Origin of the sequence: Salinarimonas ramus, assembly GCF_014645695.1 — a bacterium.
In the GTDB taxonomy this organism is placed as follows: Bacteria; Pseudomonadota; Alphaproteobacteria; order Rhizobiales; family Beijerinckiaceae; genus Salinarimonas; species Salinarimonas ramus.
The window spans coordinates 1-226024 of the sequence record NZ_BMMF01000008.1 but is presented as its reverse complement, the minus strand read 5'-3'; the positions used below and the strand labels follow the sequence as shown (position 1 = coordinate 226024).

Annotated in this window: 205 protein-coding genes, 4 tRNA genes and 1 pseudogene (1 of these 210 cut by a window edge); 123 read left to right on the top strand and 87 right to left on the bottom strand. The window is 71.6% G+C overall.

Annotated features, from left to right (window positions below):
- The 4 genes from rpiA to IEX89_RS14825 all read left to right on the top strand — a co-directional run.
- Positions 1–418 carry the 3' portion of a ribose-5-phosphate isomerase RpiA gene (gene rpiA, locus IEX89_RS14840; RefSeq protein ID WP_188914000.1) on the top strand. The gene continues 281 nt to the left of window position 1, outside the view, so 418 of the gene's 699 nt are visible here — the last part of the coding sequence; its start codon lies beyond the left edge, outside the window; it ends in the stop codon at positions 416–418.
- A gap of 38 nt (positions 419–456) precedes the next feature.
- Positions 457–1014: a DUF2059 domain-containing protein gene (locus IEX89_RS14835; RefSeq protein ID WP_188913999.1), complete on the top strand. Its 558-nt coding sequence runs from the start codon at positions 457–459 to the stop codon at positions 1012–1014.
- A gap of 90 nt (positions 1015–1104) precedes the next feature.
- On the top strand, positions 1105–2472 hold the full coding sequence (gor, locus tag IEX89_RS14830) for a glutathione-disulfide reductase (RefSeq protein WP_188913998.1): 1368 nt from the start codon (positions 1105–1107) through the stop codon (positions 2470–2472).
- A gap of 183 nt (positions 2473–2655) precedes the next feature.
- The gene (locus IEX89_RS14825; protein WP_188913997.1) at positions 2656–4038 is read left to right on the top strand and encodes a class II 3-deoxy-7-phosphoheptulonate synthase; all 1383 of its coding nucleotides are present in this window, start codon (positions 2656–2658) and stop codon (positions 4036–4038) included.
- A gap of 69 nt (positions 4039–4107) precedes the next feature.
- Here the strand turns inward: IEX89_RS14825 and IEX89_RS14820 are convergent, their stop codons facing one another.
- The 3 genes from IEX89_RS14820 to htpX all read right to left on the bottom strand — a co-directional run bounded on the left by IEX89_RS14820 (position 4108) and on the right by htpX (position 6928).
- A complete protein-coding gene (locus tag IEX89_RS14820) occupies positions 4108–4455 on the bottom strand; it encodes a phage tail protein (protein ID WP_188913996.1) in 348 nt (115 codons plus the stop codon).
- A gap of 166 nt (positions 4456–4621) precedes the next feature.
- Positions 4622–5926 carry an RsmB/NOP family class I SAM-dependent RNA methyltransferase gene (locus IEX89_RS14815; protein ID WP_244645462.1) on the bottom strand — a complete coding sequence of 435 codons (1305 nt, stop codon included), beginning with the start codon at positions 5924–5926 and terminating at the stop codon, positions 4622–4624.
- Positions 5927–5989: 63 nt separating this feature from the next.
- Positions 5990–6928: a zinc metalloprotease HtpX gene (gene htpX, locus IEX89_RS14810; RefSeq protein WP_188913995.1), complete on the bottom strand. Its 939-nt coding sequence runs from the start codon at positions 6926–6928 to the stop codon at positions 5990–5992.
- 220 nt (positions 6929–7148) lie between these two features.
- On the opposite strand from htpX, the gene IEX89_RS14805 reads away from it, so the two are divergent.
- Complete coding sequence (locus IEX89_RS14805; RefSeq protein ID WP_188914064.1) at positions 7149–7361, top strand: DUF1674 domain-containing protein; 213 nt, start codon at positions 7149–7151, stop codon at positions 7359–7361.
- Between the two features lie 94 nt (positions 7362–7455).
- A complete protein-coding gene (gene ubiG / locus IEX89_RS14800) occupies positions 7456–8220 on the top strand; it encodes a bifunctional 2-polyprenyl-6-hydroxyphenol methylase/3-demethylubiquinol 3-O-methyltransferase UbiG (RefSeq protein WP_188913994.1) in 765 nt (254 codons plus the stop codon).
- Between the two features lie 70 nt (positions 8221–8290).
- On the opposite strand, the gene rpsU is transcribed toward ubiG, so the two are convergent.
- The 11 genes from rpsU to IEX89_RS14745 all read right to left on the bottom strand — a co-directional run bounded on the left by rpsU (position 8291) and on the right by IEX89_RS14745 (position 20254).
- Positions 8291–8536 (bottom strand): 30S ribosomal protein S21, encoded by a 246-nt coding sequence (gene rpsU, locus IEX89_RS14795; RefSeq protein ID WP_188913993.1) that lies wholly within the window; start codon positions 8534–8536, stop codon positions 8291–8293.
- Between the two features lie 259 nt (positions 8537–8795).
- The gene (locus IEX89_RS14790) at positions 8796–10022 is read right to left on the bottom strand and encodes a glycosyltransferase family 4 protein (protein ID WP_188913992.1); all 1227 of its coding nucleotides are present in this window, start codon (positions 10020–10022) and stop codon (positions 8796–8798) included.
- A gap of 22 nt (positions 10023–10044) precedes the next feature.
- A complete protein-coding gene (locus IEX89_RS14785) occupies positions 10045–11025 on the bottom strand; it encodes a lysylphosphatidylglycerol synthase domain-containing protein (protein ID WP_188913991.1) in 981 nt (326 codons plus the stop codon).
- A gap of 28 nt (positions 11026–11053) precedes the next feature.
- Positions 11054–12073: an aldo/keto reductase gene (locus IEX89_RS14780; protein ID WP_188913990.1), complete on the bottom strand. Its 1020-nt coding sequence runs from the start codon at positions 12071–12073 to the stop codon at positions 11054–11056.
- Between the two features lie 93 nt (positions 12074–12166).
- Positions 12167–13123 (bottom strand): endonuclease/exonuclease/phosphatase family protein, encoded by a 957-nt coding sequence (locus IEX89_RS14775; protein ID WP_188913989.1) that lies wholly within the window; start codon positions 13121–13123, stop codon positions 12167–12169.
- A gap of 86 nt (positions 13124–13209) precedes the next feature.
- Positions 13210–14136 (bottom strand): UbiA family prenyltransferase, encoded by a 927-nt coding sequence (locus IEX89_RS14770; RefSeq protein WP_188913988.1) that lies wholly within the window; start codon positions 14134–14136, stop codon positions 13210–13212.
- 11 nt (positions 14137–14147) lie between these two features.
- Positions 14148–15227 (bottom strand): NAD-dependent epimerase/dehydratase family protein, encoded by a 1080-nt coding sequence (locus tag IEX89_RS14765; protein WP_188913987.1) that lies wholly within the window; start codon positions 15225–15227, stop codon positions 14148–14150.
- Positions 15228–15538: 311 nt separating this feature from the next.
- A complete protein-coding gene (locus tag IEX89_RS14760; protein ID WP_188913986.1) occupies positions 15539–16069 on the bottom strand; it encodes a DUF1178 family protein in 531 nt (176 codons plus the stop codon).
- 94 nt (positions 16070–16163) lie between these two features.
- Positions 16164–17525: a glycolate oxidase subunit GlcF gene (gene glcF, locus IEX89_RS14755; RefSeq protein ID WP_188913985.1), complete on the bottom strand. Its 1362-nt coding sequence runs from the start codon at positions 17523–17525 to the stop codon at positions 16164–16166.
- An 84-nt stretch (positions 17526–17609) separates the two neighbouring features.
- Complete coding sequence (glcE, locus tag IEX89_RS14750; protein ID WP_188913984.1) at positions 17610–18794, bottom strand: glycolate oxidase subunit GlcE; 1185 nt, start codon at positions 18792–18794, stop codon at positions 17610–17612.
- Positions 18791–20254 carry an FAD-linked oxidase C-terminal domain-containing protein gene (locus IEX89_RS14745; protein WP_188913983.1) on the bottom strand — a complete coding sequence of 488 codons (1464 nt, stop codon included), beginning with the start codon at positions 20252–20254 and terminating at the stop codon, positions 18791–18793. Before IEX89_RS14745 ends, glcE begins: the two co-directional genes overlap by 4 nt.
- Before the next feature lie 138 nt (positions 20255–20392).
- On the opposite strand from IEX89_RS14745, the gene IEX89_RS14740 reads away from it, so the two are divergent.
- The 15 genes from IEX89_RS14740 to IEX89_RS14670 all read left to right on the top strand — a co-directional run bounded on the left by IEX89_RS14740 (position 20393) and on the right by IEX89_RS14670 (position 37601).
- The gene (locus IEX89_RS14740) at positions 20393–21298 is read left to right on the top strand and encodes a LysR family transcriptional regulator (RefSeq protein WP_188913982.1); all 906 of its coding nucleotides are present in this window, start codon (positions 20393–20395) and stop codon (positions 21296–21298) included.
- A gap of 91 nt (positions 21299–21389) precedes the next feature.
- Positions 21390–22364 carry an NADPH:quinone oxidoreductase family protein gene (locus tag IEX89_RS14735; protein WP_188914063.1) on the top strand — a complete coding sequence of 325 codons (975 nt, stop codon included), beginning with the start codon at positions 21390–21392 and terminating at the stop codon, positions 22362–22364.
- A gap of 261 nt (positions 22365–22625) precedes the next feature.
- Positions 22626–23552: a LysR substrate-binding domain-containing protein gene (locus IEX89_RS14730; protein WP_188913981.1), complete on the top strand. Its 927-nt coding sequence runs from the start codon at positions 22626–22628 to the stop codon at positions 23550–23552.
- Between the two features lie 94 nt (positions 23553–23646).
- Positions 23647–24885: an aspartate kinase gene (locus IEX89_RS14725; RefSeq protein WP_188913980.1), complete on the top strand. Its 1239-nt coding sequence runs from the start codon at positions 23647–23649 to the stop codon at positions 24883–24885.
- 94 nt (positions 24886–24979) lie between these two features.
- On the top strand, positions 24980–27250 hold the full coding sequence (gene ptsP, locus IEX89_RS14720; protein WP_188913979.1) for a phosphoenolpyruvate--protein phosphotransferase: 2271 nt from the start codon (positions 24980–24982) through the stop codon (positions 27248–27250).
- Between the two features lies 1 nt (position 27251).
- Positions 27252–28334: a peptide chain release factor 1 gene (gene prfA / locus IEX89_RS14715; protein WP_188913978.1), complete on the top strand. Its 1083-nt coding sequence runs from the start codon at positions 27252–27254 to the stop codon at positions 28332–28334.
- Entirely contained in the window at positions 28331–29218 is an 888-nt protein-coding gene (prmC, locus tag IEX89_RS14710; RefSeq protein WP_244645460.1) for a peptide chain release factor N(5)-glutamine methyltransferase, read from the top strand. The genes prfA and prmC overlap by 4 nt, the downstream gene beginning before the upstream one ends.
- 396 nt (positions 29219–29614) lie before the next feature.
- Positions 29615–30658, top strand: a complete 1044-nt coding sequence (locus IEX89_RS14705) for a DUF4167 domain-containing protein (protein WP_244645452.1) — start codon at positions 29615–29617, stop codon at positions 30656–30658.
- 236 nt (positions 30659–30894) lie between these two features.
- Complete coding sequence (locus tag IEX89_RS14700) at positions 30895–31413, top strand: hypothetical protein (RefSeq protein WP_188913976.1); 519 nt, start codon at positions 30895–30897, stop codon at positions 31411–31413.
- Positions 31414–31582: 169 nt separating this feature from the next.
- Positions 31583–32662, top strand: a complete 1080-nt coding sequence (locus IEX89_RS14695; protein WP_244645450.1) for a GlxA family transcriptional regulator — start codon at positions 31583–31585, stop codon at positions 32660–32662.
- A 109-nt stretch (positions 32663–32771) separates the two neighbouring features.
- Positions 32772–32856 (top strand) — tRNA-Leu (locus IEX89_RS14690).
- A gap of 128 nt (positions 32857–32984) precedes the next feature.
- Positions 32985–34373: a trigger factor gene (gene tig, locus IEX89_RS14685; RefSeq protein WP_188913975.1), complete on the top strand. Its 1389-nt coding sequence runs from the start codon at positions 32985–32987 to the stop codon at positions 34371–34373.
- Positions 34374–34464: 91 nt separating this feature from the next.
- Entirely contained in the window at positions 34465–35091 is a 627-nt protein-coding gene (locus IEX89_RS14680; protein WP_188913974.1) for an ATP-dependent Clp protease proteolytic subunit, read from the top strand.
- 277 nt (positions 35092–35368) lie between these two features.
- Positions 35369–36634, top strand: a complete 1266-nt coding sequence (clpX, locus tag IEX89_RS14675; RefSeq protein WP_188913973.1) for an ATP-dependent Clp protease ATP-binding subunit ClpX — start codon at positions 35369–35371, stop codon at positions 36632–36634.
- A 181-nt stretch (positions 36635–36815) separates the two neighbouring features.
- Positions 36816–37601 carry a dienelactone hydrolase family protein gene (locus IEX89_RS14670; RefSeq protein ID WP_188913972.1) on the top strand — a complete coding sequence of 262 codons (786 nt, stop codon included), beginning with the start codon at positions 36816–36818 and terminating at the stop codon, positions 37599–37601.
- 225 nt (positions 37602–37826) lie between these two features.
- Here the strand turns inward: IEX89_RS14670 and IEX89_RS14665 are convergent, their stop codons facing one another.
- The 4 genes from IEX89_RS14665 to IEX89_RS14650 form a co-directional block, all read right to left on the bottom strand.
- A complete protein-coding gene (locus IEX89_RS14665) occupies positions 37827–38921 on the bottom strand; it encodes a 2'-deoxycytidine 5'-triphosphate deaminase (protein WP_188913971.1) in 1095 nt (364 codons plus the stop codon).
- A gap of 110 nt (positions 38922–39031) precedes the next feature.
- Complete coding sequence (ftsH, locus tag IEX89_RS14660; RefSeq protein WP_188913970.1) at positions 39032–40900, bottom strand: ATP-dependent zinc metalloprotease FtsH; 1869 nt, start codon at positions 40898–40900, stop codon at positions 39032–39034.
- Positions 40901–41050: 150 nt separating this feature from the next.
- Positions 41051–41323 carry a hypothetical protein gene (locus tag IEX89_RS14655; RefSeq protein ID WP_188913969.1) on the bottom strand — a complete coding sequence of 91 codons (273 nt, stop codon included), beginning with the start codon at positions 41321–41323 and terminating at the stop codon, positions 41051–41053.
- A gap of 99 nt (positions 41324–41422) precedes the next feature.
- Entirely contained in the window at positions 41423–42451 is a 1029-nt protein-coding gene (locus IEX89_RS14650) for a LacI family DNA-binding transcriptional regulator (protein WP_188913968.1), read from the bottom strand.
- A gap of 321 nt (positions 42452–42772) precedes the next feature.
- Here IEX89_RS14650 and IEX89_RS14645 point away from each other — a divergent pair, with 321 nt between their 5' ends.
- The 5 genes from IEX89_RS14645 to IEX89_RS14625 all read left to right on the top strand — a co-directional run bounded on the left by IEX89_RS14645 (position 42773) and on the right by IEX89_RS14625 (position 48810).
- Positions 42773–44281, top strand: a complete 1509-nt coding sequence (locus IEX89_RS14645; protein ID WP_188913967.1) for a sugar ABC transporter ATP-binding protein — start codon at positions 42773–42775, stop codon at positions 44279–44281.
- 14 nt (positions 44282–44295) lie between these two features.
- A complete protein-coding gene (locus tag IEX89_RS14640) occupies positions 44296–45315 on the top strand; it encodes an ABC transporter permease (protein WP_188914060.1) in 1020 nt (339 codons plus the stop codon).
- A gap of 79 nt (positions 45316–45394) precedes the next feature.
- The gene (locus tag IEX89_RS14635) at positions 45395–46348 is read left to right on the top strand and encodes a substrate-binding domain-containing protein (protein ID WP_188913966.1); all 954 of its coding nucleotides are present in this window, start codon (positions 45395–45397) and stop codon (positions 46346–46348) included.
- A gap of 208 nt (positions 46349–46556) precedes the next feature.
- The gene (locus IEX89_RS14630; protein ID WP_188913965.1) at positions 46557–47618 is read left to right on the top strand and encodes a sugar phosphate isomerase/epimerase family protein; all 1062 of its coding nucleotides are present in this window, start codon (positions 46557–46559) and stop codon (positions 47616–47618) included.
- Between the two features lies 1 nt (position 47619).
- Positions 47620–48810 (top strand): Gfo/Idh/MocA family protein, encoded by a 1191-nt coding sequence (locus tag IEX89_RS14625; RefSeq protein ID WP_188913964.1) that lies wholly within the window; start codon positions 47620–47622, stop codon positions 48808–48810.
- A gap of 66 nt (positions 48811–48876) precedes the next feature.
- On the opposite strand, the gene coaA is transcribed toward IEX89_RS14625, so the two are convergent.
- The 4 genes from coaA to trxA form a co-directional block, all read right to left on the bottom strand.
- Complete coding sequence (gene coaA, locus IEX89_RS14620; protein WP_188913963.1) at positions 48877–49869, bottom strand: type I pantothenate kinase; 993 nt, start codon at positions 49867–49869, stop codon at positions 48877–48879.
- Positions 49866–50234 (bottom strand): phosphoribosyl-ATP diphosphatase, encoded by a 369-nt coding sequence (locus tag IEX89_RS14615; protein ID WP_188913962.1) that lies wholly within the window; start codon positions 50232–50234, stop codon positions 49866–49868. Before IEX89_RS14615 ends, coaA begins: the two co-directional genes overlap by 4 nt.
- A gap of 25 nt (positions 50235–50259) precedes the next feature.
- Entirely contained in the window at positions 50260–51036 is a 777-nt protein-coding gene (gene hisF / locus IEX89_RS14610; protein WP_188913961.1) for an imidazole glycerol phosphate synthase subunit HisF, read from the bottom strand.
- A 96-nt stretch (positions 51037–51132) separates the two neighbouring features.
- Positions 51133–51453, bottom strand: a complete 321-nt coding sequence (gene trxA / locus IEX89_RS14605) for a thioredoxin (RefSeq protein ID WP_188913960.1) — start codon at positions 51451–51453, stop codon at positions 51133–51135.
- 264 nt (positions 51454–51717) lie between these two features.
- Here trxA and IEX89_RS14600 point away from each other — a divergent pair, with 264 nt between their 5' ends.
- The 7 genes from IEX89_RS14600 (at position 51718) to IEX89_RS14570 (ending at position 58663) form a co-directional block, all read left to right on the top strand.
- Positions 51718–53103 (top strand): M16 family metallopeptidase, encoded by a 1386-nt coding sequence (locus tag IEX89_RS14600; protein WP_188913959.1) that lies wholly within the window; start codon positions 51718–51720, stop codon positions 53101–53103.
- Positions 53104–53140: 37 nt separating this feature from the next.
- Entirely contained in the window at positions 53141–54415 is a 1275-nt protein-coding gene (locus IEX89_RS14595; protein ID WP_188913958.1) for a M16 family metallopeptidase, read from the top strand.
- Between the two features lie 155 nt (positions 54416–54570).
- Positions 54571–55881, top strand: coding sequence for a phosphoglucose isomerase-related protein (locus IEX89_RS14590; protein WP_188913957.1), 1311 nt, complete (start codon positions 54571–54573; stop codon positions 55879–55881).
- Between the two features lie 185 nt (positions 55882–56066).
- Positions 56067–56702 (top strand): DUF6498-containing protein, encoded by a 636-nt coding sequence (locus IEX89_RS14585; RefSeq protein ID WP_188913956.1) that lies wholly within the window; start codon positions 56067–56069, stop codon positions 56700–56702.
- 182 nt (positions 56703–56884) lie between these two features.
- Complete coding sequence (locus IEX89_RS14580; RefSeq protein ID WP_188913955.1) at positions 56885–57076, top strand: hypothetical protein; 192 nt, start codon at positions 56885–56887, stop codon at positions 57074–57076.
- 143 nt (positions 57077–57219) lie between these two features.
- Complete coding sequence (locus tag IEX89_RS14575; RefSeq protein WP_188913954.1) at positions 57220–58152, top strand: histone deacetylase family protein; 933 nt, start codon at positions 57220–57222, stop codon at positions 58150–58152.
- A 115-nt stretch (positions 58153–58267) separates the two neighbouring features.
- Complete coding sequence (locus IEX89_RS14570; protein WP_188913953.1) at positions 58268–58663, top strand: PRC-barrel domain-containing protein; 396 nt, start codon at positions 58268–58270, stop codon at positions 58661–58663.
- Positions 58664–58701: 38 nt separating this feature from the next.
- Here IEX89_RS14570 and IEX89_RS14565 read toward each other — a convergent pair whose 3' ends face one another.
- Complete coding sequence (locus IEX89_RS14565; RefSeq protein WP_188913952.1) at positions 58702–59049, bottom strand: helix-turn-helix domain-containing protein; 348 nt, start codon at positions 59047–59049, stop codon at positions 58702–58704.
- A 159-nt stretch (positions 59050–59208) separates the two neighbouring features.
- On the opposite strand from IEX89_RS14565, the gene IEX89_RS14560 reads away from it, so the two are divergent.
- Entirely contained in the window at positions 59209–60366 is a 1158-nt protein-coding gene (locus IEX89_RS14560; protein ID WP_188913951.1) for an acyl-CoA dehydrogenase family protein, read from the top strand.
- 6 nt (positions 60367–60372) lie between these two features.
- Here IEX89_RS14560 and IEX89_RS14555 read toward each other — a convergent pair whose 3' ends face one another.
- Positions 60373–61185 carry a cell envelope integrity EipB family protein gene (locus tag IEX89_RS14555; RefSeq protein WP_188913950.1) on the bottom strand — a complete coding sequence of 271 codons (813 nt, stop codon included), beginning with the start codon at positions 61183–61185 and terminating at the stop codon, positions 60373–60375.
- Between the two features lie 156 nt (positions 61186–61341).
- Here IEX89_RS14555 and IEX89_RS14550 point away from each other — a divergent pair, with 156 nt between their 5' ends.
- From IEX89_RS14550 to IEX89_RS14540, 3 genes are all read left to right on the top strand, one after another.
- A complete protein-coding gene (locus tag IEX89_RS14550; protein ID WP_188913949.1) occupies positions 61342–61821 on the top strand; it encodes a RidA family protein in 480 nt (159 codons plus the stop codon).
- Complete coding sequence (locus IEX89_RS14545) at positions 61818–62627, top strand: glycerophosphodiester phosphodiesterase family protein (RefSeq protein WP_188913948.1); 810 nt, start codon at positions 61818–61820, stop codon at positions 62625–62627. The genes IEX89_RS14550 and IEX89_RS14545 overlap by 4 nt, the downstream gene beginning before the upstream one ends.
- Positions 62628–62867: 240 nt before the next feature.
- Positions 62868–63302: a fasciclin domain-containing protein gene (locus IEX89_RS14540; protein WP_210317644.1), complete on the top strand. Its 435-nt coding sequence runs from the start codon at positions 62868–62870 to the stop codon at positions 63300–63302.
- Positions 63303–63405: 103 nt separating this feature from the next.
- On the opposite strand, the gene IEX89_RS14535 is transcribed toward IEX89_RS14540, so the two are convergent.
- From IEX89_RS14535 to IEX89_RS14520, 4 genes are all read right to left on the bottom strand, one after another.
- On the bottom strand, positions 63406–64074 hold the full coding sequence (locus tag IEX89_RS14535) for a L,D-transpeptidase (RefSeq protein ID WP_308423838.1): 669 nt from the start codon (positions 64072–64074) through the stop codon (positions 63406–63408).
- A gap of 216 nt (positions 64075–64290) precedes the next feature.
- Positions 64291–64566 (bottom strand): CtrA inhibitor SciP, encoded by a 276-nt coding sequence (gene sciP / locus IEX89_RS14530; protein WP_029030908.1) that lies wholly within the window; start codon positions 64564–64566, stop codon positions 64291–64293.
- A 116-nt stretch (positions 64567–64682) separates the two neighbouring features.
- Positions 64683–65354 (bottom strand): flagellar hook assembly protein FlgD, encoded by a 672-nt coding sequence (locus tag IEX89_RS14525; RefSeq protein WP_188913945.1) that lies wholly within the window; start codon positions 65352–65354, stop codon positions 64683–64685.
- A 12-nt stretch (positions 65355–65366) separates the two neighbouring features.
- The gene (locus tag IEX89_RS14520; protein ID WP_188913944.1) at positions 65367–67028 is read right to left on the bottom strand and encodes a flagellar hook-length control protein FliK; all 1662 of its coding nucleotides are present in this window, start codon (positions 67026–67028) and stop codon (positions 65367–65369) included.
- A 306-nt stretch (positions 67029–67334) separates the two neighbouring features.
- Here IEX89_RS14520 and mnmA point away from each other — a divergent pair, with 306 nt between their 5' ends.
- Positions 67335–68534 carry a tRNA 2-thiouridine(34) synthase MnmA gene (mnmA, locus tag IEX89_RS14515; protein WP_188913943.1) on the top strand — a complete coding sequence of 400 codons (1200 nt, stop codon included), beginning with the start codon at positions 67335–67337 and terminating at the stop codon, positions 68532–68534.
- Positions 68535–68564: 30 nt separating this feature from the next.
- The gene (locus tag IEX89_RS14510) at positions 68565–69200 is read left to right on the top strand and encodes a class I SAM-dependent methyltransferase (protein ID WP_188913942.1); all 636 of its coding nucleotides are present in this window, start codon (positions 68565–68567) and stop codon (positions 69198–69200) included.
- A gap of 40 nt (positions 69201–69240) precedes the next feature.
- Here IEX89_RS14510 and IEX89_RS14505 read toward each other — a convergent pair whose 3' ends face one another.
- On the bottom strand, positions 69241–70947 hold the full coding sequence (locus tag IEX89_RS14505) for a methyl-accepting chemotaxis protein (protein WP_188913941.1): 1707 nt from the start codon (positions 70945–70947) through the stop codon (positions 69241–69243).
- 261 nt (positions 70948–71208) lie between these two features.
- On the opposite strand from IEX89_RS14505, the gene IEX89_RS14500 reads away from it, so the two are divergent.
- A tRNA-Met gene (locus IEX89_RS14500) sits at positions 71209–71285 on the top strand.
- A gap of 134 nt (positions 71286–71419) precedes the next feature.
- Here the strand turns inward: IEX89_RS14500 and IEX89_RS14495 are convergent.
- Positions 71420–72163: a sulfite exporter TauE/SafE family protein gene (locus IEX89_RS14495; protein WP_188913940.1), complete on the bottom strand. Its 744-nt coding sequence runs from the start codon at positions 72161–72163 to the stop codon at positions 71420–71422.
- A 105-nt stretch (positions 72164–72268) separates the two neighbouring features.
- On the bottom strand, positions 72269–72739 hold the full coding sequence (locus IEX89_RS14490) for a hypothetical protein (RefSeq protein ID WP_244645448.1): 471 nt from the start codon (positions 72737–72739) through the stop codon (positions 72269–72271).
- Between the two features lie 176 nt (positions 72740–72915).
- On the opposite strand from IEX89_RS14490, the gene gph reads away from it, so the two are divergent.
- The 4 genes from gph (at position 72916) to IEX89_RS14470 (ending at position 75820) form a co-directional block, all read left to right on the top strand.
- Positions 72916–73593, top strand: coding sequence for a phosphoglycolate phosphatase (gph, locus tag IEX89_RS14485; RefSeq protein ID WP_188913939.1), 678 nt, complete (start codon positions 72916–72918; stop codon positions 73591–73593).
- Positions 73594–73701: 108 nt separating this feature from the next.
- On the top strand, positions 73702–74202 hold the full coding sequence (locus IEX89_RS14480) for a universal stress protein (RefSeq protein ID WP_373290590.1): 501 nt from the start codon (positions 73702–73704) through the stop codon (positions 74200–74202).
- 61 nt (positions 74203–74263) lie between these two features.
- A complete protein-coding gene (locus IEX89_RS14475; RefSeq protein WP_188913937.1) occupies positions 74264–75433 on the top strand; it encodes a CobW family GTP-binding protein in 1170 nt (389 codons plus the stop codon).
- Between the two features lie 66 nt (positions 75434–75499).
- The gene (locus IEX89_RS14470) at positions 75500–75820 is read left to right on the top strand and encodes a hypothetical protein (RefSeq protein ID WP_188913936.1); all 321 of its coding nucleotides are present in this window, start codon (positions 75500–75502) and stop codon (positions 75818–75820) included.
- Positions 75821–75844: 24 nt separating this feature from the next.
- Here the strand turns inward: IEX89_RS14470 and IEX89_RS14465 are convergent, their stop codons facing one another.
- Genes IEX89_RS14465 through IEX89_RS14455 form a run of 3 tightly spaced genes read right to left on the bottom strand, consistent with a single transcriptional unit; the run spans position 75845 to position 79517 of the window.
- Positions 75845–77992, bottom strand: coding sequence for a xanthine dehydrogenase family protein molybdopterin-binding subunit (locus IEX89_RS14465; protein WP_188913935.1), 2148 nt, complete (start codon positions 77990–77992; stop codon positions 75845–75847).
- Positions 77989–78987 carry an FAD binding domain-containing protein gene (locus IEX89_RS14460; protein ID WP_188913934.1) on the bottom strand — a complete coding sequence of 333 codons (999 nt, stop codon included), beginning with the start codon at positions 78985–78987 and terminating at the stop codon, positions 77989–77991. Before IEX89_RS14460 ends, IEX89_RS14465 begins: the two co-directional genes overlap by 4 nt.
- Positions 78987–79517: a (2Fe-2S)-binding protein gene (locus IEX89_RS14455; RefSeq protein WP_244645481.1), complete on the bottom strand. Its 531-nt coding sequence runs from the start codon at positions 79515–79517 to the stop codon at positions 78987–78989. Before IEX89_RS14455 ends, IEX89_RS14460 begins: the two co-directional genes overlap by 1 nt.
- A gap of 201 nt (positions 79518–79718) precedes the next feature.
- Here IEX89_RS14455 and IEX89_RS14450 point away from each other — a divergent pair, with 201 nt between their 5' ends.
- Positions 79719–80132: a PIN domain-containing protein gene (locus tag IEX89_RS14450; RefSeq protein WP_188913932.1), complete on the top strand. Its 414-nt coding sequence runs from the start codon at positions 79719–79721 to the stop codon at positions 80130–80132.
- Here IEX89_RS14450 and IEX89_RS14445 read toward each other — a convergent pair whose 3' ends face one another.
- The 3 genes from IEX89_RS14445 to IEX89_RS14435 form a co-directional block, all read right to left on the bottom strand.
- Positions 80133–81839 carry an acyl-CoA dehydrogenase family protein gene (locus IEX89_RS14445; RefSeq protein ID WP_244645480.1) on the bottom strand — a complete coding sequence of 569 codons (1707 nt, stop codon included), beginning with the start codon at positions 81837–81839 and terminating at the stop codon, positions 80133–80135.
- A 174-nt stretch (positions 81840–82013) separates the two neighbouring features.
- Positions 82014–82517 (bottom strand): L-2-amino-thiazoline-4-carboxylic acid hydrolase, encoded by a 504-nt coding sequence (locus IEX89_RS14440; protein WP_188913931.1) that lies wholly within the window; start codon positions 82515–82517, stop codon positions 82014–82016.
- Positions 82518–82733: 216 nt separating this feature from the next.
- Positions 82734–83069: a phasin family protein gene (locus tag IEX89_RS14435; RefSeq protein ID WP_188914057.1), complete on the bottom strand. Its 336-nt coding sequence runs from the start codon at positions 83067–83069 to the stop codon at positions 82734–82736.
- A gap of 309 nt (positions 83070–83378) precedes the next feature.
- On the opposite strand from IEX89_RS14435, the gene IEX89_RS14430 reads away from it, so the two are divergent.
- Complete coding sequence (locus IEX89_RS14430) at positions 83379–84974, top strand: D-alanyl-D-alanine carboxypeptidase (RefSeq protein WP_188913930.1); 1596 nt, start codon at positions 83379–83381, stop codon at positions 84972–84974.
- Between the two features lie 118 nt (positions 84975–85092).
- Here the strand turns inward: IEX89_RS14430 and IEX89_RS14425 are convergent, their stop codons facing one another.
- The 4 genes from IEX89_RS14425 to IEX89_RS14410 all read right to left on the bottom strand — a co-directional run bounded on the left by IEX89_RS14425 (position 85093) and on the right by IEX89_RS14410 (position 88301).
- Positions 85093–85812, bottom strand: coding sequence for a DnaJ domain-containing protein (locus IEX89_RS14425; protein WP_188913929.1), 720 nt, complete (start codon positions 85810–85812; stop codon positions 85093–85095).
- Positions 85813–85851: 39 nt separating this feature from the next.
- Entirely contained in the window at positions 85852–86601 is a 750-nt protein-coding gene (locus IEX89_RS14420; RefSeq protein ID WP_244645446.1) for a vWA domain-containing protein, read from the bottom strand.
- A 91-nt stretch (positions 86602–86692) separates the two neighbouring features.
- Entirely contained in the window at positions 86693–87973 is a 1281-nt protein-coding gene (locus IEX89_RS14415; protein ID WP_188913928.1) for a type II toxin-antitoxin system HipA family toxin, read from the bottom strand.
- On the bottom strand, positions 87963–88301 hold the full coding sequence (locus IEX89_RS14410) for a helix-turn-helix transcriptional regulator (RefSeq protein WP_188913927.1): 339 nt from the start codon (positions 88299–88301) through the stop codon (positions 87963–87965). The genes IEX89_RS14415 and IEX89_RS14410 overlap by 11 nt, the downstream gene beginning before the upstream one ends.
- 139 nt (positions 88302–88440) lie before the next feature.
- Between IEX89_RS14410 and IEX89_RS14405 the strand changes: the two genes are divergently transcribed.
- From IEX89_RS14405 to hisN, 11 genes are all read left to right on the top strand, one after another.
- Positions 88441–90381: an extracellular solute-binding protein gene (locus tag IEX89_RS14405; protein WP_188913926.1), complete on the top strand. Its 1941-nt coding sequence runs from the start codon at positions 88441–88443 to the stop codon at positions 90379–90381.
- Complete coding sequence (locus IEX89_RS14400) at positions 90378–92285, top strand: extracellular solute-binding protein (RefSeq protein ID WP_244645444.1); 1908 nt, start codon at positions 90378–90380, stop codon at positions 92283–92285. The genes IEX89_RS14405 and IEX89_RS14400 overlap by 4 nt, the downstream gene beginning before the upstream one ends.
- A 97-nt stretch (positions 92286–92382) precedes the next feature.
- On the top strand, positions 92383–93480 hold the full coding sequence (locus IEX89_RS14395) for a microcin C ABC transporter permease YejB (protein ID WP_188913925.1): 1098 nt from the start codon (positions 92383–92385) through the stop codon (positions 93478–93480).
- Between the two features lies 1 nt (position 93481).
- Positions 93482–94648: an ABC transporter permease gene (locus tag IEX89_RS14390; protein WP_188913924.1), complete on the top strand. Its 1167-nt coding sequence runs from the start codon at positions 93482–93484 to the stop codon at positions 94646–94648.
- Positions 94649–94683: 35 nt separating this feature from the next.
- Positions 94684–95013 (top strand): hypothetical protein, encoded by a 330-nt coding sequence (locus IEX89_RS14385; protein WP_188913923.1) that lies wholly within the window; start codon positions 94684–94686, stop codon positions 95011–95013.
- Positions 95014–95019: 6 nt separating this feature from the next.
- A complete protein-coding gene (locus tag IEX89_RS14380; protein ID WP_188913922.1) occupies positions 95020–95463 on the top strand; it encodes a type II toxin-antitoxin system VapC family toxin in 444 nt (147 codons plus the stop codon).
- A 74-nt stretch (positions 95464–95537) separates the two neighbouring features.
- Positions 95538–95780, top strand: a complete 243-nt coding sequence (locus IEX89_RS14375; protein ID WP_188913921.1) for a hypothetical protein — start codon at positions 95538–95540, stop codon at positions 95778–95780.
- A complete protein-coding gene (locus IEX89_RS14370) occupies positions 95770–96252 on the top strand; it encodes a type II toxin-antitoxin system VapC family toxin (RefSeq protein WP_188913920.1) in 483 nt (160 codons plus the stop codon). The genes IEX89_RS14375 and IEX89_RS14370 overlap by 11 nt, the downstream gene beginning before the upstream one ends.
- Before the next feature lie 10 nt (positions 96253–96262).
- Positions 96263–97891 (top strand): ABC transporter ATP-binding protein, encoded by a 1629-nt coding sequence (locus tag IEX89_RS14365; protein ID WP_188913919.1) that lies wholly within the window; start codon positions 96263–96265, stop codon positions 97889–97891.
- 39 nt (positions 97892–97930) lie between these two features.
- On the top strand, positions 97931–99175 hold the full coding sequence (locus IEX89_RS14360; protein WP_188913918.1) for a phosphopentomutase: 1245 nt from the start codon (positions 97931–97933) through the stop codon (positions 99173–99175).
- 101 nt (positions 99176–99276) lie between these two features.
- Positions 99277–100080, top strand: coding sequence for a histidinol-phosphatase (hisN, locus tag IEX89_RS14355; RefSeq protein WP_188913917.1), 804 nt, complete (start codon positions 99277–99279; stop codon positions 100078–100080).
- 50 nt (positions 100081–100130) lie between these two features.
- Here hisN and IEX89_RS14350 read toward each other — a convergent pair whose 3' ends face one another.
- The 3 genes from IEX89_RS14350 to IEX89_RS14340 form a co-directional block, all read right to left on the bottom strand.
- Positions 100131–100970 (bottom strand): DUF4214 domain-containing protein, encoded by an 840-nt coding sequence (locus IEX89_RS14350; RefSeq protein WP_188913916.1) that lies wholly within the window; start codon positions 100968–100970, stop codon positions 100131–100133.
- 181 nt (positions 100971–101151) lie between these two features.
- Positions 101152–102174, bottom strand: a complete 1023-nt coding sequence (locus tag IEX89_RS14345) for a Gfo/Idh/MocA family protein (RefSeq protein WP_188913915.1) — start codon at positions 102172–102174, stop codon at positions 101152–101154.
- The gene (locus IEX89_RS14340) at positions 102171–103196 is read right to left on the bottom strand and encodes a LacI family transcriptional regulator (protein ID WP_188913914.1); all 1026 of its coding nucleotides are present in this window, start codon (positions 103194–103196) and stop codon (positions 102171–102173) included. The genes IEX89_RS14345 and IEX89_RS14340 overlap by 4 nt, the downstream gene beginning before the upstream one ends.
- Before the next feature lie 184 nt (positions 103197–103380).
- On the opposite strand from IEX89_RS14340, the gene IEX89_RS14335 reads away from it, so the two are divergent.
- The 6 genes from IEX89_RS14335 (at position 103381) to IEX89_RS14310 (ending at position 109672) form a co-directional block, all read left to right on the top strand.
- A complete protein-coding gene (locus IEX89_RS14335) occupies positions 103381–104625 on the top strand; it encodes an ABC transporter substrate-binding protein (RefSeq protein WP_188913913.1) in 1245 nt (414 codons plus the stop codon).
- Positions 104626–104733: 108 nt separating this feature from the next.
- The gene (locus tag IEX89_RS14330; RefSeq protein WP_373290589.1) at positions 104734–105693 is read left to right on the top strand and encodes a carbohydrate ABC transporter permease; all 960 of its coding nucleotides are present in this window, start codon (positions 104734–104736) and stop codon (positions 105691–105693) included.
- Positions 105690–106610 carry a carbohydrate ABC transporter permease gene (locus IEX89_RS14325; protein WP_188913912.1) on the top strand — a complete coding sequence of 307 codons (921 nt, stop codon included), beginning with the start codon at positions 105690–105692 and terminating at the stop codon, positions 106608–106610. The genes IEX89_RS14330 and IEX89_RS14325 overlap by 4 nt, the downstream gene beginning before the upstream one ends.
- A gap of 9 nt (positions 106611–106619) precedes the next feature.
- Positions 106620–107711: an ABC transporter ATP-binding protein gene (locus IEX89_RS14320; RefSeq protein WP_188913911.1), complete on the top strand. Its 1092-nt coding sequence runs from the start codon at positions 106620–106622 to the stop codon at positions 107709–107711.
- Between the two features lie 30 nt (positions 107712–107741).
- Positions 107742–108515: a sugar phosphate isomerase/epimerase family protein gene (locus IEX89_RS14315; protein WP_188913910.1), complete on the top strand. Its 774-nt coding sequence runs from the start codon at positions 107742–107744 to the stop codon at positions 108513–108515.
- Complete coding sequence (locus tag IEX89_RS14310; RefSeq protein ID WP_188913909.1) at positions 108512–109672, top strand: Gfo/Idh/MocA family protein; 1161 nt, start codon at positions 108512–108514, stop codon at positions 109670–109672. The genes IEX89_RS14315 and IEX89_RS14310 overlap by 4 nt, the downstream gene beginning before the upstream one ends.
- A gap of 6 nt (positions 109673–109678) precedes the next feature.
- Here IEX89_RS14310 and IEX89_RS14305 read toward each other — a convergent pair whose 3' ends face one another.
- On the bottom strand, positions 109679–110332 hold the full coding sequence (locus IEX89_RS14305; RefSeq protein WP_188913908.1) for a TetR/AcrR family transcriptional regulator: 654 nt from the start codon (positions 110330–110332) through the stop codon (positions 109679–109681).
- Positions 110333–110459: 127 nt separating this feature from the next.
- Here IEX89_RS14305 and IEX89_RS14300 point away from each other — a divergent pair, with 127 nt between their 5' ends.
- From IEX89_RS14300 to IEX89_RS14275, 6 genes are all read left to right on the top strand, one after another.
- Positions 110460–111293: an FAD binding domain-containing protein gene (locus tag IEX89_RS14300; protein ID WP_188913907.1), complete on the top strand. Its 834-nt coding sequence runs from the start codon at positions 110460–110462 to the stop codon at positions 111291–111293.
- The gene (locus IEX89_RS14295) at positions 111290–111808 is read left to right on the top strand and encodes a (2Fe-2S)-binding protein (RefSeq protein ID WP_188913906.1); all 519 of its coding nucleotides are present in this window, start codon (positions 111290–111292) and stop codon (positions 111806–111808) included. The genes IEX89_RS14300 and IEX89_RS14295 overlap by 4 nt, the downstream gene beginning before the upstream one ends.
- Positions 111805–114186, top strand: coding sequence for a xanthine dehydrogenase family protein molybdopterin-binding subunit (locus IEX89_RS14290; protein WP_188913905.1), 2382 nt, complete (start codon positions 111805–111807; stop codon positions 114184–114186). Before IEX89_RS14295 ends, IEX89_RS14290 begins: the two co-directional genes overlap by 4 nt.
- Positions 114187–114243: 57 nt before the next feature.
- Entirely contained in the window at positions 114244–115311 is a 1068-nt protein-coding gene (locus IEX89_RS14285; RefSeq protein ID WP_188913904.1) for a C4-dicarboxylate TRAP transporter substrate-binding protein, read from the top strand.
- Between the two features lie 97 nt (positions 115312–115408).
- Positions 115409–115987: a TRAP transporter small permease subunit gene (locus IEX89_RS14280; protein WP_188913903.1), complete on the top strand. Its 579-nt coding sequence runs from the start codon at positions 115409–115411 to the stop codon at positions 115985–115987.
- Positions 115984–117312, top strand: a complete 1329-nt coding sequence (locus IEX89_RS14275) for a TRAP transporter large permease (protein WP_188913902.1) — start codon at positions 115984–115986, stop codon at positions 117310–117312. The genes IEX89_RS14280 and IEX89_RS14275 overlap by 4 nt, the downstream gene beginning before the upstream one ends.
- Before the next feature lie 24 nt (positions 117313–117336).
- Here IEX89_RS14275 and IEX89_RS14270 read toward each other — a convergent pair whose 3' ends face one another.
- From IEX89_RS14270 to IEX89_RS14260, 3 genes are all read right to left on the bottom strand, one after another.
- Positions 117337–117948 carry an NUDIX domain-containing protein gene (locus IEX89_RS14270; RefSeq protein WP_188913901.1) on the bottom strand — a complete coding sequence of 204 codons (612 nt, stop codon included), beginning with the start codon at positions 117946–117948 and terminating at the stop codon, positions 117337–117339.
- Complete coding sequence (locus IEX89_RS14265) at positions 117945–118625, bottom strand: HAD family hydrolase (RefSeq protein ID WP_188913900.1); 681 nt, start codon at positions 118623–118625, stop codon at positions 117945–117947. The genes IEX89_RS14270 and IEX89_RS14265 overlap by 4 nt, the downstream gene beginning before the upstream one ends.
- Positions 118626–118716: 91 nt before the next feature.
- Entirely contained in the window at positions 118717–119181 is a 465-nt protein-coding gene (locus IEX89_RS14260; RefSeq protein WP_188913899.1) for a PAS domain-containing protein, read from the bottom strand.
- A gap of 456 nt (positions 119182–119637) precedes the next feature.
- Here IEX89_RS14260 and IEX89_RS14255 point away from each other — a divergent pair, with 456 nt between their 5' ends.
- Complete coding sequence (locus IEX89_RS14255; protein ID WP_188913898.1) at positions 119638–121299, top strand: methyl-accepting chemotaxis protein; 1662 nt, start codon at positions 119638–119640, stop codon at positions 121297–121299.
- Between the two features lie 79 nt (positions 121300–121378).
- Positions 121379–121711, top strand: a complete 333-nt coding sequence (locus IEX89_RS14250; RefSeq protein WP_188913897.1) for a hypothetical protein — start codon at positions 121379–121381, stop codon at positions 121709–121711.
- Here the strand turns inward: IEX89_RS14250 and IEX89_RS14245 are convergent.
- Positions 121671–122003: a hypothetical protein gene (locus IEX89_RS14245; protein ID WP_188913896.1), complete on the bottom strand. Its 333-nt coding sequence runs from the start codon at positions 122001–122003 to the stop codon at positions 121671–121673. The genes IEX89_RS14250 and IEX89_RS14245 overlap by 41 nt on opposite strands.
- Positions 122004–122208: 205 nt before the next feature.
- On the opposite strand from IEX89_RS14245, the gene IEX89_RS14240 reads away from it, so the two are divergent.
- Both IEX89_RS14240 and IEX89_RS14235 read left to right on the top strand, forming a co-directional pair.
- Positions 122209–123009 (top strand): Crp/Fnr family transcriptional regulator, encoded by an 801-nt coding sequence (locus IEX89_RS14240; protein ID WP_188913895.1) that lies wholly within the window; start codon positions 122209–122211, stop codon positions 123007–123009.
- Positions 123010–123157: 148 nt separating this feature from the next.
- Positions 123158–123928 (top strand): Crp/Fnr family transcriptional regulator, encoded by a 771-nt coding sequence (locus tag IEX89_RS14235; protein ID WP_188913894.1) that lies wholly within the window; start codon positions 123158–123160, stop codon positions 123926–123928.
- A 217-nt stretch (positions 123929–124145) separates the two neighbouring features.
- On the opposite strand, the gene IEX89_RS14230 is transcribed toward IEX89_RS14235, so the two are convergent.
- Positions 124146–124925 (bottom strand): GntR family transcriptional regulator, encoded by a 780-nt coding sequence (locus IEX89_RS14230; RefSeq protein ID WP_188913893.1) that lies wholly within the window; start codon positions 124923–124925, stop codon positions 124146–124148.
- 77 nt (positions 124926–125002) lie between these two features.
- Here IEX89_RS14230 and IEX89_RS14225 point away from each other — a divergent pair, with 77 nt between their 5' ends.
- The 6 genes from IEX89_RS14225 (at position 125003) to IEX89_RS14200 (ending at position 130817) form a co-directional block, all read left to right on the top strand.
- Positions 125003–125980, top strand: a complete 978-nt coding sequence (locus IEX89_RS14225; protein ID WP_188913892.1) for a C4-dicarboxylate TRAP transporter substrate-binding protein — start codon at positions 125003–125005, stop codon at positions 125978–125980.
- Between the two features lie 68 nt (positions 125981–126048).
- Complete coding sequence (locus IEX89_RS14220; protein ID WP_188913891.1) at positions 126049–126564, top strand: TRAP transporter small permease; 516 nt, start codon at positions 126049–126051, stop codon at positions 126562–126564.
- A 3-nt stretch (positions 126565–126567) separates the two neighbouring features.
- On the top strand, positions 126568–127848 hold the full coding sequence (locus tag IEX89_RS14215; RefSeq protein WP_188913890.1) for a TRAP transporter large permease: 1281 nt from the start codon (positions 126568–126570) through the stop codon (positions 127846–127848).
- A gap of 62 nt (positions 127849–127910) precedes the next feature.
- Positions 127911–129140, top strand: coding sequence for a mannonate dehydratase (gene uxuA, locus IEX89_RS14210; RefSeq protein ID WP_188913889.1), 1230 nt, complete (start codon positions 127911–127913; stop codon positions 129138–129140).
- A 116-nt stretch (positions 129141–129256) separates the two neighbouring features.
- On the top strand, positions 129257–129814 hold the full coding sequence (locus IEX89_RS14205; protein ID WP_244645442.1) for a methanogen output domain 1-containing protein: 558 nt from the start codon (positions 129257–129259) through the stop codon (positions 129812–129814).
- Complete coding sequence (locus IEX89_RS14200; protein WP_244645467.1) at positions 129798–130817, top strand: sensor histidine kinase; 1020 nt, start codon at positions 129798–129800, stop codon at positions 130815–130817. The genes IEX89_RS14205 and IEX89_RS14200 overlap by 17 nt, the downstream gene beginning before the upstream one ends.
- A gap of 20 nt (positions 130818–130837) precedes the next feature.
- Here IEX89_RS14200 and IEX89_RS14195 read toward each other — a convergent pair whose 3' ends face one another.
- The 6 genes from IEX89_RS14195 to xylF all read right to left on the bottom strand — a co-directional run bounded on the left by IEX89_RS14195 (position 130838) and on the right by xylF (position 138636).
- On the bottom strand, positions 130838–132574 hold the full coding sequence (locus IEX89_RS14195) for a CRTAC1 family protein (protein ID WP_188913887.1): 1737 nt from the start codon (positions 132572–132574) through the stop codon (positions 130838–130840).
- Positions 132575–132585: 11 nt separating this feature from the next.
- The gene (gene xylA / locus IEX89_RS14190; RefSeq protein WP_210317642.1) at positions 132586–133890 is read right to left on the bottom strand and encodes a xylose isomerase; all 1305 of its coding nucleotides are present in this window, start codon (positions 133888–133890) and stop codon (positions 132586–132588) included.
- Positions 133887–135323: a xylulokinase gene (gene xylB / locus IEX89_RS14185; RefSeq protein ID WP_188913885.1), complete on the bottom strand. Its 1437-nt coding sequence runs from the start codon at positions 135321–135323 to the stop codon at positions 133887–133889. The genes xylA and xylB overlap by 4 nt, the downstream gene beginning before the upstream one ends.
- 37 nt (positions 135324–135360) lie before the next feature.
- On the bottom strand, positions 135361–136149 hold the full coding sequence (locus IEX89_RS14180; RefSeq protein WP_188913884.1) for an ATP-binding cassette domain-containing protein: 789 nt from the start codon (positions 136147–136149) through the stop codon (positions 135361–135363).
- On the bottom strand, positions 136146–137447 hold the full coding sequence (locus IEX89_RS14175; RefSeq protein WP_188913883.1) for a sugar ABC transporter permease: 1302 nt from the start codon (positions 137445–137447) through the stop codon (positions 136146–136148). The genes IEX89_RS14180 and IEX89_RS14175 overlap by 4 nt, the downstream gene beginning before the upstream one ends.
- Positions 137448–137592: 145 nt before the next feature.
- Complete coding sequence (xylF, locus tag IEX89_RS14170) at positions 137593–138636, bottom strand: D-xylose ABC transporter substrate-binding protein (protein WP_188913882.1); 1044 nt, start codon at positions 138634–138636, stop codon at positions 137593–137595.
- Between the two features lie 225 nt (positions 138637–138861).
- Between xylF and IEX89_RS14165 the strand changes: the two genes are divergently transcribed.
- Positions 138862–140142, top strand: a complete 1281-nt coding sequence (locus tag IEX89_RS14165; protein WP_188913881.1) for an ROK family transcriptional regulator — start codon at positions 138862–138864, stop codon at positions 140140–140142.
- The gene (locus IEX89_RS14160; protein ID WP_210317638.1) at positions 140139–141497 is read left to right on the top strand and encodes a cytochrome-c peroxidase; all 1359 of its coding nucleotides are present in this window, start codon (positions 140139–140141) and stop codon (positions 141495–141497) included. Before IEX89_RS14165 ends, IEX89_RS14160 begins: the two co-directional genes overlap by 4 nt.
- 15 nt (positions 141498–141512) lie before the next feature.
- Here the strand turns inward: IEX89_RS14160 and IEX89_RS14155 are convergent, their stop codons facing one another.
- Positions 141513–143603: a M3 family metallopeptidase gene (locus IEX89_RS14155; RefSeq protein ID WP_188913880.1), complete on the bottom strand. Its 2091-nt coding sequence runs from the start codon at positions 143601–143603 to the stop codon at positions 141513–141515.
- Positions 143604–143685: 82 nt separating this feature from the next.
- Here IEX89_RS14155 and IEX89_RS14150 point away from each other — a divergent pair, with 82 nt between their 5' ends.
- On the top strand, positions 143686–144345 hold the full coding sequence (locus IEX89_RS14150; RefSeq protein WP_188913879.1) for a class I SAM-dependent methyltransferase: 660 nt from the start codon (positions 143686–143688) through the stop codon (positions 144343–144345).
- Positions 144346–144357: 12 nt separating this feature from the next.
- Here IEX89_RS14150 and IEX89_RS14145 read toward each other — a convergent pair whose 3' ends face one another.
- Together IEX89_RS14145 and IEX89_RS14140 are read right to left on the bottom strand one after the other, a co-directional pair.
- Positions 144358–145863: a S10 family serine carboxypeptidase-like protein gene (locus IEX89_RS14145; protein WP_188913878.1), complete on the bottom strand. Its 1506-nt coding sequence runs from the start codon at positions 145861–145863 to the stop codon at positions 144358–144360.
- Between the two features lie 214 nt (positions 145864–146077).
- Positions 146078–146152, bottom strand: a tRNA-Val gene (locus IEX89_RS14140).
- A 308-nt stretch (positions 146153–146460) separates the two neighbouring features.
- Between IEX89_RS14140 and IEX89_RS14135 the strand changes: the two genes are divergently transcribed.
- The 3 genes from IEX89_RS14135 (at position 146461) to IEX89_RS14125 (ending at position 148014) form a co-directional block, all read left to right on the top strand.
- Positions 146461–147048 carry a L,D-transpeptidase gene (locus IEX89_RS14135; RefSeq protein ID WP_188913877.1) on the top strand — a complete coding sequence of 196 codons (588 nt, stop codon included), beginning with the start codon at positions 146461–146463 and terminating at the stop codon, positions 147046–147048.
- Between the two features lie 134 nt (positions 147049–147182).
- Positions 147183–147401, top strand: coding sequence for a hypothetical protein (locus IEX89_RS14130; RefSeq protein WP_188913876.1), 219 nt, complete (start codon positions 147183–147185; stop codon positions 147399–147401).
- 94 nt (positions 147402–147495) lie between these two features.
- On the top strand, positions 147496–148014 hold the full coding sequence (locus tag IEX89_RS14125) for a zeta toxin family protein (RefSeq protein WP_188913875.1): 519 nt from the start codon (positions 147496–147498) through the stop codon (positions 148012–148014).
- A 23-nt stretch (positions 148015–148037) separates the two neighbouring features.
- Here IEX89_RS14125 and IEX89_RS14120 read toward each other — a convergent pair whose 3' ends face one another.
- Positions 148038–148439 (bottom strand): gamma-butyrobetaine hydroxylase family protein, encoded by a 402-nt coding sequence (locus IEX89_RS14120; protein ID WP_188913874.1) that lies wholly within the window; start codon positions 148437–148439, stop codon positions 148038–148040.
- 187 nt (positions 148440–148626) lie between these two features.
- Here IEX89_RS14120 and moaA point away from each other — a divergent pair, with 187 nt between their 5' ends.
- The 7 genes from moaA (at position 148627) to IEX89_RS14085 (ending at position 154509) form a co-directional block, all read left to right on the top strand.
- Positions 148627–149664, top strand: coding sequence for a GTP 3',8-cyclase MoaA (gene moaA / locus IEX89_RS14115; RefSeq protein WP_188914051.1), 1038 nt, complete (start codon positions 148627–148629; stop codon positions 149662–149664).
- Positions 149665–149758: 94 nt separating this feature from the next.
- Entirely contained in the window at positions 149759–150547 is a 789-nt protein-coding gene (locus IEX89_RS14110) for a 3-hydroxybutyrate dehydrogenase (protein ID WP_188913873.1), read from the top strand.
- Positions 150548–150586: 39 nt separating this feature from the next.
- Entirely contained in the window at positions 150587–150907 is a 321-nt protein-coding gene (locus tag IEX89_RS14105) for a DUF2442 domain-containing protein (RefSeq protein WP_188913872.1), read from the top strand.
- Entirely contained in the window at positions 150904–151953 is a 1050-nt protein-coding gene (locus IEX89_RS14100) for a patatin-like phospholipase family protein (protein ID WP_244645440.1), read from the top strand. The genes IEX89_RS14105 and IEX89_RS14100 overlap by 4 nt, the downstream gene beginning before the upstream one ends.
- 71 nt (positions 151954–152024) lie before the next feature.
- A complete protein-coding gene (locus tag IEX89_RS14095; RefSeq protein WP_188913870.1) occupies positions 152025–153164 on the top strand; it encodes an acyl-CoA dehydrogenase family protein in 1140 nt (379 codons plus the stop codon).
- The gene (locus IEX89_RS14090; protein ID WP_188913869.1) at positions 153161–153913 is read left to right on the top strand and encodes a PIG-L deacetylase family protein; all 753 of its coding nucleotides are present in this window, start codon (positions 153161–153163) and stop codon (positions 153911–153913) included. Before IEX89_RS14095 ends, IEX89_RS14090 begins: the two co-directional genes overlap by 4 nt.
- Positions 153910–154509 carry an SAM-dependent methyltransferase gene (locus IEX89_RS14085; RefSeq protein ID WP_244645438.1) on the top strand — a complete coding sequence of 200 codons (600 nt, stop codon included), beginning with the start codon at positions 153910–153912 and terminating at the stop codon, positions 154507–154509. The genes IEX89_RS14090 and IEX89_RS14085 overlap by 4 nt, the downstream gene beginning before the upstream one ends.
- Here the strand turns inward: IEX89_RS14085 and IEX89_RS14080 are convergent.
- Complete coding sequence (locus IEX89_RS14080; RefSeq protein WP_188913868.1) at positions 154448–155467, bottom strand: glycosyltransferase family 2 protein; 1020 nt, start codon at positions 155465–155467, stop codon at positions 154448–154450. The two genes, IEX89_RS14085 and IEX89_RS14080, sit on opposite strands and share 62 nt — an antisense overlap.
- 145 nt (positions 155468–155612) lie before the next feature.
- Between IEX89_RS14080 and IEX89_RS14075 the strand changes: the two genes are divergently transcribed.
- From IEX89_RS14075 to IEX89_RS14065, 3 genes are read left to right on the top strand one after another with little or no spacing between them, the layout of a single operon-like run.
- The gene (locus IEX89_RS14075; RefSeq protein ID WP_188913867.1) at positions 155613–158897 is read left to right on the top strand and encodes a transglutaminase family protein; all 3285 of its coding nucleotides are present in this window, start codon (positions 155613–155615) and stop codon (positions 158895–158897) included.
- Entirely contained in the window at positions 158894–161416 is a 2523-nt protein-coding gene (locus IEX89_RS14070) for a circularly permuted type 2 ATP-grasp protein (RefSeq protein WP_188913866.1), read from the top strand. Before IEX89_RS14075 ends, IEX89_RS14070 begins: the two co-directional genes overlap by 4 nt.
- The gene (locus tag IEX89_RS14065) at positions 161413–162300 is read left to right on the top strand and encodes a transglutaminase family protein (protein ID WP_188913865.1); all 888 of its coding nucleotides are present in this window, start codon (positions 161413–161415) and stop codon (positions 162298–162300) included. Before IEX89_RS14070 ends, IEX89_RS14065 begins: the two co-directional genes overlap by 4 nt.
- Before the next feature lie 9 nt (positions 162301–162309).
- On the opposite strand, the gene IEX89_RS14060 is transcribed toward IEX89_RS14065, so the two are convergent.
- The 3 genes from IEX89_RS14060 to IEX89_RS14050 all read right to left on the bottom strand — a co-directional run bounded on the left by IEX89_RS14060 (position 162310) and on the right by IEX89_RS14050 (position 165663).
- Positions 162310–163137, bottom strand: a complete 828-nt coding sequence (locus tag IEX89_RS14060; RefSeq protein ID WP_188913864.1) for an isocitrate lyase/PEP mutase family protein — start codon at positions 163135–163137, stop codon at positions 162310–162312.
- Positions 163138–163249: 112 nt separating this feature from the next.
- Positions 163250–163603 carry a hypothetical protein gene (locus tag IEX89_RS14055; RefSeq protein WP_188913863.1) on the bottom strand — a complete coding sequence of 118 codons (354 nt, stop codon included), beginning with the start codon at positions 163601–163603 and terminating at the stop codon, positions 163250–163252.
- 158 nt (positions 163604–163761) lie between these two features.
- The gene (locus IEX89_RS14050) at positions 163762–165663 is read right to left on the bottom strand and encodes an OmpA family protein (RefSeq protein ID WP_188913862.1); all 1902 of its coding nucleotides are present in this window, start codon (positions 165661–165663) and stop codon (positions 163762–163764) included.
- Between the two features lie 188 nt (positions 165664–165851).
- On the opposite strand from IEX89_RS14050, the gene lspA reads away from it, so the two are divergent.
- Together lspA and IEX89_RS14040 are read left to right on the top strand one after the other, a co-directional pair.
- Positions 165852–166433: a signal peptidase II gene (gene lspA / locus IEX89_RS14045; RefSeq protein WP_188913861.1), complete on the top strand. Its 582-nt coding sequence runs from the start codon at positions 165852–165854 to the stop codon at positions 166431–166433.
- Between the two features lie 64 nt (positions 166434–166497).
- Positions 166498–167190, top strand: coding sequence for a hypothetical protein (locus IEX89_RS14040; RefSeq protein ID WP_188913860.1), 693 nt, complete (start codon positions 166498–166500; stop codon positions 167188–167190).
- Positions 167191–167276: 86 nt separating this feature from the next.
- On the opposite strand, the gene addA is transcribed toward IEX89_RS14040, so the two are convergent.
- Together addA and addB are read right to left on the bottom strand one after the other, a co-directional pair.
- The gene (gene addA, locus IEX89_RS14035) at positions 167277–170789 is read right to left on the bottom strand and encodes a double-strand break repair helicase AddA (RefSeq protein WP_308423837.1); all 3513 of its coding nucleotides are present in this window, start codon (positions 170787–170789) and stop codon (positions 167277–167279) included.
- Positions 170786–173989 carry a double-strand break repair protein AddB gene (addB, locus tag IEX89_RS14030; RefSeq protein ID WP_188913859.1) on the bottom strand — a complete coding sequence of 1068 codons (3204 nt, stop codon included), beginning with the start codon at positions 173987–173989 and terminating at the stop codon, positions 170786–170788. The genes addA and addB overlap by 4 nt, the downstream gene beginning before the upstream one ends.
- Before the next feature lie 218 nt (positions 173990–174207).
- Here addB and IEX89_RS14025 point away from each other — a divergent pair, with 218 nt between their 5' ends.
- Positions 174208–174612, top strand: coding sequence for a PRC-barrel domain-containing protein (locus tag IEX89_RS14025; RefSeq protein WP_188913858.1), 405 nt, complete (start codon positions 174208–174210; stop codon positions 174610–174612).
- A 19-nt stretch (positions 174613–174631) separates the two neighbouring features.
- Here the strand turns inward: IEX89_RS14025 and mutY are convergent, their stop codons facing one another.
- Positions 174632–175852 (bottom strand): A/G-specific adenine glycosylase, encoded by a 1221-nt coding sequence (mutY, locus tag IEX89_RS14020; RefSeq protein WP_188913857.1) that lies wholly within the window; start codon positions 175850–175852, stop codon positions 174632–174634.
- Between the two features lie 102 nt (positions 175853–175954).
- Here mutY and IEX89_RS14015 point away from each other — a divergent pair, with 102 nt between their 5' ends.
- The 8 genes from IEX89_RS14015 (at position 175955) to IEX89_RS13980 (ending at position 183551) form a co-directional block, all read left to right on the top strand.
- Complete coding sequence (locus IEX89_RS14015; RefSeq protein WP_188913856.1) at positions 175955–176458, top strand: DUF721 domain-containing protein; 504 nt, start codon at positions 175955–175957, stop codon at positions 176456–176458.
- Positions 176459–176601: 143 nt separating this feature from the next.
- A complete protein-coding gene (locus IEX89_RS14010; protein ID WP_188914048.1) occupies positions 176602–177231 on the top strand; it encodes a DsbA family protein in 630 nt (209 codons plus the stop codon).
- 27 nt (positions 177232–177258) lie between these two features.
- Positions 177259–180705, top strand: a complete 3447-nt coding sequence (gene smc, locus IEX89_RS14005; RefSeq protein WP_188913855.1) for a chromosome segregation protein SMC — start codon at positions 177259–177261, stop codon at positions 180703–180705.
- Positions 180706–180835: 130 nt separating this feature from the next.
- Positions 180836–181294: an AtpZ/AtpI family protein gene (locus IEX89_RS14000; RefSeq protein WP_244645436.1), complete on the top strand. Its 459-nt coding sequence runs from the start codon at positions 180836–180838 to the stop codon at positions 181292–181294.
- Between the two features lie 46 nt (positions 181295–181340).
- Positions 181341–182087 carry a F0F1 ATP synthase subunit A gene (locus tag IEX89_RS13995; protein ID WP_188913854.1) on the top strand — a complete coding sequence of 249 codons (747 nt, stop codon included), beginning with the start codon at positions 181341–181343 and terminating at the stop codon, positions 182085–182087.
- A 59-nt stretch (positions 182088–182146) separates the two neighbouring features.
- Positions 182147–182395, top strand: a complete 249-nt coding sequence (locus IEX89_RS13990) for a F0F1 ATP synthase subunit C (protein ID WP_188913853.1) — start codon at positions 182147–182149, stop codon at positions 182393–182395.
- A 111-nt stretch (positions 182396–182506) separates the two neighbouring features.
- Positions 182507–183046, top strand: a complete 540-nt coding sequence (locus tag IEX89_RS13985) for a F0F1 ATP synthase subunit B family protein (RefSeq protein WP_188913852.1) — start codon at positions 182507–182509, stop codon at positions 183044–183046.
- 10 nt (positions 183047–183056) lie between these two features.
- Complete coding sequence (locus IEX89_RS13980; protein ID WP_188913851.1) at positions 183057–183551, top strand: F0F1 ATP synthase subunit B family protein; 495 nt, start codon at positions 183057–183059, stop codon at positions 183549–183551.
- 93 nt (positions 183552–183644) lie between these two features.
- Here IEX89_RS13980 and IEX89_RS13975 read toward each other — a convergent pair whose 3' ends face one another.
- The gene (locus tag IEX89_RS13975; protein ID WP_188913850.1) at positions 183645–184076 is read right to left on the bottom strand and encodes a MerR family transcriptional regulator; all 432 of its coding nucleotides are present in this window, start codon (positions 184074–184076) and stop codon (positions 183645–183647) included.
- Positions 184077–184152: 76 nt separating this feature from the next.
- On the opposite strand from IEX89_RS13975, the gene IEX89_RS13970 reads away from it, so the two are divergent.
- Positions 184153–186291: a heavy metal translocating P-type ATPase gene (locus IEX89_RS13970; RefSeq protein WP_188913849.1), complete on the top strand. Its 2139-nt coding sequence runs from the start codon at positions 184153–184155 to the stop codon at positions 186289–186291.
- 14 nt (positions 186292–186305) lie between these two features.
- On the opposite strand, the gene IEX89_RS13965 is transcribed toward IEX89_RS13970, so the two are convergent.
- Positions 186306–187304 carry a 2-hydroxyacid dehydrogenase gene (locus IEX89_RS13965; RefSeq protein ID WP_188913848.1) on the bottom strand — a complete coding sequence of 333 codons (999 nt, stop codon included), beginning with the start codon at positions 187302–187304 and terminating at the stop codon, positions 186306–186308.
- A 154-nt stretch (positions 187305–187458) separates the two neighbouring features.
- Between IEX89_RS13965 and IEX89_RS13960 the strand changes: the two genes are divergently transcribed.
- Entirely contained in the window at positions 187459–188013 is a 555-nt protein-coding gene (locus tag IEX89_RS13960; protein WP_244645434.1) for an SH3 domain-containing protein, read from the top strand.
- A gap of 3 nt (positions 188014–188016) precedes the next feature.
- On the opposite strand, the gene IEX89_RS13955 is transcribed toward IEX89_RS13960, so the two are convergent.
- The 4 genes from IEX89_RS13955 to tesB form a co-directional block, all read right to left on the bottom strand.
- Entirely contained in the window at positions 188017–188754 is a 738-nt protein-coding gene (locus IEX89_RS13955; RefSeq protein WP_244645427.1) for an LrgB family protein, read from the bottom strand.
- Positions 188751–189104, bottom strand: coding sequence for a CidA/LrgA family protein (locus tag IEX89_RS13950; protein ID WP_188913847.1), 354 nt, complete (start codon positions 189102–189104; stop codon positions 188751–188753). Before IEX89_RS13950 ends, IEX89_RS13955 begins: the two co-directional genes overlap by 4 nt.
- 73 nt (positions 189105–189177) lie before the next feature.
- Entirely contained in the window at positions 189178–191112 is a 1935-nt protein-coding gene (locus tag IEX89_RS13945; RefSeq protein ID WP_188913846.1) for a potassium transporter Kup, read from the bottom strand.
- 196 nt (positions 191113–191308) lie between these two features.
- Positions 191309–192187, bottom strand: coding sequence for an acyl-CoA thioesterase II (gene tesB, locus IEX89_RS13940; RefSeq protein ID WP_188913845.1), 879 nt, complete (start codon positions 192185–192187; stop codon positions 191309–191311).
- Positions 192188–192287: 100 nt separating this feature from the next.
- On the opposite strand from tesB, the gene IEX89_RS13935 reads away from it, so the two are divergent.
- Complete coding sequence (locus tag IEX89_RS13935; protein ID WP_188913844.1) at positions 192288–193571, top strand: FAD-dependent monooxygenase; 1284 nt, start codon at positions 192288–192290, stop codon at positions 193569–193571.
- A gap of 9 nt (positions 193572–193580) precedes the next feature.
- On the opposite strand, the gene IEX89_RS13930 is transcribed toward IEX89_RS13935, so the two are convergent.
- Entirely contained in the window at positions 193581–194786 is a 1206-nt protein-coding gene (locus IEX89_RS13930) for a trypsin-like peptidase domain-containing protein (protein WP_188913843.1), read from the bottom strand.
- Positions 194787–195021: 235 nt separating this feature from the next.
- On the opposite strand from IEX89_RS13930, the gene IEX89_RS13925 reads away from it, so the two are divergent.
- The 5 genes and pseudogenes from IEX89_RS13925 to IEX89_RS13905 all read left to right on the top strand — a co-directional run bounded on the left by IEX89_RS13925 (position 195022) and on the right by IEX89_RS13905 (position 200018).
- Entirely contained in the window at positions 195022–195489 is a 468-nt protein-coding gene (locus IEX89_RS13925) for an RT0821/Lpp0805 family surface protein (protein ID WP_188913842.1), read from the top strand.
- A 174-nt stretch (positions 195490–195663) separates the two neighbouring features.
- Positions 195664–196827 carry a c-type cytochrome biogenesis protein CcmI gene (gene ccmI / locus IEX89_RS13920; RefSeq protein WP_188913841.1) on the top strand — a complete coding sequence of 388 codons (1164 nt, stop codon included), beginning with the start codon at positions 195664–195666 and terminating at the stop codon, positions 196825–196827.
- Between the two features lie 30 nt (positions 196828–196857).
- On the top strand, positions 196858–197349 hold the full coding sequence (ccmE, locus tag IEX89_RS13915) for a cytochrome c maturation protein CcmE (RefSeq protein WP_188913840.1): 492 nt from the start codon (positions 196858–196860) through the stop codon (positions 197347–197349).
- Between the two features lie 54 nt (positions 197350–197403).
- A pseudogene (locus IEX89_RS13910) lies at positions 197404–199371 on the top strand (heme lyase CcmF/NrfE family subunit); the annotation flags it as partial.
- Between the two features lie 131 nt (positions 199372–199502).
- Positions 199503–200018 (top strand): cytochrome c-type biogenesis protein, encoded by a 516-nt coding sequence (locus tag IEX89_RS13905; RefSeq protein ID WP_373290588.1) that lies wholly within the window; start codon positions 199503–199505, stop codon positions 200016–200018.
- Positions 200019–200034: 16 nt separating this feature from the next.
- Here IEX89_RS13905 and IEX89_RS13900 read toward each other — a convergent pair whose 3' ends face one another.
- The 5 genes from IEX89_RS13900 to IEX89_RS13880 form a co-directional block, all read right to left on the bottom strand.
- The gene (locus tag IEX89_RS13900) at positions 200035–201897 is read right to left on the bottom strand and encodes a sensor histidine kinase (RefSeq protein WP_188913838.1); all 1863 of its coding nucleotides are present in this window, start codon (positions 201895–201897) and stop codon (positions 200035–200037) included.
- Between the two features lie 72 nt (positions 201898–201969).
- Positions 201970–203340, bottom strand: a complete 1371-nt coding sequence (locus IEX89_RS13895) for an ATP-binding protein (protein WP_188913837.1) — start codon at positions 203338–203340, stop codon at positions 201970–201972.
- Positions 203341–203350: 10 nt separating this feature from the next.
- Positions 203351–204013 (bottom strand): response regulator transcription factor, encoded by a 663-nt coding sequence (locus IEX89_RS13890; protein ID WP_188913836.1) that lies wholly within the window; start codon positions 204011–204013, stop codon positions 203351–203353.
- A gap of 12 nt (positions 204014–204025) precedes the next feature.
- Complete coding sequence (locus tag IEX89_RS13885) at positions 204026–204337, bottom strand: PepSY domain-containing protein (protein WP_188913835.1); 312 nt, start codon at positions 204335–204337, stop codon at positions 204026–204028.
- 51 nt (positions 204338–204388) lie between these two features.
- On the bottom strand, positions 204389–205327 hold the full coding sequence (locus tag IEX89_RS13880; RefSeq protein WP_244645426.1) for a glycine--tRNA ligase subunit alpha: 939 nt from the start codon (positions 205325–205327) through the stop codon (positions 204389–204391).
- A gap of 285 nt (positions 205328–205612) precedes the next feature.
- Here IEX89_RS13880 and IEX89_RS13875 point away from each other — a divergent pair, with 285 nt between their 5' ends.
- From IEX89_RS13875 to IEX89_RS13865, 3 genes are all read left to right on the top strand, one after another.
- Complete coding sequence (locus IEX89_RS13875) at positions 205613–206854, top strand: glutamate-5-semialdehyde dehydrogenase (RefSeq protein WP_188914042.1); 1242 nt, start codon at positions 205613–205615, stop codon at positions 206852–206854.
- Positions 206855–206872: 18 nt separating this feature from the next.
- A complete protein-coding gene (locus IEX89_RS13870; protein WP_188913834.1) occupies positions 206873–207490 on the top strand; it encodes a nicotinate-nucleotide adenylyltransferase in 618 nt (205 codons plus the stop codon).
- Between the two features lie 174 nt (positions 207491–207664).
- Positions 207665–208762: a M20 family metallopeptidase gene (locus IEX89_RS13865; protein ID WP_188914041.1), complete on the top strand. Its 1098-nt coding sequence runs from the start codon at positions 207665–207667 to the stop codon at positions 208760–208762.
- An 8-nt stretch (positions 208763–208770) separates the two neighbouring features.
- On the opposite strand, the gene IEX89_RS13860 is transcribed toward IEX89_RS13865, so the two are convergent.
- Positions 208771–209403: a hypothetical protein gene (locus IEX89_RS13860; protein WP_188913833.1), complete on the bottom strand. Its 633-nt coding sequence runs from the start codon at positions 209401–209403 to the stop codon at positions 208771–208773.
- 72 nt (positions 209404–209475) lie between these two features.
- Here IEX89_RS13860 and IEX89_RS13855 point away from each other — a divergent pair, with 72 nt between their 5' ends.
- Positions 209476–210075, top strand: coding sequence for a hypothetical protein (locus IEX89_RS13855; protein WP_244645422.1), 600 nt, complete (start codon positions 209476–209478; stop codon positions 210073–210075).
- Positions 210076–210223: 148 nt separating this feature from the next.
- Here the strand turns inward: IEX89_RS13855 and IEX89_RS13850 are convergent, their stop codons facing one another.
- From IEX89_RS13850 to IEX89_RS13830, 5 genes are all read right to left on the bottom strand, one after another.
- Positions 210224–210748, bottom strand: coding sequence for a transposase (locus IEX89_RS13850; RefSeq protein WP_188913832.1), 525 nt, complete (start codon positions 210746–210748; stop codon positions 210224–210226).
- Between the two features lie 240 nt (positions 210749–210988).
- Entirely contained in the window at positions 210989–212338 is a 1350-nt protein-coding gene (locus IEX89_RS13845; RefSeq protein ID WP_244645420.1) for an HlyD family type I secretion periplasmic adaptor subunit, read from the bottom strand.
- Between the two features lie 44 nt (positions 212339–212382).
- Positions 212383–214710 carry a type I secretion system permease/ATPase gene (locus tag IEX89_RS13840; RefSeq protein ID WP_373290587.1) on the bottom strand — a complete coding sequence of 776 codons (2328 nt, stop codon included), beginning with the start codon at positions 214708–214710 and terminating at the stop codon, positions 212383–212385.
- A gap of 23 nt (positions 214711–214733) precedes the next feature.
- Positions 214734–216725, bottom strand: coding sequence for a hypothetical protein (locus IEX89_RS13835; RefSeq protein WP_188913831.1), 1992 nt, complete (start codon positions 216723–216725; stop codon positions 214734–214736).
- 133 nt (positions 216726–216858) lie between these two features.
- Entirely contained in the window at positions 216859–217716 is an 858-nt protein-coding gene (locus IEX89_RS13830) for a hypothetical protein (protein ID WP_188913830.1), read from the bottom strand.
- 672 nt (positions 217717–218388) lie between these two features.
- Between IEX89_RS13830 and IEX89_RS13825 the strand changes: the two genes are divergently transcribed.
- The 4 genes from IEX89_RS13825 to IEX89_RS13810 all read left to right on the top strand — a co-directional run bounded on the left by IEX89_RS13825 (position 218389) and on the right by IEX89_RS13810 (position 223859).
- A complete protein-coding gene (locus IEX89_RS13825; RefSeq protein ID WP_188913829.1) occupies positions 218389–219627 on the top strand; it encodes a cytochrome P450 in 1239 nt (412 codons plus the stop codon).
- A complete protein-coding gene (locus IEX89_RS13820; protein ID WP_244645418.1) occupies positions 219624–220532 on the top strand; it encodes a histone deacetylase family protein in 909 nt (302 codons plus the stop codon). Before IEX89_RS13825 ends, IEX89_RS13820 begins: the two co-directional genes overlap by 4 nt.
- 459 nt (positions 220533–220991) lie before the next feature.
- The gene (locus IEX89_RS13815) at positions 220992–221909 is read left to right on the top strand and encodes a hypothetical protein (protein WP_188913828.1); all 918 of its coding nucleotides are present in this window, start codon (positions 220992–220994) and stop codon (positions 221907–221909) included.
- A 108-nt stretch (positions 221910–222017) separates the two neighbouring features.
- Positions 222018–223859 carry an SLC13 family permease gene (locus tag IEX89_RS13810; protein ID WP_188913827.1) on the top strand — a complete coding sequence of 614 codons (1842 nt, stop codon included), beginning with the start codon at positions 222018–222020 and terminating at the stop codon, positions 223857–223859.
- A gap of 67 nt (positions 223860–223926) precedes the next feature.
- Here IEX89_RS13810 and IEX89_RS13805 read toward each other — a convergent pair whose 3' ends face one another.
- Positions 223927–224226, bottom strand: coding sequence for a hypothetical protein (locus IEX89_RS13805; protein ID WP_188913826.1), 300 nt, complete (start codon positions 224224–224226; stop codon positions 223927–223929).
- A 103-nt stretch (positions 224227–224329) separates the two neighbouring features.
- Positions 224330–225517: a glycosyltransferase family A protein gene (locus tag IEX89_RS13800; protein ID WP_188913825.1), complete on the bottom strand. Its 1188-nt coding sequence runs from the start codon at positions 225515–225517 to the stop codon at positions 224330–224332.
- A gap of 149 nt (positions 225518–225666) precedes the next feature.
- Here IEX89_RS13800 and IEX89_RS13795 point away from each other — a divergent pair.
- A tRNA-Ser gene (locus IEX89_RS13795) sits at positions 225667–225760 on the top strand.
- Positions 225761–226024 lie beyond the last annotated feature (264 nt).

Here is a 226024-nt window from a genome sequence, read left to right as displayed (position 1 = left end):
GGTCAAGGGCGGCGGCGGCGCGCTGCTGCGCGAGAAGATCGTCGCCGCGGCCTCGCGCCGCATGATCGTCATCGCCGACGCCTCCAAGCGCGTGCCCACGCTCGGCGCCTTCCCGCTCCCCATCGAGGTCGTGCCCTTCGGGCTCGAGGCGACGCGGCGGGCCGTGGAACGCGCGATCGCGGTGGCCGGCGCCTCGGGGACGCTCGGCCTCAGAAACGCCACGGACAACACGCCCTACCTCACCGACGGCGGCCATTTCATCCTCGACGCCCGTCTCGGGCGAATCGAGGCGCCCGACGCGCTCGCGGCCGCGCTCGCCACCGTGCCCGGCGTCGTCGAGCACGGCCTCTTCCTCGGCCTCGCGACGGGCGCCGTGATCGCGACCGACGACGGTCTCGTCACGCTCGGCGACGTCTGATACCGACCTTCAAACGATTATCCGGAGCCATCCGCATCATGATGAGACCCCTTCTCGCCGCTTCCACGCTCGCCGTCGCGATCGCGCTCGCCGGCGCCGCGACGACCGGCGCCCGCGCGCAGACGGAGGCGGCGCCTGCCGCGCAGACGCAGTTCTCGGAGAGCCACCTCGCGCTCGCCCGCGAGGTCGTGACCTCGTCGGGCATGGCCCGATCGTTCCAGGCGGTGATCCCGCAGATGCAGGAGGGCCTCCTGCGTCGCTACGGCCGCAACCCGGCGCTCCTCGACGACGTCACGGAGGTGATCCGCGAGCTCGAGCCGGAGATGGAGCTGCAGCGCCGCGCCATGGTGAACCGCGCCGCCCGCGTCATCGCCGCACGCCTCTCCGAGGAGGAGCTCACCGAGATCGCCGCCTTCTTCGAGACCGACGCCGGCAAGCGCTACGTCGAGGTCCAGCCGGCGATCCTCGACGGTCTGATCTCGGAGATGCAGGTCTGGTCCCAGGAGCTCAACGAGTACCTGCAGATCCGCGTCCAGGCGGAGATGGTGGAGCGACGCGAGGCCGGCGGCGGCGAGGCGGCCACGCCCGCCCAGTGACACCACGCCGACACCGCGCCCGCGCCGGCTTCGATCGGCTCGCATGAAGCGCCCGCAGACGGCGCGCCCCGTCCCACAGGAGCACGCCCCATGGCCGGCGATTTCGACCTCGACCTCTTCGTCATCGGCGGCGGCTCGGGGGGCGTGCGCGCGGCGCGCATCGCCGCCGGCTACGGCGCGAAGGTCGCGATCGCCGAGGAATACCGCTACGGCGGCACCTGCGTCATCCGCGGCTGCGTGCCCAAGAAGCTGATGGTGCTGGCCTCCCGCTTCGCCGACGATTTCGCCGATGCCGCCGGCTACGGCTGGAGCGTGGGCGAGACGGCGTTCGACTGGCAGACGCTCGTCGCCAACAAGGAGCGCGAGATCACGCGGCTCGAGGGCGTCTACCGCGCCAACCTGGAGCGTGCGGGCGTGCGCCTGCTCGAGGGCCGGGCCGTGATCGAGGGGCCGCACGCGGTGCGCCTCCTTTCGACGGGCGAGGTGTTTCGCGCCCGCCACATCCTCGTCGCCGTCGGCGCGCGCCCCTCGCTCGAGCCGATGATCCCCGGCGGCGAGCTGGGCATCACCTCCAACGAGATCTTCGACATTCCCGAGCAGCCGAAGCGCATCCTCGTCGTCGGCGGCGGCTATATCGGCGTCGAGTTCGCGGGCATCTTCGCGGGGCTGGGCTCGAAGGTGACGATGTCGCTTCGCGGCGACAAGCTGCTGCGCGGCTTCGACGAGGACCTGCGCGATCGCCTCGGCGCCGCCTATTCCCGCAAGGGCGTCGACCTGCGCTTCGGCACGACGCTGGAGCGCCTCGCGCGCCGACCCGACGGCGCCGTCGACGCCACCTTCCAGGGCGGGGACACGGCCGTGTTCGACCGGGTGCTCGTCGCCACGGGCCGCCGGCCCAACACCGCCGATCTCGGGCTCGAGACGGCGGGCGTCGCCCTCGACGCGGGCGGGGCGATCGTGGTGGACGGCTATTCGCGCACCCTCGTGCCCTCGATCTCGGCGGTCGGCGACGTGACGAACCGGGCAGCGCTCACCCCGGTCGCCATCCGCGAGGGCCACGCCTTCGCCGACACGGTCTTCGGCGACAAGCCCGCCATGGTCGACCACGAGCTGATCCCCACCGCGGTGTTCTCGACGCCCGAGATCGGCACGGTGGGCTGCTCGGAGACGCTGGCGCGTAGCCGCAGCGACGACGTCGCGATCTACGAGACGTCCTTCCGCTCCATGCGCGCGACGCTCTCGGGGCGCGACGACCCGGTCTACATGAAGCTCGTCGTCGACGCGAAGAGCGACCGGGTGATGGGCGTGCACCTGTTCGGGCGCGACTCGGGCGAGATGATCCAGCTCGCCGGGATCGCCGTGACCATGGGCGCGACCAAGGCGGATTTCGACCGCACCATCGCCGTCCACCCGACCGCGGCGGAGGAGCTCGTCACGATGCGCACCCGGGCGCGGTGACGTGGGGAGCGCCGTTAGCCGCAACAAAGTTGCGCGTATCGGGAATCGTACGCAAGGGCGCGACGGAGGCTCGCGTCCCCGTCGCAAAGCGGCTATAAGGCCGCTCCGCCCGGGTGGGCGGATCCCCACGACGAGGGACGAACGAGGACGCGCGTGGACGCGCGACATGCAGGAGCGAGGACGATGAGCGAGCGCTGGACGCCCGACAGCTGGAGGGGCAAGCCCATTCGGCAGGTGCCGGCCTATGAGGACCAGGACCTGCTTCGCGAGGTCGAGGGTCAGCTCGCGGGGTTTCCGCCCCTCGTCTTTGCAGGTGAGGCGCGCCAGCTGAAGCGGGATCTCGCGGCGGTGGCCCGCGGGGAGGCTTTCCTGCTCCAGGGCGGCGATTGCGCCGAGAGCTTCGCCGAGCATTCCGCCGACAACATCCGCGATTTCTTCCGCCTGTTCCTGCAGATGGCCGTGGTCCTCACCTTCGCGGGCTCCTGCCCGGTGGTGAAGATCGGCCGCATCGCGGGCCAGTTCGCCAAGCCCCGCTCGTCCGACGACGAGACGGTGGACGGCGTCACGCTGCCGAGCTACCGCGGCGACATCATCAACGACATCGCCTTCACGCCCGAAGGCCGCCGGCCCGATCCGCGCCGCCAGCTCGACGCCTACCGGCAGTCGGCGGCGACGCTTAACCTGCTGCGCGCCTTCGCCACCGGCGGCTACGCCAATCTCGAGAACGCGCATCGCTGGATGCTCGGCTTCGTGAAGGACTCGCCCCAGAGCGCGCGCTATGCCGACGTGGCCGAGCGCATCTCCGAGGCGATCGCCTTCATGAAGGCCATCGGCATCGAGGCCGACCGGCATCCCGAGGTGAAGAACACCGATTTCTACACCAGCCACGAGGCGCTGCTGCTCGGCTACGAGGAGGCGCTCACCCGCGTCGATTCCACCACGGGCGAGCCCTACGCCACGTCCGGTCACATGATCTGGATCGGCGATCGCACCCGCCAGGCGGACCACGCTCACGTGGAATACGCCAGTGGCGTGAAGAACCCGATCGGCCTCAAGTGCGGCCCCTCGCTGGCGCCGGACGATCTCCTGCGCCTGATGGACAAGCTCGATCCGGCGAACGAGCCGGGCCGCCTCACGCTGATCTGCCGTTTCGGCGCGGACAAGGTGTTCGACCACCTGCCGACGCTCGTGCGCGCGGTGAAGAAGGCGGGCTGCACGCCCGTGTGGTCCTGCGACGCCATGCACGGCAACACCGTCAAGGCGGGCTCGGGCTACAAGACGCGTCCGTTCGACCGGATCATGCAGGAGGTGCGCAACTTCTTCGCCGTCCACCAGGCGGAGGGGACGCATGCCGGCGGCATCCACCTCGAGATGACGGGCAAGAACGTCACCGAATGCACCGGCGGCGCCCGCGGGCTGGGCGACGCCGATCTCTCGGACCGCTACCACACCTATTGCGACCCGCGCCTCAACGCCGAGCAGGCGCTCGAGATCGCGTTCCTGACGGCCGAGCTGATCAAGCGCGAGCGCCAGGGTCGCGAGCGCCCGCAGGTCGCGGCGGAATAAGGCCGGCTGCGGCACTCCCGGGGCGCGCTCGCGTAAACGCGCGCCCCGCTCCGCCTCTCCCGCGCCCGTTCACGCCGGCTCGGGGAAGCGTCCGTCGATGCAGATGATGAAATTGACCGCGAGGGCCGCGCGAAGCAGCCCCGTCGCCGGAACGTGCGTGCCGTGCAGGATCGGGCGCTCGGCACCGAGCGCGATCTCCTCACCCGCCCCGAGCGGGCCGGCGCCGACCGGCACGCGCCCGACCATGTCCGGCAAGGCGAAGGTGGTGGTCCCGTCGCCGCCGAAGCTCTCCCGCAGCATCACGAAGAGCGCGCCGTTCTGGGTCGCCTCCAGCCGCTGCCCGTGGCAGAAGGCCCAGCCCTGAGGCGCGTAGTCGCCGGCCCACATCATGATCGCCCCGAGAAGCGGGCTCTCCATCGCGTGACGCTCCCATTCGGCGCATCGCCGGGTGCCGGTTGCGGCGTGTCGGGAGTGTGGCGTGAGGCGACCCGAAGTCAACCCGCGCCGGTGCGATGCAGCCGCTGCGTTCCCGCAATCCTCGTGCCGGACCTCATCCCAGGTGGTGAGATGGTGTGTCTTCGTCTCAGCGCTTGCGCAGGCGGGTGGCGTAGAAGCCGTCGAGACCCGGCGCCTCGGGAGCGAGCCCGAGATGCGGCAGGACGCGCAGGTCGCCGTCGGCGGTGAGGAGCGCCGAGGCGCAGCCGATCTCCTGCGGATCAATCGGCTCGCGCGCGAAATCCTGGTGGCGCGCGAGGAAGGCCGCCGCCTGCGCCTCGCCTTCCTCCGGCTCCAGCGAGCAGGTGCAGTAGACGAGGACGCCACCGGGCTTGGTTATCGCCGCCGCCTTGTCGAGGAGGCGCGCCTGGAGCGCGGCGAGCTTGGCGACGTCGCCCTCGTCCTTCGTCCAGGCGACATCGGGATGGCGGCGCAGCGTCCCGGTGGAGGAGCAGGGCGCATCGAGGAGGACAGCGTCGAAAAGCGCGTCCTCGGGCAGGGCGAGGGCGTCGACGGCGCGGGTCTCGGCGCCGAGCCCGAGACGCGCGAGGTTCTCGGAGAGGCGCTCGAGCCGCTTCGCCGAGCGATCTACGGCGAGGACGTCCGCGCCGGCGGCGGCGAGCTGCGCGGTCTTGCCGCCCGGCGCCGCGCACAGATCGGCGATGCGCATCCCCGGTCTCGCCCCGAGCAGCGTCGCAGGGAGCGCGGCGGCGGCGTCCTGCACCCACCAGGCGCCCTCGGCATAGCCGGGAAGCTCTGGCACCGGCGCGCGCGCGGCGACGCGCAGCGTTCCCGTGGGCAGGAGCCGGGCCTCCAGCGCGTCCACCCATTGCTGCGGGTCGCCCTTCACCGTGAGGTCGAGCGCCGCCTCGCGGCGATGGGCGCGGGCGATCTCGGCGGCGCTCGCCTCGCCGTAGGTCGCGACCCAGCGGGCTGCGAGCCAGGTGGGCGCGTCGCGCAGCGGGTCGGCCTCCGCCTCGGCGAGAACGGCGTCGCGCTCGCGCGCGACCCGACGCAGCACGGCGTTGATCAGCCCCGCCGCGCGGGCGAGCCGGCGCTCCTCTCGGGCGAGGTCGACGGCGGTGGCGACGGCGGCGTGATCGGGCACGTCGAGGAAGAGGATCTGCGCGGCGCCGGCGACGAGGAGCGCCTCGAGCCGCGGATCGCCGACGGGCTGGGAGAGCCGCTCCGCCAGGGCCGCGCGGATCGTGCCGAGGCGCCGCAGCGCCGTCACGGCGATGGCGCGGGCGAGACCGAGATCGCGCGGCTCCAGCGCCGCCACGGGGGCACGCGCCGCGAGCACGTCGTCGAGGGCGCGGCGCACCCGCAGCGTCTCCTCCAGGGCCGCGAAGGCGAGCCTTCGCGCGCCGAGGCCCGGCTGTTCGTCCGCCACGTGAACCGTCCTTTCCGTCTCCCGCACGATCCGCCTGCCGGGCGCGGGGAGGCTCCCTCTACCTCATCCCCACGGCCGGCGCGAGCGCCGCGCGCCCCACGGGCCGCTCGCGCGCTCGGGCGGGGGCGACGCCGCGCCGAGCCCGCCGTCGCCCATATCGCCGCCGATCCCGCTCTCGCGCGCCATGGCGACGAGGGCGGCGACGCGGTTCTCGGTGGCCGGATGCGTGGAGAACAGCCCGTCGATGGCCCCGCCCTTGAGCGGATTGACGATGAAGAGCGGCGCGCTCGCCGGGTGGTTCTCCGCATCCGGGTTGACGGCGCGCGCGACGCCGCCGGCGATCTTCCGCAGCGCGGAGGCGAGCCAGAGCGGATTGCCGCAGATCTCCGCGCCCATCCGATCGGCGTCGTACTCGCGGGTGCGCGAGATCGCCATCTGCACGATCATGGCGCCGATCGGCGCGAGGATGATCATGGCGACGAGCGCGATGGGGTTCTGCCGCTCGCGCCCGCCGAAGAGGAAGCCGAACTGCGCGAGCGTCGCCAGCGCGCCGGCCAAGGTGGCGCTGACGGTCATGATCAGCGTGTCGCGGTTCTTCACGTGGGCGAGCTCGTGCGCCATGACGCCCGCTACCTCCTCGGTCGACAGCGTGCGCAGGAGCCCCGTCGTCGCGGCGACGGCGGCGTTCTGCGGGTTTCGCCCGGTGGCGAAGGCATTGGGCTGCGGATTGTCGATCAGGTAGACCCGCGGCGGCGGCAGGCCCGCGCGCACGGCGAGGTCGTGGACCATGCCGACGAGCTCGGGCGCGCTCGCGGCGTCCACCTCCCGGGCGCGGTGGGCGCGCAGCGCCAGCCGGTCGGAATTCCAGTAGGCGTAGAGGTTCGTCGCCGCGGCGAGGCCGAGCGCGATCAGCATGCCGCCGGATCCGCCGATCCAGTAGCCGACGACGCCGAAGAGCGCGGTCAGCGCGGCGAGGAGGAGTGCGGTCTTGACCACGTTCATCGCGGTGTGCCTCGACGGAAAGGACCCCTATATGAGGGGCACGACAGGAATGTGGGATCACCCGATCCGTTCCGGCAAGGCTCGCACGGCGCGCGCCCGCCCGGATCGCGCGGTGACCCCCTCGCCACGGGAGGCGCGGATGCGAGACGAGATGCGAGACGGCCGGGCGGCCGAGACGCCGGTGGCGGAAACGGCATCCGCCGGGACGCCGTCGGCCGAGATGCCGTCGGTCGAGATGCCCGGCGCCGCGCCCGGCAAGACGCTCTCCCCCGCCGCGCGCCGCGCGCTCGAGGAGGCGGCGGCGCGCCGGGCCGCCATCGACGCGCGCGCCGAGGAGATCTCCCGCGAGCCCGAGAAGAACGGGCGCGGCGGGCTCGAGCCCGTGCGCTACGCGGATTGGGAGATCAAGGGCATCGCCTGCGACTTCTCCTGATCCGCGTCGCGAGAGACGACGCGAGGACGATGGCCCTCCCGCCGCCGGGGTCGTCGTCCCGTTCGAGGCGGCGCCCGTTCGAGGAGCGTCATGCATGTCCGCCGCCGATCCGCGTCTCAATGAAGCCGCCGCCGTCGATCCAGACGAGGTCGCGCGCTTCGAGCGCATTGCCCGCACCTGGTGGGACCCCAAGGGCCCCATGCGCACGCTCCACAAGTTCAACCCGGTGCGGCTCTCCTACATCCGCGACCGGGTGGCGGAGCAGTTCGGCCGCGATCCGCGCGACGGCGCGCCGCTCGAGGGGCTGACGCTCCTCGACGTCGGCTGCGGCGGTGGACTCCTCACCGAGCCCCTGGCGCGGCTCGGCGCCGACGCCAAGGGCCTCGACCCGGCACCCACCAACGTCGAGGTCGCGCGCCTCCACGCCGCGCGCTCGGGCGTGCCCGTGAGCTACGCGCAGGAGACGGTGGAGACCGTGGTCGAGCGCGGCGAGCGCTTCGACGTCGTCATCGCGATGGAGGTCGTGGAGCACGTGCCGGACCCGGACGCCTTCGTGCGCACCTGCGCGCAGGCGGTGAAGCCGGGCGGGCTGCTCTTCATGGCGACGATCAACCGCACGCTCAAGGCGTGGGGGCTCGCCATCGTGGGCGCGGAATACGTGCTCGGCTGGCTGCCGAAAGGCACGCACGAATGGGACAAGTTCGTCACGCCCGACGAGCTCGAGACGTCGATGCGCGCGGGCGGGCTCGCCGTGCGCGACGTGACGGGCGTGACCTACAATCCGTTGAAGGACGCCTGGGGCATCTCCCGCGACACGGCCGTGAACTACATGGCCTACGCGGAGCGGCCCGAAGGCTGACGAAACGCACGCCTTCTTCGTCTCGCCGCGCCGCCGGCGGCTGTGCCGGCGGGACGACGGACGGACGGGCTCAGCGACGGCCGCCGGCGGCGGCGACCTTCTTGCGCATGGGCAGGAGCCCCTCGCGCTGGGCCTGCTTGCGGGCGAGCTTTCGGGCGCGGCGGACGGCCTCGGCCTTCTCGCGGGCGCGCTTCTCGGAGGGCTTCTCGAAGGAGCGGCGCTTCTTCATCTCACGGAAGACGCCCTCGCGCTGCATCTTCTTCTTCAGGACGCGCAGCGCCTGATCGACGTTGTTGTCGCGAACGAGTACCTGCAAAAACTCTCTCCTCGTGTTGCGCGGCGCTCGGCGCCGACGAAAATAGACGATCTCGCGCTCCCGGCGGATGCCGGGCGGCCGGACTCGGATGACGGGTCGAGTCGAGGCTCTGGCGGGCTCCGAAGAGCCTGGATGCGGGGCCGACGAAGGGCTCCAGCCAGCCGCGAGACATGGGAACGCGGCGGACGTCCCGCGACGCGCAGGCGAAGCGGGAGGCCTGGATTATGGCGGTTATGCCGTGAAATGCAAGGCGTAGCGGTCAGCGCGCCCCGTCGACGGCCGCTTCGGTCGCACTCACGGCGGGAGGCGCGCCGGCGTCGGGCGCTGCCGAGGCCTCTCGCGCCACCTGCGACGCGTTCCACGCGAAGAGCGTGTCCTCGTAGCGGTCGATGCAGGCGGCGAGCCCGAAGGCGCGCCGCGCGGTCTCGGCATGGGCCGCGCGGGTCGGCGCGTCCATGGCGCGCAGGCGCTCGAGGGCGTGCGCGATGGCGTCCACGTCGCGCGGCTCGGTGAGGATGCCGAAGCCGGTCTCCCGCACGGGTACGCGCCCGCCGGGGATGTCGGAGGTGACGACGGGTATGGCGCACATCATCGCCTCGGCCTGCACGATGCCGAAGCTCTCCGCCACCGAGGTGAGCGCGAAGACGTCGATCGAGGCGTAGAAGTCGCGCACCTGCGCCTTGTCGAGGGGGCCGAGGAAGCGGATGCGCGGATCGTCGTTCGCCAGGCGCCGCAGGAGCGGCATGATCCCGCCGCCGGCCACGGCCTGATGCTCGCCGGCGACGAGGAGCCGGTCGTCGGGGCGCGCGCTCTTCAGGAAGGCGGGGATGAGGAACTCGATGCCCTTGTCGGGCACGATGCGGCCGAGGAAGCCCACATGCGTGCCCGGGCCGTCGCGATAGGCGGGCGTGCCGCCAGACGAATCGAGGCAGGGCGCGGGGATCGCGCGCAGGTCGCCCGCGCGCAGCACGTCGCGCAGGAGCGAATGATCGGCCTGATCGAAGCTGTTGACGACGACGCGATGCGACTTCGCGATCGCCCGGCGGGCCGACCAGTTCACGCCCGCGATCTGCAGGGGCGAGGTGAGGGAGGGCGGGATCCAGACGTCGATGTGATAGGTCGAGACGATGCGCGGATGGGAGAGCCCCGTCGTGATCGCCACCGCGTCGAGCATCGGCAGGTGCAGGTGGAGCGTCGCCGAACGCTTCGCGATCCGGCGCACCAGCGGCGCGAAGGCCGGGCTGATCGGCCCCCGGCCGAAGGTGGCGAGGACCGGTGCGCGGTAGACGTCGACGCCGCGCAGGCGCTCGAAGGCGGGCAGCGCCGGATCGTGGCGGCAGGTGACCACGGCGACGGAGCGCCCGCGGGCCGCGAGCTCCTCCGCGACGACGCGGGCGGTCTCCGTGAGGCCCGAGACGTAGGGAGCGTAGTAGTTCAGCGCGACGGCGACGTCGTAGTGCCTGTCGCTGGGCATCCGGTCGGTCATGGGGCGTTCTCCGTCGGGGCGGTCAGGGACGCTCGGTGTCGAGGGCGGGGGTCGCCTCTATGTGTCGCTCGGGCCGCACGAGGCTCGCCAGCGCGGCGGCGGCGAGCTCCACCATCGTCACGACGAGGCGGCTCAGCACGACGATCACCGCCGCTTCCGCCGCGGGCATCACCACGACGAGGCAGGCCATGAGCGCGCCCTCGCGCGCGCCGAGGCCGGCGGGGAGGATCGGCAGGACGAGGCTCAGCGCCGAGGCGAAGGCGTAGGCCGAGACGAGGAAGATCACGTCGTCGGAGAAGGGCGCGGCGAGGATGGCGAGGTGCAGCCCGGTCAGGGGCCAGGCGACCAGCATGATCGCGGTGGCGCGCGAGAGCGAGGCGGTGTCGAGGCGCGCGAGGAGGCTCTCGTCCGGCACGAAGGGCAGGCGCCGCGCGGCGATGCCCGCGAGAAAGGGCAGGAGCTTCAGCGCCGCCGCCGCGCCGAGGAGCGCGACGACCACGAGGGCCGCGGCGAGCGCGCCCTCGATGCGAAAGGCGCCGAGGAAGGCCGGCAGGCCGACGAGGCCCGCCGCCAGGAGCGCGCAGAGCATGGCGAGGAGGAAGAGTCCCGCCGCCCGCGGCAGCGTCATGCCCCAGGGCCGCGCGTGGGCGGCCTGGGACAGGATCGCCCAGAACCCGCCGGGCACGTACTTGCCGAGGTTCGAGACGAGATAGATCGCCGTGCCCCGCCCCCACGGCACCGGCATGCCGCCGGCGCGCGCGAGGGCGACCCAGGCGAGGGCGCCCGGCACCGCGCCGAGCGCCGCCACCGCGCACGCCGCCGCGAGGGCGACCGGGCTCACCCGCGAGAGCGCTTCGACGATCGCCGCCTCGTTCGCGCGATAGGCGTAGGCGAGCGCCGCGAGGGCGGCGAGCCAGAAGACGACCTGCATCGCGCGCACCAGCGTGCGGCGGGCGGGCGGTCCTTTCTGGAAGGCTTTCGGGAGCGGCAGGGAGCGGATCACGGCTCGTCCTTTCTCGTCGTCTCGCGGCTCAGCGCTCGCGCGGCTCGCCGTCGGGCACGCGGGGCACGAGGGCCTCGATCTCGCGCATGGCGCTCTCCGGCAGGGGGCCGTGCGCGATGGCGCCGGCGTTCTCTTCCGCCTGCTTCGCGTTGCGGGCGCCGGGAATCGGCAGCGCATGCGGGGAATGGGCGAGGAGCCAGGAGAGCGCGCCCTGGGCGAGCGTGCGCCCGCCGACGGTGAGGATTTCGCGCACCTTGCCCAGCGTCTCCAGGTGCTCGGGGGCGACCTTGCCGTCCTTGAACCAGTCCATCCAGCCGTAGCTGTTGCGGCGGATGTCGTCGTCCGGCATGGCCGTGTCGGCGCCGTACTTGCCCGTGAGGAGCCCCATCGCCAGCGGCGAGCGGTTCACCGACACGAGCCCGTGCTCGGCGACGACGCCCATCATGGTCGGCGCGGAATAGAACACGTTCATGCAATGCTGCACGGCGACGAAGCCCTCGCGCCGCGCGCCGGCCCGCGCGCTCTCGGGGAAGTCCGTGCTCCAGCCGAAGCGCTCGATCAGCCCGCGGGCGCGCGCCGTCTCCAGCCCGTCGAGATAGGGTTCGGCGTCCGCGACGGGCATGGAATTGAGGTGGAAGAAGACGAGCGGGACGCTGTCGCGCCCGAGCCGCCGCAGGCTCGCCTCGATCGCCGGCACGACGGCGGCGGGATCGCTCATGGGGCCGAGCACCTGCTTCGTCGCAGGATCGAAGGCGAGGCCGAGCTTCGTCGCGATCACCGCGTCGGAGCGGCCCTTCAGCGCCCGCCCGACGAGCTCCTCCGAGTGCCCGGCGCCGTAGACGTCGGCCGTGTCGAAAAAGCGCACGCCCGCATCGTAGGCCGCCTGCAGCGCGGCGATGGAGGCCTCGTCCTCGACACCGGCATAGCCGAGCGGCTCGTCGCCCGCGAAGAAGGGCCCGGCGACGGCCCAGGTGCCCATCCCGATGCGCGGGACGCGATGTCCGGCGACGTCGATCGTGGTGGCGTTGTGCGTTGCGGGGTTGCTCATCGCGCGTTTCCTTTCCTTGGTGCTTGTCCTCGGGGCCTTGGATCGTTTCAATTCTCGCCCGGAGGACGCGTGCGGCGCATCCTCCGGGCGGGCTCATGCCCCGGATGCGGCGCGTGTCACCGTGCAGCGGACGGGGCGATGATCGGAGACCGGCGTCGCCGGCATGGAGGCGCAGGCGATCGGGAGGTCGGGCGTGGAGACCACGTGATCGATGCGCCAGAGAGGCAGGCCCACGGGGAACGACCCGTCGAGATGGGCGAGGGGATCGCGCCCGAGCGGCCCGAGGACGGAGCGGCGAAGGCTCGGCATCATCGCGGTGGCGTTGAAGTCGCCGCCGACGAGGGCCGAGCGCTCCGATGCGCGCGCGTCCGCGAGGGCCTCGTCCACCGCTTCGTAGACGAGGCTGCGCGCCGCCGCCGCGTCCCGGGCGAAGTCCCAGAAGGCTTCGGTCAGGATCGAATCGTAGAGGGTGACGTGGACGGGATTGTGCACGTTCACGACCTCGACCGCGCGCCCCTCGATCTCGAGCGTGAGGCGCTGGACGTTGGGGTCGGGATGGGAATGGTCGACGCCCGGGAAACGGCTCGCCACGACGAGATCGCCGTCGACGAAGACGTGGGGGTAGTCGCAGCAGGAGACGAGGAGGTGGGCGCGGTCGATGGGCTCGAACACGTCCGGCGGGTCGAGGTAGAAATGCTCCTGGAGGAGGAGCACGTCGGCGTCGATGGCGGCGAAGGCGGCCTCGAGCCCCTCGGTCTCGCCGTGCTGGTCCCAGAAATCGGTGTTGAAGGTCGCCACCGTGAACGCCGCAGGCGCGTCCGCCACTGCGCTCGGCATGAGCGCGCGCCCGCCGAGAAGCACCGCCGTCGCCAGAGCCGCCAGGACCGGCCAGCGTGCCGCGCGCCACAGGAGGGCCGCGAGCGCGAGGCAGACGACCCAGGCGAGGGCATAGGCGAGAACGGGGAGGCTCTGCATCAGAACGACGATGGGCAGCGTATCCGGCAGGTGCGGGAGCGCGGCCAGGAACGGGACCGCGGCGGCGAGGGCCACGATTGCGGCCCGTCGCACCATACAGCGGGAGCGCGTGGATGTCATCGGTTTCCTCTCGCTTTCTTTAGCACGCTGGGGATGTGCGTTCAGACGAGGGCGTTGAAACCGAGGATCGACGCGCCCAATGCCACCGCGACGAGGGTCGGCCGATCGCGGGTGAACACCGTCGCCGGCTCCACCGAATCCGTCGTCATCAGGTAGACCGCGCGCGAGAGCACGCCCACGCCGATGAGGGACAGGATCGCGATCACCGGCGGGGCCAGCGAGAAGCGTCCGGCGATGTCGGCGTCGGCGCTGAAGGCGGCCCAGGCGCCCGCCAGCACGGCGAGATGCGAGAGCAGGATCAGCAGCCCCGTGAGGACGTTGGGCGTATAGAAGCGCGGCACGCGCGCGTCCGTCTTTTCCGCCGAGGTCGCCTTCTTGGCGAGGCGCTTGCCGACGGCGAGGCCCACCGAGGCGATGAAGATCGGCCCCGCCGCCCAGGCGAGCTCGCCCAGCATGCCGATGGCGGCGAGCCCGGCGAGGAAGCGCAGCGCGAAGCCGGCGCCCACGATTGCGACGTCGACGACGGCGATGTCCTTGCCCACCTTCGAGTAGAACAGGTTGAGCGCCAGATAGACGGCCACGAAGGCGAGGGCGTCGGTGGCGAGGATCGCCGTCGCCGAGCCCGCGGCCGTCGCCGCGAGGAGCGCGAAGGCGAGCGCCTCGGGCACGCTGACCCGTCCCGACGGGATCGGGCGATGGCGCTTCTTCGGGTGCGCGGCGTCGACGGCCGCGTCCATGGAATCGTTGATCGCGTAGACCGCGACGCTCGCCAGCACGAAGCCCAGGAGCGTCGCGACGACGGCGAGCGCCGAGCCTTCGAAGCCGGCGAGGAGCCAGGGCACGACGACGACGCCGTTCTTCACGACGTGGGAGGGGCGGGCGAGCTCCAGGAGAGCGGCCGCCTTGACGCGCAGGTTCGCGTTCGGCGCGGACGCGAGGCCCGGCCGCGACTTGATCAGCTCAATCATGGGTCGATCCTCTAGATGACGGCCTTGACGAGGGTGGCGAGCGGGTTGCGCCAGAGCGTGCGGTGGCCCTTGCCGTAGGCGAAGGCGCCCTCGCTGCGGGCGGCGCGGTACCAGTCGAACCCATCGGCGAGCGCGCTCATGCCGGTATGCGCCGGCACGTAGCCGAGCACGGCGTGCGCACGCTCGAGCGACACGGTCGACCCCTCGCAGAGATTGGCGATGAGGCGGTGGTAGACGGGCGAGAGCCCGAGCCTGTAGGCGCCGAGCAGGACCGGCTTCGCCAGCCATTTCGGCACCTTCAGGAGCGTCTTGCCGTGGCCGGCGCGGTCGAGCACGGACTGGAACAGCGTCGCGATGTCGTGCTCGGCCCGCGACGCCACGTTCAGCGTCGCGCCGTGCGCCGCCTGCGGGCGCGCGATCGCGAGGTCGATGGCGGTGACGAGGTCGTCCACGTGCAGGAACTGGTACGTCGCCCGCCCGTCGCCGATGATGGGGAAGCCGTGGCCCCCGGCGGCGAAGTCGAAGAGGTGCCCGAAGAGCCCGAGCCGGCCGGGGCCGACGATTGCTTTGGGACGCAGGATGGTCCACGCGGTCCCCGTCCCGTCGAGCACCTCCGGCAGGAGAGCTTCGGCGCGGATCTTCGCCGTGTTGTAGGCGTCGTAGGGAACCGGATCGCGGTCCTCCGTCACGAGCGGCGCGTGCGCCGGGCCGTAGACGGCGGTGGAGGAGAGGTGCACGACCTGGGAGACGCCTTTCTCCGCCGCCCAGGCGAGGAGGGTGCGGGTGGCGTCGACGTCGGTCTCGACGATCTCGCGCGGGTCGTGGCTCGGCAGGGCCGCCGCACCGTGGACGACGATCGACACGCCGTCGGGCACGGCATCGAGCCAGCGCCGGTCGCGGATGTCGGCGCGGATCGGCACGACGTTCGGTGCGGGCGCCTCGATCGGCTCGCGATCGACGGCGACGATGCGCCTGCCCGCATGGGCGGACCCGGCGAGCCAGGCCTGGCCCGTGAAGCCGGCGGCGCCGGTCAGGAGGATAGCGCCCTCGGAGCCGGACGAGGCCGGCTCGGCACGATGTGTGTCCAGCATGACGAACGACTTTCGATAGCGCTCTGGGCGCGTCGGAACGACCGGGTACGGGCCTTCGAGCCCGCGCGACGAGACAGTCCGGCGATCGTCTTCCTTCCCGGCCGAGGTCCCGTGCCTTGCGGTCCGCGCCCAGCTCGAATTATCAGTGATTGTGAGGCTAGGCGGCCTTCATGACAGCCGCAAGACGATCTTTTTCGCAACTGCGAAAAGAACGGGCAGCATTCCTACCTTAAAACACCCATGGAGCCGTGAAACGGTTCAACGGCAGGTGCGAGCCGTTCACATTCTGTAACAGGCTTGAAAAAAACGGTTCAATTCCGTTCGTCGGGGAGTATCGGCAGCGGCGCGATGGGAACGCCTTCCTCCAGGAGCTCGGCGACCTCCTCGCGGTTCGCCTCGCCCATGATGACGCGCTCGGGGGCGTCGCCGGCATGGATGCGGCGGGCCTCATCGGGGAAGTTGCGTCCGACGTTCTCGGCGGTGGACTCGATATGGGCCCGGAAACGCCGCAGCGCCTCGCGCATCTCGCGCTGCGCCTCGCCCAGCAGAGCCATCGCCTCCGGTGGCGGCGCGGGGACCGGGACGGACGCCGCGGCTGCGGGCGCCGGGCCGGGAGCGGGGGAGGGCGCGGGCGTCGCCGTCTCGTCGGCATCCGTCGCTCGCGGCGTCGCGCGATCGGTGCGCGCGACGGAGGGCGCCATGATGCGCTTCTCGACATGCGCCGTGCCGCAGACGGGGCAGGTGACGAGCCCGCGCACGACCTGCTCCTCGTAGGCGTCCGAGGAGGGGAACCAGCTCTCGAAGGAATGGCCGGACGAGCAGGCCAGGGCGTAGCGGATCATGGACCGAGCTTGCAGGAACGCGACGAACGATCCCTAAATGGCGTCTCGCCGCGCCCGCAACAAGCGCGACATGCGCGCTCGCGGTTCCAGCGCATCATTCGGCTGCGGCGCGCGTCGGCGCCGCCATCGGGCGATCCTGCCAGCCGGCTTCCTCCAGCGCCCGCGGCAGCGGCCCGCCGGTCGCCCAGTCGATCAATTCGGCGGTGTGGACGATGGGGATGGCGGTGCCCTTCCCGATCTGCGTCATGCAGCCGATGTTGCCCGTGGCGATCAGGTCGGGGGCGATCTTCTCGATGTTCGCGACCTTGCGGGCGCGAAGCTGGCCCGCGATCTCCGGCTGGAGCAGATTGTAGGTGCCCGCCGAGCCGCAGCAGATGTGGCCCTCCGGCACGTCCTTCACGGCAAAGCCCGCTTTCTTGAGCAGCGCCTTCGGCTCGAGCCGGATCTGCTGGCCGTGCTGCATGGAGCAGGCGGAGTGGTAGGCGACCGTCAGGCCGGACACGTCGCGGGCCGGCGCCACCACCTTCAGCGTCGTGAGATATTCGGTGACGTCCTTCGCCAGCGCCGAGACCCGCTTCGCCTTCTCGGCGTATGCGGCGTCCTCGCGCAGCATGAAGCCGTAATCCTTGATCGTCGTGCCGCAGCCCGAGGCCGTGATGACGATGGCGTCGAGCCCCTCGCCCTCGATCTCGCGCGTCCACACGTCGATGGCGCGCTTGGCGAAGGCGTGGCCGTCGTGCTCGCGGCCCATGTGGTGGACGAGCGCGCCGCAGCAGCCCTCGCCCTTCGCCTGCACGACCTCGATGCCGTTTCGCGTGAGGAGGCGCACCGTCGCCTCGTTGATGCCGGGGTCGAGGACGCGCTGGGCGCAGCCCTGCAGGATGGCGACCCGCCCGCGCCGCGCGCCGATCGCGGGGAAGACCTGCGGCCCGTCGGAGGCGGCGCGCGCCGGCAGGCGCCGTGGCGCGAGGTCGAGCATCCCTGCGAGCCGCGGCCCGAGCTTCGGGATCGCCCGCGCCACGCCCTTGAACGGCGCGCCGAGCTTCGCGCCGAGGAGGGCGAGACGGAAGCGGCTCGGATAGGGCAGGATCTTGGCGAGCGTGGCGCGCAGCAGCCGGTCGTGCCAGGGCCGTTCGTAGGTCTGCTCGATATAGGCGCGGGCGTGATCGACGAGGTGCATGTAGTGCACGCCCGACGGGCAGGTCGTCATGCAGGAGAGGCAGGAGAGGCAGCGGTCGACGTGCTTGACCACCTCCTCGGTGGCCGGCTTCCCGTTCTCCAGCATGTCCTTCATGAGATAAATGCGGCCACGCGGGCTATCGAGCTCGTCGCCGAGCAGGAGATAGGTCGGGCAGGTCGCGGTGCAGAACCCGCAATGCACGCAGGTGCGCAGGATCTTCTCGCTCTCGCGCATGGCGGGATCGCGGAGCTGGTCTGGCGTGAAGTTGGTTTGCATGGCCCTGCTCTCACACTACCCGGATGACGCGTCGTCTCTCCTTCCCCTACAGGGAAGGACGCGGAACGGCCTGCGGTCCCGTCCTCACACCCCCGCATACATCCGCCCGGGCTCGAAAATACCCTTCGGATCGAAGCTCGCTTTTAGGCCCTTCGTCAGCCGCATCATCGCCTCCGGCAGCGGCTCGAAGACGTCGATGGCGGCGCGCAGGTCCGCGGGGGCGCGGATCAGCGTCGCGTGGCCGCGATGGGCGCGGGTCGCCTCGCGCACGACGCGCGCCGCCGCCTCGCTCGGCTCCGTGGCGAGCCAGACGAGACCCCCGCCCCAATCGTAGAGCCAGCGCGCCTCGATCCGCATGGCGATCGACGCCGTCAGCGCGGGCGCGCGGGTCGGGGCGGTGGAGATCTTCCACACGGCGCGGTCCGCGGGCTGGACGAGGGGACCGACGTCCCGCACGCCGCGCCAGAGCGCCTCGCCGTCGGCATTCTCGACGAGTGCCGGCTCGCCGTATTCCGAGAGCAGCGTCCGCAGCTCGCCGAGGCGATAGCGCACCGAGGCCTCGAAGCCCTCGATGCGGATCAGCGTTCCGCCGTCGCCGGGCAGATGCGCCGCGCCGGTCACCTCGTAGGGCGAGCCGAGCGCCGCCGACAGCGCCGACACGGCGCGCGCGTCGTCGAGGCCCGGATAGACGAGCGTCGCCGTGCGCTCGGGCATGGGCAGGACCTTGAAGGTCACCTCGGTGAGCACGCCGAGCGTGCCCCAGGAGCCCGCGATCGTCTTCACGAGGTCGAGCCCGGTGACGTTCTTCATCACCCGCCCGCCGTTCTTCACGGCCTCGCCGCGGCCGTTGACGAAGCGCACGCCGATGAGCGCGTCGCGCGCGGCACCCACCATGATCCGCCGCGGACCGGAGACGTTGGCGGCCGCCACCGCGCCGATCGTCGGCTCGCCGGAGGTGCCGAGCAGCGCGCGCCAGTCCGCGGGCTCGAAGGCGAGCCGCTGGTTCTTCTCGGCGAGCGTCGCCTCGACCTCGGCGAGCGGCGTCCCCGCCCGCGCGCCGATCACGAGCTCGGCGGGCTCGTAGAGCGTGATGCCGGAGAGGCCCGTCGTGGACACCGTCTCCTGCGTCTGCGCCGGGCGACCGACGCCGGCCTTCGTCGCGCCGCCTGAAATGGCGAGAGGGACGCTGCGGGCGGCGGCGTCCGTCACCAAGGCGCGGACCTCGTCCTCGTTCGCGGGAGCGTGGCTCGCGGCCGAGAGCGTCGTCACGCCGCCTCCCGCCCGTTCGCGGGCGCCTCGTCGAGGTCGCGCCCTGTCAGGGGGAAGACCTTGGCGGGGTTGAGCAGCCAGAGCGGATCGAACACGCCGCGCACGCGCAACTGCTGGGCGAGGTCCTGCCGGTCGTACTGCGTCGTCATCAGGTCGCGCTTCTCGATGCCGACCCCGTGCTCGCCGGTGAGGCAGCCGCCCACCTCGACGCACAGACGCAGGATGTCCTCGCCCGCGGCCTCCGCCTTCTCCATCTCGCCCGGCGCGTTCGTGTCGAACATCACGAGCGGATGGAGGTTGCCGTCGCCGGCGTGGAAGACGTTGGCGACGCGAAGCCCGTAGCCCTTCACGATCTCGTCGATGCGCTTGAGGACATGCTTCAGCTGGCCGGTGGGGATGGTGCCGTCCATGCAGATGTAGTCCGCGACGCGGCCCGTCGCGCCGAAGGCGGACTTGCGGCCCTTCCAGATCGCCGCGGCCTCGGCCTCGGTCTGGGCGACCTTCAGCGCCCGCGGATTGAAGGGCTTCGCGATCTCGACGATGCGCGCGAAGGCGTCCTCGATCTCCTCCTCCGAGCCCTCGACCTCGATGATCAGCATGGCCTCGACGTCGAGCGGGTAGCCCGCATGGGCGAAGGCCTCGCAGATCTCGATCGCGGGCTTGTCCATGTATTCGAGCGCCACGGGGATGATCCCGGCCCCGATGATGGCCGCGACGCAGGCGCCGCACTCCTCCACGCTGTCGAAGCCCATCAGCGCCGGGCGCGCGCCCTCCGCCGCCCGCAGGATGCGCACGGTGGCCTCGGTCACGATGCCGAGCTGGCCCTCCGAGCCCGTCATCAGGCCGAGCAGGTCGTAGCCCGGCGCGTCGAGCATGTCGCCGCCGATCTCCACCACGGTGCCGTCGACGAGGACGACGGTGAGGCCGATGAGGTTGTTCGTCGTCACGCCGTATTTCAGGCAATGCGCGCCGCCGGAATTCATGGCGACGTTGCCGGCGATGGTGCAGGCGAGCTGGCTCGACGGGTCGGGCGCGTAGAAGAAGCCTTCGTGCGCCACCGCCTGGGAGATGGCGAGGTTCGTGATGCCGGCCTCGACCCGCATCGTTCGGTCGGCGAAGTTCGTCTCGATCACGCGGTTGAGCTTGGAGACGCCGATCACGATGGCGTCCTCCTGCGGGATCGCGCCGCCGGCGAGCGAGGTTCCCGCGCCGCGGGCGACCACCTTCACGCCGTGCTCGTGGCAGAAGCGCATCACGGCGGCGACCTCCTGCGTGGAGGAGGGCAGCACGACCGCCATGGGCAGGCGACGATAGGCGGTGAGCGCATCGGTCTCGAAGGCGCGGCGCTCGTCCTCGGTGACGATGAGGGCGTCGGGCGCGACGAGCGGGGCGAGGCCCGCCAGGATCGCGTCGCGGCGGGCCAGGATGCCGGCATCCGGGGTCGGGAAGGCGATCGTCATCGGCGTCCTCCGGCTCGTGATTCTCGGGCGCGTCTCGTTCGGACGCGTTCCAAAAGACCATAGGGCGAAGCGCGCCCGGTTAACAGAGGCGCGGCCTGCGCTAGATTGTTTCTCCTGGAGAAACAATCGGGGCGGACCATGGACCGGCTGGGGGATCTCGACGTCTTCGCGCGCATCGTCGCGGCGCGCTCCATGTCGGCGGCGGGGCGCGAGCTCGGCCTCTCGCCGGCGGTGATCTCGAAGCGCATGCGCCGGCTCGAGGAGCGCCTCGGCGTGCGGCTCCTGCAGCGCACGACGCGCCAGCTGGCGCTCACCGAGGTCGGCCGCGGCTTCCACGAGCGGGTGGTGGCGATCCTCGCCGCGGTGGAGGAGGCGGAGGCGTGGGCGATGTCCGGCTCGGCGGAGGCGCGCGGGCTCTTGAGGGTCTCGGCGCCGACCTCGTTCGGGCGCATGCACGTCGCGCCCCATCTCGCACGCTTCCTCGACGCCAACCCGCAGGTGACGGTGGATCTCTCCCTCTCCGACGCCTTCGTCGACGTGGTGGGCGAGGGGCTCGATCTCGCCATCCGCATCGCCGACCTCTCCGATTCGAGCCTCATCGCCAAGAAGCTCGCGCCGAGCCACCGGGTCCTCGTGGCGACGCCGGGCTATCTGGCGCGACACGGCAGGCCCGAGCGCCTCGCCGATCTCGACCGGCACACGCTCCTCGTCCACGGGACGCCGGAATGGCGGCTCGAGGGGCCCGACGGACCGGAGATCGTGCGCATCGTCTCGACGCTGCGGACGAATTCGAGCGAGGTCGTGCGCGAGGCGGTGATCGCGGGGGCCGGGATCGCGCTGCGCTCGACCTGGGACGTGGGGCCGGAGCTGAAATCGGGGGCGCTGGTGCGGGTTCTCCCCGCCTATCGCTCGTCGACCCGGGTCGCGATCCACGCGATCTACCCGAGCCGCCGGCATCTCGAGCAGAAGACCCGCGCCTTCATCGCCTTCCTGGAGGGGCTCTACGGACCGACGCCGTATTGGGACGAGGGGTTGGTTCTGTGAAGGCCGGGTGTGCGCGCAACGTCGGGCTCGCGTCGGTGCCCGCGCCGCGGCATCCTCTCGTCCCGAAGGAGGAGCGCCCATGTCCCGCACGATGAGAGCCGTCCTGTGCGAGCGCCTCGGCCCGCCCGAGACGCTCAGCCTCGCGGAGATCCCCGTGCCGGAGCCCGGCCCCGGCGAGGTGCTGGTGCGCGTGCGCGCGGCGGCGCTCAATTTCTTCGACACGCTGATCATCGAGGGCCGCTACCAGGTGAAGCCGGACCTGCCCTTCTCCCCCGCGGGCGAGCTGTGCGGCGAGATCGCCGCTCTCGGCGAGGGCGTGGGCGGCTGGGAGGCGGGCCGGCGGGTCGTCGCCTATATCGGCCACGGCGCGGCGCGGGATTACGCCATCGTCCCCGCGAATCGCCTGATCGCCGCGCCGGCGGGCCTCGACGACGCGCGGGCGGCGGGGATGAGCATCACCTACGGTACCACCCTGCACGCGCTCGCGGATCGCGCGGCGATCCGGCCCGGCGAGACGCTCTGCGTGCTCGGCGCCGCCGGCGGCACCGGCCTCGCGGCCGTGGAGGTCGGCAAGGCGCTCGGCGCCCGGGTGATCGCCTGCGCGTCCTCGCCCGACAAGCTCGCGCTGGCCCGCGAGGCGGGCGCGGACGAGACCGTGGATTATTCACGCGAGGACCTGAAGGCGCGCTTGAAGGCGCTGACCGACGGACGCGGCGTCGACGTGGTCTACGATCCCGTCGGCGGCGATCTCGCCGAGCCGGCTCTGCGCGCCATCGCCTGGGAGGGGCGCTATCTCGTCATCGGCTTCGCCGGCGGCGCGATCCCCAAGATCCCCTCGAACCTCGTGCTGCTCAAGGGCTGCGACGTGCGCGGCGTGTTCTGGGGCGCCTTCCTGGAGCGAGAGCCCGCGCGCCACGCCGCCAACATGGAGCGGCTGATGGGCTGGGCGGCGGACGGGACGATCCGCGTCTCGATCGACGCGACCTATCCGCTGACGCAAGCCGCCGAGGCGCTGGGGCGGATCGCGAGCCGCGAGGCGCGGGGCAAGCTCGTCCTCGTGCCGTGAGGCGCCGCCGCGGGTGCGGCGCGCGGCAGAGGCGGTGGGGCGGGCGGATGCGAGAGCGGCAGGTCGGCGAGCGCGGCGGGGCTCATCGCGGCGATGGTGGGATCGGAGAAGGGGTCGGCCTCGAGAGCCGGGTCCGGGTCGGGTTCGCCTCGCGCGAGCGCTTGCCGGAGGATGTGGATGAGGTTTAGCATGGCTGCACCATCGCGCAGCCGAGCACGCGCGAAAATCCCGTTCTGCTCGATGAGCCTATAGGCGAGCTATATGCGAAACCTCTCCCGCGTCCATCTGGGCGGTCTGCGCGCGGTGGAGGCGGCGGCGCGGCTCGGCACCCTGCGCGCCGCCGCCGAGGAGCTCGGCGTCACGGTCGGCGCGGTGAGCCAGCAGATCCTCAAATGCGAGGCCGAGCTCGGCCGCACGCTCTTCGAGCGGCGTCCCCGCGGGCTCGAGCCGACGCCCTTGGGCGCGGCGGTGATCGCGCGGCTCGCGGTGGGCTTCGCCGAGATCTCGGCGGCCGTGGCGCTCGCGGACCAGCGCCGGGAGGACGTGCTCACGGTCTCGGTGGCGCCGGTCCTGGCCTCGAAATGGCTGGTCTGGCGGCTGGATCGCTTCACCCGCGCCAATCCCGGCATCCGCGTGCGCATCGACGCGGCGCTCGAGCTCGTCGACCCGAACGTCTCGGACGTGGACGTCTGCATCCGCGTCGGCCGTGGGCCGTATCCGGGCGTGCGGGCGGAGCCCCTCGTCGCCCAGCTCGTCTTTCCCGTCTGCGCACCGGCCGTGGCCGAGCGCCTGCGCACGCCCGCCGATCTCGCGCACGTGCCCATCGTCTCCGAGCCCGCCGCCATGTTCTCCTGGGACGTGTGGCTTCGCCCCAACGGGCTCGACCGGAGCATGCTCGGCGAGGGGCCGGTCTATTCGGATGCGGCCTTGTGCTTCGACGCGGCGATCGCGGGGCAGGGCGTCTTCCTCGCGTGGGAGACGCTCGCCGCCGACGCCCTCGCCATGGGCCGGCTCGTCGCGCCCTTCCCGGACCGCTATGCGACGGGCATCTCCTACTGGTTCGTCACCGCCCGCGACCGCGCCCCGACCCGCGCCGTGCGCGCCTTCCACGACTTCATCGCCGCCGCCCTGCGCGAGAGCTGCCCCGGCGGGGCGGCGGCGATCGCGGCCGCGTCCTCTCGCGCCTAAGGACGCGTTGACAGGCAACGCGCGCGGCGCCATTGGAGGGGCGCTCCGCGCCGGCGGCGGGGCACCCGAGACGACAGCGAGGCGAGACTCCCCGATGCCCCGGTTGGTGATGAAGTTCGGCGGCACCTCCGTCGCGGACCTGGACCGCATCCGCAACGTGGCGCGGCACGTCGAGCGCGAGGTGAAGGCCGGCTACGACGTCGCCGTCGTGGTCTCCGCCATGGCGGGCAAGACGAACGAGCTCGTCGCGTGGTGCCGCGAGGCCTCGATGATCCACGACGCGCGGGAATACGACGCCGTCGTCGCCTCGGGCGAGCAGGTGACGGCGGGGCTGCTGGCCATCGTCCTGCAATCCATCGGCATCCCCGCGCGCTCCTGGCAGGGCTGGCAGATCCCCATCGAGACGTCGGGCGCGCACGGCTCCGCGCGCATCCTCGGCATCGACGGCTCGAAGATCTCCGCGCATTTCGAGGAGCGGCGCGAGGTCGCCGTCGTCGCCGGCTTCCAGGGCGTGCACGCGCCCACGGGCCGGATCGCGACGCTGGGGCGCGGCGGCTCGGACACGAGCGCGGTGGCGCTCGCCGCGGCGCTGGAGGCGGAGCGCTGCGACATCTACACGGACGTGGACGGCGTCTACACGACGGATCCGCGCATCGTCTCCAAGGCCAAGCGTCTCGACAAGGTCTCCTACGAGGAGATGCTCGAGATGGCGAGCCTGGGCGCCAAGGTCCTGCAGGTGCGCTCCGTCGAGCTCGCCATGCTCTACGGCGTGAAGACCTACGTCCGCTCCAGCTTCGACGACCCGACAGACCCCAAGCCCGGCACGCTGATCTGTGACGAGGAGGACATCGTGGAACAGCAGACCGTCACCGGCATCGCCTATTCCAAGGACGAGGCCCAGATCACGCTGCGGCGGGTGGCGGACACGCCTGGCGTCGCGGCCTCGATCTTCGTGCCCTTGGCCGACGCCGCGATCAACGTGGACATGATCATCCAGGTGGTCTCCCGCGACCACGCGACGACGGACATCACCTTCACGGTGCCCGCGGGCGACTATGCGCGCGCCCGGACGCTGCTCGAGGAGCTGCAACCGAAGATCGGCTACGAATCGCTCGAAGGCGCCACCGACGTGGTCAAGGTCTCCGCCATCGGGGTCGGCATGCGCAGCCATGCCGGCGTCGCGGCCAAGGCCTTCAAGGCGCTGGCGGACAAGGGCGTGAACATCCGCGCCATCACGACGTCCGAGATCAAGTTCTCGATGCTGATCGACGCCGCCTATACCGAGCTTGCCGTGCGCACGCTGCACTCGCTATACGGGTTGGACGCGGCCTGAGGAGGGCGCGGACGACGAGCGGCGCGCGAGGTCCGCGCGCCCGAACCCCGAGGCGGGCAAGCCGCCCGCGCGTCAAGGAGACTCGGCCCTGCCGATGAGAGCGCCTCCCGGCGGTCCGCGCGTTCTGCTCCGCAAGCTCCGCGAGATCATGGCGGAGCCGATCAGCACGCAGGACCGGCTCGACAGGATCGTGGTTCTGATCGCGGCCAACATGGTGGCCGAGGTATGCTCGGTCTATGTCCTGCGCGCGGACCAGACGCTCGAGCTCTACGCCACGGAGGGCCTCAATCGCGAGGCCGTCCACCTCACCACCATGCGCGCCGACGAGGGCCTCGTCGGCCTCATCGCCCGCGAGGCGCAGCCGCTGGCGCTGACCGACGCGCAGACGCATCCCGCCTTCTCCTACAAGCCGGAGACGGGCGAGGAGATCTATCACGGCTTCCTCGGCGTGCCGGTCCTGCGGGCGGGCAACACGCTGGGGGTCCTCGTCGTGCAGAACCGCACGATGCGCACCTATACCGAGGAGGAGATCGAGGCGCTCCAGACCACGGCGATGGTGCTGGCCGAGATGGTCGCCTCCGGCGAGCTGCAGGCGCTGGCGCAGCCGGGCGCGGACATCGCGGTGCGCCGCCCGCTCTACATCCAGGGCGTCTCGCTGGCCGACGGCGTCGGGCTCGGCCACGTGGTGCTGCACGAGCCGCGCGTCGTCGTGAAGAACCTCATCGCCGAGAATCCCGAGGCGGAGGTCCAGCGCCTCGAGACGGCCATCAAGGCGGTGCGCGCCTCCATCGACGCGCTGGTGGAGCGCGGCGACGTCGGCGACGGCGGCGAGCACCGCGAGGTGCTCGAGACCGTGCGCATGTTCGCCCACGACCAGGGCTGGCTCAGGCGCATGCGCGAGGTGGTGCTCACGGGCCTCACCGCGGAGGCCGCCGTCGAGCGCGTCCAGTCCGACACCCGCGCGCGGCTCCTGCGCCAGACGGACCCTTACCTGCGCGAGCGCCTGCACGACCTCGACGATCTCGCAAACCGCCTGCTCCACCAGCTCGTGGGGCGCGACTTCGTCGCCGCCGCGGAGGCGCTGCCCGACAACGCGATCCTCGTCGCGCGGTCCATGGGCCCGGCGGCGCTGCTCGATTACGAGCGCGCCAACCTGCGTGGCATCGTGCTGGAGGAGGGCGGGCCCACGAGCCACGTCGCCATCGTCGCGCGCGCGCTCGGGCTCCCGGCCGTGGGCGAGGTGGAGAACGTCACCTCGCTCGTCGAGCCCGGCGACGCGATCATCGTCGACGGCGTCGCCGGCGAGATCCAGGTTCGCCCGCGCCCGGACATCGAGGCGGCCTATGCCGAGAAGGCGCGGCTGCGCGCCAAGCGCCAGGAGCAGTACCGGGCGCTGCGCGACGTGCCCTCGACGACGAAGGACGGGGTCGCCGTCGAGCTGCATCTCAACGCGGGCCTCCTCGTCGATTTGCCGCATCTCGCCGAGACCGGCGCCGAGGGCATCGGGCTCTTCCGCACCGAGATCCAGTTCATGGTGGCGGAGCGCATGCCCTCCACCGCCGAGCAGCAGAAGCTCTACCGCGCCGTGCTCGACCAGATCGGGCCGCAGGCGCCCATCGTCTTCCGGACGCTGGACATCGGCGGCGACAAGATCCTCCCCTACATGTCGCAGATCGAGGAGGAGAACCCGGCGCTGGGCTGGCGGGCGATCCGCATCGGGCTCGACCGGCCGGGCCTCCTGCGCAGCCAGGTGCGCGCGCTGCTCAAGGCGAGCGCGGGGCGGGCCTGCGCCATCATGTTCCCGATGGTCGCGACGGTGGAGGAGTTCGTGCGCGGGCGCGCCATCGTCGACCGCGAGATCGCCCACCTCACCCGCCACGGCCACGACCTGCCCACCGCCATCGAGGTCGGCGTGATGATCGAGGTTCCTTCGCTGCTCTTCCAGATGGAGGAGATCTGCGCGCGGGCGGACTTCGTCTCGGTAGGCTCGAACGACCTGCTCCAGTTCCTGTTCGCGGCGGACCGCGAGAACCGGCAGGTGGCCAACCGCTACGACGCGCTTTCGGTCAACGCGCTGCGCGCCTTCCGCACCATCGTCGACGCCGCGAAGGGCACGACCTGCCGCGTCTCCGTCTGTGGCGAGGTGGCGAGCCGGCCGCTCGAGGCGCTCGCGCTCGTGGGGCTCGGCTATCGCAGCCTCTCCATGTCGCCCGCCGCCGTCGGCCCGGTGAAGGCCGCGCTCATCGCGGCGGAGGCGTCGGGCATCGCCGAGCTCCTCGCGCGCGAGCTCGGCCGCGAAGACGCCCACGATTCGCTGCGCCCCACGCTCGCGGCCTTCGCGGAGGCGCACCATATCCCGCTCTGACATGACGCTCTCGCCACCGCCCGAGCGCCTCGACGCCATCGTCCAGCGCCACGCCGTCATCACAGACATGCTCGCCGCCGGTCCCGATTCCGAGACCGTGGTGGCGCTCTCGCGCGAGCTGTCCGAGCTCGACGACGTCGTCGCCGCGATCCGCGCCTGGCGCGCCGCGCAGGAGAACCTCGCGGGCATCGAGGCGCTGATCGCCGATCCCGCGACGGACGGCGAGATGCGCGCCCTCGCCTACGACGAGCGCGAGGAGGCCGAGGCGGCGGCGGAGGCGGCGGCGCGCGCCCTCCAGCTGATGCTCATTCCCAAGGACGCCGCCGACGAGGGCAGCGCCATCCTCGAGGTCCGCGCGGGCACCGGCGGCGACGAGGCGGCGCTCTTCGCGGGCGACCTGTTTCGCATGTATTCCCGCTACGCCGAGATCCACGGCTGGCGCGTGTCGGTGATGTCGGTCTCGGAAGGAGCGGTCGGCGGCTACAAGGAGATCGTCGCCGAGATCGTCGGGCGCGGCGTCTTCGCCAGGCTCAAGTTCGAGAGCGGCGTGCACCGCGTGCAGCGCGTGCCGGAGACCGAGGGCGGCGGGCGCATCCACACCTCGGCGGCGACCGTCGCGGTGCTGCCGGAGGCGGAATCGGTCGATCTCGATCTCGACGAGACGGACCTGCGCATCGACACGATGCGCTCGGGCGGTGCCGGCGGGCAGCACGTCAACAAGACCGAATCGGCGGTGCGCATAACCCACGTTCCGAGCGGCATCGCCGTCGTGGTGCAGGACGAGCGCTCCCAGCACAAGAACAAGGCGCGCGCGCTCCAGCTCCTGCGCGCCAAGCTCTACGACCTCGAGCGCACCCGCGCCGACGCGGCCCGCGCCGCCGATCGCAAGGCGCAGGTCGGCTCGGGCGATCGTTCCGAGCGCATCCGCACCTACAATTTCCCGCAAGGCCGCGTCACCGACCACCGCATCGGGCTCACGCTCTACAAGCTCGACGCCGTGCTCGCGGGAGAGGCGCTCGACGAGGTCGTCGACGCGCTCGTGGCCGAGCATCAGGCGGCGCTGCTCGCGGAGCAGCAGGGGTGAGCGCCGCCGGATTGCGCCTCGCGCCCGGCACGACCCGCGGCGCGGCGCTGGCGGCACTGCGCGCCGCCTTCGCGCGGGCGGGGCTCGACGAGCCGGTGCTCGACGCGCGCATCCTCGTCGCCGAGGTGGCCGGCGTCTCCACGGGAACGCTCCTGGCCGATCTCGATCGGCCCCTCGATCCGGGCGCCCTCGCGCGGCTCCTGGGCTTTGCCGCGCGACGCCTCGCCCGCGAGCCGGTCTGGCGCATCCTCGGCGAAGCGGAGTTCTGGGGGCTGCCGTTCCGCCTCGCGCCGGAGACGCTCGTGCCGCGGCCCGACACGGAGACGCTGGTCGAGGTGGCGCTCGCGCTCGGTCTCGCGGACGAGAAGGGGAGGGGCGCGCGCATCCTCGATCTCGGCACGGGATCGGGCTGCATTCTCGTGGCGCTGCTCTCGGAGGCGCCCGGCGCCTGGGGTCTCGGCCTCGACCGCTCGCCGGAGGCCGCCCGGACGGCGCGGGAGAACGCGCGGGCGAACGGCGTCGCGGATCGCGCGGCCTTCCTCGTCGGCGACTGGACGGCGGCGTTGGCGCCCGATCCGTGCTTCGACCTCGTCGTGTCGAACCCGCCCTACATCCCCGCGGCCGATCTGGCCGCGCTCGCGCCTGAGGTGCGCGGTCACGACCCCGCCCGCGCCCTCGACGGCGGCGCCGACGGGCTCGACGCCTACCGGATCATCGTGGATCGTGGACGCGACCTCCTCGCGCAGGAGGGCGTCCTCGCGCTCGAGGTGGGGATCGGCCAGGCGGCGGACGTGGCCGCGATGGGGGAGGCGCGGGGGCTCTCCCTCGTGCGGATCGCCCGCGACCTCGCGGGGGTCGAGCGCGTCGTGGCGTTCCGGCGCTGACAGGGCACCGGCGCGCGCCCTTCTCGATGCCCCTCGCATTGCGCCCCTTGCATTCCCTCGGAGCGACGGCCAAATAACGCTTGGCGGCGCGCTCCGAAGCGTCTAGGGTGCGGCCGCAATCGACGAGACCCCAGAGCGCTCGACACGCCGATTCGTGCGAATCAGCGACGACGGGGCTACACGATCACCGCCAGGACGGGGCGCCAGACGGTCCGGCGGTCTTGGAACCCGACATCGAGGACGGCGGGCGGCGAAAGCCGCAGGGTCGGCCCGGAAGATGACGGAGGCGCGCGCCGACGACGGCTGATCCTCGTCCGCGCGCATTTCGCTCGCGTCGACGACGAGAGGCCAGTTGAGGGTCGAAGCACATCCATGAGACCGAACCAGAACAGGCGCATGCGGGGTCGTAGCCGCAACAAGGGCCCCAATCCGCTCACGCGCAGCTACGAGTCCAACGGCCCCGACGTGAAGGTCCGCGGCACCGCGCAGACAGTCGCCGACAAGTACAGCCAGCTCGCGCGTGATGCGCTGGCCAGCGGCGATCCGGTGATGGCGGAGAACTACTTCCAGCACGCCGAGCACTATTACCGCATCATCGCGGCCGCTCAGGAGCAGCTGCGTCAGCAGTACGGCTTCCCGCAGCGCGGCTTCGACGACGACGGCGAGGAAGGCGAGGACGACGGCGATTATCGCGGCGGCGAGCGTCTCGAAGATCTCGATCCCTCGATGCAGCCGCAGCCGAGCTTCGCCCGCCAGAACGGTCGCGAGGACCGCGGCGGGCGCGACGAGCGTCGCGACGATCGCAACGTGGGCAACCGCCGCGACGGCAATCGCGAGCGCTTCAACCGCGACCGGCGCGACGGCCGCCAGGACGGTCGCCAGCAGGACTTCCGCGGGCAGGAGCCGCGCGAGGGTCGTGGCCAAGAAAGTCGTGGCCAAGAAAGTCGTGGCCAAGAGGGTCGTGGGCAGGACTTCCGTGGTCAGGACGGTCGTGGTCAGGACGGTCGTGGCCAGGACTTCCGTGGCCAGGATTCGCGCGGCCAGGATTCGCGCGGCCAGGACTACCGTCAGGACGCGCGCAACGGCGAGGGCGAGCCGCGCTTCGGCGGCGGCGAGCGGGCCGATGTCCGGTCCGAGCCGGAGGCGCGCGAGGAGCCGCGTCGCGAGCGTCCACGCCGCGAGCGCCGTCGCCCGGAGGCCGAGGACGAGAACGTCGCGCAGAGCCTGCCGGCCTTCGTGACGCGCCCGGCGCCGATTCCGGCTCCGGCCGTCGAGGCGGACGAGCCCGCGCCCAAGCCGACCCGCACCCGCCGCACGGCGGCGGCCGCCGCGCCAGCGCCCGTCGAGGTCGCCGAGGACGGCGAGGCCCCCAAGCCGCGTCGCCGCACGCGCCGCAAGGCGCCCGACGCCGGCTCCGGCGACGCGGAAGCCGCGGAGTGATCCGGCGCACGGCGTGACCGTCGCGCCGTGCACGAGAGGCGACGAGACGAGGAAGGGCCGCGCGAGCGGCCCTTTTTTCGTGCAGCCGGTGCCCGCCACACGGCGTTGCTTCCTCGGGCGATCCCTGCGACGCTGACGCTCGCGAACCGCGACGCCTCCGCCCGCGTTCGAGAGCTTTGCGATCGAGGGGCCCGAGCGCTTTGCGGGGTCGTGGGGGCGAACGACAGGAGCACGTCATGCGGCAGGCACGCCGAACCGCCATTCTCGCCGGCGCCCTCGCGCCTCTCCTCCTCGCGGGCGGTCTCGGCCCCGCCGATGCGAGCCCGGCCTTCAACCAGCGCTTCGAGGGCCGCTGGGTCGGCGCCGGCACCGTGCAGCGCGAGTCCGACCCCGAGCCCCGGCGCGTCACCTGCACCGTCGACGGCGAGGCGGACGCCGCGCGCATCGCGCTCGCCGGCACCTGCCGCGCCATGCTGATCTTCACCCGCGCCATCGGCGCCGATCTCGCGGTGGACGGCAGCGGGACCTATCGCGGCGTCTATGTCGGCGCGCGGGTCGGGCCGGCGCAGCTCTCCGGCGAGGTGGCGGGCGACCGCATCGAGCTCGCCGTGCGCTTTCCGGAGGGCGTCGGCGGCGGGCGTCAGCGCATGATCATCGAGAACCCCGAGGGCTCCGACCGTTTCACCCTGCGCGTCACGGACGTGGTCGACGGCCAGCGCCAGGAGATCACGAATCTCGTCTTCGAGCGACAGTGACCGGAAGCCGGCGGCCCAGCCGGCCCCGGAGATCGCTCCGCCCGGCGAGACGCCTGCGACAGCGTGTGTTCGTTTCGATACCCTTGTCGGTATTCTCGAGCAGGGCATGGTGGTCGCGCGGGCGTTCGGACCGCTATCATCCACCGGCTGCGGTGCCGCGGAGGCGAGCATGAACGCGATCACGGCAAGTGACACGGGCGCGGCCGTTTCGGGCGAGGCGGACGCCGCCGGACGGGCGGGGACGATGGAGCTCGGTTTCTTCCTGACGCCGAACTTCTCGATGATCGCCTTCACCTCCGCCATCGAGCCGTTTCGCCTGGCGAACTACGCCACGGGGCGCGACCTCTATTCCTGGCGGCTCTACTCGCCGGACGGCGCGCCGGTGCGCGGCTCGAACGACGTCGCCGTCGCCGCGGACGCGCCGGCGGCGCGGGCGCAGGCGCTCGACCGCGCCATCGTGTGCGGCGGCAACGGCATCCAGGGGTTCGATCATCGCGAGACCATCGCGGCCCTGCGCCGGCTCTCCGCCCACGGCGCGGAGATCGGGGCGGTGTGCACCGGCTCCTGGCTGCTCGCCAAGGCCGGCCTCCTCGACGGCTACCGCGCGACCATCCACTGGGTGTACGCGTCGGGCCTCACCGCCGACTTCCCCGATCTGGAGGTGAGCGAGGAGCTGTTCGAGATCGACCGCAACCGCTTCACCTGCGCGGGCGGCATGGCGGCCGCGGACATGGCTCTGTCGCTCGTCGCGCAGGACCAGGGCGCGGACGTGGCCTCGCAGGTGACCGATCTCCTCATCCACAATCGCATCCGCGAAGCGCGCGAGCGCCAGCGCATGGACCTGCGCGCCCGCGTGGGGGTGGCGCATCCTCGCCTCCTCGCGGTGGTGCAGCGGATGGAGGAGACGGTCGAGGAGCCGCTGCCCTGCGCCGAGCTCGCCCGCGGGGCGGGGTTCTCGCAGCGCCAGCTGGAGCGCTTGTTCGTCAAGTATCTCGGCGAGCCGCCGACGCGCTACTACATGAAGGTGCGCCTGCAGCGTGCGCGCCATCTCCTGCGGCAGACGAGCCTGCCGGTGCTCGAGATCGCGCTCGCATGCGGATTCGTGTCGGCGTCGTACTTCTCGAAGACCTATCTCGAGCATTTCGGTCGCCAGCCTTCTGCGGAGCGCAAGCCGCAGACCCGCGAGAGCATGGCGGTGGGCGGGCGCCCCCGCCGCCGCGCGTCGGCGCTCGCGCCGGAGGACGGATGAGGGCCTGTCGCGCCGCGACGCTTCGCCGGCCTCGATTTTTTTGGTGCGCGAGCGAGCGAGCGTGATATAGAGCCGCGTCCCGGTACGGGGTGGCGTGCCGCCCCGCGGCGCGGGCGTGGCGGAATTGGTAGACGCGCCGGATTTAGGTTCCGGTGGCGAAAGTCGTGGGGGTTCGAGTCCCTCCGCCCGCACCAAGACCGCCGGACGAAGAGGTTTCCGGAGCTTTCCGGTCGATACGGCGGCGCTGCCCTTCCCGCGCCTCGATCGAGCGGATCGTTCGGCGGCCAGAAGCTCATTCGAGGATCGAGAACGGATTGACGCGATGCAGGTGACGGAGACGCTGTCGGACGGGTTGAAGCGGGAATTCCAGGTGGTCCTGCCGGCCTCCGAGCTGGAGAAGCGGCTCGGCGACGAGCTCGCCACCCTGAAGGACCGCGTGCGGATCAACGGCTTCCGCCCGGGCAAGGTGCCGGTCGCGCATCTGCGCCGCCTGTATGGCCGTTCGGTCATGGCCGAGGTCGTGCAGAACGCGGTGGCCGAGGCCGAGCGCAAGATCGTCGACGAGAACGCGCTGAAGCTGGCCAACCAGCCCCGCTACGACTTCCCCGAGGACAAGGACGAGATGGAGAAGGCGCTCGACGCCAAGTCCGATCTCGCCTTCAAGGTCGCGCTCGAGGTGCTGCCCTCCTTCGAGATCGTCGACGTCTCCGACGTCGCGGTGACGAAGCCGGTGGCCAAGGTCTCCGACGAGGAGGTGACCGAGGCGCTCGAGCGCATGGCCGCGCAGCAGAAGCCCTTCGCCGCCAAGGCCGAGGGCGAGGCCGCCGCGGCGGGCGACCGCGTCGTGGTCGACTTCGTCGGCTCCATCGACGGCGAGGAGTTCGAGGGCGGCAAGGGCGAGGGCGTGACGGTCGAGCTCGGCTCGAACACCTTCATCCCGGGCTTCGAGGACCAGCTCGTCGGCGCCAAGGCCGGCGAGGAGCGCACCATCGTCGTCACCTTCCCCGAGGCCTATCCGGCCCAGCATCTCGCCGGCAAGGAGGCGTCGTTCGCCACCAAGGTGAACGAGGTCCAGACGCCGGGCGAGGTGACCTACGACGACGAGTTCGCCAAGACCTTCGGCATGGACAGCCTGGACGCGCTCAAGGACGCGCTGCGCGAGGCCCTGCAGAAGGACTACGACGGCCGCTCGCGCGCCAAGGTGAAGAAGGATCTGCTCGACCGCCTGGACGAGAAGTACTCCTTCGAGCTGCCGCCGACGCTCGTCGAGCAGGAGTTCCAGAGCGTGTGGCAGCAGGTCGTCGCCGACATGCAGCGGTCGGGCCGTACCTTCGAGGACGAGAAGACCACCGAGGACGAGGCGAAGGCGGAGTACCGCAAGATCGCCGAGCGTCGCGTGCGTCTGGGCCTCGTGCTCGCCCAGATCGGCGAGACGGCGGAGATCAAGGTCTCCGACGACGAGGTGACGCAGGGCCTGATCGCCCGCGCCCGCCAGTATCCGGGCCAGGAGCGGCAGGTGTGGGAGTTCTACCAGAAGAACCCCCAGGCGCTCGCCGAGATCCGCGCGCCGCTCTTCGAGGAGAAGGTCGTCGACCACATTCTCGGGCAGGTGAAGGTGAACGAGGAGACCGTCTCCAAGGAGGCGCTCTTCGCCGACGAGGACGAGACCGAGGGCGAGGGCGGCGAGTCCGCGGCGAAGGCCGAGGCTTGATCCCGGCCCCGGCCTCTCCCACCTTCCAGACATCGGACTGGGCCGCGTCTCCCCCCGGAGCGCGGCCCGAATCACCGGGAGCCGTGAGACGATGAGAGATCCGGTCGAGGTCTACAACAACACGCTCGTGCCCATGGTGGTCGAGCAGTCGAGCCGCGGCGAGCGCGCATTCGACATCTATTCGCGCCTCCTGCGCGAGAACATCATCTTCCTCACCGGCGTCGTCGAGGACAACACCGCGTCGCTGATCGTGGCGCAGCTGCTCTATCTCGAGGCCGAGAACCCGAAGAAGGAGATTTCCTTCTACATCAACTCGCCGGGCGGGGTGATGACGTCGGGCCTCTCGATCTACGACACGATGCAGTTCATCCGGAACCCCGTTTCGACGCTCTGCGTCGGGCAGGCGGCGTCCGCGGGCTCGCTGCTCCTGTGCGCCGGCGCCAAGGGGAACCGATTCGCGCTGCCGAATTCCCGCGTCATGGTGCACCAGCCCGCCGGCGGCTATCAGGGCACGGCGATGGACATCCTCATCCACGCCCGCGAGATGAACGCGATGAAGCGCCGCATGATCGAGATCTACGCCCGCCACACGGGCCAGGACATCGAGACGATCGAGGCCGCGCTCGATCGCGACAACTTCATGAGCGCCGACGCCGCGAAGGAATTCGGCCTCATCGACGACGTGCTCAGCCACCGCCCCGAGGGCGGCCCGACCTGAGCGCGCGCCGGAACCGTTGCGCGGGCGCGTGCGACTGTCGTCGCACGCGCCCGCTGCGCTATTGATCACGGGGCGTGCGCGTGTTTGCATGATGCCGGAACCGCCGGTCGGGAGCGTCGATTGACCCGAGCGGCGCGCCCCGCCCCAGGCCGAGGCGAGAGACGGACCGCGTACCTCGGGCGGGTTCGGCAACGGGGCTACCGTTTGTTAGCCCGGCGCCTATATGAATGGGAGCGGCCCGTGCCTCGCAGGCGCGGGCTCGGATTGGAGATCGGACATGAGCAAGACCGGCGGCAACGATTCGAAGAGCACGCTGTACTGCTCCTTCTGCGGCAAGAGCCAGCACGAGGTGCGCAAGCTCATCGCCGGACCCACGGTGTTCATCTGCGACGAGTGCGTCGAGCTGTGCATGGACATCATCCGCGAGGAATCGAAGACCTCGCTCGTGAAGTCGCGTGACGGCGTGCCGACCCCGAAGGAGATCCGCGCGGTCCTCGACGACTACGTGATCGGCCAAAACCACGCCAAGAAGGTCCTCTCCGTCGCGGTCCACAACCACTACAAGCGTCTCGCCCACGCCTCGAAGCATTCCGACGTCGAGCTGAACAAGTCGAACATCCTGCTCATCGGCCCCACGGGCTCGGGCAAGACGCTCTTGGCGCAGACGCTGGCGCGCATCCTCGACGTGCCGTTCACGATGGCGGACGCCACGACGCTGACGGAGGCCGGCTACGTCGGCGAGGACGTCGAGAACATCATCCTCAAGCTCCTTCAGGCCTCGGACTACAACGTCGAGCGGGCCCAGCGCGGCATCGTCTACATCGACGAGATCGACAAGATCTCGCGCAAGTCCGACAACCCCTCGATCACGCGGGACGTGTCGGGCGAGGGCGTGCAGCAGGCGCTCCTGAAGATCATGGAGGGCACCGTCGCCTCCGTTCCGCCCCAGGGCGGTCGCAAGCACCCGCAGCAGGAATTCCTGCAGGTGGACACGACGAACATCCTGTTCATCTGCGGCGGCGCCTTCGCGGGGCTGGAAAAGATCATCTCTCAGCGCGGCAAGGGCTCGTCCATCGGCTTCGGCGCCAAGGTCTCCGCCCCCGACGACCGCCGCACCGGCGAGGTCTTCCGCGAGGTGGAGCCCGAGGATCTGCTGAAGTTCGGGCTGATCCCGGAATTCGTCGGCCGCCTGCCCGTGCTCGCCACGCTGGAGGACCTCGACGAGGAGGCGCTCGTCAAGATCCTGCGCGAGCCGAAGAACGCGCTGGTGAAGCAGTACCAGCGGCTGTTCGACATGGAGAACGTGGCCCTCACCTTCCAGGACGAGGCGCTCAAGATGGTCGCGCGCAAGGCCATCGAGCGCAAGACCGGCGCCCGCGGCCTGCGCTCGATCCTCGAGGCGATCCTGCTCGACACCATGTACGACCTGCCGGGCATGGATTCGGTGGAGCAGGTGGTCATCAGCCCCGAGACCATCGACGGAAAGTCCGGCCCGCTCCTCATCCACGCGGAGCGCGACGAGAAGACCAGCGCCAGCGCCTGAGGCGCCGGCACCACCAGCTGCCAGCAGATGCGAGCCGCGGGAGGCGTGCCTCCCGCGGTTTTTCGTGCGCGCTCCCGCGAGATCCCGCCTTCGCGCGGGCGGCTTCTGTGAATTCGCGCTGGAAGCGCAGTGCCGGCGCGCTACCTCACGGGCATCCTCCCCCGAGACGAAAGGACGAGGCATGACCCGCATCCTCACCCGGCACACGGCCCTCACCCTCGCCGCCGGCCTCGCCGGCACGGTCCTCGCCGCCGGCGCCGCGCAGGCGCAGATCCGCACCGAGAGCGTCGTCTACGAGGTGGACGGGCAGCCTTACGAGGGCTTCCTGGCCGTCAACGAAGGCTTCGCGGAGGACCGTCCGCTCGTCCTCGTGATCCACGACTGGGACGGGCTCGGCGACTACGAGGAGCGCCGCGCCACCATGCTGGCGGAGCTCGGCTTCGCCGCCTTCGCGGTCGATCTCTACGGCGAGGGCGTGCGCCCGACGACGACGGAGGAGAGCCGCGCGCAGTCCGGCGCGCTCTACGCCGATCGCGAGGCGATGCGCGCGCGATTGATGGCGGGCCTCGAGACGGCGAGCGCCCAGGCCGGCGTGAACGCCGACGCGGCGGCCGTGATCGGCTATTGCTTCGGCGGCGCGGCGGTGCTCGAGTTCGCCCGCGCGGGCGCCGATCTCGACGCCTTCGTGAGCTTCCACGGCGGGCTGCAGGCGCCCGAGGGCGCGACCTGGGACGCCATGCAGGGCGATCTCCTCGTCCTGCACGGCTCCGCCGATCCGGTCTCGGGCATGGAAGACATCGCGACCCTGGCCGCAACGCTGAACGACGCCGCCATCGACTACCGCATGGAGATCTACGGCGGCGCGCGCCATTCCTTCACGGTGTGGGGCAGCGGCGACTACGATCCGCAGGCGGATCTCCAGTCCTGGAACGAGATGCTGACCTTCCTCGACGAGCGCCTGCGCTGAGCGCGCGCATCGCGGTTCGCGCCTCCCTCCTTCCCTGTAGGGGAAGGTGGATCGGCGCGCAGCGCCGAGACGGATGGGGCGCGTGTTCGGCGAGAGCCGAAGGGACGGTGCGAAGCGGGCCACCGAGGCTTCCGCTTTGCGGAACGCGCCTCCAGCGCGCCCCATCCGTCACCGGCTTCGCCGGCGCCACCTTCCCCTACAGGGAAGGAGGGGAGAGGCGCAGCCTCAGGCGAAGTGCTTTGAGAGCTTCAGCCCTTGCGCCTGGTAGTTCGAGCCCGCGCCCGCGCCGTAGAGGACGGCCGGGCGCGCGGCCATGCGCTCGTAGACGAGGCGCCCGACGATCTGGCCGTCCTCCAGGATGAAGGGCACGTCGCGCGAGCGCACCTCGAGCACGGCGCGGGCGCCCGCGCCGTTGGCGCCCGAATGGCCGAAGCCGGGGTCGAAGAAGCCGGCATAGTGCACGCGAAACTCGCCCACCAGCGGATCGAAGGGCACCATCTCGGCGGCGTAGTCCGGCGGGACGTGGACGGCTTCCTTCGAGGCGAGGATGTAGAACTGGCCGGGGTCTAGGATCAGCTCTCCCGCGCCGTCCGCGTGGAGCGGCTCCCAGAAATCCGCCGTCGGATGGGCCCCGACCGCGTCGACGTCCACGAGCGCCGTGTGGCGCCGGGCGCGGTAGCCGACGAGCTTCGTCTCGCCGAAGCCCGCGAGGTCCACGGAGACCGCGATCCCGTTCTGGAACGAGGGCGTCGCCGAGGTGACGAGCGTGTCGCTCGCGTGCAGCGCGCGCAGGTCGTCGTCGGAGAGGCGCACCTCGCCCCGGCGCAGGCGAAGCTGCGAGAGCCGCGTTCCCTCCCGCACGAGGACGGGGAAGGTGCGCGGCGAGATCTCGGCGTAGAGCGGCCCGTGGTAGCCGGCGTCGACGACGTCGAATTCCTGCGCGCGGTCGGCGATGACGCGGGTGAAGACGTCGATACGCCCCGTCGAGCTCTTCGGGTTGGCCGAAGCCGAGAGGTCGGCGGGCAGCGCCAGGCTCTCCTGGATCTCGGCGATGTAGACGCAGCCCGTCTCCAGCACCGCCGGGCGCGAGAGGTCGATCTCGTGGAGCGCGATGCCGGCGAGCCGCTCGCGCACGGCGCGGCGCGGGCCCGGCAGGAAGCTCGCGCGCACCCGCCAGGCCCGGGTGCCGAGCCGCAGATCGAGGCTCGCGGGCTGGACCTGGTCGGGCGCGAAGGGCCGCGCGGCGGCGATGGCGCCCTCCTGCGCCAGCGCGCGGATGGTCTCGGCCGGCTGGATGCCGTCTCTCGTCGCGGTCGTCATGATGGTCCTTCCCTCGGGCGGACCAAAGCACTACCCGCGCACTCGACGCAACAGGGCAGTGGCGTCAAGACGGGTCCGCGCGTGCGCGACCCCGTTCCCGAGCCGCGCCCTCAGGTGGGCTTGGCAATGGAGGGCAGCCCGCGGCGGGTGGCGGAGGCCTCCTCGCGCTGAGGCTTGCGGCCCTCGAGCAGGTCGCGGATCTCCTGGCCGGTGAGCGTCTCGTACTCGATGAGCGCGCGCGCCATGGTCTCGAGCTGGTCGCGCTTCTCGTTCAAGATGCGCCGCGCCTCCGAGAGGCCGGTCTCGACGAAGCGGCGGACTTCCGAGTCGATCTTGCGCGCGGTCGCCTCCGACACGTGCTGCTGGCGACCGACCTGCATGCCGAGGAAGACCTCGTCCTGGTTGTCGCCGTAGGAGACGGCGCCGAGCTCCTCGGAGAAGCCCCAGCGGGTGACCATCATCTTGGCGAGGCGCGTCGCCTGGTCGATGTCGGATTGCGCGCCCGACGTCACCTTGTCGCGCCCGAAGATGATCTCCTCCGCCACGCGCCCGCCCATCATGATGGCGAGGCGCGACGTCATCTGCTCGAAGGACATCGACATCTTGTCGTGCTCGGGCAGCTGCATGACCATGCCGAGCGCGCGGCCGCGGGGAATGATCGTGGCCTTGTGGACGGGATCCGTGGCGGGGACGTTGAGCGCCACCACCGCGTGACCGGCCTCGTGGTAGGCGGTGAGCTTCTTCTCGTCCTCGGTCATCACGAGGGTGCGGCGCTCCGCGCCCATCATGACCTTGTCCTTGGCGTCCTCGAACTCGCTCATCGTGACGATGCGCTTGCCGCGCCGCGCGGCCAGGAGCGCCGCCTCGTTGACGAGGTTCATGAGGTCCGCGCCGGAGAAGCCGGGCGTGCCGCGCGCCACGGTCTTTATGTCAACGTCGGGGGCGAGGGGGACCTTGCGGACGTGGACGTTGAGGATCTTCTCGCGGCCGAGCACGTCGGGGGCGGGCACCACGATCTGCCGGTCGAAGCGACCCGGGCGCAGGAGCGCGGGGTCGAGCACGTCGGGGCGGTTCGTCGCCGCGATGATGATGACGCCCTCGTTCGACTCGAAGCCGTCCATCTCGACGAGGAGCTGGTTCAAGGTCTGCTCGCGCTCGTCGTTGCCGCCGCCGAGCCCCGCGCCGCGATGGCGACCGACCGCGTCGATCTCGTCGATGAAGATGATGCAGGGCGAGTTCTTCTTGGCCTGCTCGAACATGTCGCGCACGCGCGACGCGCCGACGCCGACGAACATCTCGACGAAGTCCGAGCCCGAGATCGTGAAGAACGGCACGCCCGCTTCGCCTGCGACGGCGCGGGCGGTGAGGGTCTTGCCGGTGCCCGGCGAGCCCACGAGCAGCACGCCGCGCGGAATGCGCCCGCCGAGCCGCTGGAACTTCTGGGGGTCCTTGAGGAACTCGACGATCTCCTGGAGATCTTCCTTGGCCTCGTCGATGCCCGCGACGTCGTCGAAGGTCACCTTGCCGTGGGCTTCCGTCAGCAGCTTCGCCTTGGACTTGCCCACCGAGGTGAGGCCGCCCGCGCCGCCTCCACCGCCGCGCATGCGGCGCAAGAGGAAGAAGAACAGGAAGACGAGGAGCAGGATCGGGAGCAGCGCGCCGATGAGCGAGCCCGCCCCGTCGCTCGGAGGCGGCTCGGCCGTGATCGTCACGCCGTTGGCACGCAGGGTCGGGACGATGTTGGCGCCGTCGGGCACGAAGCTCTCGAGCTGGCGCCCGGACAGTGTCACCGCCTCGACCTCCTGCCCGCGGATGCGCACGGAGGTGACCTCGCCGCTCTCCACCGACGAGACGAACTCGGAATAGGAGACCTGCGCCGCGTGGGCGTCGGGCATCGCGAAGGCGAGCCCCGTCGCGACGAGCGCGGCGGCGAGGAGGGCGAAGGCGCGGCGTCGGCCGAGGAAGGACGGGATTCGCATGCTGCTTTCGTTTCCGAGCCGCGTCGGCGCGGCATGAACCATCGTATCGTTCGCACGTGGTGCGCCGCCGCGAACGCGTCAAGCACAAAACGCCCGCGACGTAACGCGCGTTCCCCTGCCCAGCGTCGCGGACGTCCGTCCTGTCCCGCGTCAGCGCGGTCCGCGACCGCGTCGGCGCATGGCGAGCGAGATCACGACGACGGCGATCACCGCGATCGCGATCCACCACCACCACGCCTCGGCCCCGTTCGTCACCGGCCCGGGCTCCGCGATGCCGGGATCGTCCGGCGTCACGGTCTGGGCCAGCGCCATGGCGGCGCCCGTCATGATCGTGGCGAAGGCGACGAGCGCCTGCAACATCCGGGTCTGCACGGAGTCACGGCCACGCTCGCCGGCGGGCTCCATCGTGTGGCGTCGATGCATGAGACGGTCCTCCCGCTCTCGCCCCCTCGTCGTCGCGACGTGCGGCTCGTCGCGCGCCGCGTCCTGTCGGGAACGTCGCGCGCGCCGTTTCGATGCATCTCAGCGCGCGCGCGGCCCCACCGGCCCCGTCGAGGCGCGCACCACGAGCTCGGTCTCGAGGAGCGAGAGCGCCGGCGGCGTGCGCCCGGCGAGGCGGGCGAGGAGCGCCTCGGCGGCCGCGCGGCCGAGGTCGCGGCGCGGCTGGCGGATCGTGGTGAGCGCCGGGCGGCTCATGGCGGCGAACTCGATGTCGTCGAAGCCCGCGACCGACACGTCCCCCGGCACGTCGAGCCCCGCCTCCTGCAGCGCGCCGACGAGGCCGATCGCCATGACGTCGCTCGAGGCGAAGACGGCGGTGGGCCGCGCCCCGTCGGCGAGGAGGCGCCCGGCCGCGGCGACGCCGGACGCGAGGGTGTAGTCCCCCGGCCAGACGAGGGCGGGATCGAAGGCGAGGCCCGCGGCCGCGAGCCCCTCCCTATAGCCGGCGGCGCGCTCCACCTCGAGCACGTTGCCCTCCGGCCCCGCGAGATAAGCGATGCGCCGATGGCCGAGCGAGGCGAGATGCGCGACGACGCGCCGGGCGGAGGCGCGGTTGTCCACGGCGATCTGAGGGAAGCTCACGCCGGGAATGGTCTCGCAGAGCGCGATCGTCGGCACGCCCTCGGCCTCCGTGCCGAGACGCCGGCCGTTGAGGAGGATGACCCCGTCGACCTGGCGGCGGGCGAAGGCGGCGAGCTCCTCCATGCGCGGCGAGGCGGGGTCGAGATCGGCGATGATCATGCCGTGACCCGCGGCCGCGAGCGTCTCCTCGATGCCGCGCAGGATGCGCGAGAAGAACACGTTCTCGAGGTCCGGCACGACGACGAGGACCATGCGCGTCTTCTGGGAGCGCAGCGTGCGCGCCGCCGGGTTCGGCACGTAGCCGAGCCGGGCCACCGCCTCCTGCACCCGTGCGCGCGTCCGGGGCGCCACCTGGTCGGGCTTGGCGAGGACGCGCGAGACCGTCGCCGTCGACACGCCGGCGAGGCGCGCGACGTCGGTGATGCGCGCGGGCACGCCGCTCTGCGTCGTCGGGGCGCTCTCGTCCATCGCCCGGCCCGCCTCCTTTTTTCGCCGACCCGCCGCGGGGCGGCGCGGATCTTCGTCTCGCACCTCGCGTTTGACAGACGCGCTCGGTTGCGGCAACCTCGCTGTAATCGATTACACGGCGATGCCGAAACGGGCTCGCCGATCCGACCCGGCATCGACGACCTCGCAAAGAGGCGGCCGGGCGGAAACACCGGGAAGGAAACGACATGCACGCCCCCACCGCTTCGACAGGCTGATCCCGCTCGTCCGCCGCCGGCCGCGAGGCGCTCCACGCGAGCGTCGTCCTCGGTCGTCACGCCGTCACGACAGCGGGAGACGCCCATGGCGCCCGTCCTGAGCGCACGCGACATCGCCAAGGCCTTCGGGCCGATCGAGGTCTTGACCGACATCGACCTCGACCTCGAGCCCGGCCGCGTCCACGCCGTCATCGGCGAGAACGGGGCCGGCAAGTCGACGCTCATGCGCATCCTCTCAGGCCACCTCGCGCCGACGCGCGGGCGGCTCGTGCTCGACGGCCGCGACGTGTCGTTCACGGACCCCGTCGCGGCGGAGGAGGCGGGCATCGTCCTCGTCCACCAGGAGATCCTGCTCGCGCCGGACCTGAGCGTGGCGCAGAACCTCTTCCTCGGCCGCGAGCCGCGGCGCGGGCTCTTCGCCGACGACGCGCAGATGGAGCGCCGCGCCGCCCAGGCGCTGGCCGAGCTCGGCGCCGACTACCCGCCGGACGCCCCCGTTCGCCGGCTCTCCATCGCCGAGCGCCAGCTCGCCCAGATCGCGCGTGCGCTGGTCGAGCCCTATCGCCTCGTCATCATGGACGAGCCGACGGCGGTGCTCACGCCGATCGAATCCGAAGCCTTGTTCGCCGCCATCGACCGCCTGCGGGCCTCGGGAACGGCGATCCTCTACATCTCCCACCGCCTGCCCGAGGTGAAGCGCATCGCCGACACCGTCACGGTGCTGCGCGACGGTCGCCACGTCACCACGCGCCCCTGCGCCGAGCTCGAGCCGCTGGACATGGCGCGGCTCATGGTCGGGCGCGAATTGACCCAGCTCTTCCCGGAGAAGGCGTTCTGCGCACCCGACGCGCCGGTGCTGCTGGAGGCCGAGCGCGTGAGCGTGCCGGGCTTTGCCGAGGACGTCTCCTTCGGCGTGCGCGCGGGCGAGATCCTCGGCTTCGGCGGGCTCATCGGCGCGGGGCGCACGGAAGTCTTCGAGGGCGTGATGGGGCTGCGCAAGCGCTCGGGCACCGTGCGGATCGGCGGGCGCGCGCTCCACGCGCGCGGCGCCGGCGAGGCCTTCCAGGCCGGGCTCGCCTATCTCTCCGAGGATCGCAAAGGCAAGGGGCTCCTCCTCAACCAGAGCCTCGCGACGAACCTCACGCTCGCGGCGCTCGCACGCTTCACCAAAGGCGCCTTCATCGACGCGCCCGCGGAGCGCCGGGCGCTCGACCGCGCCTTCGAGGAATTCGACATCCGCGCCGGCTCGCGCGATCTCCTCGCCGGCGAGCTCTCGGGCGGCAACCAGCAGAAGCTGCTCCTCGCCAAGATGATGCTCCTCGAGCCGAACGTCGTCGTCATCGACGAGCCGACCCGCGGCATCGACATCGGCACGAAGCAGCAGATCTACGCCTTCGTCGCGGCCCTCGCCGCGGAAGGAAAGGCGGTCGTCGTGATCTCCTCGGAGATGCCCGAGCTCATCGGGCTCGCGCACCGGGTGATCGTGATGCGCCACGGCCGCATCGCCGGCGAGGTCGCCGGCGATCGGCTCAACGAGCAGGACATCGTCACGCTCGCGACGGGCGTCGGGGAGGGAGCGGCCGCGGCCGCGTGATGCGCATGAACGAGATGACATCGGTGGAACCGGGGACCAAGGGAGAGGCGCCGGAGCGGACGAATCCCGCCCGGCGCGCGCGCATCGACATGCGCGCGCTCTCGCCCTTCATCGCGCTCGCCGTGCTGATCGCGCTCGGCGCGTTGACGAGCCCCGTCTTCCTCACCCTCGACAACCTGACGAACGTCGCGACCCGCGCCTCCTTCATCGCGGTGATCGCAGTGGGAGCGACCTTCGTCATCGCGGCGGGCGGGCTCGATCTCTCGGTCGGCTCCATGGCGGCGTTGACGGCGGGCGTGATGATCCTCGCCATGAACGCGGTCGGCGGGGCCGAATGGACGACGATCGCGGTCGGGATGGCGGTCGCCATCGGCGTCGCGCTCGCCTGCGGGCTGTTCAACGGGCTCGTGGTCACGTTCGGGCGCATCGAGCCCTTCATCGTCACGCTGGGCGGCATGGGCATCTACCGGGCGCTCGTCGTCTTCCTCGCCGCCGGCGGCACCATCACGATGTCGGACTGGGACCTGCGCGAGACCTATCGGCCGATCTATTTCGGCGACGTGCTCGGCGTCCCGATCCCGGTGATCGTCTTCCTCGTCGTCGCGGCGATCGCGGCCGTGATCCTCTACAAGACGCCCTTCGGCCGGCACGTCGTCGCCATCGGCTCCAACGAGGAGGTGGCGCGGTTCTCGGGGGTGCCGATAAGGCGCGTGCGCACGCTCACCTACGTCATCCAGGGCCTGTGCGTGGGCATCGCCATCCTGATCTACGTGCCGCGCCTGGGCTCGGCGACGCCGACGACCGGGCTCCTGTGGGAATTGCAGGCGATCACCGCCGTCGTCATCGGCGGCACCGCGCTCAAGGGCGGCACGCCCTTCGTGTGGGGCACGGTGGTCGGCGCGCTGATCCTCGAGCTCGTCGCCAACATCATGGTGCTCTCGGACTTCGTCTCCGAATACCTCGTCGGGGCGGTCCAGGGCGCGATCATCATCATCGCCATGCTGGTCCAGCGCTCGCTTCAGCGTGGCCGGTGAGAGGTCCGGCCGGTGCGGAGCCCGCCGGCCGGATCGCACGACGCAACGGCTCGCAACGAAGAACGGGAGAACGCTCACGATGAGGAAGCTCGCGATCACGGCCTTGGCCGCGACCGGCGTCGCCTTCGGCGGCGCGGCGATGGCACAGGACCAGGACTATACGATCGGCGTCTCGATCCCCGCCGCGACCCACGGCTGGACCGGCGGCGTCGTGTTCCACGCCGAGCAGGCGGCGCAGACGCTGGAGGAGGGCTATCCGGGGCTGAACGTCATCGTCCAGACCTCGCCCGACGCGCCCTCGCAGGCGAGCGCCATCGAGGATCTCGCGGCGCAGGGCATCGACGCGCTCGTCGTGCTGCCCTTCAATTCCGACGAGCTGACGGGCCCCGTGGGCGCGCTCGCCGGCCGTAACCCGGACCTCTTCGTCACGGTCGTCGACCGCGGCCTGTCCGACCCGTCCATCCAGGACCTCTACGTCGCCGGCGACAATCCCGGCTTCGGGCGCGTGGCGGCCGAGTACTTCGTCGAGCGGCTCGAGGACGGGGCGCAGGTCGTCGTGCTGCGCGGCATCCCCACCGTCATCGACGACGAGCGCAACGAATCCTTCCGCGCCGCGCTCGACGGGTCCGGCATCGAGATCGTCGACAGCCAGTACGCCAACTGGAACCGCGACGACGCCTTCCGGGTGATGCAGGACTTCCTCTCCAAGCACGACCGGATCGACGCCGTCTGGGCCTCCGACGACGACATGGCGCTGGGCGTCATCGAGGCGATCCGCCAGGCGGAGCGCGAGGACATCCAGTTCGTCGTCGGCGGCGCCGGCATGAAGCAGATGGTCCAGCGCGTCATGGAGGGCGACCCGATGATCCCCGTCGACGTCTCCTACCCGCCGGGCATGATCGCGACCGCCATGGCGGTGACCGCGGGCTCCTTCTACTCGCAGGCCCCGGTGCGCGGCACCTATGTGCTCGACGCCGAGCTGATCACGCAGGAGAACGCCGAGCGGTTCTACTTCGAGGATTCGCCGTTCTGAGGGTAAGCTGAGCATTGGGCGTCGGTGCCCGTCCTTCCCTGTAGGGGAAGGTGGCGCCGCGCCGAAGGCGCGGTGACGGATGGGGCACGCCGCCAGGCGTGTTCGGCGCCAGCCGAAGGGGTGCGCTCGCGCGACGCGACGCACCCCGCCCTGCGCTCGCCGCGCGCGCTTTCCCCTCCGCCAAAAGGAGGGATACGGGAGGACGACCATGAAGACGATGAAGGGCCCGGGCCTGTTCCTGGCGCAGTTCGCGGGCGACGAGGCGCCGTTCGACTCGCTCGATGCGATCTGCCGCTGGGCGGCGTCGATCGGCTACAAGGGCGTGCAGATCCCCACCTTCGACCCGCGCCTGTTCGATCTCGATAAGGCGGCGACGTCGGACGCCTACGTCGACGAGGTCAAGGGCACCCTCGCCGCGCACGGGCTCTCGATCACCGAGCTCTCGACGCACATGCAGGGCCAGCTCGTCGCCGTGCATCCGGCCTACACGGACGCCTTCGACGGCTTCGCGCCCCCGCAGGTGCGCGGCAACCCGGCGGCGAGGACCGAATGGGCCGTTCGCCAGATGACGCTCGCGGCGGAGGCCTCGCGGCGCTTCGGGCTCTCGGCGTCGGTGAGCTTCTCCGGCGCGCTCGCCTGGCCCTACGTCTATCCCTGGCCGCAGCGCCCGGCGGGCCTCATCGAGACGGCCTTCGAGGAGCTGGCGCGCCGCTGGCGCCCCATCCTCGACGCCTACGAGGACGCGGGCTGCGACGTCTGCTTCGAGCTCCATCCCGGCGAGGACCTGCACGACGGCACGAGCTTCGAGCGCTTCCTCGACGCGGTGGGCGGGCATGCGCGCGCCTGCATCAACTACGACCCGAGCCACTTCCTGCTGCAGGGGCTCGACTACGTCGCCTTCATCGACATCTACCACGAGCGCATCAAGGCCTTCCACGCCAAGGACGCCGAGCTCAACCCGACGGGCCGCCAGGGCGTCTACGGCGGCTATGCCGGCTGGGTCGAGCGCGCCGGGCGCTTCCGCTCGCTGGGCGACGGGCAGATCGATTTCGGGCAGATCTTCTCCAAGCTCGCGCAATACGACTACGATTCATGGGCCGTGCTCGAATGGGAGTGCGCCTTGAAGCATCCCGAGGACGGCGCGCGGGAGGGGGCGGAGTTCATCGCGGCCCACATCATCCGCGTCACCGAGAAGGCCTTCGACGACTTCGCCGGCGGCGGCACGGACCAGGCCGCCAACCGCCGCATGCTCGGGCTCGGGGAGGCGTGAGATGACGATCGAAGCTTCCGGCCAGGACGGCGCGTCCCGCTCCCGCCGCCTGCGGCTCGGCATGGTGGGCGGCGGGCGCGGCGCCTTCATCGGCGCCGTGCACCGCATCGCGGCGCGCCTCGACGACCGCTGGAGCCTCGTCGCCGGGGCGCTCTCCTCCTCTCCGGAGAAGGCGCGCGCGTCCGGCGCCGACCTGCTCATCGCCCCCGATCGCGTCTACGACGACGCCGCCGCCATGGCCAAGGCGGAAGCCGCGCGAGAGGACCGCATCGACGCGGTCTCCATCGTGACGCCGAACCATGCGCATTTCGAGCCGGCGAAGCACTTCCTCGAGGCCGGCTTCCACGTCATCTGCGACAAGCCCCTCACCACAGGGCTCGCACAGGCGCGAGAGCTGGCGCGGATCGCCAAGAACAAGGGCGTCGTCTTCGCGGTCACGCACAATTACACCGGCTATCCGCTGATCCGCGAGGCGCGCGCCCTGGTGCGCTCGGGCGCGCTCGGCGCGGTCCGTGTCGTGCAGGTGGAATACGCGCAGGACTGGCTCGCCACCCGCATCGAGGAGGAGGGCCAGAAGCAGGCCGCCTGGCGCACCGATCCGGCGAAGTCGGGCCCCGCGGGCTCGGTCGGCGACATCGGCTCGCACGCCTTCAACCTCGCGGAATTCGTCGCGGGCGTGAAGGTGGAGCGGCTCTGCGCCGACCTCACCGCCTTCGCCCCGGGGCGCCGTCTCGACGACAACGCCCACATGCTCTTGCGCTTCGCCGGCGGCGCGCGCGGCGCGCTCTGGTGCTCGCAGGTGGCGGTGGGCGAGGAGAACGGGCTCACCTTGCGCGTCTACGGCGAGACGGGCTCGCTCTCCTGGGCGCAGGAGAACCCCAACGTCCTCGTCCACACGCCCATCGGCGAGCCGCCACGGCTGATACGCCGCAACGGAGCCGGCTCGAGCGCGGTCTCCCAGCGCGTCAGCCGCACGCCGTCGGGTCACCCGGAAGGCTACCTGGAAGGCTTCGCCAACCTCTATTCCGACATCGCCGACCAGATCGAGGCCCGCCTCGCCGGCACGAGCGCTCCGTCGGAGGCGCTCGACGTGCCCACCGTCGACGACGGCGTGCGCGGCGTGGCCTTCATCGAGGCCGCGGTGCGCTCCTCGCAGGGCGACGCGCGCTGGGAGGCGATCGAGGACGGTTGAGACGAGGCGCGAGACGAGGCGCGCAGCACCGATACCGCCTTTCGAGGCGGTATCGGAACCCGCCCGTCAGAGCCGCCTGAGCTGCACGTCCTCGATCCTGTGGCTCGCGCCCTTCTTGAGGATGAGGCTCGCGCGCTGGCGGGTGGGGACGATGTTCTCGCGCAGGTTGGGCAGGTTGATGCGGTTCCACAGGCCGTCGGCGATCTCCATCGCCTTCGCCTCGTCGAGCTCGGCATAGCGGCGGAAGAACGAGCGGGGGTCCCGGAAGGCCGTGTGGCGCAGCCGCAGGAAGCGATTGACGTACCAGCGGTGCAGGTCCGCCTCGTCGGCGTCGAGATAGATCGAGAAGTCGAAGAAGTCCGACACGAACGGGATCGCGGTCCCGTCCTTCGGCAGCCGGGCCGGCTGGAGCACGTTGAGCCCCTCGACGATGAGGATGTCGGGGCGCTCGATCACCACCTCCTCGCCGGGCACCACGTCGTAGACGAGGTGCGAGTAGAGCGGCGCGCGCACCGTGCTCTCGCCGGACTTGATGGCGTTGAGGAAGCGCAGCAGCGCCGCCGTGTCGTAGCTCTCGGGGAAGCCCTTGCGCTCCATCAGCCCGAGCCGGTTCAATTCGGCGTTCGGCAGGAGGAAGCCGTCCGTCGTGACGAGGGTCACCTTCGGCGTGTTGGGCCAGCGCGCGAGCAGCGCCTCCAGCACGCGGGCCGTCGTCGACTTGCCCACCGCCACCGAGCCGGCGACGCCGATGATGTAGGGCGACTTCACCTCGTTCTCGGCGAGCAGGAAGCGCTGCGTCGCCTTGAACAGCCCCTGCGTCGCCGCGACGTAGAGCGAGAGCAGCCGCGAGAGCGGCAGGTAGATGGCGATCACCTCGTCGAGCGAGATCGGGTCGTTGAGCGACTGCAGGCGGTCGACCTCCTCCGCGGAGAGGGTGAGCGGCGTGTCTGCGCGCAGGTGCGCCCATTCGTCCCGGGAGAACCGGCGGTAGGGGGAGATCGTCCCCGCGCGTGCGGCTTCCGCCAGGGTCTCGCGCTGTGCGGGATCGGTCGGCGTCACGAGCGGCCTCCCTGCGATGACGGGTTCACCTGCGGCGCGCGCACGCCCTCGCGGGTGCGCGCGGCCTTCTCCGCGAGCCCCGAGCGCCCGGTGCGGCCCTCGAGCTCCGCCATCACCTCATCGAGCGGAACGCCGCGGGCGAGCAGCAGGGCGAGGAGATGATAGAGCACGTCGGCGCTCTCCGACACGAGCGCCGCGCGATCGCCGGTCGCGCCCGCGATCACGGCCTCCACCGCCTCCTCCCCGAACTTCTTCGCGGCGCGCTGCGGATCGGCGACGAGGCGGGCGGTGTAGCTCTCCTCGGGCGAGGCGCAGGCGCGCGCGGCCAGCGCGCGCTCGAGATCGGTGAGGGTGAAGCCGGTCATCGCGATCGCCTCGGCATCGGCCCGCTCACGCATCCAGACGAACCGCGAGCCCCGCGTCCGCCATGGCGCGCTTGGCCTCGCCGATCGTGTGCTCGCCGAAATGGAAAATGGAGGCGGCGAGCACCGCGCTCGCATGGCCGTCGCGCACGCCGGCGACGAGGTGGTCGAGGCTGCCGACGCCCCCCGAGGCGATCACCGGCACGGTCACGGCGTCGGCGATGGCGCGCATCAGCGCGACGTCGTAGCCGGACTTGGTGCCGTCCTTGTCCATGGAGGTGACGAGGAGCTCGCCGGCGCCGAGCGCGACGACCTCACGCGCGTACGAGACCGCGTCGAGCCCCGTCGCCTTGCGCCCGCCATGGGTGAAGATCTCCCAGCGCGGCGCCTCGTCCGGCGAGGAGACCCGCTTGGCGTCGATGGCGACGACGATGCACTGCGCGCCGAACTTCTCGGCGGCGCGGCGCACGAAGTCGCGATCGGTCACGGCGGCGGTGTTGATGGAGACCTTGTCGGCGCCCGCGAGCAGCAGCGCGCGGATGTCCTCGACGGTGCGCACGCCCCCGCCCACGGTGAGCGGCATGAAGCAGGCCTCGGCCGTGCGGGTGACGACGTCGAGCAGGATGCCGCGATCCTCGTGGCTCGCGGTGATGTCGAGGAAGCAGAGCTCGTCGGCGCCGGCGCGGTCGTAGGCGATGGCGCATTCGACGGGGTCGCCCGCGTCGCGCAGGTCGACGAACTGGACGCCCTTGACGACGCGGCCGTCCTTCACGTCGAGGCAGGGGATCAGGCGGGTCTTCAGCATCGCGCGGGCGGGCTCTCTGGAACGCGGCCCGCTCGGGCGAGCGGGCCGCGATCAGTCATGCGCGAGGGCCGCGCGGGCCGTCAAGCGCGGGCGCGATCAGACGTTCGACTGGATCCAGCGCTGCAGGTCGCCCTTGGGCGCCGCGCCGACCTTCTGGGAGGCGAGCTCGCCGCCCTTGAAGATCATCAGCGTGGGGATCGAGCGGATGCCGAGCTGGCCGGCGATGCCGGGGTTCTCGTCGACGTTGATCTTGGCGATCTTGACCTTGCCGGCCATCTCGCCGGCGATCTCCTCGAGCGCCGGGCCGATCATGCGGCAGGGGCCGCACCATTCCGCCCAGAAATCCACGACCACGGGCTCGCCGGACTTGAGCACGTCCGCCTCGAAGCTCTGGTCGGTCACCTTCACGGTAGCCATGTCGTTCGAACCTTTCTGCGTCGGGGGCGGCGTCGCGCCCCCATCGATGTCGTCTGGCGGCAAGGTAGGGGTCGCCCGCGTGGCGATCAAGCAGGCGCAAATACGCCTCCCGTGTCCGTGATCGTGGCCTCGCCGACCCGTGAGCGCGGGCGACGGGCCGCGGCCCGGGCGACGGGGCGCCGCGCCCGGCTTCTCCCGGGCGCCGGCCCTCCCTATATTGCGCATGACGACGCCCGCCCTGCCGACTTTCCCGAAAGGACGACCATGCCCCGCACGCCCGCCGGCCCGAGCCATATCCACGCCCCCGGCGCAGGGCTGATCCACGCCCCCGGCGCAGGTCTGATCCACGCCCCCGGCGCGGGCGCTCGGCCGGATTTCTCCGCCGACGGCCCGCAGGTCCATTCCTACGTGCTCGACAACGGCATGGACGTCGTCGTCGTGCCGGACACCCGCGTGCCGGTGGCCACGCACATGGTCTGGTACCGCAACGGCTCCGCCGACGACCCGATCGGCGTCTCGGGCATCGCCCACTTCCTCGAGCACCTGATGTTCAAGGGCACCGAGCAGCATCCCGCGGGCGCGTTCTCCAAGGTGGTGTCGGAGCTCGGCGGGCAGGAGAACGCCTTCACCTCCTACGACTACACGGCCTACTACCAGCGCGTGGCCAAGGAGCATCTGGGCACGATGATGGGCTTCGAGGCCGACCGCATGGCGAACCTGCGCCTGTCGGACGAGGTCGTCGCGCCCGAGCGCGACGTGGTGCTCGAGGAGCGCCGCATGCGCGTCGAGACCGATCCGGCGGCGCAGCTCTCGGAGGCGATGGCGGCCTCCCTCTTCGTGCACCATCCCTACGGCATCCCGATCATCGGCTGGATGCACGAGATCGAGGCGCTCGATCGCACCCACGCGCTCGACTATTACGGCCGCTTCTACACGCCCGAGAACGCCATCCTCGTCGTCGCCGGCGACGTCGTGCCCGACGAGGTGCTGCGCCTCGCCGAGGGCAGCTACGGCAGGGTCGCGCCCCGCGGCGCGCGCCCCGTGCGCGTTCGCCCGCGCGAGCCGGAGCCCCGCGCCATGCGCCGCGTGGCGGTGGCCGATCCGCGCGTCGAGCAGCCCACGCTCCAGCGGCTCTACCTCGCGCCCTCCGCGCTGACGGGGACCGGCCGCGAGAGCGTCGCGCTCGAGGTGCTGGCCGAGCTCCTCGGCGGCGGGCCGACCTCCTACCTCTATCGCCGCCTCGTCCTCGACGAGGGCGTGGCCGTGAACGCGGGAGGCTGGTACATGGCCTCCGCCATCGACGAGACGCGCTTTTCGCTCTACGTCGTGCCCGCCCACGGCACGAGCCTGGAGCGCGCCGAGGAGGCGCTCGACGCCGCGATCGCCGCGATTCCGGACGCCGCGCTCTCGGAGGCGGCGATCACCCGCGCCAAGACGCGCCTCGTCGCCGAGACCGTCTACGCCTCCGACAGCCAGACCTCGCTCGCACGCATCTTCGGCGCGGCGCTCGCGATCGGCGAGACCGTGGAGGACGTCAAGCGCTGGCCCGCGGACGTCGAGGCCGTCACCCGCGAGGATCTCGTGGACGCCGCCCGGCGCGTCCTCGCCCCGCACCGCTCCGTCACCGGCCAGCTCCGCAAGGCGAGCTGAGGCGCGGGCATCCGAGATCCGAGGAAGAGGAACATCCATGTCCGTCGCCGTCACGCCCGTCACCGCTCCTCCGGCGAAGGTCGGGCGGGTCATCACGCCCGCCGGCATCGAGGTCTGGCACGTCGAATCGCACGTCGTGCCCCTCGTCGCCCTCTCCTTCGTCTTCGAGGGCGGGGCGGCCCAGGACCCCGCCGGCAAGGCGGGCCTCGCCCAGCTGACCGCGCGCCTCCTCGACGAGGGCGCCGGCCCCTACGCGTCCACGGCCTTCCACGAGCGCCTGGCCGACCACGCCATCGAGATGGCGTTCAACGCGGGGCCGGACAGCCTGGGCGGCTCGCTGAAGACGCTGACGCGCCACGCCGACGAGGCGTTCGATCTCCTGCGGCTCGCTCTCTCCGAGCCGCGCTTCGAGGAGGCCGACATCGAGCGCGTGCGCGCGCAGACCATGGCCGGCCTGCGCTACCAGATGAAGGACCCCGGCGTCGCCGCCTCCAAGCGCTTCTTCGCGGAGGCCTTCCCGGGCCATGCCTACGGCACGCCGACCTCGGGCACGCTGGACACCCTGCCGACGATCGGGCGCGACGACGTCGTCGCGCTCCACCGCGCACAGGCGGCGCGCGGGCGGCTCAAGGTCGCCATCGTCGGCGCCATCGGCGCGGACGAGGTGGCGCGGCGGGTCGACCACGCCTTCGGCGCGCTGCCCGCCGAGCCGACCCTCGCCCCCGTGGCGCCGGTGCGCCTCTCCGGCATCGGCGATCGCCACGTCGTCGAGTTCGACGTGCCGCAATCCGTCATCCGCTTCGCCACCGACGGCCTGCCCTGGTCGGACCCGGACTTCATCCCCGCCTACGTCCTCAACCACGTGCTCGGCGGCGGCGCCTTCACCTCGCGCCTGTTCCAGGAGGTGCGCGAGAAGCGCGGCCTCGCCTATTCCGTCGGCAGCTCGCTCGCGAACTTCCGCTGCGCCTCGATGACCTGGGGCTTCACCGCCACCAAGAACGAGCGCGTGGCGGAGGCGCTCTCGGTCATCTCCGGCGAGATCGACCGCTTGCGCGAGGAGGGGCCCTCGGCCGACGAACTGGACAAGGCCAAGGCCTATCTCACGGGCTCCTACGCGCTGGGCTTCGACACCTCGACGAAGATCGCCAACCAGCTCGTGCAGATCGCCTTCAACGATCTGGGCATCGACTACGTCGCCCGTCGCAACGCCCTCGTCTCGGCCGTCACCGCCGAGGACGTCCGCCGCGCCGGCGCGCGCATGCTGGGCGACGGGCGGCTCCTGACGGTCATCGCCGGCAAGCCGGAGCTGTGAGCGTTTCCTGCGGGAGCTGCCCGCACCCCCTCCCGCCCCTCGTGCGTTGACGCTTCGTCATGCGGCCGCGGGGCTGGCGTGCGGGGCGCAAGCGCTCTAAACGTCGGCGTCGCGCGACAGCGACAGGCGGCAACCGACACGGGCAGGAGACCGGAATGGCCATCAAGCACGCGATCGACCTCGCGCTCGGCCGGAACATCGGCGCGGGCGGCATCCCTGCGGAAGCGATCGAGGCGGGCACGACCCTCGCCGCGCGCGGGCTCGCCCGCCTGCGCGAGGAGGCGGCCTCCGGCGCGCTCCCGCTCCTGAACATGCCGGCGGCGACCGGCGATCTCGACGAGATCCGCACGCACGCCGCGCGCATCCGCGAGGGCGCGAGCGACATCGTCTTCCTGGGCACCGGCGGCTCGTCGCTCGGCGCGCAGACGCTGGCGCAGCTGAAGGACTACGCCGTGCCGGGCGTGGGTCGCCTCGCGGAGGGCCCGCGCGTCCACTTCATGGACAATCTCGATCCGATCAGCTTCGGGCGCCTGCTCGAGCGGCTGCCGCTCGAGACCTCGCGCTTCGTCGCGATCTCGAAGTCCGGCGGCACCGGCGAGACCCTGATGCAGACGATGGCGGTGCTCGCCGCCCTCGACGCCGCGGGTCTCCCCGCTGGCGAGCGCGTCACCGGCCTCTCGGAGCCGCGCCCCGCGGGCGGCAAGAATGCGCTGCGCGATCTCCTCGAGCCCACGGGCGCGCCCTTCCTCGAGCACCATACCGGCATCGGCGGGCGCTATTCCGTGCTCACCAACGTCGGCCTCCTGCCGGCGGCGGTGATGGGCCTCGACATCGCCGCGATCCGCGCCGGCGCCGCCGACAGCCTGCAGCCCGTCCTCGACGGTGCGGCGCCCGGCGAGAGCATGATCGGCGAGGGCGCGATCCTCGCCATCGCAACCGCGCTCGAGGAGAAGCCGATCGCGGTGATGATGGCCTATGCCGACCGGCTCGAGCGCTTCACGCGCTGGTACGTCCAGCTCTGGGCGGAGAGCCTCGGCAAGGACGGCAAGGGCTCCACGCCCGTGGCCGCCATCGGTCCCGTGGACCAGCACAGCCAGCTGCAGCTCTATCTCGGCGGCCCGGACGACAAGGTCTTCACCGTGATCACGACGGGCGTCGCGGGGCTCGGGCCGCGCATCGACGGTGCGCTCGCCGAGCGCGGCGGCCAGCCGGGCTTCGCCGGCAAGACCATCGGCGACCTCGTCGCCGCGCAGGGTCGCGCCACGGCGGACACGCTCGCCAAGAACAAGCGCCCGGTCCGCACCATCCACGTCGATACGCTGGACGAGCGGGCCATGGGGCACCTCCTCATGCACTTCATGCTGGAGACGATCCTCGCCGGCTACGGCATCGGCGTGAACCCGTTCGACCAGCCGGCGGTGGAGGAGGGCAAGATCCTCGCCAAGCAGTACCTCGCCGAGGGCTGAGCCTCGCGCCGGCACCAGACGGCTGAAACGACATGCGCCGCCGGGGATATCCCCGGCGGCGTTCGCGCATCGGCTGGACGCCCGCCACGCTTCCGGCTCCAATGCGGCCACGGGTCGCATCGGCGGCGATTCGCCCGTCCGAGCCTCCGGCCGAGGCTCGCGCAGCGCCATTCATGCAGCCGAACATGCAGCCGAAGACCCGCCCGATCGTGCTCTCCTCCGTCGCCCTCGTGGCGGCGAACCTCGTGCCGCTCGCGGGCGTGCTCCTCGGCGGCTGGCGCGTCTTCGACGTGCTGATCCTGTTCTGGGCCGAGAACGTCGTCATCGGCGTGCTGAACGTGGCGCGGATGGTGATCGTCTCGCTGCGCGGCGAGCGGGGCGGGCTCGCGATGGCGGGCTTCTTCTGCCTGCATTACGGCATCTTCACCCTGGTTCACGGCATCTTCCTCGTGACCCTGTTCGGGCCCTCCGGCGCGGACCCGTTCACCGGTCTCGTCGCGCTCGCGACGCCGGCCCTCGCCTGGCCGCTGCTGGCGCTCGCGGCGAGCCACGGGGTATCGTTCATCGCCAACTTCGTCGTGGGCGGCGAGATGGACCGTACCGATACCGGCACGCTGATGGCGGCGCCCTACGGGCGGGTCGTCGTCCTGCACGTGGCGATCATCTTCGGGGGCTTCGCCGTCACGGCCTCGGGTGCGCCGATCCTGGCGCTGGCGCTGCTCGTCGGGCTCAAGATCCTCGTCGATCTCGGCGCGCACGTGCGCGAGCACAAGCATCTCGCCGAGGGACCGGCGCGGGTGCGCGCGACGAAACACTCCTGAAACGGCATGGGAAGTACAGCACGCCCGTGCGGAACTCGTTGCGCGGAAGTCACGTTCGACCTCTATCGGTAGGTGCGTGAAGCCGGCCAAAGGCGTGCCACAATCGCGCCACACACTGGGACGGTTCGCACGTCACTCGTCGACACGCGGCAGACATGCGCCGCGCAACCAACGGACCGAAAATGCCTGACCGCGCCGACCCTCAGCCTCGTCCCGCCGCGCCCGCCGCGGCGGCCGGCTCCAAGTTCAAGCCCGTGGCGCTGCCCGCCCTGAAGGGCGTGCTTCACACACGCGATGCTTGCGAGACGAAGCACAAGGCGAAGCCGCCGATGCCGGAGGATCTCGACCGGTTCGGCCGCTCCTATACGGCCTGAGGGCACGAAGCCGCGCGGCGGCCGGTGATCGCCGGCCCCGCCATGCGGAATAATCCGCGGGGGATGGACAGCCCCGGGGACGGCTGCGACGATGCCTGCGAGAAGAGCCGAGCAGGCCCGATCGCCCGAGGACATCGCCGTTCATGCCGACCCTCTACCTGTGCCATCCAGCCGCCCTGGACCATGCGACGCCGCTCGGGCATCCCGAGCGGCCGGATCGGATCCGCGTCATCGAGCGCGCGCTCGAGGACGAGAAGTTCATGACCCTCGTGCGCGAGCAGGCGCCGTGCGCCGAGCTCGACACGATCGCCCTCGTCCATCCGCGGCGCTACGTCGACGCCATCGTCGAGGCCGCGCCGCAGGACGGGCTCGTCGCCATCGATTCCGACACGGTGCTCTCCCCCGGGACGCTGGAGGCTGCGCTTCGCAGCGCCGGCGCCGCGGTGCAGGCGGTGGACGAGGTGATGGCGGGCACGGTCAGCAACGCCTTCGCCGCCATGCGCCCGCCGGGCCACCACGCCGAGCGCGCCCAGGCGATGGGCTTCTGCTTCTTCAACAATGCGGCGATCGCGGCGCGCTTCGCGCAGTCGCGCCACGGCGCCGAGCGCGTGGCCATCGTCGATTGGGACGTGCATCACGGCAACGGCACGCAGGACATCTTCTGGGAGGACGGCTCCGTCCTCTACGCCTCCACCCACGAGATGCCGCTCTATCCCGGCACCGGCGCCCTCTCCGAACGCGGCGAGCACGACACGATCGTCAATGCGCCGCTTTCGGCCGGCGACGGCTCGGACGTCTTCCGCGAGGCCTTGAAGACGCGCGTCCTGCCCCGCATCGAGGCCTTCCGGCCCGACCTGATCGTGATCTCGGCGGGCTTCGACGCGCATTGGCGCGACCCGCTCGGCAACGTCATGCTGACGGAGGCCGATTTCAGCTGGGCGACGCTCCAGCTCATGGAGATCGCGGAGCGTCACGCCAAGGGCCGCGTCGTGTCGCTGCTCGAAGGCGGGTACGATCTCGAGGGCCTCTCGCGCTCTGTGGCCGCGCACGTGCAGGCGCTGATGGGCCAGGCCTGACCGCGGCGCGATCGCGCGCGGGCCCGCGAGGCCCTGCGCCGGAACCTCCGCCGCGGGCCGTCGTTCCCCTGCGCCGATCCGGGCGGCACCGCCCGCGGCGAGAGGAGAGTGCGACATGGCAGGCACGAGCAACGTCACGGGCCCCCGCGGCGACGTTCCCAAGAACGAGACCGAGCGGCTCATCGCCTCCGACAAGGTCGAGGGCACGGCCGTCTACAACAAGGCCGGCGAGCACCTCGGCTCGGTCTTCAACTTCATGGTCGACAAGTACACGGGCAAGGTCGCCTATGCCGTGATGTCCTTCGGCGGTTTCCTCGGCATCGGCGAGCGCTACCACCCGCTCCCCTGGGAGAAGCTCGACTACGACGCCCGCCTCGGCGGCTACGTCGTCGACCTCAACGCCAAGGACCTCGAGGCCGCCCCGAGCTACGGCCGCGACGAGACGCCCTGGGCGGACCCGGAATACGGCCGGAACGTGTATGGATATTACGGCGTGCCGTACTGGTTCTGAGCTGCTGGGCCGGCTCGGCGGAGTCGATCGGGCGTCCCTCAGCCTATGGCGAGGTCGAGCCGCCCCGGGTCGCGAACCTCGCCCGGCTTGCGGGACACCGTGATCGTCACGTCCTCGCCCATCAGGCGCACGAAACGGAGCAGTCGCTCTATCGTGTAGCCGCCGGTGCGGCCCCTCAGCAGGCGCGAGACGTCGGGCTGGCGCAGGCCCAGCCGCTCGCCCGCCGCGCTCTGCGTCAGGCCCAGCTCCTCGACGAGCGACCGCAGATGATCGACGATCCGCGCCTTGAGAAGCTCCTCCTCGGGATTGTCGAAGCCGAGATCAGCTAAGACGTTGTCGCTTCCGGGCTCGACGGCGGTCTCCTCGGCGTCGCATACCCTCTGCATCGCTCGACCTCCTCTGGCATGGCAGATCTGTCTGCTCCATGCAGGCTCTGGAAGAAAGTTGTATCTCGATACACGCGGGCGCAGTGCTCGCGTTCCCCGTTGCCCCGCGCCCCGCTCCTCCCTACTCTCCCGCGAAACGACAGGCCCGGGAGGTCGCCCATGCAGTTCGCGCTCACCGAGGAAGAGGAGATGATCCGCGAGGCCGCGCGGCGGATCGCGGCGGAGCGGCTGGCGCCGCATGCCGACGCGCTCGATCGCGGGCAGGGGCGCGAGCGGCTCCTCGAGAACCTGACGCTGCTCGCGCGAAACGGCTTCTCGGCGCTGAACGTCTCGGCCGATCACGGCGGCTCGCAGGCGGGCACCGTCGCCTTCGCCCTCGCCATCGAGGAGCTGGGCTACGCCTGCGCCTCCACCGCCGTGTCGACATCGGTCACGAACATGGTCGGCGAGGTGATCCAGGCCGTGGGATCGCCGGAGCAGAAGGCGCTCCACCTGCCGCGGCTCGCCGACGGCACCTATCCCGCCGGCGCCTTCTGCCTCACGGAGGCTCAGGCGGGCTCCGACCCTTCCGCCATGCGCACCCGCGCGCGCCGCGACGGCGATGATTGGGTGATCGACGGGCAGAAGATCTACATCACCTCGGCCGAGTATGCCGGCATCTTCGTCGTGTGGGCCGTCACCGATCCGGATGCGCGTCCCGGCAAGGGCATCTCCTGCTTCCTGGTGGAGGCCGGCACGCCGGGGCTCGTCATCGGGCGGGCGGAGGAGAAGATGGGCCAGCACGGCTCGCCCACGAACGTCGTGCATTTCGAGGGCTGCCGCGTCCCGGCCTCCGCCCTGATGGGGCGCGAGAACGACGGTTTTCGCGTCGCGGTGGGCGAGCTCGCCGGCGGGCGCATCGGCGTCGCGGCGCTCTCTCTCGGCATCGCGCGGGCGGCGATGGACGCGGCCAAGGCTTATTGCGTCGAGCGCAGCCAGTTCGGCCAGCGCATCGCCGACATGCAGGGGCCCCAATGGATGATCGCCGACCGCGAGGTCGACCTCGCCGCCGCGCGTCTGCTCATCCTGCAGGCGGCGCATCTCAAGGACGAGGGCAAGCCCTTCTCGAAGGAGGCGTCCATGGCCAAGCTCTTCGCGTCCGAGGCGGCGCACCGCTGCACCGACACCGCGATCCAGCTCCACGGCGGCGCCGGCTATTGCCGCGACTATCCCGTGGAGCGCCACGCGCGCGACGCGCGCATCACCCGCATCTACGAGGGGACGAGCGAGATCCAGCGCCTCGTCATCGCCCGCGAGACGCTGCGGCAGCTCGCATGAGCGGCCTCACAGCCGGCAATCGCCGTTCTCCATGAGCTCCAGCGCGGAGAGCTCGCCTTCGAGCGTGAAGCCGTCGAAGGCGAGCGTCAGGTCGCTCGAGACGCCGTTCTCGAAGAGGCGAAAGCCCACGACGTAGTCCGGCGTGCGCTCCCCGGGGCCGGGCTCGAAATAGGACAGGCGCACGGGCCAGCTGTCGAGGCCCGCGAGCTTCGCGAGCGGCGTGTCGGCGTCCTCGCCCGTGCCGGCCTCCGGCGGCGGCAAGGCATCGCCGATGACGGCGAGCGTGTCGTAGACGGTGCGCCCGTCCCCCGTCCCGTCGTAGACCGGTGCGGAGAAGAGCGGCGCGCCGGCCTCGGCCTCGGCGACGAGGCGGGCGATGTGCTCGGTGGGGAAGAACGGGCGGCCCGGCAACGTGAAGGTCTCGGCCTGCGGGCCTTCGACGACGACGCGCGTCTCGTCCTCCACCCGCGAGGCGGAGCCGTCCACCTCCTCCATGGTGCGGCCGTCGGCGCGCGATTCGGAGCGAAAGCGCAGGAGGCTCGCATCCGCCTCCTCGAAGGTGGCGCTGTTCGAATCGAGCGTGCGCGTGCCGCTCTCGCCGAGATCGAGAACGGTCACCTGGCGCACGCGCGTGGTGTAGCCCTCGCAGGAGGAGCCGTAGAACTCGATGGCGATGCGCCCGCGCGCGGCCTCGACGCCGTCGGCGCCCGGCGCCAGCGCGAGGTCGTAGACGGCGCGGTGCGGCGCGAGCGGCAGCGCCACGGCCGCGCTGGAAAGGAGGGCGAGCCCGAGACCGATGACGCAACCGACGCTTCGCATGACCATTCCTCTCGCCGTGCCCTCTTCCTGTGTAGAAGCGGGGAGCCGCTGGCGCAATCCGCGCGCTTGCGTCGTCCCCCGCCCACGTGACAGATGGGCGTGGCGGGACCTGCGCGAGCATCGTGCCGGCCTCGCCTGCCAAGAAGGAGATGTCGCATGAGCCGGATCGAGGATCGTCTCGCGGAGAAGGGCCTCTCGCTGCCCCAGGCGGCAGCGCCCGTCGCCAATTACGTGCCCTACGTCCGCACGGGCGATCTCGTCGTGATCTCCGGGCAGATCTGCCTCGGCTCCGACGGCAAGCTCGCGCCCGCCCACGTCGGCAAGCTCGGCGGCGAGGTTTCCATGGAGGACGGGCAGGCGGCGGCGCGGCTGTGCGCGCTCAACCTGCTCGCCCAGCTCAAGGCCGCGGTGGGCGATCTCGACGAGGTGGTCCGCTGCGTGCGTCTCGGCGGCTTCATCAACGCCAGGCCCGATTTCGCCGCCATCGCGCAGGTGATGAACGGCGCCTCCGACCTGATGGTCGAGGCCATGGGCGAGGCCGGGCGCCACGCCCGCTCCACGATCGGCGTCGCGGAGCTGCCGATGGACGCCGCCGTCGAGGTCGAGGGCATGTTCGAGGTCCGGTCGCACGCATGAGCGGCACGCCCTTCCGCAGCGGCTCGATCGGCGCGGAGCCGATCGAGGCCGCCCCCGGCTGGCTCGTCGCCCGCCCGATCGCCCATCGCGGCCTCCACGACCGCGCCGGCGGCGTGATCGAGAACTCGCTTTCCGCGGCGCGCGCGGCGATCGCGCGGGGCTACGCCATCGAATGCGACGTCCAGCTGACGGCGGACGGCGAGGCGATGGTCTTCCACGACCGCGATCTCGCGCGCCTCGTGGGCGGCGCGGGCTCGGTGCACGACATGAACGCGGCCGCGCTCGCGGCCATGCCGCTCCTCGGCGCCGCGAGCGGCGAGGCCCCGCCGACGCTCGCCGACTTCCTCGCGACGGTGGCCGGACGCGTGCCCCTCGTCGTCGAGATCAAGAGCCGATTCGACGGCGACATGCGGCTCACGCACCGAACGCTCGAGGTGCTCTCGCGCTACGACGGGCCCTTCGTGGTGGAGAGCTTCGACCCCTACATCGTCGCGGAGGTGCGCCGGGTGGCGCCGGGTGTCCCGCGCGGCATCGTGGCCGAGACCCGCTGGACGCATCCGGACTGGGACTTCCTCGCGCCGGAGCGCAAGCATGCGCTCGGGAACCTGCTGCATTTCGACGCGACGCGCCCGCACTTCCTCTCCTGGCAGGTGGCGGACCTCGTCGAGGGCCCGCCCTTCCTCCTTCGTCGCCTCGGCATTCCCGTTACCGCCTGGACGGTGCGCGACGAGGCCGGCCGCGCGCTCGCCGGCGCGCACGCGGACCAGATGGTGTTCGAAGGTTTCCTGCCGGACGCAGGGTGCTGAACGGCCGCGGGGTGGAACCGGACGGAGGATCGGCTGAATAGCCGGCTTCAGTATAGATGATCACGCGAGCGTGAAGAGCTTGTGATCGCGGGGCGGTGAACCGCTGCCGACGTCGCTCCGTAGACTGGCGCAAAACAACAAGAAAGTTCTACTTCGTAGATGATCCCCCGATAGCCAGCAAAGGGAGAGACGAACATGCGTTTCCTCAAGGCGATGACGGCCGCCGCCGCGGCCCTGTTCATGACGGTTTCCGTTTCCAAGGCGCAGGACATCGTCGATACCGCGGTCGCGGCCGACGGCTTCGAGACGCTCGTCGCCGCGGTCCAGGCGGCCGAGCTCGTCGAGACGCTCAAGGGCGAGGGTCCGTTCACGGTCTTCGCGCCCACCGACGAGGCCTTCGCGGCGCTCCCCGAGGGCACCGTCGAGAACCTGCTCCTGCCGGAGAACCGCGATCAGCTCGTCGCGGTCCTGACCTACCACGTCGTGCCCGGGCGGGTGATGTCCTCCGACATCGCCGGCCAGGAGGTCTCCCCCGAGACCGTGCAGGGCGGCACGCTGATGGTCGACGCCACCGGCGACGCGGTGATGGTCGACGACGCGACCGTCGTCCAGGCCGACATCGAGGCCTCGAACGGCGTCATCCACGTGATCGACACGGTGCTGATCCCGGAGTAAGGGCCCTCGCGCGTATGTGAGCCCACGGCTCGCACCCGGCCTAGAGACTACGACGCCGCCCGCACATCGCGGGCGGCGTTCGCCTTTGCGCACGCGTCCCCGCTCAGCCGAGAACTTCGCCCGGCGTGTGCGCCAGCACCATCACGCGGGTGCCCGTCGGCACGCGGCGATGCAGGTCGATGATGTCCTGGTTGAACAAGCGGATGCAGCCCGAGGACACGGCCCGGCCGATGGACCAGGGCTCGTTCGTGCCGTGGATGCGGTAGAGCGTGTCGCGGCCGCCTTCGTAGAGGTAGAGCGCGCGCGCGCCGAGCGGGTTCTCGAGCCCCCCGGGCAGGCCGCCGGCATAGGGGCCGTAGCGCTCCGGCTCGCGCCGGATCATGTTCGCGGTCGGCGTCCAGCGCGGCCAGGCCGCCTTGCGCGCGATCGTGGCGCGCCCCGCGAAGGCGAGGCCCTCCTTGCCCACCCCGATGCCGTAGCGCATCGCCTGCCCGCCGCCGAGCGACAGGTGCAGGAAGCGCTCGTTCGTATCCACCGTGATCGTGCCAGCGGGCTCGCCGGTCGGATCGGCCACGACCTGTCGCCAGAAGCGGGGCTCGACCACGGACGGGTCGATGGCGGGGACGGGGTATTCCTCGCTCGGCAGGGCGGCGTACATCGCCAGCACGTCCGGCGGGACCGCCGGCGCGAGGGGCTCGACGGGCACCTGCGCCGTCTGCACGCAGGCGCCCAGCGCCAGCGTGCCGCCGATCACGAAGCTCCGTCGGGTCATCTCATGTCGCATCGTCGCCACTGCCTCTCTCATGCTCGCTGAAGAACGCCCCGTCGCCGTGCTATCGCCTGCGGAGCGCGCCGTCGACGACCTCACGAACCTTTGAGGCCCCCGTGAGGCGCGCGCCGCCTCGCGTGGCAGGAGCCCTCAACGGTGAAGGGCGCCGCTCCGGACCGGAGGCGGCGCCCTTCGAGACGGGATCGCGTGCGTGCGCGATCAGTTGCGATATTGCTGGATGCGCGTCGTGCGCAGGCCTGCGAGACCGTGCTGGTCGATCGAGTGCTGCCACGAGAGGAATTCCTCCGTCGTCAGCGTGTAGCGCTGGCACGCCTCCTCGAGGCTCAGGAGCCCGCCGCGAACGGCTGCGACCACCTCGGCCTTGCGGCGGATGACCCATCGCCGAGTATTGGTCGGCGGCAGGTCCGCGATCGTCAGCGGGCTGCCGTCGGGCCCGATGACGTATTTCGCCCTCGAGCGAAGCGGTTCGGTCATGGTACTCTCACACACTCGACTGACCAATGTCGGGTGCGACGTTACGGCCGGGCGCTTAAGAAAGCCTGAAATGGATTCCTCGGCTTGACAGGAGCGCACCATGGCCGACGAATCGCTTACGTTTGCGAGACTCCGGTGACCTCGCTCAAGGGCACGCGAACCTTGCCGACGAGCAGGATCGGCTCGGCGCCGGACAGGTCGAGACCGTCGACCACGCCCGAGAACTTGGTCGAGACCTCCACCGGCTCCCCGGCCGTGTCCCGCGCCTGGACGCGGATCGTGTAGGCGCCGTCGGGTGCCTGCGCCCCGGAATCGGTGCGCCCGTCCCAGACGTAGCTCTGCTCGCCCGCCTCCAGCGACTGCGTGCGCGTCGCCACCACCTGGCCGGTCTCGTCGAGGATCTCGATCACCGCCCGCGAGGCGGCGCGGGGCAGGTCGAGCGACCAGCTCGCCTGGCCGTCCGCCAGCGTCGCGACGTTGCCGCCGGCCTCGATGCGCTTGCCGATGAAGCTCGACGCGGTGGCGACGTTGGAGGCGCGGGTGGAGGTGAGGAGCGAGCCCAGCATCTCGTTGGTCTTGATCTGCTGCTCGACGGAGGCGAACTGCACGAGCTGCTGGGTGAACTGGTTGGTGTCGAGCGGGTCGAGCGGGTTCTGCGCCTGCAGCTGCGTCGTGAGCAGCAGCAGGAACTGATCGAAGTTCTGCGCGATCGCCCGGCGATCGGTGGCGGATTCGCCCGCCCCGGCATTGGCCGGGGACGTGCCCGTCGTCGTGATCCCGCTCGCCATGATCCGCTCTCCTCAGATTCGCATGTCGACGCCGGCGATCCCGCCGACGCTCAGGCGGCGCGGGGCGAGCGCCTCGATGGCATGGGGCTCGGGACGGGTCCCGCGCTCGGCGCCGTTGTCCTGCCCGCGACCGCGGCCGTCGCGGCGATCGTCGAAGCCCTCGCCGCGCCCGCCGGCCTCGCCGCCGCGGCCCTGGCCGCTCGTGTCCTCGCGCAGCGACATCTGCACGGAGCCTTCGTTCGTCCGCAGGCCCGCCTGCTCGAAGGCGCGCTCGAGCGTCTTGGCGTCGCGCTGCAGCAGCATCAGCGTCTCCACCCGCTCCACCTGGAGCTTGGCCGTCACCTCGCCCTCCTCGATCTCGAGGGAGACGTCGATGCGGCCGAGCTCCGCCGGGTCGAGACGGATGGTGAAGCGGTTGACGTTGCCCAGGCTCTTGAGGCCGATCTCGATGGGCACCGCGCCGAGCGGTACGTTCGCGAGCACCGGCGGCTGGCCCTGCGGCGTGCCGGGCGCCGGGGACGGGGAGGGCGCCTGCGCCTGCGTCGGAACGGGCTCGAGCGGCGGCTGCGGCAGCGGGCCGGCGCCGGGGGGCGGCGCCGTCGGCGCCGGGGCCTGACCGGCCGCCTGCCCGCTCGCCTGCGCCTGCTGCTGTGCCTGGACGAAGGTCTGCGGGCCACCCGCACCGGCCTCCCCGGAGCCGGCCTCGCCTTGCGCCGCGCCGTCGCCCGCGACGCGCGCGGTCGGCGCAGTGCCGGCCGGCGTGCCGGCGGCCGGCTGCTCGGCTGCCGCGCCGGCCTCACCTGCGGCGAGCGCGTTCGCGAGCGGTGCCGCGGGATCGGCGGTGCCGGGCTGGGCCGGAGTCGTGGCCGTCGTGCCCGTAGCGGGCGCTGGGCCGGATGCCGCGTCGACCGCCGGCTGCGCTGCGCCGGGTGTCGCAGCGCTCGGCTTGCCGCGCCCATCGGTCTGGGGCGTGATGCCCGACGCTCCCGCGGAGGCGCCGGCCTTCGCCTTCGTCGTCGCCGCGGCGGAGATCGTGACGCCGGGGGCGGCTTCGGGAGGCGTGCCGCCGTCGATCTTGCCCGGCGCGGTGGCATGCGCGACGGCGGAGAGGCCCGCCTGGGTTGGTGATTGCGCCGTCGCTTGGCCCGGGGTCGGGTTGGTGGCCGCGCCGGTCTCGGCCTCGGCCTGGATGTCGCCCGCGGCGGCGTCGCCGACGCCCGACGTCGGACCGGAGGCGCCGATCGTCGCGGCCGGAGCGGGCTGGGTCGCGGGGAGGGGCGTCAGGGCTTGCGCCGGCGTGCTCTCGCCCGCCGTCTCGCCCGCGCCGGCCTGAGCGTCGGGCGTCGTGTCGCTGGCTTCGGCGTCGTCGGTCTCGCGGGTCGCCTGGCCGCCGGTTGCCCTCGCCGAACCCTCCTCGCGCGCCTCGCCGCGTGCGGGCTCGCCGGAGCGAACGGCCTCGTCCCGCCGCGGAGGCTCCGAACGCGTCTGCTCGCGTGCCGCGGGCGCCTCGCGCGGCGGGGCCTCCCGGCGCGAGGCGGGCTCGGTATCCTCCACGCGAAAGACGGGCGCGTCATCGCGCGTTCGCGCGGAAGAGGCCCCCGCGGAAGAACGCTGATCGGCGCGCTGATCGGCGCGGCGCGCCGGGTCGGCCTGGGGCAGGGGGTCGAGACGCATCACTCAGTCCTCGCACCACGTTCGACGGGCGCGCGGACGTCCTCTCGCCCCGCACCCCGCCCGCACGCCGCAAGAGCCGCGCCAATCGCCCTCGCGCACCGGTCCACGCGTGGAGTGCTTGCCGCGCAAGCGATCGCGCCACGTGCGGCGCACGAAACGACCGACCTCCGCAGCCACGATCCCGGCAGCTCTCGCCCGGCGACGGGCAGAAATTGCCGCCCCGCGCTGGAATCGTCGCCGCCGCATCGCTATACAAAGCCGTGCGGTGCGCGCCCAGGCGCGCGCTCGCGACCGCGTGGAGCACGTATGCGAAACAGCCTCGACCTGCCGAAGGACCCCGCCGCGACGCGCGTCGTCGTCGCCATGTCCGGCGGCGTGGACAGCTCCGTCGTGGCCGCCCTCCTGAAGCGCGAGGGCTACGACGTCGTCGGCGTCACGCTCCAGCTCTACGACCACGGCGCCGCCACCCACCGCAAGGGGGCCTGCTGCGCCGGCCAGGACATCCACGACGCGCGGCGCGTCGCGGAGGCGATCGGCATCCCCCACTACGTCCTCGACTACGAGAGCCGCTTCCGCGAGGCGGTGATCGAGCGCTTCGCCGACAGCTACCTCTCGGGCGAGACCCCGATCCCCTGCGTGGAGTGCAACCGCTCGATCAAGTTCCGCGACCTGCTCGAGACCGCCAAGGATCTCGGTGCGGACGCGCTCGCCACCGGCCATTACGTGGCGAGCCGCCCGCTCGCGACCGGCGGCCGCGGGCTCTACCGCGCCGCCGACCCGGAGCGCGACCAGTCCTACTTTCTCTACGCGACGACGCCCGCGCAGCTCGACCTCCTGCGCTTCCCGCTGGGCGAGCTCGCCGACAAGGCCGCCGTGCGCGCCCTCGCGCGCGAGCTCGGCCTCGCGGTGGCGGACAAGGCCGACAGCCAGGACATCTGCTTCGTGCCGCAGGGGCGCTACTCGGACGTCATCACCCGCCTGAAGCCGCACGCGGCCTCTCCCGGCGAGATCGTGCATCTCGACGGGCGGGTGCTCGGCCGTCACGAGGGCATCATCCACTACACGGTGGGGCAGCGCCGCGGGCTCGGCCTCTCGGTGGGCGAGCCGCTCTACGTCGTCGCGCTCGACGCCGACGCGGCGCGGGTCGTCGTCGGCCCGCGCGAGGCGCTGGCGACCCGCGTGATCCGCCTGCGCGAGGTCAATTGGCTCGGCGACGTGCCCTTGACCGACCTCGGCGAGGGCGTCGAGATCGCCGCGCGCGTGCGCTCGACCCGCGCGCCGCGCCCGGCCCTGCTGCGTCGCGTCGCCGGCGAGGGGGGTCCCGAAATCGAGGTCGCGCTCCTCGCGCCGGAGGACGGCGTCTCGCCGGGCCAGGCCTGCGTGTTCTACGAGAGCGACGACCCGCGCGCCCGCGTGCTCGGGGGCGGCGTCATCGCCAAGCGCCTCGGCACGCAGGATACCGCCGCACCGGCAGCGCGCACCGCAACGGCTCCGGCACTCGCCTGACGGCCGCACGTTCCCCCGAGAGGTAAGAGCATGGCCGTCCAGTACGACCTCGAAGGCCAGCGCCGCGTCTACGAGCGCTGGGCCCCGATCTACGACCGCGTCTACCACAAGTTCCTGTCGGACGCGCACCGCAAGACGGCGCTCGCCGCCGCCGCCTGCGGGCCCGACATTCTCGAGGTGGGCGTCGGCACCGGGCTCGTCCTGCCGTATTACCCAGCGGGTTCGCGGGTCTGCGGCATCGACCTATCGGTCCACATGCTCGCCAAGGCGCGGGAGAAGGTGCTCGACGGGCGCGGGCGCGCGCGTCTCATCGCGGCCATGGACGCCTGCCGGCTGGGCTTCGCGGATGCGAGCTTCGACGCCGTCGCCGTGCCCTTCGTGATCACCCTCGTGCCGGACCCGGAGGGCGCGCTCGACGAATGCGCCCGCGTGCTCAAGCCCGGCGGTGCGATCGTCGTCTCCTCGAAGCTCGGTCGCGACACGGGCCCGATCGCCGCGATCGAGGACGCGGTGGCGCCGCTTATGGCCAAGGTCGGCTGGTCCTCCGCCTTTAAGATCAGCCGCATCGCGCGCTGGGCGGAAGGGCGCGGCCTCGTCGTGGAGGAGGTCGCGCCGCTCTTTCCCGCGGGCTTCTTCAAGCTCATGCGCGTGAGGAAGCCCGCCTGAGGCGCCGCCCGACGCATCGACGCCGGGCGCGCGCAGCCGCTCACGCGGCCTTGACGCTCGACAGGAAGCCGCCGACCTCGCCCGAGAGGCCCTGCGCCTGATCGGACAGCGCGCGCGCAGCGGAGAGCACGTCGTCCGCGGCCTTGCGCGTCGCGGCCGCGCCGTCCTTCAGTTCCACGACCGAGGAGGAGACCTCGTCCGTGCCGCGGGCGGCCTCCTGGACGTTGCGGGCGATCTCGCTCGTGGCGACGCCCTGCTGCTCCATCGCGGCGGCGATGCCCGTGGCGATGCGGCTCATCTCGGCCACCGTGCCGCCGATGCCGGCGATGGCCTCGACCATCTCGTCCGCCACGCCCTGGATCTGCGTGACGTGGGCGGCGATCTCCTCGGTCGCCTTGCCGGTCTGCTCGGCGAGGCCCTTCACCTCGGCTGCGACGACGGCGAAGCCCTTGCCCGCCTCGCCCGCGCGCGCCGCCTCGATGGTCGCGTTGAGCGCGAGCAGGTTCGTCTGCCCGGCGATGCCGTTGATGAGCGAGACGATCTCCTCGATCTTCTGCGCGGAGGTGGCGAGCGAGCGGGCGACGTGGTCCGTGCGCTCCACGTCCGCGACGGCGGCGTTGGAGATCTCGGCGGACTTCGTCACCTGGCGGCCGATCTCCTGGACCGACGCGCTCATCTCCTCGGTGGCGGTCGCCACCGCCTGGACGTTGGCGGAGGTCTGCGCCGCGGCGGCGGCGAGCGACGCCGAGCGGCTGTTGCCGGCATCCGCCGTCGTGGTCATGCCCTGGGCGGTCGCCTGCATGCGCGTCGCCGCATCGGCGAGGCCGCGGGTGAGGCCGGCGATCTTCTCCTCGAAGGAGCGCATCAGGCGCTCGAGCGCCTCCGCCCGGCGCTGCTTGGCGGACGCCTCCTGCGCGGCCGCCTCCTCCGTGGCGCGCTTGGCACGCAGCGCCTCGGCGAAGACGCCCACGGTGCGCGCCATGGCGCCGATCTCGTCGCGGCGCTCCGTGTCGGGGATGGCGCCGTCGAGATCGCCCTCGGCGAGCCCCGTCATGCGGGTGGAGAGCCGCGCCACCGGGCGCGCCACGCTGCGGCCGAGCGCGAAGCCGATGCCGGCGAGCAGGATCGTCGCGATGGCGGCGGCGCCGAGGAAGACGTTGCGCGCCTGCGCCACCGTCGCCTCGATGTCGTCGATGTAGACGCCCGTGCCGATGATCCACTGCCAGGCCTGCTGGCCTTCCACGTAGGCGAGCTTGGGCCGAAGCTCCTCCTCGCCGGGGTTCTTCCAGCCGTACTCGTAGAAGCCGCCGCCGGCACGGGCGAGCTTGGCGAGCTCGAGGATGATGGAGCGCCCGTCGAAATCCTTGAGGCCCGACTGGTCCTTGCCTTCCATGGCCGGGTTGATCGGATGCATCACCGTCACGGCGTCGTAGCCGTGGATGAAGAAGTACTCGTTGCCCTCGTAGCGGATGGCGCGGATGGCGTCGGCGGCACGCGCCTTGGCCTCCTCCACCGGGAGCTCCCCGCGCTGCGCACGCGCATGGAAGTCCTCGACGATGGCGCTCGCGCTCTCCACGAGATTGCGCAGGCCCGCCTCCTTGCCGGCGCGCAGATGCTCGGAGAGGGTCATCGAGCCGATGATCCCGAGGCCGGCGAGGGCGAGGAAGGCGAAGGCGACGAGGGCGTAGAAGCGGCCGGCGATGGTGAAGGCCGGACCGGAACGGGTAGTCTTCGAGACGGGACGCATGGGAACTCTGCTCCGGGTTGGTGGCCCGGTTTGGCGCGTCTCCCGTAAGGAAATGCTGAAGAAAACCGGGCTCGCTGCGGTGCGGAACGGAAAAAGTTCCAAGGACGCAATCGGCGAAATCCGGGCTGCCCGGCGGTGCGTTCGAGGGTCGTGAAGCGCCGCGTCGCGCCCGCCGTCGTGCCGCGAACCTCTCGCTTGACAGCCGAACCGCCCCTCCGTATATCCCGCCCACCGACGCGGCGCCCTGCGCCGCCGGCCGGGGGCGGAGTAGCTCAGCTGGTTAGAGCAGAGGAATCATAATCCTCGTGTCGGGGGTTCGAGTCCCTCCTCCGCTACCACGCTGTCATAAGTTGTTATATCTGGGCCTAGTGGGCCGGGCTGCCGTCTCGCCGGATCTCGGGTGATCGGGCGCGCCACGAATGGCAGGCAGCCGCCGCCATCCCAGGCCCATCCAGCCTCCGAGCCCCGCCCTTCAGAACCCCAGCCCCGTCTGGAACAGCCGCACCGCCATCACCGCCAGGATCGCCACGATCAGCCGCTCGAAGGCGCGGCGGGAGAGGCGCTTGGCCAGGGCGTTGCCGAGCGGCATGCCGAGCGCGATGGGGGCGAGGGCGAGCACGCCTTCCACGAGCCGCCACCAGTCGAGGAAGCCCGCCACCGCGAGCACGATCCCCTGGACGATCGAGAAGGCGAGGAACATCACCGAGACGGCGAAGATGAAGGGCCCGCGGGTGAGGCGCATGGCGTGGATGAAGGTCACCGTCACCGGCGCCGAAATCCCCGTCGCGCCCTGCAGCGTGCCGCCCACGATCCCGACGAGGGGCGCGAGCCGTCGCCCCGCCTTCGGCGAGAGCGTGAACGTGGGCTTCGCCAGCACCGTCGCGATGTAGACCGTCACGATGGTCGCGAGCGTCAGCGACAGCGTCTCGACGGGCAGCTCCGCCAGCGCCCAGGTGCCGAGCGCGATGCCGACGAGACCGGAGAGGACGAGCGGCAGGAGGAAGGGCGCGTCCGGCCGCTCGGCGCGGTACTGCACGATCTGCCAGGCATTGGTGACGACGAGCGGCACCACGATCACCGCGAGCGCGTGCGGCACTCCGAGGAAGGCGGCGAGCACGGGGATCGAGACGATCGGCAGGCCGAGCCCGATGGCGCCCTTGACGACGCCGCCGAGGCCCAGCGCGAGGAAGACGATGAGGAAGAAGTCGAGGCTCAAGTCGGATCTACCCGGTGAGCCTTCCCTCTACGCCGCACGCGGCCTCGCCGGAAGGGGCAGCGGCGCGCATCCGCCCCTCGTCCCGCGCACGGGGAGCGCGCGATCTCAGCGCGTGGCGCCGGTCGTGTCGGGCGTGCTCGGCGCTTCAGCGGTGGCGATGGGGGAAACGGTCTCGGGGGGCGTGCACACCACCTTCTCCTCGAAGACGTAGCACACGCTCATCTCGCCCGAGCGGTAGTCCACCCGGAAGACGCCGCCCTCGCGCTCGTGGTTGGAGGCGACGAGGCCGTACTCGCCGGGCTCCTGGCGCTCGGCGCCCTCGCCTGGGCCGAAGCAGAGGGTGACGCCCACCGTGCCCTCCTTGAGGGCGTACTGGCAGGAGGAGACCTCGCCCGTGACGCGGTCGATCCGGTAGAGGCGGTTGAGGTCGCTCTGGGGCGCGGGCACGAATTCGTAGGCCCCGGCGGCCAGCGCCGGGCGCGGCGCCGCGGCGAGCGCTGTCGCGAGGCCGATGGCCGCGACGGCGGCGAGGCCGGGGGCGGTCTTGCGGAGCAGGGTCGCGCGCGTGGTCGTCATGGCTGGTCTCGTCTCGTGACGTGTCGAATGTCCGGCGCGCGCCTCGTCGTCCGATGCGCCCCGCCCCGCCCGTGAAGATCGCGCCCTCATGGTTAGCACGCGGTTAACGCGCCGGCGCTTAGGCTGTATCGATGACCCGATCGATCACGCCGATTCCCGGCAGACCGGAGCCCACCATGCCCGCCCGTCCCCTCGTCGTCTTCGACCTCGACGGCACGCTCGCCGACACCGCGCAGGACCTCATCGCGATCCTCAACGACCTCCTCGCGCAGGACGGCCTGCCGGGCATGCCCATGGAGCAGGCGGGTTCGCTCATCGGCGCGGGAGCGCGCGCGCTGATCTCGCGGGGCTTCGCCAGCGCCGGGCGCGAACTCGCGCCGGAGCGGCTGGAGACGCTGTTCGAGACCTTCCTCGCGCGCTACGCCGACGAAATCTGCACGCATACGCGGCTCTATCCGGGCGTCGAGGCGACGCTCGACCGCCTCGACGCGGAGGGCTACGCCTATGCCATCTGCACGAACAAGCCGGAGCGGCACTCGCTGCTGCTCATGGATGCGCTCGGCATGACCAAGCGCTTCGCGGCGATCTGCGGGCGCGAGACCTTCCCCTTCTGCAAGCCGGACCCGCGGCATCTCACCGAGACGATCGCGCGGGCCGGCGGCGATCCCGCGCGGGCGCTGATGGTGGGTGATTCGATCACCGACATCGCCACCGCCAAGGCGGCGGGCATCCCCGTCATCGCCGTGCCATTCGGCTATACGGACGTGCCCGTGGCGGAGCTCGAGCCCGATCTCGTCGTGACGCATTTCGACGCCATGCCGGAGGCGATCCTGCGGCTGATGCCGCGCGGGTGAGCCCGCGAGGCGGCTCGGGTCGCGGTGCGGCTTGCGTCGCGGAGCGCGGGCGGGCAGCATCCCGGCTGCGCGGCCGCGGCGGGTCGCGGGCCGAGCGGAGGCGAGCCCATGGTCATGGCGAGACGGCGCTCCTACGAGCAGGGCCACCGCCCGAAATTCCTCGTCTTCGTGGACGACACGCCCGAATGCGGGCGGGCGGTGCGCTTCGCGGCGCGGCGCGTGGCGCGGCTGGGGGCGAAGCTCGTGATGCTGGCGGTCTCCGCGCCGCCGGAGAGCTTCGAATGGCTCGGCGTCGGCGACGTCATGCGCGCGGAGGCGGAGGAGGAGGCCACCGAGCAGCTCGAGAAGGCGGCCGTTCTCGCCCGCGAGGCGGCGGGCGTCGAGCCCGAGCGCGTCTTCCGCGTCGGCAAGAAGCAGGACGAGATCCTGAAGCTCATCGAGGAGGACGAGGACATCGCCTTCCTCGTCCTCGCCGCGGGCACGTCGAGCGAGGGCCCGGGCCCGCTCGTGACGAACTTCGCGGGCGTCGCCGCGAGCACCTTCCCGCTCCCCGTCGTCATCGTGCCGGGCAGCCTCACCGACGAGGACATCGACGCGCTCGCGGGCTGACGCTCTCCCCCCGAGGGTCGTTCGCCTCTATATGGGGCGCACGACCCCGCGAGGCCCGCCCATGTCCCGACGTCCCGACCCGATCGCGCTCACCGTCCTCACCGGCTTTCTCGGTGCGGGCAAGACGACGCTGCTCAACCGGCTCCTGCAGGATCCCGACCTCGCGGACACGGTGGTCATCGTCAACGAGTTCGGCGAGGTGGGCCTCGATCATCTCTTCGTGGAGACCGTCGACGAGGGCATGGTGCTGCTTTCGGCGGGCTGCCTGTGCTGCACGGTCCGCGGCGATCTCGTCGCGACGCTGGAAGACCTCCTGCGCAAGCGCGACAATAACCGCGTCCAGCCCTTCCGCCGCGTGATCATCGAGACGACGGGCCTCGCCGACCCCTCACCCATCCTGCACGCGGTGCTCTACCACCCCTATCTCTCGCTGCGCTACGTGGTCGAGGGCGTCGTGACCCTGGTCGACGCGGTCAACGGCATGGCGACGCTCGACGCGCACGAGGAGGCGGTGCGCCAGGCGGCCGTGGCGGACGAGATCGTCCTCACCAAGGGCGATCTCGCGGACGACGCGACGAAGGCGGCGCTCGTGGCGCGCCTCGCGGCGCTCGCGCCGGGCGCGCGCCTCCACGAAGCGGTCGAGGGCGCGATCCCGGCGCGCGACATCGTCGGGGGCGGGCTCTTCGACCTCGCCGGCAAGCCTGCGGACGTGGTCGGCTGGCTCTCGGTGGAAGGCGTCGCCGCCGCGGAGGCGAAGGCGCACGCCGCCCAGCACGGGGACGAGCATCATCACGGGCATGGATACGGCCATGGTCATGGGCACCACCACCATCACCACCACGACGCCAATCGCCACGACGCCTCGATCCGCGCCTTCTGCCTCGTCGCGGACGAGCCGGTGCGGCGGGGCGCGCTCGATCTCTTCCTCGACATGCTGCGCGCGACGCAAGGGCCGAAGCTCCTGCGCATGAAGGGCATCGTCGCCATCGCGGAGGACCCGGAGCGGCCGGTGGTGATCCACGGCGTCCAGCACGTGCTCCACGTGCCCGCCGTGCTCGACGCCTGGCCGAGCGACGATCGCCGCAGCCGCATCGTCCTCATCGTGAAGGACCTCGACAAGGCCTATGTCGAGGGCCTGTGGGCGGCCTTTCGCTCTCAGCCGGCGATCGACACGCCCGACCGCGCCGCCTTGGAAGAAAATCCTCTCGGGCTCCTGCCCGGCATGCGATGAGGCGGTGACTCGGGCCACCCGTTGGGGTATATGGGAGGAGAACAAGCCCCGAACGGTTGCACCTCCATGCCCTCCGATCTCGCCTTCTGGCTGGCCGTCCTCGCCATTCCCGCCGCGGCCCTCGTCTGGGCCCTCGTCGACCACCGCATCCGTCCGGCCCTCGTGCCGGAGCGGGAGATCCGCGCGCGTGCGGACAGGCTCATTGCAGAACAAAACGTGCACGACGGCGGCTCGTCCGTCGCCGGCGCGGCCCAGCGCGCCGCAGCCCAGCGCGCCGCGGCGAAGGAGGCGGCGGCCCATGCGCGCGGGGATCACCGCGAGCAGGGGATCTGGCGCCGCGTCCATCGCCGCCTCGCCCGCGAGGCGGAGCGCGGAGGGGCGCTCTAGGGTCCTGGGACGAGCGCCCGCGAATCACCCGCCGCGCGCGGCCTGCGCCATCACGATCCGCTCGGGCGTCACGGGCACGCGATGCAGCCGCAGGCCGGTCGCGTCGTGGACGGCGTTGACGATGGCGGCGGCGACGCCGCACAGCGCGATCTCGGCGAGCCCTTTCACGCCTAGCGGGTTGAAGATGCGGTCGTCGCTCTCGACGAAGAAGGCTTCGAGGGCGCCGACGTCCGCGCAGACCGGGGCGAGGTATTCCGCGAGGTTGGCGTTCATCACCCGCCCGAGCCGCTCGTCGAAGAGCGCCTCCTCCGTCAGCGCCATGCCGATCCCCTGGACCATGCCGCCGATGCATTGCGAGCGCGCGAGCTTCGGGTTCACCACCCGCCCGACGTCGTAGCCGCCGACCAGGCGAGCGACCCGCACGGTCCCGAGCTCGGGATCGACCCGCACCTCGGCGAAGATCGCGCCGAAGGCGGCGCTCTCGTAGTCCTGCGCCTCCTTGCCCGGGCTCGACGAGCCCTCGGCGCGATGGCTGTCGCGCCCGCCGAGCGCCGCGACGAGATCGCCGCCGTTCTCCACGCCGAGATCCTCGCGCAGTCGCGAGCAGGCGTTCGCCACCGCGTTGCCCAGCGTCGCCATGGTGATCGAGCCGCCATGGGCCGGGGCCTGCGGCAGCGCCGTGTCGCCGATCTCGACGCGCACCTGCTCGAGGGGAAGGCCGAGCGCGTCCGCCGCGACCTGAGAGAGGGCGGTATAGGTGCCCGGCCCCATGTCGGACGTCGCCGCCTGCACCATGGCGCCGCCGTTGGCGTAGAGCGTCACCGATGCGCGCGCCTTGGAGCGGTGGGCGGGATAGAAGGCGCTCGCCATGCCCGAGCCGATGCGTTCGTGCCCGACCGTGCGCGCCGCGTCGTCGCGGGGACGATCCGCCCAGCCGAAACGTTCCGCCGCCTGCTCGTAGCAGGCTCGAAGCGCCTTGGAGGACCAGGGCTTGCCGCTGTCGGGATCGCGCTCGGCGAGGTTCTTCAGCCGCAGATCGAGCGGGTCCATGCCGAGCGCCTGCGCCAGCTCGTCCATGGCCGTCTCGAGGAAGAGCTGCCCCGTCGCCGCGCCCGGCCCGCGCATGGGAGAGGGGGTGTTCACGTTCATGTCGACGAGGCGATAGTGCGTCGCCACGTTCTCGCAGGCATAGAGCTGGCGCGTGGGGGTGAGCGTCGTCTCGGCGTATTCCTCGTAGGTCGAGGTCTGGCCGATGGCCTCGTGCACGATCGACGAGAGCGTGCCGTCACGGTCGGCGCCGAGGCGGATGCGGCTCTCCGTGCGCGGGCGATAGCCCGTGTTGGTGAACAGCGCGCGGCGCGTGAGCGCGAGACGTACCGGACGCCCGACCCGCTCGGCGGCGAGGGCCGCCATCGCCACGTGCGGCCAGGTCCTCAGCCCCGAGCCGAAGGCGCCGCCGACGAAGGGCGAGATCACCCGAATGCGCTTCTCGTCGATGCCGAAGGCGAGCCCGATCTCCGTGCGGACGTTGTCCACCCATTGCGACTTGTCGTAGAGCGTCAGCCCGCCCTCGTCGTCCCATGCGGCGATGGTGGCGTGGGGCTCCATGGCCACGTGCTGCTCGCGCGGCTGGACGAAAGGCACGTCGACCGTGACCTCGGAGCGCGTGAAGGCGTCCTCGGGATCGCCGCGGGCGGTGTCTCCCGGGCGGCCGGCTTTCGCCGTCGCCGCGCTCGGCTCGTGGCCGTAGGCGGGATCGAAGCGCGTGCGCGCCGCGGTCGGCGCGTAGGAGACGCGCACGAGCTCGGCGGCCGCGCGGGCTTCGACCTCGCTCGTCGCCACGACCATCGCGACGGGCTGGCCGTCGTAGCGTACGAGATCGTCCTCGAGGGGATGCAGGCGCTCGCCCGATTTCGGGTCGACGCCGGGGCGCGGGTCGCGGGGATGCCAGGGCAGGCGGCGCGTGTTCTCGTGGGTCATCACCGCGAGGACGCCCGGCGCGGCCTCGGCCGCGCGCGTGTCGATGGCGGCGATGCGCCCGGCCGGCACGCTCGCCTGCACGAGCGCCGCATGGGCGAGGTTCGCGATCGCGAAATCGGCGGCGTAGGTCGCCGCGCCGGTCACCTTCGCGGGGCCGTCGACGCGGGAGATCGGGGATCCGATGGCATTCATGACGGGTCTCCTGCCTGCTGGCGGGCGCAATCCTGCAGCGCGCGGGTGACGATGCGCGCCATGAGCGGGATCTTGGCGGCGTTCTCGGCGATGGGCCGCGCGCCGTCGGTGGCGGCCTCGCCCGCCTCGCGGGCGAGCGCATCGTCGATTCTCCGGCCGATCAGCAGCCGCTCGGCCGTCTCGGCCCGCCAGGGCTTGTGCGCCACGGCGCCGAGCGCGATGCGGGCGTCCTCGATCGTGCCCTCGACGAGGGCCAGCGACACCGCCGCCGAGACCAGCGGCCATTCGAAGCTCGCGCGGTGGCGCAGCTTGGCATAGGCCTGCGCGCGACCGGCCGCCTCGCGGGGCACGAAGATCGCGGTGATCACCTCGCCCGGCTCGAGATCGCTCTCGATCCAGGGCGTCTCGCCCGGCAGGCGATGCAGGCGATCGAGCGGGATCGAGCGCTCACCAGAAGGGCCGACGACGAGCACCTCCGCGTCGAGCGCGAGCAGCGCCACGGCGAGATCGGACGGATGCGTCGCGACGCAGGCCTCGCTCGCGCCGAACAGAGCCGCCTGCGCGTCGTGGCCGAGGCGCGCGCTGCAGCCGGAGCCGGGCGCGCGCTTGTTGCAAGGCGAGACGCCGTCGCGGAAATAGAGGCAGCGGGTGCGCTGGAGGAGGTTGCCGCCCATCGTCGCCATGTTGCGCACCATGGGGGAAGCGGTCTCGCCGAGCGCCGCCGCGATGGCGGGGTAACGCGCGCGGATCTCGGCATGGTCGGCGACGTCGGCGAGCTTGGCCAAGGCGCCGATGCGCAGGCCGTCGATCGTCGTCGCGATCGCGTCGAAGGGCAGGGCGGAGATGTCCACGACGCCTTGGGGGCGCGAGATGCCGTCCTCGAGCAGCTGGACGAGATCCGTGCCGCCGGCGAGGAAGATCGTCTGCGGATCGCGGGCGCCGTGGGCGATGGCGGTCTCGGCGTCGCGGACCTTATGGTAGGCGAAGGGCTGCATCAGGCGCCTCCCGCGGCATCGCGCAGGCGCGCGTCGGCGCCGATCTCGGCGGGCGTCGGCTCGATCCCGGAGACCTGCCGCACCGCCGCGAGGATGTTCGGATAGGCGCCGCAGCGGCAGATGTTGCCGGAGAGCTCGTCGCGCACGGCCGCGTCGTCGCGCGCGCGTCCCTCGGCGAGGAGGCCGGCGACGGACATGATCTGCCCCGGCGTGCAATAGCCGCACTGGAAGGCGTCCTGATCGACGAAGGCCTGCTGGACGGGATGCAGGGCGCCGTTCGTGGCGAGGCCCTCGATCGTCGTGATCTCGCGCCCGTCGCAGGCGGCGGCGAGCATCAGGCAGGAGACCGCCCGGCGACCGTCGACGAGGATCGTGCAGGCGCCGCAGGAGCCGTGGGCGCAGCCCTTCTTGGCTCCCGTCAGCCCGAGCCGATCGCGCAGCGTGTCGAGCAGCGTCGCGCGCGGATCGACGGCGAGCGTGTGGACCTCGCCGTTGACCACGAGGCGCACCTCGTGCGCGGCCCCGGGCAGGGCGTCTGACGCGGATGAGGATGCGGATGGGCGCGCGGCGCCGCCGGTCGTCGTCTCGCTCACGCGGACCTCCGGGTTCACGGGGAGTGGTGCGGGCCAACGCGCTCGACGTCGCGACGGTTCAAGCCGGGACGGGGCACGCCGAAACGGGTCGGTACCCGGTCGCTTCCGCACGAGCGGCTCGCGTGCGAGAAGGCGCGGATGCGCATCGTCGTCGACACCAACGCCTTCGTCGCCGCCGGCTTCAAGCCGGCGAGCGCGTGCGCGCGCATCCTCGCGGCCGTGCGCGAGGGCCGCGCGACGGGAGGAGGCGCGCTCGTTCTGGTCTGGGACGACGCGACGCGCGACGAGACGCGGCGTGTGCTCGAGCGCATCCCGCGTCTCGGCTTCGCGGCGGTCGCCGATCTCTTCCGGGAGGAGGCACGGTTCGCAGGCGAGACGGCGCCGGAATACTTTGTGATGGTCGAGGACCGGGCCGACCGGAGGTTCGCCGCCCTCGCCAGCGCCGCGGACGCGGTGCTCGTGACCAGCGACGCGCATCTGCTCGGGCCGGCGGCGAGCCTTCCCTGCGTGGTCGAGACGCCGGGCGCGTTCGCCCGGCGCGTCGGGCTCTGATCAGGTGCCGGCGGTCTCGACGAGGCGCCGGGCGATCACCTGCGCCTGGATCTCGGCCGCGCCCTCGAAGATCGAGAGGATGCGCGCGTCGCACAGGATGCGGCTCACCGGGTATTCGAGCGCGAAGCCGTTGCCGCCGTGGATCTGCAGCGCGTTGTCCGCCGCCGCCCAGGCGACGCGCGCGGCGAGCAGCTTCGCCATGCCGGCCTCGAGATCGCAGCGCCGGCCCTCGTCCTTGGTGCGCGCCGAGAAATAGGTCACCTGGCGCGCGGCGTGGATCTCGGCGGCCATCAGCGCGATCTTGTCGGCGACACGGGGATAGGCGACGAGCGGCTTGCCGAACTGGACCCGCTCCTCGGCATAGCGCAGGCCGACGTCCATGGCGTTCTGCGCGACGCCGACGGCGCGCGCCGCGGTCTGGATGCGGGCGGATTCGAAGGTCGCCATCAGCTGCTTGAAGCCCTGGCCCTCGACGTCGCCCAGCAGGTTGCCGGCGGGAACCGCGAAGTCGGAGAAGGCGAGCTCGTATTCCTTCATGCCGCGATAGCCGAGCACCTCGATCTCGCCGCCCGACAGGCCCTCGGCGGGGAAGGGGTCCTCGTCCGTCCCGCGCGGCTTCTCGCCGATGAGGATGGACAGGCCGCGATGGCCGGGCTCCTCGGGCTTGGTGCGCACGAGCATCGTCATGATGTCGGCGCGCACGGGATGCGTGATCCAGGTCTTGTTGCCGTTCACGCGCCACACGTCGCCGTCGAGGGTCGCCTTCGTGCGCAGCGAGGCGAGATCCGAGCCGACGTTCGGCTCGGTGAAGACGGCGGTGGGCAGGATGTCGCCGGATGCGATGCCGGGCAGGAAGCGGTTCTTCTGCTCGTCCGTGCCGCCGCCCAGGATCAGCTCGGCGGCGATCTCCGAGCGGGTGCCGAGCGAGCCGACGCCGATATAGCCGCGCGACAGCTCCTCGGAGACGACGCACATGGAGACCTTGGAGAGGCCGAGCCCGCCGTACTCCTCCGGAATGGTGAGCCCGAACACGCCGAGCTCGGCCATCTTGCCGATGACCTCGTAGGGAATGTAGGCGTTCTGGAGGTGCCATTCGTGCGCATGCGGCTCGACCTCCGCCTGGCTGAAGCGGCGCATCTCGCTGCGGATCGCCTCCAGCGTCTCGTCGAGGCCGGCGTCACCCACGGTGGCGGAGCCCTGGCCCTCGCGGATGAGCGTCACGAGCCGGGCGCGGTTCTCGACCGTGTTGCCGGTCTCGATCAGCGTCTCCAGCGCGGGCGTGACGTGGTGGGCTACGTCCGCCGCCGAGAGGCCGAGCGCCGAGAGGCGCACGATCTCGCCCTGGCTCATCGGAATGCCGCCGAGCACCTGGGCGCAATATTCGCCCGCGGCGACGCGGGTGACGAGCGCCTCCGTCTCGCCCAGGCGCCCCTCGCCGGCGAGGCGCTCGGCGTAGCTCGCGAGCTCGCGGATCGCCTGGGCGTAGGTCGCGAGCCAGGCGAGGCCGTGCGTCGCGTGCTGCTCGGCCTCCATCTTGGCGGAGGAGACCTTGTCGCCGTCGGCGACGCGGGTCCGCACCCGCCGCGTCGACTCCGCGAGGAGCGCGTCCACCGCGTCGGCCGCGCCGCGCACGAGCGCCGGCAGATCCTCGGCTCCGGTGGACGGGGCGGGGGTCGCGGGCTCGTTCGCGTGCATGGTGGCTGACATGGCAGTCATCGGCACCTCCTTCGGCGGTGTCGTCGCGGATCGACGGGCTTCATCTGTCGCGCTGCAGCATAACGCCTGGGGCGCCGGCCGCGATCCGCACTTTGGTCGGGGGGAGGGGGCCTGCAAGCGCGGCCCAGCGTCACGCGACGAAGGGATGAGGGCGCGAGCGGCCGCTCAGCCCGCCTCGGCGGTCTCGTCCTCGACCCAGCTGTAGCGGAAGGTGCAGCGGGGGGCGCCGGCCATGATCGTGTGCTCCCGCTCCATGCGGATGCGCGGATCGTAGCCCTGGCAGAACGTGCCGTCGCGATTGCACGAGAGCAGGTGGCCCACGTGGCCGAGCCCCATCTCCTTGTAGGTCTCGGCGTAGCGGCAGCGCACGACGTCGAAGTCGAAGCGCGTCTCGCTCGCCTCGAGCACCTCGATCTCGAGGGCGCCGCCGCGGGTCCAGTTCTCGTAGAGCGTGATGAAGTCCGCCATGGAGGTGCCGCCCTCCGCCCGTTCGGCGAAGCGCGCACCTTCGGCGATGGCCGCCTTGCGGATGGCGGCGTCGAGGATGGCGGAGGCCTGCTCCTCGCCCAGGGCCGCGACCATCTCCGCGTAGATCGGCCCGATCACCTCCGCCTGGAGGCGGCGCTTGAGGAGGACGGGGAGGGTCGCGGGATCGGGAGTGTCGGGCAAGGATCGGCTCCGGGTCGATGTCGCGCAGGGCGTCGTTCGTGCGCCGAGCCTAACGGAGCGGCCGGCGCGGGGCCAGCGGCGCGCGCTCGTCCCGGCTCGAAACGAAAAACGCCCGGCCGAGGCCGGGCGTCCTTCGAGGAGCGGGCGGGATGCGCGGGCGCGGCTCGCGAGAGCGCGACGGCGCGATCCTGCCGCTACCGATCGTGCGCGGCGGCCTTACTTGCCGGCCGGCTTCGCCATCATCGCCTCGACGGGCTTGAAGGCGTCCTTCATGAGGTTGGCGTAGAGCTCGCCCATCTTGGTGGACTGGGCGACGGCGGACTCGTAGGCGGACTTCATGTAGTCCGTCTGGATCTCGATCGCCTTGTCGAGCGTCTTGGCGCCGACGAGCTTCTCGAGCGTCGCCGTGGAGTGCTCGAAGGACTTCTTGGCGTAGTCGGCGGACTCGACGGCGATCTGCTGCGCGCCCATCGACATGGCACCGAACGCCTTCATGGCGCTGTCCATGTTGTCCTTGCCGAGCTTCTGGAAATCGTCGAACTGGTTCATCATGATCGTCATCCTCCGGCGCAACGGGGCGCCGCGTCTCGCATGTCCGTGTTCGAGCGTCGCCCCGACCGTGTGCCCGAGCGACCCCGCGCCGCGGACCGATCCGCGACCGTCCCCGATATGATGCACTGCAACATGATTGTCAAGTTCATTGTGCAGTGCAGCATATCCGGTGAAATCCCGAGCCGCGGCTTAACCCCTCCGTAACCGAGCTTGCCTCATCATTGACATCGTGGCGCGCCAGTCACGCGCCGGGGATGGGCTGACCGAGCTAGTTAGAGTTTCACGACCGAGACACGGGGACGGTCTTCGATGGTAAAGCGTAGCGTTTTCGTCGAGCGCGGGCTCATGCTCGTGCTGATGCTCCTGTGCGGGCTCGCGGCCCTCACGGTCCACGCTCCTCCCGCCCAAGCCGCCTACAACCCGCCCTATGCGGCCTTCGTCATCGACGTGAAGACCGGCGAGGTCCTCCACGCCGAGAACGCGGATGCGCGGCGCTATCCGGCCTCGCTCACCAAGGTCATGACTCTCTACATGCTCTTCGAGCAGCTCGAATCCGGACGGCTCCAGCTCGACAGCCGCCTGCGGGTGTCGGCGCGCGCCGCCGCGGAGCCGCCCTCGAAGATCGGCGTGCGGGCGGGCTCCACCATCGCCGTCGAGGACGCGATCCTCGCGCTGGTGACGAAGTCGGCGAACGACGTCGCCGCCGTGGTGGCCGAGAACCTCGGCGGCTCGGTCGAGAACTTCGCTCGCCAGATGACCGAGCGCGCCCGTCAGATCGGGATGTCGAACACGACGTTCCGCAATCCCCACGGCCTGCCGAACAACGGCCAGGTCACGACGGCCCGCGACATGGCGACGCTGGCGATCGCGATTCAGGACCGCTTCCCGCAATACTACACCTACTTCCAGCGCCGCAGCTTCTCCTTCGCCGGCCAGAGCTTCCGCAACCACAACCGGCTGCTCGGCCGGGTCGAGGGCGTCGACGGCATCAAGACCGGCTTCATCCGGGCGTCGGGCTTCAACCTGATGACCAACGCCAAGGCCAACGGCCGGCACATCGTCACCATCGTCATGGGCGGCCGCTCGGGCGCGCATCGCGACGGCATCGTCGAGCGTCTCGTGGAGCGCTGGCTGCCGCGCGCCTATGCCGGCGCCCGCCGCACGGCGCCGATCACGGGCCCGAACGGCACGGTGATGGCGATCCTGCCGCCGCAGCGCCCGTCCGATCTCGTGCCGCCGGTCCTCGTGGCCTCCGCCGCGCCGGGCCAGCCCCTCGACCTGACGCGCATGCGCCCCGCGGTGGCCACCGCCGCCGGCGCGAGCACGGTCACGCCGGGTTCGCTCCGGGCGGATGCGGGCGTCGTCCCGGCCGCAGCCAGCGCCTTCGCCGCCGTGCGCCCGCCGGCCGGGCTCCCCGGCGGCGTGCCGCTGCCGCCCGCGCCGATCCCCGAGGTCGTCGAGACCGCCTCCGTCACGTCCGCCGCCGTCGCGGCGCCCGTGCCGCCGATGCCGACGCGCTCGGAGGCCCCCGTCGCCGCCGACGCCCCTGTCGGCGCGACGCAGCCACCGGCGGTCCAGAGCGCTCCGATCCAGGTGGCCTCCGCGGATGCGGCCGTGCCGCTTCCCGTCGAGGCGCCCGCGCCGCGCAGCTACGCGCTCACCGAGTGGGTGATCCAGATCGCCGCGACGCCCACCGAGGACGCCGCCTTCGATCTCCTCCAGCGCGCCCAGTCGCGCGTGGGCGGCTCGCTCGACGCGGCCGCGCCCTTCACGGAGGAGATCGTCTCCAACGGCGCGACGCTGTTCCGTGCGCGCTTCACCGGCTTCGACGACGCCGACAAGGCGCGCGGCGCCTGCCGCGAGCTGGAGAACAAGGGCTTCGACTGCTTCGCGATCCGCAGCTGACGGATCGCCGGGACCGCTTCCCGCCGCCGCGTTCCAGCGGCGGGCGGCCGGCTCCCCCGCGGCGGCCAGAACGGCCTTCCCGCCTCCGACATATCCCAGAGACCTCGCGCGTGGAGTATCAGCGATGTCTGCTCAGAAGGACTTCCTTGGCCTCGTTCACCCGGGCCGCGAGATAGGTCGAGCCCCCCTGGTCGGGGTGGAGCTTCATCATCAGGCTCCGGTGCGCGCGGCGAACGGCCTGGGCGTCCGCCCCCGGCTCAAGCCCCAGGATCTGGTAGGCCTCCTCTTCCGACATCGCGCCCGGCTTCGTCTCGCGAGCCGCCCCCGCGTCAGCGTCACCCTGCGCGTTCTCACGCCATCCGGGAAACCGGCGGTCGAAATACGCCTGTAGCAGGCGCACCCCGTCGGCATCGCGCGCGGCCGCCTCGCGGTAGAGCTCCTGCAGAGCCGCCTCGTCGAGCTGCGAGAGCCGCTTGCCGCTGTGGCTGCCGGCGAGGACCGTGCCGTCCATGTCGCCGCTGTCGTGGCAGAGCTCCATCTCGAGCATGGCGGAGCGCACGCGCGAGACCTGGCCCGACGACTTCGAGCCGCCGCCCAGGCCGGGGATGGCGCGCGCCCACGGGAGGCTCCATCCGAGGAGCCACGCGCCGAAGCCGCTCGTGAGGATCGCCATGTCGATGCGCCCGCGCACGGCCAGGAGCACCGAGACGGCGATGAGCGCGCCGCCGCCGATGCGCTTGACGAGGCGCGAGAGATCCTTGGGGTTCGACTTGGCGAAGGCGCGCATCAGCCACCAGAACGCCACGAAGGCGGCCAAGCCGTACATGAGCGTGATCATCGGCGGGCCACGGCCTCCTCTACCTTCGCCGGTCGACGCTCACCGCCCGCCTCCGCCGGACATGTCGGCGAGGAGGCTGCGCGCCTGCGGCTCGCGCGCGGCGAGCCGCGCGAGACCGTCCCGCCCGCCGCTCGCATAGGCGGCGGCCGCGCGCAAGAGGCCCGCGAGCGTCTCCGCCGCGCCGGCGTCGAAGCGCGCATAGGCGCCGCCGGTCAGCTTGGCGATCTCGCGAAGGCCGCGCTCGGCGTTCGGATCGCGGCCTTCCTGGAAGACGAAGCCCTTGACGCCGAGAAGCCCGAGCTCGCCGGCGCGGGCGCAGACCGTGTCGATCTCGTCCTCGAAGGCGTCGCCCACGTAGACGAAGGCGTCGACGCGTCCCTCCCGCGCCTCCTTGCGCACGTGCGAGAGCGCGCGGGCGATCTGCGTCTGCCCGCCGCGGACCTCGAGCCCGGTCATCAGCGAGGTCAGCGCCTTGGGCTCGCCGACCCAGCGCGAGGCCCGGCACTCCCCGAGCCCGCGGAAATAGAGGAGCTGCACGTCGAGCCCGCCCACCGCCGAGGTCGTCTCGAACATCTGCGCCTGGAGGCCGCAGGCGAGATCCCAGGTGGGCTGACGGCTCATCGTGGCGTCGAGCGCGAAGACGAGGCGTCCGCGGCCCTCCCGCGGCGGCGCGGGTGCCAGCGCCCGCGCCTCCTCGAGGAACGCGTCCACGGCCCCGCCGCCGGCGCGCGCCTGCGGCCGCGTCTCGCCCACCTTCGAGAGCGGATTTCCCCGCTTGCCGTCCCTCATGACCTCGCCTCCGCACCGTCCGCTCCCCATGATTTGGCGTGCCGGGGCGCCGATGCAAATGGAATGCGCAGGCGCAGGGTGAGCTTGGGCGTCACCAGACGGGTGCGCGGTCGCGAAGGTGCTGCGATGCGCCCTCGAAGATCACGGGCGTGAGGAAGGCGCGTCGCCGCAGAAGCTCGCTCTGCGCGGGACCGAGCCCGGCCTCGCGGCAGACGGTGTCGAAGCCTGTCACGATCGCGTCGATCTGACGGATCATCAGCTCCTCGGCCTCCGATGCATCGAGCTGGAAGGCCGGCGCCGCCCGCAGGCAGGTCGCGAGCCGGCTCAGGCGATCGTCTCCGCAGATCAGCATCGCCTGGCTCGCTTCTCCGCCCGTGCGCGGCTGCGGGCAGATGTCGTATGCGGGCGTGAATGCCAGGGTCGTACCGGTCCAGAAGGCGGCGTGATTGCGGGCGTGGTCGTCCGTGTTCCCGCTCAGGACGTTGAACACCAGGCGCCCGAAGAGCTCCCGCAGCGCTTTGCGCGGTTCGGCGAAGCGACGGCGGACGATCTCGGCGAGATCCTCGTAGCTGGCGTACCGCCCCATCATCTCGTCCAGCCCGAGCAGCGTCAGGGCCGAGACCACGGCGTGCCGCTGCCAGCCGGCGTCGCTCCTGGTCCGGTCGAAGCGCTCGACGAGGAGCACGTCCTTGCCCGACGTGGACACGAGGCGTACCTGCGCGACGTCGAGCCCGGCGCGTCTGGCGAGGCGCATCGCCACGAATTCCGATCTCACCACGTCGAACGTGTCGGTCGACGAGGAGAATTTCCCGATCATCTTGCGCGGGCCGTCGTCGACGAGCGCCTTGGGACGTGCGCCGCCGAGCGAGGTTCCGTGCAGGAGCGCCCGATCGAGGTCCGGCGTCAGCGGCAGCCCGCGCTCCACGCGCTCCGCCGCCTCGAGGAGCTCGTCGAGCGTCGCTGTTCCCGCCGTGCGGGGCACGTAGCGTTCCGGGCTCGTCTGGAAGTCGAGCGCGCCGATCCTGTCCGATCCGGAGAGGAGCAGGTAGGTCAGCTCGTCGAGCCGTCCGACGTCGTCGTCGCGGCGGCCTCCGAGCTGGTTGAGGATGACCCGACGGCCCCATGCGTCCGGCGCGGCGTCCCGAAGGCAGCCCGCCATCGTCAGTCCCGCGGCCGGGCGGAGCGGGCCGGCACGCAGGGGCAGCTCCGGCTCGAACACCGAGACCGCGTCGGCGCGGTCGAGGTAGCTCCGGCCGTAATTGAAGACGATCTCGCCCCGCTCGCGTGCGAGCCGGCCCGCCACCACCGGCTCCGTCGTTCCCGGCAGCCAGATCCAGGCATAGGCCTCCTCCGCCCGCGGATCAGAAGTCATCCTTCACCTCCGAGGTCCGCACGCGCGCCGCGCTGGGGAGGAGGGCGAGCCGTTCGCGGGCGAGGGCGATCTCCCGGGAGACGACTTTCGGGTCGGGGTCGAAGAGCGGAACGCCGACGATGGCGGCGATCTCGAACGCCGCCCCGATGCCCGTGCCGGGATCACCGGCCTCGACCCGGTTGACGAGACCGCGGGAGACCCCGGCGCGCTCGGCGACCTCGGCGACGGTGATCCCGCGCGCCAGGCGCAGGTCGCGCACGGCGAGCCCCAGGAGGCGGACGGCCTCGCGGGTCTGGCGCGACAGGGCTCTCGTCGGCGGTTTCGGCATCGAATGATCCATGGACGGGGCATGGAAGCCGCTCATGCTCTATTTATGCGACACTCCACGCCGCTGCGCAAGGCCCGGCCCGAGCCCGGCAGCAGGGGGTGCGACGATTTCGACGCGGCTTCCCACGGCCACGTCCCGAATGTGGACACCTTCCCGCGGTCTCCCCATACTCTCGACGACGATTCCGACACGATCCGGACAGCCCAGAGGGACGGACCGCTTGAGAAGACGCTTCCCGAAAGCCGCCGCGCTCGCGTTCAGCATCATCACGACCATCGCCGCACCCTCGCTCGCGCCGGCCCAGGAGCCGGGCGCCGGCGCGTGGCGCCACGGCGCGGCCCTGATGGGCGAGCCGCGCTACGCGCCGGGCTTCGAGCATTTCGACTACGTGAACCCGGACGCACCCAAGGACGGGACGGTGCGGCTCGGAGCGCTCGGCTCCTTCGACAATTTCAACCCGATCGTCGCCGGCGTGCGGGGCGACCTCGGGGCGGGCCTCGGGCTGATCTACGAGACCCTGATGACCGAGGCGCTCGACGAGCCGTCGACGTCCTACGGGCTGATCGCGGAGGCGATGCGCTTCCCGGACGATTATTCGAGCGTGACCTTCCGCCTCGATCCGGACGCGCGCTGGCACGACGGAACGCCGATCAGCGCGCGCGACGTGATCTGGTCCTTCGAGACGCTGAAGGCGGCGAACCCGCTCTACATGACCTACTACGCCAACGTGGTGAGCGCCGAGGAGACCGCGCCCGGCGAGGTGACCTTCTCGTTCGACGTGACGGGCAATCGCGAGCTGCCCAAGATCATGGGCCAGCTCCTCGTCCTGCCGGAGCACTGGTTCACGGCCGAGGGGCGCGCGCCCGACGAGACGACGCTCGAGCCGCCGCTCGGGTCGGGGCCCTATCGCCTGGCCGAGTACGTGCCGGGTCGCTCCATCGTCTACGAGCGGGTGCCGGACGCGTGGTCGATCGACCACCCGACGAACGTGGGCAAGTACAATTTCGACGAGGTCCGCTACGAGTATTTCCGCGACGCGACGGTTCTGCTGGAGGCCTTCAAGGCCGACCAGGTGGATTTCCGATCCGAGAACGTGGCGCGCAACTGGGCGACGGCCTACGACTTCCCGGCGCGGGAGGAGGGGCGCGTGGTGCTCGAGACCTTCCCGATCCTCTCCACCGGGCGCATGCAGGCCTTCACGCCCAACCTGCGCCAGGAGCGCTTCCAGGACGCGCGGGTGCGCCGGGCGCTGAACCTCGCCTTCGACTTCGAGGACATCAACCGCACGATCTTCTTCGGCTCCTACGAGCGGATCGATTCGTTCTTCGAGGGCCTGGAGCTCGCCTCCTCCGGCCTGCCGGAGGGGCGCGAGCTGGAGATCCTGGAGGAGTATCGCGGGCAGATACCCGAGAGCGTCTTCACCGAGCCCTACACGAACCCGACGAGCCCCGACGCGCAGGCCAGGCGCGAGAACCTGCGCGAGGCCGATCGCCTGCTGCGCGAGGCCGGCTGGGTCGTCGAGGAAGGGCGGCGGGTGAACGCCGAGACGGGCGAGCCTTTCGACATCGAGTTCCTCGGCTTCCAGCCCACCGACGAGCGCTATGCGCTGCCCTACGCGCAGGCGCTGGAGCGCCTCGGCATCCGGCTCGACGTGCGCATCGTCGACCCGGCGCAGTACCAGAACCGCGTGCGCAGCTTCGACTTCGACATGACGACGTCGCTGTGGCCGCAGACGCTCTCTCCCGGCAACGAGCAGCGGGACATGTGGGGCTCGCGCGCCGCCGAGATCCCCGGCTCGCAGAACTATGCCGGGATCGCCGACCCCGCCGTCGACGCGCTGATCGAACGCGTCGTCTTCGCGCAGGACCGCGAGGAGCTGGTGGCCGCGACCCGGGCGCTCGACCGCGTGCTGCTGCACAACGACTACGTGATACCGCAATGGTATCTCGGCGATCAGCGCACGGCGCGCTGGAATCGCTTCTCACATCCTGAAACCATGCCGCTCTATGCGGCGTCCGCCTTCCCGACCGTCTGGTGGTACGACGGGGAGAAGGCGCGCGAGACGGGGGCCGTGCGATGACGCGTGCGACGAAGGGCGGGATCAGCCGCCGGGGGTTCTTCATGGGCGTCGCGGCTGCGGCGGGCGCGCTGGCGCTGCCGCGCGGGGCGCGCGCGGCCTGGGATGCGGTGAGCGCGGTGGGCACGACGGAGGAGGATTTCGTCGAGCGCCACGGAATGTCGCTCTTCGGCCCGCTGGAGATGCCGCCGGACTTCAAGCATTTCCCCTACGTGAACCCGCAGGCGCCCAAGGGCGGCGAGTTCTCCCAGCAGATCCGTCAGATCGGGCTGAACCAGAACTTCAGCACCTTCAACACGCTCAACACCTACGTCCTGCAGGGCGACGGCGCCGCGGGCATGGACGCGACCTACGACACGCTGATGTCGGGCTCCTCCGACGAGCCCGACGCGCTCTACGGGCTCGTGGCGCAGAGCGTGTCGCGCTCCCGCGACGGGCTCGTCTTCCGCTGGCGGCTGCGGCCGCAGGCGCGCTTCCACGACGGCTCGCCGCTCACCGCCGAGGACGTCGCCTTCTCGATCACCATCCTGCGCGACGAGGGCCATCCGAACCTCGCGCAGCTCCTGCGCCAGATCGAGAGCGCGACGGCGCTCGAGCCGCATCTCGTCGAGGTGCGCTTCGTGGAGGGCCGCACCCGCGACATCCCGCTCACGGTCGCCGCGCTGCCGATCTTCTCCAAGGCCTATTGGGAGGGGCGCGACTTCACGGCCTCGACGCTGGAGCCGCCTCTCGGCTCGGGCCCGTATCGCGTGGGCGACTTCGAGGTCGGCCGGACGATCAGCTTCCAGCGGGTCGAGGATTACTGGGGCGCGGACCTGCCTGTGAACGTCGGCCTGATCAATTTCGACCGCATCCGCTACGAGTATTTCCGCGATCGGGACGTCGCCTTCGAGGCCTTCAAGGCGGGGCAGTTCAGCTATCACGAGGAGAGCGTCTCGCGGCAATGGGCGCGCGGCTACGACTTCCCGGCCTTCGTCGAGGGCCGCGTCGTGCGCGAGGATCTCCCCACCGCCGTGCCGCAGGGTCCGCAGGGCTGGTGGTACAACACGCGCCTGTCGAAGTTCTCCGACAAGCGCATCCGCGAGGCGTTGATCTACGCCTTCGACTTCGAGTGGACGAACGAGAACATCATGTTCTCGTCCTACGCCCGGATGCACTCGTTCTTCGAGAACTCGGACCTGAAGGCGGAGGGGCCGCCCTCGCCGGAGGAGCTGGCGCTGCTCGAGCCGTTCCGCGCCGGGCTGCCGGACGAGGTCTTCGGCGAGGCCTGGACACCGCCGGTCTCGGACGGCTCGGGGCAGGATCGCGCGCTCCTGCGGCGCGCGAGCGAGCTGTTGCGCGAGGCGGGCTGCGAGCGGCGCGGCAGCGTGCTGCACCTGCCCTCGGGTGAGCCCTTCACCATCGAGTTCCTCGACTTCGCGAGCTTCCTGCAGCCGCACACGCAGCCCTTCCAGTCCAATCTCGGGCTGCTCGGCATCCAGGCGACGTCCCGCATCGTCGATCCGGCGCAGTACGAGCGGCGGATGAACGATTTCGACTTCGAGGTGACGTCCCGGCGCTTCGGCGCCTCGCTGACGCCGGGCGGCAGCCTGCGCCTCGTCTACGGCTCGGAGGCCGCGGTGACGCCGGGCACGGCCAATTTGTCGGGCGTGCAGGACCCTGCGGTCGACGCGCTCATCGAGGTCATCGCCAACGCGCAGACGCGCGAGGAGGTGATCCACGGCGGGCGCGCCCTCGACCGCGTGCTGCGCGCCGGGCGCTACATGGTGCCGGCCTGGTTCAAGCCCGCCGACTGGCTCGCCTATTGGGACGAGTATTCGCGCCCGGAGACGAAGCCGCGCTACGGTACCGGCGTCGGCACCTGGTGGTACGATCCCGAGAAGGCGGCCCGTGCGCGGCGGCGCTGAGAGGCGGGGGGCGCCTCTTCCACGCAACTTTTTTGCCGTCTGGCGCGATAGCGCGTAACGTCGCGCCCCGGCGCGACCTCTCGAACGACCGGAACCGATGCTCGCCTATATCGCCCGTCGCCTGCTCCTGATGATCCCCACCTTGTTCGGGATCATGCTGATCTCGTTCGTGATCATCCAGTTCGCCCCCGGCGGACCGGTGGAGCGCATCATCGCGCAGCTGCAGGGCACCGATGTGGGCGCCACGGCGCGCATCTCCGGCGGCGGCGGGGATCTCGCCGGCGGCGGCGCCGGGGGAGGGGAGACGACCTCCACCTATCGCGGCGCGCAGGGGCTCGATCCGCAGTTCATCGCGGAGCTCGAGGCGCAGTTCGGCTTCGACAAGCCCGCCTACGAGCGCTTCGGGATGATGCTGTGGAACTACATCCGCTTCGATTTCGGGGAGAGCTATTTCCGTGACGTGACGGTGGTGGACCTCATCCTCGAGAAGCTGCCCGTCTCGATCACGCTCGGCCTGTGGATGACGATCCTGTCCTACGCCATCTCGATCCCGCTGGGGATCAAGAAGGCGGTGCGGGACGGGACGCCCTTCGACTGGTGGACCTCGGCCATCGTCATCGTCGGCTACGCCATCCCCGGCTTCCTGTTCGCCATCCTGCTCATCGTCCTCTTCGCCGGCGGCTCGTTCTGGCAGATCTTCCCCTTGCGCGGGCTCACCTCCGACAATTGGGAGGAGCTCTCGCTCGTCGGCAAGGCGCTCGATTACCTCTGGCACATCGCGCTCCCCATCACCGCCATGGCTCTGGGCGCCTTCGCGACCGCGACGCTGCTCACCAAGAACTCGTTCCTCGACGAGATCCGCAAGCAATACGTCATGACGGCGCGGATGAAGGGCCTCTCCGAGCGGCAGGTGCTCTACGGGCACGTGTTCCGCAACGCCATGCTCATCGTCATCGCGGGCTTCCCCGGCGCCTTCATCGGCGCCTTCTTCGCGGGCTCGCTCCTCATCGAGACGATCTTCTCGCTCGACGGGCTCGGGCTGCTCTCGTTCGAATCGATCGTCAACCGCGACTACCCGGTCGTGTTCGCGACGCTCTACATCTTCTCGCTCGTGGGTCTCGTCGTGAACCTGATCTCGGATCTCACCTACGTCTGGATCGATCCGCGCATCGACTTCGAGACGCGGGAGGTGTGAGATGAACGTCACCGTCGATCTCAGGAAGCCGCTCGCAGGCGAGCGCCTGGCGCCGCCCGTCGCGAACCGTGGCCTGCTCAACCTCACGCCGATCAACCGCCGGCGCCTCGACAACTTCAAGTCCAACAAGCGGGGCCTGTGGTCGTTCTGGATCTTCATGATCCTCTTCGTCGTGACGCTGTTCGCGGAGTTCATCGCCAACGACAAGCCGATCCTCGCCATGTACAAGGGCGAGCTGCTCTACCCGGTCTTCGTCGATTATCCGGAGGAGAAGTTCGGCGGCTTCCTCGCCGTGGCGGATTATCGCGACCCCTTCATCGCCGACGAGATCCAGGCCAACGGCTGGATGCTGTGGCCGCCGATCCGCTTCCACTACTCGACGCACAACCTCGACCTCCCCGTCCCGGCGCCCGCGCCGCCGACCTGGATGCTCGACGACGCGCAATGCGAGGCCGCCGTGGCGCGGCTCGGGGTGGAGACCTGCGGAGATCTCGAGACGAACTGGCTCGGCACCGACGACCAGGGCCGCGACGTGCTGGCCAGGCTCATCTACGGCTTTCGGATCTCGGTCCTGTTCGGGCTCGTGCTCGCCATCGCCTCCTCGATCATCGGCGTCTTCGCGGGTGCGGTGCAGGGCTATTTCGGCGGCTGGGTGGACCTGATCTTCCAGCGCGTCATCGAGATCTGGACGGCGATCCCATCGCTCTACCTGCTCATCATCATCGCCTCGGTGATCACGCCGACCTTCTGGGTGCTGCTTTTCATCCTGCTCCTGTTCTCGTGGGTGTCGCTGGTCGGCGTCGTGCGCGCGGAATTCCTGCGAGCGCGAAACTTCGAGTACGTCCGCGCCGCGCGCGCGCTCGGCGTCTCGGACGCCAAGATCATGTGGAAGCACGTGCTGCCCAACGCCATGGTGGCGACGCTGACCTTCCTGCCCTTCATCCTCAACGGCTCGATCACGACGCTCACATCCCTCGACTTCCTGGGCTTCGGCCTGCCGCCGGGCTCGCCGTCGCTGGGCGAGCTGCTGGCGCAGGGCAAGGCGAACCTGCAGGCGCCCTGGCTCGGCCTCACGGGCTTCTTCGTCATCGCCCTGATGCTCTCGCTCCTCATCTTCGTCGGCGAGGCCGTGCGCGACGCCTTCGACCCGAGGAAGACGTTCACGTGATTGTCGGGTAGAATCACCGCCAGGAGGGCCCGACCGTGAACAAGGTCGTCAAGCATCACATCCCCGTCGAGCGCCTGCCCGAGGAGCTGCGCCGCGGCTTCGCCGCGGGGGAGATCGTGGAGGTGGAGGTGCGCGGGCCTGCCTCGCACGAAGGCGGGAGCGCGCCCGACGACGAGGAGATCACGCTGGAAGCGTGGCTGCGGCAGGTGGACGAGGAGGAACCCCGGCGTCCGCCGCTGCCGCCGGAGGAGATCGAACGCCGTGGTGCTCTTTTCGATCGCTTCTTCGGTTCGCATGCCCACCTGAACACCAGCATCGAAGAGGCCGTCGAACGTATCCGGGCGCTGCGCGACGAGGATGATTGAGCGCCGATGGAGACGGACGGGGACCTGCTCGATGGGACGACCGCGTATCTCGACGCCAACATCCTCATCGCCTTCGTGGAGCGACGACACGAGCGTCTGCTCGGCATCGTGGCGCGAGCGCGGGCCGGCCGGATTTCGCTCGTCACCAGCGAATTGACGCTTGCGGAGGTGATCGTGGGGCCGATGCGAGACGGAGCCTCCGAGCTGCTCTCGCAGTACCGCGAGCTGTTCTCGCAGCCCGATCTCCTCGACGTCGCCCCGGTCACGCGCGCGGTGCTCGAGCGCAGCGGCGAAATCCGCGCGGGCGACGGTGTCAAGCTCGCCGACGCCATCCACCTTGCCACCGCCGAGATCGCGGGCTGCAAGGTCTTCCTCTCGTCCGACCGTCGCATCCGACCTCGGGCGCCGATGATCCGCATCGGCATCGAGGCCGTGGTCGACGGGCGGTGAGGCATGCTGGTGCGCGCTGCGCGGCGCGCCTATCTGGGTTATCATTGCACGCGCCGTCGCTGCTGGAGGGAGCCGTGAACAGGATCGTCAAGCATCACGTTCCGGTCGGGGAACTGCCGGAGCATCTCCGGGAGGGGCTCGACCCTGCGGGCTTCGCGACAGTAGAGGTGACGATAGAGCCCACGTCGACGGGCGACGACGAGACGCCGATGTCGCTCAACGAGATATTCGGGCTGCGCGACAATTTCGCTTCGGCCGAGGAGGTCGACGCGTACGTGCGTTCACTCCGCGAGGAATGGGCACATCGTGAGCGGTGACGTGATCGTCGCATACCTCGACAGCAATGCGTTCATCATGGCAGTCGAGACGAGGGGACGTGACGAGCAGGCGGTCGCGCGCCTCTTCTCCGGTGAAGAGGCTTTGCGGCTACGACGCATCACGAGCGAGCTGACCATCGCGGAAGTTCTTGCTGGCCCCTCGCGGAAGAACGATCCACGGCTGGAGCGGGCATATCTCAGCTTGATCGTGGGGCAGGGTCTCGTCGAGGTGCAGCCGGTGTCACGTTCTGTCCTCATCGAGACGGCGCGCTACCGATCCAGGGCGAATCAGGGGTCCATGACAGGCGCGGATCGTCGGAATTTCCTCCCGGACGCGGTTCACGTCGTCACCGCCATCGAGTCGCGATGCACCGTCTTCGTCACGAACGACAAGCGTATTCCCCTGCCCGACGGCATGCGGCGCGTCACACCGACCGCCGACGGCATCCGCGCGCTCCTCGAGACCTCCTGATCGAGACACCATGACCACCACCCCCCTCCTCTCCGTGCGCGACCTATCCGTCGCCTTCTCCCAGGCCGGACGCGAGACGCTCGCCGTCGACCGCGTGTCCTTCGACATCGCCAAGGGCGAGACCGTGGCGCTGGTCGGCGAATCGGGCTCCGGCAAGTCGGTGACGGCTCTGTCGATCCTCAAGCTCCTGCAATACCCGACCGCCTCGCACCCCTCGGGCGAGATCCTGTTCAAGGGCCGCGATCTCCTCGCGGCGTCGGAGGGCGACATCATGAAGGTCCGCGGGGCGGACATCACCATGGTGTTCCAGGAGCCGATGACCTCGCTCAACCCGCTCCACGTCGTCTCCAAGCAGATCGGCGAGATCCTGCGCCTGCACGCGCAGGTCTCGGAGAAGGAGGCGCGGTCGCGCACGCTGGCGCTCCTCGAGCGCGTGGGCATCCGGGACGCCGCCTCGCGGCTCGACGCCTATCCCCACCAGCTCTCGGGTGGCCAGCGCCAGCGCGTGATGATCGCCATGGCGCTGGCCAACAACCCCGATCTCCTCATCGCCGACGAGCCGACGACGGCGCTCGACGTCACCGTCCAGGCGCAGATCCTGACGCTGCTCGCCGAACTCAAGCGCGATCTCGGCATGGCCATGCTGTTCATCACCCACGATCTCGGCATCGTGCGCAAGGTGGCGGATCGGGTCTGCGTGATGCTCAAGGGCAAGATCGTCGAGCACGGCCCCGTGGCCGAGGTGTTCGACGACCCGCGGCACGAATACACCCAGCGCCTGCTGGCCGCCGAGCCGAAGGGTCGGCCCGAGCCCGTCGCCGCGGACGCCGAGACGCTGGTCGAGGCGGGGCCCATCAAGGTGCATTTTCCCATCAAGCGCGGCTTCCTCGGCCGCACGGTGGGGCACGTGAAGGCGGTGGACGGGGTGAGCCTTTCCGTGCGCGCGGGCGAGACCGTGGGCGTCGTCGGCGAATCGGGCTCGGGCAAGACGACGCTCGGGCTCGCGATGCTGCGGCTCATTTCCTCGCAGGGGCCGATCGTCTTCCTCGGCAACCGGCTCGACGGGCTGAAGTCCACGCGCGTGCGCCCCTTCCGCAAGGACATGCAGATCGTCTTCCAGGACCCCTACGGCTCGCTCTCGCCGCGCCTCTCGGTCGCGCAGATCGTGGAGGAGGGGCTCCTCGTGATGAACGGCGGGCTCTCGCTCGACGAGCGCCGCGAGATCGTGGCGCGCGCGCTCATCGACGTGGGCCTCGATCCGGCGGCGATGGATCGCTATCCGCACGAATTCTCCGGCGGGCAGCGCCAGCGCATCGCCATCGCCCGCGCCATGGCGCTCGAGCCGCGCTTCGTCGTCCTCGACGAGCCGACCTCGGCGCTCGACATGTCGGTCCAGTCCCAGATCGTCGATCTCCTGCGCGACCTGCAGAAGAAGCGCGGGCTCGCCTACATGTTCATCTCCCACGACCTCAAGGTCGTACGCGCGCTCGCGAACCACGTGCTCGTCATGCAGAACGGCGTCGTGGTGGAGGAGGGGCCGGCGGACCGGATCTTCGATGCGCCGGAGACGGACTACACCCGCGCCCTCTTCGCCGCCGCCTTCGCGCTCGAGGCGCGGCCGGAATTCGTGCGGGACTGAGCGCGCTCGCGCCGACGAACGACAAAGGAACGCAAGCCCATGCCCCGCGCTCTCGTCATCGTCCTCGATTCCGTCGGCATCGGTGGCGCGCAGGACGCGCACGCCTATGGCGACGAGGTGCCGGATACCGGCTCGGACACGCTAGGCCACATCGTCGAGGCCTGCCGGGACGGGCGCGGGGACCGGAACGGGCTGCGCGCCGGGCCGCTCGCGCTGCCGCATCTCGCGCGGCTCGGGCTCGGGCTCGCGCACGCGGCCTCGACGGGCCGCGCGGCGCCCCATCCCGAGCTCGCGCCGCCCGCAGGCGGCCCGCAGGGCGCGCACGGCTACGCCGTCGAGGTGTCGGCGGGCAAGGACACGCCGTCCGGGCACTACGAGATCATGGGCTGCCCCGTGCCCTTCGCCTGGGGCTACTTCCCCAAGACGCAGCCCACCTTCCCGAAGGCGCTGACGGACGCGCTGATCGCGAAGGCGGGGCTGCCCGGCATCCTCGGCGACAAGCACGCGAACGGAATGGCGATCATCGAGGAATACGGGGCCGAGCACGTCCGCACGGGCAAGCCCATCTGCTACACCTCCGCCGATTCGGTCTTCCAGATCGCCGCGCACGAGGAGCATTTCGGGCTCGAGCGGCTCTACGAGGTCTGCGCCGTCGCCCGCGAGCTCGTCGACGAGCATCGCATCGGGCGCGTGATCGCGCGCCCCTTCGTCGGCTCGCCCGAGAGCGGCTTCACCCGCACCGCCAATCGCCGGGACTACGCGACGCCGCCGCCGGCCGACACCCTCCTCGACGTGCTGGCGCGCGACGGGCGGGCGATCGTCTCGGTCGGCAAGATCGGCGACATCTTCGCCCACCGCGCCACGGGCGAGGAGGTGAAGGGGCACGGCAACGCGGCCAATCTCGACGCGGCGCTCGCCGCGCTCGCGCGGCTGCCGCACGGCGGCCTCGTCTTCGCCAACCTCGTCGATTTCGACCAGGAATTCGGCCATCGCCGCGACGTCCCGGGCTACGCCGCGGCGCTCGAGGCCTTCGACCGGCGCGTGCCGGAGATCGAGGCGGCGCTGCGCCCGGGCGATCTCGTCCTCGTCACCGCCGATCACGGCAACGATCCCACCTGGGCGGGCACCGACCACACCCGCGAGCACGTGCCGGTGATCGCCTTCGGGCCGGGCATCGCGCCGCGCGCGCTCGGCCGGCGCGAGAGCTTCGCCGACATGGGCGCCAGCCTCGCCGCGCATCTGCGCGTCGCGGGCACCGGCCACGGCCGCGCGTTCGATCTCTGAGAGCTTCGATCTCCGAGGGGGAGTGCACGCTCGCCTTGCGGCGGCCGCCCTCTCGTGAGACATCAGGGGCGTCGTCCCCCAAGGCAAGGGTTTACCGCCGCATGGCCCTGTTCGATTTCGCCAGCTTCGTCGACGATCTCGCGACCGCATCGGGCAAGGCCATCCTGCCCTTCTTCCGCACCAGCCTCACGGCCTCCGACAAGGGCGGGCGCGGGGGCGTGTTCGACCCCGTCACGGAGGCCGACAAGGCGGGCGAATCGGCCATGCGCCACCTGATCAAGCGCGCCTTCCCGAGCCACGGCATCGTCGGCGAGGAATACGGGGTGGAGCAGGCGGACGCGGAATACGTCTGGGTGCTCGATCCCATCGACGGCACCCGCGGCTTCATCTCCGGCCTGCCGAGCTGGGGCACGCTGATCGGGCTCACCCGCAACGGCCGGCCCTGCTACGGCATGATGCACCAGCCCTTCACCCGCGAGCGGTTCTCGGGCGACGGCGGCAAGGCGCTCTACCGGGGCCCGATGGGCGGCGGCGAGCCGGGCGAGCGGCGCCTGCGCACCCGGCGCTGCGCCTCGCTCGCGGAAGCGACGCTCTCCTCCACGAGCCCCCACGCGTTCCCGACGGCCGAGGAAGGCGAGGCCTTCGCCCGCCTGGCGCAGGGCGCCCGCAACGTGCGCTACGGCGCCGATTGCTACGCCTATTGCATGGTCGCCGCCGGGCATATCGACCTCGTGGTCGAGGCGGGCCTCGCACCCTACGACATCGTCGCGCTGATCCCGATCATCGAAGGGGCGGGGGGCATCGTCACCACATGGGACGGCGGCGATCCGGCGCGAGGCGGGCGCATTCTCGCCGCCGGCGACAAGCGGGTCCACGAGGAGGCGATGCGCGTCCTCGCGGGGTGAAGCAGGGTCCGGGAGAGCGGCGGGATGCGCCCGCCGCTCGGAGGCTGGACTTACACGAAGACCCCGTTGGGGTACGTCGTTCCGACGAGCGCGGTCATTTCCTCGGATTGGAGGAAGGTCGCGAACACCTCGTCGATCGAGGATTCGATTCCGTTCTCCCGCAGGTAGCCGGCCCAGAAGTCGAGCCCCGCCTGATCGGCCGTGCGGTCGAACAGGTTGGTGTAGACCTGCCTCATCAGCGCCTCGGCGTCGTTCAGGAACGCTCCGTAGGCCGCCTGGAACTCCGCCGTCTGCACGAAGGTGGTGGCGAGGGCGAAGTAGTCGACGCCGTTGCTCTTGATCGCATCGAGCCAGAACTCGAACCCGCCGGCGTCCGGCGCTCGGCCGAACAAGCTTTCGTAGGCGACCGCGAGGGTGCCGGCGGTCGCCGTCGTGTCGATGTAGAGGGATCCGTCGACGAAGCTCAGCTTGTCGACGTTCTGCAGCGTCGTGGTCTCGCCTCCGAGCGTGACCCGAACAGCGTCACCCTCGACGACGATCGTCGCGTCCGAATAGGGCAGGGTGTAGGTCACCGTGCCGTCCACGACCGTCGGCGGCGTGCCGCCTCCACCGGGCGTCTCGCCGTAGAGCCCCGAGACGTCCGTGAGCAGCGTGTCGTCGGGAAACCCGGCGATCGCGGCGCGGAATTCCGCGATGCCGATCTCGACGAGGACGGGATTCGTCTCGATCACGGTGAGCACGGCGTCGAGCTCGGCGTCGATGGGAGCGCCGAGGCTCACCAGAAGCGGCCGCAGCTGGGACGCGAGGCTCTCCGCATCGTCCAGCAGCGGAAAGGACGTGGTGAGGTCGAGAATGGGGCGAATGTCGCCAACGGTAAGGGCAGTCGTCATGCGGGTCTCCAGAGCGCGCGGAGACACCGATGGCGGTCTCGCGTCGGCGCGCATCGTCGAGCCTTCGTCCATGACGAGCAAGACTTAGTCGATCTTATCAATGCACGACGCATGTACCATTTCGGTGCATTGACCGAGGTCCATTCCACGTGTGAGACTAGGAATATTTCGCACCGCTCCGCTATGCGAAGTCCGCCTGCACCGCCTCGAACGCACCCGAGCGCTCCGAGCGGAAGAGCGCGTCCACCGTGCGCATGGTCACGAGCGCGTCGGGAATGCTCGTGAGGTCCGCCGTCTCGCCGCGCACGGCGCGGGCGAAGGCCTCGCCCTGGAGCCGGTACTGGTCCGCGCCGGGAATGGTCTCGATCCGCTCCGCGCCGTCGCGCACGACGACGATGCGGTTGTCGGCGTCGGCGCGGGCGTTGAAGGGTTGGGCGTCGAGGACGAGGACGCCCTCGCTGCCCTCCACCCGCACCCACTGGCCAGGAGCGCGCTGCGTCCCCACCGCGAACGAGAGCCGGCGATCCTCACCGAGATCGACGAGGCCGCCGACCTCCCGGTCGACCCCCGTATCGGGGTCGCGGTCGACGAGCGCGATCGCCCGTACGGGATCGGCGGCGAGCAGCAGGCGCGCCGCCATGATGGCGTAGCCGCCGATGTCGAGGAGCGCGCCGCCGCCGTATTCGACCTTGTTGCGAATGTTCGCCGGATCGCGGTTGAAGAACGAGAACGACACCTGGACGTGGCTCGGCCTGCCGATGGCACCCTCCTCGAGCAGCGCGCGGGCGCGCTGCCATTGCGGGTGATGGCGAATCATGTAGGCCTCGGAGACGACGACCCCCGCCGGCAGGTCGAGGAGCGCCTGCGCTTCCTCCGCGGTGCGCGCGATGGGCTTCTCGCACAGGACGTGCTTGCCCGCCCGCGCGGCGGCGAGCGTCCAGGGCACGTGCATGTGGTTCGGCAGCGGGATGTAGATCGCCTCGACCTCGCCCGCCGCGATCAGCGCCTCGTACGATCCGTAGGCGTCGGGGATGCCGAGTGCGTCGGCCTCGGCGCGCGCCCGCGTCTCGTCGCGCGAGGCGATGGCCACGATCTCGCACAGCGGGCTCGCCTGCATGGCCGGGATCACCTTCTCGCGGCCGATCTTGGAGGCGCCGAGCACGCCGAAGCGGACGGGGGCGAAGGCGGGCGTATCGGTCGTCATCGGCGGTCTCCGGGCACGAGCGTCGTCTCGACGAGCATCTGTAGGTCCTCCACGGGGGCGCCGTCGAGGGCGCGCATCAGGAAGTCGGCGAGGTGCCAGCCGGTATCCGACAACGAGGCGAAGCAGGTGGGCAGCGGCGGCTCGAGATAGCTCGCCATGCGCGTGCCGTCGCGGCTCACCACGAGGACGTCGCGCCCGGGCTCGAGCCCGCGATCGCGCAGGCCCGCGCAGGCGCCGATGGCGACGACGCCCGTGGCGCAGACGATCGCGGAAGGCGGGTCCTCGCCCGCGCACAGCGCCCGCGTCGCCTCCCGGCTCTCGCCGGCGCCGAGGCCGCCATGGACCACGAGGGCCGGATCGTAGGCGATGCCCGCCTCGGCGAGCGCACGTCGATAGCCGGCTAGGCGTTGCCGGGCGAAGGTGAGCGTCTCGGGCGGATTGATCAGCGCGACGCGCCGGCGCCCTTCGGACAGCGCGTGCGCGGTGGCCTGGTGCGCGGCGAGCTCGTTGTCGACGTCGTACCAGGGATGGGGCGTGAACAGCTCGGTGCGGCCGAACGTGACGAAGGGGAAGCGCCGCTCCAGCATCCAGCGCACGCGCTCGTCCTGCGGTGTCGTGCCCGAGAGGATGATGCCGTCGGCGAGCTTTCCCTCGACGATGCGCCGCACGCGCTCGAGCCCGTCGACCTCTAGCGTGAGCAGCTGGACCACGGGCGTGTAGTCGAGCCCCTCGAGCCTGCGGCAGACGCCCTCGATGATGGCGGTGATGCTGCCGTCGCCGACGTCGTCGTAGGCGTGGGGCACGAAGAACAGGACGGCGATCGTTCCCGTTCGCCCGGTGCGCAGGTTCACGGCGCTGCGGTCGGGGGCGTAGCCCAGGCGCGCGGCCGCCTGCTTGACGCGCGCGATGGTCTCGGGACGCACCTCCGGCCCGTCCTTGAGCGCCCGTGAGACGGTGGTGATCGAGAGCTCGAGCTCCTGCGCCAGCGTCTTGAGCGTGGCCTTCGAGGCGTGTCGGCTCATGGCGTCCTCCGGTGGCTTCGTGCCTCGCCTCGTTCCGTCATCGTTCACCCCCGATTGTGCGCCGCAAAATCGTAACGTTACGATTTTTCTCGTCAGGCCATTGACGCTCACTGTAAGGGGCGTATCGTAACGTTGCAAATCGACGACCGGCCAACGGTCGCTCCTCCAGGGAAAGGGAACGCTCATGCGCTCGTTGAAGAGGGCGGCGCTCGCCGCCTGCGCGGCCTCCGCCATCACGCTCGCCGCCTACACCCCCGCCGTCGCCCAGGAAGCCGAGGTCATCCATTGGTGGACCTCCGGCGGCGAATCCGCCGCGCTCCAGGAATTCGTCTCCCGCTTCGAGGCGGCCGGCGGCACCTGGGTGGACACCGCCATCGCCGGCGGCACCAACGCCCGCACCGCGGGCATCAACCGCATCGTCGGCGGGGACGCGCCGACCGCAATGCAGTTCAACACGGGTCGCCAGTTCGAGGAAGTCGCCGCGGGCGGGCTCCTCAACGACATCGAGGCCGTCGCGTCGCGGGGCGGGTGGCGCGATCTCATCCCCGCGTCCTTCGTCGACGCCATCAGCTACGACGGCGAGATCTACGCCGTGCCGGTGAACATCCACGGCCAGAACTGGATGTTCTACAACAATGCCGTGCTCGAGGAGGCTGGCGTCGCCCCGCCGCAGACCTGGGAGGACGTGCTCGCCGCCGCCGAGAAGATCGAGGCCGCGGGCAAGATCCCCTTCGCCCAGGGCGGCGAGCCCTGGCAGGAGCGCACGCTCTTCAACGCCGTCCTCGCCGGCCACGGCGGCCCGGAGCTCTACGACAGGCTCTATGCGCAAAACGACGTTGCGGCGCTCGACACCGAGGAGTTCCGCGCCGTCGCGGACGTGTTCGGGCGCCTGCGCGCCATCGTCGACGAGGGCAGCCCCGGCCGCAGCTGGAACGAGACGACGAACCTCGTCGTCACCGGCCGCGCCGCCATGCAGCTGATGGGCGACTGGGCCAAGGGCGAGTTCCTCGCCGCCGGCCAGACGCCCGGCGAGGAATACGGCTGCGCACTGGTGGGCGCGAACGAGGCGCTGATCATCGGCGGCGACGTCTTCGTCTTTCCCGCCACCGACGACGAGGCCCAGCGCGCCGCGCAGGAGATGCTCGCCGAGGTCATGTTCAGCCCCGAGGCGCAGATCGCCTTCAACAACGTCAAGGGGTCGATCCCCGTGCGCTCGGACGTCGACGTGTCCGGCATGGACGCCTGCGCCCAGCGCGGCGCCGAGGTGATGTCGGATCCCGCCAAGCAGGTGCCGCAGGTCAACCTCGTCGCCTCCTCCGATCTCGTCGGCGCGGTCGACGACGTGATCACGCAGTACTGGAACGACCCGTCCATGGACGCGGACGCCTTCGTCGCGCGCTTCCGCGAGGCGATGGAGATCGCCGGCTGACCCTCGGCCCACCGGGTCGCCCCCGAGCCTCTGCGCGAGGCTCCTCCGGGGCGGCCCGCCTGTTCCACGGATCGGCGCCGCGTGCGCCGCGCCCCGGGAGACGAGGTCATGCACACCATGCTCACCAAGGAGCGCGAGCGGCTGCCCGTTCGCGTGGACGTCGCCACCCCGGCCGGCTCCGCCCGGCGCGCGCGCCGACGGATCCGCCCCTCCACCCTCTTCGCGCTCGCGCCGATGGCGGTCGTGGTCGGCGTCGTCTATCTCGGCGCCATGGCCTGGACGGTGCGGCTCTCGACGACGAGCTCGAAGCTGCTCCCCACCTACGACTTCGTCGGGCTCGATCAGTACGAGCGGCTCTTCGCCAATGCGCGCTTCCTCGTCTCGCTGCAGAACATGGTCGTGTTCGGCGTGCTGTTCATCGCCGCCTGCCTGGTTCTCGGCTTCCTGCTGGCGGTGCTCATCGACCAGCGGGTGAAGGCGGAGGGGCTTTTGCGCACGATCTACCTCTATCCCCACGCGCTCTCCTTCATCGTTACGGGGCTCGCCTGGCAATGGTTCCTGAACCCAGAGCTCGGCCTCCAGCGCGCCGTGCGCGAGGCGGGCTTCGAGAGCTTCGCCTTCGCCTGGCTCGCGGACGGGGAGACCGCGCTCTACGCCCTCGTGCTCGCGGGCGTCTGGCAATCGTCGGGGCTCGTCATGGTGATCCTGCTCGCGGGCTTGCGCGGCGTCGATCCCGACCTGTGGAAGGCCGCGCGCGTCGACGGCATCCCGGCCTGGCGCTATTACCTCTCCATCGTGCTCCCCTTGATCGGCCCGATGATCGTCACGGCGACGGTGCTCCTCGCGATCGCGGTGGTGAAGCTCTACGACCTCGTCGTCGCCATGACCAAGGGCGGGCCCGGCATCGCCACCGAGGTCCCCGCGAAGTTCGTGATGGACCACCTGTTCGAGCGCGCCAACGTGGGCCTCGGCACGGCGGCGGCGACCGTGATGCTCGTCACCGTCCTCGCCGTCCTCACCCCCTGGCTCTACGCCCGCTACGGCAGCACCTCCGGGAGGCCCGCATGACGAGCGCCGTCGTAACCTCCACCGACCGCGCCCGCGGCGGCATCACGGCCCGCGGCCGCAGGCCTCGCCGGCTCACGGCGGGCCGCATCGGGCTCTACGCCTTCCTGGCGAGCGCCGCGCTCTTCTTCCTCCTCCCGGCGTGGATCATGCTGCTGACCTCGCTCAAGCCGATGGAGGAGATCCGCCAGGGCACGATCTTCGCGCTGCCGCTCGCCCCCACGCTCGAGGCCTGGGCCGCGGCCTGGGGCAGCGCCTGCACGGGCCTCACCTGCGAGGGGATCAGCGTCGGCTTCTGGAACTCGGTGCGTATCCTCGTGCCCTCCGTGATCCTCTCCGTGTTGCTCGGCGCGCTCAACGGCTACGCGCTCTCGTTCTGGCCGGTGCGCGGGGCGAACGTGCTCTTCGCGATCCTGCTCGCGGGCGCCTTCGTGCCCTATCAAGTCTTCCTCTACCCGCTCGTGCGGATGTTCTCGAGCGTGGGCATCTACAATTCGCTCGCCGGCATCGTGCTCGTGCACGTGATCTTCGGCATGCCGATCATGACGCTGCTGTTCCGGAACTTCTACGCCTCGCTTCCGCGCGAATTGTTCAACGCGGCGCGGGTCGACGGCGGAGGGTTCTTCACGATCTTCCTGCGGGTGATGCTGCCGATGTCGACGCCGATCCTCGTCGTCGCGGTGATCCTGCAGGTCACCGGCGTGTGGAACGACTTCATCCTCGGGCTGACCTTCGCGGGACGCGAAAATTTGCCCATGACGGTGCAGCTCAACAACATCGTCAACTCCACCCACGGCGTGCGGCTCTACAACGTCGACATGGCGGCGACCGTCCTCACCGGCGTCGTCCCGCTCGCCATCTACTTCGTCACGGGGCGCTGGTTCGTCCGCGGCATCGCGGCCGGCGCCGTCAAGGGATAGGAGGACGTCATGGCGGCAGTGTCCGTACGGGACGTGAGCATCGCCTTCGGCTCGATGCCGGTGCTCGATCGGCTCTCCATCGAGGTCGCGGCGGGCGAGTTCCTCGTCCTCCTCGGCCCCTCCGGCTGCGGCAAGTCCACGCTGCTCAACGCCATGGCCGGGCTCATCGACGTCGAGGACGGGGAGATCCATTTCGGCGAGCGCAACGTCACCTGGGAGGAGCCCAAGGACCGGGGCGTCGCCATGGTGTTCCAGTCCTACGCGCTCTACCCGCGCATGAGCGTGCGCGAGAACCTCTCCTTCGGCCTGCGCATGGCGCGCACGCAAAAGGCCGAGATCGAGGCCCGCGTCGCCCGCGCAGCCGCGATGCTGCAGATCGAGCATCTGCTGGATCGGCGCCCCAGCGAGCTCTCCGGCGGGCAGCGCCAGCGCGTCGCCATCGGGCGTGCGCTGGTGCGCGATGCCGACATCTTCCTCTTCGACGAGCCGCTCTCGAACCTCGACGCGCAATTGCGCAACGAGCTGCGCGTCGAGATCAAGCGCCTGCACCAGCGCCTCGCCGACACGACCATGATCTACGTCACCCACGACCAGATCGAGGCGCTGACGCTCGCCGACCGCGTCGCCGTGATGAAGGACCGGCGCATCCAGCAGCTCGCGCCGCCCGCCGAGATCTACAATCGCCCGGCGAACCTGTTCGTGGCGGGCTTCGTCGGCTCGCCGCGGATGAACTTCGTCGAGGGCCGCATCGAGGCGCCCGACGGCGCGCTCGTCTTCCGTGCCGGCGATCGACGTCTCGCGCTCGACGCCTACGAGTTCGCGCGGCGCCCCGCGCCGGGATCGGCCGCGACGCTCGGCGTGCGCCCGGAGCATATCGGCGTGCTGGAGGCGGGCGAGGACGTCCACGCCTGGTCGGGCCTTCACGTCGACATCGTCGAGCCCATGGGCGCCGACAGCCTCGTCTGGTGCCGCGACGGCGAGACCACGCTCGCGGTGCGCATGGCGGGCGAGAAGCCGATCGCGCCCGGCGCCGCCGTTCGCCTCGTCCTCGATCCCGCCCGCGCCAGCCTCTTCGATCCCGCGAGCGGCGAGCGGCTCTGAGCGCCGCCCCGCCACAAGGAAAGCCTCCATATGTCTGCCACCCTGTCCATCCAGCTCTACTCGCTGCGCGAGCACGGCACGCTGCTCGATCGGCTCGACGTCGTGCGCGATGCCGGCTTCCGGCACGTCGAGGCGGTGGCGAGCCTGCTCGACGAGCCGGCCGCCTTCCGCGACGCCCTCGACGCGCGCGGGCTGTCGGCGCCGAGCACGCACGTGCCCCTCGCGGCTCTGCGCGAGCGCCTCGACGAGACCGCTCGCGCCGCCAAGACGATCGGCATCGCCCATCTCGCAGTGCCGGCTCTGCACGCGTCCGATCGGCCGAGCGACGCCGACGGCTGGCGCGCCATCGGCGCCGAGCTCGGCCTGCACGCGAAGCGCCTCGCGGGCGAGGGCCTCTCGCTCGCCTTCCACAACCACCATTGGGAGGTCGAGCCGCTGCCCGACGGCGCGCTGCCGCTCGATCTCCTCCTCGACGCCGGCGCCGCGGACGGCCTTCTCTGGCAGGCGGACGTCGCCTGGCTCGTGCGCGGCGGGGACGATCCGGCGGCGCGCCTCGCGCGCCACGCCGGCCGGCTCGCGAGCGTGCACGTCAAGGACATCGCGAGAGCGGGCGAGGCGGAAGACGAGGACGGCTGGGCCGACGTCGGCCACGGCGTCCTCGACTGGGCGGACCTGTGGCGCCGCTCCCGCGAGGCCGGGGCGAACCTGATGATCGCCGAGCACGACAAGCCGAGCGACGCCGCGCGCTTCGCGACGCGCAGCTTCGCCGCCATGCGCCGGCTCGCCGAGGGAGAGACGCGATGATCCCGACGACGCTCCGCGCCGGCGTGCTCGGCTGCGGCAACATCTCCGACACCTACCTCTCCCGCGCCCGCACCTTCGAGGGCCTGGAGATCGTCGCTTGCGCCGACACCGATGCCGGGCGCGCGGCGGCGCAGGCGGAGCGCTACGGCGTGCGCGGCACGGCGCCGGACGCGCTGCTGGCCGATCCCGAGGTCGACATCGTGATCAACCTGACGCCGCCGCGCGCCCACGCCACCGTCGGCGCCGCCGCGATCGCGGCGGGCAAGCATCTCTATTCGGAGAAGCCGCTGGGCGTCAGCCTGGAGGAGGGCCGCGCTCTCGCCACGGCGGCGCGGGCGGCGGGGGTGCGGCTCGGCTGCGCGCCGGACACCTTCCTCGGCGGCGGCCATCAGCTCGCCCGCAAGCTCGTCGACGAGGGTGCTATCGGGCGGCCGATCTCGGGCGCGATCTGGTTCGCCACCCGCGGGATGGAGCATTGGCATCCCGATCCCGCCTTCTTCTTCCAGGCGGGCGGCGGGCCGATCCTCGACATCGGCGCCTATTACGTCACCGCGCTCGTCAACCTGATCGGGCCGGTGAAACGCGTCATGGCCATCGGCACCCGCGGCTTCGCCGAGCGGCTCGTGACGAGCGAGGGGCCCAAGCGCGGGACGCGGCTGCCGGTCGAGGTCGACACCCTCGTCGTCGGCGCGCTCGAATTCGCCTGCGGCGCCGTCGTGCCGCTCACCGCCACGTGGGACGTCTTCGCCGAGACGACCTTCCGGCTCGAGCTCTACGGCTCGGAGGGCACGATGCTCCTGCCGGACCCGAACTTCTTCGGCGGCGCGACGCGCCTGTCGCGGGGCGGCGCGCCCTTCGAGCGGGTCGAGCCCTCGGCCATGGCCTATGCGCGGCCCAACCGCCGCACCGGGCGCGGCGAGGACGTCGCCGACTACCGCATCCTGGGCGTCGTCGACCTCGCCCGCGCCATCGCGGAAGGGCGCCCGCATCGCTGCTCGGGCGATCTCGCGCTCCACGTGCTCGAGGTCCTGTGCGCCTTCGACCGCTCCGCCCGCGAGGGGCGCCACGTCGCCATCGAGACGCCCTGCGAGCGCCCCGCCGCGCTCTCGGGCGGCGATCTCGCCTGGTGGAGCGGACGCGAGGCGCCCGCCGCCTGACCCTCGTCAGCCGGCCTCCGCGGCGATGCCGAAGGCGCCGAGGAAGCGGTCGATCGCTCGCGTGATGGCGTCCGAGGGATCGGCCGGGCAGGGCATCCGGTAGATGTGCTGGCGGATGCCGATATAGACGATGCCGCCATGGAGGTTCCACAGATCCTCCATGGTCGGCGCGCTCTCGCCGCGCGCCTCCGCGGCGATCTCGGCGAGCAGCGGGCGCAGGATCACGTCCGCGAGATGGCGCAGGTAGCGGCGGTTGAGCTCGGCTCCCGCCAGCCCCGAGAACATGAAGATCCGCATCCATTCGTGCTGGAAGATCAGCGTCGAGTATTCCGTGTAGAAGGCGAGCAGCCGCGCGCGGATCGGCACGCTGCGATCCCTCAGGCGCTCGGGCCAGTCGGGCGAGAGCCGGTCGAGATAGACCTGCTCGTAGACCGCCTCGACGAGGTCGTCCTTCGTCGCGAAATAGTTGAACAGCAAGGGCTGCGTGATCCCCAGCCGCTTGGCGAGATCGCGCGTGTTGCCCTCGAGACCCGCCTGCGCGAAGAACGCCACCGCCCCGTCGACGATCTGCTGACGACGCTCCTTCGGCGGCAGGCGCCGCCGCGCGGCCGCTCTCGACCGCACCTCGCCCGCGGCCCCGGCACCCTCACTCGACGTCATACGCGATTGCCTCCCCTGAAAACATTCTACTTGCCAAGCGCCGAAATCCATACATGATCCGCTCAACGGGATTGAGCAAACGCTCAATTAGCCGCCCGCGAAGACGGGACCGCGAGGGAGGAGACGGATGAAGGCTGCTGTGGGCGGCTATGCCCGCGCACGCGATCTGCGCCACGCGCTCGAGCTCCTGGCGCAGACGAACGGCATGGGCCGCGTGCTCGCGGGCGGGCAGAGCCTCGTCGCCGCGCTCAACATGCGCCTGACGACGGGGGACGTCCTCGTCGACATCTCCGCGCTCTCCGAATGCCGCGGCGTCGTGGAGGACGGCGACACCCTGCGCATCGGCGCGCTCACGCGCCACGCCGAGATCGGCCGCGACCCGCTGATCGCCGCCCACGCTCCGCTGCTCGCGGAAGCGACGACGCACATCGCGCATGCCGCGATCCGCAATCGCGGCACGATCGGCGGGGCGATCGCGCACGCCGATCCCGCGGCCGAGTTCCCCGCCTGCGCGCTGGCGCTCGGCGCCGTGATGCACGTCGAGGGCCTCGCCGGCGCCCGCGAGATCCCGGCGGCCGACTTCTTCCGCGACACGTTCGAGACGGCGCTCGAAGAGGGCGAGATCCTCGCGGCGATCACGATCCCCAAGGCCGAGCCCGACGAGGTGCAGGTGATCGAGGAGGTGGCGCGCCGCTCCGGCGACTACGCGCTCGCGGGGCTCTGCCTCGTGCGCCGCGCCGCCGGCCATCGCGTCTCGCTGTTCTCGACGGGGCCCAAGCCCATGCTCGCGACGGGCGCCATGGCCGCCCTCGATGCGGGCGACGTCGAGGGGGCGATCGCCGCGCTCAAGGGCGAGATCGACCCGCCGTCGGACACGCAGGCGAGCGGCGCCTATCGCCGCCACCTCGCCGGCGTGCTGCTGCGCCGGGCCGTCGCGCGCATCGAGGGAGGAACGAGATGACCGAGATCGTCCGCGATCGGATCGACGTCGCGCTCGTCGTCAACGGCGAGCCCGTGGAGGCGCGCGTGCCCGTGGGCCAGCACCTGATCGATTTCCTGCGCCTCGAGCTCGGCCTCACCGGCGCGCATGCGAGCTGCGAGCACGGCGTGTGCGGCGCCTGCACCATCCGCGTGAACGGCGAGGCCGTGCGCGGCTGCCTCACGCTCGCCGCCCAGGCCGACGGCGCGGAGGTCTGGACGGTGGAGGGCCTCACGGATACCGGCGCCATCGCCGACCTGCAGGCCGAGTTCGTTTCGCGCAACGCGCTGCAATGCGGCTTCTGCACGCCGGGCATGCTGGTGGCGGCCGACGAGCTCCTCGCCCGCGGCGGCGTGCCCTCGCGCGGCGAGGTCCGCGAGCACCTGTCCGGAAACTACTGCCGCTGCACGGGCTACGAGGCGATCGTCGACGCCGTCGAGGCGGTGGCCACGGCCCGCGCCGGCGGCGACGCACGCACCGGCGAGGGGGGAGCATGACCATCCAGTTCGGCAATCCCGACCGGCCCAATTCCTATATCGGCAAGACGGTGCCGCGGCCCAACGCGCCGCGGCTCGTGCAGGGGCGCGGGCGCTTCGTCGACGACGTCGCGCTGCCGCGCATGGCGCACGTCGCCTTCGTGCGCTCGCCCTACGCGCATGCCCGCATCGGCACGATCGACGCCGGCGCGGCGAAGGCGGTCAAGGGCGTGCTGCGCGTCTTCACGGGCGCGGATCTCGCGGAGGTCTGCACGCCCTGGGTCGCGGTGCTCGCGCATCTCAAGGGGCTGAAATCCCCGCCCCAGCACGCGATCGCGATCGAGCGCGCCTGCTGGGTCGGCGAGCCGGTGGCGGCCGTCGTCGCCACGACGCGGGCCGCCGCAGAGGAGGCGGCCTCCCTCGTCGAGGTGGACTACGAGGCGCTGCCCGTCGTCACCGACATGATGAGCGCGCTCGACGAGACGACGCCCGTCATCCATCCCGATCTCGGCGACAACCTCGCCTTCCGCCGCCTGCACGAGGAGGGCGACGTCGAGGGCGCCTTCGCCGGCGCGCACACGGTCGTCTCCGCCCGCTTCCGCACCGCGCGCCACACCGGCGTCACGCTGGAGCCCCGCTCGATCCTGGTCGACTGGAACCCGGCCGAGGGCCAGATGGTCGCCTGGCACGCGACCCAGGCCCCGCACATGATGCAGACGGTGTTCGCCAAGCACCTCGACATCCCCGAGAGCCGCGTGCGGGTGATCTGCGGGGACGTCGGCGGGTCCTACGGCATCAAGGTCCACGTCTATCCCGACGAGGTGGCGACCGCCGCCATCGCCAAGGTGATGGGCCGCCCCGTCAAGTTCGTCGCCGACAGGCTGGAGAGCTTCACGACCGACATCCACGCCCGCGACCACGTCATCGACGCGCGCCTCGCCGTGGACGAGGCGGGAAAGATCCTGGCGATGGACGTCGACGACTGGACCGGGATCGGGCCCTACTCGGTCTATCCGCGCACCTCGGCCATCGAGGGCAACCAGGTCGTCAACCTCTGCGGCGGGCCCTACGATTTCGCGAACTACCGCGCCCGTACCACCGTCGTCTTCCAGAACAAGACGCCGACCTGCCAGTATCGCGCCGTCGGGCACCCGATCGCGGTGGCGATCACGGAAGGGCTCGTCGACATGGCGGCGGCGGAGCTCGGCATCGACCCCGTGGAGATGCGCCGCCGCAACGTCTACCCGGACGACGCCTACCCGGTGACCTCGCCGGCGAAGATGCGCTTCGAGGGCCTCTCGCATCAGGCCTCGCTCGACAAGCTCGTCGCGCTCATGGACTACGAGGCGCTGCGCAAGGACCAGGCGGAAGCGCGCGCGCGCGGCGTCCATCGCGGCATCGGCATCGCGAGCTTCATCGAGCTGACCAATCCCTCGCCCTTCATGTACGGCATCGGCGGCGCGCGGATCTCCGCGCAGGACGGCTGCACCGTGCGCATGGACCCCGACGGCTCGGTGGTGGCGCTCTCGGGCGTCACCGAGCAGGGCCAGGGGACCGAGGCGATGCTCGCCCAGATCGTCGCCGAGGGCGTGGGCGTGACCCCCGACAAGGTGCGCATCGTCACCGGCGACACGCAGGTGACGCCCTATGGCGGCGGCACCTGGGCGTCGCGCGGCGCCGGAATCGGCGGCGAGGCGGCGCTCCAGGCGTCGCGCGCGCTGCGGGACTCGATCCTCGAGGTCGCCGCCGCGATGCTCCAGAGCGAGCCCGGCCGGCTCGACATCCGCGCGGGCGCGATCGTCGATCCGGAGACCGGCGAGGAGCGGCTTTCGCTCGAGGAGCTCGGCCGCATCGTCTATTTCCGCGGCGACACGCTGCCCAAGGGCCTTCCCCGCGAGCTCGTGCAGACGCGCCACTTCATCACCTCGGACTACCCCTTCGCCTTCACCAACGGCGTGCAGGCCTCCTACCTCGAGGTCGACGTCGAGACGGGCGTGGTGACGCTCCTGAAGCACTGGTGCGTCGAGGATTGCGGGCGGATCATCAACCCGCAGCTCGTCGACGAGCAGATCCGCGGCGGCATCGTCCAGGGCCTGGGCGGGGCGCTCTACGAGGAGATCCACTACGACGAGGACGGCCAGCTCATCAACGGATCCATGGCCGACTACCTCGTGCCCATGGCCGCGGAGATGCCCGACATGATCGTCGGCCACGTGGAGACGCCCACCAAGGAGAGCCTGCTCGGCGCCAAGGGCGCGGGCGAGGCCGGCACGGCGGGGGCGCCCGCCGCCGTCATGAACGCCATAAACGACGCGCTGCGCCCGCTCGGCGCGCGCGTCACCGAGATGCCCTTCACGCCCGAGCGCATCCTGCGCGCGCTCGGCAAGATCGAGGGCTGACGTCGAAAACGGGGCCCCGCGAACGAGGCCCGATCTCACTCTCAGGGAGGACTCGACATGAGCACCAGGCATCTCGCGGGCGCCACCGCGCTCGCCACCACGCTCTTCCTGGCGGGCGCCGGCGGCGCGCTCGCGCAGGAGACCATCACCGTCAACATCGGCTCGTCGCACCCGGAGAACAACATCTGGGTCTACGCGATGAAGAACACCTTCCAACCGGAGGTGGATCGCATCCTCGCGGAGAGCGGCGAATACGCCATCGACTGGATGGAGAGCTACGGCGGCACGCTCTACAAGTTCACCGACACCCGCGAGGCGGTGATGGACGGGATCGTGGACGTCGGCATGGTGGGCACCGTCTGGGAGGGCGCCAACATGCCGCTCCAGAACGTGACCTACTTCACGCCCTTCGCCACCGAGGATCACCGGGTCATCATCGAGATCTTCGACGATCTCTCGGAGAACCTGCCGGAGCTGAAGGACAGCTGGGCCGAGAACGGCATGGTGCACCTGTCCTCGCTGATCACCGACAGCTACGACATCTACGCGACCTTCCCGGTCACCTCGCTCGCCGACCTGCAGAACCGCAAGCTGAACGCGCCCGGCACCTCGGCGAACTGGCTCCAGGAGACCGGCGCGACGCCCGTCGACGGGGCGCTGACCACCTACTACACCAACATCCAGACCGGCGTGACCGAGGGCACGCTCTCCTTCGCGTCCGGCATCCTGCCGACCCGCGTCTACGAGGTCGCCCCGGAGCTGACCCGGGTGGGCATCGGCTCGATGTATTTCGGCGGCATCGCGGCCAACATGGACTTCTTCGAGGGCCTGCCCGCGCCCGTCCAGGACGCCTTCCGCCAGGCGGCGCAGGCGACCTCGATCGCCCACGGAGACTACGTGGCCGACCTCGCCGCGCGCGCCCTCGACGAGATGCAGGCGGCGGGGCTGACGATCCACGAGCTGCCCGAGGAGGAGAAGGCGGCCTGGGTGAACGGCCTGCCCGACATCGTCGAGCCCTGGCTCGAGCAGACCGGCGACGAGGGCCGCGTGGTGCTGAAGGCTTATTTCGACGCCCTGCGCGAGCGCGGGATCGAGCCGCGCCGGGCCTGGGACGAGGGTCTCTGAGGCACGACGTCCGAGAGCATGCGAGCGACGCCCGCCCGGGGGTTTCCCCCGGGCGGGTCTCGCGCGAGACGGGCCCGGTCGCGGGCGGGGGAGGAGCATGAGCGCGAACACCACAGGCGAGGGCGCCGGCACGCCGGACGAGGACGCCTACGTCCCGCCCTTCTCGGAGGCGCCCGTCGGCGCGATCCTCGGCGGGCTCGCGGCGATCCTCTCCTCCATCGGCACGGCCTGGATCGGCGCGCTGATGCTGCTGATCATCGCCGACGTGGTGGGCCGCAACTTCCTCGACGCGCCGATCACCGGCGTCTCCGAGATCGCGGCGCGCTCCGTCGTGGCCATCGTCTTCCTGCAGGTCGCCGCCGCGATCCTGCAGCGGCGCCTCACCCGAGCGGACTTCGTCCTGCGCCGCCTGGAAGGTGCCTCGCCGCGCACGCTCGCGCTCTTCGAGACCGTGTTCGCGCTCGCGGGCGCCGTGATCTTCGCCCTCGTCCTGTGGGCGTCCTATCCCAAGCTCGCCGACGCCTGGCGCACCGCCGAGTTCTTCGGCGTGCAGGGCGTCTTCACCATCCCGACCTGGCCCTTCCGGCTGATCACGGTCGTCGGATCGGGGCTCGCTGCGCTGGCCGCGCTCTACGTGGCCAACGACGAGATCCGCAAGCTGAGGCGCGCCTCATGACGACGCTCACCCTCGGCTTCCTCTTCATCGGGCTCCTCGTCGTCCTCGTGCTCGCGGGGATGCAGATCGCCTACGCGCTCCTGGCGGTGGCCTTCACCGGCATCTGGGTGATCCGCGACAATCTCGGGCTCGCCTTCCGCATGCTCGAGCTCACCGCCTACAGCGGCATCGCCGATTATCTCTTCGCGACGATCCCGCTCTTCGTCTTGATGGGGCTCCTCGTCAGCGTCTCGAACGTGGGGCGCGACACGTTCGAGGTGGCCGAGGAGCTCCTGCGCCGGCTGATCTGCGGGCTCGGGGTCGCGACGGTCGCGGCGAACACGGTCTTCGCCGCGGTGACGGGCGTGTCGATCGCCTCGGCTGCCGTCTTCACCCGCGTCGCCGTGCCGGAGATGAAGCGCCACGGCTACCGCGCCGCCTTCTCGGCGGGCACGGTGGCGGGCTCCTCCGTGCTCGGCATGCTGATCCCGCCGAGCCTGCTCCTCATCATCTACGGCGTCCTCGCCGAGGTCTCCATCGGCGGCATGTTCATCGCCGGCATCGTGCCGGGGCTGATGCTGGCGGGCGGCTTCGTCGCCATGCTGATGACGATCACGGTGCTCTTCCCCCGCTTCGTCCTCACCGACCCGAAGGCGAGCCGCGAGCGGAGGCTCGACCGCACCCGCGAGCCGATGCCGCTCTCGACCATGGTCGCGAAGCTCGTGCCCATCGTCGTCCTCGTCGTGCTGGTGCTCGGCGGGCTCTACACCGGCTATTTCACGCCGACCGAGGCCGGCGGCGTCGGCGCCTTCGGCGCGCTCCTCGTCGCGCTGGCGCGGCGCTCGCTCAATCGCCGCAAGCTCTGGCAGGTGATGAAGCAGACGGGCGTCATCTCGGTGTCGATCCTGCTGCTTCTCATCGCGGCGAGCTTCTACTCGCGCATGCTCTCCATCGCGGGCCTGCCCAACGCCATCGCGGACCTCGTCGCGCAATCGGGGTTCGGGCCCTACGGCTTCCTGCTTTTGTACACGATCATCATCCTGCTCATGGGGATGATCCTCGACAGCACGTCGATCCTCTTGATCATGGTGCCGATCGCCGCGCCGATCGCGCTGGGCATGGGCTTCGATCTCAGCCATTTCGGCATCGTCACCGTGCTCGCCGTGGAGATCGGGCTCCTGACGCCGCCCTTCGGGCTCTCGGTCTTCACGGTGCACAGCACGCTCGACGACCCGGACGTCTCCATCGAGCAGGTGTTCTCGGCGACGATGCCGTTCATCGCGGTGATGCTCGTCGTCCTCGTCCTCGTCGCGCTCTTCCCGCTGACTGCGACGCTCTTCCTGTGAGCGTCGGCAGCGATCGCGTGGCTGTCAGGGGCGATCCGCGCGCAGCGCTCGCAGCGCCAGGTGCTGGACGAGCATCACGGTCTTGGCGTCGACGATGCGCCCGTCCTCGATCATGGCGAGCGCCTCCTCGAGGGTGATCTCCACGACGCGGATGTCCTCGCCCTCGCCCGCGTTGCCGCGCACGGACGCCGTGTCGACGGCGCTCTCGTAGGGCGCGAGGAAGAAGTGCAGGCGCTCGGTCACGGAGCCCGGGCTCATGTAGAACACGCCCATCTTTTCGATGCGCCCGAGCGTGAGGCCGGTCTCCTCCTCGGCTTCCTTGCGGATCGCGGTCTCGGGATCGCGCGCGTCGAGGAGCCCGGCGCAGGCCTCGATCAGGTCCTCGTCGTGCCCGGTGACGAAGGCCGGCAGGCGGAACTGGCGGGTGAGCACGATCGTGCCGCGCACCGGGTCGTAGGGCAGGACGACGGCGCCGTGGCCGCGATCGTAGGTCTCGCGCGTCATGTCCTGCCAGGAGCCGTCGTAGCGTCGGTAGGACAGCTCGTACCTGGTCAGGACGCCCCAATCGTCCGAGAGCACCTCGCGGCTGCGGATCACCGCCCGCGGACCGGCTCGCTCGTCGTGCGTCTCGCTCATCGCACGATCTCCCGGCCCGTGAGCGCCTCGATCTTGCGCCAGAGCGCCGGCGCCGCGAAGTCCGCGATCACCTCGGACGCGCCGGAGGCCAGGGCCCGCTCGCGCCCGAGCGCGCTCTCGAGCGCGAAGGTGTAGGCGCCGGCGGAGGAGGCGGAGCGGATGCCCGGCCCCGAATCCTCGAAAGCGAGGGCACGGGACATGTCGACGCCGAGCCGGCGGGCGGCCTCGGCATAGGGATAGGGGTCGGGCTTCGATCGCGGCAGCTCGTCGCCGATGAGAACGTGGTCCATCAGGTCGCTGACGCCGAGCCCGTCGAGCATCATCGTCGCGTTGTCGCGCGGCGCGTTGGTCACGACGGCGATGCCGAAGCCGTTCTCGCGCGCGAAGGCGAGGAACGCGCCGAGGCCGCGCTTCGGGTCGAGCGGACCAGTCAGCTGCTCGCGGAAGAGCACCTCCTTGCGCTCGCCCAGCGCGCGCCGCTCGGCCGCGTCGGCTTCGGGGAAGAGCGCGGACATGATGGCGTCGTTCGACGATCCCATCACGTTCGTCGTGTAGTATTCCTCGTCCATGGAGCGGCCATGGGGCGCGAGAAGCCGCCGGAACGCCTCCAGATGGAGCGGGTCGGTGTCGATCAGGGTACCGTCGAGATCCATCAGCAGAGCGAAATCATGCGCCATCGTCGGCTCCCCGCATCGGCGGCGCTTCGTGACGAACCGCCCGTGTCGTTGCTAGCTCAGGTGGCGTAGCCTCGTCAAAGCGGATGCGGGATCAGATCTTGGCGAAGAGGTCGACGAGCTCGTCCTGCGTCTGCGCGAGCACCGGCTTGTACCGCCCCAGCGTTCCCGCGCGCGGGCGCCCCCGCCGTCGGACGACCTCGCGTTCGAACGCGACGTAATTTGCCGGTCGACCATTGTCGTCGTCGATGCGGAAGGCCCTGATCTCGCACAGGTAGCGCTCGCCGCCCCGGCGATAATTGGCGAGCACGCCGTGGAAGCTGCCGACGTCCCGCAGGGCGCGGACGAGCTCCGCGAGGGCGGTGCGGCTCGTCTCCGGTCCGTGGAGGAGGCGCGGGCTCGCGCCGAGAAGCTCGCTCGCCTGGTAGCCGGTCAAGGCCAGGAACGCCGGGTTGACGTAGCGGATCGTCGGCCCCGGAAAGTCTAGATCCGGTTCGGTGATCACGACCGCAGTGGCGAGATGATGGGCGAGGAGGGCGATGAGCTCGAGGGGGAACATCGGTACTGACGCGTTGGAGCTGGGCTGATGGACGGCAAGTCCGGTATGCCAGAGGTGTTCCGGGCCGCGCTACCGCAAATCGACATTCGGACGTGTCGCGTCCGCATGTCTGCATCGCGCTCGCGCATGGCAGGCGCCGTGCTCCGCGTCGTTCCCTCGCCCACAAAAATAAACACTTGAAACATCGAACCACAAGTCGGAGAACCTATGTTTTCGACTCCAAAATGAAGTACGATTGCTTACGAGAGGCGAAAATTAACGAGAAAGTAAGGACGACTGACGCAACGTGCGCCGGCGTACAGAATACGCCACCGTACTCAATGCCATGTCCGTCGCTCGATCGATGGATCGCCTCGATCCACGCCCTGCGCCGCACCCGGCTGGAGAACGGTCGAAAACCGACAATCTGCTCCAGCGCACGCCCCCACACGGCCCGCGCCCGTCCGAAGGTGTGACATGATCCGACGCCTCACCAATCTCTCGCTCCGCGCCAAGATCGCGGGCGCCTTCGCGCTCATCCTCGTGGCGCTCACCGGCGTCACGGCCAAGACCACGTGGTCCCTGTTCGATGCCGGCCACCTGTTCGCCACCTATGCGGAAGTCGCACGCGTCTCCTCGAGTCTCGGACGCATGCAGGCGGAGATGCACGCCTCGCGTGTGTCCGCCGAGAGCTTCCTCCTCACCGGCGACGCGTCCCACGCCTATGCCCTCGAGGATCATTTCGAGGCGGCGCGCAGCGCATACGCGGAGGCGCTCGCCACCGCGCGGGATCCGGAGCTGCGGCAGGCGCTGGCGGGGATCGAGGTCGGTCTGCAGACCTACCAGGAGCTCTACGGGGCCATCGGGGATCAGCCGCCGGGCGTCTCGCCTGCCTATGAGCGGCTGCGCGACGCCGGCCGCGCCGCCATGCCGCCCATGGTCGAGGCGTCGCGCACCATCGAGGCGCTGCGCGACGCGCTCGCACCGCGCATCGATGCGGACCTGCGCAGCGCCGAGATGCTGGCCATCGGCGCGAGCGTCGCGGCCCTCGTCGTCGGCATCGCCGTCGCCTACCTGCTCGGCCGCGCCATCTCCAATCCCATCGCCGGCATGACGGAGGCGATGCGCAAGATCGCCGGCGGGGATCTCGCCGCCGAGATCCCCGGCGCCGATCGCGGCGACGAGATCGGCGCCATGTCCGGCGCGCTGCGGGTCTTCCGAGACGCGCTCGCGCAGAACCGCGCCATGGAGGAGGAAGCGCGCGAGCGCGAGGTGCAGGCCCAGGCCGAGAAGCGCCGGGCGACGCAGGAGCTCGCCGACGCCTTCGAGGCGAAGCTCGGCGGCCTCGTCATGTCCCTCTCGGAGGCCGCGACCGAGATGGAGGCGACGGCGCGCTCGATGTCGCGCACGGCCGAGAGCACGAACGAGCAATCCGCCGCCGTCGCCTCCGCCGCCGAGCAGACCTCCTCCAACGTCCAGGCCGTCGCGTCCGCCGCCGAGGAGCTCGCCGCCTCCGCCGGCGAGATCGGGTCGCAGGTGACGCAATCCGCCGAGAAGTCGTCGAGCGCGGTGGACGAGGCGCGCCGCACGAACGCGCTCGTGCGCGAGCTCTCGCAATCGGCGCAGCGCATCGGCGACGTCGTCGACATGATCTCGGAGATCGCCTCGCAGACGAACCTGCTGGCGCTCAACGCCACCATCGAGGCGGCGCGTGCCGGCGAAGCCGGTAAGGGCTTCGCCGTCGTCGCCGCGGAGGTGAAGTCGCTGGCCGACCAGACGGGCAAGGCCACCGACGAGATCGCGCAGCAGATCGCGCAGATCCAGACGACCACGATGAGCGCCGTCGAGGCCATCGAGGCCATCGGCACGACCATCGCCGACATGAACCGCATCGCGACCGGCGTCGCCTCCGCCGTGGAGGAGCAGCAGGCCGCGACCGGCGAGATCGCCCGCAACGTCAGCGAGGCGGCGCAGGGCACGGGTCACGTGAGCGCCACGATCGTGCACGTCCGCGAGGCGGCCTCGCAGACGGGCAGCGCGTCCTCGCAGGTCCTCTCCGCGGCCAATCAGCTGTCGCGGGACGCGAACCTCCTGCGCGAGGAGCTCGGGCGCTTCGTCGCGACGATCCGCGCCGCGTGAGGGTGGAACGGGCGTGCGCGCGTCGTCGGGCACGCCCACGCCCCGCTCGCGCCTCGTCGTTCACCGAAGGACATCTCCCATGTCATCGAACGTTTCGACACCGGCCGCGCAGGATCCCGCGGAAGCGCTCCAGGACCTCATGACCGCGCGCGAGCGCCTCGCGGAGATGCGGCGCTCCCTCGATGTCGCAGAGGCCGCGACGCGGCGCCTCACGCTCGGCACACGCACGGGAACGGTCGCCGGCTGCATCACCAGCGCGACGCCGGATTTTCGCAAGCTGCGGGCGCATTACGACGAGATGGACGCCATGATCGATGCCGGCGTGCGGATGCTCGAGAGCGTCGGCGTGCGCGCGGCGCGGGCGGGCGATCTCAGCGACGGGCCGGATCGTCCGGCAGATGCGCGGCGATGAGGGCCTCGAACTCGTCGATGAAATGCTCCAGCGCCGCCGCCGCCTTGGGATCGGCGCAGGCTCCGCCCATCGCGTCGGCGGCGAACCAGGAGCGCATCACCTCGGCCTTGCACTGCGCCGCCCGCCAGGATTGGGCGGGCGTGCGCATGATCTCGAGCGCGAGCTCGTCCACCCACTCGTAGAGGCCGTCCGCCGCCAGATGCTCCGGCGTTCGGTCCGTACGCTGGCGCAGCTGCGAGAAGGCGCGATGCAGGGCGCAGACCTTTTCGTCGAGAGCGACGACACGCGGCATGAAGATCCTCGAGCGCTTTCGCAGTGATTCCGATAGCGTACATATAAGCGCGGGAAGCATGGTCCCGTCAAACGCTCCTTAACTCTGCGGAAGCACAGCGGTTCCGGAAGCGACCGTGCGTGCACCGGTCTCGTCCCTCGTAGTTGCACCGGCGTTTCAAACATGTCTAAGGTGGACGTCTGACAGACGACGTCGGAGGTCTCGATTGCCGGAGAAGATCCCGGATCCGAGTACGTGGACCGGGAACGCGATCCTCGACGCGTTGCCGGAGGCGTCGCGCGTGCGCATCGCGGAGGTCTCCGAGCGTCGTCACCTCGAGCTCGGCGCCATCCTCTACGACGTCGGCGATCGGCTGACACACACGTTCTTCCCGACGCGAGGCGTGGTCTCGCAGCTGACGCCGCTGGCTGACGGGAGCCTCGCCGAATCGAGCACCATCGGGCGCGAGAGCTGCGTCGGGCCGACCAGCATTCTCATGGATCCGCTCTCGCGGCGGCGCTTCGAGGTGCGGGTCGCCGGCGAGGCCCTCGCGATCACGATCGAGGACCTGCACGGCGTGATCGGCAGCGACTTCTCCGCCCGCAACGTCTTCATGCGCGAGGCGCAGGCGTCGCTCCACACGGCGCTCCAGCTCGCCGTCTGCAATCGCGTCCACTCCACCCGCCAGCGGCTCGCGCGGTGGCTGCTCGAGGCGCAGGATCGCACCGGCTCGGGGCCCTTCATGCTCAAGCAGGCGACGCTGGCCGATTCGCTCGGCGTGCGCCGGGCGACGGTGAGCGAGATCTGCAGCGCGTTCGCCGCCGAGGGTGCGATCGCCTACTCGCGCGGGCGCATGCGCATCGACGGGCGCGACGTGCTGCTGGCTGCCGCGTGCGAATGCTACCGCGCGATCGCCGCTGCGGCGCCCGCGACTGCCACGTGTGCGAGCGAGAGTAACGACGTTGACGGTGAGACGTTACGTCATCAAGATCATTCTTCCAGAAATAACGTGCAGCCGAGCCGGTGACGCAGTGGATCGGCATCTGTGTGTACGCTGTCGTAATTAAAGTATTCGCCAGTCAAATCATCGTGATTTAGTTGACGATCGCGTGACCCGCCCGCTAAGCCTGCGTACGATGCCGTGCGAATCGGTTCGACGAGGTGGCGGTAGGACGGTGGGCGAGCATGCGGACCCGATCGAGGGCGGGACGACGGAGCCGACGGGTATCGGCAGCCGCATCCTCGCGAGCCTGCCGCCGGCCGCCCGAGCCATGATCCTGCGCGACGCGCAGCGCTATCCCCTCGACGCGGGAGAGGTCGTCTACGAGGCAGGCGATCGCCTGACGCACTCGGTCTTCATCGAGAGCGGCGTCGTCTCGGAGGTGACCGTGCTCGCCGACGGACGCCTCGTCGAATCCTCCACCATCGGCAACGAGAGCAAGATCGGTGCGTCGAGCCTCCTCATGAGCCAGGTCGCGGCGCGCACCTATCTCGTGCGCGTCGCCGGCACGGCGCTCTTCGTGCCGATCCAGACCGTCGACGCCGCCGTGCGCACCGATTTCGAGGCGCGCAACGTCTACATGAAGCTCGGCCAGGCGATGCTCAACGCCTCCCTCCAGTCGACGGCCTGCGTCGCGGTCCATTCCGCGGAGCAGCGGGCCGCACGCTGGCTGCTCCAGGCGCACGACCGCGTCGGCGACGATTTCGCGCTGAAGCAATCGACGCTCGCGGAGGCGCTCTGCGTTCGCCGCGCCACGGTGAGCGAGATCTGCAGCGGCTTCGCGGCAGACGGCGCCATCGCCTATCGCCGCGGCGCCATGCACGTGCAGGACCGCTACCGCCTGCGCCGGTTCTCGTGCGAATGCTACGACGTCATCACGAAGGGCTTCGACGCCGCTGTCGGTGACGCCCCGACGCCGGCGGTGACGAGCGATCCGCCGGCGTGATGCGGCGGTGCGCCGCCGGCCGCGCCGAGCGTTGACCCTCGCGTCCCGAGACCCCTATCCTCGCTCATCGCAGGACGAACGGACCGGCTCGCCGTGAGCGCCGTCGTCGTTCGGAGCTCGCGCACGTGCCCGACCGCACACGACGCCGTGCCCTTCCTCCGCTGAAGGCTCTGCGCGCCTTCGAGGCGGCGGCGCGGCGCGCGCGGTCGCAGGCGCCTCACAGCCGCAGCCGCGGCTCGCTCGCGCCGGCGGCCGCCTTCTCGCTCGCCACGGGCTCGAAGAGCTCGGGCTTGTCCGCGGCGAGCCTGGGGAGCGAGACCAGGATCTCGGCGAGATGGGCGCGCATCGCCGCCTCCGCGTCCCCGGGCGAGCCGGCGGCCACGGCGTCGAGGATCGCCTGGTGCTGGGCGATCAGCACGTCGACGGGGGTGGCATCGGGCAGCGAGAGGAAGCGCACCCGGTCCATCTGGGCTTTGAGCGTCTCCAGCACCCTCCAGGCGTGGGTGCAGTCGGCGGCGACGGCCAGCGCGTAGTGGAAGGTCTCGTCGAGGCGCAGGAAATGCGCCGCGTCGGCGGCGGCGCGCGCATCGCGCTGGCGCTCCAGGATGTCGCGCAGGTCGGCGAGCGCCTCGGACGAAGCGGTCTGCGCCGCCTTGCGCACGATGGCGACCTCGATCGCCTCGCGCAGGAAGCGCGCGTTCTCCACCTCGCGCTGGGAGATCAGCACGACGAAGGTGCCGCGCTGCGGGCGCACCTCCACGAGGCCGGCCTCGGCGAGCTTGATGAAGGCCTCGCGCACCGGCTGGCGGGAGACGCCGAGCTCCTTGGCGATCTCCGCCTCCGACAGGCTGTCGCCGGGCCTCAGGTCGAGCTGGACGATGGCGGCTTTGAGCACCTCGAAGACGCGCTGCCCGATGGTGCGCTGGCCGAGAGGGCGCGGACGGTGGCGCGGACCCTCCTGCCGATCGTCGATTTCGAAGCGCACCCGCCCACTCATGTTGACACCTCGTCTGCTACCATACTAGCCTACCGACGTTGAACGCTGCCGTCCAGACGCAGCGATGGGAGGAAGACATGACGCACCACAAGGCAGCCGCTGCTCTCGCGGCCACCCTCCTCGCGGTCGCCGTACCCGCCGCAGCGGCGGATTATACGCTCAACGTGAACACGGCGCTCGCCGTGGAGGACCCGCTCTACAAGGGTCTCGAATCCTTCCGCGACGGCGTGGCCGAGGCGACCGACGGCGCCGTCGAGATCCGCCTGTTCCCGAACTCGCAGCTCGGCCCCGACGAGGACGTGCTCGAGCAGGCCCGCGCCGGCGCGCCGGTGGCCGTGGTCGTCGACGGCGGACGCCTCGCGGTCTTCCAGAACGAGTTCGGCGTGCTGGGCGCGCCCTACCTCGCCTCCGGCTACGACGGCATGCGCCGGGTCGTGACCTCCGATCGCTTCGAGGAGTGGGTCGAGAAGCTGCGCGAGGCCTCCGGCCACCAGGTGCTCAGCTTCAACTGGTGGCAGGGCGAGCGCCATCTCCTCACCCAGAAGCCCATCGAGGGCCCCGCCGACCTCTCGGGCCTGCGCATGCGCACCCCCGGCGCGCCGGTCTGGGTCGAGACCATCTCGGCCATGGGCGCGACGCCCACCCCGATGCCGTGGGGCGAGGTCTATTCCGCCCTCCAGCAGAACGTCATCGACGCCGCCGAGGCGCAGCTTCCCGCCGTCGTCGGCGCGCGCCTCGACGAGGTGATCACCGACATCACAAAGACGGGCCACATCAACCTGATCACCGGCCTCGTCACCTCGGCGGCCTGGTTCGACTCGCTGCCGGAGGATTTCCAGCGCGCCCTGCGCGAGGAGGCGCTCGAGGCCGGCGACGTCGCCTCCTACGGCACCCGCGACGCGCTCGCGGCCATCGAGGCCGACCTCGAGGCCAAGGGCGTCAACGTCGTCGAGATCGACACGACGCCCTTCCGCGAGGCGACGGCGTCCGTCTACGACGAGCTCGGCTACGGCGCGCTGCGCGACGAGCTCCAGGCCATCGCCGCCGGCGAGTGAGCCGCCCCTCCCGCGGCGGCGGCCCCTCGCGCGGCCGCCGCCTCCTCCCTCCGGGAGCCTGAACGGCCATGTCGCACCTCCTCGCGCGGCTCGAGCTCGTCGTCGGCTCGATCCTCCTCGGCATCATCGTCGTCCTCGTCTTCGTGGCGGCGGTGATGCGCTTCTTCGACCGGCCGTTGATCTGGTCCGTCGACCTGGCGCAGCTGCTCTTCATCTGGCTGTGCTTCGTCGGGGCCTCGCGCGCCATGCGCGAGCGGGCGCATCTGGGCGTCGATCTCCTGGTGCGCCGCGTCTCGCCGCGGGCGCGTCTCGTCATCGAGATCGCGCTCGCCGTCCTGTTCGTCGCCTTCATGGCGGTGATCGCGGTAGAGGGCACGAAGCTGACGCTGCTCAACCGCGAGCGGCTGTTCGGCGACAGCGGGCTCTCCTACGCCTACGTCACCATCGCGGTGCCGGTGGGCTGCCTCTTCCTCACCCTCGCCATCCTCGCCAATGCCGTCGAGGCGTGGCGCGAGCGGGCGCGGGGCGAGCTCCTCGTCTTCTCCCGCATCGACGCCGAGCCCCTCGCCCGGCAGGAGCCCTGACCCATGCTCCTCATCGGCAGCGTCTTCGTCGTCCTGCTCCTCCTCGGCGCGCCGGTGGCCTTCGCCATCGGGCTCTCGGGCTTCACCTTCTTCCTCACCTCCGACATCATGCCGACCTCCATCGGCGTGCAGCGGATCGCTGCGGTGTCGCAGAGCTTCCCGCTGCTCGCCGTGCCGTTCTTCGTGCTGGCCGGGCACCTGATGAACGAGAGCGGCATCACCGAGCGGCTCTTCAAGTTCTCCCACGTCACGGTGGCCTGGATCGCCGGCGGCCTCGCGCAGGTCTCGATCATCCTCTCGACGCTCATGGGCGGCGTCTCCGGCTCCGCCGTGGCCGACGCCGCGATGCAGGCGCGCGTGCTCGGGCCCCGCATGATCGAGCAGGGCTACTCGAAGGGCTACTCGGCCGCGGTGATCGCGCTCTCCTCGCTGATCACCGCGACGATCCCGCCGAGCATCGGGCTCATCCTCTACGGCTACGTGGGCCAGGTCTCCATCGGGCGTCTCTTCCTCGCGGGGATCGTGCCCGGCATCCTGATGATGCTCTTCCTCATGGTCGCGGCCTGGCTCGTCGCGAGGAAGCGCGGCTACACGGTGGCCGACAGCACGCCGCCGACCTGGCGCAGCTTCGGGCGCGCGGCGTGGGACGCGAAATGGGCGCTGCTGTTTCCCGTGCTCCTCGTCGTCTCGATCCGCGGCGGCGTGTTCACGCCCTCCGAGGTCGGCGCCTTCGCGGTGGTCTACGCGATCCTCGTCGGCGTCCTGGCGCACAGGGCGATGAACCCGCAGGCCATCGCGCGCGCCTTCGCGCGGGCGGTCTCCGACATCGGGCTCATCATGCTCATCATCCTGATGTCGGGGATGATCGGCTACGCCATCGTCTTCCTGCAGGTGCCCCAGGACGTCACGCGGCTCCTGCTCGAGGGCATCAGCGAGCCCTACCTCATCGTCGCGACGATCCTCGTCTCGCTGTTCGTGGCGGGGCTCTTCTTCGAGAGCACGATCATCGTGTTGCTGATCACGCCCATCGTCGTGCCGATCGTCGAGCGCGTCGGCTTCGACCCGGTCCATTTCGGCATCCTGATGATGACCATCGTGACGCTGGGCTCGATGACGCCCCCGGTGGGCGTGGCGATGTACACGGTCTGCAGCCTGCTCGGCTGCAAGGTCGAGGACTACGTGCGCGAGAGCGCGCCCTTCGTGGCGGCGATCCTCGCCCTCGTCGTCGTGCTCCTGGCCTTCCCGGACCTCGTCCTCTTCCTGCCGCGCATCGCCTTCCAATGAGCGCCAGAGCGCCAAGAACGACGAGACGAACACCATGAGGCAGACTCGATGAGGCAGACTCGATGAGGCAGACTTGGCGCTGGTTCGGTCCCCGCGACGTCGCGACGATCGACGACATGCTCCAATCGGGGGTGGAGGGCGTGGTGAGCGCGCTCCACCACGTCCGGCCGGGCGCCGTCTGGACGCCGGGCGAGATCGCGCGGCGCCAGCGCGAGATCGCCACGCGCCGCGACGGCGGGCCCTCGGGCCTCGCCTGGGAGGTGGTGGAGAGCCTGCCCGTCTCCGAGGACGTCAAGCGCCAGTCCGGCGAATGGCGCGCCCACGTGGAGGCTTGGACCACGAGCCTCGGGCACCTGGCCGATGCCGGCATCCGGGTCGTGTGCTACAATTTCATGCCGGTCCTCGACTGGACGCGCACGGCCCTGCACCACCCGCTCCCCCACGGCGGCACGTGCCTGCGCTTCGACTGGATCGACTTCGTCGCCTTCGACCTCCACGTGCTCGAGCGCCCCGGCGCGCACGACGACTATTCCGATGCCGATCGCGAGGCCGCGGCCGCGCGACACGCGGCGATGCCGGAGGAGACGCGCCGCGCCGTCGCGCAGGCCGTCACCGCCGGGCTCCCGGGCGACGCCGAGACCATGGGCCTCGCCGACGTGCGCGCCCATCTCGAGCGCTACGCCGCCATCGGCCCGGACCGGCTGCGGGCGAATCTCGTCGCCTTCCTGGAGATGGTGACGCCCGCCGCCGAGCGGCTCGGCATGCGCCTGTGCTGCCACCCGGACGATCCGCCCTTCCCGCTGCTCGGCCTGCCGCGCATCCTCTCCACCGAGGACGATTTCCGCCGCGTGCTCGACGCTGTCGATTCGCCCGCCAACGGCATGACGCTCTGCTCGGGCTCGCTCGGCGCGCGCCGCGACAACGACGTGCCCGGGATCATGCGCCGGCTCGGCGGGCGGGTTCATTTCCTGCACCTGCGCAACGTCCGGCGCGAGAGCGACGCCGCAAGCGGCTCGGTGCGCGGCTCGTTCCATGAGAGCGAGCACCTCGACGGCGACGTCGACATGGTCGCCCTCGTCGCCGCCGCGCTCGACGAGGAGGCGGCCCGGCGCGCGGCCGGGCGCGGGGATGCCGAGATCCCGTTCCGGCCCGATCACGGGCACGACATTCTCACCGACATCGGACGCGGCGCGCAGCCCGGCTACCCGATCGCCGGGCGCATGCGCGGCCTCGCCGAATTGCGCGGCGTCGTGCGCGCGCTCGCCCATCCCGCCGCGACCGGGAGGGCGTGAGGGCGCACCGCCTCGACCGCACGTTCTCTTCACAAAACTTTATTTTGCGCGCGGTGCACCACGCCGCCACTCTCCGCGTTATGTTCTCCAGCGAAATTAAGACGCCGAGGGAGTGCATGATGACGACGCGGGTGGCGTCCGACGAGAGGAGCGCGGCCGAGACGGAGATCCCGCTCGACCGCGACGTCTTCATGCGCCGGCTCCTGCGCGAGCTCTCCGGCACGCTCGAGGACGTCGTCGGCCTGGAGGAGGCGTCCGGCTACATCAGCGTGGTCGGCGCCGCCATGGGCGAGCGGCTCGACGGCGAGTATCGCCGCGCGCTCGCCGTCGAGCGCCTCGATCGCGAGCAGGTGGCCGCCGCTCTCGTCGACCTGAAGCGCCGAATCGAGGGCGACTTCTACGTGATCGAGGAGAGCGAGGACCGCATCGTGCTGGGCAACCGGGCCTGCCCGTTCGGCGACATGGTCCGCGACAGGCCCTCGCTGTGCATGATGACCTCGAACGTCTTCGGCCATCTCGCGGCGCAGAACCTCGGCTATGCCGCGGTCTCCCTCGACGAGACCATCGCGCTGGGCGCACCGGGATGCCGGGTGACGATCCATCTTCGCCCCTCGGACGCCGCCGGCTCCGACACGCGCGAATATTTCAGGCGTGGCGATGCGCCCCTCCCGTGAGACCCGCGTCGCCCTCGACGCCCTCATCGAGCCGGTTCTCGTCCTCTCCCGCGACGGCGCGATCGCGTTCGCGAACGGGGCCGCGCGCGACGAGCTCGGGGCGGGCGCGACGCTCGCAGACGTGATCGGCGCGGCGGCGGCGGGCTCGCTCGCGGGCCTCCTCGCCCGGGCCGAGGGCGCGACGAAGCCTCTCGTCGGCGGCGTCGTCCTGCCGGAGCGCGGGCGCGTCAAGGCCTTCGCGAACCTCGTCGTGCCGGGTCACGCGGGCGAGCCGGCGCTCGTCATGCTGCGCCTCGCGCTGCGCGAGCTCGACCGTTTCGGCGTGCTCCAGGCCAAGCTCGAGGAGCTCGACGCGGAGGTCCGCCAGCGCCGGCACGTCGAGGCGCGCCTGCGCGAATCCCTCGCCGAGCGCGAGCTCCTGATGCGCGAGCTCCATCATCGCGTGAAGAACAATGTGCAGATGCTCGTGGGCACGGTGGCGACGGCCCGGCGCGGGGTCGATCATCCCGAGGCGCGCGAGGCGCTCGCCGCCGCCGAGCGCCGGCTCGTGGCGGTGGGCGCCGTGCAGCAGATGCTCTACCATGCCGACGACCTGCGCGGGCTGCCGGCGCGGCGCTTCCTCGAGGTCGTCGGCAACGCCGTCCTCGCCGCCCACGGCTCGAGCGTCGTCCCCGATATCGCGGGCGACGACAGCGAGGTGGAGAACGACATCGCCGCGCCGCTCGCCGTGATCCTCAACGAGCTCGTCGCCAACGCTCTGAAATACGGGCCGGACCACGCCGCCGCGCTGGCGCTCGACCTGCGCTCGCGGGGCGACGAGCTGCGCCTGGCCGTGGCGGACGGGGGCTTCGGCTTCGATCTGCCGGAGACGGGCCGACGCTCCTCCGGTCTCGGCCTCGTGCGCGGCCTGCTGCGCCAGCTCGGCGGCGCCATCCACGTCGAGCGCGGGGAGGGCGCGCGCGTGATCGTCGACGTGCGCCGCCGCATCGCCGCGGCGCGCTGACGCCGCGCTCGGCCTCTCGCTCAGCGCAGGACGAGCGTCTCGCCGTCGCGGATCGCCTCGAAACGACGCGCCACCGGCGCCTCGACCCATTCCGAGGCCGTGCCGTCGGGCCAGATCACGCGCAGCTCGGCCGCCTCGGCCGGCCCGAGCCCGAAATGCAGCGGGCCCGCCCGGCCGCCCACGTGGCCGCCGCCGACGGTGATCTCCTGCACCTGCACGCCGCGCGCGGTGCGCACCTCGACGAAGGCGCCGACCGCGAAGACGTTCGGCCCTGCCTCGCGCGGCGTCACCGCGAGCCAGGCGCCGGTCTCGGGCGTCGCGTTCTGCCAGATCTCGAGGGGCGCGCGGCGGTTGACGACGACGAGGTCGAGGCGCCCGTCGCCGTCGAGATCGGCGAGCGCGGCGCCGCGCGCGCGATCGGTGGTCGCGACGCCCGCCTCCGCGGCGCGCTCCACGAAGATCCCTTCCGGCGTCTGCATGAGCAGGTTGTTGGGGTCCTTCATGGCGTTCGAGGGCATCTGGTCGACGTTGCCCTTGGCGATGAAGAGGTCCGCACGCCCGTCGTTGTCGACGTCGCCGAACTCGGCGTGCCAGCCGGTGGAGGGGCGCCCGTCGTCGCCGAGGAAGGGGCGCTGGGCGTAGGTGCCGATGGAATAGGGTGCGTTCTCGTAGCCGTCGCCGCGGTTGAGCTTCATCAGCTGGTCGCCCATGGAGGTGAGCATGACCTCCGAGAGGCCGTCGCCGGTGACGTCGCGGCTGGCGATCCCCATGCCCCACAGCGAGATCCGCGGCCAGCCGTCGGCGGCGACGCGCTCCTCCAGCGGATCGAGACGCCACATCTGCTCGTAGCCGCCGCGGACGTAGTAGTGGCGATCGTTCGAGACGCGAAGCTCCGGCCGGCCGTTGCGGCTCCAGTCCGAGAACAGGATCGAGAGCGCGCAGAAGCCGGGCTCGAGCAGCACGGGCGCGCCGTAAAGCTCGCCCTCGGGGCGATGCAGCTCGTTGACGTCGCAGGCCTCGAAGGGGCCGTTCGGGTCGCTGCGGTCGACGTAATTGCCGATGGCGAGCGTCGGGCGCGCGCGCCCGGGCTCCCAGGTGGCGGAGAAGGCGGTGGACCAGCGCTCGCCGGCGTCGAAGCCCCATTGTGCCGTGGCATCGGTGAAGCCGCAATCCGGCCCGCCCTTCAGGAGCCGGTTCGCTCCCACCCGCATCACCGCGAGATCGAGGACGCCGTCCCCGTCGACGTCGAGCGGGTAGGCGCCGGTGACGCCGGTATCGCCTCCGAGCGCGCCATCCTGCGCGCCTTCGACGAAGCGGATCGGCGCGCCGGGACCCTCGGTCACGTTGACGAGGAGGGCGGCCGGGTTGGCGCCGCCGGCGACGTAGAGATCGGGCTTCTCATCCCCATTGCAGTCGAGCACCGCCACCCCGCCGCCGACGAAATGCTCCCACCCGCCGTCGTAGACGTGGACGACCGGGAGATCGCCGGCGCGGTCGACGAAGACCGGCTCGCCGGCCTGGGCGGGGAGGGGGGCGAGGAGGAGGATCGCGAGAGGCAGGGCGAGCGCCCGTCCCTCCCTGTAGGGGAGGGTAAGGCTCGCGAAGCGAGCAAGGGGTGGGGTCCGTCGCCTGCCCGTGCCACGCGGCTCGTTCGGCTTCGCCGAGCACGCCTTCCGGCGTGCCCCATCCGTCTCGGCGCTGCGCGCCGATCCACCTTCCCCTACAGGGAAGGAGAAGACGTCGCGCCCCTCGTCCATGCGCTTTCTCCTCACACGAAGCGGTTGACCCAATTCTCCAGGCGCTCCTGCCGGCCCGAGCGCGGCTGCGGGTCGAGGTTCTCGGCCTCGACGCGGGCGGCGATGGACGCGAGATCGGAGGTCAGCATCGCCTTCGCATCGGGCCGGTCCCAGCCGGCGTAGCGCTCCGCGCGCATGCGCTCGAGCCCGCCGTCCTCCAGCATCGCGGCCGCCGCGATCAGCCCGCGGGCGCACACGTCCATGCCGCCCACGTGCGCCGCGACGAGATCCACGGGATCGAGCGACTGGCGGCGCAGCTTCGCGTCGAAATTCGTGCCGCCCGTGGTGAAGCCGCCGGCGCGCAGGATCTCGTAATAGGCGAGCGCCACTTCGGAGTGGTTGTTGGGGAACTGGTCCGTGTCCCAGCCCGACTGGTAGTCGTTCCGGTTCATGTCGATCGAGCCGAAGATGCCGAGCGATGCCGCGAGTGCGATCTCGTGCTCGAACGAGTGCCCGGCGAGGATGGCGTGGCCCTGCTCGATGTTGACCTTCACCTCGTTCTCGAGCCCGAAGCGCTTGAGGAAGCCGTAGACCGTCGCGACGTCGTAGTCGTACTGGTGCTTCGTCGGCTCCTGGGGCTTGGGCTCGATGAGGATCGTGCCCGGAAAACCGATCTTGTGCTTGTACTCGACGACCATCGAGAGGAAGCGCCCGGCCTGCTCGCTCTCGCGGCCGAGATCGGTGTTGAGCAGCGTCTCGTAGCCTTCGCGCCCGCCCCAGAGCACGTAGTTCTGCCCGCCGAGCTTGTGGGTCGCGTCCATGCAGGACTTCACCGTCGCCGCCGCATAGGCGAAGACGTCCGGATCGGGGTTCGTCGCGGCGCCCGCCATCCACCGGCGGTGGGAGAACAGGTTCGCCGTGCCCCAGAGCAGCTTCGTCTTCGAGCTCTCCATTTTGCCGGCGAAGTAATCGACGATCTCCTCGAGATTGCGCCGGCTCTCGGCGAAGGTCGCGCCCTCGGGGCGGACGTCCGCGTCGTGGAAGCAGAAGAAGGGCGCGTCCAGGATCTCGAACAGCTCGAAGGCGACGTCGGCCTTGAGCTTGGCGGCCTTCATGTCGTCCGCGAACCACGGCCGCTCGAAGGTCTGGCCGCCGAACGGGTCTCCGCCCGGCCAGGCGAAGGAGTGCCAATAGGCCACCGCGAAGCGCAGGTGCTCCTCGAGCCGCTTGCCCATGACGACCCGCTCGGGGTCGTACCAGCGGAAGGCGAGCTCCGCGTCGCTGTCGGGGCCGGCATAGCGGACCTTGTCGATCCCGGAGAAGAAGTCGGTCATCAGAAGCTCCCGATGGCTCGCGCGGCGGCGCGGTAGCGCGCATGCGCGTCGTCGTAGGCGGTGGTGAGATCGGCGTCCGGTGCGATGCGCCGGGCGATCGGCGGAGGGGTGGCGATCTCGGCGCCGGCGCCGGTCGCGGCCATGATCGCGAGGCGCGCGGCGCCGAAGGCCGCACCGAAATCGCCGGCGGCGGGGACGTCGACGGGCACGTCCAGCGCGGTGGCGATGGCCGACAGCCAGGTCTCGGAGCGGCTGCCGCCGCCGAGCGCGATCAGCCGGTCGATGCGCGTGCCCGTCGCCGCGAGCGCGTCGCGGCAATCGCGCAGGGCGAAGGCGACGCCGTCGAGGACGGCGCGGGTGCCGGCCTCGCGATCGGTCTCGTGCTCGAGGCCGAGGAAGGCGCCGCGGATGCCGGCGTCGTTGAGGGGCGTGCGCTCGCCGCCGAGATAGGGCAGGAACAGCGTGCGGCCGGGCGCGCGAAGGCGTCCGAGGCCGCCGGTCAGCTCCGCCGCGTCGGTGCCGACGAGGCGGGCGTACCAATTGAGCGCGTCGGTGGCCGCGAGGATGACGCCCATCTGGTGCCAGGCGTCGGGCAGCGCGTGGCAGAAGGTGTGGACCGCCGTCTCGGGCGCCGGCGCGTAGCCCTCCGCCGCGGCGAAGAGCACGCCGGACGTGCCGAGCGAGACGAAGGCCTCGCCGGCCTTCACCACGCCCGCGCCGATGCCCGAGGCCGCGTTGTCCCCGCCGCCGCCGGCGACGACGACGCCCTCGCCGAGCCCCCAGCGGGCCGCGAGCGCGGGGCGCAGCCGCCCGGAGACCTCCGAGCCCTCGACGAGGCGGGGCATGTGCGCGCGCGAGAGGTTCGTCGCGGAAAGCAGATCGTCCGACCAGTCCCGCCGCCCGGTGTCGAGCCAGCTCGTGCCGGCGGCATCCGACATCTCGGCCACGTGCTCGCCCGTGAGCCAGAGGCGCAGGTAGTCCTTCGGCAGGAGGACCTTCGCCACCCGCTCGAAGAGCTTCGGCTCGTGGCGCGCCACCCAGGCGAGCTTGGGTGCGGTGAAGCCGGGAAAGACGATGTTGCCCGTCAGCGCACGAAAGCGCGGATCCGCGTCGAGCGCGGCCGCCTCGGCGTGGGCGCGCGTGTCGTTCCACAGGATCGAGGGGCGCAGCACCTCGTCGGCGGCGTCGAGCAGGGTCGCGCCGTGCATCTGGCCCGAGAGCCCGATGCCGCGCACGTCCGAGAGGCCGTGGCGCGCGAGCGCGTCCATGACGCTCTCCGCCGCCGCGAGCCAGTCGGTGGGGTTCTGCTCCGACCAGCCCTCGTGCGGGCGCGAGACCGCGAGCGGCGCCGTCGCCTCGGCGAGGACCGCCTGCGTCTCGTCGACGAGGACGCCCTTGAGCCCGGACGTGCCGAGATCGAGCCCGATGAACTGCATGGTACCGCCGCCTCTTCGTCCGAAGGATCGCCCGTCGTCAGGCCGCGAGATGCTCGGGGCGCTTGCCCGCGATGATCATGCCGAGCAGGTCGTCCTCGGAGACCTCGTCCACCTTCACGATGCCGACGAGCTGGCCGTTCTTCATCACGGCCGCGCGGTCGCACAATTGCTTCACCTGATGGATGTCGTGGTCGATGAGGAAGATGCCGAGGCCCTGGCGCTTGAGCTCGTCGATGAGCTCGGCCACCATCTGCGTCTCCTGCGGCCCGAGCGCGGCGGTGGGCTCGTCCATGATCAGGATCTTGGCGTTGAAGTAGACCGCGCGCGCGATCGCCACCGATTGGCGCTGCCCGCCCGACAGCGCCGAGACGGGCGCGGAGAACTTGCGGAAGTTCGGGTTGAGCCGCCCCATGATCCGGCGCGTCTCCGCTTCCATCTGCGCCTCGTCGATCATGCCGAGCGCGTTCGTGATCTCGCGACCGAGGAAGAGGTTGGCGGAGGCGTCGAGATTGTCGGCGAGCGCGAGCGTCTGGTAGATCGTCTCGATGTTGTGCCGGCGCGCGTCGCGCGGGTTGTTGATCTCGACCTTGTTCCCGTTGATCCGGATCTCGCCGGAATCCATCCGGTAGGCGCCGGACAGGCACTTGATCAGCGTCGACTTGCCGGCGCCGTTGTGGCCGAGCAGCCCCACGACCTCGCCGGGATAGAGATCGACCGTGACGTGGTCGACCGCCTGCACGCCGCCGAAGGCGATGGAGATGTCGCGCAGCTCGACGAGCGGGGCGCCGCGATCCTGGCCGCGATCCGTGCCGCGATCCGTGCTCATGCCTTCCCTCCCGTGCGCTTGCGATAGAGGATGTCGACGAGGACGGCGACGACGAGCACCATGCCCACGACGATGTTCTGGAAGGGCGCGTCGACGCCCACCATCGCCATGCCGGACTGGAGCGACTGCATGATGAGCGCGCCCAGGATGGCGCCGTAGATCGTGCCCACCCCGCCGGACAGCGCCGTCCCGCCGATCACCGCGGCGGCGATGACGCGCAATTCGTCGAGCGTGCCGATGTCGTTGGTGTGGTTCGTCAGGCGTGCCGAGGCGACGACCGCCGAGAGCGCGCACAGGAAGCCCATCAGCGCGAACACCTTGACGGTGAGCATGCGCGTGTTGATGCCCGACAGCTCGGCGGCGTCCGGATTGCCGCCGGTGGCGAAGACGTAGCGGCCGAAGCGGGTCTTGCGCGCCACCGTGGTGAGGACCACCGCGAGCACGATCAAGGCCAACACGGAGAACGGGATGCCGTAGCCGGCGGAATAGCCCTCCGGCAGCACCTCGCCGCGGGCCTCGAAGATGCGCTCGAGCCGGCCCGAGGGGATCTCGTAGGCGACGAGCAGCGCCACGAAGCCGAAGATCGCCACGGCGATCAGGACGCCGATGGCGCTCTCCGCCCACATCGGCTTCACCGGCATCTCGTGGGCGACCTTGTTGCGACGCGAGGCGACGAGCGCCCACAGCGCGGCGACCGTCGCCACGAGCGCGAAGGCCCACGACAAGGTCTCGCCGAGCGTGCCGTTGATACCGCCGAAGAGCAGATAGGTCTCGTTCAACGGCCCGATCGTCTGCCCGCTGGTGAGGTACCAGGCGACGTTGCGCCACACGAGCAGGCCGCCCAGCGTCACGATGAAGGCGGGGATGACGAGGTAGCCGACGAGCCAGCCCTGGAAGGCGCCGATCGCCGTGCCGCAGACGAGGCCCACGACGATGGCGAGCGCGGCGACGACGGGGCTGTCGAGCCCCACCCCGAGCAGATCGGGCAGGATCGCCGTCTGCGCCATGGCCATGACGGCGGAGCAGGTCGCAAGCAGCGAGCCCACCGAGAGATCGATGTGGCGCGTGACGATGATGAAGACCATGCCCGTCGCCATGATGGCCACCGACACCGTCTGGATCGTCAGGTTGAAGATGTTGCGCGGGGTCAGGAAGCGCCCGTCCGTGAAGAAGTTGAACGCGAGGCACAGCACCACGAAGGCGCCGATCATGCCCAGCAGGCGCGTGTCGATCTCGAGCGCGGCGAGAACGCTCTTCTTCTTGGGGGTCGCGGGGGCGTGAGCCGTGGCGGCTTTCATCGGCGCGTCCTTCACGGGGGAGCGTGCACGGGGGATGTCGGCGAGGGGCGTTCACGGCGCCCGATGGACGTCCGCGCGGCCCGATGGGCACGCGCCCCGCCGGAGCGGGACGCGTGCGGGAGGTCGCGCGATGCGCCGGGTCGGATCAGTTGCAGGGAGGCGGGCCGTTCTCCACGCCCTGGCAGAGCGCCTCCTGCGAGATCCAGCCGGCGTCGACGACGACGTCGAGGTTGTCCTGCGTCACCGGGACCGGCTCGAGGAACTTCGCCCACAGCGTCGTGCCGCCCGGCGAGGTCCATTGCTGAGCGCCCTCGATGTCGGACATCTCGGTGCCCTGGGCCATCGACACGGCGATCTCGCCGGCCTCGCGGCCGAGGTCGCGGGCGTCCTTCCAGACGGAGACCGTCTGCGTGCCCTTGGCGATGCGGTTGAGCGCGGCGTGGTCGCCGTCCTGGCCGGACACGGGAACCGTGCCGTCGAGGCCCTGGGCGGTCAGCGCCGCGACCGCGCCGCCGGCGGTGCCGTCGTTGGAGGCGACGACCGCGTCGACCTCGTTGTTCTGCGCGGTGAGGATCTGCTCCATGTTGCGCTGAGCGTTGGCCGGGAGCCACTGGTCGGTGTAGGCCTCGCCGACGATGGTGATGCGCCCGGCGTCGATCGCCTCCTGGAGCACCTCCTGCTGGCCGCCGCGGAGGAAGTCCGCGTTCGGGTCGGTGGGCGAGCCCTTGATCATGACGTAATTGCCCTCGGGCTGGGCCTCCAGCACAGCGCGGGCCTGCATGCGGCCGACCTCGACGTTGTCGAAGGTCAGGTAGAAGGCGCGCGGATCCTCGATCAGGCGATCGTAGCCCACGACCGGGATGCCCTCGTCGGCGGCGGCCTGCACGGCCGGGCCGATGGCCTGGGCGTCCTGCGCCAGGATGATCAGCGCGTCGACGCCCTGGGCGATCAGGCTCTCGATGTCGGAGAGCTGCTTGGCGGACGAGGACTGGGCGTCGGCGGAGACGTACTCGGCACCGGCTTCCTCGAGGGCGGCGCGGATGGCGGCCTCGTCGGTCTTCCAGCGCTCCTCCTGGAAGTTCGACCAGCTCACGCCGACCGTGATCGGATCCTGGGCGTGGGCGGTGCCCATGAAGCCGACCGCGGAGACCGCGGCGGCGAATGCGAACTTCAGAGCGATCTTGCGCATCGCGTTTCCTCCCGTTGCGCGCGGCCGAACGAATGGCCGCGTCCGGCTTTGCGCCGTGGCCGGAAGAGTGTCGCGGATAATTTCAGTTGTCAAAATAAAAATGACGTTCCATCGTGTCCTACCTTTGGTGAGGAGGTCGACTTCTTCTCGCACTGCACAAAAAACGTTACAATGGGCTCAAACGCGGCACCGCGAAAGGTTCCATTAGTTCAGGAGATGCACGAAATGCGGGCCGAGGCGGCGGCGATGCGGATCGACGAGGAGCGCCAGGGCGTGGGTCCGCTCCTGCGCCCGCTCGCCGAGGGCCAGCGTCCGCTGCGCCAGCAGGTGTTCGAGCGGGTGCGGGCCGCTGGCAGCCTGGCACGGGTCAAGATCGCCAAGGATCTCGGCATCAGCCCCGCGAGCGTCACAGCCATCACCTCCGAGCTGATCGAGGCGGGGCTGATCGAGGAGGTGACCGTCCCGCGCGACGGGGACGCGGCGGGGCGTGGGCGACCGCCGGTGGCGCTCGGCGTGCGCGCCGGCGCGCGGCTCGTGGCGGGCATGAAGATCTCCGACCGGGAGCACACGGCCGTCGTCGTCGATCTCGCCGGGCGCCTCGTCGCCTCCGCGAGCCTCGTCGAGAAGATGGGCGGGCGCAGCCTCGCCGATCTCGCGCAGGCGGCGGACACGCTGCTCGAGCGGGTGGTGAAGGCGGCGGGCATCGCGCGGGGCGACCTCGCGGCGGTGGGCCTCGGCGTCCCGGGGTTCGTCGAGGCGGCGGAGGGGCGGGTTCACTGGTCCCCGGTCCTGCGCGAGCGCGACGTGCCGCTCGCCGCCGCGGTCGAGGCGCGGCTCGGCCTGCCCGTCCACATCGACAACGACGCGAACCTGGTGGCGCTCGCCGAGCTCTGGTTCGGCGCGGGGCGGGCCCTGTCGGATTTCGCCGTCGTGACCATCGAGCACGGCGTGGGCATGGGGCTCGTGATCAACCACCGGCTCTATCGCGGCGCGCGCGGGCTCGGCACCGAGCTCGGCCACACCAAGGTGCATCTCGACGGCGCACTGTGCCGCTGCGGCCAGCGCGGCTGCCTCGAGGCCTACATCGCGGACTACGCGCTCGCCCGCGAGGCGACGACGGCGCTCGACTGGTCCATGCGCGACGGCCAGCCCACGAGCGTGCTGCTCGAATCGCTCTTCGACCACGCCAAGGCCGGCAACGTCGCGGCGCGCTCGATCTTCCGCCGCGCCGGGCGCTATCTGGCGGTCGGCCTCGCCAACGTGATCAACCTGTTCGATCCCGACCTGATCATTCTCTCCGGCGAGCGCATGCGTTACGATTACCTCTATGCGGCAGACACGCTCTCGGAGGTCGCGAGCCTCGTCCTGCCGGCGAGCCGCCCGCTGCCGCCCATCGAGGTCCACGCCTGGGGCGACCTGCTCTGGGCCCACGGCGCGGCGGCGCTGGCGCTGTCGGCCACGACGGAAGCGATGCTGGGCGCGGGCGCGGCGAGAGAGGTGGCATGATGCGCGAAGAGACGATTCGAAGCCCCGGATGGACGACCGTCGCTACGGCCCTCCTCCTCGTCCTCGCCGCGCCGGCGGTGGCGCTGGACCTCCCGCGTGCGCCCGTCGATGCCGATTACCGCCCCGTCGATCGCGCGGCGGCGGAGCTCGGGCGGCTCCTGTTCTGGGATCCGATCCTGTCGGGCAACCGCAACATCTCCTGCGGCACCTGCCATCATCCGAAGTTCGGCACCTCCGACGGACTCTCGCTGGGGATGGGGGAGGGCGGCGTCGGGCTCGGGCCCGATCGCGTCGTCGATCCCGAGAACCTCCCCGAGCAGCGCATCCCGCGCAATGCGCCGGCTTTGTTCAACCTCGGCGCCCACGAGTTCACGGTGATGTTCCACGACGGGCGCATCGAGGAGGATCCCTCCCGCCCGTCCGGCCTGCGCACCCCGCTCGAGGACGAGATGGTGGCGGGCTTCGACACGCTGCTCTCGGCGCAGACCATGTTCCCCGTCCTCTCGCCCGACGAGATGGCGGGGCACTATTCCGAGAACGAGATATCCCGCGCCGTGCGCCAGGGCCTCATCACCGGCGAAGGCGGCGCCTGGGACCTGATCTCGCGGCGCGTGGCGGCGATCCCGGAATACCAGGCCCTCTTCGAGGCGGCCTATCCCGAGATCGCGGAAGGCCGCGCCATCGGCTTCACCGACATCTCGAACGCCATCGGCGCCTTCGTCGAGCTCGAATGGCGCTCGGACGCCTCGCCCTTCGACGCGTATCTGCGCGGGGAGGCGGGGCTCGCCCCGGAGGCCGAGGCGGGCATGGCGCTGTTCTACGGCGAGGCCGGCTGCGCCGCCTGCCATGCGGGCTCCTTCCAGACCGACCACGGCTTCCACGCCATGGGCGCGCCGCAGCTCGGGCCGGGCAAGGCCGAGCGCTTCGAGAGCCATTCGCGCGACGTCGGCCGCATGCGCGTGACGAACGATCCCGCGGACGCCTACGCCTTCCGCACGCCCTCGCTCCGCAACGTCGCCCGCACGGGCCCCTGGGGGCATGCCGGCGCGCACTCCAATCTGGCGGGCTTCGTGCGCTTCCACGCCGATCCCGCTTCGGGGCTCTCGGCCTACGCGCCGGACGCGACACTGCCGGCGTTCGAGCCGACGAAGCCCGACTTCGCCGCGCTCCAGGATCCGAGCGAGACGGCCGCCATCGTCCAGGCCGCAATGGCCGCGACGCAGGGCCGGGCCCTCGCCGACGACGAGGTCGCGGCCCTCGTCGCCTTCCTCGAGAGCCTCACCGACGAGGCGGCCATCGCGGGGCGGCTCGGCATTCCCGAGAGCGTGCCGAGCGGGCTCCCCGTCGATCGCTGAGCCGGACGCCGGACCTCAGGCCTCGCCGGCCGCGGGCGCCTCCATGCCCTCGATCAGCCCGCGCTTGGCCAGCAGCGGGCCGACGTCGGGCATGCGACCGCGGAAGGCGGCGTAGGCCTCGGCGGGATCGCGGCGGTTTCCGGCGGAATAGATGTGCTCCTTGAGCTTCGCCGCGGTGTCGGGATGGAAGACGTCGCCCGTCTCGCGGAAGGCCTCGAAGGCGTCCGCGTCGAGCACCTCCGACCACATGTAGCTGTAATAGCCCGCCGCGTAGCCGGAGCCCGCGAAGACGTGGGCGAAGTGCGGCGTGCGGTGGCGCATCACGATCTCGTCGGGCATGCCGATGCGCTCCAGCGCATCGCGCTCGAAGGCCTCCGGATCGATATTGCCGGCGGACGGCAGGAGGTGGAAGTCGAGATCGACGAAGGCGCAGGCCAGGTATTCCACCGTGGCGAAGCCCTGGTTGAAGGTGCGCGCGCCGATCAGCTTCTCGCGCAGCGCCTGCGGCATCGGCTCGTTCGTCTTCCAGTGACGCGCGAAGCGCTCCAGGATCTCGGGCGTCTCGAGCCAATGCTCGTAGAGCTGCGAGGGCAGCTCCACGAAGTCGCGCGCCACCGCGGTGCCGGCGAGCGAGGGATAGGTCACCTCCGAGAGAAGCCCGTGCAGCGCGTGGCCGAACTCGTGGAAGAGCGTGCGCGCGTCGTCGAAGGACAGGAGCGGGGGCGCGTCCGGGCTTCCGGCGGAGAAGTTCATCACGTTGACGATGATCGGCCGCACCCGCCCGTCGAGGTTCTGCTGCGTGCGGAAGGCGGAGGCCCAGGCGCCGGAGCGCTTCGAGGGCCGCGCGAAGTAGTCCCCGTAGAAGAGCCCCACATGCGCGCTTTCCGCATCCTTCACCTCGAAGGCGCGCACGTCCGGATGCCAGGTCGGAACGTCGGTGCGCTCCTCGAAGACGAGCCCGAACAGGCGGCTCGCCACGTGGAAGGCCGCCTCGATCATGCGATCGAGCGACAGGTACGGCTTGATCGCGCCCTCGTCGAGATCGTAGCGCGCGCGCCGCACGCCTTCGGCCAGGTAGCGCCAGTCCCACGGCGCGATCTCGGCGCTCTCGCCGTTCTCGGCGGCGAGCGCGGCGAGCGCGTCGCGCTCCTCGCCGGCCCGGGCGCGGGCGGGGCCCCAGACGCGGCCGAGGAGGCCGCTCACCGCGTCGGGCGTCTTCGCCATGGCGTCGTCGAGCTTGTAATGGGCGAAGCTCTCGTAGCCCAAGAGCCGGGCCCGCTCGGCGCGAAGCCGCACCGTCTCGGCGACGATGCCGCGATTGTCGCGCTCGCCGCCATTGGCGCCGCGCCGCGTCCAGGCTTCGAAAGCGGCCTTTCGCAGGTCGCGCCGTGCGGAGAAGGCGAGGAAGGGCTCGACCGAGGAGCGCGCGAGCGTGATCACGTGCTTTCCGGAAAGCCCGCGATCCTGCGCGGCGCGCGCCGCCGCCGAGACGAGCCAGTCCGGCAGCCCGGCGAGGTCGTCCTCGCCCTCGAGCACGAGGGTGAAGCCGCTCTCGTCGCCCAGCACGTTCTGGGCGAAGGCGGTGCCGATCTCGGCGAGGCGCTGGTCGATCTCGGCGAGGCGCTCCTTCGCGGCGGGCGCGAGCTGGGCGCCCGCGCGCACGAAGCCCAGATGCGTGCGCTCGAGCAGCCGCAGCGCCTCCGCGTCGAGGCCGAGCCCCTCGCGGGCGGCGAAGACCGCGTCGACCCTGGCGAAGAGGCCGGCATCGAGGCTGACCTTCGAGGAATGCCGCGCGAGCTTCGGCGCGAGCCGGCGCTCGATCGCCTGGATCTCCGGGTTCGTGTGCGCGCCCGCGAGATTGTAGAAGACCATGGCCACGCGCCTGAGGTCCCGCCCGGCGCGCTCGAGCGCCAGGATCGTGTTCTCGAAGCTCGCGGGCTCGGACGCGTCGCGGATGGCGGCGATCTCCGCCTCGTGGGCGGCGAGGCCGGCCTCGAAGGCCTCCTCCATCTGCGCCGGCGCGATGGCCGCGAAGGGCGGCGCCTCGAAGGGCGTCTCCCAGGCCTGGAAGAAGGGGTTCGCCGTCGGGGTCGCGTCCGCGGACATTCGTCTCGCTCCATGCATCGAAAGAACTCTCGATCACGAGATAGGCGCTCCCCCCGGCCGCGTCGAGGCGCTATCACGGAGCATGAGCCCGACCGCGACGATCACCGACCCGACGCGCTTCATCCGCGCCAACACGCGCCTCCTTCCCGTGCCGCACGCCCCCGAGATCGTCCTCCACCTGGCCGACGAGGCCACCGAGCTGTGGCAGAAGACCGAGGAGGAGCTCGGCGAGATCGGCCTGCCGCCGCCCTTCTGGGCCTTCGCCTGGGCCGGCGGGCAGGCGCTCGCGCGCTACGTGCTCGATAGGCCCGAGATCGTGCGCGGACGCCGCGTCCTCGATTTCGCGGCGGGCTCCGGCCTCGTCGGCATCGCCGCCGCGAAGGCGGGCGCCGCGCGGGTGGAAGCCGCGGACATCGACGCCTTCGCCTGCGCGGCCATGCCGCTCAACGCGCAGGCGAACGGCGTCGTCCTGGTGGCGCGCCGGCAAGATCTGGTGGGCACGGACGAGGGCTGGGACGTCGTGCTCGCCGGCGACATCTGCTACGAGCGCGACCTCGCCGCCTCGGTCGTCGCCTGGCTGCGGGATCTCTCGGCGCGCGGTGCCACGGTGCTCGTCGGCGATCCCGGCCGGGCCTACCTGCCCAAGGCCGATCTCGTGGCGCTCGCGACCTACGAGGTGCCGGTGACGCGCGCCCTGGAGGATGCCGAGATCAAGCGCTCCACGGTCTGGCGCCTCGCCTGAACGCGGCGCCTCTCACTCCCCCGCGATCGCCTCGCCCGCGATCGCCGCGCGCGCCGCCCGCGAGAAGGCGGCCCGGCTCGGCGGGCGGGTGTAGAACATGTGCCCGCCCGGATAGCTCTCCTCGACGATCCGCGCGTGCAGGGACGCCGGCAATTGGCGCAGGAGCAGCGTCGAGGCGAAATACGGCGTGACGAGATCGGTGAGCCCGTGGACGACGACCACCTCCATCGTCTCGTCGAGCGCCATGGCGGCGGCGAGCTCGTCGAGCGCCTCGGGCGCCGAGCGGGCGGAGCCGTAGTCCCAGGCACCCGAGACGCCGCCGTTGAGGAGCACATATTGCCGCTCCGGCACCCAGTCGAGCTTCTCCTCGTAGAGCGTCAGCGCGGCCGCGGTGAGCGGCGCCGTCAGCGCGTCGAGGACGGGGTCGCGGTAGCGCGGAAAGGCGCTCGTCGGCGCGGGATCGGGTGTCGTCACGCCCGTGTCGTAGAGGCTGCCGACGCGCCCCTCCTCGCGCCACAGCTCGCGGGCGAGCAGGCGCGCGTCGATGCGCCCCGCCTGGCGGCGCACGATGTCCTCGGGCAGGTTCGTGAGCTCCGCGAGCCGCGCCACGAGCCGCGCCACCGCCGCCTCGTCCGAGAGGCCGGCGAGGAGGTCGGAAACGTACGGCCCCGTGGCGTAGGCCTCCACCTCGGCCAGCGCGTCTCGCGAGGCCTCGCCCGCCTTGTCGAGCGCGGCGGCCGCGAGCGAGGGCAGGAGCGCCACGCTTCCCATCAGGTTCGTGTCCGCGGGCGAGATCCAGGCGAAGTCGAGGACCGGCGAGACGAGGACGAGGGCCGAGAGCGCCATGCCGCGCTCGCTCGTCAGCTCGTCGGCGAGGAGCGGCATGCGAAAGCCGCCGTAGCTCTCGCCCACCGCGGCCTTGGGCGAGGCGGCGCGGCCGTTCTCCACGGACCAGCGGAAGACGAAATCCGCGAGCGCGGCGATGTCGCCGGAGACCGAGAGGTAGCGCCCCCGCGTGCGATCGTTGGGCGAGACGAGGCGCGAATAGCCCGTGCCCACGGGGTCGACGAAGACGAGATCGGTGAAGGCGAGCCAGGTGTCGGGGTTCTCCACCAGCGTCGGCGTCGCGGAGGGCACGATGACGTCCTCGCCGAAGCTGATCGTCCAGGGGCCGAGCGCGCCGAGATGCAGGTAGGCGGACGCCGCGCCGGGCCCGCCGTTGACGACGAAGGTGACGGGGCGGCGCGCGGCGTCCGCATCCGGATCGTCGTCCGCGAGGACGTAGGAGACGTAGGCGATGTCGGCCTCCGGCTCGCCCGAGCCGCTCTGGAGCGTGAGGACTCCGGCCGTCGCATCGAAGGCGAGGGTCTCGTCGCCGATCATCATCTCGTGGCGGGTGGTCACCGGATCGGGAAGGCGAAGCCCGTCGGCGGAGACGGCCCGGTCGGCCGCGGGCGGTGCCGCCGCCGGGTCGCTCTGCGCCTCCCGCGTGCGCTCGTCCGCCTCCTGCGCCGACACGGCGATGGGCGAAACGAGGATCGCGAGGACGAGAAGGACGCGGCGGAGGGGTGATGCCGAAGGTGAGGGCGAACGGCGTACGGGTGAGTGCAAGGCGAGGCTCCGGAGCGGTGACGCGTGCGCAAGCCTAACGCATGGCGGCACCGTGGGGACCCGCGCGCGCGCTCACGCCTTCGCGAGTGCAGGACGCTCGTGATGCCGATGGAGCCTCGGATGGTGGGCGCGACAGGGATTGAACCTGTGACCCTTCGCGTGTGAAGCGAATGCTCTCCCGCTGAGCTACGCGCCCGTCCGAGGCGCGCTTCTTAGGCCGGCGCGAGGCGCCCGTCAAGCGCTGAAACGCACCCGTCGCCAGGAGCCCTTCGCCACCCCCGCGCCGCCCTCGCGCCACCTTGCAGGCAGCGCTTTTCGCCGCGCCGCGGCGCGGCGGCAACAGCCCGTTCACGGAATTCTGATTATGGTCCGGCGGTGGCGTTTCGTAGGCTGCATCATGACGGCGCGGCACCGGTTCGCGTCCGAGCGCGTGGTCGCCGGCGGAACCGGAGCCGTGCGTCACGCGTCGCCATCGGCAGGCACGCCTCAGGACCAGGAGCTGTCATGCGGTTCGTTCTCTCTCTCATGCTGGCGGCGGCGTTCGCGCTCGGCGCCCTCGCCCTCCAGCCGACCCGCGCGTCGGCGGACTGGATCAACCCCGCTCTGCTCAACGGCGACGCCGGCCCGGGCGGCGGCTTCTTCCAGAGCTCGCCCATTCCGCGCCGCACGGTGGACTACGACGGCCCCTACGCGCCGGGCACGATCGTCATCAGCCATTCCGAGCGCCGGCTCTACCTCGTGCAGGAGGGCGGCAAGGCCATTCAGTACGGCGTCGGCGTCGGCCGCCCGGGCTTCGGCTGGCGCGGCTCCTACCGGCTCACCCGCATGGCGGAATGGCCGGATTGGCGTCCGCCGGCGGCGATGCGTCGGCGCCAGCCCGACCTGCCGGTCTTCATGGCCGGCGGCCCGGAGAACCCGCTCGGCGCCCGCGCCCTCTACATCGGCAACACGCTGTGGCGCATCCACGGCTCCAACGAGCCGCAGACCATCGGCTCGGAGGTCTCCTCGGGCTGCATCCGCATGACCAACGAGGACGTGACGCATCTCTACGAGCGCGTCCGCGTCGGTGCGCGGATCGTGATGAGGGATTGAGGAGGGGCGGCGTGCAGCGAGACGCGAGCAGCTCCTATCGGGCTGCTCGACGTCGCTGTGGAATCGCGCCGCTCCGCACGCTATATCCAAGAGTGCGGCCGCTCGGCATGCGGCCGCACTAGGGAGCCCTACCCATGATGCTGTTCGACAAGGCACGGCAGAACGAGCTCGCGATCCGCCGCATGGGGGTCAAGGCCGTCGCCGAGGCTCGCAAGGCGGGTGTCGCCGCCTACTATGTCGAGCCCGCCTTCGGTGACGGTATCGTCAAGGAAATGCCGGACGGCACGCGTCATCTGATCGAGGCGGCGAACGGCACCGATGTCGTCATACGAAGCATCGCCCCGCGGAGCTGAGCCGGCAGGTCGTCCCGTCTGCACCGTCATCGCGGGTCCTAACGGCTCTGGTAAGTCCAGCCTCTACGACATCCTGGAGCCTCGTGGCGAGTTCGTGAATGCGGACGTGATCGCACGTGAAGGTCGCCTCGGCAGCTTCGAAGCCGGCAGAGCGACCCTATCTCGTCTGAAAATGCTTCTGGCGCAGCGTGCGGATATCGTCTTCGAGACCACGTTGAGCAGCAACCATGCTGTTTCGCTGATGCGCGATGCGCGTTCGAGCGGGTACGAGATCGGCTTCGTATTCGTCGCACTGTCAGACGCAGAGCTGAATGTGAGGCGTGTTCGCGAGCGTGTCGCTAGAGGTGGGCACGCCATTCCGGAACAGGACATTCGCCGCCGCTACCCGCGCGCTTTCGCGAACCTCGCGGCAGCGTTCGCTCTCGCCGATGGCAGTCTCGTTTACGACAACAGCGGGCTCGGACCGGAGCTCCTGGTGCGCTTGCGCGAGCGCAACGTCGAGAGCCTGGCTCTCGACGGGGCCAAAGCGCACCATGTGGCCGTGGCGCGAGCCCTCGCGCAGGTGCTGTCACGCACACCAGAACAGATTCTCATGCTCGGCGACGGCGCCTGATTTCGGCCCCCGTTCGGCAGAAGTCAGCGCCGCGCCGGCTCGCGCGAAAGCCCCTTCGCGGCGAGCTCGGAGAGGTACTCCGCCCAGCGCTCGGCGTGCGTCTCGCCCAGGCGGCGCAGGTAGTCGAAGCCGTAGATGCCGGTGTCGTGCATGTCGTCGAAGACGAGCTTGACGGCGTAGTTGCCCACCGGCTCGACGCCGATGATCATGACGTTCATCTTGCCCGGCACCGTCTTGCGCTCGGAGGGCGAATGGCCCTGCACCTCGGCCGACGGGCTCGTCACCCGCAGGTATTCCGCCGGCAGCGCGAAGGACGCGCCGTCGTCGTAGACGACCGTGAGCGTCCGGCGGTCCTTGGCGACGCGCAGCTCCGTCGGCCAGGGGGCGGACGCGTCGGCGGCCTGCGAGCTCTGCGTGGCGCTCATCCCGATCTCCCGTCGTATCGCCGCGCGCGCATGCGTTGACGCGGCCGGCCTTCTCTTCCATCCTCCGCCGCCCATATGGCGCGCAGGCGCCGGACGATACGAGAAGGCGCGCGCGGGCGAAAGCCGCCTCGACGCGGTCCGGCCGCGCAAGGGCGTGCGAGGGAGTGGAGTGAGCGATCCGATGACGATGCAGGCGACGACGGGCATGGCGCTGGACGCGGCCGGAGGCGCACCGCTGATCGATCCGTTCGGCCGCGCCATCTCCTACCTGCGCGTCTCGGTGACGGATCGCTGCGATTTCCGCTGCGTCTATTGCATGTCGGAGAACATGACCTTCCTCCCCAAGCGCGACCTGCTCACGCTCGAGGAGCTCGACCGACTCTGCTCCGTCTTCGTGCGTCACGGCGTGCGCAAGCTGCGCATCACCGGCGGCGAGCCGCTGGTGCGTCGCGACATCATGACGCTGTTTCGCAATCTCGGCCGTCATCTCGAGACCGGCGCCCTCGACGAGCTGACCGTGACCACCAACGGCTCGCAGCTCGCCCGCTACGCGAAGGATCTCGCCGCCTGCGGCGTGCGCCGTATCAACGTCTCCCTCGACACGCTCGATCCGGACAAGTTCCGCACAATCACCCGCTGGGGCGATCTCGGCCGGGTGATGGACGGGCTCGACGCCGCGCAGGCGGCGGGGCTCGCCGTGAAGATCAACGCGGTGGCGCTCAAGGGCGTCAACGAGGACGAGATCGTGCCCATGCTGGAATGGGCGCACGGGCGCGGCATGGACCTCACCTTCATCGAGGTGATGCCGCTCGGCGAGATCGACACCCACCGCGTCGACCAGTTCCTGTCGCTCGCGCAGGTGCGCGCCGACCTGATGGACCGCTACACGCTCACCGACCTGCCGGACCGCACCGGCGGGCCCGCGCGCTACGTGCGCGTCGAGGAGACCGGCGGGCGGCTCGGCTTCATCACGCCGATGACGCACAATTTCTGCGAGAGCTGCAATCGCGTCCGTCTCACCTGCACGGGCACGCTCTACATGTGCCTCGGCCAGGAGGACGCCGCCGACCTGCGCACGCCGCTGCGCCAGTCCGAGGGCGACGAGCGCGTCGCGCAGGCCATCGCCGACGCCATCACCCGCAAGCCGAAGGGCCACGACTTCGTCATCGACCGCCGCGTGAACCGCCCCGCGGTGGGGCGGCACATGAGCGTCACGGGCGGCTGACGCCGACGCGCGGACGCGCTTCGCTGCACCGCGGCATCTTCCGTTCCCCGCGCGATGCGCTAGTGTCACGGCGCTCAGCGCGGGAGACGACGACATGAAAGAGCTCACGGACCGGACCGCCCTCGTGACCGGCGGCACGTCCGGCATCGGCCTCGCCATCGCCAAGGCGCTGGCCGCCGCCGGCGCCAACGTGATGATCGACGGCTTCGGGGAGGCGAGCGAGTGCGAGGCGCTGGCGCGCAGCCTCGCCGACGAGCACGGCATCAAGGCCGCTTGGACGGGCGCGGACGTCTCCAAGCCCGATCAGCTCGCCAATGCCGTCGATCGCGCCGAGACCGAGCTCGGGCCGGTGGACATCCTCGTCAACAATGCGGGCGTCCAGCACGTCGCGCCGGTGGAGGACTTCCCCGTCGAGCAATGGGATCGCATCATCGCGATCAACCTCTCCTCGGCCTTCTACGCGACGCGCCTCGTCGTCGCCGGCATGAAGGAGCGCGGCTGGGGCCGCGTGATCAACACGGCTTCTGCCCATTCCCTCGTCGCCTCGCCCTACAAGTCGGCCTACGTCGCCGCCAAGCACGGCCTCGTCGGCTTCACGAAGACGGTGGCGCTGGAGACGGCGGCGCACGGCGTGACCGTGAATTGCATCTCGCCGGGCTACGTCTGGACGCCGCTCGTCGAGAAGCAGATCCCCGACACGATGAAGGCGCGCGGCCTCAGCCGTGAGCAGGTGATCGAGGACGTGCTCCTCAAGGCCCAGCCCACCAAGGCCTTCGTCACGGTGGAGCAGGTCGCCGCCATGGCCCTCTTCCTGTGCTCCGACGCCGCGAGCCAGGTGACGGGGGCGAACATCTCCATGGACGGAGGGTGGACGGCGCAGTGAGGGGGCTGCTGCAGCGGTGGCGCGAGGATGGGGCAGGGCATGGATGTGGATCAGCCGGTCGTCGTCGGTCGAAGGTTGCCCGTCGTCTCGGACGTCCGAGCCCTGGAGCCGTTCCGCGTCGCCGTGACCTGGGAGGGCACCGCCAGCGAGCAGCTCGTCGATCTCGAGCCCATGCTGGAGCGCTTTGCTCTCTACGCACCTCTTCGGGAGAACGCGGCGCTGTTTGCGGGGGTCGCCGTCGGGCCCTACGGCTCGTCCATCGAATGGTCCGACGGCGCGATCGACGTGAGCGTGACGGCTCTGGAGTACCTCATCGCCGGGTGCGAAGGCCCTTCCACAGCAGCGGGGATCGAGACATGACCCAGCGCTCCCCACTTCCCGGCCTCGCCGGCCCCCGCGCCGAGAAAGCCATCTCGCTCGCGCTGCAGGGCGGGGGGGCGCACGGGGCGTTCACGTGGGGCGTGCTCGACGCGATCCTGGAGGACGGGCGGCTCGCCATCGAGGCGATCTCGGGTGCCTCCGCCGGGGCGATGAACGCCGTCGTCCTCGCCGAGGGCTGGCGCCAGGGCGGTGCAGAGGGAGCGCGGCGTTGCCTCGCCGATTTCTGGCGCAGCATCAGCCTCGACGGGGACCTGCCGGCCTACAAGGCACGCGTCGTGCGCCAGGCGCTCGGCCTGTGGACCGACGAGCGCTCGCCGTTGCGCTTCTGGATGGAGGCGTTCTCGCCCTTCACCACGCCCTACCAGAACGTGCTCGACGTCAACCCGCTGCGGGACGCGCTCGAGGCGCTGATCTCGTTCTCGGACGTGCGCGCCTGCGACGAGGCCAAGCTCTTCGTCTCGGCGACCAACGTCTGGAGCGGCAAGGTGCGCGTCTTCGAGCGTCGGGAGCTCACCGTCGACCACCTGCTCGCCTCCGCCTGCCTGCCGGAGCTGTACAAGGCGGTGGAGATCGAGGGCGAGCCCTATTGGGACGGCGGCTACATGGGCAACCCGCCGCTCTTCCCGCTCTTCTACGGCGTCGACACGAACGACGTCCTCCTCGTGCAGATCAACCCGATCGAGCGGCGCGAGACGCCGCGCACCCGCGCGGAGATCCGCGATCGCCTCAACGAGATCACCTTCAATGCCCCGCTCCTGCGGGAATTGCGCGCCGTCGACTTCGTCACCCGCCTCCTCGACGAGGGCAAGCTCGCGGAGGGCGACTACAAGCGCGTCCTCATGCATCGGATCGAGCCGACCGGGCATTTCGACGACTTCCCGGCCTCGACCCGCAAGACCGCCGACTTCCGCATGATGAAGACGCTCTTCGAGCGCGGGCGCGGCGCGGCGCAGGACTGGCTCGCGCGCCATTACGACGACATCGGCATACGCCCGACGATCGAGCTGAAGCGCGACTATTCCTGAGAGCGGGGAGGGGCGGGAACGGCGGCGGCGCCCGCGGTGTTCTCACGGCGTCGCTTCGAGGTCGCCCCCGCATGCACCCGCCAGAACTCGTCTCGCGCTCGCGCGCCATCGCCTCCGAGGCCGCCGGCCGCGCCGCCGATCTCGACCGCGACGACGCCTTCCCGATGCAGGCCGTCGCCGCGCTCGCCCGGGCGGAGCTCCTCGGCGCGCCGGTGCCGTGCGCGGCCGGCGGAGCCGGGCTCGGCTGCGAGCCCGCGGGTGCGCGTCCTCTCCTCGAGATCCTGCGTATCCTCGGCACCGGCAGCCTGCCGCTGGCGCGCGTCTACGAAGGGCACGTGAACGCCCTTCGGCTCGTCGCGCGATACGGGACGGACGAACAGCGCGAGCGGCTGTTCGCGGAGGCGCGCGGGGGCACGCTCTTCGGCGTGTGGAACACCGATGCGCGCGAGCGCCCGCTCGCGCTCGTCGAAGGCTCCCGCGGCCTCTCGCTGACGGGAGCGAAGGCCTTCTGCTCCGGCGCCGGGCACGTGGCGCGCCCGCTCGTCACCGCGCGCGCCGCGCACGGGCGCGTCATGCTCGTGCCCCGGCTCGAGCCCGGCGAGCGCGTCGATCTGTCGGATTGGCGCGCCCACGGCATGCGGGCCTCGGCCACGGGAAATGTCGCCTTCGACGGCGTGCGCGTCGCGGCGCAGGACGTCCTCGGCGAGCCGGGCGATTACGAGCGCCAGCCGCTGTTCTCGGGGGGCGCTTGGCGCTTCTGCGCGGCGCAACTCGGCGGCATCGAGGCCGTTCTCGACGCCATGCGCGAACATCTGCGCGCCTGCGAGCGGGACGGAGATCCCCACCAGCGCGCCCGCATCGGGCAGGCGGCGATCGCGGCCGAGACCGCGCGGCTGTGGGTCGAGCGCGCCTGCGACCTCGCCGAAGGGCTCGTGCCGGAGGCCGCGGACCCGGAGCGGGTCGTCGCCTATGTCGACCTCGCCCGCTGCGCCGTCGAGCGCGCGGGCCTCGACGTCGTCGAGCTGGCCCAGCGCTCCGTCGGGCTCGCGGGCTTCATGAGGACGCACCCGCTGGAGCGGCTCGTGCGCGATCTCTCCACCTATCTGCGCCAGCCCGCGCCCGACAGGGCGCTTGTGAGCGGTGGGGCCCACGTTGCCGGATCGGGGCGCCCGTCGGGCGAGGTCTGGCGCGATCCGGAGGGCGCGCCATGAGGGCGGCCGACTGGCTCGCAGCCGCGGACGCGTTGCCGGTCGGCACGATCCGCGACCTCGCGCCGGAAGGCGGGCTCCTCGTCGTCGCGCCGCATCCCGACGACGAGAGCCTCGGATGCGGCGGGGCGCTCGCTCTCGCCGCGCGCGCCGGGATTCGCACGGGCGTCGTCGTCCTCAGCGACGGATCGGGCTCGCATCCCGGCTCGCGGGACTGGCCGGCGGAGCGCCTGAGCGCCCTGCGCGAGGACGAGGCGCGCCGCGCCTGCGCGACCCTCGGCGTGCGGGCCGACGACGTGCGCTTCCTGCGCCTACCGGATCGCGCCGTGCCGTCGAGTGGGCCGGCCTTCGAGGCGGCGGCGCGGACGATCGCTGCGGCGGCGGACGCCATCGGCGCGGGGACGCTCCTCGCGCCCTTCGGCGGCGATCCCCATTGCGATCACGAGGCCGGCGCGGCCATCGCGGCGCACGCCGCCGCGTTGTCTCGGACCGCGGGCGCGCGCATGCGCCTCTTCGCCTACCCGCTCTGGGCCTACGCCTTGCCCGCGGACGCGCCCCTGTCGGCGGCGCCGCCGCGCGGCATCGGCCTCGACGTGACGGACGTCCTGGAGGTGAAGGCGCGCGCCATCGACGCGCATGCGAGCCAGCTCGGGCTCATCATCGCCGACGATCCGGGAGGCTTCGCCATTCCCGCCTGGATGCGCGCCCACGCGCTGTCGGGGCGCGAGCCCTTCGTCGAGGTCGCCTCGTGACGAGCCGCACGACGATACGTGCCGAGACGTCCCTTCCGGACGCCTATTTCGAGGGGCTCTACGCCCGTGACGTCGATCCCTGGCGCTTCGAGACGAGCGCCTACGAGCGCGCCAAGTACGACGCCACGCTCGCCGCCCTGGAGCGGCCGCGCTACGCCCGCGCGCTCGAGGTCGGCTGCTCCATCGGCGTCCTCACCCGCGATCTCGCGCGCCGTTGCGACGCGCTGGTGGCCACCGACGTCGCGGAGGCGGCGCTCGCGAAAGCGCGGGCGCGCTGCGCCGATCTCAGACACGTCGTGTTCGTGCGCCAGCGCGCGCCGGAGAGCTGGCCGGCCGGTACGTTCGACCTCGTCGTCCTCTCCGAGGTGCTCTACTACCTCGACCCCGCCGGCGTCGACGGCGTCGCGGCGCGGGTGCGCGCCTCTCTGGAACCGGGGGGAGAGGTCGTGCTCGTCCATTGGATCGGCGAGACGGACTACCCGCTCTCGGGCGACGAGGCCGTCGCGCGTTTCGCGGCCGCGCTGGGGCCGGGCTTCAGCGAAGGCCGGAGCGAGCGGGCACCGGATTATCGCCTCGACACGCTCCGGCGGACCTGAGCCGCAGCATCCGCACGAGCGCGCCGGCGCGCTCGATCTCCCCCGGCAGCGCGCTCGCGCACAGGCGCGCTTGTGCGCGCATCCGCACGCCGGCGAGGCACGCGAGCGCGTCGTCGAGCGCCGGCAGGTCCGGGCCGCAGAACGGATCGCCGCCCTCCGCGCGCAGCCGCCGCGTCGCCGCCGCGCCCGCGGAGGCGCGCCCGTCGAGGCGCCCCGACGTCGTCACGCGGATGCGCGGGCAATGGCGCACACGCGCTCCGGCGGCGCGCAAGGCGTCGACGAGCGCGCGGTCCTCGCCGACGGGGACCCGCGGCAGGCCGCCGATGCGGCGATAGGCGTCGAGCGTGAGCGCGAGGCTCGCCCCGCTCGCCATGTCGTGGCGCGGCCACGGGTCGTGCGGATCGGGCCGCGCCCGCGCGCGCAGCTCCGCGAGGAGCCGGGCGTAGATGCGCTCCAGCCGCTCGCGCCGGCGCGCCGCCTGCGGCAGCGCGCGATCGTCGGCGCGCAGGTAGGTCACGCGGCCCGCGGCGGCATCCGCTCCGGCTGCGATGGCGGCGCGGTTGCGGGCGATCCAGTCCGGGGCGACGCGCGTGTCCGCGTCGGTGGTCATCAGCACGCCGTCGGGAGCGAGCAGCGCCGCGCCGGCATCCATCGCCGCACGGCGCGCGCCGCCGGCGTCGCCCGCATTGCGCAGGGCCGACCCGACGAGGACGCGCCGGACGACGACGAGGGCATACGGCACGCGCGCGCGGGCGGCCGTCGCGATCTCCACCGTCGCGTCCGCGCATCGGTCCGCGAGGAGGAGGACGGCGACGGGACCCGCCTGCGCGGCGGCGTCGGCCAACGCATCGAGACACGCACCGATCCGCTCCGCCTCGTCGCGCGCCGGAATGGCGACGACCGCGGAATAGCGCGGCTGCGCGGCGATGGGCGGGGCGAGATCGGCGAGCGGCTGCATGGCGGCGCGGCAACGCTCCCGCGAGCGCCGCCGTTCCCCGTGGACAGCGTGTCGAATCCGGGGCGGCGTGGCGGATGCGCCCTTGCGCGCGCACGCTTCTTGCCTGACCGTTTGCAGGCAACTCCACCGTGAGAGCGCGCGCATCGTGTCCATTCTCGTCGCCCTGCACCACGTCACGCACTACAAGTACGACCGTTCCGTCGGGATCGGGCCGCAGGTGATCCGCCTGCGACCGGCGCCCCATGCCCGAACACGCGTCCCCAGCTATGCGCTCAAGGTGCAGCCCGCCAATCATTTCATCAATTGGCAGCAGGACCCGCACGGGAACTGGCTCGCCCGGCTCGTCTTTCCCGAGCCCGCGAGCGAGCTGAAGATCGAGGTCGATCTCACCGCGGACATGGCCGTGGTCAACCCGTTCGACTTCTTCGTCGAGCCCTATGCCGACGATTACCCCTTCTCCTACGCGCCCGACCTCGAGAAGGAGCTCGAGCCCTATCTCGTGCCCGAGGAGCTGGGCGAGAAGGCCGAGGCCTTCCTCGCCTCCATCGACCGCACGAAGCGCAGCACGGTCACCTTCCTCGTCGAGCTCAACCTCCTCGTCCAGCAGGCGGTGCGCTACATCGTGCGCATGGAGCCGGGCGTGCAGGCGCCCGAGGAGACGCTGGCGCTCGGCTCGGGCTCGTGCCGCGATTCGGCCTGGCTCCTCGTCCAGATCCTGCGCCGCCTCGGCTTCGCCGCGCGCTTCGTCTCGGGCTACCTCATCCAGCTCAAGGCCGATATCGACCCGATCGAGGGGCCCAAGGGCACGGAGCACGACTTCACCGATCTCCACGCCTGGGCCGAGGTCTACGTGCCGGGCGCCGGCTGGATCGGCATGGACGCGACGTCCGGCCTGTTCTGCGGCGAGGGCCACATCCCGCTGTGCGCCACCCCGCACTACCGCTCCGCGGCGCCGATCACCGGCGTGACGGAGCCGGCCAACGTCGAGTTCGGCTTCGAGATGCACGTGACGCGCATCCTCGAGGCGCCGCGGGTCACGCGGCCCTTCGACGAGGCGGCCTGGTCGGCGCTGGAGGCGCTGGGCGACCGGGTGGACGAGGATCTCGTCGCCCAGGACGTGCGTCTCACCATCGGCGGCGAGCCCACCTTCGTCTCGATCGACGATCCCGACGGGGCGGAGTGGAACATCGCGGCGGTGGGCCCGACCAAGCAGGCGCGCGCGGACACGCTGATCCGGCGCCTGCGCGATCGGTTCGGGCCCGGCGGCTTCCTGCATTACGGGCAGGGCAAGTGGTATCCCGGCGAGCAATTGCCGCGCTGGGCCTTCGGGCTCTACTGGCGCCGCGACGGCGAGCCGATCTGGCGCGATGCCTCGCTGATCGCGGGCGAGGGCGCGGCTTCCGTGAAGGCGCCTCCCGCGGCGGCGCAGGGCTTCATCGCAGGGCTCGCCGAGCGGATGCATCTGCCCGCCGGCTATGCCCAGCCGGCCTACGAGGATCCCGCGCACTGGCTGATGAAGGAGGCGGAGCTGCCCGAGGGGGTGGATCCGTCGAACCCGGCGCTGAAGGATCCCGAGGAGCGGGCGCGCATGATGCGCGTATTCGAGCGGGGGCTGACGGAGCCCGTGGGATGGGTCCTGCCGATCCAGCGCTGGAACGCGGCGGACGGGGCGCGGCGCTGGCGCTCCGAATTGTGGCGCACGCGCCGCGGCAAGCTCTTCCTGATCCCCGGCGATTCGCCCGTGGGCCTGCGCCTGCCGCTTTCCTCCTTGCCCTTCATCGAGCCGGAGCACTATCCCCACATCCACCCGCGCGATCCGCTCGAGCCCCGCGGCGCGCTGCCGCGCTACCCGCGGCCCGACCGCGATCCCGCGGCCAAGCGCCAGGCGGTGGCCGCGCAGAACGCGGTGGGCGAGGCGGTGCGCACCGCGCTCTCGGTGGAGGTGCGCGACGGCATCACCCACGTCTTCATGCCGCCCGTGGAGCAGGTGGAGGACTACCTCGAGCTCCTCGCCGCGATCGAGGCGACCGCCCGCGAGACCGGGCTGCCCGTGCGCGTCGAGGGCTACACCCCGCCCTACGATCCGCGCATCGACGTGATCAAGGTCACCCCCGATCCCGGCGTCATCGAGGTCAACATCCAGCCCGCCGCCTCGTGGCGCGAGGCCGTGGCGATCACGACGGGGGTCTACGAGGAGGCCCGCCAGGCGCGGCTGACGGCCGAGAAGTTCATGGTCGACGGCCGCCATACCGGGACCGGCGGCGGCAATCACGTCGTGCTCGGCGGCGCGAGCCCGCCCGATTCGCCGTTCCTGCGCCGGCCGGACCTGCTCAAGAGCCTCGTCCTCTACTGGCAGCGGCATCCGTCCCTGTCCTTCCTGTTCTCGGGGCTGTTCATCGGCCCCACGAGCCAGGCCCCGCGCATGGACGAGGCGCGCGACGACGCGCTCTACGAGCTCGAGATCGCGCTCGCCCAGGTGCCCGATCCCGATGTGGGCGAGATCACGCCGTGGCTCGTGGATCGGCTCTTCCGCAACCTCCTCGTCGACGTCACCGGCAATACGCACCGCGCCGAGATCTGCATCGACAAGCTCTATTCCCCCGACGGCCCCACGGGTCGGCTCGGCCTCGTCGAGTTCCGCGGCTTCGAGATGCCGCCGGACGCGCGCATGTCGCTCGCCCAGCAGCTGCTCCTGCGCGCCCTCGTCGCCTGGCTGTGGCGCGAGCCGCAGGGCGGGCCGCTGGTGCGCTGGGGCACCAGCCTGCACGACCGCTTCATGCTCCCGCACATGGTCTGGCAGGATTTCCGCAGCGTCCTCGCCGATCTCGCCGACGCCGGCTATCCGTTCGACGAGACCTGGTTTCGCGCCCAGTGGGAATTCCGCTTCCCGCTCTACGGCCGCGTCGAGCACGGCGGCGTCGCGCTGGAGCTGCGCCAGGCGCTCGAGCCCTGGCACGTCATGGGCGAGGAGGGCGCCATCGGCGGTACGGTGCGCTACGTCGACAGCTCCGTCGAGCGACTCGAGGTGCGCGCGCTCGGCCTCGTCCAGGGCCGTCACGTCGTCGCCTGCAACGGCCGGCGCCTGCCGCTGACCCCGACGGGGCGCGCGGGCGAGGCGGTGGCGGGGGTGCGCTACAAGGCGTGGCAGCCGCCGTCGGGCCTGCATCCGCGCATTCCGGTGCACGCGCCGCTCACCTTCGATGTCGTCGATCGCTGGAACCGCCGCTCGCTGGGCGGCTGCGTCTACCACGTCTCCCATCCCGGCGGGCGCAATTACGAGACCATGCCGGTCAATGCCTACGAAGCGGAGGCGCGCCGTCTCGCCCGCTTCCAGAACCACGGCCACACGCCCGGCCGGATCGACCCGCCGCCGGAAGAGCCGGCCTCCGAGTTCCCGATGACGCTGGACCTGCGGAGACCGCCCGCATGACGGCCCTCACCCGGGCCCAGGCGCGCGACCTCATCCAGGGGCTCAGCCGCTGGACCGAGGGCTACGCGCCGCTGCCCGGGGCCTCCGACGAGCTGATCGGGCCGGACGGCGCGCCGCGTCCCGCATGGTCGCGCCTCGCCGAGGCGCTCGGGCCGATGAGCCCGGGCGATCTCGCCCGCGGCTTCGGCTCGGCGGAGCGCCACGTGCGCGAGGTCGGCATCTCGTATCGCGTCCACGGCGAGGCGGCGGACCGCGCCTGGCCGGTGGCGCATCTGCCGATCCTCATCGACGCCGCCGAGTGGAAGGGCATCGCCGACGGCGTCGTCCAGCGCGCCCGCCTGATGGAGGCGCTCCTCGCCGAGATCCATTCCGGCTCCCCCGCGCCGAAAGGCGCCCCGCCCGCGGCGGCGATCGTGGGCAGCCCCAACTACCTGCGGCCCCTCGTCGGCGTCCCGCCGCCGGGCGGGCGTCACCTGGCGCTCTACGCCGTCGATCTCGGGCGTGGGCCGGACGGGCGCTGGTGGGTGCTCTCGGACCGCACGCAGGCGCCCTCGGGCGCCGGCTACGCGCTCGAGAACCGCATCGTCCTCTCCCGCGTCTATCCCGGGCTGATGGAGCGGCTGCGCGTGCAGCGCCTCGCGCCCTTCTTCGGGGCGCTGCGCGACGGGCTCGCCGCGCTCGGCCGGCGCGAGGAGCCGCGGGTCGGCCTGCTCACGCCGGGCCCGTTCTCGGAGACCTATTTCGAGCAGGCGACGCTCGCGCGCTATCTCGGCCTGCCGCTGGTGGAGGGCGACGACCTCGTCGCCCGCGACGGCTCGGTCTACGTGCGCACGGTCTCGGGCCTCAAGCGCATCGACGTGCTCTGGCGGCGCGTCGACGGCGATTATTGCGATCCGCTGGCGCTCGACGCGCGCTCTCGGCTCGGCGTGCCGGGCCTCGTGGCCGCCCTGCGGGCGGGCGGCGTCGCCATCGCGAACATGCCGGGCTCCGGCGCCGTGGAGCAGCGCGCGCTCATGGGCTTCATGGCGGCGCAGTGCCGCCGGCTCCTCGACGAGGAGCTCGCGCTGCCCAACATCGCCACCTGGTGGTGCGGCGAGCCCGGTGTGCGCGAGGAGGCGCTCGCGCGCCTCGACACCCTCGCCTTCGCGGACGCCTTCGACGGCGGGTGCTCCGAGCTCGGCGCCGAGCTCGACGAGCCCGCCCGCGCGGAGCTCGAGGCGCGCATCCGCACGCGCGGCATCGACGTCGTCGGCCAGGAGATCGTGCGCCTCTCGACGACCCCGGTCTGGCGCGACGGCAGGCTCGTGCCGCGCCCGTTCTCGCTGCGCGTCTACGCGGCGGCGACGCCCGACGGCTGGCACGTCATGCCCGGCGGCTTCGCGCGCATCGCCGAGCGCCCGGACGCCCGCGCCGTGACGATGGGGGAGGGGACGCTCTCCGCCGACGTCTGGGTTCTCGCGGACCAGCCGGTCGCCCGCGTCACGCTGGTGCCGCAGGAGCGGATCCGCCGCGTCGCCGGCCACCTGCCGAGCCGCGCCGCCGACAACCTGTTCTGGCTCGGCCGCTATCTGGAACGCGCGGAAGCGACGACGCGCATCGTCGCCGCCCTCGCCGAGGCCCGCCTCGACGGCGCCGCCGTGGGCCCGGGCGACGAGACCGTGGAGCGGCTCGAAGGCCTCGCGCGGGCGCTCGGCGCCGTCGTCGACCCCGAGGACGACGAAGAGGACGAGACGAAGGAGGCCGTGGCCCCGCGGCCCGCGCGCGCTCCGGCCTCCGACATCGCCCGCGCCGCCCTCGACGATCCGGCGGCGCCGGGCTCGGTCGCATGCTCCATCGCCTTCGCGCGGCGCGCCGCCTCGCATCTGCGCGACCGGCTCTCGCCGGAGGCCTGGCGGCTCGTCTCCGAGCTCTCGCCGGGAACGCCCGCCTCCGAGGAGGAGGTCGCCGCCCCCGCGGACGTGCTCGATCGCGCCCGCGCGCTGCTGGAGCGCTTCGCCGCCATCGCCGGGCTCGTGCACGAGAACATGACGCGCTCCGACGGCTGGCGCCTCCTCGACATGGGCCGGCGCATCGAGCGCGGGCTCGCGGTCTGCCGCGTCACCGGCGCGCTGGCGGCCGACGGGGCCACCGGGGGCGATCTCGACGCGCTCCTCGACGTCGTCGACTGCCAGATCACCTATCGCACGCGCTACCTCTTCGGCCCGGCGCCCGCGCCCGTGCGCGACCTCGCCCTCCTCGACCCCGACAACCCGCGCTCCCTCGTCTTCCAGGCCGAGCGCATCCTGGGCCACGTGCGCGCCCTGCCGCGCCTGCACGAGGACGGCCTGCCGGAGCCCACCGAGCGGCTCGCCTCCGCGCTCGCCCGCGACCTCTCCATCGCCGAGGCCGCCGCCATCGACGGCGCCGTCCTCGCGGGCTGGGAGGCGGATCTCGCCGATCTCGCCGACGCGATCGGCATGCGCTACTTCCCGCACGGGGCCGCCGCCGAGCGGCCCGCCAAGCTGAGCGGCCTCGCGTGATCTACCGTATCCGCCACGTGACGACCTACACCTACGAGGCCTCGGTCGCCTCGGCGCGCTGCGTCCTGAGGCTGACGCCCCGCGAGGGCGCGGGGCAGGAGCGATTGTTCTGCGACGTGCGCATCGCCCCCGAGGCGCGGCTGCGCGAGGAGACCTGCTTCTTCGGCGCGCGGCTCCACCACGCCGACATCGACGTGCCCCATCGGGAGCTGCGCATCGAGGCCCGCGCCCGCGTGCGCGTCACCCGCGCCGTGCCGCGGGCGCCCGCGGACGATCCGCGCGTTGCGGCCATCCGCGCCGCCGCCGCCGCGGGCCTCGATCGCGGGGCGGACGCGCCGGTGCAGGCGCTCTTCCCGAGCCAGGCCGTGCCGCGCGCGCCCGAGATCGCCGACTGGGCCCGCGCCTCGCTCCCCGACGAGGCGGGCACCTTCGCGGGCGTCACCGATCTCATGCGCCGCATCCATGCGGATTTCGCCTACGCGCCCGGGGAGACGGACGTCGCGACGCCCGCGCGCGAGGCGTTTCGCGCGCGAAAGGGCGTTTGCCAGGATTTCGCCCACGTGATGATCGCGGGCCTGCGCGGCCTCGGCCTGCCGGCGCGCTACGTGTCGGGCTACCTGCGCACCATCCCGCCCGAGGGCCGGCCCCGCCTCGTCGGCGCGGACGCGACCCACGCCTGGGTCGAGGCCTGGTGCGGCCCCGGTCTCGGCTGGGTCGGCTTCGACCCCACGAACGCGCTGCTCGTCGGGCCCGACCACATCGTGCTGGCGGTGGGGCGCGACTATGCCGACGTCTCGCCCGTGGACGGCGTCGTCGTCTCCTCGGGCGGGCAGAGCCTGAGCGTGAGCGTCGACGTCATGCCCGAGCCGGGCGAGGCCGCCTGAGGCCTGCGCTCACCGCGTGCCTTTCGCCAGGAGCGCGTCCACCGCCTCCCCCGAGATGCTGCGCGACAGGAGCGAGAAGTCCCCCGCATCCCCCAGCATCGCCTCCGCCGCGTCCTTGATCAGGCGATGCGTCGCGCGCGCCAGCGCGGAGCCGAGCGAGATGCGCGCGACCCCCGCCGCCGCGAAGTCCGCCCGCCGATGGTCGGTGAAGCGGCCGGCGGCCAGCGCGTTCACCGGAACCTCCACGCTCGCGCAGATGCGCGCCACGTCCTCCATGGAGGCCGGCGCGGGCAGGTAGACGGCATCCGCGCCGGCCGTCACGAAGGCCTGGAGGCGGCGGATGCCCTCGTCGAGATCGTAGGCGCCCGTCATCACCCCGTCGGCGCGGGCGAGGAGCACGATGTCCCGTGGGCAGGCGCGCGCCGCGGCGGCGCCCGCGCGGATGCGCTCCACGGCGAGATCGAACGGGTAGGCGGCGCCCGCGGGCGGCATCACGTCCTCGATGGAGAGCCCGGCGAGCCCCGCATCGCAGGCGAGCCGCACGGTCTCCGCGACGGCGTCCGGCGCATCGCCGTAGCCGTTCTCGAGATCCGCCGAGACCGGCAGCGGCGTCGCCGCGACGAGGTCCTGCGCATGTGCCAGCATCTCGTCGCGCGTCACGTGACCCATGTCCGGCCGCCCCAAGGTGAAAGCGTAGGCGGCGGACGATGTCCCGAGCGCCTGCGCGCCGAGCGCCGCGAGCATGCGCGCCGAGCCGAGATCCCAGGCGTTCGCCAGGACGAAGGGATCGCCCGGACGATGCAGGGCGCGGAAGGCGGGGCCGGGATCGTGGGACATCGAGGACGCTCCTGCCTGGCGAAGCCGGCAGCTGATTCGCGCCGGCTCTCGCGTGTGCGGCAGGATCGCACGCACGCTGCGCCCGTGGAAGCGCCGGACCGGCGCCGCCCGATCAGATGTCGCGTCCCTCCAGCGCGCGGCGCACCGCCGCCTGCTCGCGCGTGCCCTCCTCGATCAGCGCGCGGCCCTCCGAGACGAGCCGCTCGCCCTCGCGGATGCGGTCTCGCCCGCGCGAGACGAGCGCCTCGCCGCGATCGACGGCGCGCTCCCCGGCGATGGCCCGCTCGCCGAGCGCGGCCGTCTCTTCGCCGCTGGCGAGAACGCGCTCGCCGAAGGTCGGGTCGGAGGCGCAGGCGGCGAGGAGCGCCGGCAGCGTGCAGGCGAGCGCCAGCGTGCGAAGGCGCGGGCCGGGGCGTGGGGCGGGGCGGATCGCGCGGCGGCGATGAGCGTGGGCGAGCGCCGTCATGGAAGACCTCCGGATCGGCTCGGGGGATCGTGGGCATGAGCGGGAACCGGCCGGGCGCCGTGTCGGCCGGGGCCGGTCCCCACCAGGCCTACGCGACGGTGCGCCGAGCGGATGACTTCCGTCGTCGCACCTGGGTCGCGCAGCCGAACGAGGCCGTGTCAGCGTCGCGCAGCCTCGATCAGCGGCGTGATGCGCCGCAAGGTGACGCGGCGGTTGCGCGCCTCGGCGCTCTGGGTCGGGACCTTGAGGAATTCCTCGCCGTAGCCCTGCGTCACCAGGTTCTCGGGCGGGATGCCGTAGGCTTCCGAGAGAACGTAGGCGACGCTCTCCGCACGCCGGTCCGAGAGCGAGAGGTTGTCGATCTCCGGGCCCACGGCGTCGGTGTGGCCCTCCACGAGGAAGATCTCGTCCATGTCGCCGGTGAGCACCTCGCGCATCGCCCGCGCCACCGGTGCCAGCGCGGCGACCTGTTGCTGGGAGAGCCGCCATTCGCCGGTGGCGAAGGTGACCACGTCGAGATCTACGCGGCGCATGTAGTCGCGCAGGTTCTCGTTGTAGCGCACCTCGTCGAGGCTGTAGGCCCGCGGCGGCGGCGCCACCGGCGGTGCGGTGAAGGCCTCGATCACCCGCGGCGGCGGCGAGGCGAGGCCGGCATCGACCTCCTCGAGCGTCACGACGTAATCCTCCTGCGGGATCTCCACGAGCGGCGGCGGCAGGGCGAGCGACCAATCCGCCTCGTAGAGGAAGCGCCCCTCCTCCCGCGGCAGGCGCCCCTCCCGCACGAAGCGCTCGGGGCGGTTGTCGATGAGGATCGTCTCGGTGCCGTCCGGCGCGCGGCGGGTGCGGCTGATCATGTTGCCGTAGGGGTCGGTCACCGTGATCACCTGGTAGCCGCCCGGCCGGTCGGCGATGAGGATGCGCCGGTCGTCGCGCTCGATGACCTGGATGTCGTCGTAGTAGCGGCGCAGGCGCTCCTGCTCGTCGTTGACGATGATCACGCGGTCGCCTTCGCGAATGATGGTGCGCGACCCCGGCTCGACGATGACGCTACGCCCGTCGATGACGCGCTCCTCGCGCTGGCGCCGCACGTCCTCGAGCCGGCGCGCGCCCTCTTCCAGCACGCCGAAGAGCGAGTCGAGCCCGCTCGCGGTCGGCGCCACCGGCTCGGCCGGGAGAGCCGGCGCGCGGCCGGGTGCGGCGGCCGGAGGCACGGCCGCGGCGGGAGCCTGCGGTGCCACAGGCGTTGGATTCGGGGGAACGGGTGCCGCCTGCGGGGCCACGGGCGCGGGCTGAGCGGGAGCCTCGGCGGGTGCCGGAGCCGGTGCGGGAGCCGGCGCGTCTGGGGCGAGGGTCTGGGCCGGAGCGGCCGCGGGGGCTTCCGGCGCCGGAGCCTCCTGGGCGGGAGCCGGAGCCGGCTCGGGGGCCGGGGCGGGTTCCGGAGCCGGCTCGGGCGCGGCCTGCGCGGCGGGGGCCTCGGCGGGCGGCACCTCGGCGGCGGGTTCTTCCGTGGCCGGCTCTTCGGCTGCGGGTTCGTCGGCGGCCGGCTCGTCGACGGTCTGCGCCTCCGCGGCGGGAAGCTGCTCGGGAACGGCCTCCTCGACGGGCGCAGGCTCCTCTGCAGGGAGCTCCTCTGCCGGGGGAGCCTCAGCGGCAGGCTCCTGGGCGGCGGGCTCTTCGACCGGGGGCGGTTCCTCCACCGGCGGTGCCTCCGGCGCCGGCTCCTCGACGGGCGGTGCCTCGGCTGGTGGCTCCTCTGCAGGAGGGTCCTCGGCAGGAGGCTCCTGGGCAGGCGGCGCTTCGGCCGGCGGTGCCTCCGCGGGAGGGGCTTCGGCCGGGGGAGCCTCGGCCGCCGGCTCGTCCGTGGCGGGCGTGTCGTCCTCGACGACGGTGCCGTCGGGCAGGCGGCGAAGGAGCGGGTTCTCGTCCGCCGCCGGCTCCGCTTGCGCGAGGTGGAGGAGCGGCGCGCTGGGCTGGGGCGCGGCCGTCGCCGGGCCGGTCAAGGCGGTGGTCGCCATCGCGGTGGTGGCGAGGAGCGCGAGGAGGCGGGGCATCTGTCTCATCCGGTCTCTCGTATCGTGGTGTCGCAATGTGACGCTCCCGCGGGCCGCAGGGTTCCACGCGCGGCCTCTCGGCCATTCCGCGCGGGCGCCGCCGGTGCTAGGAGGAGCGTCGCCGGGTCGTCGCCCAGCCATGGGGCGGCGCGCCTGAACCCGCCCTGAACCGTCCCGCAACGAGATCGACGCCGAAGATGCCCTCAGACGCCGCCGAGGCCGCGCCGAACCCGCCCAAGCCGAACCCGCCCAAGCCAATCCCGCCCGCGCACGCCCGCTTCGCGATCGCCCTCGCGCTCGCGATCTTCCTCGCGGACCAGGCGACGAAGCTCTATTTCCTTTTCGGCTACGACCTGCGGGTCCACGCGCCGCTCGTGCTCGCGCCCTTCGCCGAGCTGATCGTCGTGTGGAACCGCGGCATCTCCTACGGTCTCTTCCAGCAGGAGACCGAGCTCGGCCGCTGGCTCCTCGTCGCGCTTTCCATCGGTGCCTCCATCGGGCTCGGCCTGTGGATGCTGCGCACGCCCGCGCGCTTCCTCGCGGGCTCGCTCGCCCTCGTCGTCGGCGGCGCGCTCGGCAACGTCGTCGACCGCGTGGCGTACGGTGCGGTCTTCGACTTCGTGCACCTCCACTGGGGCGCGTTCTCCTGGTACGTCTTCAATGTCGCGGACGCCGCGATCGTTGCGGGGGTCCTCGGTCTCCTCTATGACTCGCTGGTCCTCGAGCCGCGCCGGGCGCGGCGGGAGGGCCCGCCACACGAAAGCCGCGATGGCGGGTGATGGGACGGGCGCTCGGCCGGACGGCCGGCGCGACCACACGAGATCGACGAGGGGTCGAGACGAGATGACGCGTTCCGGTTTCGCGCGCGCCGCCATCGCCGGCGCAGCCCTGGCGCCGCTGGCCTTGGGCCTGCTGTCGCCCCAGCCCGCGACGGCGCAGGACGGCGGCTTCTTCCGCGAGGTGTTCGGCGCGATCGGCCTCGTCGAGCCGGATCAGCCGGACATCCAATATCGCGAGCGCGCACCTCTCGTGGTCCCGCCGAACCTCGGCGCCCTGCCGCCGCCGGTAGAAGGCGGCGTCGCGGAGGCGAACCCGCAATGGCCGAACGATCCGGACGTGGCTGCCGCCCGCGCCCGCGCCATCGAGGCGAACACGCCGGCTCCGGAGCGTGGCGGCGCGTTCGAGGGCATCGGGCGGCGGATGACGCCCGAGGAGCTGCGCGCCGGGCGCGTCCCCGGCGCCGGCCTCGGCGGCCCGGTGCGGCCGGAATGGGAGCCGGCGGAGCGCGGCTTCGGCGGCGCCAACGCCAATCCCGCCTGGATCCCGCCGGACACCTTGCGCCGCCTCGACGAGGAGCGCCGCGCCGCTGCGCCGGAGACGCGCCTGCAGCGCCGCTTCCTCACCGATCCGCCTCAGGCCTACCTGGCGCCGGACCCCGCCGCCGCCTTCCCCGAGCGCGTGGACACGTTCACCGGCCCGCGGCCCGAGCCGCAATCGGCCACGGACTTCGTGCGCGATCAGAACGCGCGGCAGTAAGGCGGGCGTCGTTGGCCGACGCCGCGGAGGGACAGGGTTTCGCGAAGGGGCGCCGGTGGCGCCCCTTCGTCGTTTCGCGTGCGTGATCATCGCCCGGCCGCTGCGTCGCGGCGTTCCATCGCGCGGGCGAGACCGGCGTCGAGCTCGGGCTGCGTCAGGACACGCACGTGCGGGCCGGCGGTCCAGACGAGATGCGCCTCGATCCGCCGCCCGGGAAAGGCGCGTGCGAGGAGCGCGGCGTAGAGCCCCATCTGGACGAGCGTCGTACCCGGAACGGGCGCGTCCGGAGCCGGCGGGCGCGCCGCCGTCTTGAAGTCCGCGAAGACGATCGCGTCCGGCCCGATGGCGAGCCGATCGAGCTGGCCGGCGACGGCGATCTCCTCCCCGCTCGGCAGCACGACGCGCCCGGCGACGGGCGCCTCCGCGAAAGCGTGCTGCGAGAAGAGCGGCGCGAGGCGGGGGTCCGCGATCACGGCGCAGGCGTCGCGCACGATCGCAGCGCGCACCTCCTCGGAGAGACCGCGGGCGCGGGCGGCGACGAAGCTCGTCGCCGCCGCCTCGCGCGTGTCGGCGGGAAGCGCCGGCAGGCGCTCGACGAGGGCGTGGATCAGCGTGCCGCGCAGGCGCGCCGCCGCGACGAAGGGCTTGTCCGCGGCCCGCGGGCGGCGATCGGCGGCGGAGAGCGCGTTCGACGGACGAAGTGGCGGCGCAGCTTCCCGCTCGGGTGCCGCCGGGGCGAAGAGCCAGGCGGGCGGAGCGGACGCGCCGGCTGCAGTCCCGCGCTCCTCCCGAACCGGGTCCGCAGGCGGCTCGCCCGTCGCGTCCGTCGCGTTCTCGCGCCAGACGAGGGCGCCCGCGACGTAGGGAAGGTCGGTCTCGATCGGCCCGGGCGTGCCGGCGAGGGCGAGGCGCGTCATCGACGACCAGGCTGTCTCCGGCGCGTCCCGGTCGGCGCGGTTGATGTAGGGCGCGACGACGAGATGGCTTTCGGCGCGGGTGAGGGCCACGTAGAGCAGCCGGTTCGCTTCCTCCGCATTGCGGATCGTCGCCAGGTCGCGCGCCTCGCCCAGCGCATCGCAATCGTGGTCCTTGCCCGGCGACCAGACGGGCAGCGTCTCGTCGCGCGCGACGGTCAGCGCGACGAGGGGCGACACACGCCCCGCCTGTGCGCCGGCGTCGTCGAGGACGACGACGACGGGGGCTTCGAGCCCCTTGGCGCCGTGCACCGTCATGACGCGCACCTCGTCGGCGCCGCTCTCGAGATCGCGCTTGATCTCGCGCTCGACCCCCTCGAACCCGGCGAGGAAGCGGGCCAGCGAAGGCGCCTCGGGCGCCTCCGCCTCGCGGGCGAGGCCGAGGAAGGCGTCGATGGCGTCGCCCGCCTCCGAGCCCAGGCGCGAGACGAGGGCGCGGCGCCCGCCACGCGGCCCGACGAGGGCGGCGTAGAAGCCGAAGGGGCCGTGCGCGGCGGCGAGGCGCGCCCAGGCGTCGAGCGCCTCGCGCGCGCGGATCGCGGCGGCGTCGCCGGCTTCCGCCGCCGCGCGCACGGCGTCGGCGACGCTCGCCTGCGGCCCGCGGCGCGCGGCGATGCGCACGAGGTCGTCGTCCTCGAGCGCGACCAAAGGGGATTTGAGCGCGGCCGCGACGGTGAGGTCGTCCTGCGGCAGCAACGCCGTGCGTCCGGCCGCGATGAGATCCTCCACCGCGATGTGATGCGTGAGCGAGAGGCGGTCCGCCCCGGCGACGGGCAGGCCGGTGTCCTTGAGCGCCTTGATGACGGCGTGGAAGGCGGCGTTGCGCTTTCGCACGAGGACGAGCACCTCTCCGGGGCGGCGCACGCGCCCGCAGGCGTCGCCCGTGGTCGTCCAGACGCGGATGGCTCGGGCGACGCGCCGCGCGGTCACGACCGCCGGGGCGCTCTCCTCCACCACGTCGACGGGATGGGTCCAGGCGTCGGGCTCGGCGCCCGGATCGGGGCGCGCGATCGGCCACAGCTCGACGAGGCCGGGCGTGTCCGGCCGTACGCTCTCGTGGACGGTACCCGTCGCCCGGTCCGACGGGTCGAGGCCCGCATAATGCGCGGGCACGCCGAAGACGCGGTCGACCGCCGACAGGATCGTCGGCGCCGAGCGGAAGGAGACCGTGAGCGGCACCTCCTCGAAGGGGAAGCCGCCGGCGTGGGCGAGCTTGCGCCAATGCTGCCGGCTCTCCTCGAAGCGCCGCGGATCGGCGCCCTGGAAGGAGTAGATCGACTGCTTGGGGTCGCCCACCGCGAAGATCGTGCGCGGGCGCCCGCCCGCGGCGCCGGCGCCGGCGTGGAACTCCTCGGTGATGTGGCGCAGGATCTCCCATTGCTCGGGATTGGTGTCCTGCGCCTCGTCGACGAGGACGTGATCGATGCCGCGGTCGAGCTTGTAGAGCAGCCAGGCCGCCTCGCCCCGACGCAGCAGGGCGAGCGTGCGTCGCACGAGATCGTCGAAATCGAGCGCGCCGAGCCGGCGCTTCTCCGCCTCCACCTTCTCGAGGATCGCGCCCGCGAGCACGTAGAGCGCGCGGGTGCGGGCGAGGGCGGCGGCGGCGCGGCGACGCTCGCCGAGCGCGACGAGCCTTTGGCGCTCGGCGATCAGCCGTTCCTTCACGGCGGTGCCCATGGCCTTCGTCGCCAGCGTCGAATCGGCCTTGGGCGCCCCGTCCTTGCGCAGGAAGAGGCCGAGATAGGCCTCGAGCCGCGACGGATCGTCGGTCGCCTCCGCCATGCGCTGGAGGCAGGCCGCCTGCTTGGCGTCGTTGCTGCTGCCGGTCGCGAGGAACGCGCGGGCGAGCGCCGCCCGCTCGCTCTGCGGGAGCGCGTCCGCGAGCATGGAGGCGGCGATCGTCGCCTCGTCCTCGTGCGGCTCGAGGCCGAAGATCTCGGCGACCTTCGCGAGCGCGGCCTCGCGCGAGGCCGCGTCGGCGAGCGCGTCCTTGCAGGCGAGGGCCTCGCGCAGGAGCGCGTCGAGCCGCTCGCCCGACGCGTGCGCGTCGACGGCGGCGAAGGCGTCGGCGAGGGCCGCGTCGCCCAGATGCGCGGCGGCGAGGATGCCGGCCTTGGCTGCGCGCACGAGCTCGTCGGAGGCGGCGTCGTCGAGGACGGTGAAGCTCGCCGGGACGTTCGCCTCGAAGGGCGCGATGTGCAGGAGCCGCTCGCAGAAGGCGTGGATCGTCTCGATCTTGAGGCCCCCCGGCGTCTCCACCGCGCGCGCGAAGAGGCGGCGGGCCGCCACCAGGCGCTCGCGCGACGGGTGCGCGCCATCGAGCGCCTCCAGCCGCTTCGTGAGCGCCGCGTCGTCGAGGCTCACCCAGGCCGACAGCGTGTCGAAGATGCGGATCGACATGTTCGCCGCCGCGGCCTTGGTGAAGGTGAGGCACAGGATGCGCCCGGGCGGCGTGCCCGCGAGCATGAGCCGCATGACCCTGTCGGTGAGGACCTTGGTCTTGCCCGAGCCCGCATTGGCGGAGACCCAGGCCGACAGCGTCGGGTCCGCGGCCCGGCGCTGGCTCTCGATCGTGTGGGCGGGGATGCGCATGGCGCCCCGCGCGCCGGAGGCGGTCGTCGTCACGTCTCGTCCTCCACGCCCGCGCCGCCTGCGGCGGACCATTCCTTCACACGCGCCAGGTGGTCGTAGGCCGAGAAGCGCAGGGCGTATTGCGCGTAGGGCCGGGAGACGTAGCCGTACTCGCCGGCGACGAAGCGCGCGACGAGGCCGGTGAGCCGCGCGAGATGCTCGCTCACGAGATCGGCGACGGTTCGCTCCTCGTCCTTGGGCGGCGCGATCGGGCAGGGGCGGAAGGGCTCCTTGCCGCCCGACGCGTGCACATAGAGGAGATCGACCTCGCCGGCCGCCTTCTGGACGCCCTCGAAGGCGCCCGCGCGCAGCATGGCGGCCTCCAGCGTCAGCTGCGGCGAGAAGCCGGCGAAGACCATCTTCGCCGAGGGCGGCGTGCCGGTCTTGTAGTCCACGATGGTGGCGCCGCCGTCGCGCCGGCGCTCGATCCGGTCGGCTCGCGCCGTGAGCAGGAAGGTCTCCGCGCCCAGCTGGATCGGGAGCTTGCCCGAGCGCTCGACGGCGAGGTCGGCGAGGAGCGCGCGGCGGTCGATCTCCCAGTCGAGGAAGCCGTCGATCACCCGCTCGAACCGCGGCCACCACTCGGCCTGGACCTCCGGATAGGCCTCGCCGATGGGCGCGAACAGGTCGAGCCCGATCTGGCGCAGGCGCTCGGCCGCGACGTCCCGCGGCGGCAGCGCGTCGGGATGCGCCTCCACGAAGAGCGCGAACGTGTCGTGGATGAGGCTGCCGCGCTCGGCTGCGCCCGGCGCGGTGGCGATGGCGTCCAGCGGATCGAGGCCGAGCACGCGCCGTGCGAAGATGGCGTAGGGATCGCGCACCAGGGTCTCGACCTCCGTGACGGAGAGCCGTCGCGGGAAGAGCGCGGGATCCGGCCGCGGTGCCGGGCGGGGGAGGGGAGGCGCGGGCTCTGCGGCGTCGAGCCGGTCCGCCAGCGCGGACAGACGCGCTCCGCCCGCGAGCATGTCCTGCCACGGCGCGTCCCCGACGAAGGCGCGGATGCGCTGGAGGAAGCGCGAGGGTACCGTCGGCGCGCCGTCGCGCTTCTTGGCGCGGGTGACGACGACGTCCCTGGCGCCGAGCGCCTGGACGAAGTCGTGGGCCGTCTGGCCGAGACGGCGCTCCGGCGGGGGCAGGCCGATCTCCTCGCGCATGGGCCGGTTGAGGAAGGCGTCGGTGCGCGCGCGCGGCGGCCAGACGCCCTCGTCGAGGCCGGCGAGCACGATCCTGTCGGCGCGCACGAGCCGCGCCTCGAGCAATCCCAGCACCTTGAGCCGCGGATGCGCCCGGTCGGCGCGCCCCGGCGCGCGGCGATCGCGGGCGACGTTGGCGAAGAAGCCGGGATAGTCGAGGAAGACGCCCCGCAGAGCCGCGTCGGCGTCGACGAGGGAGAGGTCGTCGAAGAGTTCGGCCAGCGCCTCGTCGGACCCGTCCGTGAAGAGCGCCGCCTCGTCCTCGCTCGCGTCCTCGTCCGTATCGACCTCGCGGTCGGGGGCGGCGACGAGGGCGTCGAAGGCGGCGCGGTGGGCGGCCGCAAGTGCGGGGAGCGAGATTTCGCGGGGGCCGATATCGCGCCCGAAGGTCGCGAAGGCCGCCTCCAGCCGTGCGAGCAGCGACGCCGCCAGCTCCCAATCCGCGTCCTCCAGCCGGGCGCGGGGGCGCGGGACGCGACCGGCCTCGCGCGCTGTCTCGATCCGGCGCAGGTCGAGAGCTGCGCGCAGCCCCGCGATTCCCGCCCGCGGCTCGGGCCCGCGCAGGACGCCGATCTCCAGCGCCGCGCGGGCGCGCGCCATGTCGACGGCGTCGAAGCCGAGGCGCACCGCGGAATGATGCAGGAGCGCCAGCGTGGAGAGCGGCGAGAAGCGGTCCGCCGCCGCCTCCGCGGCGAGCCTGGCGAGGCGCCCGGCCTGCGATTCGGCGAGGCTCGTGCCGGCGGAATCGTCGACGCTCACGCCCCAGCGGCCGAGCTCTGCGCAGACGCGCTCGGCCAGCCCGCGATCGGGCGTCACGAGCGCCGCCGTCCGCCCGGGCGTCTCGAGCGTCTCGCGCAGGGCGATCGCCACGCAGAGCGCCTCGCGCCGCTCGTCGGCGGCCTCGACGAGGGCGATGCCCTCGCTGCCCCGCGCCGCGAGGGTGGAGCGCAGATCGGCGTCCAGCGCGGCCCAGGCCTCCGTCGTCTCGGCCGGACGCATGGCCTCGGCGAGCATCCGCTCGCGGGCGCGGCCCGCCGCCTCCGGCTCGGCGAGGGGGAGGACGTCCTCGCGGCGCAGGTGAAGCACCTCGGAGAGGAGCCGCGCCATCACCGCCTGCGGATGGCCGTGGGCGGCGGAAAGCCCGCTCTCGCGATCCCCGCAAACCGCGCGCCAGGCGCCCTCGTCGAGGTCCCGGTCGAGACCGGGCAGCACGACGGCGCCGCGTGGCAGGTTCGCGATGGCCGCGAGGAGCCGCGCCGTCGCGGGGATCGAGCCCGTGGAGCCGGCCGCGATCACCGGTCCGCGCGGCGGGCTCGTGCGCAGGCGCGCGGCTTCCGCGTCGATCAGCGCCGCCGTCCGTCGCCCGGGGTCGCTCGCCCCGCGCTCGGCGAGGATCGCCGGCCATGCGGTGAAGGCGATGCGCACGAAATCGAGGGTGAGCTCGAAATAGGTGGAGAAGTCTCCGTCGACGGCTCTCCCGAGGGCCTCGAAGGGCACGTTCTCGTAGGCGAGGTCGTCCATCAGCGCCTCGAGCTCGCCCGCGAGCGAGACCGCGTCGGCGGGCGAGGAGGGCACGAGGAAGGGCGTGTCCCCGTCGAGCCGGGCGAGACGCGGATCGAGAGCCTCCGACCAATGCTGGACGAGCCGCGCCAGCAGCAGGCGACGCTCCAGCGGCGCGATCGGGGGAGCGAGCGCCTGCGCGGCCGCGCCCGTCTCCAGCGCGCCGGCGGCGAGCGCGAGCTCGGCGTCGTCGGCAGCGCCGAGCGGCACGATCCGCGGGAGCACGAGCGCGGGCGTCTCGAAGCGCGCCGCCGCACGCTCGGCGACGAGCGCGCCCAGCGCCCGGGCCGCACGCCGCGTCGGCAGGAAGATCGTCGCCTCCGCGAGCGCCTCGGGCCCCGACGTCTCGGGATAGCCCGGCACGAGGCGGCCCTCCACGAGCGCGTCGGCCAGCGTCTCCAGGAAGGGCAGGCCGAGGGGTATCGTGAACACGCGCGTCATCTCGGCCCCGCTCTCCCCATCCGTGACTAGAACGTATCAGGAACGATTTCGACCGTCAACGTTGCGCCCGCGCCCCGTCCACAGCCGTCCACAGCCTGCGAGAGCCGCCCATGCCGGGTCTCGCAGCGCGGAACGCCCCGTGAGGGCCCCGCGTTGACGAGGCACAGGTTTCACCACACGCGAGAGCCGCCCGTAGGGGCGGCCGCAGGAGGCATTCCATGGCGAGCAGCGCCCATCCCGATCCCAAGCATCATCTCATCGCCAGCGACCGCGTCGAGGGCACGCCCGTCAAGCGCTCCGACGGCGACGAGATCGGCCATATCCAGCGCGTCATGATCGACAAGCGCTCCGGCAAGGTCGCCTACGCCGTCATGAGCGTCTCCGGTGGCCTGTTCGGCACCGAGACGAAGGGCTTCACCCTGCCCTGGGGCGTGCTCCATTACGACACCGACCTGAACGCCTACGAGCTCAACCTCACCGACGACCAGCTGAGCCAGGCACCCCGCGAGACCGCCGAGCATTACGACGCCTCGTTCTCGCGGGATTGGGAGGAGCACGTCCACCGCTACTACAACGCGACGCCCTATTGGGGCCAGTCGGACCCCATGTCGACGGGCCGCTGAGCCGATCCACCCTGCGCGCTCAGGCCGCGCGTCCGCGCCGCTTTCTCACGGGTGCGGGCGCCTCGCCGTCTCCCGGCTCCTTCGACGCCCGCCCGCGCCCCGCGCCGGCGGGCGTCGGCGCGAACAGGGCCTCGCCGAGCGCGTGGGCGAGGATCTTCTTCATCACGCTCGGCAGCGGCTCCTGCGAGATCGCCTCGCGCGGCGTGAAGCGCATGCCGTCGGGCGCGGCGGTGCCTGCAGCGACGCGGGCGTGGAGAACGCTCGCCTCCAGCGTGAAATGCGTGAAGACGTGGCGCACCACGCCGTCCAGGCGCTTCCAGCGCGCGTCGAGCGGCGCATCGAGGATCGCCTGCGAGGGCACCCAGTCGACCGACCAGGCGCTGCCGGGCGGCTCGGCCATGCCGCCGAGCAGGCCCTCCGGGGCGCGGGTGCGCAGCAGGATCGCGCCGTCGGCGCGCTCGACGACGAAAGCGGCGCCGCGGCGGGTCTCGCGGGTCTTCTTGGGCGCCTTGACGGGATAGAGCTCCGCCTCGCCGGCGCGGCGGGCGGCGCAGAGGCTCATCCAGGGGCAGAGCGCGCAGGCGGGGCGCTTGGGCGTGCAGATCGTCGCGCCGAGATCCATCAGCGCCTGGGCGAAGTCGCCCGGCCGGTCCGGCGGCACGAGGGCGAGCGTCGCCTCGCGCACGGCGGCCTTGGCCTTGGGCATGGGCTCGGCGATGGCGTGGAGGCGCGTCATCACCCGTTCGACGTTGCCGTCGACCGCGGCCGCGACCCGGTCGAAGGCGATGGCCGCGATGGCGCCCGCGGTGTAGGCGCCGATGCCCGGCAGCGCGCGCAAGCCGTCCTCGGTATCCGGAAAGCGCCCGCCGTGCTCGGCGACGACGGCCTTGGCGCAGGCGTGAAGATTGCGCGCGCGGGAATAATAGCCGAGCCCCGCCCAGGCGTTCATCACCTCCTCCGACGGCGCGGCCGCGAGCGCCTCCACGGTGGGAAAGCGCGTGAGGAAGCGCTCGAAATAGGGCTTCACCGCCATCACGGTCGTCTGCTGGAGCATGATCTCCGAGAGCCAGACGCGGTAGGGATCGGCCGCCTCGCCGGGGCGCGCGCGCCAGGGCAGGGCGCGACGGTGGCGGTCGTACCAGGTGAGGAGGTCGGCCGCCGAGATCGGCTTGCCGCCGGCAGGCTCGGCGTTGCGAGGTTCTTCGAGGCTGGGCTCGGCGCGCGTCTGCGTCGCGGGCATGGGCTGCGAATCGGCTGTTCGAGGAGGGTCGGTCGGGGCTACCATGGTCCCCATCCATAGCCGATCCGGGAATCGGCTTCCATCGGAGCGCGGGCGGGCGGAATGGCGCGGCAGGCATACGGATCGAGGCCGCTGGCGGAGCTGGTCGACGGCGCCATGGGCGAGGCGCTCGCGCGCCAGGGCTTCGCCTCGGCGGACGTCATCGCCGCCTGGCCCGACATCGCGGGCGATCCGCTCGGCACCTATTCGCAGCCCGTGAAGCTCGAATGGCCCAAGCGCGCGCGCCCGGAGCCGGACGCCGCGCCGCCGCCGGCGACGCTCGTCATCCTGGTGGAGAGCGCCTTCGCGCTCGACGCGCAGCACATGGCGCCGCTCCTCATCGAGCGGATCAACGCGCTCTACGGCTGGGGCTGCGTGGGCAAGATCGTGCTCAAGCAGGGGCCCGTGCGCCGCCCGCCGCCGCGGCGCCCGCCGGCGCGCCCTCTCGCGCCGGGCGAGGAGGCGGCGATCGCCGGCGCGACCGGATCGGTCGAGGACGCCTCCTTGCGCGATGCGCTCGCCCGGCTCGGGCGCGAGATCGTCTCCCGGCAGGGGCGGGCCCGCTAGGCCGCGCCGGCACGGAGCCGGCTCACACGAAGACGTGATTCGCCCGCCTGCGGCGGGGGCGCGCGTCGCGCTTGTCCCCGGCCTCACTCTCGGCCTACTTGTCGTGCGAACGATACCGCCGACCCATCGACGGAGTAACGATGATGATCACGCGTCGCCACGCCCTCACCTTCCTCGCCGGCGCGAGCGCCGTCGGCACGCTGGGCCTGCGGCCCGCCTTCGCGCAGACCGCGGACATGGACGTGCTCGGCACCGCCGGCCCGCTGGGCGAGATGGCGCTCGGCGACGAGAACGCGCCGGTGACGGTCTACGAATACGCCTCGCTGACCTGCAGCCATTGCGCCACGTTCCACAACAACACCTGGCCGCAGGTGAAGGAGCGCTTCATCGACACCGGGCAGGTGCGATTCGTCATGCGCGAATACCCGCTCGACCCGCTGGCCACGGCGGGCTTCATGCTCGCGCGCTGCGAGCCGGAGCTGTACTGGCCGGTCGTCGACATGCTGTTCGAGCTCCAGCGCGAATGGGCCTTCTCCGACCGGCCACTCGACACCTTGGCGCAGCTGATGCGCCAGGCCGGTTTTTCACAGGAGAAGTTCGAGGCGTGCTTGCGCGACCAGTCCCTCTACGATGGTATCCAGGAGGTGAAGGCGCGCGGCGAGGAGCTCGGCGTCAACGCCACGCCGACCTTCTTCTTCAACGGCGAGAAGCGCAGCGGAGCGCTCACCATCGATGAGTTCGAGGCCATCGTCGCGCCGATGCTGGAGGGCTGATCCCGCCGCCCGCGAGGGCGCGCGCCGATGCAGCTGACGCGCCTTCGCATCGCGGGCTTCAAGACCTTCGTCGAGGCCACCGACGTGCCCATCGAGCCGGGGCTGACGGGCATCGTCGGTCCCAACGGCTGCGGCAAGTCGAACCTCGTCGAGGCCCTGCGCTGGGTCATGGGCGAGAGCTCCTACAAGGCGATGCGCGCGTCCGGCATGGACGACGTGATCTTCAACGGCTCGGGAAACCGCCCGGCGCGCAACGCCGCCGAGGTCACCGTCAGCGTCGACAATACCGGCCGCACGGCGCCCGCCGCCTTCAACGACGCCGACCAGCTCGAGATCTCCCGCAAGATCGCCCGCGAGGCCGGCTCGACCTACCGTATCAACGGGCGGGAGGTGCGCGCGCGCGACGTGCAGCTGCTCTTCGCAGACGCGGCGACGGGCGCGCGCTCGGCGGCCCTGGTGCGCCAGGGGCAGATCTCCGAGATCATCGCCGCCAAGCCGCAGGCGCGCCGGCGCATCCTGGAGGACGCCGCCGGCATCGCCGGCCTGCATGCCCGCCGTCATGAGGCGGAGCTGCGGCTCAAGGCCGCGGAGGAGAATCTCTCGCGCGTCGAGGACGTGCTCTCGGGCCTCGACGGGCAGATCGAGGGCCTGCGCCGTCAGAGCCGGCAGGCGGCGCGCTATCGGGCGGTCGCCGCCGAGATCAGGCGGCTCGAGGCCATGGTGCAGCTCATCGGGCACGCCGCCGCGCGGGCGGACGCCGCAGCTGCGGCCTCGGAGGCGCAGGCGCGCGCGTCCGAGGTCGCCGACAAGGCGCAGGCTCAGGCGCGGACCGCCCGCGAGCAGGCGATCGCGGCCCACGCGCTTCCCGGCCTGCGCGAGGGCGAGGCCGCCGCCGCGGCGGCGCTCCAGCGCCTCGTCCTCGCCCGCGCCGAGCTCGACGGCGAGGAGACCCGCACCAAGGACAAGCTCGCCGCCCTGGAGCGCCGCGCCGGCGAGCTGGTGCGCGACCGCGCCCGCCAGGAGGCTCTGAGCGCCGACGCGATCGAGAGCATCGGGCGGCTCGAGGCCGAGCACGCGGCGCTCGCCGACACGGGGCGCGCCGCCGAGGAGGAGGAGGCCGCGCGCGAGGCGCTGTCGCTGGCGGAGAGCGTTCTCGCCGAGGCCGAGGCCGCGATGGCGGCGCTCCAGACCCGCGTCTCCGACCTCAACGCGCGGCGCGGCGCGCTGGAGCGCACGGCCGCCGAGGAGGAGGCGCGCATCGCGCGCTTCTCCGGCGAGGCCGAGCGGCTCGCCCGCGAGCGCGCCGCGCTGGAGGAGGAGCTCCCCGCCGATCTCGACGAGCTCGTCGCCGCGCGCGAAGCCGCCGCGGAGGCGCTGGAGGAGGCCGACACCCGCGCCGCCGACGCCCGCGCGCTGCTCGACCGCGCCCGCGAGGCGGAGAGCCGCGCCCGCGGCCCGCTGGCGGAGGCCGAGCGCGCGGCGCAGAAGCTCGACACCGAGGCGGCGACGCTGCGCAAGCTGTTCGCGCCCGTCGCCGGGGCGCGCTATCCCGCGATGCTCGACCAGGTCCGCGTCGAGAAGGGCTACGAGACGGCGCTCGCGGCGGCGCTCGGCGAGGATCTCGACGCCTCGAGCGATCCGGCCGCGCCGGCGCATTGGGTCGCGGTCGCCGCCGACGCAGACCCCGCTCTGCCGTCGGACGCCGTCCCGCTCGCGCGGGTCGTCGAGGCGCCGGCCGCGTTGGGGCGCCGCCTGGCGCAGGTCGGCGTCGTTTCCCGCGCGGACGGCGCGCGGCTCGCCGACACGCTCGCGCCGGGCCAGCGGCTCGTCTCGCGCGAGGGCGACCTGTGGCGCTGGGACGGCTATCGCGCCCTCGCCGAGGCGCCTTCCGCCGCCGCGCGACGCCTCGCCGAGCGCAATCGACTGGCCGATCTCGAGGAGGAGGCGCAGCGGGCGCGCGACATCGCCGAGGAGCGCCGGCGCGATCTCGACCGCGTCCAGACCGCCGCGCGCAACGCCGCCGCCCTGGAGGCGCGCACGCTGGAGGAGGCCCGCGGCGCGAGACGGGCTCTCGACGCCGCCCGCGAGGCCGCCGCCGCGGCGGAGCGTCGCGCCGCCGACGTCGCGGCGAAGCGCGCGAGCCTCGCGGACGCCGCCGAGCGCGTCGCCGAGAGCCTGGAGGAGGCCCGCGAGCGCGCCGAGGACGCACGCGCGGCCCTCGACGATCTCGCGCCCGCGCCGGAGCTCGAGATCGAGCTGGCGCAGGCGCGCGCCCGCGTCGGCGAGACGCGGGCGGACGCCTCCGAGCGTCGCGGCGCGCTCCAGAGCCTCGTTCGCGAAGCCGAGCGCGCGCAGGAGCGGCGACGGTCGCTCGAGGCGGAGATCATGTCGTGGCGCGAGCGCGGAGCGCGGGCGCGCGAGAGCGTGGAGGAGATCGCGGAGCGGCTCGAGGCGACGCGCGAGGAGCTCGAGATCCTGCGCGAGGCGCCGGACGATTTCGCGCTTCGCCGCCGACGCCTCCTCGCCGAGATCGAGGGCGCCGAGGCGGCCCGGCGCGAGGCCGCCGATCGTCTCGCGGAGGGCGAGCGCGTGTCGGCGGAATCCGACCGCGCGGCCCGCGCCGCCCTCGACGCGCTCTCCGCCGTGCGCGAGGCCGCCGCCGGCGCCGAGGCGCGGCGCGAGGCGCAGGAGACGCGTCTCCTCGCCTTCGTCCAGGCGATCCGCGACGCCTTCGACACCGACGTCGCCGGGCTCCACGCGCTGGCCCTCATCGAGCCGGGCGACGCCCTGCCCGACCAGATGGAGACGGAGGCGAAGCTCCTCTCGCTCAAGGGCGATCGCGAGCGCCTCGGCGCCGTCAACCTGCGCGCGGAGGACGAGCTCGCGGAGCTGGAGGGCAAGAAGGGCTCGCTCGCGGCGGAGCGCGACGACCTCGTCGAGGCCATCCGGCGCCTGCGCGGGGCGGTGGCGAGCCTCAACAAGGAGGGGCGCGAGCGGCTGCTCGCGGCCTTCACGCTGGTGAACGGGCATTTCGAGAGCCTGTTCACGACGCTGTTCGGCGGGGGCACGGCGCAGCTGACGCTCGTCGATTCGGACGATCCGCTGGAGGCGGGGCTCGAGATCCTCGCGCGCCCCCCGGGCAAGAAGCCGCAGACGATGACGCTGCTCTCCGGCGGCGAGCAGGCGCTGACCGCGACCGCGTTGATCTTCGCGGTCTTCCTCACCAATCCCTCGCCGATCTGCGTGCTCGACGAGGTCGACGCGCCCCTCGACGACGCCAACGTCGAGCGCTACTGCGATCTCCTCGACGAGATGGCGGGCTCCACGCGCACGCGTTTCCTCGTCATCACCCACAATCCCATCACCATGGCGCGCATGGATCGCCTCTTCGGCGTGACCATGGCGGAGCGCGGCGTCTCCACCCTCGTGTCGGTCGACCTGGAGCGCGCGGAGCGGCTGGCGGAGGCGGTCTGAGCCGCGCGAGCGCGCGTGACGATTCTGTCACGTCCGTCCGAATCGCGAATAAAATCAATTACTTCACGCAAGTGCGAGCGTCCTTGACAGGGGGGAGGCCCGCACATATGGTGCGCCCGGCTTCAGGGGCTTGGCCTTTCTCGTTTTCTCGGTCCGCGCTGGCACGATCATGGGCGATCCAACAGGGCGGAAGGGGGAAGACGGCGAGGGGTCCGGCCCCGGCGACGAGGCCGATCTGTCCGCGAGGCTCCGCCGTCTCGACACGCGCCTGGGCGATGCCCGTACGCGGCGCGATCGCGATGCGCGAGCCGGTTCCCGTGCGGCGTCCGACATGTCCGGCCTCGGAAAGGCGCTACGCTTTTCCGCGGAGTTCATCGCGGGCATCTTCGCGGGCACCGGCATCGGCTGGGCGCTGGACCAGGTCGCCGGCACGTCGCCGTGGGGGATGATCGTCGGGCTCGTTCTCGGCTTCGCTGCGGGCATGCTGAACATCATGCGTGCCGCAGGGGAGTTGAACCGCAGGCCGCGCTCGGGTACGTCCCCGGGCGAGGAGGCCGAGCGGCCGGGATCGGACGATCGCACCCGCTGAGGTCGGGACCCGCCGCCCGTCGGCGCTGAACGAGGACTGGAAGAACATGGCGAGCCCGGTCGAGCAGTTCGAGATCAAGGAGATCGTCAGCTTCGGCACGATCGGTGACGCGCCCATCGCGCTCACCAATTCCGGTCTCTACATGCTCATCGTCGTCGGCCTGATCCTCGGCGTGATGAGCCTCGCGACGCGCAACGTCGCGCTCGTCCCCAACCGCTGGCAGGCCTTCGGCGAGACGCTCTACGAGTTCGTCGCCAACATGCTCAGGGACGCGACGGGCAAGGAGGGGATGAAGTTCTTCCCGCTCGTCTTCTCGCTGTTCCTGTTCGTGCTGGTGGGCAACCTCGTGGGCATGGTGCCCGGCGCCTTCACGATCACGAGCCACATCATCGTCACCTTCGCCCTGGCGATGATCGTCATCGGCACGGTCGTGATCTACGGCTTCGTCAAGCACGGCACGCACTTCCTCGGCCTGTTCGTCCCCTCGGGCGTCCCGGGCTGGCTCGTGCCCTTCATCACCCTGATCGAGGTGATCTCCTTCGTCTCCCGGCCGATCAGCTTGAGCCTGCGCCTGTTCGCGAACATGCTCGCCGGCCACATCGCGCTGAAGGTCTTCGCGGGCTTCATCGTCTCCCTGCTGGGGGCGGGCGTGGCCGCGATCCTCGCGCCCCTGCCGCTTCTGATGACGTTCGCCATGGTGGGCTTCGAGATCTTCGTCGCCGCGCTGCAGGCCTACGTCTTCGCGGTCCTCACCTGCATCTACCTCAACGACGCGCTGCATCCCGGACACTGAGGCGGATCGGCGCTCTCGTTTTCCACCCCAACCACGCACCACACCTCGAGGAGTAGACTATGGAAACCGAAGCCCTGGCCCTGTCGGCCGACGCGTACAAGTTCCTCGGCGCCGGCCTCGCCTGCATCGGGATGGGCCTCGCCGCCATGGGCGTGGGCAACATCTTCGGCAACTTCCTCTCCGGCGCCCTGCGCAACCCCTCCGCCTCCGACGGCCAGTTCGCCCGCGCGTTCATCGGCGCGGCGCTCGCCGAAGGCCTGGGCATCTTCTGCCTCGTCGTCGCGCTGGTGCTGCTCTTCGTCGCGTAAGCGGCGGCGTGGTTCGGGGCCTCCCGGCAGCGGGAGGCCGCCTCTTCGACGACGGCTTCGTCGCGCCGGGCGATCCTCGCCCGGCCGACGCTTTGAGAGGGCGCTGACGCCATGGCATCTCCGACGCACGAGGCGGGCGACGTCGTCGCACACGGCGGCGCCGCGTTCCCGCCTTTCGAGCCGAGCACGTTCCCCTCGCAGCTCCTGTGGCTCGCGATCGCGTTCGGCCTGCTCTACTACGTGATGAACCGCGTGATCGTGCCGCGCTTCCACGGCGTCGTGGAGACGCGCGAGGTCACCGTGGCGCGCGATCTCGACGCCGCCGCCACGGCCAAGCGCAACGCCGAGGCCGCCGGCACCGCCTACGAGACCGCGCTCGCGGACGCCAAGTCCAGCGCCCAGGCCATTGCGTCCAAGACCCGCGACGCCATGCAGGCCGAGGCCGACGCCAAGCGTCGCGCGCTGGAGGACGATCTCGCCGAGCGGCTCGCCGCCGCCGAGGCGCAGATCTCCGCCCGCAAGACCGAGGCCATGGCCAACGTCCGCGGCATCGCCGAGGAGACCGCGATCGCCATCGTCGAGCGCATCAGCGGTCGCGCGCCGGCTCCCGAGAGCGTCTCCGCGGCGCTCGACCGTCAAGCCGCGCACTGAGGAGAGCGGAATGGGCATCCTCGAGTCCACGTATTTCTGGCAGGCGCTCTCGACGCTCGCCCTGATCTGGCTGCTGTGGCACTACAAGGTGTTCCACCGCATCGGCGCCGCTCTCGACAAGCGCGGCGAGCGCATCGCCGCCGAGCTCGACGAGGCGCGGCGCCTGCGCGGCGACGCCGAGGCGCTGCTGCGGGAGTACGAGGTCAAGCGTGCCAACGCCGACAAGGAGGCCGAGGCCATCGTCACGGCCGCCCGCGAGGAGGCCGAGCGCATGACCCGCGAGGCCGAGGAGCGTCTCGCCGCCTTCGTGGCGCGCCGTACCAAGGCCGCCGAGGACAAGATCGCCGCCGCCGAGCAGCAGGCGATGATCGAGGTCCGCGACGCCGCGATCGCCTCCGCCGTCTCCGCCTCCGAGGCCGTCCTGCGCGAGCAGGCCGCCGGCTCCGAAGGCGAGCGCTTCATGCGCGACGGGCTGGAGCTCATCCGCGGACGCCTCGCCAGCTGATCGCATCGGCGTCCCGTCGGATCACCGAAAACGAGAGAGCCCCGCATTCCTCCGGGAACGCGGGGCTCTCTCGTTTCGACCGCGTCCCGCCGCTCAATGGCTGTCGTGCAGGCACTTCTCGTGGTCGGCCAGGACCTCGATGATCCGGCAATCGGCGACCCTGCCGTTGTCGCAGGCGAGCATCGCGCGCAGCTCGTCGCGAAGGGCGACCAGGCGCGCGATCTTGTCCTCAACCTCGGCGAGGTGCGCGCGCGTGATCGCATGCGCCTCCCCGCATCCGCCCTGCGGATCCGCCGCCATGGCGAGCAATTCGCGGATCGCGTCGATCTCGAAGCCGAGATCCCGCGCGTGCCGGACGAAGCGCAGCCGCGCGAGGTGGCCCGCGCCGTAGCGCCGCTGCCCGCCCTCGCTGCGCGCGGGCTCGGGCATCAGCCCGATGCTCTCGTAATAACGGATCGTCGGCACCTTCACCCCGGTGCGCCGGGCGAGATCGCCGATCGCCAGGTCCTCGATATGCACGGCCATCGAAAAAGCCTCTTGAAGCTCTAGTCGCTAGAGGGCGTAGCGTGCCTCTCGAAACGGATCAATCGGGACGAGGGACATGGATCAGGCGGCAGGCACGGGCCTCTCGGGCGAGACTCGGCGCTATCGGGTCGAGGGCATGGATTGCGGCTCCTGCGCCGCCAAGATCGAGACCGCGCTCGCCCGTGTCGAGGGCGTGGGCGACGTCGCGGTGAGCGCCACCGCGGGCACGCTGCGCCTGCGCGTGGCTCCCGCGATGCGCCCGCAGGCGGAAGACGCCGTGCGGGCGCTCGGCTTCGGCCTCGTGCCGATCGAGGCGACGACGCCGGCCGTCGCCGAGCGCGAGACGCCGTTCTGGCGCGAGCCGAAGGCCCGCCTCACGCTCGCCTGCGCGCTCGGCCTCGCGCTCGCGGCGGCGCTCGGCTGGGCGTTCCCCGAGATCGAGGACATCGCCTGGACGGCGGCGATGCTCATCGGCCTTGTCCCCATCGCGCGCCGCGCCGTCTCCGCTGCGCGCGCGGGCTCGCCCTTCACCATCGAGACGCTGATGTCGATCGCCGCCATCGGCGCGGTCATCATCGGCGAGACGCAGGAGGCGGCGATCGTCGTCCTGCTCTTCCTCGTGGGCGAGATGCTGGAAGGCGTCGCGGCCGGCCGTGCCCGCGCGGGCATCCGTTCGCTCGCCGCCCTCGTGCCGAAGACGGCGCTCCTCGAGATCGACGCGTCGGGTACGACGCGCAGCGTCGCCGCGGACACGCTCGCGCCCGGCGACGTCATCCTGGTGCGCCCGGGCGACCGCATTCCCGCCGACGGCACGGTGCTCGCAGGCGAGAGCGCCGTCGACGAGGCGCCGGTCACCGGGGAGAGCGTGCCCAAGCCGAAGGCGCCGGGCGCGGGCGTCTTCGCCGGCACGATCAACACGGATGCCGCGCTTCGCGTCACGGTCGCCGCCGAGCCACAGGACAACACCATCGCGCGCGTCGTGCGCCTGGTCGCGGAGGCGCAGGAGGCGAAGGCGCCGATGGAGCGCTTCATCGACCGATTCGCCCGCGTCTACACGCCGGGCGTCCTCGTCGTCGCAGCCCTCGTCGCGCTCCTCCCGCCGCTGGTCGCGGGCGGCGACTGGAGCGAGTGGGTCTACAAGGGCCTCGCCATCCTGCTCATCGGCTGCCCCTGCGCCCTCGTCATCTCGACGCCGGCGGCCATCGCAGCCGGCCTCGCCGCGGGCGCGCGCAACGGCCTCCTGATCAAGGGCGGCGCCGTGCTCGAGACGCTGGGGCGCGTCGACACCGTGGCCATCGACAAGACCGGCACGCTCACGCAGGGGCGTCCCATCGTCACAGACGTCGTGCCGCTGAACGCGACGGCCGAGGGCGTCGTCGCGGACGCGGCGGCGCTGGAGGCGGCCTCCTCCCACCCCATCGCCCGCGCGATTCTCGCCGAGGCGGCGGCGCGCGACATCGCCGTGCGCCCCGCGATCGGCGTCATGGCACTGGGCGGCAAGGGCGTGAAGGGCCGCCTCGACCGGCGCGCGCTCTTCCTCGGCTCGCCCGCCGCCGCCTCGGCGATCGCGCCGCTCGACGAGGAGACCCGCGCCCGAATCGCCGACCTGGAGGGCGAGGGCAAGAGCGTCGTCGTGCTCCTCGTGGCCGAGCGGCCGGCGGGGCTGATCGCCGTGCGCGACGAGCCGCGGGCGGACGCCGAGACGGGCCTTCGTGCGCTCGAGCGCCTCGGCGTTTCGCCCCTCATGCTCACCGGCGACAACGCGGCGACCGCCGAGCGCGTCGCGGGTCAGCTCGGCATTCCCGCCCGCGCGGGCCTGCTGCCGCAGGACAAGATGCGCATCGTCGAGGAGCTGAAGAGCCAGGGGCGCATCGTCGCCAAGGTCGGAGACGGCATCAACGACGCCCCCGCCCTCGCCGCCGCGCATGTGGGCATCGCCATGGGCGGGGGCACAGACGTCGCGCTGGAGACCGGCGACGCGGCGGCGCTCGAAGGGCGCGTCGCCGACGTCGCCCGCATGATCCGCCTCTCCCGCGACACGCTGGCCAACATCCGCCAGAACATCGCGGTGGCGCTCGGCCTGAAGGGCGTGCTCCTCGTCACCACGCTGCTCGGCATCACCGGCCTGTGGCCCGCGATCCTCGCCGACACCGGCGCGACGGTGCTCGTGACGCTCAACGCGATGCGGCTGATCGGGGCGGGGAAGCGGGCGTGAGGCCTAGCGCCTCCTCACAGCATCGACGGCAGCACGCGGTCCGGCGGGCGGTGGCCGTCCATGAAGGTGCGGATGTTCACGATCACCTTCTCGCCCATGTCGATGCGGCCCTCGAACGTGGCCGAGCCCATGTGGGGCAGGAGCACGACCTTGCCCTGGCGGGCGAGCTTGACGAGGCGGGGGTTCACCGAGGGCTCGTGCTCGAACACGTCGAGGCCTGCGCCCGCGATGGCGCCCTGCTCGATGAGGCGCGCCATGGCGTTCTCGTCGATGATCTCGCCGCGGGCGGTGTTGACGATGATCGCCTCCGGCCGCATCAATCGAAGGTGGCGCGCCGAGAGCAGATGGTACGTCGCCGGCGTGTGCGGGCAATTCACCGACACCACGTCCATGCGCGCCAGCATCTGGTCGAGACTGTCCCAATAGGTCGCCTCGAGCTCCTCCTCGAGGGCGACGGGGACGCGGCGGCGATTGTAGTAGTGGATCGACAGGCCGAAGGCCTTGGCGCGCCGCGCGAGCGCGGTGCCGATGCGGCCCATGCCGATGATGCCGAGCCGCTTGCCTGTGATGCGGTGCCCCAGCATCCAGGTCGGCGACCAGCCCTCGAAGCGCTCCTCGGGGATCACCCGCGCGCCCTCGGCGACGCGTCGGGCGACGGCGAGGATGAGCGCCATCGTCATGTCCGCCGTGTCCTCGGTGAGCACGCCCGGCGTGTTCGTCACGGTGATGCCGCGCGAGAGCGCCGCGCCGACGTCGATATTGTCGACGCCGTTGCCGAAATTGGCGACGAGCTTCAGGTTCGGCCCGGCCTGGGCGAGGATCGCGGCGTCGATCTCGTCGGTGATGGTGGGGACGAGGACGTCCGCCTCCTGCACGGCCGCGACGAGCTCGCCCTGGGAGAGCGGCGTGTCCGCGAGGTTCAGCCGCGTGTCGAAGAGCTCGCGCATGCGCGTCTCGACGACGTCGGGCAGCTTGCGGGTCACGACGACGAGGGGCTTCTTGCGCGTGGGCATCGCGGTGCGTCCTCAACTCTTCTCGGCGTGCCGTTCACCGGGCCTTAACCCAGATGCGGCGACATCGGGTGTCGGGATGGAGCCCTGCCGGGCGCCTCCCTCCGAGCCTCTGTAACAGAGGCACGGGCAAACACAATCCGACGGGAGTTGGACCTTGTCCACGCGTATCGTCGTACCGGCCGCCCCCATCGCGGCGGTCACCCTCGCCCTCGCATGCCTCGTCGCGCCCGTCGCGGCGCTCGCCCAGACGACGGTCGGGCCCGAGACCAGCCTGCCCCTGCCGCGCTACGTCTCGTTGAAGACCGACAAGGTCAACCTGCGCGGCGGCCCCTCCAAGGACCACGCGACGCGCTGGGTCTTCGAGCGCGCGGGCCTGCCCGTCGAGATCATCGCCGAGTTCGACAATTGGCGGCGCATCCGTGATTCGGACGGCGAGGACGGCTGGGTCTGGCACTCGCTCCTCTCTGGACGGCGCACCGCGCTCGTCGCGCCCTGGGAGCGCGGCGGCGATCCCCTCGACATGCGTGCGAGCGACAGCGAGGCGGCGGCGGTGGTGGCGCGGCTCGAGCCCGGCGTCGTCGTCGGCGTCGAGACCTGCTCGGGCGACTGGTGCCGCATCGTCGCGAACGGCGCCGGCCGCTCGGAGGTGCCGGGCTACCTGCGCCAGGAGCAGCTCTGGGGCGTCTATCCCGGCGAGCGCGTCGACTGATCGTCAGCCGACGAGCCACGCGACGACGAGCGGCGCCGCGAAGGCGGTGACGAGCCCGTTGAGCGCCATGGCGAGACCGGCGAAGGTGCCTGCGACCGGGTTCACCTGAAGCGCCCGCGCGGTGCCGATGCCGTGCGCGGCGAGCCCGACCGCGAAGCCGCGGGCGCGCCAGTCCCTCACCCGCAGCAGGTTCAGGACCGGCGTCACCAGCGCCGCGCCGGTGATGCCCGTGGCGATGACGAGCACGGCGGTGAGCTCCGGCACCCCGCCGATCTCGCGGGCGACGCCCATGGCGATGGGCGCCGTCACGGATTTCGGCGCCAGCGAGGCGACGAGGGCGGCATCGAGCCCCAACGCGATCGCGAGCCCCACGGCGCTGGCGATGCCGACGACGGCGCCCACGAGGAGAGCGACGACGAGCGGCAGGAGGTTGCGGCGGATCTCCCCGCGATGGCGCACGATCGGGATCGCGAGCGCCACCGTCGCGGGTCCCAGCAGCACATGGACGAATTGCGCGCCCTCGAAATAGGTCTCGTAGGACGTCCCCGTGGCGATCAGCACCGCGCCGAGCGCCACGATGGCGATCAGCACCGGGTTGACGAGGGAGTTGCGCCCCGACAGCGCCGAGAGCCGGTCCGCCCCGAGATAGACGGACAAGGTCAGCGCCAGCCAGAACAGCGGCGAGGTGGCGAGATAGACCCAGAAGTCGGCGGCGACTGGGCCCGTCATGGCGTCCCTCATGGCGCGCTCTCCCCGGCCGGGCGCGCGAGGAGCGCGAAGACCAGCGCCGTGACGCCCATCGTGATCAGCGTCGAGAGGACGAGGACGGCGAGGAGCCCCGCGAGCTCCGCGCGCAGGAGGTCGAGATGCTGCAGCACGCCCACGCCCGCGGGGATGAAGAGCAGGGAGAGATGCCGGAGCAAGGCGTCCGCCGTCGGCTCGGCGACGCGGTAGAGCGCGGGCCAGGCGACGGCGAGGAGCGCCAGCGCCGCGAGCCCGACGACGGGCCCCGGCGTCGGCAGCCCGGCGAGCCGCGCCGCCGCCTCGCCGGCATATTGGAAGACGACGATGAGGACGAAACCGTGCAGCATGAGCCCCTCCGTTCGGCAGGGGCATGAGAGCACGACGGGACGGCGCCTGTCGCGTCGCGCCTCTCGGATCGCCTCAGATCGTCACCTGCGTCCCCACCTCCACCACGCGTCCCGTGGGGATCTGGAAGAAGTCGGTGGCGTTCGAGGCGGTCTTGGAGAGCCAGATGAACAGCTTGTCCTGCCAGCGCGGCATGCCCGACTGCGCCGCCGGGCGCAGCACGCGGCGCGAGAGGAAGAAGGAGGTCGCCATGATGTCGAACTTGAAGCCCTGCTTGCGCAGGGCGGTGAGCCCCTTGGGGATGTTCGGCGTCTCCATGTAGCCGTAGGTCATCACCACCCGGTAGAAGCTCTCGCCCAGCGGCTCGACGACGATGCGCTCCTCCTCGCCGACGCGGGGCGTGTCGGTCGCCTTGACGGTGAGGATGACGTTCTTCTCGTGCAGCACCTTGTTGTGCTTGAGGTTGTGCATGAGCGCCGTGGGCGTGGTCTCGGGGTCGGAGGTGAGGAACACCGCCATCCCGCGTACCCGGTGCGGCGGGCTCTTCTCGAGCATGCCGATGAGCTCGGCCAGGGGCACGTCGGTCTTGCGCGTCTTCTCGAAGAGCAGGCGCGAGCCGCGCAGCCAGGTCCACATCGTCACGATGAGCGTCGCGGCGAGGAGGACGGGCACGTAGCCGCCGGAGAAAACCTTGAGCAGCGTCGAGCCGAAGAAGGCGAGGTCGATGATCAGGAAGGGCGTCATCACGGCGACCGCCGCGACGAGACCCCAGCGCCAGCCCTTCCAGATGACGAGGATGGCGAGCAGCGCGTCGACCGTCATCGCGCCGAACACGGCGACGCCGTAGGCGGAGGCCAGTGCCGAGGACGAGCCGAAGCCGATGACGAGCGCGATGACGCCCGCGAGCAGCAGCCAGTTCACCCGCGGCATGTAGATCTGGCCCGAATGGGCCTCCGACGTGAAGCGGATCTCTAGGCGCGGCAGGAGGCCGAGCTGCACCGCCTGGCGGGTCAGCGAGAAGGCGCCGGTGATCACCGCCTGGCTCGCGATGATGGTGGCGAGCGTCGCCAGCAGGACCAGGGGCAGCGTCGCGAAGTCGGGCACGAGATTGTAGAACGGGCTCTCGATCGTCTCGGGGTTCGAGAGCACGACGGCGCCCTGGCCGAAATAGTTGAGCGCGAGCGCCGGGAGCACCATCGACAGCCATGCGGTGCGGATCGGCCCACGGCCGAAATGGCCGAGATCGGCGTAGAGCGCCTCGGCGCCCGTCACCGCGAGGCAGACGGCGCCGAGCACCGCCACCGTCACGAAGGGGTGGTCGATCAGGAATCGCGCGCCCCACAAGGGGTTGATGGCCGCGAGCACCCCCGGATCGTCGAAGATGTGCCAGAGCCCCGTACCGGCGAGGACGGCGAACCAGACGCACATCACGGGCCCGAAGAAGGCGGCGACCTTGCTCGTGCCGCGGCTCTGCACGGAGAACAGGCACACCAGGATCACGATCGCGATGGGCACGACGTATTCGGCGCTGGCGGGAGCGGCGATCTTGAGCCCTTCCACCGCGGAGAGGACGGAGATCGCCGGCGTGATCATGGCGTCGCCGTAGAACAGGCCCGCGCCCACGGCGCCGAGCAGGAGCACGGCGAGCCGCCCGCGTCCCAGCGCCCGCATGGCGAGGGCGACGAGGGTGAGCGTTCCGCCCTCGCCGTTGTTGTCGGCGCGCAGCAGGATGAAGACGTACTTGAGCGTGACGACGAGGATCAGCGCCCATAGGACGAGCGAGAGCACGCCCAGCACGATGTCGCGGGTGATCGGCCCGCCGGCGGAGGCGGCGATGATCGATTCGCGCAGCGCGTAGAGCGGGCTCGTGCCGATGTCGCCGTAGACGACGCCCACGGAGCCGATCGTCAGCGTCCAGAAGCCCGCCTTCTTGTGGGCGTCCGGAAGCGCGGATTCGGCCGTCGCGGGTGAATCGGGATGCCCGTTCGTCAGGGCGGGGGATTGGGACATGGGTTGGATCGGTTCTGTTCCGGGCCGCGCCCCGCGATCTTGCGTTCGCGTGCCTGCGGGTCGCGTTCGCCCCATGCGAAAGCCGCGCCATCGGACACCTCGGCGTCGGGCGGCGGCGTCGAGCGGCGGGTCTCTAGCACGTTCCGCAGCGCAGCGAAACAGCCGGCGTCCCGCGCAGGCCCGCGGCCCGCACGCCTCAGCCCTGCGTGGTACGAACGCGCACGAGCCCCTCCTGCGCCACGGAGGCCACCAGGCGGCCGTCGCGGGTGAAGATCGAGCCGCGCGAGAAGCCCCGCGCCCCGGAGGCGGAGGGGCTCTCCTGAGCGTAGAGAAGCCATTCGTCGGCGCGGAAAGGCCTGTGGAGCCACAGCGCGTGGTCGAGGGAAGCGGCCTGCATGTCGCGTTGGAAGACGCTGCGCCCGTGCGGGATCAGCGACGAGTCGAGGAGCGTCATGTCGGAGGCGTAGGCGAGGGCGCAATCGTGAATCGACTGCTCGTCCGGCAGCCGGCCCGTCGTGCGGATCCAGACGTGAAAGCGCGCCGGCAGCGGCTCGGCGCCGGGCTCGCGCGGGATGTAGCGCTCGAGCTCGACGGGGCGCAGCTCGATGGGGCGCTCGCGCTCGAAATAGGCGCGGGCGGCGGGGTCCATCATCGGCATGATGCGCGCGCGCATCTCGTCCTCGCCGGGCAGGTCCTCCGGCGGGGGCACGTCGGGCATCGGCGCCTCGTGGTCGAGCCCGTCCTCGCGGACCTGGAAGGAGGCGGACATGGAGAAGATCGCCCGCCCGTGCTGGATCGCCACCACCCGGCGGGTGGCGAAGGACTTGCCGTCGCGGATCGGGTCGACCTCGTAGACGATGGGCGCCTTCGGGTCCCCGGGCAGGAGGAAGTAGGCGTGCAGCGAATGGGCCTGGCGGCCCTCGACAGTTCGCACGGCCGCGACCAGCGCCTGCCCGATCACCTGCCCGCCGAACACGCGCTGCCAGCCGACGTTGGGACTGCGGCCACGGAACAGGTTGTTCTCGAGCCGCTCGAGGTCGAGTGTCGCGAGAAGCTCTTCGACGGCGCGCGCCATGTGCTAGGTACCTCGTTGTCCGGCGGCGCATGTGAGCCGCCCGGTCGATCAGGGTCAAGCGCGCGACGTCGAGCGCGGTTTCGACGACGAGGAGGCGGCGATGACGAACGAGGCTTCGAAGGCGACGGGCTGGCGGATCGTGGTGGCCGGCGGCGGCATCGTCGGCCTCGCGCTCTCCCTGGCGCTCGCGCGCGCCGCGCCCCGCGCGCTCTGCGTGACCCTGTGCGATCCCGCGCTGGGGCGCGATCCCGCGGGTGATCGCCGCGCCTACGCCATCGCCGCCGGCTCGCGGCGGATGCTGTCGGCCCTCGACGTGTGGGCGAAGGTGGCGGGGGACGCGCAGGAGATGCGCGAGATGGTCATCACCGACAGCCACCTCGCGGACCCGGTGCGGCCGGTCTTCCTGGAATTCGGCGGGGAGGCGGACCGTGGCGATGCCGACGAGCCCTTCGCCCACATGGTCGAGGGGGCGATCCTCACCCGGGCGCTGCGCGACGCCTGCCGGGAGGCGGGCGTCGAGATGCTGGAGGCGGGCGTGCGCCGGGCGACGCCCGCGGCGGACGGCACCCGCAGCCATGTGCGTCTCACCGACGGCACGAGCGTAGAGGCCGATCTCGTCTGCGCGGCGGACGGCAAGCGTTCGCGGCTGCGCGAGGGCGCCGGCATCGGCTGGAGCGGGTGGGACTATCCGCAATCGGGGCTGTCGGCCATCATCGGCCACGCCCGCGATCACGAAGGGCGGGCGATCCAGCACTTCCTGCCGTCGGGGCCCTTCGCCATTCTGCCGCTGACCCCGAGTGGCAGTCCCCGCGGCACGCTCGGGCACCGCTCCGCCATCGTCTGGTCCGAGCGCAAGGCGAACGTGCCGCACATGCTCGCGCTCGACGCGGACTTCCTCCTGGAGGAGATCGAGCGGCGCTTCGGCCTCGAGCTCGGCGCCATCGCACTGGAGACGCCGGTGCAGGCCTTCCCCCTCGAGTTCGGCCTCGCGCGCGCCTTCGTCGGCACGCGGCTGGCGCTCGTCGGCGACGCGGCGCACGTCGTCCATCCCATCGCCGGCCAGGGCGTCAATCTGGGGCTCAAGGACGCCGCGATCCTCGCCGAGCGGATCGTGTCGGCCGTGCGGCTCGGCATGGATCCCGGCGCGGCGGACGTGCTGGAGGATTATCAGCGCGCGCGTCGCGCCGACACGGTGGCGATGGGCCTCGCGACGGATGCGCTCAACCGCCTGTTCTCCAACGACGTCGCGCCCGTGCGGATGCTGCGCGATCTCGGGCTCGGCCTCGTCGACCGGATGCCGGCCGCCAAGCGCTTCTTCATGCGCGAAGCGGCGGGCGTGCCGAAGGAGGGCGGCGCGCGCCTCCTGCGCGGCGAGGCGCTCTAGAACACGCGCTCAGGTGCCGAGGCGGCCGATGCGCACGTCGATCGCCGTCTCGCGTCCCTTTCGGAAGATCGTGATCGGCACCCGCGTGCCCGGCTCGATGTCGGCGATGCGCCGCGTCAGGTCGCGGTGGTCGTCCACGGCCGCGCCGTCCACGGCGACGATAACGTCGCCCGAGCGCAGGCCCGCCTCCGCCGCGGGCGTGTTCGGCTGCGGCTGCGCGATCAGCGCACCGCGGGGCGCCGCGAGCCCGATCGCCTCGGCGATCTCCGGCGTCACCGCCTGGACCTGGACGCCCAGGAAACCGCGGGTGACGATCCCGTCCTCGCGCAGCTGCGTCGTCACGCTCTCCGCCACGTGCGCGGGGATGGCGAAGGCGATCCCGACGTTGCCCCCCGACGGGGAGAAGATCGCCGTGTTCACGCCGACCACCTGGCCGCGCAGGTTGAAGGTGGGGCCGCCGGAATTGCCGCGGTTGATCGGCGCGTCGATCTGGATGAAGTCGTCGTAGGGCCCCGCGCCGATGTCGCGCGCCTCCGCCGAGACGATGCCCGCCGTCACCGTGCCGCCGAGCCCGAACGGGTTGCCGATCGCCACCACCCAGTCGCCGATGCGCGAGCGGTCGGGCGCGAACTCCACGTAGGGGAACGTCTCCCCGTCGGCGTCGACCTTGACCAGCGCGAGGTCGGTGCGCGGATCGGTGCCGACGACGCGCGCGTCGTAGGTGCGCCCGTCGTCCATCAGCACCTCGACGGCGACCGCGTTCTCGACGACGTGGTTGTTGGTGACGAGGAAGCCGTCCTGCGAGACGAAGAAGCCCGAGCCCTGGGAGGCGGCGAAGCGCTCCGGCGGCGGGCCGCCGCGGCGCTCGCGCGGGTCCGCCTCGCCGAAGCGGCGGAAGAAGTCGTAGAGCGGATCGCCGGGCCTGAGGTCGGGAAGCCCGCCGCCGAACGCGTCGGCCGGGCCGCCGCGGGAGGCGACGTTCTGCGCCCGCACCCGCACGGAGACCACGGCCGGGCGCACCCGCTCCACGACGTCCGCGAAGGAGGGCATGACGAGGGGCTGGTCGAGCGTCAGCGGATCGGCCGCGGCGGGCGCGGGCGGCAGCATGCCGGTGCCGTAGGCGCCGACGCCCGCAAGCGCGGCGAAGGCGGCGGCGGCGAGGAGGCCGCCGCGCAGGCGGGCGATCGGGGACTGTCGCGTGCTCGTGTCGCGCATCGTGCGTGTCTCTCCCGTGGTGCTGCTCGTCTCGAACAGGGGAGAAGATGGGACGGCCGAGCTTGCGAGGCCATCACCCGAAGATGACATTTTCGTAATGTCTGCTGCCACGTCCCTGCGTCATCGCATGCCTGATGGGACGGGATTCCGCACGCGTTCACCCGCCGTTCATCATCCTGCCGCTTTATCGGGCTCTGCAGTTCGGGTCCATTCATCCCAGCGAGTCCAGACAGCCATGAAGACCACCAAGATCGCGCTCGCGGGCGCTCTCGCCGCGACCCTCTCCCTCGGCGCCTGCGCCGGCGCCGGGCCGAACCAGCAGGTCGGCGGCTTCTCCGGCGCGCTCGTCGGCGGCATCGTCGGCTCGCAGATCGGCGGCGGGCCGGGCGAGCGCATCGCGGCGGGCCTCGCGGGCGCTGCCATCGGCGGCCTCATCGGCGGGCAGATCGGCGCGAACCTCGACGCCGAGGAGCAGCGCCGCGCCTATTTCGCGCAGCAGCAGGCCTTCGCCGCGCCGCCGCGCCAGCCCGTTCGCTGGCAGGGCGACGACGCCTACGGCGAGGTCATCGCCTTCGAGCCGGTGCGCTCCGCCCGCGGCTTCTGCCGCGAGTACCAGCACACGATCTACATCGGCGGGCGCCCGCAGCAGGGCTACGGCACCGCCTGCCGCCAGCCGGACGGGTCCTGGCAGATCGTCGGCTGACGCGCCCGCGGCCGACATCTCCGCAGCTGATACGCCCTCTGCCCGAAAGCACGGCGCCATGCCGGGAAAAGGGGCTCGCCGAGCCCCTTTTTCGTGCGTACTTCCCCGCGCGTGACACCGTGTCGCCGAGCGCTAGCATCGTTCCGCCACGGTGGACACGATACATTCCGGCCCATGACGATCTGGATCATCTTCGCCCTGATGACGGGCGCCGCCGTGATGGCGGTGCTCCTGCCGCTGTCGCGGCGCAAGCCCGCCGAGGCGGGCAGCGCCGCCGAGGGCGAGCGGCTGTTCTACGAGGACCAGATCAAGGAGCTCGACCGCGACCGCGCGCGCGGGCTCATCACCGAGACGGAGCTGCGCGCCGCCAAGGCCGAGGCGGCCCGCCGCCTGATCCGCGCCACCTCGCAGACGCGCGAGCCCACCGAGACCGTCGACGAGCCGGCTTTGCGCCGCCGCCGCGCGGCCTCCGCCGTCGCGCTCTCGTCGGTGCCGCTCCTCGCGCTCGCCGTCTACGGCGCCTACGGCTCGCCGCACCTGCCGGCCCAGCCGCTCTCGGCCAGGCTCGAGCAGACGATCGACCCGCGCAATCTCGACATCGCCGAGGCGGTGGCGCGCATCGAGACGCATCTCGCGCAGGACCCGGACGACGGCCGCGGCTGGGACGTGCTCGGCCCCGTCTACATGCGCCAGGGCCGCTTCGAGGACGCCGCGCGGGCCTATGCCAACGCGCTGCGGCTGCTCGGCGAGGACCCGGCGCGGCTCGCGAATCTGGGCGAGGCGCTCGTCAACGCCGAATCCGGGATCGTGAAGGCGCAGGCGCGCCAGGCCTTCGAGCGCGCGCTCGCGCTCGACGAGGACCATCCCAAGGCGCGCTTCTACCTCGCCCAGGCGGCGGAGCAGGAGGGCGACGTCGCCGCCGCCCGCGTCGCCTACGAGGAGATCGTGCGCCGCTCGCCGCCGAACGCGCCGTGGCTCGGCGTCGTCAACGAGCGGCTGGCCGCCGTCGGCGGAACGCCCGCCGAGCCGCGCGCGCCCTTCGCCTCCGCTCCGGGCTCCGAGACCGGGGCCGCCCTCGCGGCGCTGCCCGAGGCGGATCGCCTTGCGGCGATCGGCGGCATGGTGGAAGGCCTCGCCGCGCGCTTGAAGGAGGACGGCGGCACGGCGGAGGAATGGGTGCGGCTCCTGCGCTCCTACGCCGTGCTCGGCGATCGCGAGCGGGCGCAGGTGGCGCTCGCGGACGCGCGTGCCGCGCTGGGGAACGATCCAGAGGCGCGCGCCGCGCTCGAGGCCGCCGCCGTCGAGATGGGGCTCGGCCCCGCCGCACCGGCGCAGTGACGCGCCGTCCGGACGAGGTGTGATGAGACGATGACGAGGAAGCAACGCCGTCTGACCATGATCGGGGCCGCGGGGGTCACCCTCGCGCTCGCCCTCGGCCTCGTCCTGTGGGCCATGAGCGACACGATCGTGTTCTTCCGCGCGCCCTCGCAGGTCGCGAGCGAGGGCGTGGAGCCCGGCGTGCGCTTCCGCCTCGGCGGCCTCGTCGAGGCCGGCTCGGTCGAGCGCCACGGCGACCAGGTGACGACCTTCGCCGTCGGCGACGGCGGCGGCATCGTGCCCGTGCGCTATCAGGGCCTCCTCCCGGACCTCTTCCGCGAGGGCCAGGGCGTCGTCGCCGAGGGGCGGCTCGACGCGGAGGGGCTCTTCGTCGCGGACACGGTTCTCGCCCGCCACGACGAGAACTACATGCCGCGCGAGGTCGCGGACGCGCTCAAGGAGAACGGCCTGTGGCAGCACGACGGCCCCGCCGTCCGTCCCGCCGCCGCCCGCGACCTGCCGAGCACCACCCCCACGCAGTGACGGCCTCGCCGCCACCGCACGCCACGATCGCGAGATGATGAGGAACGCGCCGCGATGCTGATCGAAGCCGGACATTTCGCGCTCGCCCTGGCGCTCGGCCTCTCCGTGGTCCAGTTCCTGGTGCCGCTGTGGGGCGCGCGGACGAACGACGCAACGTTGATGAGCGTGGGCACGCCCGCGGCGCTGGGCGTCTTCGGGCTCGTGCTCTTCTCCTTCGGCGTGCTGTCGTGGGCCTACGCCACGTCGGACTTCTCGCTCGCGAACGTCGTCGCGAACTCGCATTCGCAAAAGCCCTTCGTCTACAAGCTCACCGGCGTGTGGGGTAACCACGAGGGCTCGATGCTCCTGTGGATCGTCATCCTCGCGCTGTTCGGCGCCCTCGTCGCCATCGCCAAGAACGCCGTGCCGCCCAAGCTGCGGGCGAACACCATCGCCATGCAGGGCCTCGTCACCATCGCCTTCCTCCTGTTCCTGCTGATCACCTCGAACCCGTTCGAGCGCCTCTCGCCGGCGCCGTTCGAGGGGCAGGACCTGAACCCCTTCCTCCAGGACCCCGGCCTCGCGATCCACCCGCCGCTCCTCTACATCGGCTATGTCGGCTTCTCGATCACCTTCGCCTTCGCCATGGCGGCGCTGATCGAGGGCAAGATCGACGCCGTCTGGGCGCGCGCCGTGCGGCCCTGGACGCTCACCGCGTGGGGCTTCCTGACGCTCGGCATCGCCATGGGCTCGTACTGGGCCTATTACGAGCTCGGCTGGGGCGGCTGGTGGTTCTGGGATCCCGTCGAGAACGCCTCGCTGATGCCCTGGCTCGCCGGCACCGCGCTCATCCATTCCACCGTCGTGATGGAGCGGCGCGACGCGCTCAAGGTCTGGACGATCCTGCTCGCGATCTTGACCTTCTCGCTCTCGCTGCTGGGCACCTTCCTGGTGCGCTCCGGCGTGCTGACGTCGGTCCACGCCTTCGCCGTCGATCCCGATCGCGGGCTGTTCATCCTCGGCATCCTCGTCTTCTTCATCGGCGGGTCGCTGGCGCTGTTCGCCTGGCGCGCGTCCATGCTCAAGCAGGGCGGCATCTTCGCGCCGGTCTCGCGCGAGGGCGCGCTCGTCCTCAACAACCTGTTCCTGTCCACCGCCTGCGCGACGGTGTTCATCGGCACGCTCTACCCGCTGGCGCTGGAATCGCTCACCGGCGCCAAGATCTCGGTGGGCGCGCCCTTCTTCAACGCGACCTTCCTGCCGATCGTCATCCCGCTCCTCATGCTCCTGCCCTTCGGCCAGGTGATCGCCTGGAAGCGCGGGGACATGGCCGGCATCGCCAGCCGGCTGTGGGTCGCGGGCGGGCTCGCCATCCTCGCGACGGTGGCGGTCTACGCCGTGACCTTCGGCGGCCCGGCGCTCGCGCCCCTCGCCGTCGGGCTCGGCGTCTTCCTCGTGCTCGGCGCCTTCAACGAGGTGGCGACGCGCTCCTTCGCGGGCGGGATCACCGGCGCGGGCGCGCTCGCGCTCGCCGCCAGGCGCGCGCTCGGCCTGCCGCGCTCCACCTGGGGCACCGTCCTCGCCCATGCGGGCGTGGGCGTCACCGTGATCGGCATCGCGGCGACGGCGTGGTCGGTGGAGCGGATCGTCTCCATGAATCCCGGCGACGTCGAGCCCATCGCCGGCTACGAGGCGCGCCTGGAGGGCGTCTTCCCGCGCACGCTGCACAATTACAACGAGGACGTCGCCCGCTTCACCCTCACCCGCGACGGCGAGGTGGTGTCGCAGCTCGAGACGATGAAGCGCATGTACCCCGCCCGCGGCATGTCGACGACCGAGGCCGGCCTGGAGACCTTCGGCTTCAGCCAGGTCTACATCTCCTTCGGCGAGGTGCAGCCCGACGGCTCGCTCGGCGTGCGGCTCTACTACAAGCCCTTCGTGCTGCTGATCTGGATCGGCTCGGTCATCATGGCCGCCGGCGCCGCGCTCTCGCTGACCGACCGCCGCTTCCGCGTCGGCGCGCCGGTGCGGGCCAAGGGCCAGGAGAAGGGGCAGGAGAGGGGGCAGGACAAGGGCCACACGAAGGGGCAGGCGAGCGGGCATGCGGGCGGGCGCCGCGACGAGCCGCGGGCCGCGGGCGGGTCGGCCGCCGCCGTTCCAGCGGAGTGACGCCGATGACGACATTCCTCTCCGGCCTGCGCCGATCCCTCGCCGCGCTCGCCTTCGCCTCTCTCGTTTTCATGGCGCTCGCCTTCGTGCCTCAGGCCGCGTCGGCGCTCAGCCCGAGCGAGATGCTCGACGACCCGGCGCTCGAGGAGCGCGCCCGCGAGGTGTCCAAGGGCCTGCGCTGCCTCGTCTGCCAGAACCAGTCCATCGACGACAGCGACGCGCCGCTCGCCCGCGACCTGCGCACGCTGGTGCGCGAGCGCATCGAGGCGGGGGACACCAACGATCAGGTCGTCGAGTTCGTGGTCGATCGCTACGGCGACTTCGTGCTGCTGCGCCCGCCGGTGAACGCCTACACGATCGCGCTGTGGGTCGCGCCGACGCTGGTGCTGATCGCGGGCGCCGCGGGTCTCGTCCTCACGATCCGCCGCCGCCGCATCGCCGCCACGGGGCCGACGGCTCCGGGCCTGTCAGCGGAGGAGGAGGCGGCGCTCGCGAAGATCCTGGAGCGGGACCGCGGCTAGCCGCGAGGGCGGCGTCTCATCCGCTCGCCAGCTCGGCCTTCGTCAGCCGGTGCAGCGGAAACGCGAAGGCGATGCGCGTGCCCTTCTCGTCGGAGACGACCTCCGGCGCGGCGCCGAGCGACGAGGCGAGCCGTCCCAGGAGGCGCGTGCCGAGTCCGCTGCGCGCGGTCGCGATATCGTAGCCGATGCCGTCGTCGACGATCGCGAGGCGCAGCACGTCGTCCCCGACCGACGCCTCGATGTGAACGCGGCCCCGGTCGCGGCCGTCGAAGGCGTATTTCAGCGCGTTCGTCGCGACCTCGTTGACGACCATGCAGATCGTCACCGCATGCGTGACGAGGACCTCGACGTCGGGCGCCTCCAACGTCAAGGAGACGTGGGGCGCCGCGCCCGAGCGCAGGGCGCCGCACAGCTCTGTGAGCGCCGCGTCGAGGGCGACGGTCTCCATCCGGTCCGGGTCGACGCGCAGCACGTCGTGGACGGCGGCGATGGTCATGAGCCGCTGCCGCGCGTCCGCGAGGTGTTCGCGCACGACCTCCGGCGCGGCGGAGGCCTGCAGCGAGAGCAGGTTGCCGAGAAGCTGGAAGTTGTTCTTCACCCGGTGGTCGAGCTCGCGCAGGAGCGTCTCCTGGCGCTCCAGCAGGCGATCGCGCTCGGCGACCGCGTCCGCCAGCTCGACGGCGAGACGCTTCGCGTCGGTGACGTCGCGCCAGGTCGCCACGAACCCGTCCCGCAGCTTCGCCGCACGCACGTCGAAGGCGCGGATGAGCTTTCGTCCGGAATAGTCGTCCGAGTAGAAGAGCGACTCCTTGTGGAGCGGCTCGCCGGTCTCGACGAGACGGACGTATTCGTCGAACAGGCCCGTGGTGCGGTGCGCCGGCAGGATCTCGCACAGCCCGCGGCCGATCTGCGCCTCGCGCGGCATGGCGTTGGCGATGCAGGCGGCGTCGTTCACGTAGTCGACGCGGAAGTCGAGGATGCGTCCGTCCGCGTCGCGGATCGCCGTGTAGACGCCCAGCGGATCGAGCATCGCCTCGACCGAGGTCCGGAAGCGATCCTTCTCTGCGGCGAGCTCCGCCTCGCGCTGCCACGCGGCGGTGACGTCGGTGGCGGCGCAGGCGACGCCCGTGATCTCGCGCGAGGCGGGATCGCGGATCGGCTCGACGAAGAGGTCGTAGACGCCACCCTCGCCGCTGTCCGCCATGCGCACCTCGACGACGTCGCGTACGGCGCGCCCTTCGTGCATGGCGCGCCGCTTGAGCGCGGTGACGCGCTCGGCGGAGGCGGTGTCCATCATGTCCGCGTCCGTGCGTCCGACGACGACGTGCGTGCCATCGACGAGGAGTGGATTGTAGATCCAGACGTAGACGAGGTCGCAATCCTGCTCGAACACGGTGGTCGGGGCGTTCGCCAGCGCGATGCGGAAGCGCTCCTCGCTGCGCGCGAGGAGGCGGGCCACGCGCCGCCGCTCGGTGACGTCCTGGAAGACGAGGACGAGATGGCCGCTGACGCGCTCCGTCTCGATGCGCGCGGCGGAAACGAGGACCCAGATCTCCGGGCGGGCCCCGGCGCCCTCGTCGGACGTGGCGACCCGCGCCTCGAAGGCGACGGAGGGAGTCTCGCCGGTGAAGGCGGCGGCGAGGCGGGCGGCGTCGTGGGGCGGCAGGTCGGCGAAGAGCGCTTCCACACGCTCCGGCACGGGGCCGCCGAGGAGGCGCACGAGCGCCTCGTTGACGTAGGCGATCGTTCCGTCGGGATGGATGCGTGCGACGCCGACGGGCGCGTGCTCGAAGCAGGCGCGCAGCGCGAGAACGTCGTCGGGCTCTTCGGCAGACGTCCCGCGGGGCGCGTCGCCGCTCGGTCCAACGTCGTTCGCCACAGGGTCCGCTCCCTCGTTTCAAGCCCGCGGAACGCTACAGGAATGAAGTCGGGGCGCAAGCCGAAACTCGAATCACGCTACGTCACCCGGTAGATCCAAGGTCGCCGAGAGGCCGCCCCACTGGCTCTGACCCAACGTCAAGGAGCCGCGATACAGAGCCGCCAGATCGGCCACGATGGACAGGCCGAGGCCCGAGCCGGGCACGCTCTCGTCGAGCCGCTTGCCGCGCTCGATCATCTCGGCGCGCCTGTCCGCGGGAACGCCCGGTCCGTCGTCCTCCACGACGAGGAGGAGGCGTGGGCGGTCCGGGTCGCCGGAGGCCTGCGCGCGCAGGACCACGCGCGACGTCGCCCATTTGGCGGCGTTGTCGAGGAGGTTACCGAGCATCTCCTCGAGATCCTGCTTCTCGCCGCGAAAGCGCGCCTCCTCCGGCGCCTCCAGCGCGAGATCGAGGCGCTTGCCGGCGTGGATCTTGGCGAAGGCGCGCATGAGCGAGGCCGCCACCGGCGCCACCGGCGTCACCGTGCCGAGCGTGCCCACCTGCGCCGCCGCGCGGGCGCGGTCGAGATAATAGGCGATCTGCCGGCGCATGGTCTCCGCTTCGGCCTCCACCGTCGGCGCCAGCGGCCCGCCCGCTGCGCGGGCCTCGTTGACGAGGACGGAGAGCGGCGTCTTGAGCGCGTGCGCGAGATTGCCGACCTGGGTGCGCGCACGTTCCAGGATGTCGCGGTTCGAGCCGATGAGCAGGTTGATCTCGCCCGCGAGCGGCGCGATGTCGTGCGGGTAGTCGCCCGACACGGTCTCCGTCTCGCCGCGGCGGATGGCGACGACGGCGGCGCGCAGGCGCGCGAGCGGGCGCAGGCCGAAGCGGATCTGGAGCAGCGTCGAGAGCCCGAGCAGCAGGCCCAACGCCGCGAAGGTCGCCGCCAGCGCCAGCGCGAAGCGGCGCACGTCCGAGGAGATCTCGTCGGCGGGTGCCGCGACGAGGATGGTGAAGCGCGTGCCCTCGCCCGCGGCCAGCGTGCGCTCGACCGCGCGCAGGGTCTGCGCGTCCGGCCCGACGACGTAGCCCGTGCGCACGGCGCCGAGCTCGCCGCCTGTCCCCTCCAGCCAGGGCAGGGCCGCACCCACCAGCGAGCGCGACGTGTCGAGATCGCGCAGCGACGCGCCGGGCTCGCCCACCTGCCAGTAGAAGCCCGAGAACGGTAATTCGAACAGGGGATCGCCGGCGACGAGCGCCTCGCGCCCCGTGGCCACCTGCGAGCCGAGCGTCGTCACGTGCACGAGAAGCCGGCGGTCGAAGCCGCGCTCCGTCGCGTCGCGATAGAGCGCGACGAGGACGATGCCGGCGCCGATCAGGATCACCGCGCTCCAGAACAGCGCCGAGACCGCGAGGCGGACGGCGATGGAGCGACCGGCGAGGGGGCGGAGGCGCATGCGCATGAGAGGCGCCTCAGGCGCTCTCCTCGACGACGTAGCCGAGCCCGCGCATGGTCTTGATCACGTCGACGCCGAGCTTCTTGCGCAGGCGCCCGACGAACACCTCGATCGTGTTGGAATCGCGGTCGAAATCCTGGTCGTAGAGGTGCTCCGTCAGCTCCGCCCGGGAGACGATCCGGCCCTTGTGGTGGATCATGTAGGCGAGGAGCCGGTATTCGTGGCTCGTGAGCTTCACGGGCAGGTCGTTGACGAGGACGCGGCCCGCGCGGGTGTCGAGGGTGACGGGCCCGCAGACGATCTCGGAGGTGGCGTGGCCGGCGGCGCGGCGCACGAGCGCGCGCACGCGGGCCAGCAGCTCCTCGACATGGAAGGGCTTCGTCACGTAGTCGTCCGCGCCCGCGTCGAAGGCCTGGACCTTCTCGCTCCAGCGGTCGCGGGCGGTGAGGATGAGGACGGGCATCACCCGCCCCTCCCGCCGCCAGGCGGAGAGCACGGAGACGCCGTCGGTCTTGGGCAGGCCGAGATCGAGGATGACGCAATCGTAGGGCTCGGTCTCGCCGAGGAACTGGCCCTCCTCGCCGTCGAAGGCCTTGTCGACGACGTAGCCGGCGTCCGTCAGCGCCGTGACGATCTGGCGGTTCAAGGAGGCATCGTCCTCCACGACCAGCACGCGCATGACCCGACCTCCTCAATTCACCGAGACGACGCCGCCGGAGCCGGCGTCCACGATCACGGTCACGAATCGCCCGTCGCCGCCGAGCGCGGCGATGCGATAGACGAGCCCGCCGCCGCCGGGGCAGAGATCCACCTGCGTCACCTGCGCGCCGGGCACGGCGCCCTCGGCCGCGCGCACGGCGGAGACCGCGGCGACGACACGCCCCGACGCCACGGCTTCGCGCGTCTCTCCCGGAGACAGGCAGCCTTGCGCCGAGGCCGGCGCGGGGGAGCCCGCGAGGCCGAGGAGGAGGGCGATCAGGAGGAGGGCGGGACGGGTGCGCATGACGGCATCATAGCTAGCCGGCCCGCGCTGAACAGGCCGTGAATGGGGCGTTCACGCCGCCGCGGCCCCGCCCGCCTCCGTCTTCAGCCACGCCGCGCCGCAGGCCTTGGCCAGCTCGCGGACGCGCAGGATGTAGCTCTGGCGCTCCGTCACGGAGATGACGCCGCGGGCGTCGAGGAGGTTGAAGGCGTGGGAGGCCTTGATGCACTGGTCGTAGGCCGGCAGCGCCATGAGATGGCGCTCGCCGTCCTCGCCCGCCTCGAGATACGTGCGGCAGGCGGCTTCGGCGTCCTTGAAGTGCCGGAACAGCATCTCGGTGTCGGCGTGCTCGAAATTGTGGCGGGAATATTCCTTCTCCGCCTGCAGGAAGACGTCGCCGTAGGTGATCCTCTCGGCGCCCTCGCGACCGTTGAAGTTCAAATCGTAGACGTTCTCCACGCCCTGCACGTACATGGCGATGCGCTCGAGGCCGTATGTCAGCTCGCCCGAGACGGGCGCGCATTCGAAGCCGCAGACCTGCTGGAAATAGGTGAACTGGCTCACCTCCATGCCGTCGCACCAGCATTCCCAGCCGAGCCCCCAGGCGCCGAGCGTCGGGCTCTCCCAATCGTCCTCGACGAAGCGCACGTCGTGGACCGTCGGGTCGAGCCCGATGGCGGCGAGGGAGGCGAGGTAGAGCTCCTGGATGTCCGGCGGGCTCGGCTTGAGGATGACCTGGAACTGGTAGTAATGCTGCAGGCGGTTGGGGTTTTCGCCGTAGCGCCCGTCCTTGGGTCGCCGGGAGGGCTGCACGTAGGCGGCGCGCCAGGGCTTCGGACCGAGCGAGCGAAGCGTCGTCGCCGGATGGAACGTGCCCGCGCCCACCTCCATGTCGTAGGGCTGCACGACGACGCAGCCCTGCTCGGCCCAGAAGCGCTGCATGGTCAGGATCAGCCCCTGGAAGGAGCGCGTCGGGTCCATGTGCGGGGGGACGGGCGTGATCTCGGTCATCGAAGCCTCGTGAGGGCGGTGTTCTCAGGGCGCGAGTGCGGGCGCGCGAAAGGGATGGAGAGGCCGTTGGGGGAAGTCAAGCGTACGCGCGTGACCCGATGCCACGCTTCGTGCTAAGAGCGGCGTCCCGAACGCCCAGGAGCCGCGAGCGTAAGAGCGATGTCCGCGCCGACCGTCACCGAGAGCCAAGCAGAGGCCCATACCGCGAAGGCGGGGACCGTAGCGAAGGCGGCCAAGCCGTCGCCGCTGCGCGCCGTGCCCGCGGCCTCGCCGCTCGAGGGCATCATGCGCCAGATCGGCCGCGCGGCGCGCGCGTCGGCGCGCATCCTCGCCGTGACGCCCGCCGCCGCCAAGGACGCGGCGCTCGCGTCCATGGCGAGCGCGATCCGCGCCGACACGCAGGCGATCCTCTCGGAGAACGCCGCGGACGTCGAGGCGGCGCGCGCCGCCGGCCAGCCGGCCTCCTATCTCGACCGCCTGGCGCTGACGCCCGAGCGGATCGAGGCGATCGCCGCCGCCGTCGAGGCGATCGCGGCGCTGCCCGATCCGGTGGGCCGCACGCTCGCCACGTTCGAGCGGCCCAACGGCCTCGTCATCGAACGCGTGGCGACGCCGCTCGGCGTCATCGGCGTGATCTTCGAGGCGCGCCCCAACGTCACCGCGGATGCGGGCGCTCTGTGCCTCAAGTCCGGCAATGCCGCCATCCTGCGCGCGGGCTCGGATTCGATCCGCGGCGCCGGTGCCATCGCCGCCGCCATGCGGCGCGGGCTGAAGCAGGCGGGCCTGCCGGAGGACGCGATCCAGCTCGTGCCCTCGAAGGACCGCGCGGCGGTGGGCATGATGCTCGCCGGGCTCGACGGCAACGTCGACGTCATCGTGCCCCGCGGCGGCAAGAGCCTCGTCGCGCGGGTGCAGGCGGACGCGCGGGTGCCGGTCTTCGCGCATCTGGAGGGCATCTGCCACGTCTACGTCCATTCGGCGGCCGACCTCGACATGGCCGCGGCGATCGTGAAGAACGCCAAGCTGCGCCGCACGGGCATCTGCGGCGCCGCCGAGACGCTGCTCGTCGATCGCGCCTGCGCGCCCACGCATCTCGCGCCCCTCGTGACGATGCTGCTGGACGCGGGCTGCGTCGTGCGTGGCGACGAGGCGACCCGCGCCGTCGATCCGCGGGTCGAGGCGGCGCGCGAGGAGGATTGGCGCACCGAATATCTCGACGCGATCATCTCGGTTCGCGTCGTCGACGGCATCGAGGAGGCGATGCGCCACATCGCGACCTACGGCTCGGGCCACACGGAATCGATCGTCACCGACGATGGGGCGGCGGCGGAGCGCTTCCTTGCAGAGGTCGATTCGGCCATCGTGATGCACAACGCCTCGACCCAGTTCGCCGACGGCGGCGAGTTCGGCTTCGGGGCCGAGATCGGCATCGCCACCGGGCGCATGCACGCGCGCGGGCCGGTGGGCGTGGAGCAGCTCACCTCCTTCAAGTACCGCGTGCGCGGCACGGGCCAGACGAGGCCGTGAGACGCGCGTGATCGCCGCATGATCCGCCTTCCGCCGGCCGCGGCCGGCATGCGCATCGGCCTGTTCGGCGGGTCCTTCGACCCGCCGCATGCCGGCCACCTGCATGTCGGACGCATGGCGCTCCGGCGCCTTCGCCTCGATCGGCTCTGGTGGCTGGTGACGCCCGGCAATCCGTTGAAGGAGCGCGCGGGCCTGCCCTCGCTTCCCGAGCGCATGGCGATGGCGCGCGGCCTCGCCCGCGATCCGCGCATCGCCGTCACCGGCTTCGAGGCCGAGCTGCCCGCGCCCTACACGATCGAGACGATCCGCTATCTCCAGCGCCGGCTGCCGGGCGTGCGCTTCGTCTGGATCATGGGAGCCGACGGTCTCGCGAGCTTCGATCGCTGGCAGGATTGGCGGGAGATCGCCGCGCGCGTGCCCATCGCCGTCATCGATCGGCCGGGGCGCACGCTGACGGCGCCGGCCTCGCGTGCCGCGCGGGTGCTCGCTCCCGCCCGCCGGCCCGAGCACGCGGCCGCGGCTCTCGCGGACATGTCCCCGCCGGCGTGGATCTTCCTCCACGGCCGCCGCTCGCCGCTCTCCTCGACCGCCCTGCGCGCGCTCCGCGCGGGGAGCGGAGCATCGCGCTCCGGCTGAGGCGGCGTTCGCGAGCGCGCACACGATCTCGCGCCTCGTGCCCTTCGCGTGCGCGCTCGCCCGTGCTTATCTGGGACCGTCCCCCTCCGAGAACGACGAGAGAGCGCTCCCCACATGCCCGTTCCGTCCACCTCCGCCGCCGCCGCCTTCGCCGACGAGACCCGCATCGCCCGCATGGTCGAGGACGTCTGCGCGTGGGCGCGCCACGAGAGCCCCACGGACGACGCCGCCGCCGTCGACGGCATGATGGACCTCCTCGTCGCCGGCCTCGACGGCGATCCCGTCACCATCGAGCGCATTCCCGGCCGCGACGGCCTCGGCGGCTCCGTCATCCTGCGCGCCGGCCCGGCGACGAGCGAGAAGCCGGCGCTCGTCCTCTCCCATCTCGACACGGTGCATCCGATCGGCACGGCGGCCTCGGACCTGCCGGTGCGCGTCGAGGGCGATCGGCTCTACGGGCCCGGCGTCTACGACATGAAGGGCGGCGCCTATCTCGCGCTTCAGGGCTTCCTGGAGGTGGCGCGCCGCGGCACCGCCAAGCGGCCCATGGTCTTCCTGTTCACGCCGGACGAGGAGATCGGCTCGCCCACGACGCGGGCGCTGATCGAGCATCTGGGCCGCGACGCCGCCGCCGTGCTCGTCACCGAGCCCGCCCGCGACGGCGGCAAGATCGTCACCTGCCGCAAGGGCGTCGGGCGCTTCGACGTGCATGTCGAGGGTCGCCCCGCCCATTCCGGCTCGCGCCATCCCGACGGGCGCAACGCCATCTACGAGGCGGCGCGGCAGATCTCGGCCATCGAGGCGATGACGGACTATTCCCGCGGCATCACCACGACGGTGGGCCTGATCAAGGGCGGGACCGCGATGAACACGATCCCGCAGCATTGCCGTTTCTCCATCGACCTTCGCGTCGAGACCGCGGCGGACGGCGAGGAGCTCTCCGCGAAGATCCTCGCCCTCGCGCCGCAGAAGCCCGACTTCCGCGTCACCGTCACCGGCGGCATGAACCGCCCGCCCTTCGAGCGCACCCCCGAGGTCGCCGCCCTGTTCGACACCGCGAGCGCTCTCGCCTCCGAGATCGGCTTCACGCTGGTGGAGACCGAGCGCACCGGCGGCGGCTCGGACGGCAACTTCACCGCCGGCCTCGGCGTGCCCACCCTCGACGGCCTCGGCATCGACGGCGACGGGGCCCACACGCTCGCGGAATACGGGCTCGTCTCGTCGCTGGGACCGCGGGCGATGCTGGCGGCGCGGCTCTTGGAGACCGTCTGAGGTCGGCCTCACGCGCCGAGCCGCGGCTCGACGAACGCGTCCCAGGCGTCGAACGGCGTGAGCGCCGCCGTCGCTGCGCTCTCGACGGCGAGCGCCGGCTCGGGGGGCGGCTGGTGGAAGAAGCCCGCCGCCCAATCAGGCGTCTCGGCGTCGCCGCGCGGGGGCGCGTCGCCGGTGAGCAGCGCGTAGAAGCGCCCGCCGTCGAGGCAGCCCTCCGCGAAGGCGCGCGACGGGCTCTGCCCGGCGAGCACGAGCTCGACGCCGAAGAGCCCGCCGTCGAGCCCCGTCAGCGCGGAGAACGCGCCCTCCTGCACGCTCGCGAGCGCCTCTTCGTTGAGCGGCCCCGTCTTGCGCTTGGCGACGAGGGTGATTAGCGTCGCGAGGAACCCTACGAGATAGGGGTCGAGCCAGACGGAGTCCGAGGTGTCCTCGACGTCTCCGAGCCCCGCCAGCCGGTCGAGACCGCCGAGACGCCCCAGCGCGCCGAGCCCGACGGCCGTCGTCGGCTCCCGCGTGCCCGCATCCGCGCGCCGCGCGGCGAGCCTGGCCTGCGAGCGCGCGACGAAGGGCGAGAGCAGCGACACCGCCGCCCGCCGGCCCGCCCGCACCTTCCACAGATCGAGGAGGCCGAAGGCGAGCATGGGCGGGCACTCCCCTCAGAGGTCCGCGCGCACGGCAGGGGCCGGCACAGAGGGCGCGGGGAGGGCGGGCCCGTGAGCGACGACGTGCCCCCGCCCTCGCGGCTGCCGCCGCCGCCGGACTTCGACGCCCTCACGGCGGCGGCGCCCTCCACGGCGGACCGGCGCACGGAGGTCCTGGCGCTGATCGGGCATCTCGTGTTCTCCTGGTCGAACAACGAAAGCTTGTTCATCTACGTGCTGATGCTGCTGCTGGAGACCGACGAGGTCTCCGCGGCCATCGTCTTCGCCACGCTGAACACGACGAGGGCGCGTCTCGACCTCGTCCAGCGGCTCGCCAAGGCCAAGCTGCGTGACCCGGCGCTGGCGCGCGAGCTCGACGCGCTGGTGGCGCGCTTCTCCAAGCAGACGAAGCTGCGCAACGACCTCAATCACTGCATGTACACGGTGGACGAGGAGGGCGTGATCGCGCGCACGCAGCTGATGAAGCTCGAGGAGCGCGGGGGACGGCTCTCCTTCGGGCGCGTGCGCGCGATGGACCGCGCGCGGCTCGACGAGATGGCCGAGGCGGTCCGCGAGCACGGCGCCCTCAATCGCGATCTGTGGGCTCTGCTGCCCCGTCTGGAGGCGCATCTCGCCGCACGCGCGACGCCGCGTCGCTCTCCCCCGGCCTGATCGGGGGGACGAGGCGCGCGAGGAGCGCCTCGAAGCGGGCGGAGGCGCCGGGCGCGGCGTGCCGCGCGGCCGCGTCCTGGAACAGCTCGACCTGGATCTCGGCCCATTTGCGGCGGGGACGGTCCGTCATGACGCGCAAGCCTCCCTCTCAGCCGCCCGCGGCCCAGGCGCCGAAGCTCCGGGTCGTGTCGTAGCGATGCGGCCGCTCGGGCCGGCGCACCGTGCGCTCCCGGCCCTCGGTCTCGCTCTCCTCCTCCTCGTCGAAGGTCATGCGGGGTCCGCCCTGCGGACCCGGCTCGGGCGTCGTGGCCGCCAGCCTGTCGCGGAAGCGCTGCGACATCAGCCAGGTCGTGCGGCTGGAGACGCCGAGGATGCGGTGGAGCTTGTTGACGCTCACCGGCGGCTCGCAGGCGTGCAGGAGAAAAAGCGCCTGCAGCCACAGATGCAGCGGCACGTGCGTCGATTCCAGCATCGTGCCGAGCTTGACGTTGAAGGGCTTGCGGCAGGCGTAGCACTTGTAGGCGCCGGGCCGTGGTTCCTTGCCCGCGAGACGCCCGACGCGATCCCCGCGCCGGCAATGCGGGCATACCGGACCGTCCGGCCACACCCTCGCCTCGACGAACCGATAAGCAGCTTCCTCGTTGCAAAACGCCGGATCGCTCGAGATGTGCATGCTCTACTCCCTGCTGGAGCGACAGGTATTCGATCCGCCCGATTGTGCCCCCGTTGTCCTGATTGATTGATTATTGCGGTACATGAAGTACCCGTACGAAAGGTATCATGAAAACCTTGAAAAGCAAAGTCTTTCCCGTTTATTAAGCGTTGTTCTCAAAAATCAGGGCGGATCAACTTCGCGTGATCGAAGTGGAGGTCCGCGCCCGCGTGCGGTAGCGGGCGCGGACGGTTCGGGTGGTCAGGTCTCGCGGAAGGCGCGGGCCATGCTGTCCCGCAGAGGTCGGATCAGGTACTCGAAGAAGGTCCGCTCCGCCGTCTCGATGTAGACCTCCGCCGGCATGCCCGCTGTCGGCTCGAAATGCGGGATGCGCGCGACGGAGGCATCATCGAGGGCGATGCGCACGACGTAGAGATCGCCCTCCGAGGCGACCCCCGGCCGCTCTTCCGGGAGGGCGTCGGCGGAGAGATAGATCACCTCGCCCGCGACCATGGGCGTGGTGCGCTGGTTGAGCGCGGTGAGGCGCACGGACGCCTGCTGGCCGCGTCGCACGCTGTCGACGTCGCGGGGACGCACCCGCGCCTCGATCAGGAGCGGTTCGTCGATCGGTACGATCTCCATGACGTTCTTGCCCGCCTCGATGACGCCGCCGGCCGTGTGGTAGCGCAGCTTGACGACGATGCCCTCGACCGGCGCCGTGATGCGGATACGCTCGAGGATGTTCTCGGCGGAGCGGATGCGCTCGCGCAGGTCGCTCATCTCGGCATGGACCTGCTGGAGCTCCTCGACGGCGGCCTTCACGGCGGCGTTGCGCAGCGCGTTGATCTGCTCCTCGCCGCGCGCGATGCGCTCGCGGGCGTCCCCCATGTCGCCGATGAGCCGCCCGATCTCGCCGTGCATGCTCGCACGCGCGCGCTGGATCGCGAGCACTTCGGGGCGTCGCACGAGGCCCTGGCGCAGCAGCGTCTCCTTGTCGGCGAGCTCCTCCTCGAAGAAGGCGATCTGCTCCTCCACCGAGCTGATCTGCACCTCGTTGCCGGTGACGCGCTCCTGCAGCGCGTCGACGCCGCGGGTGAGGGTCGCGATCTCGCTGTCGAGATGGCGCTTGCGAGCCGAGAAGGTGAGGCGCTGGCGCTCGATCATCTCCGCGACGTCGGGGTCCTGCGCCTTGGCGAGGAGGACGTCCGGGAACGCGATGTCGGGCAGGCCCTCGATCTCGGCGACGAGGCGCGCCTCCATGGCGAGCGTGCGCGCGAAGCGCAGCTGCAGGCGCCGCAGCTCCGCCTGCGGTGCGGTCTCGTCGAGGATGACGAGCGTGTCGCCCGGCATGACGTGATCGCCCTCGCGCACGACGATCTCCTTGATGACGCCGCCCTCCAGGTGCTGGACGGTCTTGTTCGACCCGGTCGTGACGAAGACGCCGGTCGCCACCACCGCGCCGGCGATCGGCGCGGAATTCGCCCACACGCCGAAGGTGAGGAAGGTGGCGAAGAGGGTGACGATGCCGGCGATGGTCGCCCCGCGCGCGCTGCGCGGGACGTTGGCGTACCAGTCGCGGGTCGGCATCGTCTGCATGGCTCGTGCGCTCACGTCTCGTCCTCCACTCGATGGCTTACGTCTTCGATCGTGCGTCCTCAGTCCTCGATCAGCGGCGTGCCGTCTCCGCCGATGACACGCGGCTCGTCCGTCTTCTTGCCGAAGATCAGCGGCAGCATCTGGTCGCGCGGCCCCAGCGCCTTCACGTTGCCCTCGTGGAGGATCATGATCTTGTCGACGCTCTTGAGCAGCGACGGCCGCTGCGTGATCGCGACGACGGTGATGCCGCGGCTCTTGGCGCGCACCAGCGCCTTGGCCAGCGCCCGCTCGCCGTTGGTGTCGAGGTTCGAGTTCGGCTCGTCAAGGACGACGAAGCGCGGCTCGCCGAAGAAGGCGCGGGCGAGCCCGATGCGCTGCTTCTGCCCGCCCGACAGGGGCGAGCCGTCCATGGCGATCGCCGTCTCGTAGCCGTGCGCGAAATGGGAGACCATTTCGTGGACGTCGGCGAGCTCGGCCGCCTCGAAGACCTGCGCGTCCGTGGCGTCCTCGCGCATGCGGGCGATGTTCTGCTTGATGGTGCCGGGGAAGAGCTGGACGTCCTGCGGCAAGTAGCCGACGCTCTCGCCGAACTGGCGCGGGTCCCAGTTGCGCAGCTCCATGTGATCGAGCCGCACGTTGCCCGCCGTCGGCACGATGGAGCCCACCAGCATGCGCGCGAGTGTCGACTTGCCGGTGCCGGAATTGCCGACGATGGCGAGGCTCTCGCCGGGCTCGAGCGCGAAGGAGACGCCGTTGAGGATCACCTTCTTGTTCGGTGGCGGGACGTAGAGGATGCGCTCGACGACGAGCTTGCCCGTGGGCCGCGGCAGGCGCAGGCGCTCCTGGTTGAGCGGCGAGGATTGAAGCAGGGCCCGGATGCGGGCGTAGGAGGAGCGCGCCGCGACGAAGTTCTTCCAGCCCTCGATCGTGCCCTCCAGCGGCTGCAGAGCGCGGCTCGCGACGATGGAGGCCGCGATGATCATGCCGCCGGTGAGGTCGCCCTCCAGCGCGAGAAAGGCGCCGAAGCCCAGGATCGCGACCTGGGTCGTCAGGCGCACGAATTTCGAGATGCCGCCGAGCAGGATGTTGCGGTCCTGCGCCAGCACCTGCGCGGTGAGGCTCTCCGCCGTCTCGCGGCCCCAGATCGCGACGCCCTCGGGCGTCATGCCCATGGCGTTGATCACCTGGGCATTGCGCGCCATGGCGTCCGCCTGGAGATTGGCGCGGCTCGCATAGGCGTTGGCCTTGGCGAAGGAGAGGGCGGTGACGCGCTGGTTCAGCCCCGCGAGGGTGAACAGGATCAGCCCCGCCACGAGCACGATGAAGCCGAGCTGCGGGTGGATCAGGAAGACGACGAGCATGTAGAGCGGCACGGTGGGGCTGTCGAGCATGGTCAGCAGCACGGGCCCGGTGATGAAGCCGCGCAGCTGCTGGAGATCGCCCAGCACCTGGAACTCGCGCGAGGAGCCGTTCTGCGCCGCCTTCGCCGCCGCCGCGAGGAGCGGCGCGCCGAGCCGGCTCTCGGTCTCGGTGGCGATGCGCACCAGGATCACGCGACGCAGCCCGTCGAGGATCACGTGCGCGGCGACGGCGCCGATCACGATGAGGGTGAGCATGAACAGCGTGTCGAGGCTGCGGCTCGTGAGCACGCGATCGGAGACCTGGAACAGATAGACCGGGATCGCGAGGACGAGCAGGTTCACGACGATCGAGAAGATCCCCACCGTCACGAGGTTGCGCCGCGCCGTGGCGAGGCCGCTCGTGAGGACGGTGCGGAAGTCCATGTCGCGCGAGCGGTTCTGCAGGGGAGGCCCGCCGCCTGCGCCGCCGCCGCCGCCCCCGCCCGACGGCGGAGCGGGGGGCTTGCCGCCGCCGGCGGACGGCCGACGCTCCTCGGTCGTCTTGGCGCGCACGGGCTCGGCAGGCGATTTCTCCATGACGACCGGCTGCGGCTGAGGCGCCTCGGCGCGGGCCGTCGGCTCGACGGGCGGAAGCGGCGGCGCTGCCGGTGCAGGCGGCGCGGGCGGTGCCTTCGTCTCCTGCGGCGGCGGGACGACGCGCAAGGTGGGTGCGGGCGCCTGTGCGGCGGGAGCGGGCGCAGGCGCGGCGGGCGCCTTGGCGAGCGGCATCGCCGCCGGCCCGGCGCCGATGTAGCGCGAGCCGGCCTGGGCCGCGTAGCTCGCCTCCAGCACCCGCAGGCGCCCGCTGAGAGAGGGCTCGGCCGTCGTCTCCCTCGCAGCCTCGGGCTCGGCGGCCGGCGCCGTCGCGGCGACCCGGAGCGGTGTCGCCGGCGCCGCGGCGGTGAGCGCGTTGCCGAGATCCTCGTCGGATGTCTGGTCGGGCACATAGCCGGATTCGCGCAGGCCGAACTCGTCGATGCGATCCATGGAGGTCCCCCCGAAAGCCTGGCTCAGGTCATCACCGAGCCCATCATGTCGCCCTGTCCCGCGATCGGGCCCGCGCCGAAGAGGCCGTCGTCGTCGAAGGGCATGTCCTCGCCGCCGGTGAAGGCGACGAGCTCGGGTGCGAGCCCGTCGTCGTCGTAATCGTCGCCGTCGATCACGATCTCGGCCTGGACGAGGAAGTCCTCCTCGTAGATGCCGCCGCCGACGTGGGTCGCCACCGCGGCCTCCGTGTCGACGATGATCGCGGAATTCATCAGCCGGTTGCCGCCCGTCGCGATCCATTGCTCGGCGCCGTCCGCGCCATGGGCGGCGTAGAACGGCAGGATCTGCGCGAGCGCATCGGCGTCGGAGACGACGTTGAGCTGGCTCAAGAGATTGATGTCGTAGTAGTCGCCCGTCACCCACAGGACGCGCATGGAGCCCGACCCGATGCCGTTCACCGCCCACCATTCGGCGGGATCGAGGCTGTCCTCGCTCATGAGCTTGGGCAGGAAGCCGGCGAGCCCGCTGCCGAGGGCCACCATCTCGCCGCCGCCATAGGTGGCGATGAGGGCGTCGTTCGTCAGCTGATTGGCGCTCGTCGAGATCGTTTGACGGCCGAAGCCGCCGTCGTGGCCGACGAGGAGCGCGTCCGAATCGAGCAGGACGTTGGCCTGGACGATCCAGTTGGCGGCATAGTAGTTGCCGCCGATCACGATCAGGTCGTAGTCGCCTCCGAGCTGGGTGAAGTCGAGATAGTTGACGCTCAGGTTCTCTCCCATCCGCACCTGGGAGAAGGCCGAATAGTCCGTCTTCGAGTAGAGATCGTCGTCGATCATGAGGTTGGTCTGGTAGGCGGCCTTGACGTCCCAGAAATCCCCGTCGAGGACGTCGACCGTCCAGCGCATGCCGCCGAAGCCGGGTAGCTCGAGAGCTCCCAGGTCGACGTCGCGCGCGACGAATTCCGCGATGTTGATCACCTCGTTGCGCTCGGTCGCATCCGGCACGGAGACGCCGGCGAGCCCGGCGAGGTGGGACGGCGCGAGCATGCCGAACTGCTCGAGGCTGTCGATATCCATGATGGCGTTCACCTGCACGATGGCGTCCAGGCGATAGTGGTCGCCGTAGACGATGGTCTGCAGGGACAGCTCGTTGAGATCCTCGATGATCGCCGCGTTGATCGCCTCGTTGGCGCCGAGCTCGGCGTGAGCGCCGGCCGCCTCGTGGCCGTTGCGCTCGTCGGGCATTCCGGCTCGCGGCTCGAGGCTCGGACGCTCCCAATCCTCGTCGACGCGCACGCCGTCGACATGGATGCCCGGCTCGTCGAGATCCGGGTCCATGGTCGTTGCATCGGCATCGTCCGCGCCGTCCTGCTGCGCGAGGTCGGCATCGTCCGCTTCATCCGCCATGGACAGCTTGCGGGCGACGAGCGCGCCTGCGAGATCGTCCTGACCGCGCAGAGGGCGCAGGTCTTCCGGGATCTCGTTTCGCGCGGTCTCGAGGAGATCGGACAGCGCGAGCGCGGGATCGATCCCCAGGAGATCGGCGGCGCGGTTCTCACCCCAGACGAAGGTGTCGGAGTCGTCGATCCGGTTGAGCTGCGTGACCTGCGCGACCGTCGCGCCGGTGGCGTCCTCGCGCACGATCTGGGCTCGATAGAGCATGCTCCCGCTCAGCGGCGGAACCGGGGGGCGAAGGACGGGATCGTCCTGGGGACCAGCCGGTTCGAAGCCGCGCTTCGGCAGCGCGAAGGCGTGCTCCATTCTCATCAGCAGGACCGGCGTCTGCACCGGCGCCAACGGGATCGCACCCCACCAAGGTGTCGCGACGCTCGTCATCGGGTCGATGAGCGGAGCCTCGAGCAGCGCCGGGATCGGTGGCGTGATCTCTTCGGGCGCTCGCGGCGACCAGTCGTCGTCGTAGAGCGTCCAGCTACGGGCCACTTCGTCGATGAGGTGCAGGTAGCCTGCGAAATGCCAGATCGCTTCGGTCGCGCCGGTAGTCGTCACGCTCGACATGACGGAGATCCTCTCTCGGTGCGCCGGATTGCGGGCTGCGCGGCGTCATGCGCAGCGGAGACCGCGCGCGGCACGTCGGCTGCGCACGAAAGGTGGGCCGGACCCGCGCACGAGGCGCGGGTCCGGATCGTGATCACATCACGACGTCGTCGAAGTCGATGTTGTCGCCCGCGACGTTGAAGGTCGCGGAGTTGAACTGGATGTTCGCACCCATCGCGATCGACTGCGTGAAGGCTTCGGCGGAGGCGATGGCGTCGGCCGAGCCGCTGACCGCGGTCGAGCCGTTGCCGCCGACTTCGGACTCGGTCTCGTCCATGTCGACGCGCCCGCCGTCCGCACGCACGGTCTGCGAGAAGCCGCCGGCATCGGGACGATCGTGACCGCCGTAACCGCCGCCGAACGGGCCGAAGTCGTGGCCGCCACCGCCGCCGCCACCGCCGCCGTAGGTCACCGTCGGGCTGTCTACCCGATCCTGGTCGGCCAGGTTCGCCACCTGGTCGAGATTGAAGGCGTTGCCCCCGTCGACGCGCTGATCGACGACATCGGGCATGATGATCGAATCGTCGATGTCCCGGATCGCCTCGATATCGATGACGTCGTCGTCGGTGGGCTCCCAGCCCTCCAGGCCGAGATTGAGGCCGACGTCGACCATGACGCTGACGGTGGTCTCGTTGGTGTTCGTGTTCTCGTTCGTATTCGTGTTCTCGGCTTCGTTCGTGTTGCCGTTGGTGTTCTCGCTGCTGCTGACATTCGTCAGCTCAGCCATGTTGCTGTTGGTGTTGTCGTTACCATTCGTGTTGCCGTTCTCGTTGCCGCTGTAGGACTCCATGCCCATCCAGGCGGCCTGACCCTGCGCCTGGCCTTGGCCCTGCGCCTGACCTTGGAGCTGACCCTGGAGCTGAGCCTGCAGCTCGGCCTGCTTCTGGGCCTGCGTCTGCTCCTGATCGTCGTCGTTGTGATGACCGTGATGGCCGTGATGATTGCCGCTCATGATGAACTCCTGTTCGTTGGGAGCATCGGCACGGCGGACATCCACTCTTCTGTGCGGATGCGCTCACCGAATGCGATGCGGTTTTGATGAAGTCGTGTCTCGACGGTTGAATGATGTTCGAAGCATTCGGCCGTCCGCGTCGCGCGTTCCGCATCGCGCCGGTCGACGGTGGCGGGGGCCGTGAAGAACCGTCTCGTAATGGCTCTGGTGCGGCGCCTCCATATTCAGAGTTGCACTGCGTGCCGCGAAGCGGCACGCGCTCTCCAGGCGAGCGCAGCGGCGCTCGCGCAGGCTCCCGCGGTCTGTGCACGACGAGATCGCGTGCGCAGTCGCGAAGCTCCCGAAAATGTTCGGCAGAGGCGCTCGACGCGCCTAGGAGAAGCGTGCGATCATATGCACGCGGACTGCCTGGTCATTGCCCCCGGCGTCCGGACGAAGTCTTGGAAAGATGCGGCCAGTATCTAGTGCTTACAGCCGTCGTCCCGCCTTCGCCTCATTCGTTACCAAAAGACTAACTTTTCGCCGCGATCCGGTCAATTTGTAGAAGCCTTACCCAGCGGTCAAACTCCTGATCCGGCGGCGCGTCCCTCGCGTAGCGTCGGCGTCGGCTCGCCCAGGCGCCACTGCCCCGTCGGGCTTGCCAGATCGGCGCCGACGCTCGATATCGCGGGCATGAAGCTCGACAAGGCCGCCCGCCGCCTCTCCCTCGACCCGCGAGACCCGGTTTTCTACGCGGATCCCTACCGTGCCTATGCGCGGCTGCATGCGGAGGCGCCCGCCGTGCTCTGGGAGGAGTACGGCCATCCGGTCTTCCTCGCTCACGCGGACGTGAACCGGCTCCTGCGCGACAAGCGTTTCGGGCGCGAGATCCTGCACGTCGCCACCCGCGAGGAGCTCGGCCTGCCCGAGCCCGCGGCGCACACGCCGCGCTTCGACGCCATCGACGCGCATTCCATGCTGGAGCGCGAGCCCCCGGTGCACACGCGCCTGCGCACGCTCGTCAACCGCGCCTTCGTTTCCCGGCGTGTCGAGGCGCTGCGGCCGGCCATCGCCGATCTCGCCCATGCGCTCGTCGACGGCTTCCCCTCGGGCGCGCCGTTCGATCTCCTCGCCGCCTACGCGACGCCGATCCCGGTGCGCGTCATCGCGCGCATGCTCGGCGTGCCGGAAGCCGAGGCGCCGCGCCTTCTGGACTGGTCGCATCGCATGGTGGCGATGTACGCCTTCGGCCGCACCCGCGAGGTGGAGGAGGACGCCGACGCCGCCGCGGGCGCCTTCGCGGACTTCGTCAGGGGACATGTCGCGCAGCGTCGCGGGCATCCCGGCGACGATCTCCTCTCGGTGCTCGTCGCTGCGGAGGAGGAGGGGGCGCGGCTCTCCGAGGACGAGCTCGTCTCCACCGCGATCCTCCTCCTGAATGCCGGCCACGAGGCGACCGTGCACGCGCTCGGCAATGCGGTGCGCACCATCCTCGAGACCTGCGGCGCGACGGGCGTGGACCCGCGCGCCCTCTTCCGCGACGCGGCCACGACGGAGCGCACGGTCGAGGAATGCCTGCGCTTCGACCCGCCGCTGCACATGTTCACGCGCTACGCGCTCACGGACGTCGAGGAGAGCGGCTTCTCGCTGCGCAAGGGCGAGCGCATCGGGCTCGTGCTCGGCGCCACCGGGCGCGACCCGCGCGCCAACCGTGACCCGGATCGCTTCGACCCGGACCGCGAGGCCCCGGCGCACACCGCCTTCGGCGCCGGCATCCATTTCTGCATCGGCGCGCCGCTGGCGCGGCTGGAGATGCAGGTGGCTCTGCCGATCCTCTTCGAGCGCTGCCCGAACCTCGCGCTGGCGGAGCGTCCGCGCGTGCGCGACGCCTACCATTTCCACGGGCTCGAGACGCTGATGGTGCGGACGTGAGAGCGCTCCCGCCCATCGTCTCGCATCATCATTACGAGGCGCCGCTGCCCGAGCGCCACCGCTTCCCAATGGGCAAGTACGGCGCGCTGAGGCGGGCGCTGGAAGCGGAGGGGCTCGTGCCGGACGGCTTCGTGCGCCCCGAGCCCGCCGAGGTCGAAGCGCTCGAGCGGGCGCACGAGCCCGCCTACGTCGAGGCCGTGCTGACGCAGAGCGTCGCCAAGGATGTCGAGCGGCGCATCGGGCTGCCCATCGACGCGGGCGTCGCGCGCCGCGCCCGCGCGTCCGTCGGCGGCACGCTGCTCGCCGCACGGCTCGCGCTCGAGCACGGCTTCTCCGGCTCGACCGCGGGCGGGAGCCACCACGCCCAGCGCGCGACCGGCGCGGGCTTCTGCGTGTTCAACGACGTCGCCGTCGCGGCGCTCGCGCTTCATCGCGAGGGCGCCGTCCGCCGCGCCCTCGTCGTCGATCTCGACGTCCACCAGGGCGACGGCACGGCGGACATCCTCACCGACGAGCCCGATCTCGTGACGCTCTCGCTCCACGCCGAGAAGAACTATCCCGTGCGCAAGATCCCCAGCGACCGCGACGTTCCGCTGCCGGACGGCCTGGAGGACGACGCGTATCTCGGCATCGTCGCCGAGCACGTGCCCGACATGATGGACCGCGTCGCCCCCGACATCGTCTTCTACAATGCCGGCGTCGACCCGCACGTGAACGACCGCCTCGGGCGGCTCGCGCTCACGGACGAGGGCCTCTATCGCCGCGACCGCTTCGTCGTCGCCCAGGCCCGGCGGCGCGCCATCCCTCTCGTCGCGGTCATCGGCGGCGGCTACGGCGAGGACGCGGAGGCCATCGGCAAGCGCCACGCGCTGGTGTTCCGGGCGATGGCGGAGGGGAGCGGGTGAGGGGCGCACGCTCGCTCTCGCCCCCTCCCGTCTCGCTGACGCTCGCCGACCTCCCCTAAGGGGAGATGTCGGGTCGGCGGCCTGCATTGCGGTCGATCAAAGGCGTGACGCCGATACCTCCCCGCAGGGGAGGTGGGCCGAGCGGAGCGAGGACCGGTGGGGGCGAGACGGGCGGAGGTGCATAGCCCCCGTCTTTTCCCGTAAGGAAACGCCCTCCTCTTCAGCCTGGAAACCAAGCGTTAACCATAGGCATTGAAGATCGCCGATGCCGCCGACCGGCGTCGGCGGGCGGATATCGGGGAACGACCATGGGCGAGACGCGCTCTCTGCGGCGACAGGCGCCGCGCGCAGACGCCGTACGGATCGTGCGGCTGTCGGATTACCTCCGGGCCCGGCCGCGCCCCGCTTTGCCCAAGGACGCCCCGCGCGGAGTGATCCTGCTCTTCACCGGGGTGATGTATGAACGCCGCGCGCCAGACGCCGGAGGCGCCCGCGACGCGCCGGACGAGCCGCGGCGGCGCCGGCGCTAGGCGTCCGCTGCTCCTCGCAGCCGTGCTTGCGGCCGTGCTCGGCGCCTGCGCGCCCCGCGGCGATTTCGGCCGCCCGGCGCCGTCCGTCATCGGCGATCGCATCCTGCCCTTCGCCGGGCGCGCCTTCGCGCAGACGCGCGACGAGCCGGCGAGCTGGTCGATCCTCACCGAGGACGAGCGCGAATTGCGCGCGCGTGCCTATCGCTTCCTCATGCCCGCGCACGAATGGCAGGTGAGCGACCGCATCCTCGCCGACCTGATCCGCCACCGCGTCACGCCCGCCCCCCTGCGTCTGGGCCAGCGCCGGAGCTATTGGGACGCGCTGATCTTCTCGCAGGGAGTTTCCCCCGCGCCGCTGTTCCGGCGCATCGCGCAGGACGCCGAGCAGGACCGCGCGCTGATCCCCCTCGTGCGCGAGGTCGCCGAGCGCGTGCTCGCCGCCGACGAGGCGCGCCTGCGCTTCCTCCTCCACGTCCAGGTGCTGGTGGAGAGCCAGGCCGAGCAGGCGGCGCTGCGCGTCGCCGAGAACCGCTGCCTCATCGCCTGGGTGCGCTCGGAAGCCCGCGAGCGGGCGCTGCGCTACCGCTACGCGCTCGAGCGCCTCGCCATCGAGGCGCCCCAGCGCTCCGCCATCGAGCCCGAGCGCGCGCTGGCCGCGCTGGACGCCACGATCCCGACCCTCGACACGCTCCCCGTCGGCGAGCTCGGCGCCTGCGCCGAGGCGATCCGCACCCCGCACCACCGCCTGACGCCCGCCTCCGCCGCCGCCTCGCCGCGCCCCGAGGCGCCGAGCATCCCGGCGCGGGACGCGCCCCCGCCGGAGGGGGTGATGCTGTTCAAGCGGTGAGCTAGATCTGGGCGGCATCGGCGTCGCACCGTGACGGGAGAGGATTCCTTTCCCGCGGCTCGTGCGTTGTCGGGGGCCGCGCCGTGCGGTGGGACGTGAGAGGCTTACGTGACGACCCCCCAGATCCTCGTCCTGGCGATCCTCGCCTGCGCCGTCGCGCTCTTCGTGTGGGGCCGCTGGCGCCACGACATGGTGGCCGTGGCCGCCCTCGTCGCCTGCGTCGCGGCGGGTCTCGTCTCGGCGGATGCGGCCTTCGCCGGCTTCGGGCATCCGGCGGTCGTGACGGTCGCGTGCGTGCTCATCCTCTCGCGCACGCTCCAGACCTCGGGCGCGGTCGAGCTCCTCACGCAGCGCGTGCTGCCCGCCGACATGGGCGCGGCGCGCGCCGTGGCCACGGTGACGGCGCTCGGCGCCTTCCTGTCGGCCTTCATGAACAATGTCGGCGCGCTCGCGCTGCTGATGCCGCTCGCGCTGCAGATCGCGGGAAAGCGCGGCCTGCCGCCCTCGCGCGTGCTGATGCCGCTCTCCTTCGGCTCGATCCTGGGGGGTATGACGACGCTCATCGGCACGCCGCCGAACCTGATCGTCGCGGGTTTTCGCGCGCAGGCGACGGGCTCGGGCTTCGGCATGTTCGACTTCACGCCGGTGGGCCTCGCGGTGGCGCTCGCGGGCGTCGTCTTCGTCGTCCTCCTCGCCGTGCGCCTCGTGCCCGACCGCAAGCGCGCCGGCGCGGACAGCTTCGAGACCGAGGCCTACATGACGGAGGCCCGCATTCCCGAGGGCGCGGAGGCCGCGGGCAAGACGCTGCGCGAGATCGAGGCGGCGCTCAAGGAGGCGGACGCGCAGGTCGTGGGCCTCGTGCGCCACGAGGTCCGCCTCGCCGCGCCCAACCCGTGGCGCAAGGTGCGCGAGGGCGACATCCTGGTCATCGAGGCCGAGCCGCAGGCGCTCGCGGGCGCGCTCTCGCGGCTCGGCCTCGTGCTCGAGGAGGAGATGCGCGGGCGCGAGGAAGGCAGCGAGGAGAGCGGCGAGGAAGCGGGCGGGGAGACGCAGGATGCCGACGAGGCGTCCGCCCGCCAGCCCGTCGAGGACGAGGGCGTCACCTTCGCCGAGCTCGTGGTGCTGCCCGGCTCCGGGCTCGCCGGGCGCTCCGCGCGGGACCTGAAGCTGCGCACCCGCCACGGGCTGAACCTGCTCGCGGTCTCGCGCCAGGGCGAGCGCTCGCGCGCGCGGCTTCGCACGATGATGCTGCGCGCGGGCGACGTGCTGCTGATGCAGGGCGCGCCCGAGCGCGTGGCGGAATTCGCCGGCGCCATGGGCGCGGCGCCGCTGGCCGAGCGCCCGCTGACGATCCCCAACCGGCGCGACATCGCGCTCTCGCTCACGATCTTCGCCGCCGCCATCGCGGCGGCCGCCTTCGGCATCGTGCCGGCGGCGATCGCCTTCGCGGCGGGCGTGCTCGCGGCCATGGCGACGCGGGTCGTCGCGCCGCGCTCCGTCTACAACGCGGTGGACTGGCCGGTGATCGTGCTGCTCGGCGCGCTCATCCCCGTCGCCGGCGCCATGGAGACGACGGGCGCCGCCGACCTCCTGGCGCGCGGCCTCCTCGACGTGGTGGCGCAGGGCAACGGCATCGTCGCGCTCGTGCTGATCCTCGTCGTGACGATGACGCTGTCGGACTTCATGAACAACGCCGCCACCGCCGCCGTGATGGCCCCCGTCGCCATCGGCGCCGCGCACGGCCTCGACGCGAGCCCCGACCCCTTCCTGATGGCGGTCGCGGTCGGCGCATCCTGCGCCTTCCTCACCCCCATCGGCCACCAGAACAACACCCTCATCCTCGGCCCCGCGGGCCTGAAGTTCGGCGACTACTGGAAGCTCGGCCTGCCGCTGGAGGTTCTGGTGGTGGCGGTCTCTGTGCCGATGATCCTGCTGGTTTGGCCTCTATGAGAGACGAGGCCTCGGCGTGCCGGAACGCGCGCCGAGGCCTCTGGATCGGTCGGTTACACGGGCTGCGTCAATCCGTCAGCACCGCCTCGCACAGGAGCGACCAGCCGGACGACGCGGCCGGCTCCTCGGCCATGCCGACCTCGCCGCAATGGTCGAGGACGAGGGCGCGCTGGGCGGGGTCCATCTGCGCGAAGGCGTTCTCCAGCTCGCGCTGGGGGATCAGCTCGGTGCGGGACGCATCGGTGAAATAGCCCTGCGTGAGCGCGTCGAGCTCTTCCTGGCTCGCACCGCTCGCATCCTGGGCGAGCGCCGGGCCGGCGAGGAGAGCGGCGGCGGCGAACGTGGCGAGGGTGATCTTGCGGATCATGGCGTGTCTCCCTGTGGTCTCGGATTGTCGTCTTGCGTTGCGAGCGCGAATGCATCCCCCGCCGCTCGGGTTCCCGCGCATGCCGCCTTCGGCTGTGCGGGCGTCAGCCGCGGGCGCGCGTCGGATGACGCAGAGCGAGCGCGAAGCGGGCGATGCGCAGGGCCTCGCCGGGGCGGCGCGCGACCAGCGCCTCGCGCACGCGCCAGCGCAGGCCGCGGGCGAGCGCGGGGCCGAGCCCGATGGGCGCCCCGCGCCGGGCCGCGGCGATCAGCATCGCCCGGATCCGCGCGTCGGTGACGATGTCGCCCACGCCGTATTTCGAGGCGAAGGCGCGGCGCAGGATCAGGCGCTCGTCGGGCGTCAGCGGCGCGGCGGCGTTCGTGCCCGGCGTGTCCGTGCCGTGCATTTCGGCGGCGGCGTCGAGATCGCTCAGCGCCTCGTCCCACAGGCGCTTGCGCATCATCACCACGGCGCGCTGGAGGAGCGCGCGACGCGTGCCGGCACCGTCGAGCGGACGGGCGCCGCCGGGGAGGCGGGCGCCCGGGAGATACGCGTCGAGCGGCAGGCGCGTGCGGGCAGCGCCGAGGATGCGCCGGTCGGTCGCCATCCATTTCGCGGTCGCCTGATCCGCCGAGAAGCGCTTGGCCGCGCTGCCGCGCATGCCGGCATGGACGCGCTGGAGAAACACGACCGCGTCCGTTCCCACCGCCGGCGCGGCCGCGGCGAGGCGGATCAGCATGTCGTAGTCCTGGCTGCGGTCGAGCGCGGTGTCGAAGGGCCCGACCGCATCGTACAGGCGCTTGCGTACGAGCATGCCCGGCTGGTGGGCGAAGAAGTCCTCCAGCGTGGCCACCAGCATCTCGCCGGGCGCGTGCGGCGGCCAATGGCCGGTATCCAGCACGACCCGCTCGCCGGTGCGCGGATCGTCGCGAAAGCGCAGGTGGCGCCCGTAGGCGAAGCCGGCCTGAGGGTCCTCGGCGAGGAGCGCGGTGAGCCGCGCGAGCGCGTCGGGCAGGACGATGTCGTCGTCGTCGACGATCCACACGAGGGGATGGCTCGCGAGCGAGAGGCCGAGGTTGAGGCTGTCCGCCTTGCCGCTGTTGCGCGGCTTCTCGACGAAGCGCACGTGCTCGCCGAAGCGCGCGACGGTCGCGGCGGTCTCGTCGCCCGAGCCGTCGTCGACGACGATGATCTCGGCCGGCGCGAGCGTCTGCGCCAGGATCGCCTCCAGGCATTGCGCGAGATAGGCCGCCCTCTGGTAGGTCGGCACGATCGCCGTCGTTCGCTCCATGATCGCTGTGCTCCGTCCCGCGCCGTGCCGTCCTGTGCCGTGTCGTGCGGCGGAAACGGGGAGGGGCGGCGAAGGTTCGGGCGAAGAGCGCGCGGCGATCACGGACGCCGTTGACCGCGATCCCGTGATCCCCTATGGCTTTGCGCGCTGGAGCCGTGGCCGAGAGGCTGAAGGCGGCGGTTTGCTAAACCGTTATACGGGCTTAAACCCGTATCGAGGGTTCGAATCCCTCCGGCTCCGCCATTGTTTTTCGCCAAGTCGTTGCATGGCAAGCCTTATTCGGAACCGCTGCTCACGACGGCCCTCAGTCTACCCCACATGACTCGGCGGCTGGCTTTGTACAGCTGAGGACTTGCTCCACCCGGCTCGGTATGGGCGCGGCGAGCCTCAGCCGCCGGTTTCGGGGTCGTGTCCCCGATGGTGGTGTAGCTCGACGGGAGCGGAGCCGTCCGGCCGCGCGCCCTCCATAGCGCCGTAGCGGACGGACGGCTTCGCGGGTGGTCATCG

Coding starts and splice junctions, on each gene's coding strand:
- IEX89_RS14835 (WP_188913999.1), top strand. CDS start 457: ATGATGAGACCCCTTCTCGCCGCTTCCACGCTCGCCGTCGCGATCGCG.
- gor (WP_188913998.1), top strand. CDS start 1,105: ATGGCCGGCGATTTCGACCTCGACCTCTTCGTCATCGGCGGCGGCTCG.
- IEX89_RS14825 (WP_188913997.1), top strand. CDS start 2,656: ATGAGCGAGCGCTGGACGCCCGACAGCTGGAGGGGCAAGCCCATTCGG.
- IEX89_RS14820 (WP_188913996.1), bottom strand. CDS start 4,455: ATGGAGAGCCCGCTTCTCGGGGCGATCATGATGTGGGCCGGCGACTAC.
- htpX (WP_188913995.1), bottom strand. CDS start 6,928: ATGAACGTGGTCAAGACCGCACTCCTCCTCGCCGCGCTGACCGCGCTC.
- IEX89_RS14805 (WP_188914064.1), top strand. CDS start 7,149: ATGCCGTCGGTCGAGATGCCCGGCGCCGCGCCCGGCAAGACGCTCTCC.
- ubiG (WP_188913994.1), top strand. CDS start 7,456: ATGTCCGCCGCCGATCCGCGTCTCAATGAAGCCGCCGCCGTCGATCCA.
- IEX89_RS14790 (WP_188913992.1), bottom strand. CDS start 10,022: ATGACCGACCGGATGCCCAGCGACAGGCACTACGACGTCGCCGTCGCG.
- IEX89_RS14780 (WP_188913990.1), bottom strand. CDS start 12,073: ATGAGCAACCCCGCAACGCACAACGCCACCACGATCGACGTCGCCGGA.
- IEX89_RS14770 (WP_188913988.1), bottom strand. CDS start 14,136: ATGATTGAGCTGATCAAGTCGCGGCCGGGCCTCGCGTCCGCGCCGAAC.
- IEX89_RS14765 (WP_188913987.1), bottom strand. CDS start 15,227: ATGCTGGACACACATCGTGCCGAGCCGGCCTCGTCCGGCTCCGAGGGC.
- IEX89_RS14760 (WP_188913986.1), bottom strand. CDS start 16,069: ATGATCCGCTACGCCCTGGCCTGCTCGTCCGGCCATTCCTTCGAGAGC.
- glcF (WP_188913985.1), bottom strand. CDS start 17,525: ATGCAAACCAACTTCACGCCAGACCAGCTCCGCGATCCCGCCATGCGC.
- IEX89_RS14745 (WP_188913983.1), bottom strand. CDS start 20,254: ATGACGATCGCCTTCCCGACCCCGGATGCCGGCATCCTGGCCCGCCGC.
- IEX89_RS14740 (WP_188913982.1), top strand. CDS start 20,393: ATGGACCGGCTGGGGGATCTCGACGTCTTCGCGCGCATCGTCGCGGCG.
- IEX89_RS14735 (WP_188914063.1), top strand. CDS start 21,390: ATGAGAGCCGTCCTGTGCGAGCGCCTCGGCCCGCCCGAGACGCTCAGC.
- IEX89_RS14730 (WP_188913981.1), top strand. CDS start 22,626: ATGCGAAACCTCTCCCGCGTCCATCTGGGCGGTCTGCGCGCGGTGGAG.
- IEX89_RS14725 (WP_188913980.1), top strand. CDS start 23,647: ATGCCCCGGTTGGTGATGAAGTTCGGCGGCACCTCCGTCGCGGACCTG.
- ptsP (WP_188913979.1), top strand. CDS start 24,980: ATGAGAGCGCCTCCCGGCGGTCCGCGCGTTCTGCTCCGCAAGCTCCGC.
- prfA (WP_188913978.1), top strand. CDS start 27,252: ATGACGCTCTCGCCACCGCCCGAGCGCCTCGACGCCATCGTCCAGCGC.
- IEX89_RS14705 (WP_244645452.1), top strand. CDS start 29,615: ATGCGGGGTCGTAGCCGCAACAAGGGCCCCAATCCGCTCACGCGCAGC.
- IEX89_RS14700 (WP_188913976.1), top strand. CDS start 30,895: ATGCGGCAGGCACGCCGAACCGCCATTCTCGCCGGCGCCCTCGCGCCT.
- IEX89_RS14695 (WP_244645450.1), top strand. CDS start 31,583: ATGAACGCGATCACGGCAAGTGACACGGGCGCGGCCGTTTCGGGCGAG.
- tig (WP_188913975.1), top strand. CDS start 32,985: ATGCAGGTGACGGAGACGCTGTCGGACGGGTTGAAGCGGGAATTCCAG.
- IEX89_RS14680 (WP_188913974.1), top strand. CDS start 34,465: ATGAGAGATCCGGTCGAGGTCTACAACAACACGCTCGTGCCCATGGTG.
- clpX (WP_188913973.1), top strand. CDS start 35,369: ATGAGCAAGACCGGCGGCAACGATTCGAAGAGCACGCTGTACTGCTCC.
- IEX89_RS14670 (WP_188913972.1), top strand. CDS start 36,816: ATGACCCGCATCCTCACCCGGCACACGGCCCTCACCCTCGCCGCCGGC.
- IEX89_RS14665 (WP_188913971.1), bottom strand. CDS start 38,921: ATGACGACCGCGACGAGAGACGGCATCCAGCCGGCCGAGACCATCCGC.
- ftsH (WP_188913970.1), bottom strand. CDS start 40,900: ATGCGAATCCCGTCCTTCCTCGGCCGACGCCGCGCCTTCGCCCTCCTC.
- IEX89_RS14655 (WP_188913969.1), bottom strand. CDS start 41,323: ATGCATCGACGCCACACGATGGAGCCCGCCGGCGAGCGTGGCCGTGAC.
- IEX89_RS14650 (WP_188913968.1), bottom strand. CDS start 42,451: ATGGACGAGAGCGCCCCGACGACGCAGAGCGGCGTGCCCGCGCGCATC.
- IEX89_RS14645 (WP_188913967.1), top strand. CDS start 42,773: ATGGCGCCCGTCCTGAGCGCACGCGACATCGCCAAGGCCTTCGGGCCG.
- IEX89_RS14640 (WP_188914060.1), top strand. CDS start 44,296: ATGACATCGGTGGAACCGGGGACCAAGGGAGAGGCGCCGGAGCGGACG.
- IEX89_RS14635 (WP_188913966.1), top strand. CDS start 45,395: ATGAGGAAGCTCGCGATCACGGCCTTGGCCGCGACCGGCGTCGCCTTC.
- IEX89_RS14630 (WP_188913965.1), top strand. CDS start 46,557: ATGAAGACGATGAAGGGCCCGGGCCTGTTCCTGGCGCAGTTCGCGGGC.
- IEX89_RS14625 (WP_188913964.1), top strand. CDS start 47,620: ATGACGATCGAAGCTTCCGGCCAGGACGGCGCGTCCCGCTCCCGCCGC.
- IEX89_RS14615 (WP_188913962.1), bottom strand. CDS start 50,234: ATGACCGGCTTCACCCTCACCGATCTCGAGCGCGCGCTGGCCGCGCGC.
- hisF (WP_188913961.1), bottom strand. CDS start 51,036: ATGCTGAAGACCCGCCTGATCCCCTGCCTCGACGTGAAGGACGGCCGC.
- trxA (WP_188913960.1), bottom strand. CDS start 51,453: ATGGCTACCGTGAAGGTGACCGACCAGAGCTTCGAGGCGGACGTGCTC.
- IEX89_RS14600 (WP_188913959.1), top strand. CDS start 51,718: ATGCCCCGCACGCCCGCCGGCCCGAGCCATATCCACGCCCCCGGCGCA.
- IEX89_RS14595 (WP_188913958.1), top strand. CDS start 53,141: ATGTCCGTCGCCGTCACGCCCGTCACCGCTCCTCCGGCGAAGGTCGGG.
- IEX89_RS14590 (WP_188913957.1), top strand. CDS start 54,571: ATGGCCATCAAGCACGCGATCGACCTCGCGCTCGGCCGGAACATCGGC.
- IEX89_RS14585 (WP_188913956.1), top strand. CDS start 56,067: ATGCAGCCGAAGACCCGCCCGATCGTGCTCTCCTCCGTCGCCCTCGTG.
- IEX89_RS14580 (WP_188913955.1), top strand. CDS start 56,885: ATGCCTGACCGCGCCGACCCTCAGCCTCGTCCCGCCGCGCCCGCCGCG.
- IEX89_RS14575 (WP_188913954.1), top strand. CDS start 57,220: ATGCCGACCCTCTACCTGTGCCATCCAGCCGCCCTGGACCATGCGACG.
- IEX89_RS14570 (WP_188913953.1), top strand. CDS start 58,268: ATGGCAGGCACGAGCAACGTCACGGGCCCCCGCGGCGACGTTCCCAAG.
- IEX89_RS14565 (WP_188913952.1), bottom strand. CDS start 59,049: ATGCAGAGGGTATGCGACGCCGAGGAGACCGCCGTCGAGCCCGGAAGC.
- IEX89_RS14560 (WP_188913951.1), top strand. CDS start 59,209: ATGCAGTTCGCGCTCACCGAGGAAGAGGAGATGATCCGCGAGGCCGCG.
- IEX89_RS14555 (WP_188913950.1), bottom strand. CDS start 61,185: ATGCGAAGCGTCGGTTGCGTCATCGGTCTCGGGCTCGCCCTCCTTTCC.
- IEX89_RS14550 (WP_188913949.1), top strand. CDS start 61,342: ATGAGCCGGATCGAGGATCGTCTCGCGGAGAAGGGCCTCTCGCTGCCC.
- IEX89_RS14545 (WP_188913948.1), top strand. CDS start 61,818: ATGAGCGGCACGCCCTTCCGCAGCGGCTCGATCGGCGCGGAGCCGATC.
- IEX89_RS14540 (WP_210317644.1), top strand. CDS start 62,868: ATGACGGTTTCCGTTTCCAAGGCGCAGGACATCGTCGATACCGCGGTC.
- IEX89_RS14535 (WP_308423838.1), bottom strand. CDS start 64,074: ATGACCCGACGGAGCTTCGTGATCGGCGGCACGCTGGCGCTGGGCGCC.
- sciP (WP_029030908.1), bottom strand. CDS start 64,566: ATGACCGAACCGCTTCGCTCGAGGGCGAAATACGTCATCGGGCCCGAC.
- IEX89_RS14525 (WP_188913945.1), bottom strand. CDS start 65,354: ATGGCGAGCGGGATCACGACGACGGGCACGTCCCCGGCCAATGCCGGG.
- IEX89_RS14520 (WP_188913944.1), bottom strand. CDS start 67,028: ATGCGTCTCGACCCCCTGCCCCAGGCCGACCCGGCGCGCCGCGCCGAT.
- mnmA (WP_188913943.1), top strand. CDS start 67,335: ATGCGAAACAGCCTCGACCTGCCGAAGGACCCCGCCGCGACGCGCGTC.
- IEX89_RS14510 (WP_188913942.1), top strand. CDS start 68,565: ATGGCCGTCCAGTACGACCTCGAAGGCCAGCGCCGCGTCTACGAGCGC.
- IEX89_RS14505 (WP_188913941.1), bottom strand. CDS start 70,947: ATGCGTCCCGTCTCGAAGACTACCCGTTCCGGTCCGGCCTTCACCATC.
- IEX89_RS14490 (WP_244645448.1), bottom strand. CDS start 72,739: ATGACGACCACGCGCGCGACCCTGCTCCGCAAGACCGCCCCCGGCCTC.
- gph (WP_188913939.1), top strand. CDS start 72,916: ATGCCCGCCCGTCCCCTCGTCGTCTTCGACCTCGACGGCACGCTCGCC.
- IEX89_RS14480 (WP_373290590.1), top strand. CDS start 73,702: ATGGTCATGGCGAGACGGCGCTCCTACGAGCAGGGCCACCGCCCGAAA.
- IEX89_RS14475 (WP_188913937.1), top strand. CDS start 74,264: ATGTCCCGACGTCCCGACCCGATCGCGCTCACCGTCCTCACCGGCTTT.
- IEX89_RS14470 (WP_188913936.1), top strand. CDS start 75,500: ATGCCCTCCGATCTCGCCTTCTGGCTGGCCGTCCTCGCCATTCCCGCC.
- IEX89_RS14465 (WP_188913935.1), bottom strand. CDS start 77,992: ATGAATGCCATCGGATCCCCGATCTCCCGCGTCGACGGCCCCGCGAAG.
- IEX89_RS14460 (WP_188913934.1), bottom strand. CDS start 78,987: ATGCAGCCCTTCGCCTACCATAAGGTCCGCGACGCCGAGACCGCCATC.
- IEX89_RS14450 (WP_188913932.1), top strand. CDS start 79,719: ATGCGCATCGTCGTCGACACCAACGCCTTCGTCGCCGCCGGCTTCAAG.
- IEX89_RS14445 (WP_244645480.1), bottom strand. CDS start 81,839: ATGTCAGCCACCATGCACGCGAACGAGCCCGCGACCCCCGCCCCGTCC.
- IEX89_RS14435 (WP_188914057.1), bottom strand. CDS start 83,069: ATGATGAACCAGTTCGACGATTTCCAGAAGCTCGGCAAGGACAACATG.
- IEX89_RS14430 (WP_188913930.1), top strand. CDS start 83,379: ATGGTAAAGCGTAGCGTTTTCGTCGAGCGCGGGCTCATGCTCGTGCTG.
- IEX89_RS14425 (WP_188913929.1), bottom strand. CDS start 85,812: ATGATCACGCTCATGTACGGCTTGGCCGCCTTCGTGGCGTTCTGGTGG.
- IEX89_RS14420 (WP_244645446.1), bottom strand. CDS start 86,601: ATGAGGGACGGCAAGCGGGGAAATCCGCTCTCGAAGGTGGGCGAGACG.
- IEX89_RS14415 (WP_188913928.1), bottom strand. CDS start 87,973: ATGACTTCTGATCCGCGGGCGGAGGAGGCCTATGCCTGGATCTGGCTG.
- IEX89_RS14410 (WP_188913927.1), bottom strand. CDS start 88,301: ATGCCGAAACCGCCGACGAGAGCCCTGTCGCGCCAGACCCGCGAGGCC.
- IEX89_RS14405 (WP_188913926.1), top strand. CDS start 88,441: ATGTGGACACCTTCCCGCGGTCTCCCCATACTCTCGACGACGATTCCG.
- IEX89_RS14400 (WP_244645444.1), top strand. CDS start 90,378: ATGACGCGTGCGACGAAGGGCGGGATCAGCCGCCGGGGGTTCTTCATG.
- IEX89_RS14395 (WP_188913925.1), top strand. CDS start 92,383: ATGCTCGCCTATATCGCCCGTCGCCTGCTCCTGATGATCCCCACCTTG.
- IEX89_RS14390 (WP_188913924.1), top strand. CDS start 93,482: ATGAACGTCACCGTCGATCTCAGGAAGCCGCTCGCAGGCGAGCGCCTG.
- IEX89_RS14380 (WP_188913922.1), top strand. CDS start 95,020: ATGGAGACGGACGGGGACCTGCTCGATGGGACGACCGCGTATCTCGAC.
- IEX89_RS14365 (WP_188913919.1), top strand. CDS start 96,263: ATGACCACCACCCCCCTCCTCTCCGTGCGCGACCTATCCGTCGCCTTC.
- IEX89_RS14360 (WP_188913918.1), top strand. CDS start 97,931: ATGCCCCGCGCTCTCGTCATCGTCCTCGATTCCGTCGGCATCGGTGGC.
- hisN (WP_188913917.1), top strand. CDS start 99,277: ATGGCCCTGTTCGATTTCGCCAGCTTCGTCGACGATCTCGCGACCGCA.
- IEX89_RS14350 (WP_188913916.1), bottom strand. CDS start 100,970: ATGACGACTGCCCTTACCGTTGGCGACATTCGCCCCATTCTCGACCTC.
- IEX89_RS14345 (WP_188913915.1), bottom strand. CDS start 102,174: ATGACGACCGATACGCCCGCCTTCGCCCCCGTCCGCTTCGGCGTGCTC.
- IEX89_RS14340 (WP_188913914.1), bottom strand. CDS start 103,196: ATGAGCCGACACGCCTCGAAGGCCACGCTCAAGACGCTGGCGCAGGAG.
- IEX89_RS14335 (WP_188913913.1), top strand. CDS start 103,381: ATGCGCTCGTTGAAGAGGGCGGCGCTCGCCGCCTGCGCGGCCTCCGCC.
- IEX89_RS14330 (WP_373290589.1), top strand. CDS start 104,734: ATGCACACCATGCTCACCAAGGAGCGCGAGCGGCTGCCCGTTCGCGTG.
- IEX89_RS14325 (WP_188913912.1), top strand. CDS start 105,690: ATGACGAGCGCCGTCGTAACCTCCACCGACCGCGCCCGCGGCGGCATC.
- IEX89_RS14320 (WP_188913911.1), top strand. CDS start 106,620: ATGGCGGCAGTGTCCGTACGGGACGTGAGCATCGCCTTCGGCTCGATG.
- IEX89_RS14315 (WP_188913910.1), top strand. CDS start 107,742: ATGTCTGCCACCCTGTCCATCCAGCTCTACTCGCTGCGCGAGCACGGC.
- IEX89_RS14310 (WP_188913909.1), top strand. CDS start 108,512: ATGATCCCGACGACGCTCCGCGCCGGCGTGCTCGGCTGCGGCAACATC.
- IEX89_RS14305 (WP_188913908.1), bottom strand. CDS start 110,332: ATGACGTCGAGTGAGGGTGCCGGGGCCGCGGGCGAGGTGCGGTCGAGA.
- IEX89_RS14300 (WP_188913907.1), top strand. CDS start 110,460: ATGAAGGCTGCTGTGGGCGGCTATGCCCGCGCACGCGATCTGCGCCAC.
- IEX89_RS14295 (WP_188913906.1), top strand. CDS start 111,290: ATGACCGAGATCGTCCGCGATCGGATCGACGTCGCGCTCGTCGTCAAC.
- IEX89_RS14290 (WP_188913905.1), top strand. CDS start 111,805: ATGACCATCCAGTTCGGCAATCCCGACCGGCCCAATTCCTATATCGGC.
- IEX89_RS14285 (WP_188913904.1), top strand. CDS start 114,244: ATGAGCACCAGGCATCTCGCGGGCGCCACCGCGCTCGCCACCACGCTC.
- IEX89_RS14280 (WP_188913903.1), top strand. CDS start 115,409: ATGAGCGCGAACACCACAGGCGAGGGCGCCGGCACGCCGGACGAGGAC.
- IEX89_RS14275 (WP_188913902.1), top strand. CDS start 115,984: ATGACGACGCTCACCCTCGGCTTCCTCTTCATCGGGCTCCTCGTCGTC.
- IEX89_RS14270 (WP_188913901.1), bottom strand. CDS start 117,948: ATGAGCGAGACGCACGACGAGCGAGCCGGTCCGCGGGCGGTGATCCGC.
- IEX89_RS14265 (WP_188913900.1), bottom strand. CDS start 118,625: ATGGCGCATGATTTCGCTCTGCTGATGGATCTCGACGGTACCCTGATC.
- IEX89_RS14260 (WP_188913899.1), bottom strand. CDS start 119,181: ATGTTCCCCCTCGAGCTCATCGCCCTCCTCGCCCATCATCTCGCCACT.
- IEX89_RS14255 (WP_188913898.1), top strand. CDS start 119,638: ATGATCCGACGCCTCACCAATCTCTCGCTCCGCGCCAAGATCGCGGGC.
- IEX89_RS14250 (WP_188913897.1), top strand. CDS start 121,379: ATGTCATCGAACGTTTCGACACCGGCCGCGCAGGATCCCGCGGAAGCG.
- IEX89_RS14245 (WP_188913896.1), bottom strand. CDS start 122,003: ATGCCGCGTGTCGTCGCTCTCGACGAAAAGGTCTGCGCCCTGCATCGC.
- IEX89_RS14230 (WP_188913893.1), bottom strand. CDS start 124,925: ATGAGTGGGCGGGTGCGCTTCGAAATCGACGATCGGCAGGAGGGTCCG.
- IEX89_RS14225 (WP_188913892.1), top strand. CDS start 125,003: ATGACGCACCACAAGGCAGCCGCTGCTCTCGCGGCCACCCTCCTCGCG.
- IEX89_RS14220 (WP_188913891.1), top strand. CDS start 126,049: ATGTCGCACCTCCTCGCGCGGCTCGAGCTCGTCGTCGGCTCGATCCTC.
- IEX89_RS14215 (WP_188913890.1), top strand. CDS start 126,568: ATGCTCCTCATCGGCAGCGTCTTCGTCGTCCTGCTCCTCCTCGGCGCG.
- uxuA (WP_188913889.1), top strand. CDS start 127,911: ATGAGGCAGACTTGGCGCTGGTTCGGTCCCCGCGACGTCGCGACGATC.
- IEX89_RS14205 (WP_244645442.1), top strand. CDS start 129,257: ATGATGACGACGCGGGTGGCGTCCGACGAGAGGAGCGCGGCCGAGACG.
- IEX89_RS14200 (WP_244645467.1), top strand. CDS start 129,798: ATGCGCCCCTCCCGTGAGACCCGCGTCGCCCTCGACGCCCTCATCGAG.
- IEX89_RS14195 (WP_188913887.1), bottom strand. CDS start 132,574: ATGGACGAGGGGCGCGACGTCTTCTCCTTCCCTGTAGGGGAAGGTGGA.
- xylB (WP_188913885.1), bottom strand. CDS start 135,323: ATGCAGTTCATCGGGCTCGATCTCGGCACGTCCGGGCTCAAGGGCGTC.
- IEX89_RS14180 (WP_188913884.1), bottom strand. CDS start 136,149: ATGAGCACGGATCGCGGCACGGATCGCGGCCAGGATCGCGGCGCCCCG.
- IEX89_RS14175 (WP_188913883.1), bottom strand. CDS start 137,447: ATGAAAGCCGCCACGGCTCACGCCCCCGCGACCCCCAAGAAGAAGAGC.
- xylF (WP_188913882.1), bottom strand. CDS start 138,636: ATGCGCAAGATCGCTCTGAAGTTCGCATTCGCCGCCGCGGTCTCCGCG.
- IEX89_RS14165 (WP_188913881.1), top strand. CDS start 138,862: ATGCGGGCCGAGGCGGCGGCGATGCGGATCGACGAGGAGCGCCAGGGC.
- IEX89_RS14160 (WP_210317638.1), top strand. CDS start 140,139: ATGATGCGCGAAGAGACGATTCGAAGCCCCGGATGGACGACCGTCGCT.
- IEX89_RS14155 (WP_188913880.1), bottom strand. CDS start 143,603: ATGTCCGCGGACGCGACCCCGACGGCGAACCCCTTCTTCCAGGCCTGG.
- IEX89_RS14150 (WP_188913879.1), top strand. CDS start 143,686: ATGAGCCCGACCGCGACGATCACCGACCCGACGCGCTTCATCCGCGCC.
- IEX89_RS14135 (WP_188913877.1), top strand. CDS start 146,461: ATGCGGTTCGTTCTCTCTCTCATGCTGGCGGCGGCGTTCGCGCTCGGC.
- IEX89_RS14130 (WP_188913876.1), top strand. CDS start 147,183: ATGATGCTGTTCGACAAGGCACGGCAGAACGAGCTCGCGATCCGCCGC.
- IEX89_RS14120 (WP_188913874.1), bottom strand. CDS start 148,439: ATGAGCGCCACGCAGAGCTCGCAGGCCGCCGACGCGTCCGCCCCCTGG.
- moaA (WP_188914051.1), top strand. CDS start 148,627: ATGCAGGCGACGACGGGCATGGCGCTGGACGCGGCCGGAGGCGCACCG.
- IEX89_RS14110 (WP_188913873.1), top strand. CDS start 149,759: ATGAAAGAGCTCACGGACCGGACCGCCCTCGTGACCGGCGGCACGTCC.
- IEX89_RS14105 (WP_188913872.1), top strand. CDS start 150,587: ATGGATGTGGATCAGCCGGTCGTCGTCGGTCGAAGGTTGCCCGTCGTC.
- IEX89_RS14100 (WP_244645440.1), top strand. CDS start 150,904: ATGACCCAGCGCTCCCCACTTCCCGGCCTCGCCGGCCCCCGCGCCGAG.
- IEX89_RS14095 (WP_188913870.1), top strand. CDS start 152,025: ATGCACCCGCCAGAACTCGTCTCGCGCTCGCGCGCCATCGCCTCCGAG.
- IEX89_RS14090 (WP_188913869.1), top strand. CDS start 153,161: ATGAGGGCGGCCGACTGGCTCGCAGCCGCGGACGCGTTGCCGGTCGGC.
- IEX89_RS14080 (WP_188913868.1), bottom strand. CDS start 155,467: ATGCAGCCGCTCGCCGATCTCGCCCCGCCCATCGCCGCGCAGCCGCGC.
- IEX89_RS14070 (WP_188913866.1), top strand. CDS start 158,894: ATGACGGCCCTCACCCGGGCCCAGGCGCGCGACCTCATCCAGGGGCTC.
- IEX89_RS14060 (WP_188913864.1), bottom strand. CDS start 163,137: ATGTCCCACGATCCCGGCCCCGCCTTCCGCGCCCTGCATCGTCCGGGC.
- IEX89_RS14055 (WP_188913863.1), bottom strand. CDS start 163,603: ATGACGGCGCTCGCCCACGCTCATCGCCGCCGCGCGATCCGCCCCGCC.
- IEX89_RS14050 (WP_188913862.1), bottom strand. CDS start 165,663: ATGAGACAGATGCCCCGCCTCCTCGCGCTCCTCGCCACCACCGCGATG.
- lspA (WP_188913861.1), top strand. CDS start 165,852: ATGCCCTCAGACGCCGCCGAGGCCGCGCCGAACCCGCCCAAGCCGAAC.
- IEX89_RS14040 (WP_188913860.1), top strand. CDS start 166,498: ATGACGCGTTCCGGTTTCGCGCGCGCCGCCATCGCCGGCGCAGCCCTG.
- addB (WP_188913859.1), bottom strand. CDS start 173,989: ATGACGCGCGTGTTCACGATACCCCTCGGCCTGCCCTTCCTGGAGACG.
- IEX89_RS14025 (WP_188913858.1), top strand. CDS start 174,208: ATGGCGAGCAGCGCCCATCCCGATCCCAAGCATCATCTCATCGCCAGC.
- mutY (WP_188913857.1), bottom strand. CDS start 175,852: ATGCCCGCGACGCAGACGCGCGCCGAGCCCAGCCTCGAAGAACCTCGC.
- IEX89_RS14015 (WP_188913856.1), top strand. CDS start 175,955: ATGGCGCGGCAGGCATACGGATCGAGGCCGCTGGCGGAGCTGGTCGAC.
- IEX89_RS14010 (WP_188914048.1), top strand. CDS start 176,602: ATGATCACGCGTCGCCACGCCCTCACCTTCCTCGCCGGCGCGAGCGCC.
- smc (WP_188913855.1), top strand. CDS start 177,259: ATGCAGCTGACGCGCCTTCGCATCGCGGGCTTCAAGACCTTCGTCGAG.
- IEX89_RS13995 (WP_188913854.1), top strand. CDS start 181,341: ATGGCGAGCCCGGTCGAGCAGTTCGAGATCAAGGAGATCGTCAGCTTC.
- IEX89_RS13990 (WP_188913853.1), top strand. CDS start 182,147: ATGGAAACCGAAGCCCTGGCCCTGTCGGCCGACGCGTACAAGTTCCTC.
- IEX89_RS13985 (WP_188913852.1), top strand. CDS start 182,507: ATGGCATCTCCGACGCACGAGGCGGGCGACGTCGTCGCACACGGCGGC.
- IEX89_RS13980 (WP_188913851.1), top strand. CDS start 183,057: ATGGGCATCCTCGAGTCCACGTATTTCTGGCAGGCGCTCTCGACGCTC.
- IEX89_RS13975 (WP_188913850.1), bottom strand. CDS start 184,076: ATGGCCGTGCATATCGAGGACCTGGCGATCGGCGATCTCGCCCGGCGC.
- IEX89_RS13970 (WP_188913849.1), top strand. CDS start 184,153: ATGGATCAGGCGGCAGGCACGGGCCTCTCGGGCGAGACTCGGCGCTAT.
- IEX89_RS13965 (WP_188913848.1), bottom strand. CDS start 187,304: ATGCCCACGCGCAAGAAGCCCCTCGTCGTCGTGACCCGCAAGCTGCCC.
- IEX89_RS13955 (WP_244645427.1), bottom strand. CDS start 188,754: ATGAGGGACGCCATGACGGGCCCAGTCGCCGCCGACTTCTGGGTCTAT.
- IEX89_RS13950 (WP_188913847.1), bottom strand. CDS start 189,104: ATGCTGCACGGTTTCGTCCTCATCGTCGTCTTCCAATATGCCGGCGAG.
- IEX89_RS13945 (WP_188913846.1), bottom strand. CDS start 191,112: ATGTCCCAATCCCCCGCCCTGACGAACGGGCATCCCGATTCACCCGCG.
- tesB (WP_188913845.1), bottom strand. CDS start 192,187: ATGGCGCGCGCCGTCGAAGAGCTTCTCGCGACACTCGACCTCGAGCGG.
- IEX89_RS13935 (WP_188913844.1), top strand. CDS start 192,288: ATGACGAACGAGGCTTCGAAGGCGACGGGCTGGCGGATCGTGGTGGCC.
- IEX89_RS13930 (WP_188913843.1), bottom strand. CDS start 194,786: ATGCGCGACACGAGCACGCGACAGTCCCCGATCGCCCGCCTGCGCGGC.
- IEX89_RS13925 (WP_188913842.1), top strand. CDS start 195,022: ATGAAGACCACCAAGATCGCGCTCGCGGGCGCTCTCGCCGCGACCCTC.
- ccmI (WP_188913841.1), top strand. CDS start 195,664: ATGACGATCTGGATCATCTTCGCCCTGATGACGGGCGCCGCCGTGATG.
- ccmE (WP_188913840.1), top strand. CDS start 196,858: ATGACGAGGAAGCAACGCCGTCTGACCATGATCGGGGCCGCGGGGGTC.
- IEX89_RS13905 (WP_373290588.1), top strand. CDS start 199,503: ATGACGACATTCCTCTCCGGCCTGCGCCGATCCCTCGCCGCGCTCGCC.
- IEX89_RS13895 (WP_188913837.1), bottom strand. CDS start 203,340: ATGCGCATGCGCCTCCGCCCCCTCGCCGGTCGCTCCATCGCCGTCCGC.
- IEX89_RS13890 (WP_188913836.1), bottom strand. CDS start 204,013: ATGCGCGTGCTGGTCGTGGAGGACGATGCCTCCTTGAACCGCCAGATC.
- IEX89_RS13885 (WP_188913835.1), bottom strand. CDS start 204,337: ATGCGCACCCGTCCCGCCCTCCTCCTGATCGCCCTCCTCCTCGGCCTC.
- IEX89_RS13880 (WP_244645426.1), bottom strand. CDS start 205,327: ATGACCGAGATCACGCCCGTCCCCCCGCACATGGACCCGACGCGCTCC.
- IEX89_RS13875 (WP_188914042.1), top strand. CDS start 205,613: ATGCGCCAGATCGGCCGCGCGGCGCGCGCGTCGGCGCGCATCCTCGCC.
- IEX89_RS13870 (WP_188913834.1), top strand. CDS start 206,873: ATGATCCGCCTTCCGCCGGCCGCGGCCGGCATGCGCATCGGCCTGTTC.
- IEX89_RS13865 (WP_188914041.1), top strand. CDS start 207,665: ATGGTCGAGGACGTCTGCGCGTGGGCGCGCCACGAGAGCCCCACGGAC.
- IEX89_RS13860 (WP_188913833.1), bottom strand. CDS start 209,403: ATGCTCGCCTTCGGCCTCCTCGATCTGTGGAAGGTGCGGGCGGGCCGG.
- IEX89_RS13850 (WP_188913832.1), bottom strand. CDS start 210,748: ATGCACATCTCGAGCGATCCGGCGTTTTGCAACGAGGAAGCTGCTTAT.
- IEX89_RS13840 (WP_373290587.1), bottom strand. CDS start 214,710: ATGGATCGCATCGACGAGTTCGGCCTGCGCGAATCCGGCTATGTGCCC.
- IEX89_RS13835 (WP_188913831.1), bottom strand. CDS start 216,725: ATGTCGAGCGTGACGACTACCGGCGCGACCGAAGCGATCTGGCATTTC.
- IEX89_RS13830 (WP_188913830.1), bottom strand. CDS start 217,716: ATGAGCGGCAATCATCACGGCCATCACGGTCATCACAACGACGACGAT.
- IEX89_RS13825 (WP_188913829.1), top strand. CDS start 218,389: ATGAAGCTCGACAAGGCCGCCCGCCGCCTCTCCCTCGACCCGCGAGAC.
- IEX89_RS13815 (WP_188913828.1), top strand. CDS start 220,992: ATGAACGCCGCGCGCCAGACGCCGGAGGCGCCCGCGACGCGCCGGACG.
- IEX89_RS13805 (WP_188913826.1), bottom strand. CDS start 224,226: ATGATCCGCAAGATCACCCTCGCCACGTTCGCCGCCGCCGCTCTCCTC.
- IEX89_RS13800 (WP_188913825.1), bottom strand. CDS start 225,517: ATGGAGCGAACGACGGCGATCGTGCCGACCTACCAGAGGGCGGCCTAT.